This window comes from Brevundimonas sp. GW460-12-10-14-LB2 (assembly GCF_001636925.1).
GTDB lineage: Bacteria > Pseudomonadota > Alphaproteobacteria > Caulobacterales > Caulobacteraceae > Brevundimonas > Brevundimonas vesicularis.
In genome coordinates, this window is sequence record NZ_CP015511.1 from 2800906 (window position 1) to 3025050 (window position 224145).

At 66.4% G+C, this 224145-nt stretch carries 204 protein-coding genes, 6 tRNA genes, 3 rRNA genes and 3 pseudogenes (2 of these 216 cut by a window edge); 111 read left to right on the plus strand and 105 right to left on the minus strand.

Going from position 1 to position 224145, the window contains the following annotated elements; genetic code table 11:
* The 8 genes from A4249_RS13875 to A4249_RS13910 all read left to right on the plus strand — a co-directional run.
* A protein-coding gene (locus A4249_RS13875; RefSeq protein WP_066553669.1) for a DUF167 domain-containing protein crosses the window boundary here: on the plus strand, positions 1-218 show its 3' portion. 73 nt of this gene lie to the left of the window's left edge; only the last 218 of its 291 coding nucleotides appear in the window; the start codon falls outside the window, past its left edge; it ends in the stop codon at positions 216-218.
* Between the two features lie 54 nt (positions 219-272).
* Complete coding sequence (locus tag A4249_RS13880; protein ID WP_055755043.1) at positions 273-473, plus strand: hypothetical protein; 201 nt, start codon at positions 273-275, stop codon at positions 471-473.
* 671 nt (positions 474-1144) lie between these two features.
* Positions 1145-2605 (plus strand): 16S ribosomal RNA (locus A4249_RS13885).
* Positions 2606-2826: 221 nt separating this feature from the next.
* Positions 2827-2903 (plus strand) — tRNA-Ile (locus A4249_RS13890).
* An 83-nt stretch (positions 2904-2986) separates the two neighbouring features.
* Positions 2987-3062, plus strand: a tRNA-Ala gene (locus tag A4249_RS13895).
* A 200-nt stretch (positions 3063-3262) separates the two neighbouring features.
* Positions 3263-6036 (plus strand): 23S ribosomal RNA (locus A4249_RS13900).
* Positions 6037-6123: 87 nt separating this feature from the next.
* A 5S ribosomal RNA gene (gene rrf, locus A4249_RS13905) occupies positions 6124-6238 on the plus strand.
* The 16S, 23S and 5S rRNA genes sit together here with 3 tRNA genes alongside, the layout of an rRNA operon.
* Before the next feature lie 87 nt (positions 6239-6325).
* Positions 6326-6402: transfer RNA gene (locus tag A4249_RS13910), tRNA-Met, on the plus strand.
* Between the two features lie 581 nt (positions 6403-6983).
* On the opposite strand, the gene A4249_RS16680 is transcribed toward A4249_RS13910, so the two are convergent.
* The 5 genes from A4249_RS16680 to A4249_RS13935 form a co-directional block, all read right to left on the minus strand.
* Positions 6984-7145: a hypothetical protein gene (locus A4249_RS16680; protein ID WP_153923917.1), complete on the minus strand. Its 162-nt coding sequence runs from the start codon at positions 7143-7145 to the stop codon at positions 6984-6986.
* Positions 7146-7233: 88 nt separating this feature from the next.
* A complete protein-coding gene (locus A4249_RS13920; protein WP_066553675.1) occupies positions 7234-9267 on the minus strand; it encodes a TonB-dependent receptor in 2034 nt (677 codons plus the stop codon).
* A gap of 155 nt (positions 9268-9422) precedes the next feature.
* Positions 9423-9499: transfer RNA gene (locus A4249_RS13925), tRNA-Arg, on the minus strand.
* Positions 9500-9674: 175 nt separating this feature from the next.
* Positions 9675-10472, minus strand: coding sequence for an SDR family oxidoreductase (locus A4249_RS13930; protein ID WP_066553678.1), 798 nt, complete (start codon positions 10470-10472; stop codon positions 9675-9677).
* Entirely contained in the window at positions 10469-10774 is a 306-nt protein-coding gene (locus A4249_RS13935; protein WP_082854180.1) for a 4a-hydroxytetrahydrobiopterin dehydratase, read from the minus strand. Before A4249_RS13935 ends, A4249_RS13930 begins: the two co-directional genes overlap by 4 nt.
* A 157-nt stretch (positions 10775-10931) precedes the next feature.
* Here A4249_RS13935 and A4249_RS13940 point away from each other — a divergent pair, with 157 nt between their 5' ends.
* Genes A4249_RS13940 through A4249_RS13955 form a run of 4 tightly spaced genes read left to right on the plus strand, consistent with a single transcriptional unit; the run spans position 10932 to position 14529 of the window.
* Entirely contained in the window at positions 10932-11633 is a 702-nt protein-coding gene (locus A4249_RS13940) for a Crp/Fnr family transcriptional regulator (RefSeq protein WP_066553682.1), read from the plus strand.
* Between the two features lie 51 nt (positions 11634-11684).
* The gene (locus A4249_RS13945; RefSeq protein ID WP_066553684.1) at positions 11685-12473 is read left to right on the plus strand and encodes a class I SAM-dependent methyltransferase; all 789 of its coding nucleotides are present in this window, start codon (positions 11685-11687) and stop codon (positions 12471-12473) included.
* Positions 12461-14041 carry a 2-polyprenylphenol 6-hydroxylase gene (ubiB, locus tag A4249_RS13950; protein WP_066553687.1) on the plus strand — a complete coding sequence of 527 codons (1581 nt, stop codon included), beginning with the start codon at positions 12461-12463 and terminating at the stop codon, positions 14039-14041. The genes A4249_RS13945 and ubiB overlap by 13 nt, the downstream gene beginning before the upstream one ends.
* 29 nt (positions 14042-14070) lie before the next feature.
* Positions 14071-14529 (plus strand): hypothetical protein, encoded by a 459-nt coding sequence (locus tag A4249_RS13955; protein ID WP_231868714.1) that lies wholly within the window; start codon positions 14071-14073, stop codon positions 14527-14529.
* 3 nt (positions 14530-14532) lie between these two features.
* On the opposite strand, the gene arfB is transcribed toward A4249_RS13955, so the two are convergent.
* The 4 genes from arfB to A4249_RS13975 all read right to left on the minus strand — a co-directional run bounded on the left by arfB (position 14533) and on the right by A4249_RS13975 (position 18334).
* Positions 14533-14937 (minus strand): alternative ribosome rescue aminoacyl-tRNA hydrolase ArfB, encoded by a 405-nt coding sequence (gene arfB / locus A4249_RS13960; protein ID WP_066553693.1) that lies wholly within the window; start codon positions 14935-14937, stop codon positions 14533-14535.
* Complete coding sequence (locus A4249_RS13965; RefSeq protein ID WP_066553696.1) at positions 14934-15392, minus strand: YaiI/YqxD family protein; 459 nt, start codon at positions 15390-15392, stop codon at positions 14934-14936. Before A4249_RS13965 ends, arfB begins: the two co-directional genes overlap by 4 nt.
* A gap of 123 nt (positions 15393-15515) precedes the next feature.
* Positions 15516-16856, minus strand: coding sequence for an amidohydrolase family protein (locus A4249_RS13970; RefSeq protein WP_066553698.1), 1341 nt, complete (start codon positions 16854-16856; stop codon positions 15516-15518).
* Positions 16856-18334, minus strand: a complete 1479-nt coding sequence (locus A4249_RS13975) for an amidohydrolase (protein ID WP_066553699.1) — start codon at positions 18332-18334, stop codon at positions 16856-16858. Before A4249_RS13975 ends, A4249_RS13970 begins: the two co-directional genes overlap by 1 nt.
* A gap of 149 nt (positions 18335-18483) precedes the next feature.
* On the opposite strand from A4249_RS13975, the gene trmB reads away from it, so the two are divergent.
* From trmB to A4249_RS14035, 12 genes are all read left to right on the plus strand, one after another.
* A complete protein-coding gene (trmB, locus tag A4249_RS13980; protein ID WP_066553702.1) occupies positions 18484-19200 on the plus strand; it encodes a tRNA (guanosine(46)-N7)-methyltransferase TrmB in 717 nt (238 codons plus the stop codon).
* Positions 19201-19235: 35 nt separating this feature from the next.
* Complete coding sequence (locus A4249_RS13985) at positions 19236-19730, plus strand: DUF1993 domain-containing protein (protein WP_066553704.1); 495 nt, start codon at positions 19236-19238, stop codon at positions 19728-19730.
* Between the two features lie 139 nt (positions 19731-19869).
* Entirely contained in the window at positions 19870-20469 is a 600-nt protein-coding gene (gene rimP / locus A4249_RS13990; protein WP_066555243.1) for a ribosome maturation factor RimP, read from the plus strand.
* Positions 20469-22202 (plus strand): transcription termination factor NusA, encoded by a 1734-nt coding sequence (gene nusA, locus A4249_RS13995; RefSeq protein ID WP_066553711.1) that lies wholly within the window; start codon positions 20469-20471, stop codon positions 22200-22202. Before rimP ends, nusA begins: the two co-directional genes overlap by 1 nt.
* An 18-nt stretch (positions 22203-22220) precedes the next feature.
* Positions 22221-22880, plus strand: a complete 660-nt coding sequence (locus tag A4249_RS14000; RefSeq protein ID WP_039247141.1) for an RNA-binding protein — start codon at positions 22221-22223, stop codon at positions 22878-22880.
* Between the two features lie 108 nt (positions 22881-22988).
* Complete coding sequence (gene infB, locus A4249_RS14005; RefSeq protein WP_066553713.1) at positions 22989-26015, plus strand: translation initiation factor IF-2; 3027 nt, start codon at positions 22989-22991, stop codon at positions 26013-26015.
* A 242-nt stretch (positions 26016-26257) separates the two neighbouring features.
* A complete protein-coding gene (locus A4249_RS14010; RefSeq protein WP_066553715.1) occupies positions 26258-26683 on the plus strand; it encodes a DUF2141 domain-containing protein in 426 nt (141 codons plus the stop codon).
* Between the two features lie 23 nt (positions 26684-26706).
* Positions 26707-28185 (plus strand): carotenoid oxygenase family protein, encoded by a 1479-nt coding sequence (locus tag A4249_RS14015; protein ID WP_066553717.1) that lies wholly within the window; start codon positions 26707-26709, stop codon positions 28183-28185.
* A gap of 66 nt (positions 28186-28251) precedes the next feature.
* Positions 28252-29406: an acyltransferase family protein gene (locus A4249_RS14020; protein ID WP_066553719.1), complete on the plus strand. Its 1155-nt coding sequence runs from the start codon at positions 28252-28254 to the stop codon at positions 29404-29406.
* Between the two features lie 36 nt (positions 29407-29442).
* Complete coding sequence (locus A4249_RS14025; RefSeq protein WP_055809437.1) at positions 29443-29973, plus strand: CHAP domain-containing protein; 531 nt, start codon at positions 29443-29445, stop codon at positions 29971-29973.
* 36 nt (positions 29974-30009) lie between these two features.
* Positions 30010-30807, plus strand: a complete 798-nt coding sequence (locus tag A4249_RS14030) for a tryptophan 2,3-dioxygenase (RefSeq protein WP_066553722.1) — start codon at positions 30010-30012, stop codon at positions 30805-30807.
* 73 nt (positions 30808-30880) lie between these two features.
* A complete protein-coding gene (locus A4249_RS14035; protein WP_039247171.1) occupies positions 30881-31366 on the plus strand; it encodes a PA2169 family four-helix-bundle protein in 486 nt (161 codons plus the stop codon).
* 75 nt (positions 31367-31441) lie between these two features.
* Here A4249_RS14035 and rplS read toward each other — a convergent pair whose 3' ends face one another.
* The 3 genes from rplS to A4249_RS14050 form a co-directional block, all read right to left on the minus strand.
* Positions 31442-31864 (minus strand): 50S ribosomal protein L19, encoded by a 423-nt coding sequence (gene rplS, locus A4249_RS14040; protein ID WP_017505017.1) that lies wholly within the window; start codon positions 31862-31864, stop codon positions 31442-31444.
* A 1-nt stretch (position 31865) separates the two neighbouring features.
* Positions 31866-32591: a tRNA (guanosine(37)-N1)-methyltransferase TrmD gene (gene trmD / locus A4249_RS14045; RefSeq protein WP_066553724.1), complete on the minus strand. Its 726-nt coding sequence runs from the start codon at positions 32589-32591 to the stop codon at positions 31866-31868.
* Positions 32592-32809: 218 nt separating this feature from the next.
* Positions 32810-34645 carry a DUF885 domain-containing protein gene (locus A4249_RS14050; RefSeq protein ID WP_066553726.1) on the minus strand — a complete coding sequence of 612 codons (1836 nt, stop codon included), beginning with the start codon at positions 34643-34645 and terminating at the stop codon, positions 32810-32812.
* Between the two features lie 190 nt (positions 34646-34835).
* Between A4249_RS14050 and A4249_RS14055 the strand changes: the two genes are divergently transcribed.
* A complete protein-coding gene (locus tag A4249_RS14055) occupies positions 34836-34973 on the plus strand; it encodes an entericidin A/B family lipoprotein (protein ID WP_017505021.1) in 138 nt (45 codons plus the stop codon).
* A gap of 66 nt (positions 34974-35039) precedes the next feature.
* Positions 35040-35471: a YidB family protein gene (locus tag A4249_RS14060; protein WP_231868716.1), complete on the plus strand. Its 432-nt coding sequence runs from the start codon at positions 35040-35042 to the stop codon at positions 35469-35471.
* Between the two features lie 4 nt (positions 35472-35475).
* Here A4249_RS14060 and A4249_RS14065 read toward each other — a convergent pair whose 3' ends face one another.
* The 3 genes and pseudogenes from A4249_RS14065 to A4249_RS14075 all read right to left on the minus strand — a co-directional run.
* Positions 35476-37242 (minus strand): AmpG family muropeptide MFS transporter, encoded by a 1767-nt coding sequence (locus tag A4249_RS14065; RefSeq protein WP_066553727.1) that lies wholly within the window; start codon positions 37240-37242, stop codon positions 35476-35478.
* Between the two features lie 43 nt (positions 37243-37285).
* Positions 37286-38824 carry a response regulator gene (locus A4249_RS14070; RefSeq protein ID WP_066553730.1) on the minus strand — a complete coding sequence of 513 codons (1539 nt, stop codon included), beginning with the start codon at positions 38822-38824 and terminating at the stop codon, positions 37286-37288.
* Positions 38825-38897: 73 nt separating this feature from the next.
* Positions 38898-39671, minus strand: a pseudogene (locus A4249_RS14075) (ATP-binding protein); the annotation flags it as partial.
* A gap of 115 nt (positions 39672-39786) precedes the next feature.
* Here A4249_RS14075 and A4249_RS14080 point away from each other — a divergent pair.
* The 5 genes and pseudogenes from A4249_RS14080 to A4249_RS16975 all read left to right on the plus strand — a co-directional run bounded on the left by A4249_RS14080 (position 39787) and on the right by A4249_RS16975 (position 44473).
* Entirely contained in the window at positions 39787-40497 is a 711-nt protein-coding gene (locus A4249_RS14080) for a TnsA endonuclease N-terminal domain-containing protein (RefSeq protein ID WP_066553733.1), read from the plus strand.
* Complete coding sequence (locus A4249_RS14085; protein WP_066553736.1) at positions 40484-42391, plus strand: Mu transposase C-terminal domain-containing protein; 1908 nt, start codon at positions 40484-40486, stop codon at positions 42389-42391. Before A4249_RS14080 ends, A4249_RS14085 begins: the two co-directional genes overlap by 14 nt.
* On the plus strand, positions 42391-43281 hold the full coding sequence (locus tag A4249_RS14090) for a TniB family NTP-binding protein (RefSeq protein ID WP_066553739.1): 891 nt from the start codon (positions 42391-42393) through the stop codon (positions 43279-43281). The genes A4249_RS14085 and A4249_RS14090 overlap by 1 nt, the downstream gene beginning before the upstream one ends.
* A gap of 19 nt (positions 43282-43300) precedes the next feature.
* Positions 43301-43699 (plus strand): annotated as a pseudogene (locus tag A4249_RS17195) (TniQ family protein); the annotation flags it as partial.
* A gap of 180 nt (positions 43700-43879) precedes the next feature.
* Complete coding sequence (locus A4249_RS16975; protein ID WP_066553745.1) at positions 43880-44473, plus strand: hypothetical protein; 594 nt, start codon at positions 43880-43882, stop codon at positions 44471-44473.
* Here the strand turns inward: A4249_RS16975 and A4249_RS14100 are convergent.
* Positions 44470-44781, minus strand: a complete 312-nt coding sequence (locus A4249_RS14100; RefSeq protein ID WP_066553747.1) for a hypothetical protein — start codon at positions 44779-44781, stop codon at positions 44470-44472. The genes A4249_RS16975 and A4249_RS14100 overlap by 4 nt on opposite strands.
* Before the next feature lie 349 nt (positions 44782-45130).
* On the opposite strand from A4249_RS14100, the gene A4249_RS14105 reads away from it, so the two are divergent.
* A complete protein-coding gene (locus tag A4249_RS14105; protein WP_066553750.1) occupies positions 45131-45361 on the plus strand; it encodes a hypothetical protein in 231 nt (76 codons plus the stop codon).
* A gap of 744 nt (positions 45362-46105) precedes the next feature.
* A complete protein-coding gene (locus A4249_RS14110; RefSeq protein WP_066553751.1) occupies positions 46106-46408 on the plus strand; it encodes a type II toxin-antitoxin system RelE/ParE family toxin in 303 nt (100 codons plus the stop codon).
* 636 nt (positions 46409-47044) lie between these two features.
* Here the strand turns inward: A4249_RS14110 and A4249_RS17200 are convergent.
* Together A4249_RS17200 and A4249_RS16820 are read right to left on the minus strand one after the other, a co-directional pair.
* Positions 47045-47452, minus strand: coding sequence for a DUF6527 family protein (locus tag A4249_RS17200; protein WP_442854488.1), 408 nt, complete (start codon positions 47450-47452; stop codon positions 47045-47047).
* 25 nt (positions 47453-47477) lie between these two features.
* The gene (locus tag A4249_RS16820) at positions 47478-47723 is read right to left on the minus strand and encodes a hypothetical protein (RefSeq protein WP_197458398.1); all 246 of its coding nucleotides are present in this window, start codon (positions 47721-47723) and stop codon (positions 47478-47480) included.
* Positions 47724-47894: 171 nt separating this feature from the next.
* Here A4249_RS16820 and A4249_RS14125 point away from each other — a divergent pair.
* A protein-coding gene (locus A4249_RS14125; protein WP_165906610.1) for an IS3 family transposase occupies positions 47895-49084 on the plus strand; the annotation gives its coding sequence in 2 pieces (ribosomal slippage) (positions 47895-48147 and positions 48147-49084; 1191 coding nt in all).
* 235 nt (positions 49085-49319) lie between these two features.
* Here A4249_RS14125 and A4249_RS14130 read toward each other — a convergent pair.
* From A4249_RS14130 to A4249_RS14165, 7 genes and pseudogenes are all read right to left on the minus strand, one after another.
* The gene (locus A4249_RS14130) at positions 49320-49790 is read right to left on the minus strand and encodes a hypothetical protein (protein ID WP_066553756.1); all 471 of its coding nucleotides are present in this window, start codon (positions 49788-49790) and stop codon (positions 49320-49322) included.
* Between the two features lie 208 nt (positions 49791-49998).
* Positions 49999-50847 (minus strand): annotated as a pseudogene (locus tag A4249_RS14135) (ATP-binding protein); the annotation flags it as partial.
* 60 nt (positions 50848-50907) lie between these two features.
* Positions 50908-51864: a glutathione synthase gene (gshB, locus tag A4249_RS14140; protein WP_066553759.1), complete on the minus strand. Its 957-nt coding sequence runs from the start codon at positions 51862-51864 to the stop codon at positions 50908-50910.
* Positions 51865-51955: 91 nt separating this feature from the next.
* Positions 51956-52150 carry a Trm112 family protein gene (locus A4249_RS14145; protein WP_017505027.1) on the minus strand — a complete coding sequence of 65 codons (195 nt, stop codon included), beginning with the start codon at positions 52148-52150 and terminating at the stop codon, positions 51956-51958.
* Positions 52151-52225: 75 nt separating this feature from the next.
* A complete protein-coding gene (locus tag A4249_RS14150; RefSeq protein ID WP_026108391.1) occupies positions 52226-52882 on the minus strand; it encodes an LON peptidase substrate-binding domain-containing protein in 657 nt (218 codons plus the stop codon).
* 54 nt (positions 52883-52936) lie between these two features.
* Positions 52937-53854 carry a thioredoxin gene (gene trxA, locus A4249_RS14155; RefSeq protein WP_066553762.1) on the minus strand — a complete coding sequence of 306 codons (918 nt, stop codon included), beginning with the start codon at positions 53852-53854 and terminating at the stop codon, positions 52937-52939.
* Positions 53855-54408: 554 nt separating this feature from the next.
* On the minus strand, positions 54409-54927 hold the full coding sequence (locus A4249_RS14165; protein ID WP_066553768.1) for a prolyl-tRNA synthetase associated domain-containing protein: 519 nt from the start codon (positions 54925-54927) through the stop codon (positions 54409-54411).
* 37 nt (positions 54928-54964) lie between these two features.
* Here A4249_RS14165 and A4249_RS14170 point away from each other — a divergent pair, with 37 nt between their 5' ends.
* Positions 54965-55732, plus strand: a complete 768-nt coding sequence (locus tag A4249_RS14170; protein ID WP_231868717.1) for a DUF6065 family protein — start codon at positions 54965-54967, stop codon at positions 55730-55732.
* 43 nt (positions 55733-55775) lie between these two features.
* On the opposite strand, the gene A4249_RS14175 is transcribed toward A4249_RS14170, so the two are convergent.
* The 6 genes from A4249_RS14175 to A4249_RS14200 all read right to left on the minus strand — a co-directional run bounded on the left by A4249_RS14175 (position 55776) and on the right by A4249_RS14200 (position 60079).
* Positions 55776-56348, minus strand: a complete 573-nt coding sequence (locus A4249_RS14175) for a CC0125/CC1285 family lipoprotein (protein WP_026108394.1) — start codon at positions 56346-56348, stop codon at positions 55776-55778.
* Between the two features lie 99 nt (positions 56349-56447).
* Positions 56448-57080: a LysE family translocator gene (locus tag A4249_RS14180; protein WP_066553770.1), complete on the minus strand. Its 633-nt coding sequence runs from the start codon at positions 57078-57080 to the stop codon at positions 56448-56450.
* A 195-nt stretch (positions 57081-57275) separates the two neighbouring features.
* Positions 57276-57893, minus strand: a complete 618-nt coding sequence (locus A4249_RS14185) for a hypothetical protein (RefSeq protein WP_066553773.1) — start codon at positions 57891-57893, stop codon at positions 57276-57278.
* A gap of 81 nt (positions 57894-57974) precedes the next feature.
* Positions 57975-58424, minus strand: a complete 450-nt coding sequence (locus A4249_RS14190; protein ID WP_066555254.1) for a hypothetical protein — start codon at positions 58422-58424, stop codon at positions 57975-57977.
* 79 nt (positions 58425-58503) lie between these two features.
* Positions 58504-59277, minus strand: coding sequence for a metallophosphoesterase family protein (locus A4249_RS14195; protein WP_185225515.1), 774 nt, complete (start codon positions 59275-59277; stop codon positions 58504-58506).
* A gap of 13 nt (positions 59278-59290) precedes the next feature.
* The gene (locus tag A4249_RS14200) at positions 59291-60079 is read right to left on the minus strand and encodes a nucleotidyltransferase family protein (RefSeq protein ID WP_066553776.1); all 789 of its coding nucleotides are present in this window, start codon (positions 60077-60079) and stop codon (positions 59291-59293) included.
* A gap of 117 nt (positions 60080-60196) precedes the next feature.
* Between A4249_RS14200 and A4249_RS14205 the strand changes: the two genes are divergently transcribed.
* Together A4249_RS14205 and A4249_RS14210 are read left to right on the plus strand one after the other, a co-directional pair.
* Positions 60197-62335, plus strand: a complete 2139-nt coding sequence (locus A4249_RS14205; RefSeq protein WP_066553778.1) for a response regulator — start codon at positions 60197-60199, stop codon at positions 62333-62335.
* A gap of 173 nt (positions 62336-62508) precedes the next feature.
* Positions 62509-63558, plus strand: coding sequence for a ribonucleotide-diphosphate reductase subunit beta (locus tag A4249_RS14210; protein WP_066553781.1), 1050 nt, complete (start codon positions 62509-62511; stop codon positions 63556-63558).
* 22 nt (positions 63559-63580) lie between these two features.
* Here the strand turns inward: A4249_RS14210 and A4249_RS14215 are convergent, their stop codons facing one another.
* Positions 63581-63997, minus strand: coding sequence for an ester cyclase (locus tag A4249_RS14215; RefSeq protein ID WP_055809387.1), 417 nt, complete (start codon positions 63995-63997; stop codon positions 63581-63583).
* A gap of 312 nt (positions 63998-64309) precedes the next feature.
* Between A4249_RS14215 and A4249_RS14220 the strand changes: the two genes are divergently transcribed.
* Positions 64310-64945, plus strand: a complete 636-nt coding sequence (locus A4249_RS14220) for a glutathione S-transferase family protein (RefSeq protein ID WP_066553784.1) — start codon at positions 64310-64312, stop codon at positions 64943-64945.
* A 6-nt stretch (positions 64946-64951) separates the two neighbouring features.
* On the opposite strand, the gene A4249_RS14225 is transcribed toward A4249_RS14220, so the two are convergent.
* A complete protein-coding gene (locus tag A4249_RS14225; RefSeq protein WP_066553786.1) occupies positions 64952-65452 on the minus strand; it encodes a hypothetical protein in 501 nt (166 codons plus the stop codon).
* Between the two features lie 146 nt (positions 65453-65598).
* On the opposite strand from A4249_RS14225, the gene A4249_RS14230 reads away from it, so the two are divergent.
* Together A4249_RS14230 and A4249_RS14235 are read left to right on the plus strand one after the other, a co-directional pair.
* Positions 65599-65862: a hypothetical protein gene (locus A4249_RS14230; protein ID WP_039246564.1), complete on the plus strand. Its 264-nt coding sequence runs from the start codon at positions 65599-65601 to the stop codon at positions 65860-65862.
* A 66-nt stretch (positions 65863-65928) separates the two neighbouring features.
* A complete protein-coding gene (locus tag A4249_RS14235; protein ID WP_066553790.1) occupies positions 65929-67020 on the plus strand; it encodes an NAD(P)-dependent alcohol dehydrogenase in 1092 nt (363 codons plus the stop codon).
* A 4-nt stretch (positions 67021-67024) separates the two neighbouring features.
* Here the strand turns inward: A4249_RS14235 and A4249_RS14240 are convergent, their stop codons facing one another.
* Together A4249_RS14240 and A4249_RS14245 are read right to left on the minus strand one after the other, a co-directional pair.
* Complete coding sequence (locus tag A4249_RS14240; protein WP_055809375.1) at positions 67025-68497, minus strand: sensor histidine kinase; 1473 nt, start codon at positions 68495-68497, stop codon at positions 67025-67027.
* Positions 68494-69243: a TVP38/TMEM64 family protein gene (locus A4249_RS14245; protein ID WP_066553794.1), complete on the minus strand. Its 750-nt coding sequence runs from the start codon at positions 69241-69243 to the stop codon at positions 68494-68496. The genes A4249_RS14240 and A4249_RS14245 overlap by 4 nt, the downstream gene beginning before the upstream one ends.
* A gap of 126 nt (positions 69244-69369) precedes the next feature.
* Between A4249_RS14245 and rpmH the strand changes: the two genes are divergently transcribed.
* From rpmH to yihA, 4 genes are read left to right on the plus strand one after another with little or no spacing between them, the layout of a single operon-like run.
* Positions 69370-69504, plus strand: a complete 135-nt coding sequence (rpmH, locus tag A4249_RS14250; RefSeq protein WP_003164000.1) for a 50S ribosomal protein L34 — start codon at positions 69370-69372, stop codon at positions 69502-69504.
* Between the two features lie 30 nt (positions 69505-69534).
* A complete protein-coding gene (rnpA, locus tag A4249_RS14255; RefSeq protein ID WP_055754640.1) occupies positions 69535-69939 on the plus strand; it encodes a ribonuclease P protein component in 405 nt (134 codons plus the stop codon).
* Entirely contained in the window at positions 69936-71732 is a 1797-nt protein-coding gene (gene yidC / locus A4249_RS14260) for a membrane protein insertase YidC (protein WP_055754639.1), read from the plus strand. The genes rnpA and yidC overlap by 4 nt, the downstream gene beginning before the upstream one ends.
* Positions 71729-72382 (plus strand): ribosome biogenesis GTP-binding protein YihA/YsxC, encoded by a 654-nt coding sequence (gene yihA / locus A4249_RS14265; RefSeq protein ID WP_055809369.1) that lies wholly within the window; start codon positions 71729-71731, stop codon positions 72380-72382. Before yidC ends, yihA begins: the two co-directional genes overlap by 4 nt.
* Before the next feature lie 95 nt (positions 72383-72477).
* Here the strand turns inward: yihA and A4249_RS14270 are convergent, their stop codons facing one another.
* Complete coding sequence (locus A4249_RS14270) at positions 72478-75342, minus strand: M16 family metallopeptidase (protein WP_066553797.1); 2865 nt, start codon at positions 75340-75342, stop codon at positions 72478-72480.
* Positions 75343-75544: 202 nt separating this feature from the next.
* Here A4249_RS14270 and A4249_RS14275 point away from each other — a divergent pair, with 202 nt between their 5' ends.
* Positions 75545-76783, plus strand: a complete 1239-nt coding sequence (locus tag A4249_RS14275) for an argininosuccinate synthase (RefSeq protein ID WP_066553799.1) — start codon at positions 75545-75547, stop codon at positions 76781-76783.
* Here the strand turns inward: A4249_RS14275 and A4249_RS14280 are convergent.
* Genes A4249_RS14280 through A4249_RS14290 form a run of 3 tightly spaced genes read right to left on the minus strand, consistent with a single transcriptional unit; the run spans position 76780 to position 80292 of the window.
* The gene (locus A4249_RS14280; RefSeq protein ID WP_066553803.1) at positions 76780-78081 is read right to left on the minus strand and encodes a PQQ-dependent sugar dehydrogenase; all 1302 of its coding nucleotides are present in this window, start codon (positions 78079-78081) and stop codon (positions 76780-76782) included. The two genes, A4249_RS14275 and A4249_RS14280, sit on opposite strands and share 4 nt — an antisense overlap.
* Positions 78082-78140: 59 nt before the next feature.
* Entirely contained in the window at positions 78141-79460 is a 1320-nt protein-coding gene (locus tag A4249_RS14285) for an acetyl-CoA hydrolase/transferase family protein (RefSeq protein WP_066555265.1), read from the minus strand.
* Between the two features lie 55 nt (positions 79461-79515).
* A complete protein-coding gene (locus A4249_RS14290) occupies positions 79516-80292 on the minus strand; it encodes a phosphatase PAP2 family protein (RefSeq protein WP_055809357.1) in 777 nt (258 codons plus the stop codon).
* A gap of 273 nt (positions 80293-80565) precedes the next feature.
* On the opposite strand from A4249_RS14290, the gene A4249_RS14295 reads away from it, so the two are divergent.
* Together A4249_RS14295 and A4249_RS14300 are read left to right on the plus strand one after the other, a co-directional pair.
* Positions 80566-82455, plus strand: coding sequence for a ribonucleoside-diphosphate reductase subunit alpha (locus tag A4249_RS14295; protein ID WP_066553809.1), 1890 nt, complete (start codon positions 80566-80568; stop codon positions 82453-82455).
* 216 nt (positions 82456-82671) lie between these two features.
* Positions 82672-83478, plus strand: coding sequence for a lipid A-modifier LpxR family protein (locus tag A4249_RS14300; protein WP_197458399.1), 807 nt, complete (start codon positions 82672-82674; stop codon positions 83476-83478).
* A gap of 4 nt (positions 83479-83482) precedes the next feature.
* Here A4249_RS14300 and A4249_RS14305 read toward each other — a convergent pair whose 3' ends face one another.
* Positions 83483-85237 carry a gamma-glutamyltransferase family protein gene (locus A4249_RS14305; protein ID WP_066553811.1) on the minus strand — a complete coding sequence of 585 codons (1755 nt, stop codon included), beginning with the start codon at positions 85235-85237 and terminating at the stop codon, positions 83483-83485.
* Positions 85238-85381: 144 nt separating this feature from the next.
* Between A4249_RS14305 and A4249_RS14310 the strand changes: the two genes are divergently transcribed.
* A tRNA-Arg gene (locus tag A4249_RS14310) sits at positions 85382-85458 on the plus strand.
* 94 nt (positions 85459-85552) lie between these two features.
* On the opposite strand, the gene A4249_RS14315 is transcribed toward A4249_RS14310, so the two are convergent.
* Complete coding sequence (locus A4249_RS14315) at positions 85553-87079, minus strand: ShlB/FhaC/HecB family hemolysin secretion/activation protein (protein ID WP_197458400.1); 1527 nt, start codon at positions 87077-87079, stop codon at positions 85553-85555.
* 403 nt (positions 87080-87482) lie between these two features.
* Here A4249_RS14315 and A4249_RS16400 point away from each other — a divergent pair, with 403 nt between their 5' ends.
* From A4249_RS16400 to A4249_RS16685, 3 genes are all read left to right on the plus strand, one after another.
* Positions 87483-89789 carry a FecR domain-containing protein gene (locus A4249_RS16400; protein WP_082854186.1) on the plus strand — a complete coding sequence of 769 codons (2307 nt, stop codon included), beginning with the start codon at positions 87483-87485 and terminating at the stop codon, positions 89787-89789.
* Positions 89790-89791: 2 nt separating this feature from the next.
* Positions 89792-92194, plus strand: coding sequence for a putative bifunctional diguanylate cyclase/phosphodiesterase (locus A4249_RS14325; RefSeq protein WP_066553819.1), 2403 nt, complete (start codon positions 89792-89794; stop codon positions 92192-92194).
* A gap of 74 nt (positions 92195-92268) precedes the next feature.
* Positions 92269-92340 (plus strand) — tRNA-Arg (locus A4249_RS16685).
* A 230-nt stretch (positions 92341-92570) separates the two neighbouring features.
* Here the strand turns inward: A4249_RS16685 and A4249_RS16825 are convergent.
* From A4249_RS16825 to A4249_RS14350, 5 genes are all read right to left on the minus strand, one after another.
* Positions 92571-93047, minus strand: a complete 477-nt coding sequence (locus A4249_RS16825) for a helix-turn-helix transcriptional regulator (RefSeq protein WP_197458401.1) — start codon at positions 93045-93047, stop codon at positions 92571-92573.
* 370 nt (positions 93048-93417) lie between these two features.
* Positions 93418-94392, minus strand: coding sequence for a hypothetical protein (locus tag A4249_RS14335; protein WP_066553822.1), 975 nt, complete (start codon positions 94390-94392; stop codon positions 93418-93420).
* Positions 94355-96943, minus strand: coding sequence for a fimbria/pilus outer membrane usher protein (locus A4249_RS14340; RefSeq protein WP_066553825.1), 2589 nt, complete (start codon positions 96941-96943; stop codon positions 94355-94357). Before A4249_RS14340 ends, A4249_RS14335 begins: the two co-directional genes overlap by 38 nt.
* Positions 96944-96952: 9 nt before the next feature.
* Positions 96953-97645, minus strand: coding sequence for a fimbria/pilus periplasmic chaperone (locus tag A4249_RS14345; RefSeq protein WP_055807929.1), 693 nt, complete (start codon positions 97643-97645; stop codon positions 96953-96955).
* Positions 97646-97780: 135 nt separating this feature from the next.
* Positions 97781-98371, minus strand: coding sequence for a hypothetical protein (locus A4249_RS14350; protein ID WP_055807932.1), 591 nt, complete (start codon positions 98369-98371; stop codon positions 97781-97783).
* Positions 98372-98710: 339 nt separating this feature from the next.
* On the opposite strand from A4249_RS14350, the gene A4249_RS14355 reads away from it, so the two are divergent.
* The 3 genes from A4249_RS14355 (at position 98711) to A4249_RS14365 (ending at position 101731) form a co-directional block, all read left to right on the plus strand.
* Positions 98711-99418: a response regulator transcription factor gene (locus A4249_RS14355; protein ID WP_066553827.1), complete on the plus strand. Its 708-nt coding sequence runs from the start codon at positions 98711-98713 to the stop codon at positions 99416-99418.
* A gap of 211 nt (positions 99419-99629) precedes the next feature.
* Positions 99630-100055, plus strand: a complete 426-nt coding sequence (locus tag A4249_RS14360; protein WP_066553828.1) for a TadE/TadG family type IV pilus assembly protein — start codon at positions 99630-99632, stop codon at positions 100053-100055.
* Entirely contained in the window at positions 100055-101731 is a 1677-nt protein-coding gene (locus A4249_RS14365) for a TadG family pilus assembly protein (protein ID WP_066553830.1), read from the plus strand. Before A4249_RS14360 ends, A4249_RS14365 begins: the two co-directional genes overlap by 1 nt.
* Positions 101732-101734: 3 nt before the next feature.
* On the opposite strand, the gene A4249_RS14370 is transcribed toward A4249_RS14365, so the two are convergent.
* Positions 101735-103090 carry a M23 family metallopeptidase gene (locus tag A4249_RS14370; protein ID WP_066553832.1) on the minus strand — a complete coding sequence of 452 codons (1356 nt, stop codon included), beginning with the start codon at positions 103088-103090 and terminating at the stop codon, positions 101735-101737.
* Positions 103091-103408: 318 nt separating this feature from the next.
* On the opposite strand from A4249_RS14370, the gene A4249_RS14375 reads away from it, so the two are divergent.
* The 3 genes from A4249_RS14375 (at position 103409) to A4249_RS14385 (ending at position 107265) form a co-directional block, all read left to right on the plus strand.
* The gene (locus A4249_RS14375; protein WP_066553867.1) at positions 103409-106606 is read left to right on the plus strand and encodes an intermembrane phospholipid transport protein YdbH family protein; all 3198 of its coding nucleotides are present in this window, start codon (positions 103409-103411) and stop codon (positions 106604-106606) included.
* A gap of 77 nt (positions 106607-106683) precedes the next feature.
* Positions 106684-106872 (plus strand): YnbE family lipoprotein, encoded by a 189-nt coding sequence (locus A4249_RS14380; protein WP_055754620.1) that lies wholly within the window; start codon positions 106684-106686, stop codon positions 106870-106872.
* Positions 106873-106905: 33 nt separating this feature from the next.
* Positions 106906-107265 (plus strand): DUF1318 domain-containing protein, encoded by a 360-nt coding sequence (locus A4249_RS14385; RefSeq protein WP_066553872.1) that lies wholly within the window; start codon positions 106906-106908, stop codon positions 107263-107265.
* A 70-nt stretch (positions 107266-107335) separates the two neighbouring features.
* Here the strand turns inward: A4249_RS14385 and A4249_RS14390 are convergent, their stop codons facing one another.
* Entirely contained in the window at positions 107336-108466 is a 1131-nt protein-coding gene (locus A4249_RS14390) for a DNA cytosine methyltransferase (RefSeq protein WP_066553874.1), read from the minus strand.
* A 79-nt stretch (positions 108467-108545) separates the two neighbouring features.
* On the opposite strand from A4249_RS14390, the gene A4249_RS14395 reads away from it, so the two are divergent.
* Positions 108546-109001 (plus strand): COG3650 family protein, encoded by a 456-nt coding sequence (locus tag A4249_RS14395; protein ID WP_066553875.1) that lies wholly within the window; start codon positions 108546-108548, stop codon positions 108999-109001.
* Positions 109002-109072: 71 nt separating this feature from the next.
* Here the strand turns inward: A4249_RS14395 and A4249_RS16980 are convergent, their stop codons facing one another.
* The 3 genes from A4249_RS16980 to A4249_RS14405 all read right to left on the minus strand — a co-directional run bounded on the left by A4249_RS16980 (position 109073) and on the right by A4249_RS14405 (position 110683).
* Entirely contained in the window at positions 109073-109186 is a 114-nt protein-coding gene (locus tag A4249_RS16980; RefSeq protein ID WP_231868718.1) for a LytTR family transcriptional regulator DNA-binding domain-containing protein, read from the minus strand.
* Positions 109147-109836 carry a LytTR family transcriptional regulator DNA-binding domain-containing protein gene (locus tag A4249_RS14400; RefSeq protein WP_231868719.1) on the minus strand — a complete coding sequence of 230 codons (690 nt, stop codon included), beginning with the start codon at positions 109834-109836 and terminating at the stop codon, positions 109147-109149. Before A4249_RS14400 ends, A4249_RS16980 begins: the two co-directional genes overlap by 40 nt.
* A gap of 91 nt (positions 109837-109927) precedes the next feature.
* A complete protein-coding gene (locus A4249_RS14405; protein WP_066553876.1) occupies positions 109928-110683 on the minus strand; it encodes a TetR/AcrR family transcriptional regulator in 756 nt (251 codons plus the stop codon).
* Positions 110684-110860: 177 nt separating this feature from the next.
* Between A4249_RS14405 and A4249_RS14410 the strand changes: the two genes are divergently transcribed.
* The 8 genes from A4249_RS14410 to A4249_RS14445 all read left to right on the plus strand — a co-directional run bounded on the left by A4249_RS14410 (position 110861) and on the right by A4249_RS14445 (position 122960).
* Positions 110861-113089, plus strand: a complete 2229-nt coding sequence (locus A4249_RS14410; RefSeq protein WP_066553877.1) for a TonB-dependent receptor — start codon at positions 110861-110863, stop codon at positions 113087-113089.
* A 142-nt stretch (positions 113090-113231) separates the two neighbouring features.
* Positions 113232-114758, plus strand: a complete 1527-nt coding sequence (locus A4249_RS14415; RefSeq protein ID WP_066553879.1) for a spinster family MFS transporter — start codon at positions 113232-113234, stop codon at positions 114756-114758.
* Positions 114759-114843: 85 nt separating this feature from the next.
* The gene (sucC, locus tag A4249_RS14420; protein ID WP_066553881.1) at positions 114844-116034 is read left to right on the plus strand and encodes an ADP-forming succinate--CoA ligase subunit beta; all 1191 of its coding nucleotides are present in this window, start codon (positions 114844-114846) and stop codon (positions 116032-116034) included.
* A 57-nt stretch (positions 116035-116091) separates the two neighbouring features.
* On the plus strand, positions 116092-116994 hold the full coding sequence (gene sucD / locus A4249_RS14425; RefSeq protein WP_017506566.1) for a succinate--CoA ligase subunit alpha: 903 nt from the start codon (positions 116092-116094) through the stop codon (positions 116992-116994).
* 214 nt (positions 116995-117208) lie between these two features.
* Positions 117209-120220: a 2-oxoglutarate dehydrogenase E1 component gene (locus tag A4249_RS14430; protein ID WP_066553884.1), complete on the plus strand. Its 3012-nt coding sequence runs from the start codon at positions 117209-117211 to the stop codon at positions 120218-120220.
* Between the two features lie 41 nt (positions 120221-120261).
* Entirely contained in the window at positions 120262-121788 is a 1527-nt protein-coding gene (odhB, locus tag A4249_RS14435; RefSeq protein WP_066553887.1) for a 2-oxoglutarate dehydrogenase complex dihydrolipoyllysine-residue succinyltransferase, read from the plus strand.
* A gap of 56 nt (positions 121789-121844) precedes the next feature.
* Entirely contained in the window at positions 121845-122456 is a 612-nt protein-coding gene (locus tag A4249_RS14440; RefSeq protein ID WP_066553889.1) for a glutathione S-transferase family protein, read from the plus strand.
* A 141-nt stretch (positions 122457-122597) separates the two neighbouring features.
* Entirely contained in the window at positions 122598-122960 is a 363-nt protein-coding gene (locus A4249_RS14445; protein WP_197458402.1) for a hypothetical protein, read from the plus strand.
* Here the strand turns inward: A4249_RS14445 and prfA are convergent, their stop codons facing one another.
* Positions 122961-124028, minus strand: a complete 1068-nt coding sequence (gene prfA / locus A4249_RS14450; RefSeq protein WP_017505440.1) for a peptide chain release factor 1 — start codon at positions 124026-124028, stop codon at positions 122961-122963. It abuts the gene before it with no gap.
* Positions 124029-124233: 205 nt separating this feature from the next.
* Between prfA and A4249_RS14455 the strand changes: the two genes are divergently transcribed.
* From A4249_RS14455 to A4249_RS14465, 3 genes are read left to right on the plus strand one after another with little or no spacing between them, the layout of a single operon-like run.
* Positions 124234-124839 carry a response regulator gene (locus A4249_RS14455; protein WP_066553895.1) on the plus strand — a complete coding sequence of 202 codons (606 nt, stop codon included), beginning with the start codon at positions 124234-124236 and terminating at the stop codon, positions 124837-124839.
* A gap of 58 nt (positions 124840-124897) precedes the next feature.
* A complete protein-coding gene (locus A4249_RS14460; RefSeq protein WP_066553898.1) occupies positions 124898-125338 on the plus strand; it encodes an RrF2 family transcriptional regulator in 441 nt (146 codons plus the stop codon).
* Between the two features lie 33 nt (positions 125339-125371).
* Complete coding sequence (locus A4249_RS14465) at positions 125372-126148, plus strand: sulfite exporter TauE/SafE family protein (RefSeq protein ID WP_055754604.1); 777 nt, start codon at positions 125372-125374, stop codon at positions 126146-126148.
* Positions 126149-126209: 61 nt separating this feature from the next.
* On the opposite strand, the gene A4249_RS14470 is transcribed toward A4249_RS14465, so the two are convergent.
* From A4249_RS14470 to A4249_RS14490, 5 genes are all read right to left on the minus strand, one after another.
* A complete protein-coding gene (locus tag A4249_RS14470) occupies positions 126210-126677 on the minus strand; it encodes a PEGA domain-containing protein (protein ID WP_066553902.1) in 468 nt (155 codons plus the stop codon).
* Between the two features lie 129 nt (positions 126678-126806).
* A complete protein-coding gene (gene ispG / locus A4249_RS14475; RefSeq protein ID WP_066553905.1) occupies positions 126807-127943 on the minus strand; it encodes a flavodoxin-dependent (E)-4-hydroxy-3-methylbut-2-enyl-diphosphate synthase in 1137 nt (378 codons plus the stop codon).
* 48 nt (positions 127944-127991) lie between these two features.
* Entirely contained in the window at positions 127992-129095 is a 1104-nt protein-coding gene (locus A4249_RS14480; RefSeq protein ID WP_197458403.1) for a helix-turn-helix domain-containing protein, read from the minus strand.
* A gap of 112 nt (positions 129096-129207) precedes the next feature.
* On the minus strand, positions 129208-131466 hold the full coding sequence (gene ptsP, locus A4249_RS14485) for a phosphoenolpyruvate--protein phosphotransferase (protein WP_369814640.1): 2259 nt from the start codon (positions 131464-131466) through the stop codon (positions 129208-129210).
* A gap of 62 nt (positions 131467-131528) precedes the next feature.
* Positions 131529-132803: an aspartate kinase gene (locus tag A4249_RS14490; protein ID WP_066553906.1), complete on the minus strand. Its 1275-nt coding sequence runs from the start codon at positions 132801-132803 to the stop codon at positions 131529-131531.
* Between the two features lie 56 nt (positions 132804-132859).
* Here A4249_RS14490 and ubiG point away from each other — a divergent pair, with 56 nt between their 5' ends.
* Positions 132860-133675: a bifunctional 2-polyprenyl-6-hydroxyphenol methylase/3-demethylubiquinol 3-O-methyltransferase UbiG gene (gene ubiG / locus A4249_RS14495; protein ID WP_156494726.1), complete on the plus strand. Its 816-nt coding sequence runs from the start codon at positions 132860-132862 to the stop codon at positions 133673-133675.
* A gap of 185 nt (positions 133676-133860) precedes the next feature.
* Here the strand turns inward: ubiG and A4249_RS14500 are convergent, their stop codons facing one another.
* Entirely contained in the window at positions 133861-135912 is a 2052-nt protein-coding gene (locus tag A4249_RS14500) for an OPT family oligopeptide transporter (protein ID WP_066553907.1), read from the minus strand.
* A gap of 122 nt (positions 135913-136034) precedes the next feature.
* On the opposite strand from A4249_RS14500, the gene mutM reads away from it, so the two are divergent.
* Genes mutM through A4249_RS14520 form a run of 4 tightly spaced genes read left to right on the plus strand, consistent with a single transcriptional unit; the run spans position 136035 to position 139162 of the window.
* Positions 136035-136913 carry a bifunctional DNA-formamidopyrimidine glycosylase/DNA-(apurinic or apyrimidinic site) lyase gene (mutM, locus tag A4249_RS14505; RefSeq protein ID WP_066553910.1) on the plus strand — a complete coding sequence of 293 codons (879 nt, stop codon included), beginning with the start codon at positions 136035-136037 and terminating at the stop codon, positions 136911-136913.
* Positions 136914-136931: 18 nt separating this feature from the next.
* Positions 136932-137375 (plus strand): hypothetical protein, encoded by a 444-nt coding sequence (locus A4249_RS14510; protein ID WP_066553914.1) that lies wholly within the window; start codon positions 136932-136934, stop codon positions 137373-137375.
* A 59-nt stretch (positions 137376-137434) separates the two neighbouring features.
* Complete coding sequence (locus A4249_RS14515) at positions 137435-138223, plus strand: enoyl-CoA hydratase-related protein (protein WP_066553915.1); 789 nt, start codon at positions 137435-137437, stop codon at positions 138221-138223.
* A gap of 48 nt (positions 138224-138271) precedes the next feature.
* Entirely contained in the window at positions 138272-139162 is an 891-nt protein-coding gene (locus A4249_RS14520; protein ID WP_066553918.1) for an alpha/beta fold hydrolase, read from the plus strand.
* Between the two features lie 3 nt (positions 139163-139165).
* Here A4249_RS14520 and A4249_RS14525 read toward each other — a convergent pair whose 3' ends face one another.
* The 3 genes from A4249_RS14525 to A4249_RS14535 form a co-directional block, all read right to left on the minus strand.
* Entirely contained in the window at positions 139166-141340 is a 2175-nt protein-coding gene (locus A4249_RS14525; protein ID WP_231868720.1) for a protein-disulfide reductase DsbD family protein, read from the minus strand.
* A gap of 85 nt (positions 141341-141425) precedes the next feature.
* Complete coding sequence (locus A4249_RS14530; RefSeq protein ID WP_197458404.1) at positions 141426-141866, minus strand: OmpA family protein; 441 nt, start codon at positions 141864-141866, stop codon at positions 141426-141428.
* 119 nt (positions 141867-141985) lie between these two features.
* Positions 141986-142336: a glycine zipper domain-containing protein gene (locus tag A4249_RS14535; protein WP_055754593.1), complete on the minus strand. Its 351-nt coding sequence runs from the start codon at positions 142334-142336 to the stop codon at positions 141986-141988.
* A 142-nt stretch (positions 142337-142478) separates the two neighbouring features.
* On the opposite strand from A4249_RS14535, the gene A4249_RS14540 reads away from it, so the two are divergent.
* Together A4249_RS14540 and A4249_RS14545 are read left to right on the plus strand one after the other, a co-directional pair.
* Positions 142479-143414: a diacylglycerol/lipid kinase family protein gene (locus tag A4249_RS14540; protein ID WP_082854188.1), complete on the plus strand. Its 936-nt coding sequence runs from the start codon at positions 142479-142481 to the stop codon at positions 143412-143414.
* Complete coding sequence (locus A4249_RS14545) at positions 143414-144265, plus strand: metallophosphoesterase family protein (RefSeq protein WP_066553921.1); 852 nt, start codon at positions 143414-143416, stop codon at positions 144263-144265. The genes A4249_RS14540 and A4249_RS14545 overlap by 1 nt, the downstream gene beginning before the upstream one ends.
* 153 nt (positions 144266-144418) lie before the next feature.
* Here the strand turns inward: A4249_RS14545 and A4249_RS14550 are convergent, their stop codons facing one another.
* Positions 144419-145864, minus strand: a complete 1446-nt coding sequence (locus A4249_RS14550) for an AMP nucleosidase (RefSeq protein ID WP_017505461.1) — start codon at positions 145862-145864, stop codon at positions 144419-144421.
* A 128-nt stretch (positions 145865-145992) separates the two neighbouring features.
* On the opposite strand from A4249_RS14550, the gene A4249_RS14555 reads away from it, so the two are divergent.
* Positions 145993-147243 (plus strand): multidrug effflux MFS transporter, encoded by a 1251-nt coding sequence (locus A4249_RS14555; RefSeq protein WP_066553924.1) that lies wholly within the window; start codon positions 145993-145995, stop codon positions 147241-147243.
* A 62-nt stretch (positions 147244-147305) separates the two neighbouring features.
* The gene (locus A4249_RS14560) at positions 147306-149258 is read left to right on the plus strand and encodes a M1 family metallopeptidase (RefSeq protein ID WP_066553929.1); all 1953 of its coding nucleotides are present in this window, start codon (positions 147306-147308) and stop codon (positions 149256-149258) included.
* A 2-nt stretch (positions 149259-149260) separates the two neighbouring features.
* Here the strand turns inward: A4249_RS14560 and A4249_RS14565 are convergent, their stop codons facing one another.
* The gene (locus tag A4249_RS14565; protein WP_066553931.1) at positions 149261-149692 is read right to left on the minus strand and encodes a DUF488 domain-containing protein; all 432 of its coding nucleotides are present in this window, start codon (positions 149690-149692) and stop codon (positions 149261-149263) included.
* A 115-nt stretch (positions 149693-149807) separates the two neighbouring features.
* Between A4249_RS14565 and A4249_RS14570 the strand changes: the two genes are divergently transcribed.
* Positions 149808-150785, plus strand: coding sequence for a complex I NDUFA9 subunit family protein (locus A4249_RS14570; protein WP_066553932.1), 978 nt, complete (start codon positions 149808-149810; stop codon positions 150783-150785).
* A gap of 84 nt (positions 150786-150869) precedes the next feature.
* Positions 150870-152747, plus strand: coding sequence for a DNA helicase RecQ (gene recQ / locus A4249_RS14575; protein WP_066553934.1), 1878 nt, complete (start codon positions 150870-150872; stop codon positions 152745-152747).
* A gap of 6 nt (positions 152748-152753) precedes the next feature.
* Here the strand turns inward: recQ and A4249_RS14580 are convergent, their stop codons facing one another.
* The gene (locus A4249_RS14580; protein WP_066553936.1) at positions 152754-153230 is read right to left on the minus strand and encodes a hypothetical protein; all 477 of its coding nucleotides are present in this window, start codon (positions 153228-153230) and stop codon (positions 152754-152756) included.
* 99 nt (positions 153231-153329) lie between these two features.
* On the opposite strand from A4249_RS14580, the gene pgi reads away from it, so the two are divergent.
* Positions 153330-154949 (plus strand): glucose-6-phosphate isomerase, encoded by a 1620-nt coding sequence (pgi, locus tag A4249_RS14585; RefSeq protein WP_066555287.1) that lies wholly within the window; start codon positions 153330-153332, stop codon positions 154947-154949.
* A 59-nt stretch (positions 154950-155008) separates the two neighbouring features.
* On the opposite strand, the gene A4249_RS14590 is transcribed toward pgi, so the two are convergent.
* Complete coding sequence (locus tag A4249_RS14590; RefSeq protein WP_066553939.1) at positions 155009-155431, minus strand: hypothetical protein; 423 nt, start codon at positions 155429-155431, stop codon at positions 155009-155011.
* Between the two features lie 298 nt (positions 155432-155729).
* Between A4249_RS14590 and groES the strand changes: the two genes are divergently transcribed.
* Together groES and groL are read left to right on the plus strand one after the other, a co-directional pair.
* On the plus strand, positions 155730-156017 hold the full coding sequence (gene groES, locus A4249_RS14595; RefSeq protein WP_055808823.1) for a co-chaperone GroES: 288 nt from the start codon (positions 155730-155732) through the stop codon (positions 156015-156017).
* Positions 156018-156070: 53 nt separating this feature from the next.
* On the plus strand, positions 156071-157717 hold the full coding sequence (gene groL / locus A4249_RS14600) for a chaperonin GroEL (protein WP_055754584.1): 1647 nt from the start codon (positions 156071-156073) through the stop codon (positions 157715-157717).
* 216 nt (positions 157718-157933) lie between these two features.
* On the opposite strand, the gene A4249_RS14605 is transcribed toward groL, so the two are convergent.
* Positions 157934-158662, minus strand: a complete 729-nt coding sequence (locus A4249_RS14605; protein ID WP_066553941.1) for a glycosyltransferase family 2 protein — start codon at positions 158660-158662, stop codon at positions 157934-157936.
* Positions 158663-158738: 76 nt separating this feature from the next.
* On the opposite strand from A4249_RS14605, the gene A4249_RS14610 reads away from it, so the two are divergent.
* From A4249_RS14610 to A4249_RS14620, 3 genes are all read left to right on the plus strand, one after another.
* Positions 158739-160427 (plus strand): ArnT family glycosyltransferase, encoded by a 1689-nt coding sequence (locus A4249_RS14610; RefSeq protein WP_066553943.1) that lies wholly within the window; start codon positions 158739-158741, stop codon positions 160425-160427.
* On the plus strand, positions 160427-161341 hold the full coding sequence (locus A4249_RS14615; RefSeq protein ID WP_055808830.1) for a hydroxymethylglutaryl-CoA lyase: 915 nt from the start codon (positions 160427-160429) through the stop codon (positions 161339-161341). The genes A4249_RS14610 and A4249_RS14615 overlap by 1 nt, the downstream gene beginning before the upstream one ends.
* Before the next feature lie 83 nt (positions 161342-161424).
* Entirely contained in the window at positions 161425-161850 is a 426-nt protein-coding gene (locus tag A4249_RS14620; RefSeq protein WP_066553946.1) for a hypothetical protein, read from the plus strand.
* 199 nt (positions 161851-162049) lie between these two features.
* Here the strand turns inward: A4249_RS14620 and A4249_RS14625 are convergent, their stop codons facing one another.
* The 3 genes from A4249_RS14625 to trhA all read right to left on the minus strand — a co-directional run bounded on the left by A4249_RS14625 (position 162050) and on the right by trhA (position 163834).
* On the minus strand, positions 162050-162403 hold the full coding sequence (locus A4249_RS14625) for a hypothetical protein (RefSeq protein ID WP_066553949.1): 354 nt from the start codon (positions 162401-162403) through the stop codon (positions 162050-162052).
* Positions 162400-163029 carry a polyhydroxyalkanoate synthesis repressor PhaR gene (phaR, locus tag A4249_RS14630; RefSeq protein ID WP_066553951.1) on the minus strand — a complete coding sequence of 210 codons (630 nt, stop codon included), beginning with the start codon at positions 163027-163029 and terminating at the stop codon, positions 162400-162402. The genes A4249_RS14625 and phaR overlap by 4 nt, the downstream gene beginning before the upstream one ends.
* A gap of 91 nt (positions 163030-163120) precedes the next feature.
* Positions 163121-163834, minus strand: coding sequence for a PAQR family membrane homeostasis protein TrhA (gene trhA, locus A4249_RS14635; protein WP_017505478.1), 714 nt, complete (start codon positions 163832-163834; stop codon positions 163121-163123).
* Between the two features lie 160 nt (positions 163835-163994).
* Here trhA and A4249_RS14640 point away from each other — a divergent pair, with 160 nt between their 5' ends.
* Positions 163995-165170, plus strand: a complete 1176-nt coding sequence (locus A4249_RS14640) for an acetyl-CoA C-acetyltransferase (protein WP_066553956.1) — start codon at positions 163995-163997, stop codon at positions 165168-165170.
* A gap of 45 nt (positions 165171-165215) precedes the next feature.
* Here the strand turns inward: A4249_RS14640 and A4249_RS14645 are convergent, their stop codons facing one another.
* Together A4249_RS14645 and htpX are read right to left on the minus strand one after the other, a co-directional pair.
* On the minus strand, positions 165216-166823 hold the full coding sequence (locus tag A4249_RS14645) for a M20/M25/M40 family metallo-hydrolase (RefSeq protein ID WP_055808839.1): 1608 nt from the start codon (positions 166821-166823) through the stop codon (positions 165216-165218).
* Positions 166824-166943: 120 nt separating this feature from the next.
* The gene (gene htpX, locus A4249_RS14650) at positions 166944-167909 is read right to left on the minus strand and encodes a zinc metalloprotease HtpX (RefSeq protein ID WP_066553959.1); all 966 of its coding nucleotides are present in this window, start codon (positions 167907-167909) and stop codon (positions 166944-166946) included.
* 86 nt (positions 167910-167995) lie between these two features.
* On the opposite strand from htpX, the gene A4249_RS14655 reads away from it, so the two are divergent.
* On the plus strand, positions 167996-168253 hold the full coding sequence (locus A4249_RS14655; RefSeq protein ID WP_082854189.1) for a DUF1674 domain-containing protein: 258 nt from the start codon (positions 167996-167998) through the stop codon (positions 168251-168253).
* Positions 168254-168351: 98 nt separating this feature from the next.
* Entirely contained in the window at positions 168352-169488 is a 1137-nt protein-coding gene (locus tag A4249_RS14660) for a hypothetical protein (protein ID WP_066553961.1), read from the plus strand.
* Positions 169489-169537: 49 nt separating this feature from the next.
* On the opposite strand, the gene pyrF is transcribed toward A4249_RS14660, so the two are convergent.
* Positions 169538-170266 carry an orotidine-5'-phosphate decarboxylase gene (gene pyrF, locus A4249_RS14665; protein WP_066553963.1) on the minus strand — a complete coding sequence of 243 codons (729 nt, stop codon included), beginning with the start codon at positions 170264-170266 and terminating at the stop codon, positions 169538-169540.
* 83 nt (positions 170267-170349) lie between these two features.
* On the opposite strand from pyrF, the gene A4249_RS14670 reads away from it, so the two are divergent.
* Positions 170350-171045 carry a MarC family protein gene (locus tag A4249_RS14670; protein WP_066553965.1) on the plus strand — a complete coding sequence of 232 codons (696 nt, stop codon included), beginning with the start codon at positions 170350-170352 and terminating at the stop codon, positions 171043-171045.
* 7 nt (positions 171046-171052) lie between these two features.
* Here A4249_RS14670 and A4249_RS14675 read toward each other — a convergent pair whose 3' ends face one another.
* Entirely contained in the window at positions 171053-171451 is a 399-nt protein-coding gene (locus A4249_RS14675) for a metallopeptidase family protein (RefSeq protein WP_066555292.1), read from the minus strand.
* 130 nt (positions 171452-171581) lie between these two features.
* On the opposite strand from A4249_RS14675, the gene A4249_RS14680 reads away from it, so the two are divergent.
* Entirely contained in the window at positions 171582-173903 is a 2322-nt protein-coding gene (locus A4249_RS14680) for a sensor histidine kinase (protein WP_066553971.1), read from the plus strand.
* On the opposite strand, the gene A4249_RS14685 is transcribed toward A4249_RS14680, so the two are convergent.
* Positions 173900-175546, minus strand: coding sequence for a M28 family metallopeptidase (locus A4249_RS14685; RefSeq protein WP_066553974.1), 1647 nt, complete (start codon positions 175544-175546; stop codon positions 173900-173902). The two genes, A4249_RS14680 and A4249_RS14685, sit on opposite strands and share 4 nt — an antisense overlap.
* A 37-nt stretch (positions 175547-175583) precedes the next feature.
* Positions 175584-176813 carry an NAD(P)/FAD-dependent oxidoreductase gene (locus tag A4249_RS14690; RefSeq protein WP_066553976.1) on the minus strand — a complete coding sequence of 410 codons (1230 nt, stop codon included), beginning with the start codon at positions 176811-176813 and terminating at the stop codon, positions 175584-175586.
* Positions 176814-176877: 64 nt separating this feature from the next.
* On the opposite strand from A4249_RS14690, the gene greA reads away from it, so the two are divergent.
* Positions 176878-177357, plus strand: coding sequence for a transcription elongation factor GreA (gene greA / locus A4249_RS14695; RefSeq protein ID WP_066555295.1), 480 nt, complete (start codon positions 176878-176880; stop codon positions 177355-177357).
* Between the two features lie 3 nt (positions 177358-177360).
* Here the strand turns inward: greA and A4249_RS14700 are convergent, their stop codons facing one another.
* Genes A4249_RS14700 through A4249_RS14745 form a run of 10 tightly spaced genes read right to left on the minus strand, consistent with a single transcriptional unit; the run spans position 177361 to position 186188 of the window.
* Positions 177361-177768 carry a helix-turn-helix domain-containing protein gene (locus A4249_RS14700; protein ID WP_017505491.1) on the minus strand — a complete coding sequence of 136 codons (408 nt, stop codon included), beginning with the start codon at positions 177766-177768 and terminating at the stop codon, positions 177361-177363.
* Positions 177769-177784: 16 nt separating this feature from the next.
* Positions 177785-179422 (minus strand): apolipoprotein N-acyltransferase, encoded by a 1638-nt coding sequence (gene lnt, locus A4249_RS14705; RefSeq protein WP_082854190.1) that lies wholly within the window; start codon positions 179420-179422, stop codon positions 177785-177787.
* 4 nt (positions 179423-179426) lie between these two features.
* Positions 179427-179873, minus strand: coding sequence for an rRNA maturation RNase YbeY (gene ybeY / locus A4249_RS14710; RefSeq protein WP_066553979.1), 447 nt, complete (start codon positions 179871-179873; stop codon positions 179427-179429).
* Positions 179870-180856: a PhoH family protein gene (locus A4249_RS14715; RefSeq protein WP_055754567.1), complete on the minus strand. Its 987-nt coding sequence runs from the start codon at positions 180854-180856 to the stop codon at positions 179870-179872. Before A4249_RS14715 ends, ybeY begins: the two co-directional genes overlap by 4 nt.
* Positions 180856-182292: a tRNA (N6-isopentenyl adenosine(37)-C2)-methylthiotransferase MiaB gene (gene miaB / locus A4249_RS14720; RefSeq protein WP_066555301.1), complete on the minus strand. Its 1437-nt coding sequence runs from the start codon at positions 182290-182292 to the stop codon at positions 180856-180858. The genes A4249_RS14715 and miaB overlap by 1 nt, the downstream gene beginning before the upstream one ends.
* 43 nt (positions 182293-182335) lie before the next feature.
* Positions 182336-182821 carry a Fur family transcriptional regulator gene (locus tag A4249_RS14725; protein WP_055808861.1) on the minus strand — a complete coding sequence of 162 codons (486 nt, stop codon included), beginning with the start codon at positions 182819-182821 and terminating at the stop codon, positions 182336-182338.
* Positions 182822-182848: 27 nt separating this feature from the next.
* Positions 182849-183292, minus strand: coding sequence for a GNAT family N-acetyltransferase (locus tag A4249_RS14730; protein ID WP_066553981.1), 444 nt, complete (start codon positions 183290-183292; stop codon positions 182849-182851).
* The gene (gene tsaB, locus A4249_RS14735; RefSeq protein ID WP_066553984.1) at positions 183289-183969 is read right to left on the minus strand and encodes a tRNA (adenosine(37)-N6)-threonylcarbamoyltransferase complex dimerization subunit type 1 TsaB; all 681 of its coding nucleotides are present in this window, start codon (positions 183967-183969) and stop codon (positions 183289-183291) included. Before tsaB ends, A4249_RS14730 begins: the two co-directional genes overlap by 4 nt.
* 46 nt (positions 183970-184015) lie before the next feature.
* Positions 184016-184576: a NifU family protein gene (locus A4249_RS14740; protein ID WP_066553987.1), complete on the minus strand. Its 561-nt coding sequence runs from the start codon at positions 184574-184576 to the stop codon at positions 184016-184018.
* 49 nt (positions 184577-184625) lie between these two features.
* Positions 184626-186188, minus strand: coding sequence for a helicase HerA-like domain-containing protein (locus A4249_RS14745; RefSeq protein ID WP_066553998.1), 1563 nt, complete (start codon positions 186186-186188; stop codon positions 184626-184628).
* Between the two features lie 97 nt (positions 186189-186285).
* On the opposite strand from A4249_RS14745, the gene A4249_RS14750 reads away from it, so the two are divergent.
* A complete protein-coding gene (locus A4249_RS14750; RefSeq protein WP_066554005.1) occupies positions 186286-187419 on the plus strand; it encodes an AI-2E family transporter in 1134 nt (377 codons plus the stop codon).
* Here the strand turns inward: A4249_RS14750 and obgE are convergent, their stop codons facing one another.
* From obgE to nepR, 6 genes are all read right to left on the minus strand, one after another.
* A complete protein-coding gene (gene obgE / locus A4249_RS14755) occupies positions 187420-188466 on the minus strand; it encodes a GTPase ObgE (RefSeq protein WP_066554007.1) in 1047 nt (348 codons plus the stop codon). It abuts the gene before it with no gap.
* A 52-nt stretch (positions 188467-188518) separates the two neighbouring features.
* Positions 188519-189973 carry an NAD-dependent succinate-semialdehyde dehydrogenase gene (locus tag A4249_RS14760; protein ID WP_066554009.1) on the minus strand — a complete coding sequence of 485 codons (1455 nt, stop codon included), beginning with the start codon at positions 189971-189973 and terminating at the stop codon, positions 188519-188521.
* A 93-nt stretch (positions 189974-190066) separates the two neighbouring features.
* Complete coding sequence (locus tag A4249_RS14765) at positions 190067-190204, minus strand: entericidin A/B family lipoprotein (protein WP_017505506.1); 138 nt, start codon at positions 190202-190204, stop codon at positions 190067-190069.
* A 50-nt stretch (positions 190205-190254) separates the two neighbouring features.
* Positions 190255-191949 carry a sensor histidine kinase PhyK gene (gene phyK / locus A4249_RS14770; protein ID WP_066555304.1) on the minus strand — a complete coding sequence of 565 codons (1695 nt, stop codon included), beginning with the start codon at positions 191947-191949 and terminating at the stop codon, positions 190255-190257.
* 102 nt (positions 191950-192051) lie between these two features.
* Positions 192052-192663 (minus strand): sigma-70 family RNA polymerase sigma factor, encoded by a 612-nt coding sequence (locus A4249_RS14775; RefSeq protein WP_055754558.1) that lies wholly within the window; start codon positions 192661-192663, stop codon positions 192052-192054.
* Complete coding sequence (gene nepR / locus A4249_RS14780) at positions 192660-192860, minus strand: anti-sigma T factor NepR (protein ID WP_066554012.1); 201 nt, start codon at positions 192858-192860, stop codon at positions 192660-192662. The genes A4249_RS14775 and nepR overlap by 4 nt, the downstream gene beginning before the upstream one ends.
* 203 nt (positions 192861-193063) lie before the next feature.
* Between nepR and phyR the strand changes: the two genes are divergently transcribed.
* The 3 genes from phyR (at position 193064) to A4249_RS14795 (ending at position 195650) form a co-directional block, all read left to right on the plus strand.
* Entirely contained in the window at positions 193064-193858 is a 795-nt protein-coding gene (gene phyR / locus A4249_RS14785) for an anti-anti sigma factor/receiver protein PhyR (protein ID WP_026108480.1), read from the plus strand.
* A 337-nt stretch (positions 193859-194195) separates the two neighbouring features.
* On the plus strand, positions 194196-195227 hold the full coding sequence (locus A4249_RS14790) for an NADP-dependent oxidoreductase (protein WP_066554014.1): 1032 nt from the start codon (positions 194196-194198) through the stop codon (positions 195225-195227).
* 15 nt (positions 195228-195242) lie between these two features.
* Positions 195243-195650, plus strand: coding sequence for an acyl dehydratase (locus A4249_RS14795; protein ID WP_066554017.1), 408 nt, complete (start codon positions 195243-195245; stop codon positions 195648-195650).
* A gap of 61 nt (positions 195651-195711) precedes the next feature.
* On the opposite strand, the gene A4249_RS14800 is transcribed toward A4249_RS14795, so the two are convergent.
* The gene (locus A4249_RS14800) at positions 195712-196494 is read right to left on the minus strand and encodes a SapC family protein (protein WP_066554020.1); all 783 of its coding nucleotides are present in this window, start codon (positions 196492-196494) and stop codon (positions 195712-195714) included.
* Between the two features lie 117 nt (positions 196495-196611).
* On the opposite strand from A4249_RS14800, the gene A4249_RS14805 reads away from it, so the two are divergent.
* The 7 genes from A4249_RS14805 (at position 196612) to A4249_RS14835 (ending at position 202518) form a co-directional block, all read left to right on the plus strand.
* A complete protein-coding gene (locus A4249_RS14805) occupies positions 196612-197100 on the plus strand; it encodes a Fur family transcriptional regulator (RefSeq protein WP_066554022.1) in 489 nt (162 codons plus the stop codon).
* Between the two features lie 2 nt (positions 197101-197102).
* On the plus strand, positions 197103-197993 hold the full coding sequence (locus A4249_RS14810; RefSeq protein ID WP_066555307.1) for an alpha/beta fold hydrolase: 891 nt from the start codon (positions 197103-197105) through the stop codon (positions 197991-197993).
* Between the two features lie 79 nt (positions 197994-198072).
* Positions 198073-198738 (plus strand): nicotinate-nucleotide adenylyltransferase, encoded by a 666-nt coding sequence (locus tag A4249_RS14815; protein WP_066554025.1) that lies wholly within the window; start codon positions 198073-198075, stop codon positions 198736-198738.
* Positions 198739-198882: 144 nt separating this feature from the next.
* On the plus strand, positions 198883-199317 hold the full coding sequence (rsfS, locus tag A4249_RS14820) for a ribosome silencing factor (protein WP_082064315.1): 435 nt from the start codon (positions 198883-198885) through the stop codon (positions 199315-199317).
* Positions 199318-199456: 139 nt separating this feature from the next.
* Positions 199457-199921 carry a 23S rRNA (pseudouridine(1915)-N(3))-methyltransferase RlmH gene (gene rlmH / locus A4249_RS14825; RefSeq protein WP_066554030.1) on the plus strand — a complete coding sequence of 155 codons (465 nt, stop codon included), beginning with the start codon at positions 199457-199459 and terminating at the stop codon, positions 199919-199921.
* Between the two features lies 1 nt (position 199922).
* A complete protein-coding gene (locus tag A4249_RS14830; RefSeq protein WP_066554033.1) occupies positions 199923-201002 on the plus strand; it encodes a murein hydrolase activator EnvC family protein in 1080 nt (359 codons plus the stop codon).
* 139 nt (positions 201003-201141) lie between these two features.
* Entirely contained in the window at positions 201142-202518 is a 1377-nt protein-coding gene (locus A4249_RS14835) for a S41 family peptidase (RefSeq protein WP_066554036.1), read from the plus strand.
* A 40-nt stretch (positions 202519-202558) separates the two neighbouring features.
* Here A4249_RS14835 and A4249_RS14840 read toward each other — a convergent pair whose 3' ends face one another.
* A complete protein-coding gene (locus A4249_RS14840; RefSeq protein ID WP_066554039.1) occupies positions 202559-203731 on the minus strand; it encodes a carboxynorspermidine decarboxylase in 1173 nt (390 codons plus the stop codon).
* Between the two features lie 13 nt (positions 203732-203744).
* Positions 203745-204950 carry a saccharopine dehydrogenase family protein gene (locus A4249_RS14845; protein WP_066554042.1) on the minus strand — a complete coding sequence of 402 codons (1206 nt, stop codon included), beginning with the start codon at positions 204948-204950 and terminating at the stop codon, positions 203745-203747.
* Positions 204951-205265: 315 nt separating this feature from the next.
* On the opposite strand from A4249_RS14845, the gene ffh reads away from it, so the two are divergent.
* The 5 genes from ffh (at position 205266) to A4249_RS14870 (ending at position 209182) form a co-directional block, all read left to right on the plus strand.
* Positions 205266-206801, plus strand: coding sequence for a signal recognition particle protein (gene ffh / locus A4249_RS14850; RefSeq protein WP_045809532.1), 1536 nt, complete (start codon positions 205266-205268; stop codon positions 206799-206801).
* A gap of 24 nt (positions 206802-206825) precedes the next feature.
* Entirely contained in the window at positions 206826-207347 is a 522-nt protein-coding gene (gene rpsP / locus A4249_RS14855; protein WP_017506628.1) for a 30S ribosomal protein S16, read from the plus strand.
* Between the two features lie 69 nt (positions 207348-207416).
* Complete coding sequence (gene rimM / locus A4249_RS14860) at positions 207417-207944, plus strand: ribosome maturation factor RimM (protein ID WP_045809533.1); 528 nt, start codon at positions 207417-207419, stop codon at positions 207942-207944.
* Between the two features lie 83 nt (positions 207945-208027).
* Entirely contained in the window at positions 208028-208744 is a 717-nt protein-coding gene (locus A4249_RS14865; protein WP_066554045.1) for a glutathione S-transferase N-terminal domain-containing protein, read from the plus strand.
* A gap of 51 nt (positions 208745-208795) precedes the next feature.
* Positions 208796-209182 carry a DUF3597 family protein gene (locus A4249_RS14870; protein ID WP_066554053.1) on the plus strand — a complete coding sequence of 129 codons (387 nt, stop codon included), beginning with the start codon at positions 208796-208798 and terminating at the stop codon, positions 209180-209182.
* Between the two features lie 14 nt (positions 209183-209196).
* On the opposite strand, the gene A4249_RS14875 is transcribed toward A4249_RS14870, so the two are convergent.
* From A4249_RS14875 to A4249_RS14910, 8 genes are all read right to left on the minus strand, one after another.
* Positions 209197-210381 (minus strand): benzoate/H(+) symporter BenE family transporter, encoded by a 1185-nt coding sequence (locus tag A4249_RS14875; protein WP_231868722.1) that lies wholly within the window; start codon positions 210379-210381, stop codon positions 209197-209199.
* A gap of 57 nt (positions 210382-210438) precedes the next feature.
* Positions 210439-211236 (minus strand): enoyl-ACP reductase FabI, encoded by a 798-nt coding sequence (locus A4249_RS14880; protein ID WP_169802112.1) that lies wholly within the window; start codon positions 211234-211236, stop codon positions 210439-210441.
* 101 nt (positions 211237-211337) lie between these two features.
* Positions 211338-212216: a UTP--glucose-1-phosphate uridylyltransferase GalU gene (gene galU, locus A4249_RS14885; protein WP_066554058.1), complete on the minus strand. Its 879-nt coding sequence runs from the start codon at positions 212214-212216 to the stop codon at positions 211338-211340.
* 120 nt (positions 212217-212336) lie between these two features.
* Positions 212337-213404 carry a substrate-binding domain-containing protein gene (locus A4249_RS14890; protein WP_017506635.1) on the minus strand — a complete coding sequence of 356 codons (1068 nt, stop codon included), beginning with the start codon at positions 213402-213404 and terminating at the stop codon, positions 212337-212339.
* Positions 213405-213483: 79 nt separating this feature from the next.
* Positions 213484-214296, minus strand: coding sequence for a phosphonate ABC transporter, permease protein PhnE (phnE, locus tag A4249_RS14895; protein WP_045809538.1), 813 nt, complete (start codon positions 214294-214296; stop codon positions 213484-213486).
* Positions 214293-215309 carry a phosphate/phosphite/phosphonate ABC transporter substrate-binding protein gene (gene phnD / locus A4249_RS14900; RefSeq protein ID WP_066554060.1) on the minus strand — a complete coding sequence of 339 codons (1017 nt, stop codon included), beginning with the start codon at positions 215307-215309 and terminating at the stop codon, positions 214293-214295. Before phnD ends, phnE begins: the two co-directional genes overlap by 4 nt.
* The gene (gene phnC / locus A4249_RS14905) at positions 215306-216115 is read right to left on the minus strand and encodes a phosphonate ABC transporter ATP-binding protein (RefSeq protein ID WP_055808912.1); all 810 of its coding nucleotides are present in this window, start codon (positions 216113-216115) and stop codon (positions 215306-215308) included. Before phnC ends, phnD begins: the two co-directional genes overlap by 4 nt.
* A 106-nt stretch (positions 216116-216221) precedes the next feature.
* Complete coding sequence (locus tag A4249_RS14910) at positions 216222-217451, minus strand: DUF2254 domain-containing protein (protein WP_082854192.1); 1230 nt, start codon at positions 217449-217451, stop codon at positions 216222-216224.
* Between the two features lie 229 nt (positions 217452-217680).
* Between A4249_RS14910 and A4249_RS14915 the strand changes: the two genes are divergently transcribed.
* From A4249_RS14915 to A4249_RS14925, 3 genes are all read left to right on the plus strand, one after another.
* Positions 217681-218946, plus strand: a complete 1266-nt coding sequence (locus A4249_RS14915; RefSeq protein ID WP_066554066.1) for a type III PLP-dependent enzyme — start codon at positions 217681-217683, stop codon at positions 218944-218946.
* A gap of 6 nt (positions 218947-218952) precedes the next feature.
* The gene (locus tag A4249_RS14920; RefSeq protein WP_066554067.1) at positions 218953-219399 is read left to right on the plus strand and encodes a GNAT family N-acetyltransferase; all 447 of its coding nucleotides are present in this window, start codon (positions 218953-218955) and stop codon (positions 219397-219399) included.
* 66 nt (positions 219400-219465) lie between these two features.
* Complete coding sequence (locus A4249_RS14925) at positions 219466-220515, plus strand: 1,9-bis(guanidino)-5-aza-nonane synthase (protein ID WP_066554071.1); 1050 nt, start codon at positions 219466-219468, stop codon at positions 220513-220515.
* 61 nt (positions 220516-220576) lie between these two features.
* Here A4249_RS14925 and A4249_RS14930 read toward each other — a convergent pair whose 3' ends face one another.
* The 3 genes from A4249_RS14930 to A4249_RS14940 form a co-directional block, all read right to left on the minus strand.
* The gene (locus A4249_RS14930) at positions 220577-221698 is read right to left on the minus strand and encodes a CobW family GTP-binding protein (protein WP_066554075.1); all 1122 of its coding nucleotides are present in this window, start codon (positions 221696-221698) and stop codon (positions 220577-220579) included.
* A 57-nt stretch (positions 221699-221755) separates the two neighbouring features.
* Positions 221756-221980, minus strand: a complete 225-nt coding sequence (locus tag A4249_RS14935; protein WP_055754537.1) for an alkylphosphonate utilization protein — start codon at positions 221978-221980, stop codon at positions 221756-221758.
* Positions 221981-222190: 210 nt separating this feature from the next.
* Positions 222191-224145, minus strand: partial view of an NAD(+) synthase gene (locus A4249_RS14940; protein ID WP_066555312.1) — the 3' portion only. It continues 85 nt past the right edge of the window; 1955 of the gene's 2040 nt are visible here — the last part of the coding sequence; the start codon falls outside the window, past its right edge; the stop codon is at positions 222191-222193.

The window sequence follows — 224145 nt, forward strand, 5'->3', positions numbered from 1 at the left end:
AGGGACGACCCGTGCTCAAGGTGCGCGTCCGCGCCCGTCCGATCGAGGGAGAGGCCAACGACGCCCTGATCCGGATGCTGGCCAAAAGCCTTGGCGTGCCGAAGTCGTCGATCAGCGTGGGACGCGGCGGACAGTCGCGCTCGAAAATGATCGTCGTGCAGGGACTGGATGACGAAGAGCTGCGCTCGCGCCTCGTCGACGGTCTTTCTGGCGATTGAGGAGAGCCATCCGGCCGATTGATGCGTTCTGCATCGGAACAGGAGACCAGCCCAATGACGATGGACGCCCGCATCCTCCACGCCCGCAGCGGCGTCACGCTCGAGCAGAAGGACGATGTCTATAGGGTCTCAAGCCTGCGGCTGTCCGACCCGGCGACTTTCTCGGAAGAGGCGGACGCCCAACGCGCCTTCGATGATGAGGTCGCGGCCTCCGAGCAGGATCCAGAGCTGATGTCGCGTCTCGGTGGGGCCTGAAAAGGCGAAACGCCCGGATTTGCGGGCCCCGAACAGGCTCAAGGACTGCGATTCCTGATCGACGATCATGAGTCTGCGAGAAACTTCCCCTTGTTGGTCAGAATCCGCTTGCTGACAAATCCGCCTCTCCGTATAGAGCCGCCTCGCTCGGAAACGGGCCGGCCGGCGGGGCCGCGGGGGTTTAGGTCCTCACGGTTTCACGGAAGAAAGAAGCGAAAAACTTCTTGCTTTCATCGGTTGGTTTAACTAGGTTCCGCGCTCCAATCGAATCGCCGACGGGTTTTTAGAGGTAAGCCTCGCTTTCCTCCGGTGGTTTCTTGCGGTCTGAAGGGTTCGCTCTTCTCTCCGAAAGATCTCTGAAAAGAGCGGTTGACACGGGGTTTGCGGTTCTCTAAATCGCCGCCTCCGCCGACGACACGGCGTTAAACGGTCGGGCCTCTTCGGAGGTTCCACGGTCTTTGACATTGTTGATTTGGAAAGAGAAACGCAGGCGGCGGTGTTCTTGCGATGACCCTAGAAGGTCATCATACGACACTGACTATCTGCGGTCTTTTTGAAAAGATACCATGCGTCGGTCTTCGGATCGATGACGTGGGAACTCGTCAATAAAATACGTAGAACTAATGCCAAGACCGCTTCGGTGGTCTTCAAGCTTAGGTCAGAAGTCAACTCAACCTGAGAGTTTGATCCTGGCTCAGAGCGAACGCTGGCGGCAGGCCTAACACATGCAAGTCGAACGAACTCTTCGGAGTTAGTGGCGGACGGGTGAGTAACACGTGGGAACGTGCCTTTAGGTTCGGAATAACTCAGGGAAACTTGTGCTAATACCGAATGTGCCCTTCGGGGGAAAGATTTATCGCCTTTAGAGCGGCCCGCGTCTGATTAGCTAGTTGGTGAGGTAAAGGCTCACCAAGGCGACGATCAGTAGCTGGTCTGAGAGGATGATCAGCCACATTGGGACTGAGACACGGCCCAAACTCCTACGGGAGGCAGCAGTGGGGAATCTTGCGCAATGGGCGAAAGCCTGACGCAGCCATGCCGCGTGAATGATGAAGGTCTTAGGATTGTAAAATTCTTTCACCGGGGACGATAATGACGGTACCCGGAGAAGAAGCCCCGGCTAACTTCGTGCCAGCAGCCGCGGTAATACGAAGGGGGCTAGCGTTGCTCGGAATTACTGGGCGTAAAGGGAGCGTAGGCGGACATTTAAGTCAGGGGTGAAATCCCGGGGCTCAACCTCGGAATTGCCTTTGATACTGGGTGTCTTGAGTATGAGAGAGGTGTGTGGAACTCCGAGTGTAGAGGTGAAATTCGTAGATATTCGGAAGAACACCAGTGGCGAAGGCGACACACTGGCTCATTACTGACGCTGAGGCTCGAAAGCGTGGGGAGCAAACAGGATTAGATACCCTGGTAGTCCACGCCGTAAACGATGATTGCTAGTTGTCGGGATGCATGCATTTCGGTGACGCAGCTAACGCATTAAGCAATCCGCCTGGGGAGTACGGTCGCAAGATTAAAACTCAAAGGAATTGACGGGGGCCCGCACAAGCGGTGGAGCATGTGGTTTAATTCGAAGCAACGCGCAGAACCTTACCACCTTTTGACATGCCTGGACCGCCAGAGAGATCTGGCTTTCCCTTCGGGGACTAGGACACAGGTGCTGCATGGCTGTCGTCAGCTCGTGTCGTGAGATGTTGGGTTAAGTCCCGCAACGAGCGCAACCCTCGCCATTAGTTGCCATCATTTAGTTGGGAACTCTAATGGGACTGCCGGTGCTAAGCCGGAGGAAGGTGGGGATGACGTCAAGTCCTCATGGCCCTTACAGGGTGGGCTACACACGTGCTACAATGGCGACTACAGAGGGTTAATCCTTAAAAGTCGTCTCAGTTCGGATTGTCCTCTGCAACTCGAGGGCATGAAGTTGGAATCGCTAGTAATCGCGGATCAGCATGCCGCGGTGAATACGTTCCCGGGCCTTGTACACACCGCCCGTCACACCATGGGAGTTGGTTCTACCCGAAGGCGCTGCGCTGACCGCAAGGAGGCAGGCGACCACGGTAGGGTCAGCGACTGGGGTGAAGTCGTAACAAGGTAGCCGTAGGGGAACCTGCGGCTGGATCACCTCCTTTCTAAGGATGCTTCTCCAGGCCGTCTCTCACGAGACTGTCTATTGAGGCTCCAATAGCTGATGCGCTCAAGCAGCAATGCGATAGCGCTAGGCATAAACGGCGGAACGCCGCCGTCTCCGTTTCTCTTTCCACTTTCGTCATCGACGCCTCGACCATACGGGTCGTTGAGTTGGTGACGCGATCGCGAGCCTGGGTGTCTATGACCCGGCTGTCGCTGCCATAGGCCCGTAGCTCAGGTGGTTAGAGCGTACGCCTGATAAGCGTAAGGTCGGCAGTTCGAGTCTGCCCGGGCCTACCAGGACTTCTGGTTCGCTGGGGTTCTCAGCCTCAAGACGGCATCGCCGACAGCTCTCCTGGGCTTCGCACTATTCCTGATGGAATGGGGCCATAGCTCAGTTGGTAGAGCGCCTGCTTTGCAAGCAGGATGTCGTCGGTTCGACTCCGTCTGGCTCCACCAGGATCTTGTGATCGCATCAAGAATTGCCCGTCGGCGCTCGCCGGCTGGCATTGATATCGTAAAGGAAGAACGTGACCGGCTCCCCTGAGCTTTGAGGTCTCTGTTCGAGAAGAAGACATTGTCTGACAAAAATCAGGCTTGGTCCCCCGGCATCTTTCCAGTCGGGCGGAATAAACCAAGCATGAGTTTTGCTGAGAAACGATCAAACGTTGAAGGGCTTCTGACGGATGCCTTGGCGTAGAGAGGCGATGAAGGACGTGGCAAGCTGCGATAAGAACCGGGGAGGCGCTAGCACCCTTTGATCCGGTTATTTCCGAATGGGGAAACCCACCTTTACAGTCTTCCAACTCTGCTCTTCGGGGCAGCGATTGGCGGATTGTTGAAAGGTATAATGAGCTGAATACATAGGCTTCATTAAGCGAACCCGGGGAACTGAAACATCTCAGTACCCGGAGGAAAGGACATCAACCGAGACTCCCGTAGTAGTGGCGAGCGAACCGGGACCAGGCCAGTGCTCTTGTGAAATAAAGACGAACGATCTGGAAAGGTCGGCCATAGTGGGTGAAAGCCCGTAGTCATCAAACAGCAAGAGACTCGAGTAGGGCGGGACACGTGAAATCCTGTCTGAACATGGGGGGACCACCCTCCAAGCCTAAGTACTCCTCTACGACCGATAGTGAACAAGTACCGTGAGGGAAAGGTGAAAAGCACCCGACAAGGGGAGTGAAACAGATCCTGAAATCGGAAGCCTACAAGCAGTCGGAGCCGCCAAGCGCGGTGACGGCGTACCTTTTGTATAATGGGTCAGCGACTTCATGTGTCGAGCAAGCTTAAGCCGTTAGGTGTAGGCGCAGCGAAAGCGAGTCTGAATAGGGCGATAAGTTCGACGTATGACGACCCGAAACCAGGTGATCTATCCATGAGCAGGTTGAAGGTTGGGTAACACCAACTGGAGGACCGAACCCGTGAATGTTGAAAAATTCTGGGATGACTTGTGGATAGGGGTGAAAGGCCAATCAAACCTGGACATAGCTGGTTCTCCGCGAAATCTATTTAGGTAGAGCGTCCGACGAATTCCTTGGGGGGTAGAGCACTGGATGGTTGCGGGCTGCGCGAGCGGTACCAATACTAACCAAACTCCGAATACCCAAGAGAACTATCGGGCAGACACACGGCGGGTGCTAACGTCCGTCGTGAAAAGGGAAACAACCCTAACCATCATCTAAGGCCCCAAGTCACGGCTAAGTGGGAAACGATGTGGGATTGCTTTGACAATCAGGAGGTTGGCTTAGAAGCAGCCATCCTTTAAAGAAAGCGTAACAGCTCACTGATCAAGCGATCCTGCGCGGAAAATGTAACGGGGCTCAAGCCGTGCGCCGAAGATATGGGTTTGCAGTTTACTGCAAGCGGTAGCGGAGCGTTCCGTAGGCCGGTGAAGGTCAGGCGTGAGCCTGGCTGGAGGTATCGGAAGTGAGAATGCTGACATGAGTAACGATAAGAGTGTGAGAGACACTCTCGCCGAAAGACCAAGGGTTCCTGCGTAAAGCTAATCTGCGCAGGGTTAGTCGGCCCCTAAGGCGAGGCTGAAAAGCGTAGTCGATGGGAAGCAGGTAAATATTCCTGCACCAGCTGGAAGTGACGGATGGCTTAACTCGTACCCACTTATTGGATTGTGTGTGCGGGGCGTTGTCCCAGGAAATAACTCCAGCAGAGACCGTACCCGAAACCGACACAGGTGGTCAGGTAGAGCATACCAAGGCGTTTGAGAGAACTATGCTGAAGGAACTCGGCAAATTGCACGCGTAACTTCGGAATAAGCGTGACTCACCTTGCGCAAGCAGGACTGAGTGGCACAAGCCAGGGGTAGCGACTGTTTAGCAAAAACACAGGGCTCTGCGAAGCAGCAATGCGACGTATAGGGTCTGACGCCTGCCCGGTGCCTGAAGGTTAAAGGGAGATGTGAAAGCGTCGAACTGAAGCCCAGGTAAACGGCGGCCGTAACTATAACGGTCCTAAGGTAGCGAAATTCCTTGTCGGGTAAGTTCCGACCTGCACGAATGGCGTAACGACTTCCCCACTGTCTCCAGCATAGGCTCAGTGAAATTGAATTCCCCGTGAAGATGCGGGGTTCCCGCGGTCAGACGGAAAGACCCTATGAACCTTTACTATAGCTTCGCCTTGGCGTTAGCGACCGTATGTGTAGGATAGGTGGGAGACTATGAAACCGGGGCGCCAGCTCTGGTGGAGTCGTCCTTGAAATACCACCCTTACTGTCGTTGACGTCTAACCGAGGGCCGTTATCCGGTCCCGGGACATGGCGTGGTGGGTAGTTTGACTGGGGCGGTCGCCTCCTAAAGTGTAACGGAGGCGCGCGATGGTGGGCTCAGACCGGTCGGAAATCGGTCGTCGAGTGCAATGGCATAAGCCCGCCTGACTGCGAGACTGACAAGTCGAGCAGAGACGAAAGTCGGCCATAGTGATCCGGTGGTCCCGAGTGGAAGGGCCATCGCTCAACGGATAAAAGGTACTCTAGGGATAACAGGCTGATTTTGCCCAAGAGTCCATATCGACGGCAAAGTTTGGCACCTCGATGTCGGCTCATCACATCCTGGGGCTGGAGCAGGTCCCAAGGGTATGGCTGTTCGCCATTTAAAGTGGTACGTGAGCTGGGTTCAGAACGTCGTGAGACAGTTTGGTCCCTATCTGCCGTGGGTGTTCGAAGCTTGAGAGGATCTGTCCCTAGTACGAGAGGACCGGGATGGACATACCTCTGGTGTACCTGTCATGGCGCCAGCTGTGCAGCAGGGTAGCTAAGTATGGAATAGATAACCGCTGAAAGCATCTAAGCGGGAAACTAACCTCAAAACAAGGCTTCGCTGAGGATCGTGGAAGACTACCACGTTGATAGGCCAGGTGTGGAAGTGGGGCGACCCATGAAGCTTACTGGTACTAATAATCCGATCGGTTTGATCGTTTCTCAGCAAAACTCATTCGATGATTGCTCCTTGACCAGAGCAATCTCAGACAATGTCTTCTCATCATCCGCTGTCCCCCTGGTTGACCTGGTGGCTATGTCGGAGGTTCCCCACCCGATCCCATTCCGAACTCGGTCGTTAAGCCCTCCAGAGCCAATGGTACTTCGTCTCAAGGCGCGGGAGAGTAGGTCGCCGCCGGGTCTACCAGGCGGACAGCCGATGATGAACAAACACCGCAATCGCGGTCCTTCTCGAACCGTTCTTCCTTCACGATACACTACCGTTTGCCGCGGGATGGAGCAGCCCGGTAGCTCGTCAGGCTCATAACCTGAAGGTCGTAGGTTCAAATCCTACTCCCGCACCCAAAACACCAAAAAGCCCCACCGCCAAAAGCCGTGGGGCTTTCTGACGTCTGGCGGTCAACACCGAGCCGCAAACCTCGAGATCCGGCAAAACCAACTACGGCGCCCACTTTAACTTCAGGCCGATCGTGCGAGGCCGTAAAGACGTGATGGACTGGGTGTCGGAAAGGCGGAAAGGGTCGCTGTAGGCCAAGGTGTTGGCTTCGGTGTCGAAGAGAGTGTCCACGAAGACGATCGCTGTCCATCCCGCCGTTCCGACACCGAAGGCGCGCCTTCCCGTGGCGTAATCGCCCATTCGAATGCTGGCGGCCGCCGAAGGTCAGGCGCGAAGCGCCGACGTAGAAAGGGCCGCCGTCGATTAGAAGATCCAAACGCTCGCCCAGCGAAAGACGCCAACTGAAACCCACGGTCGCCGAGACCCAAGGCGCTCCTGGCAAACTCGCGTCTCGGCGGGAATCAAACCTCGCGCTGGGCGAGGTGATACGTGGGTCGGCGACAAGCCCGTTGGCCAATAGCTCAAGCATCTCAGAGGGACGATGAGCAGACGCGGCTTAGCAGGAACTCGGCACGCTGCTGCCGCGCGACTAAATCCCGCCGCTTCGCATGACGACGACCGCGATCAGCGTCAGAAAGACGACGGCTGCGGCCGCTATGGCGAGGGCTGTGATGCGAAAGGCGCCGCGTGTCGGCTTGTCGGGTCGGTCTTCGTAGCCGATAGGGACTTTGCGGGGTTCTTTGTCAGTCATAGGCGATCAACGCACGGAGGGGGTTCGCGTTCGCCGACGCGTGTGAGCTTTCGGCGGAGCCTTGGCTGCGCCGAAAGCTCAAGGTTCGTCAGAAGCGGTAGGCGACGCCGACCCGAAGGTTGCGGCCGGGCAGAGGGGCGATGTCCTTGAGGAAGGACACGTGTTCGCGGGCTTCCTCGTCCGTCAGGTTCCGCGCCTCGGCGAACAGGGTGACGTTCTGCTGGGCGAAGGGGCGAACCGCCACTGACGCATTGACCAGGGTGTAGTCGTCGGTCGGCAGTTCGAATTCGTTGGCGATGCGGTCCTGTTCGCCGACGTGACGGACCTCGGCGCTGGCGTCGAACCTGGTCGAGGTCCAGGCCAGACGTCCGGTCACGGAGTAGGGCGGGATCCGCGCGGCAGGACCGAAGTCCGTCTGGGCGTGGACATAGTCGGCCGCGCCTTCCAGCGACAGTTTGCGATCGCCGTCCTGCCAAAGCGCATAGGCGCCTTCCAGCTCGAAGCCATAGAACTTCGCGTCGGTCTGGACGAACCGATAGATGGGGAAGAACTCGTCCTCTTCCTCGAAATAGAACTGGTCGCCCGTCGGCCGTTCGTCGATGAAGCCGTTATACCAGGAGTGATAGACGTGCAGATCGCCGGTGAATCGGCCGCGGTCATAGTGGGCGGTCCCCTCCAGCGTCGTCACCTTCTCGGAGTTCAGCGTCAGGTCGCCGGTCTCGTAGGCGGCGGTGGCGATGTGGACGCCGTCGGCGAACAACTCGACCTCGCTGGGCGCGCGTTCATTGTGGGCTAGGCTAAGGCCCAGGAACAGGCCGGTGGTCGGGCGGATGAAGGCGGCGGCGGACGCCGACCAGTTGTCGAACTCGCGCGTGACTTCGCTGGCGCCGCCGATGGGCGTGCCGCTGAGTTCACGCCGGTCATAGCGCAGGCCGCCCTCGAAGCCATGGTTGCCGAGGTCCAGACGCTGCACCGTATACAGGCCCAGTTCATCGATCTTGACGCTGGGCACGAAGGCCTCCTCGCCAATCGCTTCGAAGTCACGCGACAGGGCCTGGACGCCGACGGCGCCGTTCCAGCCGTTGCGTTCGCGCTGGACAAGGTCCGCACGGCCTTCCCAGCCGTCGGAGTTGAAGATGGTGCCCGGCTCGCCCACGGCCTCGAACTCGGTGTGGGTGTAGTCGGCATGGCCGTAGGAGCCGCGCAGGGCCGAGAAGGGGCCGCTGTCGAAACGGTATTCGCCGCGCGCGTCCCACCGCTTCTGGTTCAGCTTGATGAAGACCGATTCCTCGGCGACCGTGCCGTATTCGCTGTCGGTGTTTTTGTAGGAGGCGCCAGCGAAACCCTTGTCGCCGATGTAGGAACCGCCGACGCCCCAGGCTTCCAGGTCGGTATAGCTGTTGGGCTGGATTCCGGTGTCCTCGCGCGCAAGGCCTTCGGCGGCGGCGCGCCTGGCGGAAATGGCCGGGGCGGGGATGTCGTAGTCGTCGGTCTTGCGCTTCACCCCATCGACGTTGAAGGCGAAGTTTCCACTGCCGACGGTCACGCGCCCGAAGGCGCTACGGCCGTCATCGACGCTGGAAGCCTGGGTGGAGACCACGCCGGACACGCCGCCCTCGGGGATTTCGGTGGGGATGCGATCGTCCAGAACATTGACCACGCCGCCAATGGCCGAGCCGCCATAGACCAGCGTCGCGGGCCCGCGAATGATCTCGATACGATTGGCCTCGGCCGGATCGGTGGCCACAGCGTGGTCGGGCGAGACAGAGCTCGCGTCAATCAGACCAATGCCGTTGGTCAGCACCTGGACGCGCGGCCCGCTGAGGCCGCGAATGACAGGCCGGCTGGCGCCCGGCGCGAAGTCGGTCGAACGGATGCCCGGACGCCCGCTCAGCATATCGCCGAGCGAGGCCGCCGGCGCCGTGGCCAAGGTCTGTTCGTCCACGACGTCCGTCGCGATTACCGAGGCTCGCTGGCTGATGCCATAGGGCGCGCCCGTGACGATGATATCGCCCAACTCCGCCGGGGCTTGCGGAGCGGACTGCGCGGCGGCGGCGCCGGCCAGAATCGTGGAGCCTGCGGCCGCCATGAGCAGGGATCGCGAGACGCTTGAGGGACGCATGGAAAAACTCTCAGCCTAGGGAGGAGGTGACTTGTTACGAGATAACGTCACATAGGCTTTGCGCAATCAAGAACCCGACGACGATTTTGTGTCGGGCGTGTCTCTAGGGGCGCCGCCGGCCGGAGACGAGTCGTGGACTATCTTGAAGGGGAAAATGGCGCACCCGACAGGATTCGAACCTGTGACCTCTGCCTTCGGAGGGCAGCACTCTATCCAGCTGAGCTACGGGTGCGTCGGCCGGCGCGACGCCGGAACAGGCCGCTTACAGCATGGCGCAAGCGGCCTCAATCCCGAATGCGCGGATGACGACCGGATGGCCGCCACCAATCACCGACAAGGAAGGCCGCCGGCCTCAAGCAGCGCGATGCGCGATAGGCCCAAAAAGAATGCAGTAGCGCGCTCGCGCCCTACTGCGCCGTCATGCCGCCGTCGATCTTGAACTCGGACCCCGTGACGAACTTGGATTCGTCGGACGCCAGATAGAGAACGCAGTAGGCGACGTCGTCCGGTTCGCCGATCCGCTTCAAGGGAATGCCACGCGAGAGGCGCTCGTGCGCCTTGTCCTCGTCCCCGCCGGCCATGGCGATGAAGGGATCCAGGATCGGCGTCTTGATGAAGACGGGATGGACCGAGTTGCAGCGTACGTTCCATTCGGCCTTGGCGGCCTCAAGCGCCAGGGTCTTGGTGTACATCCAGACCGCCGCCTTGGTGGCGTTATAGGCGCCCATGCCGGGGGCGGCCGCGAGCCCTGCAATCGAGGAGATGTTGATGATCGAGGCCGGAGCCGAGGCGCGCAGATGCGGCATGGCGTGTTTGGCCCCCAGCATGATGGAGCGCAGATTGATCTCGTACTGACGCTGCCAGTTCTCGACCGTGTCCTGTTCGACGAAGGCCAGGGGGCCGCCGACGCCGGCGTTGTTGACCAGCACCGACAGGCCGCCGAGATCGGCGACGGCGGCGGCGATCACGCCTTTCCATTCGGCCTCGCTGGCCACGTCGTGGGCATAGGCGAAGGCGGCGTCCGGAATTTCCGCATTGATCCGGCTCGCCAGGGCTTGAGCGCGTGCGGCGTCGATGTCGGTGACGGCGACGCGGGCGCCTTCGCGGGCCAGCATGAAGGCCATGGCTTCGCCCAGGCCGCCGGCCGCGCCGGTGATCAGGGCCGTCTTGCCGGCGACGCGGCCGGAACGCGCGGAGCCGCTCACGACTTCACCCCCATGCCGGCGGCGGCGTCGTCAATGAAGCGGGCCAGGGTCACGTCCTTGTCCGTCACGCCATCGGCGTCGTGGGTGGTGAGCAGGATCTCGACCCGGTCGTAGACATTCGACCATTCGGGATGGTGGTCCATCTTGTCGGCCATCAGGGCGACGCGGGTCATGAAGCCGAAGGCGGCGTTGAAATCCGCGAACGTCAGCGTCCGCGTGATGGCCGGGCGATCGCCGTCATGCGCGCGCCAGGCGGGCAAATCCTTCAGCGTTTCCGCTACGTCAAGCCGTGTGTCGGTCATCGCGTTTCCTCTTTTTCCATTTTGCGTAGGGCGCCTGATGGATGGCGGCAAGCGGCGAAGCCGCGCGGATCCGTCCAGGGAACCCATGGTCAAGCTTGTGCATTGAGCGAGCAGCGATCGTCGCTCTTCGGCGTCATCGGTCGCCAGCGGGGTTAGGATGGAAAATCTCTGGATCGCCGCCCTGGATGCGGCCGACCGCAAGCGGATCGAACCGCATTTGAAAGAGCGCGAGATCACACGCGGCCAGATGCTCTATGACGCCGGCGAGGCGGTCGATCAGGTGTGGTTTCCGATCAAGGGCGTGGTGTCGCTGATGACCATCCTGCCGGATGACAAGATGGTGGAGACGGCCGCCATAGGGCGCGAAGGCCTGATCGGCGTGACCTGCGGACCGTTCAACGCCCGCGCCGCCAGTCGGGCCATTTCCCAACGCGACGGGATAGCGGCCCATTGCTCGGCCGAGGTGTTCGGCGAGGCGCTGGAAGACAGCGAGACTCTGCGCTCAGCCCTGTCGCGCTTCACCGAAGGCTTGATGGCGCAGGTACAACAGGCGGCCGCCTGCAACGCCCAGCATCGGCTGGACGAACGGTTGGCCCGCTGGCTGCTGATGCTCCACGACCGGGCCGAGGACGATCGGATCGATCTGACCCAAGCCGATATCGCCGGCATGCTGGGCGTGCGTCGCGCCACGGTGTCGGAGGTCGGCACGGTGCTGGAGCGCAAGTCTCTGATCCAGCGTGGGCGCGGCTGTGTGAAGGTGCTGGATCGCGACGGCCTGGAGGCGGCCTCGTGCGGCTGTTACGGCCTGATGCGCGACGTGATGAAGGATTTGAAACTGCCGCAGCCCGAAGCGGCCTGATCGAGTGTCTCATCGGATGACGGGGGCGCTGCGACGCGCTAGACGACGACTATGACCGACGCCTCCTCCCACGGCCCGCATTCGTCGGGTGATCGTTCCTCCTTCGGCTTTCGCGACGTGGATGCGCGCGAGAAGGTCAAAATGGTGCGCGGGGTCTTCGATTCCGTCGCCTCCAACTACGATGTGATGAACGACCTGATGAGCGTCGGCGTCCACCGCATCTGGAAGGACATCGCCGCCGCCAAGCTGAACCCGCGTCCGGGCGAGACCATTCTGGACGTCGCGGGCGGCACCGGCGACATGGCGCGTCGCTATTCCAAGATGGCGCGCGCAGCCCAGGAGCGGCGCGGCGGCGAGGACGCCAATGTCATCGTGCTGGACTACAACGCCGAGATGATCCTGGCGGGCGTCCACAAAGGCGGCGAACCGGAGATGCAGTGGAGCGTCGGCGACGCCATGAACCTGCCGCTGCCAGACGCCTCGGTCGACGCCTATTCGATCAGTTTCGGCATCCGCAACGTGGCCCATATCGACAAGGCCTTGGCCGAGGCGCGCCGGGTGCTGAAGCCGGGCGGTCGGTTCCTGTGCCTGGAGTTCTCGCGCCCCACCACCACGCCGATCCGCAAGGTCTATGACGCCTGGTCCTTCCACGCCATTCCGCGCATCGGCGGCTGGGTCGCCAAGGATCGCGACAGCTATCAGTATCTGGTCGAGAGCATCCGTCGGTTCCCCGATCAGAATACGTTCAAGGGCATGATCGAGGACGCTGGCTTCCGCCGCGTGTCCGTCACCAATCTGTCGGGCGGGATCGCCGCCATCCATCACGGGTGGGCGATCTGACCAGCCGGATCTATCGCACGGCCCCGCCGCCGCCCGCGACGGTCGCGGTCCAGAACCCGGTTGCGTCCTTCCTGCGCCTGCTGGGCTGGCTGTGGGTCCTGGCGCGTCATGACGCCCTGATCCCGCGCGAGGTGACCCATCTGCTGCCGGCCTGGACGCGGCCGTTCGCCCGGTTCGTGCAACTCTTCTCAGGTCGGGCCGGGCGTCAGGGGCGGCCGGGCCAGAGGCTGGGCAAGGCGTTCGAGCATCTGGGCCCCGTGGCGATCAAGCTGGGTCAGGTCCTGGCGACGCGCGCCGATATCTTCGGGCTGGAGTTCGCGCGCGATCTTGGCCGGTTGAAGGACGCCCTGCCGCCGTTCTCTCTGGAAGAGGCGCGTCGCGAGATCGAGAAATCGCTGGGTCGTCCGGCCGAAAGCCTGTTCATCGACCTCAGCCCGCCGGTCGCCGCCGCCTCCCTGGCCCAGGCGCACCGCGCGACCCTGGCCGATGGGCGGGCCGTCGCGGTCAAGGTGCTGCGGCCGGGGGTCGAGCGGCGGGTCGCCAATGGCCTGGATTCGATGCGTCTGGCCGCCCGGCTGGTCTGGCGGCTTGTGCCGATGGCGCGGCGTCTGGAGCCGTCCGCCTTTGTCGAAACCATCGCCAACTCGCTGGATCTTGAGTTGGACATGCGGCTGGAAGCCGCCGCCGCCAGCGAGATGGCCGAGGTGTTGGCCAAGGACGGATATATGTCCGCGCCGGCCGTGATCTGGGACGGGGTGGGCAAGCGCGTGCTGACGCTGGAGTGGGCGCAAGGCGTGCCCATGACGGATCCGGCGCTGCTGGACCTGCCCGGACTGGACAAGGATCAGTTGGCCGACAATGTCGTGCGCGCCTTCCTGGTCCAAGCGTTGGACCATGGGGTGTTCCACGCCGACCTGCACGAGGGCAATCTGTTCGCCAGCGCGCCTGCCCATCTGACGGCGATCGATTTCGGCATCGTCGGGCGATTGGGCCCGGCCGAGCGGCGCTATCTGGCCGAGATCCTGTGGGGCTTCATCAGCCGCGACTACGACCGGATTTCGCGCGTGCATTTCGAGGCCGGCTACGTCCCGCCGCACCATTCGGTAGAGACTTTCGCCCAGGCTCTGCGCGCGGTCGGCGAGCCGGTGATCGGCCGCGCCGCCAGCCAGGTGTCGATGGGCCGGCTCCTGGGCCAGTTGTTCGAGATCACCGCCCTGTTCGACATGCGGCTGCGGCCCGAACTGATCCTGCTGCAAAAGACCATGGTCTCGGTCGAGGGCGTGGCGCGCCGGCTGCAACCCGATCACGATCTGTGGAAGGCCGCCCAGCCGGTGGTCGAACGCTGGATCCGCCGCGAGCTGGGACCGCAGGCACAGGCGCGTGATGCGATCAACGAAATGATCGCCGCCGCGCGCGCCATCTCGCGCCTGGTTCAGGAGCCGCCGCGCCCGGCGGCGGTGGTCATCGAAAAGTCGGGAACTCCGGCTTGGGTGACGGCTTCAGTCACGGTCGCGGTCATCGCGGCTTTGGCGGCCCTGGGCCTTTCGCTCTGGCCCTATCTGACCTGACCGGAGCTTTCGCTATGAAGCCGACCTTGATGAAGACCGCTATCGCCGCCGCCGTGCTGCTGGCGCCCGTGCCCGCCTTGGCTCAGGCCGCCGCCGGCGCCGTGCCGAACGGCTTCGACCGCCCGGCTCAAGCCGCAGCGCCTCAAGCCCGTCCCGCCGCTGCGCCCGCAACGGCGTCCGCCGCCCAGGCTCCCGACATCGTCCGTTCGGAAGAGGCGCTGCGCGCCGTGATCGCCGGCGCCCAGGGGACCGGCTTCGACTATTCGGATTTCACGACGGGTCTCGGAACCCAGATCCGTCAGCAGGAGGCCCAGGTGGTTCCGCTGATCAAGGGCTTCGGCGCCGTCAAGACGGTCGAATACGTCAAACAGGAAGGCGAGGCCCAGATGTTTAAGGTCACCTTCGACAATCAGGTCACCGAATGGCTGATCGGCTTCGACGCCGAGGACAAGATCGCCGCCCTGCTGTTCCGCCCGGCCGAGCGCTGACCGTCAATCCAGCGAAGGCTTGCCGCGCCCCGACTTGATCGAGGCGCGGGTCGTCTTGGCCTTGAGGCGGCGTTCCTTTGACGCCTTGGTCGGCCGGGTCGGCACGCGATAGACAGGACGGATCGAGGCCTCATCGACCATGGCCTGAAGCCGTTCGATGGCGTCGGCGCGATTGCGCTCCTGGGTGCGATGACGCACGGCGGTGATCAGGATCACCCCTTCCAGCGTCAGCCGGCTGCCGGCCAGCTTCATCAGCCGCACCTTGACCGGCTCGGTCAGGGACGGCGTGTTCTTCACGTCGAACCGCATCTGGACGGCGGTCGAGACCTTGTTGACGTTCTGCCCGCCCGGACCGCCCGCGCGGTAGAAGTGAAACTCCAGCTCGTCCTCGGGGATGACGGTGGTCATGTCGCCGCCTTGCGCGCCTTGACCACGGCCTGGTCCAGCGCTTGCAAGAAGCGCGAACGGTCAGCGGCCGAGAACGGCGGCGGACCGGATGTCGCTACGCCCATTGACCGCAGATGCTCGCCCACCATCCGTCCGGCAAGGGCCGAGCCGATGGAGTCCGGGGTGAAGGGCTGGCCGTTCGACTTCAGCGCCAGTGCGCCCGACTTCAGACAGCGGTCCGCCAAAGGTATGTCGGCGGTGATGACCACGTCGCCTACGCCCGCCCGCTCAGCGATCCAGTCGTCGGCGATGTCGGGGCCGGCGTCCACCACCACCTGTTCGATCAGCGCCTCGCGCGGAACCTGCATCCAGGTGTTGGAGACGACGTAGGTCTTCAGCCCATAGCGACGCGCGACGCGATACACCTCTTCCTTCACGGGGCAGGCGTCGGCGTCGATGTAGAGCACGGTGGGCATACTTGGTTGGGCCTATCGCGCTTCGCGCTACTTGAGGCCCAGCATACTGAGTTCGCACAGCGCCCCAACCAAAAAGGGCGGGACCGTGCGGCCCCGCCCTTTCCGTTCAGACCAAAGTGGTCCTCAGTTGCGATACGCCGGCGGCATTGGCGTCTGCTGGCGATAGCGGTCGCGCAACATCAGCGGGCGGCTGGTCAGGGGCTGTTCGACGCCATTGACGAAGACGGCCGACGGCTGGCTCAGCGGCTCCAGCGGATCGCCGGACCAGACCACGACATCGCCTGCCGCGCCCGGTGCGATCTGACCGAACTGACCGGCCATGCCGAAAATCCTGGCCGGATTGACCGTCAGGGCGGCGATGGCGGCGCCGTAGGGCAGGCCGTGCGAGACAGCGTTGCCGGCGTTGTAGCGGGCCTCGCGGGCGCGGTGGGTCGAACCCTCATTGCCCTTGATGGCGATCAAGACGCCCGCCGCATTCAGGGCCGCCGCATTCTCCGCCCGCGCCGCCCGCATCTCGAAATCGCTGGGCAGGTTGGAGATGGGGTTCAGCAGCACCGGCACGCCGGCGGCGGCGATGTCGCCGGCGACCAGCCAGCCTTCCTCGGCGCCGTCCAGGATCAGCTTGATCCCTTCCTCGCGAGCCAGGCGCAGCACTTGCTGAATGTCCGAGGCGCGGTGGACGGTGACGATCAGCGGCATGGTCCCGTTGGCGACGGGGATCAGAGCCTCGAGATCGGCGCGCGACAGGCTGAGGTCACGCAGGCCCGCCCGCTCATAGGCCGACTTGTTGCGGGCGTAGAGGCGGACCTCCGACAGCGTCTCCTTGAACAGGACGAACTGCGCCCCGCGCGCGCCGCCGGCGATGTCGGCGCCCGCTTCGCCGAACGGGGCGACCATGGCCACGCGCGGCTTGACCAGAATGTTGGATCCCTGGCCCAGATTGATGATCGCCGCCTGACCCGCGAACAGGCCCGGCGTCTGATAGCCGCCGTCCCCGGCGCCGGCCGTCTCGTCCTCATGCACATGGCCGCCGGACGAGCCGGGATGCTGGGGCACGACGATGGCTCGAGTGATGCCGCCCAACCGCGCGACCGGCAGGGTGAAGGACCAGGGATCCAGGCCGTAGGAGATGTCGAAGGCGGCGCTGAGGGTATTGGCGCTGTTGCGCAGTTCGTTGGTGCCGCTGACCGAGCCGACCTCGGTCCCAGCCAGGCCGGAATCCACAGCGACGAAACCGGGCGCGACCGTCTTGCCCGCCGCGTCGATGACGCGGGCGCCGGACGGCGCGCCGCCCGAGCCCACCGAGACGATCTTGCCGTCGCGGATCACGACCGTGCCGTTTTCGATCACGGAGTCGCCGGTCAGGATGCGCCCGCCGACAATGGCGACGGTTTCCTGCGCCATCGCAGGGGCGGCGAGAGACAGGGCCGCAGCGGCGCCCGCGAGGATGTGAGACAGGCGCATCAGCGGGCTCCTTCCGTGACGTTGGCGGCGGTCAGGCCGTATCCCGGCTGACCCAGTTCAAAGTCGCTGGTCGGTTGATAGGCGGGATTGCTGCGATCAAAGGTCAGGGCGCCGTCGATGAAGACCTGATCGGCGCGGGCGTAGATCGAAAAGGGATCGGCGCTCCAGATCACCACGTCGGCGCGCTTGCCGGGCTCCAGCGACCCGGTCTGGTCGGCGATGCCGATGGCCTTGGCGGCGTTGGAGGTGATCCAGCCGATGGCGTGTTCTTCGGAAATGTTCAGCCCGGCGCGGCGACCGGCCGACAGGGCGGCGGCGGCCTCCTGGTTCAACCGCTGGGTCAGTTCGGCGTCGTCGGAGTGGATGACGGCGCACGATCCCTGCTGGGCGTCGACCAGTGCGGCGTTCTCCTCGATGGCGTCCAAGGCCTCCATCTTGAAGCCCCACCAGCCGGTCCACATGGCCGCACAGATGCCGTTGGCGGCCAGTTGCGGCGCCAGCTTGTAGGCCTCCGTCGCGTGGTGGAAGGTCGTGATCCGGTAGCCGAACTCCTTGGCCATATCCATCATCAGGGCCATCTCGTCGGCGCGGTAGCAGTGGTTCTGGATCAGGATCGAGCCGTCCAGAACGCCCATCAGGGTTTCGTTCTGCAGGTTGCGGGTCGGGGCGGCGCCTTCGCCGTCCTCGCGCCACTTGTCCCACTTGGCCTTGTAGTCGCGCGCGGCGATGAAGGCGGCGCGATAGCCGGCCATATTGCCCATGCCCGTCGCCGGGCTCTGGTTGCGGCCGCCATAGACGCGCGACGGGTTCTCGCCGCAGGCCATCTTGACCGTATAGGGCGCGGCCGGGAACTTCAGGCCTTGCATGGTGATCGAGGGGACGTTTCGGATCGTGACGCCCCGGCCGCCGAACAGATTGGCCGAGCCGGGCAGGATGTGAAGCGTGGTCACGCCGCCGGCGCGGGCGGTGTTGAAACCAGGGTCCTGGGGCCAGAGCGAATGTTCGGCCCAGACCTGGGCGGTGTTCGGGCTGGTCGCCTCGTTGCCGTCGCTCATGCCCGAGACGCCGGGAGACGGATAGACGCCCAGGTGGCTGTGCACGTCGATGACGCCGGGGGTGACATAGCGGCCGCGCGCCTCGACGACGCGATAGCCGGAAGGGACGGGGGTCGAGGCGTCACCGACGGCGTCGATCTTGCCGTCAGTGACCACGACCACGCCGTTCTCGATCTTGCGATCCGTGCCGGTCAGGACGGTTGCGCCGACCACGGCGAAGTTCTCGCGCGGCAGGGGCTGATAGGTGGAGGGATAGGGATCCAGCGTCGTCGCGGGATCCAGACCGGCGGCCAAGGTCCGCTCCTTCGACGGTTTCGCGGCCGTATCATCAGGGGTCGAGCTGGTGGTGGCGCAGGCCGACAGGCCCAGCACGGCGCATGTAATGGCCGCGAGGCTGACGCCCCGCAGATGATGTCCGATCATCGAAATCCCTCTCCCGCGAAGCGTCAGCCCCGACGCCGCTTGTGATCGGCATAGAAGGGCGTTCGGCCGCGACCGTCAAAAGGTTTCGGCGTTCGTCTTCTGGACGCTAGTTCTGGACGCTTTGGCCGGCGACGGCTAACGGCAGACGCATGAACGCCGATGACCATCCCGAGGACGAAAACCCGCATCTCGACCGCCCGCTGCGATCGTTCGGCCGCATCAAGGCCCGCCCCATTAAGCCCCGCCAGGCGGCATTGATGGAGACCCTGCTGCCCGAGATCGCCGTGCCCGATCCCAAGGCCGGGCCGCTGGACCCCAAGACGATGATGCCCGAGGCGACCGAGGTCTGGCTGGAGATCGGCTTCGGCGGCGGCGAGCATATGGCCGCCCAGGCGGCGACGCGGCCCGACGCCCTGGTGATCGGCTGCGAGCCCTTCCTGAACGGGGTCGCCTCGGCCCTGCGTCACGTGGAAGAGGGCGGACTGAAGAACGTCCGCATCCATGCCGACGACGCGCGCGACCTGGTCGACGCCCTTCCGGACGCTTCGGTCGATCGGGTGCTGATCCTGTTCCCCGACCCGTGGCACAAGGCGCGCCACAACAAACGCCGTCTATTGCAGGACGAGACGGCCCAGGCCTTCGCCCGCATCCTGAAGCCTGGCGGGACCCTGCGCTTCGTCACCGATTGGCTGGACTACGCCGAATGGGCGCTGGAGCGGCTGAACCGCACGCCGGGACTGGAGCGGATCGGCTCCGCGGATCAGGACTGGTTCGTCCCGCCTGCCGATCACGTCGTGACCCGCTACGAAGAAAAGAAGCTTGGCGACACGACCCCGGTCTTCCTTGAATATCGGCGCGTCGATTAGCAGCTAAGGGGTCGTTCCAACCGGACCTGACCTCCATGGCCTTTTCGATCTACGACGCCTCGGCGCCCGTCTTCGTGCGTACGCTGAACAATCTGTCGGCCTTGCTCGACAAGGCGCTTGCCCAGGGGTTCGATGAGGCGGCCCTGATGGAGGCGCGTCTCGCCCCGGACATGAACCCGTTCCCAGCCCAGGTGCGCACGGCGGCGTTTTCGGCGCGGGCCTGCGTCGCCCGGCTGGTCGGACAGGACTGGCCCAAGACGGACGATACCGAAGCGTCGTTCGCCGAGCTGAAGGCCACCATCGCTCTGTCCATCGCCTATATCGAAAGCGTGCCCCGCGATGCCTTCGAGGGCGCCGAGACGCGCGAAGTGGTGCTGAAATTCCCTGGCGGGCAGCACGAGTTCAACGGCGTCGATTATCTGACGGGGTTTGCGCTGCCGAACTTCTTTTTCCACGTCACCATGACCTACGCCCTGTTGCGCGCGGCGGGCGTCGAGATCGGCAAGCGCGACTATCTGGGGCCGCGCTGACGGCGCGTTTGATCGCGGGGGGCTGACAACCTCTTTCGGTTGGCCTATATGGCGCTCACATCGTTAGACCGGCGTCCAACGGCGTCGTTCCAAGCGGCGGCCCGGACGGACCGCCGCTTTTGTTTTGGATATTCGTCGCTTGCGCGCAAGAACCGCCCAGGATCGCCAACTGCTGGACCTGATCGACCCCATCGCGGAGTCGTTGGGCCTGGACGTCGTGCGCGTGCGCCTGATGACCGGCTCCAAGCGCCAGCGCCTTCAGATCATGGCCGAGCGGCCGTCCGACCACGACATCTCGGTCGAACAATGCGCCAAGCTGAGCCGCGCGGTGTCGGAAGTGTTCGACGCCGCCGACCCCATCCCCGGCGAATATATGCTGGAGGTGTCGTCGCCCGGCATCGACCGGCCCTTGACCCGTCCCATCGACTTCGACCTGTTCGAGGGCGAGGAGGCGCGTCTGGAAACGGACCGGATGATCGAGGGCCGCAAGCGGTTCAAGGGCGTGCTGGCCGGCTATGAAGACGGCAACGTCCTGATCGACCTGGACGGCGAGGACGACACCGCGCTGATCCCCTTCGACTGGCTGAGCGACGCGAAGCTGGTCCTGACCGACGCCCTGATGAAACGGGGCGCCGCCATTCGCGCCGCACGCGGCGAACCCGAAGACGACGGCCTACCCGAAGGGGAAGCCTCCGACCTGACAACCGACACCACGACCCCTTCTGAGGACAACGCCTGATGGCCGTCACCGGTATTTCCGCCAACCGCCTCGAACTGCTGCAGATCGCCGAGGCCGTCGCCCGCGAGAAGAACATCGAGCGCGAAATCGTCATCGAGGCGATCGAAGAAGCGATCCAGAAGGGCGCCAAGTCGCGCTACGGCGCGCACCACGATATCCGCGCCAAGATCGACCACAAGACCGGCGAGCTGTCGCTGACCCGTCACGTCACCATCGTCGAGGACGACTGGATGCCGGAAGACGAGCTGGAAGAGTTCAACGACAGCGCCATGGTGCGCCTGAAGGACGCCTCCAAGCGCGATCCGGAGGCGGTGGTCGGCAAGGAATACGTCGAGAACCTGCCGCCGTTCGAATTCGGTCGGGTGCAAACCCAGATGGCCCGCCAGGTCGTGACCGGTAAGGTCCGCGAGGCCGAGCGCGCCAACCAGTACGAAGAGTTCAAGGATCGCGTCGGCGAGATCGTCAACGGTACGGTCAAGCGCGTCGAATACGGCAACACCATCGTCGACCTGGGCCGGGGCGAAGGCGTCATGCGCCGCGACCAGTCCATCCCGCGCGAAGTGTTCAACATCGGCGACCGGATCCGCACCTATATCTACGACGTCCGGCCCGAGGCCAAGGGGCCGCAGGTCATGCTGTCGCGCGCCCACCCCGGCTTCATGGCCAAGCTGTTCGCCCAGGAAGTGCCGGAAGTTTATGACGGCGTGATCGAGATCCGCGCCGCCGCCCGTGACTCGGGTTCGCGCGCCAAGATGGCCGTCCTGTCGAACGACAGCTCTATCGATCCCGTCGGCGCCTGCGTCGGCATGCGCGGCTCGCGCGTTCAGGCGGTCGTCGCCGAACTGCAGGGCGAGAAGATCGACATCATCCAGTGGAATCCGGACGAGCCGACCTTCATCGTCAACGCCCTGGCCCCCGCCGAAGTCTCCAAGGTCGTGCTGGACGAAGAAGCCGGTCGCGTCGAAGTGGTCGTGCCGGACGAGCAGCTGTCGCTGGCCATCGGCCGTCGCGGCCAGAACGTCCGCCTGGCCTCGCAACTGACCGGCTGGCAGATCGACATCATCACCGAGGCTCAGGACTCCGAGCGTCGTCAGCGCGAGTTCGCCGAGCGCACCGGACTGTTCCAGGAAGCCCTGGACGTCGACGAAGTCATCGCCCAGCTCCTGGTCACCGAAGGCTTCGCCACGGTCGAAGACCTGGCCTACGTCGATCCGTACGAAGTCTCCGAGATCGAAGGCTTCGACGAAGAGACCGCTGAAGAGCTTCAGGCCCGCGCCCGCGAATATCTGGATAAGAAGGCCGCCGAGCTGGACGCCAAGCGCGTCGAACTGGGCGTCGAGGACGGCGTGCTTCAGGTGCCGGGCGTCACCCTGCCCATCGCCGTCGCCCTGGGCGAAGGCGGCGTTAAGACGGTCGAGGATCTGGCCGACCTGGCCACCGACGAAATCCGCGGCGGCTATGAGGTCAAGAACGGCGAGCGGGTGAAGGTCCCCGGCGTGCTGGAAAGCTTCAATCTGGCGCAAGAAGACGCCGAGCTGCTGATCCTGCAGGCGCGCGTGGCCGCCGGCTGGATCGACGCTTCGGAACTGCCGCAGCCCGAGCCGGAAGAGTACGAAGAAGAGGGCGACTACGCCGAGGGCGAATACGATCCGGACCAGGTGTTCGGCGACGCGCCTGCCGAAGACGACACGGCTGAGGGCGAAGAGTCCGACGCCGAACCGTCGAACGCGTGATGGGAGACCTGGCCACATATGAGCTTGCGCGACGCAACGATCGATAGGGAACGCCGGGACCTCGTCTCTCACGAGGTCATGGACGAATCTCGCCTGATCCGTTTCGTCGCCGGGCCCGATGGCCAGGTGGTCCCCGACCTGGGCAGGAAGCTGCCCGGACGCGGCCTGTGGGTCGAAGCCAGCCGCGCCTCGGTCGAGGCGGCGGTCAAGAAGAACGGCTTCACCCGCGCGGCCAAGACCAAATTGACCGCCCCGGCCGACCTGGCCGATGTCGTCGAACGGCTGCTGGCAAGGCGCTGTCTCGACCAGCTGGGTCTTGCCCGGCGCGAAGGCGTTCTTATATCCGGCTTCGAGAAAACCGCGGCGAGCCTGCGTGCGGGCAAGGCCGCCTGGGTGCTGGAAGCCGCCGATGGCTCGGCCGACGGGCGCGGAAAGATCCTCGCCCTGGCCCGTCATCAGACCGCCAAGATCTGCGGCGCGTTCACGGCGGACGATTTGAGTTTGGCCCTTGGGCTGGAAAATGCGATACACGCCGTCCTGCTTGCGGGCGGACGCGCCGATCGGTGGACCATCGAGGTCGAACGACTGGCTGGATTTCGGCCGCTTCGCCCCCCTCACTGGGACGTTTCCAGTGTCGAGGACGGATCGGCGGGAGCACCCCCGACAGGGGCGAGCTGAGGATTTTAGCGGCCGAGGGCCTGTCTCCAAGGGCGGAGACGGGCTCACGGTCGTTCATGGGTATTAGATGAGGACGGCGGGCCTTTCCGCCCCGAGTAAAGCGACCGGATGATCGACGAAAACGACAAGACCAACCAAGGCCAAGGCAACACGGGCGGCACGCCGTCCCAGACGGGGCCGCGCGCTCCGCTGAGCCTGAAGCCGCGCGTTGTGGGATCGGTGCCGACCGGCACCGTGAAGCAGAGCTTCAGCCATGGCCGATCCAAGACGGTGGTGGTCGAGACCAAGCGCCGCGCCGGCGCCGGCGGACCGCAACGTCCGCAGGGCTTCGATGTCGCACGTCCTCAACAGGCTGCTCAGGCGCCGCGTCCGCAAGGTCCGCGTCCGTCGCAACCCGCCGGCGGCGCCCTGTCGGCCGAGGAGCAGGAAGCCCGCCGTCGCGCCATCGCCCTGGCCACGCAAGCGAACGCCGCCAAGGCTGACGCCGCCGCCGCCGCCAAGGCCGCCGCAGACGCCGCAGCCCGCGAACAGGCCGCCGCCACCGAACGCGCCGCCCAGGCCGCACGTGACGAAGCCGCCGCCGCCAAGGCCGCCGCAGAAGCTGCACGCGCCGAAGCCGCCAAGCTGACGGCCGCTGCGCCCGCCGCCCCGGCCAAGCCCGCACCCAAGCCGGCCGCGCCCGTCGCAGCCGCGCCTGCGCCTGTCGCGCCGACCCCGGCGCCTCCGGCCCCGGCTGCGCCCGCCCGTCCGGCCGCTCCGGCCCGCCCGGTGGTCAACTTCGGCCAACGTGTGCCCAAGCCCGGCAATCCCCAACGCGCCGCGCCCGAGCGTCCGGCCTTCGGCGGCCGTTCGGCCCGCGAGCAGGCGATGGGCGGCGGCGATCGCGCCTATTCGGACCGCCCCCAGAGCGATCGCCCGCAAGGCGACCGTCCGCAGGGCGCCCGTTCGGGCCCTGGCGGTCAACGTCCGCAAGGCGCCAAGCCGGCCGAGCCCGTCCGCTATTCGGCCCTGAATCCGCGTCCGGCGCCGGGCGCCGCCCGTCCCGGCGGCGCGCGCACCGGCCCTGGCGGTCGTCCGACCCCGAACGCCCCGCCGGCCGAGGCCAATGTTCTGCGTCCGGCTCGTGCGCCCGGCGCCGGCTTCGGTCGTCCGGCCGGTCGTGACGACGATCGCGAGAAGCGTTTCTCCGACGCCGGCAAGGCCGTCAGCCGCACGCGCGGCGAGCCCAAGCGCCGCGAAGGCCGCATGACCATCCAGTCTGTGGTCGGCGACGGCGACGCCGCCGAGCGGATGCGCTCGCTGGCCTCGGTCCGCCGCGCTCGCGAACGTGAGAAGGAAAAGCGCAAGGGCGGCTCGACCGATGCGCCCAACCGTCCGCGTGAAGTCGTTATTCCCGACGTCATCACCGTGCAGGAGCTGTCCAACCGGATGGCCGTGCGCGGCGTCGACATCATCAAGTTCCTGATGAAGCAGGGCCTGATGATGAAGATCAACGACGTGATCGATTCCGACACCGCCGAACTGGTGGCCGAAGAGTTCGGCATGGCCGTCAAGCGCGTCTCGGAATCCGACATCGAAACCGGCTTCCTGGGCGAGGCCGACGATGCCGACGCCTCCGACACCCGCGCGCCGGTCGTGGCCATCATGGGCCACGTCGACCACGGCAAGACCTCGCTGCTTGACGCCCTGCGCACGACCGACGTCGCAGGCGGCGAAGCCGGCGGCATCACCCAGCACATCGGCGCCTATCAGGTTCGCCTGCCGGACGACCAGAAGGTCACCTTCCTGGACACCCCGGGCCACGCCGCCTTCTCGGCCATGCGGGCGCGCGGCGCCAATGTGACCGACATCGTGGTTCTGGTCGTCGCCGCCGACGACGGCGTCATGCCGCAGACCATCGAAGCCATCCAACACGCCAAGGCGGCCAACGCGCCCCTGATCGTGGCGGTCAACAAGATGGATAAGCCCGGCGCGACGTCGCAGAAGGTCGTCAACGAGCTGCTGCAGTACGAAGTCATCGCCGAAAGCCTGGGTGGCGAGACCCAGATCATCGAGGTCTCGGCCAAGGAGCGGATGAACCTCGACGGCCTGTTGGAAGCCATCCTGATCCAGGCCGAGGTCATGGACCTGCGCGCCAACGCCGATCGCTCGGCCGAGGGCGTGGTCATCGAGGCCAAGCTGGACAAGGGTCGCGGTCCGGTCGGCACCGTCCTGGTCAAGCGCGGCACGCTGAAGCGCGGCGACATCGTCGTCGCCGGCGGGTCGTGGGGCAAGGTTCGCGCCTTGCTGAACGAGCGCAACGAGCAGCTGACCGAAGCCGGTCCGTCGGTTCCGGTCGAGATCCTCGGCCTGGACGAGGCGCCCTCGCCGGGCGACGTCTTCGCCGTGGTGGAATCCGAAGCCCGCGCCCGCGAGCTGACCGAATACCGTCAGCGGGTGAAGCGCGAGAAGGCCCAGGTTTCGGGCGGCTCGGTCTCGCTGGTCGACATGATGGCCAAGCTGGGCTCCAAGAAGGCCTCGGAACTGCCGGTCGTCATCAAGGCGGACGTGCAGGGTTCGGCCGAAGCCATCATGGGTTCGCTGGACAAGATGAGCACCGACGAGGTTCGCGCCCGCACGGTCTATTCCGGCGCCGGCGGCATCACCGAGAGCGACGTCAACTTGGCCAAGTCGGCCGGTGCGCCGATCCTCGGCTTCAACGTCCGGGCTTCGAAACAGGCGCGCGATCTGGCCGAACGCGAAGGCGTCGAAATCCGCTACTATTCGATCATCTACGACCTGCTGGACGACATCAAAGGCGTGCTGTCCGGCATGCTGGCGCCGCTGCAGCGCGAAACCTTCCTGGGCAACGCCGCTGTCCTCCAGGTGTTCGACATCTCCAAGATCGGCAAGATCGCCGGTTGCCGGGTGTCGGAAGGCGTGGTTCGCAAGGGCGCGCGCGTCCGCATCATCCGCGACGACGTCGTGGTGCTGGAGCTGGGCACGCTCAACACGCTCAAGCGCTTCAAGGACGAGGTCAACGAGGTCACGGCCGGCCAGGAATGCGGCATGCAGTTCCAAGGCTTCCAGGACATCAAGGAAGGCGACTACATCGAGTGCTTCACGGTCGAAGAGATCAAGCGCACGCTGGACTAGTTCCTCGTCGCGAGCACGAAGAGACCAAGGCCCGGAACTCAGGTTCCGGGCCTTTTTTTTTGAGGCACGGACACGATGCGTTCGAAGTGTTCCTTCGCGCTTCGCCAACGCCCATGGCTGTGCATTCGCGAACGGCGGCCGTTCATCGCCGCAAGCGCGGTGGTGAAGGGCAGGGGACGACGGCACGGTCCGGTCATTGAGGGCCGGTCGTCGGTCCTCTCACCGACACAGGATACGCCGTCATGAAGACTGTCGCCGCCATCGCTCCCGTCCTCGCTCTCGCCGCCGCCCTGACAGCCGCGCCCGCCTTCGCCGCCGACCTGACCGTCGCCTTCCCGAGCGCGGCGCCCCAAGGCCAGATCATGGTCGCCGTCTTCAACAGCGAGGCCAACTATGGGGGCGAGGGCCAGCCGGCCCAGGTCGCCATGCTGGATGCCGCCGCCGGCCAGACTAGCGTCACCTTCGACGGCCTGCCCGACGGCGACTATGCCGTGCGCGCCTTCCACGATTTGAACGGCGACGGCAAGATGAACACCAATCCCTTCGGCATGCCGGTCGAGCCCTTCGCCTTTTCCAACAACGCCGTCGGCAACATGGGACCGGCGTCTTGGGAACGCGCCAAGTTCACCGCCGCCGGCGCGACGACCCAGTCGATCGACCTGAAGTAAGCGACGAAAGCCGGAGCTCGATCATGACCCCCTCACGCCGTTCTTTCCTGATGGGCGCCGCCGCCCTCTCGGCCGCCGTGGCCACGCCCGAAATGGTGCGCGCCGCCGCTGCCCTGGACGCCGTCGCCGCGACGAAGGCCGACTGGGCGCTGGCGACCCAGGACGTCGAAGGCGACATCGCGCGCCGGACGATGCGCTTGGTCCACGGCCGGGCGCCGATCGGGCTGCAGGGCGCGCTCTATCGCAACGGACCGGCCAAGTTCCGGCGGCCGGGCGGGTCGGCGACCCATTGGTTCGACGGCGACGGCATGATGCGCGCCTTCCGCATCAAGGACGGCCAGGCGACGCTGGAGGCGCGGTTCGCCGACACGCCCAAGCGCCGCACCGAAACGGAATTGGGCGCCGTGGTCACGCCGGGCTTCGGCACCAAAGGCGACGACCGCGCCCGCATCGGCTCGAACGACGACGCCAATGCCGCCAACACCGCCGTCATGGTCGCCGGCGATCAGGTCTGGGCGCTGTGGGAGGCGGGATCGCCACTGGCCCTGTCGGCGTCGGACCTGTCGACGCGCGACTTCGTCACCCTGCGCGATGACCTGAAAGGCATGCCGTTTCAGGCCCATCCGCGCTACGCCCCCGACGGCTCGATCTGGAACGTGGGGTCGGCGGGCGGTCAGGCCGTCATCTGGCATCTGCGCCCGGATCGCAGCCTGAGCGACGCCCAGGTCGTGCCCCTGCCGCGCGCCAGCTATATGCACGACTTCACCGCCACCGACCGACACGTGATCCTGGTGCTTCAGCCCTGGATGTTCGCGACCCGCGCCATGCCCGTGACCTCCGGCCTGGCCTGGCGACCCGAGACGGGGACGCAGGTCCTGGTGCTGGACAAGGACGACCTGAGCAAACGCCGCCTGTATGAGTTGCCGGGCTTCTTCCATTTCCACCTGGGTGACGCCTGGGCTGAGCGCGACGGCACGATCCGCTTCGATGTCGCCGCCAGCGGCGATCCTCGCTTCGCGGTCGATGGCGCGCGGGTTCTGGTGGACGGGCATGGGGTCGTTCCGGGCGATCCGGCGAAACTGGCTTTGATCACCCTGCGTCCAGATGGCCGCGCCGACATGGCCTATAGCGATGTCGTGGGCGAATTCCCGAAAGCGGACCCGCGTCGTGCGGGGCTGAAGCGCAGCCTGACCGCCCATACCTCCGGTGAAACTCGAGGCCGTCCGCTGCCGACGGGACTGGCGGTCCACGATTGGGACAGCGGTCGCTCGCACGCCTTCGAGTTCGGCGTGCATCAGGTGGTCGAGGAGGCGGTCTTCGTGCCCAAGCCCGGCGCGACGGCGGAACGCGACGCCTGGCTGGTCGGACCGTCGGTCAATCTGAAGGACGGGCGGACGGAACTGCATGTCTTCGACGTGGCGCGGATCGAGGACGGCCCGGTCGCGACCTGGCAGGCGGACGTGGCCCTGCCGGCCGGCTTCCACGGCGTGTGGGCAGGGTAGGGCCGAACGGGCACAACCTTTGCGGGCCTTCATGGTTCGAAAAGGCTGACGTGCCAAGGTGAGACCATGACCCCCGTCCAGACGCCCGCCGACCTTCGCCCCATCACCGCCCTGCGCTTCGGCGCGGCCATGTGGGTCGCCGTCTACAGCTTCTGGGAAAATCTTGCGGGCGCGGGTCAGTCGGGCCTGGTCGCCAAGGGCTATCTGGGTGTCGAGCTTTTCTTCGTCCTGTCCGGCTTCATCCTCAGCCACGTCTATCTGGCGGCGGCGGGCGAGAAGCGGTTCTCGTATCGCGGCTTCCTGTGGGCGCGGATCGCGCGCGTCTATCCGCTGCATATCGCCACCCTGATCGGCGTGGGGCTGCTGGCAGCCGCCGCCCTTTTCGCCGGTATAAGCGTGGACGCCAATGTGCTGAGTTGGGCGTCGCTGCCCGCCAACCTCTTCATGGTTCACGCCTGGGGGCTGGCGCCGGTCGCGGGCTGGAACCATCCGTCGTGGTCCATCTCTGCGGAGTGGTTCGCCTATCTGTGCTTCCCGCTGTTCGCCTTCGTGTTCTGGCACCTGCGTCATCGACCGATCGCGGCGGTGGTCGGGGCTGCGGCCTTCCTCGTCATCCTCTATTTCGCGTTCGAGCAACTGGCCGGCTTCGCCTTGACCGAGGCGACGATCCGCTGGGGCGCGCTCAGGATCGTGCCGTGCTTCGCCCTGGGCTGCGCCCTCTATCTCGTTTATCGCCGCGCGCCGTTGAAGGCGCCGTGGCTGTGCGCCGCCGTCTCGTTCGGCCTGATGGTGCTCAGCGCCGCACTCGGACTATGGGACGGCGTCACGGTTCTGCTGGCCGGCGCACTGATCCTGTCGCTAGCCTCTTTGCCCAACGCGCGCGCCGGATGGCTGGCGTCGAAGCCTGCCGTCTACCTCGGCGAGATCAGCTATTCGGTCTATATGGTCTGCGTGCCGTGGAAGCTTCTGGCGGTCGGTCTGGCCGCGAAACTGTTCGACGCGCCGGACAAGCAGCTTCAAATTTTCGTGTGGTTGGCGATCCTGGCCCTTTTGCCGGTTGTCGCCGCCGTTTCCTATCATCTGGTCGAACGCCCGGCCCGTAAGGCTCTGAGAGACATGGCCGACAAGCGCGCCAAGCGTCACAACAAGGTTTCAGAAGGAAATATGAAGCACGGCGATATGCCGAAACAACTTGCGACAGGGCGTGATCCCGTGGCCTAAAGGGCGCTTCCAAAGGCGGGTCGGGATACCCCAAGCATGTCAAAACGGCTCAAAGCCGCCGCGGTTGCGGCGACCCTCGGTTTTTTTGCGCTGGGCGCCGTTCCCTCCACCGCAAAGGCTGATGAGCCCTACTGGCAGTGCGTGACATTCGCGCGCATGTTCTCTGGCATCAACATCTTCGGCGACGCTTGGACCTGGTGGCGTCAGGCCGCCGCCAACTTCCGCACCGGCAAGGCCCCGGAAACCGGCTCGGTTCTGGTCTTCCGCCCCGAAGGCCGCATGAGCCGAGGCCACGTCGCCGTCGTCTCCGACATCCTGACCGACCGCGTCGTGCGCGTGACCCACGCCAACTGGGGCGGCAGCCGCGGCAAGGTCGAAGAGAACGTCACCGTCGTCGACGTCTCGCCCTCCAACGACTGGTCGCAGGTCAAGGTCTGGTACAACCCGATCAACGACTTGGGCACGACCGTCTATCCGACCTACGGCTTCATCTATAAAGGCGCCCGCGACGCCTTCGACGCCGGCCGTCAGATCGCCGCCAACGTCTCGGCCCAAGGCCAGCACTAAGCTTGCACCGCCCGCCATCGCGGGCGATAGGCGGGCATGACCCAATCCAGCGACATCACCTACGCCGGCTATCTGGCGTTGGACGACCTGCTTTCGACCCAGCATCCGCTGTCGGACCAGCACGACGAAATGCTGTTCGTCGTCATCCACCAGACCAAGGAACTGTGGCTCAAGCAGATCCTGCATGAGACGGCTCTCGCCCAGTCTATGGTGCGCTCCGGCGATCTGGTTCCGGCCTACAAGAGTCTGGCGCGCGTGAGCCGCATCCAGGCGGTGATGACCCACAGCTGGGACATTCTGTCGACGATGACGCCGTCGGACTATCTGCGGTTCCGAGGGTCGTTGGGGTCATCGTCCGGCTTCCAGAGCGACCAGTTCCGACGTTTCGAAGCCATGCTGGGCCTGAAGGACGCCAGCTTCCTGAAGTTCCACGAAGACCGCCCCGAGGCACTGGCCGCGCTTCAGGCCGCCATCGCTGCGCCCAGCCTTTACGATGACGCGCTGGCCCAACTGGCCAAGGCCGGTCTGCCGGTGCCCGCCGAGGTGCTGAACCGCGACGTGACCAAGCCCTATGCGCCGTCCGAAGCCGTCGAGGCGGCCTGGCTGGAGGTCTATCGCGACACGGAACGGTGGTGGGTCCTGTATCAGCTGGCCGAGAAGTTAGTCGATCTGGACGACGCCCTGCTGACCTGGCGGCACAAGCATGTCGTTACGGTCGAACGCATCATCGGTCGGCGTCGCGGCACGGGCGGAACGGAAGGCGCCGCCTATCTGGCCTCGACCCTGACCAAGCGCTGCTTCCCCGAGCTGTGGTCGCTTCGCACCAAACTTTGATGTCGCAGGCGGCAACCTTCGCCGCGCCGGACCATTTCGCCGTTTGACCGCAACAGCGGAAGGAATGGACTAGATGAGCAACCCCAACGCCCACGACATCAAGGTTCTGAACGGCCTGATTGAAACGACGCTGGACAGCGCGGACGGCTATCGCGAAGCCGCCGAACAGACGCAAGACCCGCACTACCGCACCCTGTTCGAGCGCCGCAGCAGCGAACGCCAGCAGGTCGTCGACGACCTCTCGGCCGCCGTTCGCGGTTTGGGCGGAGATCCCGAGTCCGATGGATCGATTCTGGCCAAGGCGCACCGCGCGTTTCTGGATGTGAAACACGCCCTGCTGCGCAACGACGATTCCGTCGTCGGCTCGATCAACTCGGGAGAAGGGTTCATCGCCAACAAATATGAAAAGGCGCTGGAAGATACCGGCATTTCCGCCACGACGCGCGAGACGATCCGGCGGGCCTATGCGGCGGTGAAGACCGAGCATGAGCAGATGGAAGCTCTGAAACACAGCCTGGAAGGCCAGCGCGACGCGGCCAATCCCTTGTTCCCACAGTAATGTCGGACTGACGGAATTGAAAAAGGCCCCGGCGTCTCCGCCGGGGCCTTCGTCATTTGATCATCTAGCCTGAAACTAGGCTTCTTCGGTCTTGGCGGCCGAACCGGTTTCCGGAACGACGACGCCCTTGGCGGGACGAACCGTCTGGCGCTCGGCGATACGGGCCGACTTGCCGCGACGATCGCGCAGGTAATAGAGCTTGGCACGACGCACGACGCCGCGGCGCTTCACTTCGATCGACTCGATGTTCGGCGACAGGATGGGGAAGCGGCGCTCGACGCCTTCACCGAACGAGATCTTGCGGACCGTGAAGGTTTCGCTGATGCCGCCGCCGTCACGGGCGATGCAGACGCCTTCGAAGGCCTGAACGCGCTCGCGCTCGCCTTCCTTGATCTTCACGTTGACGCGCAGGGTGTCGCCGGGCTGGAATTCCGGGATTTTGCGTTCGCCCAGGACGCGGGCTTTTTCTTCGGCGTCCAGCTGTTGAACGATGTTCATGTCATTTCTCCTCGGGCTTTGCGCCCTTTAGCTGTGAGTTGGCGAGATGCGCCTGCCAGAGGTCCGGCCGCCGCTCCCGCGTAGTCGTCGCCCGCTGCGCCTCGCGCCATCCCGCGATCTTCTTGTGATCGCCCGACAGCAGCACCTCGGGTATCTCAAGGCCCTCGAACGTCCGCGGTCGCGTGTACTGCGGGTGTTCCAAGAGCCCATCCTCGAAGCTTTCGGACGACAGGCTGTCGCCTGAGCCGAGCACGCCGGGGATCAGTCTTACGCACGCCTCGATCGCGACCATCGCCGCCGCCTCGCCGCCGGCGAGAACTGCGTCTCCGACCGAGACCTCCTCGAACCCGCGTGCGTCCAGCACCCGCTGATCCACCCCCTCGAAACGACCGCACAGCACGACGATCCCGTCGGCTTTCGACCATTCCTTGACGCGCGCCTGGGTCAGGGGTCGACCCCTGGCGCTCATGTACAAAAGCGGCCGTTTCGGTCCCGGCAGGCTATCCACCGCCCGAGCCACCACGTCCGCCTTCAGCACAGCTCCCGGGCCGCCACCCGCAGGGGTGTCGTCCAGGAAGCCGCGCGTATCTGTGGAAAAGGCGCGAATGTCAACCGTTTCCAAGCTCCACAAGCCCTTCTCGCGCCAGGCCGTGCCGATCAGCGACACCCCGAGCGGGCCCGGAAAGGCCTCGGGAAACATGGTCAGGACGGTTGCGATAAAGGGCATGGCGGCGGCTCTTACACACAAAGTCGGAAAAATCCGACTCCAGACCTCTCCCTCCCCGCTCCGGGGAGGGTGGCTGAGCGCAGCGAAGCTGGGTGGGGCGGCGAGGCGAATGTTCTCGGCAATACCTTCCGGCATCAGCAAGTGCGTCCCTGCCGGGCCGTCCCCACCCTGTCGCTTCGCGACATCCCTCCCGGGAGCGGGGAGGGAGAAGGGCGTGTTTACGCCGTCGGGGCCCCGCCGCCCGCCGCAATCCAGCCGTCCACCTGATCCTCCAGTACGTCCAGCGGCACCGAACCGGAGCCCAGCACGACCGCATGGAAGTCCTTGATGTCGAATCGGTCGCCCAAGTCCGTCCTGGCCCGGTCGCGCAGTTCCTCGATCTTCAGTTCGCCGATCTTGTAGCTGGTCGCTTGGCCGGGGTTGGTGATGTAGCGCTCGACTTCCTTTTCGATGTCGCGCTCGGACAGCAGGGAGTTCTGGCGGAAATAGTCCATCGCCTGTTCTCGGCTCCAGCGCTTGGCGTGCAGGCCGGTGTCGGTCACCAGACGCACCGCGCGCCACAGCTCGGTCGAGAGCCGGCCGAAATCGGAATAGGGGTCCTGATAGAAGGCCATCTCCTTGCCCAACTGTTCGGCGTACAGCCCCCACCCTTCCGCATAGGCGCCGTAGCCGCCGAACCGGCGGAAGCGCGGCAGGCCCTCGATCTCCTGCGCATAGGCGATCTGGAAGTGGTGGCCCGGCGCGCCCTCGTGATAGCTGATGCCCTCGATCTGGGGCTTCAGCACCTGGGTCATGTCCGACAGATTGACGTAGTAGATGCCCGGCCGCGACCCGTCCGGCGCGGGCGAGTTGTAGAAGGCGATCGAGGCCGTCGCCTCGCGGAACGGCTCCACCGCCCGCACCTCCAGCGCCGCCTTGGGCAGGGTCGAGAACCACTGCGGCGCCGCCGCCATCACCTGGGCGATGAAGCCGCGTGCGTCGGTCAGATACTGCTCCTTGCCCTCGGGCGTGTTCGGATACTGGAACCGTGGATCGGTCTTCAGGAAGGTGAAGAACGCCTGCAGCGAGCCGGTGAAGCCAACCTGGGTCTTGATGGTCTCCATCTCGGCCTGGATGCGGGCGACCTCGGCCAGACCGATCTGATGGATCTGGTCGGCGGTCAGGTCGGTGGTGGTCGAGAGCTGGAGCCGGGCGTTGTAATAGGCCTCGCCCTGCGGCAGTCGCCACACGCCCGCGTCGCTATCAGCCTTGGGCTGCACCTCGGCCAGCGCCGTCAGCACGGTCTCGAACCCGGCCTTGTAGGGACCGGTCAGGGCGGCGCGGGCTTCCGACAGCAGCCGGTCCTTCGTCGCCGGATCCGTCTCCAGCGCCTCGACCTTCTTGGTGAAGTCGGCCCAGACCGGATTGTCCGCGCCATCGTCGAACGGCGCGCCAGTGATGACGTTGCGGGTGTTGGCGATGGACGGGGCGAAGACGAAGCGCGGCGAGACGACGCCCGCCGCCGCGCGCTGACGCAGTTCGTCGGCCACCTGATCCATCTGCGTCTCGGCGGCCTTGATCCGCGCGACATAGGCCTCGGCGTCGGCCACGCTGGAGACCCGGTGGTTGTTGATCAGAAAGACCGGCAGGCTGGTGGTCGGATTGCCGTTGGCGGCGAACTGAAAGCCCCAGTCGCGCCACTGGTTCGACAGTCGCGCCTGCTGGACGCCATATTCGAACATCCGCCACGACAGCGCCGCCTGCGGCCCCAGCTTCTGCGGATCGAACTGGGCCTTCATCTGCGCCAGCTGCGCTTCCTGAAGCGCCAGGGCGCGGTCGGCGGCGGCGTCCGACACATCGTCCAGCTTGTCGTAGTCGGTCTTGATCCCCAGAGACGTCATCTGCTGCGGGCTAAGCGCGATCCGCGCCTGGAAGGCCTGCTCAAAGAAGGCGTTCAGCCGCGCGTCCTCGCTTTCGGCCGCGGCTGTCTGTGCGGGGGCGGAGGTTTGCGCCAGCGCGGGCGCGGCGGACAGCACCGCCATCATGGCGGCGGACGAGATCAGAAGACGACGCATGAACAACCCCTCATGAAACAGGGGCGCACCTTCGGGGTCGCGCGCGCACGGCGCAAGCGATCAATGCCGCAGCCGTTGCGGCGATCCGACACGTCGAAAGCAAAATTTTCGATACGGCGTCGCTTGATGCAACTCAAGTTCGGGGTCGGCGTTTCGACGAAACTTGACCATACCAATAAGGGTTCACACCATGCGCAAGATCATCACCCTGTCCATCGTCGCCGCCGCTCTGGCCGTGTCGGCCTGCAACACCATCGCCGGCGCCGGCCGCGACGTCTCAGCCGCCGGTTCGGCCGTCACGCAGGGCGCGAACGAAGCCAAGAACTAAGGCTTTTCGCAAGCCGATGTTGGAAAGGCCCGCCGGATCCCGGCGGGCCTTTCTCGTATCCGTCGCATGACGGTGTTACGGTGCGCCATCATTCGGGACACGGCGATGGGCTTTCTGGACAATGTGGTGAAGGGTCTCGGCGACGACGCCGCAGGCGGTCTGAGCGACCTGCTCAAGGGTCAGGGCGGCGTCGGCGGACTGGCCGAGAAGTTCGGTCAGGCGGGCCTGGGCGATGTCATCGGCTCTTGGGTCGGCACGGGTCCGAACGCCAATATCTCGCCTGAGCAGATCACGGCCGTCCTGGGCCACGGTCCCATCGCCGACATCGCCGCCAAGATGGGCGTGACCCCCGAACAGGCCGGCGAGACCCTGGCCGGTCTTCTGCCCGAAGCCATCGACCGCCTGACCCCCGGCGGTCAGATCGACGGCGCCGACGACCTGCTTGGCAAACTGCCGGGCGGCCTGGGCGACATGATCGGCGGCTTCCTGAAGCGCTGAAGCCTCAGGACGGCTGGCCATCGGTCGCCGCGATCGCAGCCTCCTCTTCCAACGCGGCCTTCTGGCGCGCCTGCAAGGCGGTTTGCTTGCTGGCCACGATGAAGGCCAAGACGATGGCGAACACGCCGATGATCGTCGAATAGAGGAAGAAGACGACGTAGCCCGCGCCCAGCGCCGCCGGCGTCACGCCGCTCGTCGCCGCTCCCGCCGCCAAGGACCCTTCGGGCAATCGCGCGAACAGCGGCCGCAAACCCGCGAACGGTCCTGTCCCCTCCGCAGCCCGCGCCGACGCCTCGACGATCCGGCCAGACTGCGATGCGATAAGCTTGCCCGGGAGCGCATAGAGCGAACTGAACAGGGCATATTGCGTCGCGGTGAAACCAATCGACGTCAGGCTGGACATATAGGCGATCAGGGCTGTGCCGGCGTAGCCTGTGGCGACATTGTCCACCCCGATGGCGACGGTCAGAGCCGGCACGCTGGGGCCCTGGGTCGCCAGCCAGGCGAAGACCAGGTTGGAAACCGGGCTCATGAAGGCGCCGATGACCATGGTGCGGATCAGGCCCAGCTTGGCCACCGACCAGCCGCCGACGAAGACGCCCAGGGTGGTCATGACCACGCCAAACACCTTTCGCACCTCGGCCAGTTCAGTCTTGGAGAACCCGAGATCCAGATAGAAAGGGTTCATGATGTTCAGCACGAAATCGGCCAGGCGATAGACGCAGATCAGCGCCAGGATCAGCGTGGCGACCCCCGCGAACCGCTTGTAAAAGTCCACTACGGGTTCGCCGAACGACCCTGCCAGATAGGCTCCGGGCCGAGTCTTGACCCCGGGCACGGGCCAACACGCCAGCACCATTACCGCCAGGCCAAGGAAGACCAGACCGACCTGCAGATAGACGCCCTCGGGCTTGGCCGAGAGGGCCGCCGCCACAGCCGCCTTGCCGTCCGCGCCCAGGCCGAACAATCCAAACAGCGCATTCAGCGGGCCCGACTGGCCGGTCAGGCCCGACCCCAGCACCATCGCCGCCACACCGATAATGGCCAGGCGCACGATCCATTCGATCACCTCGAAGCCAGGGCGAGACGGCACGTCACCGACCGGGATGGCGCGGATGGAATGAGCCTTTTCCCGCGGGGCGAACAGAACGCCGGCGATGCCGAAGCCCATCAGAGCGGCCATCACGGCGTAGGACAGGTTCCAGTTATAGAGATCAGCCAGGACCAGCGGCACGGCGCCGGCGACGATCATGGCGACCCGGTAGCCCATCTGATAAGCGGCGGCCATGGCGCCGTGCCGGCTGTCGTCGGCGGCCTCGATCCTCCAGGCGTCGATGACGATGTCCTGCGTCGCCCCGAAGAAGCCGACCAGGGCGGCGAATCCAGCCACCGCGATCAGGGCGTTGGCCGGGTTCAGCGTCGAGATCGACCACAGGCCGAACACGATTACGGCCTGCGTCACCAGCATCCAGGCGCGGCGATGACCCAACAGCCGCGTCAGTCCGGGCACGGACGTCCGGTCGATCAGCGGCGCCCAAACGAACTTCAGCGAATAGGACAGGGTGGCCAGGGCGAAGAAGCCGATCACTTCGAGCGTCTGGCCGCTCTCGCGCAGCCAGGCGGACAAGGTGTCGAAGATCAGCAGGTTCGGCAGGCCTGCCGAAAAGCCCAGCAACAGCATGATGAAGACGCGCCGCTCGCCATAGACGGCGAGGCCGCCGAAACGCCCGGCGGGCTTGCCATTGGCGGGGGGATGGGCTTGGTCGGTCATGCACGGCTCCGGCGCGGCGGCCGGAAACGCGGGCGCCTGTAACTCAGCCGACCTTGGCGCGGATGTCGCGCTTCGTCCAGCGGGCGAGGGCGGCGCGCAGGGCCTCGGCGTCCAGCGGCTTGACGATGTGGTCGTCCATGCCGGCTTCCAGACAGGCGCGGCGGTCCTCGGCGAAGGCGTTGGCGGTCAGGGCCAGGATCGGCGTCGTGTCGCCCGCCGCGCGGATGGCGCGGGCGGCGGCGGGGCCGTCCATGCCGGGCATCCGCATGTCCATGAAGACCACGTCGTATCGCGCGCGTTTCAGCGCCGCGACGGCTTCGTCGCCGGTGGCGGCCGTCTCGACGGTGCACCCCTCGCGGCGCAACAGGGTTCGGGCCAAAAGCGCGCCGACGGGATTGTCCTCGGCCAGCAGGACGCGGATTCCGGCGAACTGAACGGGGGCGACGCGGTCGTCTTCGATCGGGGCGGCGCAGTGGGCGCTGGCCTTGTCCGGCGCCTCGGCGCCTATGGCGGCCAGGACGCGCTCGGCCAGGGAAGCGCGACGCAAGGGCTTGATCAGATAGCCGTGGAAGCCAACGGCCCGATAGCGAGCGATCAGATCGCGCTCGGCCGGTTTCAGCAGGACGATGCCGCGACCGCTCGAAGGCAGGGCCGCCAGCGCGCCCGTCGGGGCGTCGGCGTGATCGACCAGGGTCACCGGGGCCGTATCCGCCACGACGCCGCCCGAAGCCTCGATCTGGGCGCGAGCCGCCGACAGAACAAACGGATCGACGGCGCGCACCGCGACCGTTTGGTCGCGCAACGGCTTGTCGCGCGCCACCGCGACGGCGGCGAAGGCGGCCTCGAACCGGAAGCGGGCGCCACCGCCGGTTGCGGCGCCGTCGGGCCGGCTTTCGACCTTCACCGAGCCGTCCATGGCGGCGGCCAGCTTGCGCACGACCGCCAGACCCAGGCCCGCCCCATCCTGACGGACCGCGTCGGAACTGTCGGCGTGGCCGAATTCCTCGAAGATCCGTGTACGCGCCTCGGGCGCGACGCCGGGGCCGGTGTCGTCGACCAGGAAGGCCAGACGCGGCCGCGCCGCGCTGCCGCCGACGCGCTCGACCGAAATGCGCACGCCGCCGGTTTCGGTGAACTTCACGGCGTTGCCCGCCAGGTTGAAAAGGACCTGCCGCAGCCGGCCTTCGTCCGCCAGCACGTCGGGCGCGTCGGCGGCGACCGACCAGACGATCTCCAATCCCTTGTCGTGGGCGCGCGGGCTCAGCAACTCGGCGACGCCGCGCACAAGGCCTTCCAGGTCGACGGGCGCGAGATCGAACTCCAGCGCCCCGGCCTCTAGCCGCGCGTAGTCCAACAGGTCGTTGACCAGACCCAGCAGATGTTCGGCCGACTGACGCGCGTTCTCGGCATAGGCGCTCTGGGCGCCGTCCAGCCGGGTGCGTTGCAACAGATTGATCATGCCGATGACGCCGTTCAGAGGCGTGCGCATCTCGTGGCTCATCAGTCGCAGGAACTGCTGGGCGGGGTCGACAGGCGCGCTCGTGCGCTCCTCAATCCGCTTCGTCGCCGTCCGTCGCGTCATGGCCGTCTCCCCCACGAGACAGAGCCTAAAGACCGACGGTTAAGGATGTCTCCACCATGCCACGATGGCCGTTTCACGCGCGCAGTAAGGGCGTCTGCTCGTCATCGCCCTCGCGCAGGCCAAACCCTTCATGGCGCTGCGCCACACGGCGATCGAAGTCCGCTTCGGCGCCGATGGTGGTGCGGCGGTAGATCAGGGCCTCGGCGATGTGGCGACGCAGAACGCCGGTGCTGCCGTCCAGGTCGGCGATGGTGCGCGCCAGACGCAGGGTGCGTGTCCAACCGCGCGCGGTCAGTCCGCCGGCCTCGCCTGCCCGCATCAGCAGCATCCGGCCCGCCTCGTCCGGCGTGGCGAACCGATCCAGCGTGCCGCCGGAGGCGCGGGCGTTCAGGCCTTGGGCGGCGTCCAGCCCCGCTTCTCGAACCCGGTCCTCCTGCATGGCGCGGGCGGTCGCGACGCGCGCCCGGGCCTCGGCCGTGCCCTCGGCAGGCGGGGGCAGGGCCATGTCGGCGGCGGTGACGGGCGGCGTCTCCACGGTCAGGTCGATCCGGTCGAACATCGGACCCGAAACGCGGTTCTGATAGTCGCGCTGGCAACGCGGCGCCTTGCCGCACGCGCCGCGTCCGGCGCCGCCCATGCCGCAGCGGCACGGGTTCATCGCCGCAACGAGCTGGAACCGCGCCGGATAGCGGATGTGGGCGTTGGCGCGGGCGACGACGATCTCGCCGGTCTCCAGCGGCGCCCGCAGCGAGTCGAGGGCTTGGGCGCTGTATTCCGGCAGTTCGTCCAGAAACAGCACGCCATTGTGCGCCAGCGAGGCCTCGCCGGGCTTGGCGCGAAGACCCCCTGTATAATCTCACAGGCAATGCGAATGAACTGAGCTGCTGACCGCCTTCAACCGCCCACTTGGCCACAGGTTTGTCTCTCACGAGACGCGAAAGAACTTAGGAATCTCGCAAAAAATGCAACAAGATCAGGATATGGAAGCCCGCCGCCGGATCCCGCCCGGTCATCGCTCGATTACTGGCACTCTCCCCTCCCGCTTTCCCAGCGGGCATTTGCCGTTCGAATCCAAGTTGGAGATGGACTTCCTAACCCTCTTGCAGATCGACAACGGCATCCATGATGTCGTCACCCAGCCGACGACGCTTGCGCTGACAGTCGGTGGCGAGGCTCGAACGTACACGCCTGACGTTCTGGTCTCGTGGCACAGCGCCATGCCCCGTCCATTTCCACAGCTCCAGGTAATGTTCGAGGTGAAGCCGCTAGCGGTGCTCCGCGATAAGCGCGCCTCGCTCTGGCCGAAGTATCGCGCGGCCAAGCGACACCTTGCCCGCCAGGGCATTGGATTTCGTGTCGTGACCGAACGGACAATCCGCACGCCTCGTCTAGGCAATGCGGAACTGCTGGCGCCGGTAATGCTCCAGCCGCAGGACCGGGAGATGATGAATCGTGTTCGCGCGCTGGTGCGTCATCAAGGGCCGAAAAGGCTTGGGGACATCCGTCTCCGCCTGGAGGCGGGGGGTGCCATTCGCGGCACCATCATGGAGGCGGCCTATGATCTGATCGGGCTTGGGCGCCTGCAGTGTGATCTGGACACCCCTATCACTGACGAGACTGTCGTCAGGTGGTGGGCCGACGTGGCGGTGGAGGAGATTCTTGAAGGGACTTAAACTGGAGGTCGGCGAGCGAGTTCTCGTCGCAGGCCGACCGGCAGAGCTGGTCCAGATCCTCGATCTCGACCGCTACATGGTTCGGTTCGAGAGCGGAGAACTGCGATCCCTCGGGAGAGCTGAAATCGACGATGCCACATCGGTCGAGACACCGAAGCGCGCCTACGATGACTACACCCCGCAGGAAAAGGCAGAAGCCTTCCGCTGGTTTGAAGCGGTCAAGCCGCTGTTGGATGGCGACATTCGCCGAGGAGAGAAGACCGCCCTCGCCGACAAAGCCGCCGAAATCCTCGGCGTCAACCGCGCTACGGTCTATCGCCGGATCAAGCACTGCGACCCGACGGACCCTCTGACCCTATTGCCAGTGGGAGGCCAGGGACGGCCTGGATCCCGATTGGACGAAGTTACCGAGGCGTTGGTTCAGGAGGTCATTCGCAAACATTACCTCCACCGCAAGCAAGCCACTCCAACTACGGTTTGGACGGAGTATTTGCTCCCGGCGTTCAAGAGCGCCGGTCTGGCGGAGCCTGGCCGGGCGACCTTTTTCCGGCGCATCGAGGATATTGACCCACTGGTCGTGATCGAGGCGCGTGAAGGTAAGCGCGCTGCGCGAGATGCCAAGAAGAGGATGTCGGGGAGCTACCCGTTCGACGGGGCGCCGCTCAGCTCAGTTCAAATTGACTATTGGCAGTACGATATTGAAATCGTGGATGAGGTCAGCCGTCTGCCGATAGGAAGGCCTTGGCTGGCAATGTGCATCGACACATTTAGCTTCATGCCGACCGGCTACTATCTCTCGCTTGACCCGCCCGGCGCATCCAGCGCCGGCATGGCGATCTTTCACTCCATCACGCGCAACGAAAAGTGGCTGGCAAAGCTGGGCGTGAGCATGGACTGGCCTGTCTGGGGCATCATGAAGATGATCCATGCAGACAACGCCAAAGAGTTCCGTGGCGATATGATGCAAAGGTTCGTTCGGTACGCGAGAACCAAGCTCGTGAACCGCAAGGTGAAAACGCCTCGTTACGGCCCGCACATCGAGCGGTACTTCGGCAAGCTCGCCCACAGCGTGAAGCATCTACCCGGCGCCACCGGATCAAACATAGTGGAGAAGGCGAAGAAGGCCGATCCGCGCAAAACAGCCCGGCTCACATTGGCCGATCTCGAACTCTACCTTCTCAGCGTAATTAAAGAGCACATCAACACACCCCGCAAAGAGCTGGGCATGTCACCGCTGGAAAAGTGGAAGTCGTACTTCTTCGACCGGGAGACCGGGCGGCAGATCCAAAGACTCCCGGCCGAGGCGGACGACCTCGCCAGGCTTCGCAAAGAGCTGTTGCCGGTCACGACCCGCAAGCTCCAGCACTACGGCGTCCAGTGGGATATGCTGCATTACGATTCAGAGGCCCTGGTCGTCATCCGACAGCGGTACGCCAAGACGCCCGAAAAGGACTTCATCATCAGGCGCGACCCTCGCGACTTGTCAGAGGTGTATGTTTGGGACGAGGACGCGAAGGTCTATCTCACGGTGCCTCTGCGGAACCCTCGCGGCGTGGCCATGAACATCTGGGAGCACCGCGCCGCGAAAAGGCACGCTCAGGAAAAGGGCCATCCTCGCCCGGACGAGAACGACATCTTCGATGCTCATAGGGAGCGGTCAGAACGCCACGCTCGCATTCGTGAGGCCGAGAAGGAGACCATTCGTGTGCGTCGAGCGGCAGAGCAGAAGAAGCACCACGCCCAGGCGCGGAAACAGCAGCAAGCTGTCATCGGAGTTGAGCCGACCATCTCAGCGCCCCCGAAAGCGCCAGCTTCGGCGGCACCAACCCGGTCTGCGACAACAGCTCCATCCGTGGTCGTGGAAGACGATGTTTTCGATGACCTCGATAGCTGATGACTGACATTCAATCCGATCACGGCGCCCATCTGACGGAGAAGACGCGAGCCTATCTCGCCACTCCAGGGGAGGATCGAATTCTCAACAATTGGGAGTCGATCTGGATCGGCCATAGCGACGCCAAGATGGTTCACGCCAGGCTGGATTTGATGCTCCGCACCCCTCCCTCCGATAGGCCCAAGAACCTCCTCGTCTTCGGGGAATCCAACGTCGGAAAATCGACCATCCTCAAAAGGTGGGCGAAAGCGGTGAACGACAAGGCGGCTGTCGCCGCTGAAACGACAGATCCCGACACTGTGGGGGATTGGGCGATCTTGCCCGTTGTCAGGGTACAGACGCCACCGAAAGGTGATGAAGGTCGTCTGTATGACAACATCCTTCGAGCGATGGGATACCCGCTCCCGATCAGCTACTCGCCGTCGGCAAAATGCCAGACGGTGCTCAAGCTCCTGGCCAACAACCAGACCAAGATCGTGATGCTCGACGAGTTTCATAACGCCCTATCGGGCAGGTTTGATCAGCGTCTTCACTTCAACGTCGTCATCAAGAATCTGACCAATGAGGCGGGCATTCCGCTTGTCGTCGCCGGCGTCGAGACCGTCGAGCTGGTGTTTCGCAAAGAGGATCAGCTTCACCGTCGCTTCTCGCGGATCGAGCTGAAAGCCTGGCGAGACAACGAGGATTGGAGGAAACTATTGCGGAGTTTCGAGCGCCTGATTCCCCTCAAGCATCCCTCGGTTCTTGCCGACCCGGCTATGGCGACTACGCTTTACGAGGTGTCGAGCGGCCGAATAGGCGACCTCTCAGACGTTCTAAAGGAGGCGGCGATCCGAGCGATCCTATCGGGAGAGGAACGGATCACCCCCGACATGATTCAAGCCGTCTGAGTAGATTGGGCGAGGCGCAATGGACGATAATGCGCCCCCAACTTTTGTCCCTTGGCCCTATCGGGGGCGGCCGAGGCCCGACGAGCTATTCTCGTCGTGGTTCTTGCGCGCCGCCCACGCGATGGACATCAAGCCCTATGCGCTCGGGCACATTTCCTGGCGCTCATCCCCGCCGCCTCTCACTCGCGACATAGACGGCAGCGCAGATGAGCGAGTCCTGACGGTCATGTCGCGCGCGACGCTGACGCCGATGGATCAATGCCGACAAACCCTTCTCTCCAGCTATGAGGGTTTCCTGTTCGAAACGCACCAGCCGCTCGGCCGGACATCATGGATCATGCCATTAGGCGTCAGAGCCCGAACCCGCCATCATCCGGGGCTTCAGTTCTGCCCTGCCTGTATGGTGGACGCTCCTAGATTTCGACGGCTTTGGCGCGTCGGATGGGCCACCGTCTGCGTGTCCCATCGCCTTCGCTTGCTGGATCGATGTTCCCAATGCGCCTCGATCCTAGCGCCGCTCCGTGCGCCGGCGGCATTCGTATGTCATAACTGTCTAGCTGCGCTTGCTGACAGCGAATGGCGGCCGGCTAGTGATGAGGTGGTCGAGTTCCAGCGGCGCCAAGAAACCATCCTCGCGGTCGGCTGGGCTCAGCTTGGAGAAAGCCACTTCCCCTATTCGGTCCAATACTTCCAGACCGTGCGCCGGGTGGCGCGCGTCCTTGCCTTTGGTCCACGCTCGGCCGCGCTGAGAAACATGGTCGCGAGTCGATGGGGCGGTGATGGGCGCGCTTCCTTTCTCACCCCCACTAGCGAGGTCGAAGCCCTGGACGCTAATGACCGCTATCGTCTGTTTGATCTAGTCTCACGCACTATGCGGGCTTGGCCAGACCGGTTTATTGCGGCCGCTTCGGCAGCCAGACTTTGGCAGTCGTGGGCTTTGCGTGACGGCCCCGCTCCACCTTTCGTCTATGCGGACATCGTCTCCCAACATCTCACGAGGCCCGCATACCGCCCCTCGATCGAAGAGGTAGAAGGCGCCGCCGAGTACCTGCGACGACGCAAACCAGATTTCACCTGCCATGATTTGATCCGGCTGGTGGGGGATAGCGAGAATGTAGCCACCGTTTTCGGCCAGGAGCGCCGCCGTCGCCGCAGGCTGTTGATGGCGGCCATGCGGCGCTCTCTGATCTAGTTTGGGCGGTGCGTCTGCCGAAAGCCATTCAGCAGTTCATGAATGGGCTTAACCAACCCGTCGCTATAGGCGGCGACATTAGTGAACCAAACCGGGCTACGCTTGCGCTTATTGGTCGCGCGCCCTTGCGTGCTTTCGCCCCAAACGCCGCGGTTCGCTGCGTTAATCGACAGGATGTCTTCGATGTCCTCGTAGTTCAACTCATCTCGAATGGGCGTGAGTATCAGGCCCAGCGCGTAGCCTTCGCTCGTTCCCTGGCGTTCGGCATCGATTGCGTAGATTATCCCTTTTGGGGTCGTGAGGCGCATCACCAATGCCCTGCGAAGCGCCCCGTTCCGCAGCGTTGACCAAGTCAATTGACGGCCGGATGATTGGGGTGGGTACGCGATGCGGGTGCATTCTGATCTGCCCCTGGAGCGTCTCCGGCGATTGGATCTTTATCGGGCGAGCCTTTTCGCCAGGCTCCAACTCACCGGCTCCGCCCGCGAGTTCGACAACGATGCTGTCGAACGCCAAGGGAACGGTTTTGATGGAGCGGATGCGTGTCACGAGGCACCTACGGCTGCCGTCATTGACGCTGGTCCATACCGTATCGACAGTCCACCGCGTGGGATGATCGAAGGGGAATAGGGTCGTTGGGTATCTTGGCCAGCCGTGATGTTCCGCGCGCTGAGCCGACGCGAAGACCTGCATGAAGGATTTTCTCATCCGCTCATTGGTCAGGATCCGCCCAATGGTCTCGGCTTCACGTCGATGCAGCTTGCGGTTGGCTTTCACCCGAAGCGTGCGCGGGTCTGCTCGGTCACGTCCGCTGGCCTTCATATCAAAGATCATTCGGCGCTTGGATGGTCCAAGTTCCAATCCGCCCTCAATCGCGAGGCGAAGTAGGTCCGTCACGATGTTCGCATACTCGCGTCTGTAATCTGGAATGTGCGCTCGCTGAGGATGACGCCCCAACGATTTTTTGCATCCTCAGATGCAAGTCGGTCGATCACAACCATCTGCCAAACTCGATCGCACCCTGTGGGGGGAAGATCATCGCGCATTTCATTGCAATTGCGGTGTTCCAACAGGCCGTTGATCAGCACTCTATGGCCGCCCCTGTTTTTGGAGATCACATGATCGAACGTTGGATATGTCGGCCGCGTTCGTGGCCGATTTCCTGACGCGCCGATTGTCCGGCCGCAGCTTGCGCATATACCGCCTTGGGCCCAGTGGAGCATTTTCCGCTGGCGAGTTCGACGCTGCGTCCAGCGTCGTGATTCAGAAGCGCGGTTGGGCATTGGAAGCCTGAAGGAGCTGCGTTCGTTCGCATCTTTAGAGCACGAATGAACGGCTGCTGCCCGAGGCTTCCGCATCCGCTACGCACGCTGAGACCCGATCGCGCAACCAGAAAGTGCAATTCCTTGCCAAAATATTGACAAACAAATGAACTGCTGCTAAGCTGTGAAAGTCTGCGTCATTTTCAAACGCAAGCAGACTTATCGTGGCATTCCGCCACGATAACACCGCCGCCAACTCTGGCAATTAACTAGCCCAAAAAAGGGTGCACTGCGAAGTTGGGTACTTAGGTCGTCTATGCAAGCTGACCCTAGTAGCCCGTACGGACCGGTGTCAAGGACAAACTGCGCAATGAGCAGCCTGGACGAATGGGACCTGTTTTGGTCCGAAGATGCGGTCGAAGACCGTGATAACATGACGAAGTACTATGCCCTCACCAACCCGGCGGCGGCAGTCAGTCTCAACGAAGGCCTCCAAGAAGCGGGGGCGATGTTGCAAGCTCACCCCCACTCTGGACGTCGGGGGCGTATCCCGGACACCCGAGAGAAGGTTCTTCATAGCGGGAAGGTCATTATCGTGTACCGCACGCATGATGACGTTCGGGAGGTTGAGATCATGAACGTCGTTAGTTCGGCTCAGAAGTTCCCGACCTAAGCCGTAGATGGTTGGCGGGAGAGCATGTTGCAGTCCCGCCAACCATCATCACTTGCTACGCCTCCATTGAGAGAAGCGAGCTTCTACTTCGGCAGATGTTAGACGCTGGCCGGCATCTAGCGATTTGGCGGACCGTTCAACCTTAGCAGCTAGCCACTCATCATAACCCTCTGCCGGGGTTTGCTCTTGGACAAAGTCCCTCATGTGCATCCTCAGTATCTGAGAGGCATTCAGGTCGCGCGACTTCGCTGTGCGTACAAAATCGTCTTTCAGGGCCTGATCCACCCTAAATGTGAACGACACCTCACCCATCGCCTTAGTACCTCTCCATCAACACAATGCACATACATCGTATGTGCTATGCACATTATATAGGCTTTAAAGCGCGGTATGTCGAGAGGTACGTACCTGAATTGACATGCCAAGAGGTTGTCGCGTGGAGTGCAGGGTCGATCCGAGTTGGGGCTGCGAAGCCCGGTCACCGCAGCCTCCGACCGGCCCAGCGGACGGGCCGATGCGTCCAGTGAACTTCTGCATAAGCCTGTGACGTCAGCCATCTCGTAGGCGACCTCTGGCGAAGGCCCACCGACGTCTTCATTCCGTCGTCGCCGCAGGCCGCCTGGCGACTGCGCAAAGCTATCCGAAGAAGAACTTCAGCAAACGTACCCAGAAGCCACTGCGACGCGTCGGCGGTTCGCGGGTGCTCGGCTGAGGCTCGACCCTCGAAACGGGCGCATACTTACGGTCGAAATATCTGGTGCGTTTGGCGTGTTCGGCCGCCCGACCTGCCAGGACCGCAGCTTCGCTCATTGGGCCAGCCCACTCCACTCTACCGTTCGTAATTAGGTAGTGCGTGCGGCAGGGGATTTGCCAGTTGCCGATAGAGGGGCGAAGCGTCGGCCCATATGGCGTTTCACGCACATTCCATTCGGTGGGCCCAAGTGGAGTTCTAATCTTGGTGCCACAACCACAGGCACATAGGTGTGCAGCAGTGCTGAAACGCTTAGACACATAAAGCATGCCGGACTCCAGATCCTTCGGCATCGTCTCGACGTGCTGAATTTTGAACCTAACTGTCCTGCCTGACAAGCCGCATATCTCCGACGTTCAGAAGCATATTATAAGAAGGCTCGTCATCTACGTAGAAACCAAGTTTCTTCTTATAGGCCATCACCGCCAAACAGGCATTGAGCATGTTGAGTTCGGCGATTTGGATATTGGCTTTGTAGATGTCGTCTTTAGTATCATGCGTTGGCACTAGCTTCTGATCGCGAACTTTTGGTCCGTCATTTTCTGAAAAATAGGTAGCTCGCACACTGCCGGTAATGCTCCCACGCTTTCGGTTTAGGCCCATCCCAACATCAATGAATGGAATTTTCAGCGAGAGAAGGAGGTCAATGATTTGCGCTCGCGCTGATCCCTTTGACGTGACCCCCTGAAACTCCTCCAGGAATAGCTAGAGTCCGCCCAACGAAGGACGGACAGAATGAAGCGATCGAGGTTCACGGAAGAGCAGATCATCGGGATCCTGCGGGAGCAGGAGGCCGGTGTAGCGACGGCGGAGGTGTGCCGACGCCACGGGGTCAGCTCGGCGACCTTTTACAAATGGAAGGCCAAGTTTGGCGGGCTCGACGTGTCGGAGGCTCGGCGGCTCAAGGCGCTCGAGGATGAGAACGCCCGGCTGAAGCGGATGCTGGCGGACGCGATGCTGGACAACGTGGCCCTGAAGGACCTGCTGGGAAAAAAGTGGTGACGCCCGCCGGCTATCGCGAGGCGGCTGGCCATCTGCAGGCCGCCTACGAGATGAGCGAAAGGCGGGCGTGCCGTGTTCTGGGCGTCGATCGGACGAGCGTGCGCTATCAGGCGACGCGCCCGGACGACGGCGCTCTGCGCGACCGGCTGAAGGCCCTGGCCCAGGAACGTCGACGGTTCGGCTATCGTCGCCTGCACGTGCTGCTGCGGCGCGAGGGCCATGCGGTCAACAGGAAACGGGTCCAGCGGATCTATCGCGACGAGCAACTGACGGTGCGCCGGCGCGGCGGCCGGAAGCGAGCGATGGGCACGCGGCGACCGCTGGACCTGCCGCTGGCGCCCAACCAGCGCTGGTCGCTGGACTTCGTCGCAGACCAGCTGACGGACGGGCGGCGCTTCCGCATCCTGACGGTGATCGATAACTGTACGCGCGAGTGCCTGGCGCTGGTGGCCGACACCTCGCTGTCGGGCGCGCGGGTCGTGCGGGAGTTGGACGCCGTCATCCGGCAGCGAGGGCGGCCCGACACCATCGTCAGCGACAACGGCACGGAGTACACCTCGAACGCGGTCCTGGCCTGGGCCGACGACACCGGCGTCGGCTGGCACTACATCGCGCCGGGCAAGCCCCAGCAGAACGGCTTCAACGAAAGCTTCAACGGGCGGCTGCGTGACGAGCTGCTGAACGAGACGCTGTTCCGCTCGCTGCCGCACGCTCGCGCCGTGCTGGAGGCGTGGCGACGCGATTACAACGAGCAGCGTCCGCACTCGAAGCTCGGGTGGCTGACGCCGCAGGCTTATGCAGAAGCGCTCACCGGACACATCGGCCGGCCTGCTGCGCTGGTTGATGGCTGCGCAGACCGGCCTCTTGCCAACCCAGCCGATCACAGCTCAGATCAACCTAGGACTCTCGTTATGGCTGGATGAGAAACGGGGGTCACGTCACCTTATCAACGCAAATGAACGCGAATGTCACGCCCGTTAAATCGTCTGAGCAGGACGCATCAATGAACTTTGTGCTGATGCTGAGGCCGGTACGAAAGTTCTCATAGCGTGCGGCATAGACCTCAGCTTTCGACAAGCCGAGTTCGCCATCAGAGAGGCGACCCGGCGAGCGAAACGCATTGTGCACGTGGAAGCCATCAGCATCGAACGCGCGTATTCACCGCTGCGTCCTATTGCGAACCTTGGTTTGAGCGAGGATTCTCTTGTTAATTTTTACCTTCCAAGCCGTTTGCGCTGGTGACAGCTTTCGCTTCAAGGCGGTGCGAAGGAGGAAAGCATACTCATTCTCGCCAAATAGATACCCGCTCTTCCAAGCGTGCTCGATCAAGTCATGGTTCGCGTTGGCGGTAAGGTCGGCCGCAATTCGCTTCAGGCCATCAAAAAGGTTGCCGGTGTCAATTTGGATGAAGCGATTGATGCACACATTGCCGACGTAGGTGGCGTTTCCGTTGATCCGATTTCGGATGTAGCAGTGTTCCTTAATCTCTTGCCCGCACGGACAATTGTCGAACTCATCGCTGATTTCTACTGCTTCCAAGACCCACTCCGTGCGTGCTGCTTCGAAAACATTCGCCACCGATAGCGGAATGATGTGGGCTTTAAGCCGCTCGAAGTTATGACTTTCCATAGCTGAACCCTGTGAGTCTGGGTGCAGACTTGTTCAGATAACGTTGGAGTTCAATCGTTCTATCGGGCGATTTTCTAGACCCTGTGCGATAGTTCCCTTGGCCCAATGTTCCAGCTATGTTCGCGTCATGCGCGGAAATGGTCGAGAGGCAGGCTGCAGCCATAATTCGCATTTCTTCTGAAATTTCGCATTCTCAGTGAGATGTTACACCCCCGCCGGTCAGGGCCGCCATTGAGGCGGAATGGTGCGGGCTGCGGAACGGGCGATCGCGGGTCAGGGCGCCGCGTTCGATCAGGCCGGCGACCGACCAGACCATCGAGGTCTCCAGCAACTCTTGCGAGGTCAGGGGCGGCAAAAGGCCCGGCAGGCGCTGCGCCATCATCGACTTGCCCGACCCCGGCGGGCCGATGAACAGCAGGTTGTGGCCGCCGGCCGCCGCGATCTCCAGCGCGCGCTTGGCGCTTTCCTGACCCTTGACCTCGCGCAGGTCGGGCACGGCCTTGCCGTCCGCCAGCGGTCCGGGCTCGGGCGCGCGCAGAACCTGGGTTCCCTTGAAATGGTTGACCAGGCTGATCAGAGAGCGCGGCGCGAGGATGCGGGCGCCGCCGGCCCAGGCCGCCTCCGGTCCCGTCGCTTCGGGGCAGATCAGACCCAGGCCCATGGCGTCGGCGGCGACAGCGGCGGGCAGGGCGCCGCCGACCCGCGCGATCTGGCCGTCCAGCCCCAGCTCGCCGATAGCGGCCCAGCCGTCAAGCGCATCGGGCGCGATCACCCCCATGGCCGCCATCAGGGCTAAGGCGATGGGCAGGTCGAAATGGCTGCCTTCCTTGGGCAGGTCGGCCGGAGCCAGGTTGGCGATGATCCGTTTTGCGGGCAGGGCCAGACCGATGCCGGCGAAGGCCCCGCGCACCCGCTCCTTGCTTTCGGCCACCGCCTTGTCCGGCAGGCCCACGATATTGAAGATCGTCGGCCCGTCATTGCCGATCAATTGGACCTCGACGTCCACGCGCCGGGCTTCCACCCCGTCAAAGGCGACCGTGACAACCCGCGCGACCATGTCGTTCTCCCACCTGAGCGAGAGAACGAACCATGAACTGAAATCTAATTCAAGTGGCGATCACGCAACCTGTGCGGCGCGTTTGGCCTCGATGGCGTCCCACATGAGGGCCGTGGCGTCGATGCCGGTGAAGGCCTTCAGTTGCTGGGCGCCGGTGGGGGAGGTGACGTTGATCTCGGTCAGATAGTCGCCGATCACGTCGATGCCGACGAAGATCAGGCCGCGTTCCCTCAGCGTCGGGCCGATGGCGGCGCAGATTTCCAGGTCGCGCGGCGTCAGCTCGACCGGCATGGCCGTGCCGCCGACATGAAGGTTCGAGCGCACCGCGCCCGCCGCCGGGACGCGGTTGATGGCGCCGACGGGCTCGCCGTCGATCAGCAGGATGCGCTTGTCGCCTTTGGAGACGGCGGGAATGAACTTCTGGATCACCAGCGGATCGCGGCTGCCGGCGGCATGGATCTCGATCAGGGCGTCCAGGTTGGGATCGTCGGCGCGCAGCTTGATGACGCCCGAACCGCCGTTGCCGTGCAGGGGTTTCAGGACCACGTCGCCGTGCTTCTTGTGGAAGGCGTCCAGAGCGACAGGGTCGGCCGAGATCAGGGTCGGCGGTTGCAGGCCGGGGAAGGCGGTTACCATCAGCTTTTCGGGGGCCGATCGCACCTGCGCCGGGTCGTTGACCACCAGGGTCCGGGGATGCACCGTCTCCAGCAGATAGGTGGCCGTGACATAGGCCATGTCGAACGGCGGATCCTGGCGCATCAGGATGACGTCCACGTCCTCGGCCAGATCCAGTTTTTCCCAGTCGCCGAAGTCGACGTGGTTGCCGACCTCGCGCCGCACGGTGATCGGGCGGGCGCGGCAGTAGAGGCGGCCCTCTTCCAGCGCCAGGGTGCGGAAGTCATAGACCCACTGTTTGTGACCGCGCGCCTGGGCTGTCTCGGCCATCAGGAAGGTGGTGTCCCCGGCGATGTCGATGGCCTCGATCGGGTCCATCTGGATGGCGACTCTGAGGGTCATTGTTCTTGGGCCTATCGCGCGTCGCGCTACTTGAGGCCCGTTGAGCGCGCCGCGCTCCGGGCCAGTGGATGTTCGGTGTCGGTGCGGCGGCTCAGTCGATCTGACGCGCTTCTTCGGCCAGCATGATCGGAACGCCCTCGCGGATCGGATAGGCCAGTTTGGCGCCCGCCGAGATCAACTCGTTGGCGTCGCGGTCGTAGGTCAGTTTGCCGCGTGTGACGGGGCAGACCAGCACCTCCAGCAGGCGCGGATCGACGGAGACAGGGGTGTTGAAGGCGTCACTCATTTTTCTTGGCCTATCGCGCTGGCGCTAGTTGAGAGCTCTTTAGGGGGCTACCGCGCTTTGCGCTACTTGAGCCCGTCATTGCATGGACGGCGCGGCGTCGTCACCGCCGTCGGCGGCGTCGATGCGCATCAGGGCGGTCAGGGCCTCGGCGCGGGGCATCAGGCCCATGGCCTCCAGCAGAGCCTGTTTCTCGGCGGGTTCGAACGGCAGGGCCATCGACAGGCTGTTGACCAGGGCCTCCATCGGCGCGGTCTCTGCCGTCTCCCAATCGATGTCCAGCAGCCGGTGCGCCATATAGGCGCGCAGGGCGTCGAGGAAGGCGTCCCTGTCGAAGTCCGGCTCCTCGGGCGGGGAGACGAGATCGTCCTCATAGGCCTCGAACGCCGCGCGAACCTGGCGGTAGGGAGTCTTGGACGGCATCTCGGCGGCGATGCGGAAACGCGACACGCCGGTCAGGGTGATCAGATAGCGCCCGTCGGAGGTCTCGGCGAAACTGGTGATCCGACCGGCGCAGCCGACCGGCGACAGGCCGGGCAGGGCCGGCGTGCCGCCCTTGGGCTGGACCAGGCCGATGATCCGGTCGCCGGCCATGGCGTCGTCCACCATGTTCAGATAGCGCGGCTCGAAGATGTTCAGCGGCAGCTGTCCGCGCGGCAGCAGGATGGTGCCGCCCAGCGGGAACACCGGGATCACCTGGGGCAGGTCGAGGGCGCGGACATAGCCTTGAGGCATCACTTCTCCTTGGCCTATCGCCTTTCGGGCGACTTGAGGCCGGTGGTTTCGCGCTTACGAAAACAGAATGGACGACAGGCGGCGACGGCCATCCTTGGACACGTCCGAGGTCAGGCCCGCCGCCTCGAAGATGACCAGCAACTGTTTGCGGGCCGCCTGATCGTTCCACTCGCGGTCGGCCTGGATGATTGCCAGAAGATTGTCGACCGCGCCCTTGAAGTCGCCGGCCGCGCTCTGGGCTTCGGCCAAATCAAAGCGCGCCTGATGATCGTTCGGATCGGCGGCGACCTTGGCCTCAAGTCCGGCCGAGGCGCCGGCCAAATCGCCGGTGGGCGCCTTGGACGCCAGGGCCAGTTGGGCGCGCACGCTCTGGACCGTCGGCTCCTTGGAATCCTGCGGCGCCATGGCGATGGTCTGGGCCGCCTGTTCGGGATCGCCGCCCGCCAGATAGACCCGCGCCATGCCGGCGATGGCCTTCTCGTTCTCAGGCTCGATCGACAGGACGTGCGCGAAGGCCTGGGCCGCGCCGCCGAAGTCGTTCAGGCCCAGCGACTCCTCGCCCAGCTCCAGCAGTTGCGCCGTCTCGGTCGAGCCGCCCTGACCGCCGGTCACCTTGTCGATGAAGGCCTTGATCTGGCTGTCGGGGATCGCGCCCTGGAAGCCGTCGACCGGCTGGCCGTTGACGAAGGCGTAGACCGTCGGGATCGACTGCACCCGCAGCTGCCCCGCATAGGCCGGGTTGGCGTCGACATCGATCTTGACCATCTTCACCGCCCCCTTGGCGGCGCGCACGGCCTTCTCCAGCGCAGGCCCCAGGGTCCGGCACGGCCCGCACCAGGTGGCCCAGAAGTCGACGATGACCGGCTGATGTTTCGACGCCTCGATGACGTCGGTCATGAAGGAGGCGTCCGTGCCCTCCTTGATCAGGTCGCCGGCGGCGTCGGGGGTCAGGGTCGGGTCGAGCAGGGTCATGGGCGAGGTCCGCGCAGAGATCGGTCAGGTTCAACGGTTCAGATGGCGTCGGGATGCGTCGGCATCAAGCCGGGAAAAGGTCGCGCCGGGATTTCAGACGGCAGTCGTGAAAAACACCGTCTAATTCGTCTAATTCGTCTAAAATCGCCTCTCGTCGCCGCGCGCTTGATCCATGATTTGCGAGATGGGGCTTAGGCCGCGAGGTTCAAGCGGTTGGCGTTAAGCGGTGACGACCGCGCAAACGCAAGGCTAGCCGGCCTGCCAGAAATATGACGCTAGGCCGATCAAGATGGCTAGGCTTAGGCAGGCTCTCAGCGCCAATGAGGGCTTGTACCAATCATTGCGTCCCTGAAGCACTGCCGTTTGATGTTCACGCACTCCGCGTTGCAACATGACGAAGGTTGATAGCCCGACGAGCGGCAACCATGCGTACGAAGACGTGACCCAGACCCAAGTCTCTTGGATCAGGTTGTTCACTCCCAAGAAAGATAGCATCGCGACCACAAGTGAGATTATCGCCAGCGCCCACATTGCTACTGTCCAACGATCTGGCATCAAATATCCCTCAAAGCCTCGAAATCCACAGCGACCGGCTCACGCCCCAGCAGCGCCAGCACTCGCCGGAAGGCCGACTGATTCAGGGCGGTGGTCGCCGTATTGGTCAGGGGGTGGAAGTTGACGATGTCGGCGTCCCAAAGGCGCTGGTCCAGCACGAAGGTCACGCGGCGGTCGATGTCGTTGATCAGGCCCAGCGCCGTGACCGAGCCGGGGCGGACGCCCAGCGTTTCCCACATCAGCGTCTCGTTGCCGAACGACAAGCGGCCCGACCCCATGACGGCGGCGGCGCGTTTCAGGTCGATCACCGTGTCCTGACGCGCCGAGATCAGCCACAGGCGGCCTTTGTGATCCTTCAGGAACAGGTTCTTGGTGTGGGCGCCGGGCAGGTCGGCCTTCAGGTCCAGCCCTTCCTCGACGCGAAAGACGGCCGGGTGGTCGTGGGTCGCGTGATCCACGCCGTTCGCCTTCAGCCAGACGGTCAGGGTCTCGCGGTCGAAAGCGGGTGCGTCAGTCATGGTTGAGCCGTCGGGTTTCGGGCGTTAGGAAATGGTCATGGTCGATATCGTCAACACGCGCCCGCTGGAACTGGAATGCTATCCGATGACGGCCCGGCCGCCGGACCTGGTGCCCGGCCGCCAGTCGCGCAACTGGATGGACGCCTTCATCAGCCGCCACCCCTATCGCTGCCTGCCGCTGAACATGGCCAACACGACGGGGTGGGAAATCCTGTGCCCGTTCGGCTTCTCGGCCGAGTGGAACGGCGGTCCGCGCCAGGAAGACATCGTCATCACGCCGGATCGGCCCCAGCACGATCTGGCCCATTTCGTCACCTCGCACTTCTCGCGCGGGGTGCTGACCATGCATCCGCAATATCTGTTCCGCACGCCGCCCGGCTGGGGGATGATGTGTTCGGGGTCGCCCAACCATGTGAAGGACGGCATCCAGCCGCTGGTCGGCCTGATCGAGACGGACTGGCTGCCCTTCCCCTTCACGATGAACTGGATCTTCACCCGGCCCGGGCGGATCACCTTCGAGAAGGGCGAACCCTTCTGCTTCATCAATCTGATCGAGCACAAGAAGGTCGAGCAATTCCAGCCGATCATCCGCACGCTGGAATCCAACCCGGTGATGAAGGGTCAGTTCGAGGCCTGGAACCGCGCCCGAACCGACTTCAACCAGCGTCTGGCCGGCGGCGATCCGGATGCGGCCAAGGAGGCGTGGCAGCGCTACTATTTCAAGGGCGAGGTGCCGGAAGATCTGGGCACGGCGCCGGCGACCCACTCCAACAAGCGCCGGCTGAAGTCGCCGCGCGTGGGATGAAAGAAAAAGCCCCTCTCCACGCCGTGGAGAGGGGCTTTTATCATCAGGCCGCCGGGCGGGTGACCTGCGGACCCAGGTTCTGGATCACCTCGCGGGCGTCGAAGGCGTTGGGGTCGTTGGCGGGTTTGGGGCCACGGCCCAGAACGATTTCGGCGTTGGCCTCGAAGCGGTCGACTTGGCGGACGTCGAAGTCGTTGACGCCCCACGGGCCGTAACGGTCCCATGGGCTCCAGAAGCCGCTGCGGTAATAGCGCCACGACGGACCCCAGTAGGGGCTGTAGAAGCGGTTATAGCCCGAATAGAACGGATCAGGCGTACCCACGAAGCGGGTGTCGCGGTCGGTGGCGCGATTGACGGTGGAGAACCAGTCGTAACCGCTCTCGACCGTCAGTTCGGCCGAACGCAGCAGCAGCGACTGTTCGACCTGTTCGCGCGACGTCAGTGAATTGCCCGAGAAGCTGACCCGGAAACGGTTGTTTTCCAGGCGCTGCTCAGCATAGCCGCCACGCTGGCCGTTGAAGCCTGCGGGTTGATACGGGGTGGCGGTGGCGCAGGCCGCCAGAGCCAGACCGGCGGCGACGGTCACCGCCAGGGTCTTCAGGGGGAGGGTTTTCATGACATCAAACTCCTTGATCGCCCATTCGGGCGCTCTGACGGCTGAACGGAGCATGAACGAAGGCGTTCCCGACCACTGTATGACGAAGCGTCGCGGCGTCTAGAGCCGAAGAACGATCAGCACGGCGGCGACCATCAGCAAAAGGCCGACGAAGACGCCGAAGCCTTTGCGAAAGCGCGGTTGCTGCATGCGGCGCGACAGGGCGGCGCCGGACAGGGCGTAGGTGCTCATCGACACCATATCCATGCCGATGGCCGCCATGGCGAACATCGCCATCTGCGGCGCGACCGGCCGGTTCACGTCGATGAAGGGCGGCAGGACGGCGGTGAAAAACAGGATGGCCTTGGGATTGGCGATCTGGACGGCGAACCCGTCGATCAGGGCGCTGCGGCCTTTCTTGACGATGACCTCGTCGGGATCGGCGGCGGTGGCGAAGGCGCCGCGCAGCGCCTTGATCCCCAGCCAGGCGACATAAAGCGCTCCCAGCACGGCGATGACCTTGAAGGCGGCGGGGAAGGCCTTGACCAGGGCGCCGAGACCCAGCGCCGCCGCGCCGAACCACACCAGGGTCGCGGCGTTCATGCCCAAGACGCCGATCAGGGCCGAGGCGCGGCCCTTTTCAACGCCGGTCGCGACGGCGAACAGATTGGCCGGGCCGGGCGTGATCGCCATCACCGCCATAACGCCGAGGAAGGTCGAATAGAGGTGCGGATCGACGGGCAGGGCGGGCATGCGGCGCGATGTCGCTGCTTAGTCGGGCGCGGTCAAGGCGCTCTGTCTCCTGCCCGCGTCGCGGGGAGGTGGCGCGGCGCATCTTGCGCCGTGACGGAGGGGTTCTTCACCGCCAGTACGCATCCGGGCGATTACAAGAGCCCCTCCACCGCTGCGCGGTCCCCCTCCCCATTGCATGGGGAGGAGATAAAGACGTTAGGCGGCCGGACGGGCCGGCGGCGCCGGCGGTTCGGGCGCTTCCGGGGCCTCGGGCGCTTCGACGCCCTCCTCGACGACGGCGTCGGCGGCCTGGTCCAAGGCGTATTGGGCGACCAGGCTGTAGGTCTCCATCTGCTCGGGCGTCGGATTGGTCCAGGCGCTGTTGCGGGCGATGCCTTCGGCGGTGACGACGCCCTTCTGCATCCCCTCTTCCATCGCCTGTTTGACCTCGGGGTCGTTCAGCGCCTCAGCGACAATGGCGTCGACGTCGATGTCCTTCAGGGCCTGGGCGGCCATTTCGGTGGCGTGTTTCGTGGTCTCGGCGGTGAAGGCGGCGACATCGGGCGCATAGTCCGACCACAGGGCGGCGATGCGACGGCCGCGTTCGGCCTCGCTCAGGCTCTGGTCTTCGGAAATCGCCTCGGCGCGTTCGCCAAAGGTCTCCATGCGCGCTTCGAAGGCCTCGGCGGCGGCTTCCATGCGGGCTTCGGCGGCTTCAGCGGAAGCCGGAGCCGGAGCCGGAGCCGGCGTGGGCGCAGGCGCGGGGGTCTGCGCCAAGGCCGAGGAGAGGGGCGCGAGCGCCAGGGCGGCGGTCAGGCTGAGCAGGCGGATCATGGGACGGCTCCCCGTTGAATGACCCGCGCAAACTCCGCCCTCAGCCGCCCCGTCTCAAGTGAAATCGCGGTAAGGCTTGGCTTACTGCGGTTGGGCGGGGGCTGCTCCGGCGGGCGCAGCGGCGACAGCTTCCTCAATCTTGGCACGGATCATCGCAGGATAGGCTTTGATCTGCTGAGCGGCCGCGCCCATCTGGTCGGCGGGCGCGCCTTGGCTGACCACGAAGGCTAGGAACTCGTCTGCGAACGTGTCGGCGTCCGCCTGATTGCGCGCCTGGATCGCGTCGAGGTCAGTCTTGGCCTTGGCCTTGTCGGCCTGAGTTGCTGCCGCCTGCATTTCTTCGGCCATGGCTTCCATACGTTCGCCGAAGGCTTCTCCTTTCGCTTCGAAGGCGACTTCCTCGGGGCTGTCCGCTTCTTGGGCGGGCGCCGGAGCGGCCTGCGGCGCAGGGGCGGCGGCCTGACCGGCGGCGAAGGCGGGGGTGGTCAGGGCCAGGACGGCGACGGCCGCGGCGGAAGACAGAAGGCGCATCGGAAACTCCACGACGGGCCGCCTTGCGGCCCCGAACGAGGCTGCATCCCAGCCCCGGCCGCACCCTCCTACAGTCCGGTCAGATTTCAAAGACCCGATAAGGCTTGTCGCCCAGGGTCTTCAGCACCGGCAGGGCGACATTATAGACGGGCGTGCCCTTGGTGGTGCGTCCCTCCGGTCCGCCGCGATGGGCGTGTCCGTGCACAACCAGTCGGACGTTGTCGTAGCGGTCGATGGTCTCGGCCAAGCGCGACGAACCCAGGAAGGCGTGGATTTCGGGCGGCTCGCCCATCACCGTCTCGACCACGGGCGCATAGTGCAGCAGCACGACCGAGCGTTCGGTGCGCAGCATGCGGATCGAGTTCTCGATCAGATTGGCGTCCTCGACCGCCTCCTGCACGAAACGCTTGATCGAGGCCTCGCCAAACGAGGAGAGCATGTAGCGGCCGAAGCCGCCGACGAACCCCTTGCCGCCCGCAAAGCCGACGCCGTCGATCTCATAGGCCTCGCCGGTCAGCATCTTGACCCCGGCGTCGGTCAGCATCTTGGTGACGACCTCGGGCTGGCCGCACTCGTGCTCGTGATTGCCCAGCACGCCGACCATCGGGATTTTGCACAGCTTGAGATCCTCAAGCAGCCGCTCGACCTCGGGCGTCTTGCCGTAGTTGGTCAGGTCGCCGCACAGGCACAGCACGTCGGCGTCGTCCGACACCCGCTCGAACAGGTCGCGATAGCGATGCTCGGTGGTCTCACCGACATGCAGGTCGCCGACGGCGGCGACGCGCAGCGTCTTGGCGGGGCCGGGCTCCAGGCCAGGTTGGGTCGTCTGGGGATCGGGGACGGCGTCGGTCATGGCGGCTTACCTTTCAGTGGCCTAGGTTGACGGGGTCGTGGCGTTCCTCCAGCCCCTTGCCCACCACGTCGCCGAAGCCCCATTCGGCGACGTCGGCGACATAGTCGCGCGGGCTGAACAGCCGGCCGCGACAGACCCTCACGCGCGGCGCCGGCAGATCGATCTGGGCCGTCAATCGCTGGACCAGCTCTTCCATCAGCCAGCGCGGAATCCGGTCGCGCTCGGTCGGATAGGCGAAGCGGAAGTTCAGCAGATGCGCCGCCAGCACCTCCCAATAGAGGTCCATCTGGTCCAGCAGGCTCTTCCAGTCGATGGCGTCGGACTGTTTCAGGATGACGTGGTTCACATCGGCCCCGTCATAGCGATAGCGGTCCTGAATGAAGACCTTGGACAGGATCAGGGCCGTGGGCGGGGTGATCTGGACCTGATGGCCATAGACGGTGATCCGGTCCTCGCTGAACCAGCTGTCGGACACGGCGATGGTGCCGTTGGACATGGCGAAGATGACGTCGAAGAAGTGTTTCTCGTCCTTCCAGACCTTGGCGATCCAGCGCTCGTCCTCGACGTCGGTACGGTAGCCGTGCTTCTGGAAGAAGGCCAGGATGCGGGGGTAGTCGCCAGGCTTGCAGAAGACGTCCAGATCCTTGGTCGGACGCCGGATGCCGGTATAGGCCGTGACCGCATAGGTGCCCGACAGCAGGAAAGGGATGCCGCTTTCCTTGAGCAGGCGCAGGCTCTCTTCATAGAAGGCCAGGGCGTCCGCCGGCGGCTCGAAGGTCGGTTCGGCGATCACGTCTGACATTGGCTGGGGCCCTTTGCTGGCAAGGGCGAGTAAACGGCGACGCTGAACGGCGGTTCCGCAATCCTACCTAGGTGGGCCGCTACGGGATCCTTAATCTCTGCGTGTCACCGTTACGTCATGGGACTGAAGTGGGTGAACGCAGAAGGCGGGCGCTGGCGGTTTTTCCGTCACGAGGCCGGCCGCGCGGCTGGGCCGTCGCCCTACGCCTATGTGGCCTTGTTCGCCCTGTGCCTGTCGGTCGCCCAGTGGAGCATGCATGCGTTCGGCGCCACGGTTCTGTGGCCGGCCAATGCGGTGCTTCTGGCCGCCGTCCTGCAGCTTCATCGTCGCCAGGCCATCGGCGTCATGCTCGCCTGCGCCGCGATCAACCTCGCCAGCAACATCGTGCGCGGCGACCCCGGCGTGATGATGTTCACCAATGTCGTCCTGAACCTGACGCAGGTCTGCATCGCCGCCGTGCTGGCGCGCCGTTTTTGCGGGGCCGCGCTGGATATGCGCCGGCCTTGGCGTCTGTTCCGTTTCGCCGTCTTCGCCGCCGTACCGGCCGTCTTGATCAGCACCCTGCTGGCGGGCGCGGTCGCGGTGCTGATGAGCTGGAAGGTGCCGGGCACGCTGGCGTTCCGGATGCACCACCTGTTCGACATGGAGCTGCTGGCGATGATGATCGTCACGCCGTCCCTGTTGCTGCTGGCGCGCAACCATCGTTTCAGGGACGACGCCCAGGCCACGATGACGGAGGCGGCCGCCCTGCTGGTTCTGGTCGGCGGCGTCACGCTGTGGGTGTTTACCCAGTCGTCGGCGCCGGTGATGTTCGCGGTGCTTCCGCCGCTGATTCTTCTGGCCTTCCGGCTCGGTCCGCCGACCACCGCCTGCGCGGTGGTGCTGGTCGCGGCCATCGGCGGCGCCGCCACGCTGGCCGGGCATGGGCCGGTTGTGTTGACCCGCCTGCCGCCAGATCCCGTTCTGGCCGCCCTGCCTGAGGTGATGCGCCAGATGAATGTGTTTCATCTGTTCCTGCTTTGCGTCGTCGGGTCGGTCCTGCCCATCACCACCCTGTCGACCGAGCGTCGGCGTCTGACGGCGCGTCTGCGGGCGCGCACGGCGGCGGCGCTGGACGCCTTGGCCCGGGCCAGGCGCGCCGATGAGGCGAAGTCGCGCTTCCTGGCCTTGATGAGCCACGAGATGCGCACGCCCCTGACGGGGGTCACCGGCTATGCCGACCTGTTGTCGCGCTCGACCAGTCTGGACGCCGAGGGCCATCGCCAGGTCAATGCGGTGCGCCAGTGTGGCGAATCCATGCTGCGTCTGGTCGAGGACTTGCTGGAGATTTCGCGCGGGGGCGAAGAGGTCGTGCTGAAGCCCGCCGATCTGCGCGCCCTGATCCAGGACGCCGTGGCGCCGGCGCGCGAGTGGGCCGAGGTCCGCAGCCTGACGTTCGACCTGCACATCGCGCCGGAGGCCGAGGGCTGGGTGCTGACCGACATGCGGCGCCTTCGCCAAATCCTGCATCATCTGACGCTGAACGCCTCGAAATTCACCTCGCACGGGGGCGTGGGCGTCACGGTCGATCGTACCGACGACCGGCTGCGGATCGCCGTTTCCGATACCGGCTGCGGCATGGATGCCGAGACCCTGGCGGGCGTGTTCCGCCTGTTCGAACAGGCGGACGCCTCCACCAGCCGCGCGCATGAGGGGGCGGGCGTCGGCCTGGCCCTGGCCAAGAGCCACGCCGAGCGGCTGAACGGAACGATCGCCGTCGAAAGCGTGCAGTGGCAGGGCTCGACCTTCACCCTGGAGATCGAGGCGCCGATCGTGGCACCGGTGGAGACGGAGAGCGGCGCGCCGCTGGACAGCCGTCGCATGAAGGTTCTGATCGTCGACGACCACCCGGCCAATCGGGATCTGCTGCGCATCATGCTGCAGGCCGCGGACTGCGACACCGCCGAGGCCTGCGACGGGCGCGAGGCGGTGAACGCCGCCTCGGCCGAGGCTTTCGATCTGATCCTGATGGATGTGCGCATGCCGGTGATGGATGGTCTGGCCGCCACCCGCGCGATCCGCGCCCTGGCCGATCCCGCCAGCCAGACGCCGATCCTGGCCGTCACCGCCGAGGCCATGCCCGAAGACGCCGCACGGTGCCTGTCCGCCGGCATGGACGGTCATCTGGCCAAACCGGTGACCCAGGCCAAGCTTTACGCCGCCATCGACGAGACGCTCAGCGCCGCCGCGTCGCGACTGGACGCCCAAGCCGCCTGAGCCGTCGGGCGCGGCTTCATCCCCAGGCCCGTCCCCAGGAATGTGCGGCACGGACACAACATCTAGCGGTCGCGATAAATTGTGATCGCAACATAGACCTATTTTGACTTGGCGCCGACGTCTTCAAATCGCATGGTGAACGCGTCTTCAGAATCGCCCTCAGGTCCAGTTCGATGAACGCCATCACTCCGATCATCCTCCCCGAGCGCGCCGGTCTTCTGACCCCGTCGGCCGCCTACAAGCCGTTCCGCTATCCGTGGGCGTTCGACATGTGGAAGAAGCAGCAGCAGGTCCACTGGATGCCCGAAGAGGTGCCGCTGGGCGAGGACGTCAAGGACTGGGCCTCGACCCTGAACGACGGCGAACGCAACCTGCTGACCCAGATCTTCCGCTTCTTCACCCAGGCGGACATCGAGGTTCAGGACAACTACATGGAACGCTACGGTCGGGTCTTCAAACCGACCGAGGTGAAGATGATGCTGGCCGCCTTCGGCAACATGGAGACGATCCATATCGCCGCCTACGCCCTGCTGCTCGAGACCATCGGCATGCCCGAGAGCGAGTTCGGCGCCTTCATGGAATACGAGGCCATGCGGGACAAGCACGACTATATGGGCAAGTTCGGCGTGGATTCCGACGCCGACATCTGCCGGACCCTGGCCATGTTCGGCGGCTTCTCGGAAGGCGTTCAGCTGTTCGCGTCCTTCGCCATGCTGATGAACTTCCCGCGCCAGAACAAGATGAAGGGCATGGGCCAGATCGTGTCCTGGTCGGTGCGCGACGAGAGCCTGCACTGCGAAGGCATCATCAAGCTGTACCACGCCTTCAACAAGGAGACGGGCGCCGTCACCAAGTCGGTCGCGGACGACATCGTCGACTGCTGCAAGACGGTGGTGAACATGGAGGACAAATTCATCGACCTGGCCTTCGAGATGGGCTCGGTCCAGGGCATGACGCCGGACGACATCAAACAATACATCCGCTTCATCGCCGACTGGCGCCTGCGTCAGTTGAAGCTGCCGGAAGTCTATGGGGTGACGGAAAACCCGCTGCCCTGGCTGCAGTCGCTGCTCAGCGGCGTCGAACACGCCAACTTCTTCGAGGCCCGCGCCACCGAATATTCCAAGGCGGCGACGCAAGGAAACTGGCACGGCGCGGACGGCGTCTGGACCGAGTTCGACCGCATGATGGCGCGCCGCGACATGAGCTTGGTCGCGGGCTGAACCCGCGACCAGGGGCGCGGCCTCAGACGGGGGCCGCGCCGATCTGTTTGAGGATGCCCAGCTCGTCGGAGCTGCCCCAACGTTCGACCATCTTGCCCTCCTCGAACCGGCCGATCTGCATCCCGCGAACCTCGATGGACTTGCCCGTAGCGGCTACGCCCTGGAAGTCGCCCTTGTGCGTGCCGGTCAGGGTGTAGGCGAAGGCCACCTGATCGCCTTCGCTGAGCATGGTCTGAGGTTCGACCTTCAGGTCGGGGAAGGCGGTCCGCATCTCGGTGAAGAAGGCCTTGAAGCCTTCGGGCCCCGGTCCCTGACCCGGTGCGGGATCGTTGTCGACGCAAGCCTCCGCCACGACCTCGGGAAAGGCGTCCAGAGCGCCCGTGTTGACGATCTCGCCGAAGCGTTTGGTTGCGGCGATATTGGCGGTGGCATCGGCCATGAAGGGTCTCTTTCGCTTGGGGTTCGATAGAGACAACCGCCCGATCCCTCTATGGTTTCAGCCGGCACGGTTTATTGCGCTGGCCGGATCCAGGCCGGTCGCGCGATGAGGCCTTGCGGAGGCCCGACCGGCATAGCCGCGCCTGTTCCTGCCAAGGGGCGTAGTCGCGATCATATTGCTCCGGGCTGGCGCGGTGTCGAGGGCGTCTGGGGCGCGTTCGATCGCATGATGGCGCGGCGCGACATGAGCCTGGCCGCGGGCTGACACATCTCCCATTTCGGGCGTAGGCTCTCTCGAAAGGGAGAGCACCCCATGAGCGAAGAGATCGTCTTCTACACCAACCCCATGTCGCGCGGACGCATCGTCCGCTGGATGCTGGAGGAGGCAGGCCAGCCCTATCGCACCGTCGTGGTCGACTATGCGGCGATGAAGTCGCCGGACTATCTGGCGATCAATCCGATGGGAAAGGTGCCGTCCATCGCCCATCGCGGCGTCGTCGTGACCGAATGCGCAGCCATCTGCGCCTATCTAGCTGACGCTTTTCCTGAAGCCGGCTTGGCGCCGGCGACGGACGATCCGCTGCGCGGCCTTTATTATCGCTGGATGTTCTTCGCCGCCGGACCGGTCGAGGCGGCGGTGACCGCCAAGTCGCTGGGTCAACTGCCGCCGCCCGAGAAGTCGGCCATGGTCGGCTACGGCTCGTTCGATCAGGTGATCGACGGGCTGGAACATGCGCTGGATCGCAGTCCGTGGATCCTTGGCGAGCGGTTCAGCGCCGCCGATGTCTATGTCGGCAGTCAGATCGCCTGGGGGCTGATGTTCAAGAGCCTGCCTGAACGGCCGGCCTTCACGGCCTATGCCGAACGGATCACGACACGCCCGGCCGCTGTGCGCGCCCGCGAAATCGACGACGCCCTGATCGCCGAAGCGAAAGCCAAGGCGGACTGATGACGTTTACTGCGCCGGCGCGACCCACGCCGGTCGGGCGGTGCAGGCGGGGCGGAAACCCGTGCGGCACAGTCGCACCTGTTCCTGCCAGGCGGCATAGTCGCGGTCGTATTTCTCCTGGGCCAAGCGGGCGGTCTCGGCGGCGGCGCGCGCCTGTTCCTCGGCCTGGCTGACCTCGATCTGATGACGGGCCAGGGCGGCGTCGTAGTTCAGCCGGTTGTCGGCGTCGGTCTTGTCGGCCAGCGCGTTCTGGGCGGCGATCTCGTCGTTCAGAGCGCGGGTGGTGCGCAGTTCCTCTTCGGTCTGCTGGGCGTCGCTGGCCCGGTGATAGGCCTCGCCCCGCGCCTTCAGCAGGGCGTCGCGGCTGGCGGGATCGGCCGGGTCGGGCAGGGCGCGCTGATCGCGATAGGGGTCGGCGGTCGCCGGCGCCGTCGTCGTCTGGGCGGCGACGGGTGCGGTCAGGGCGGCGACCAGCAGGGTAGCGGCGGCGGCGGTGCGAACGATCATGACTGTCTCTCCCGAGGCCGTGGCGTTCTGCGCAGCTTGGCCATTGTGATCCTGCTGCACAACGCCGCAGCGATGAAAAGGTGGCGAAAGGCTCGGCTTCGCGTCATGGTCGTCCTCTCCCGACCGCAGCCTATCCGAGAAGACCGATGATCCTGAGCACCGCGTCCGGCGACTTCCCTATTCCTGCGGATGTCGCGCGCCAGTTGCCGAACGTGCCGGCCCTGCCCGATACGACCGCCGCAGACGCCAGGCTTCAGATCGAGGACTTCCGTCACTGGCTGGACGCCTCGCCCGAACACGCCATCGACTACGAGCGGCTGCGGCGCTGGCATCTGGTTCAGGAGGAGCTGGCGGCCCAGGCCAAGGCGGAGAACCGGCCCTTCGTCGTGTCCGACGACGGTCTGGAATAAGGCGACGCTGGAACGTCTTCGAGCGCGGGGGATTGCGGCAACATCCCCTTGCTCCCGGAGACTTTCATGTTCCAATCAATCGGTTATGGCGCAAAGACCGCCCGGTCCAAGCTCGAGCCCATGACGTTCGAGCGCGACGATCCCAAGCCCAACGAGCTGGTGATCGAGGTTCTTTACGCCGGCGTCTGCCACTCCGACATCCACCAGGTCAAAAACGAATGGGCCAACACGGTCTATCCGTGCGTGCCGGGCCACGAGATCGTCGGGCGGGTCAAACAGGCGGGCGCCGAGACCTCGCGCTTCAAGGAAGGCGATCTGGTCGGCGTCGGCTGCATGATCGACAGCTGCCGCCAATGCGAAGCCTGCAGCGCCGGCGATCAGAACTACTGCGAGGGTCCGAACAGCTGGCTGGCGACCTATAACGGCCCCATGACGCCAGCGACCGAGACCGAAGACGGCGCCAACATGTACGGCCGGGACAATACCTACGGCGGCTATTCCGATGTGGTGGTCGTGCCCGAGGATTTCGTGTTGCGAATCCCCGAAGGCCTGGACCCCAAGGCGGCCGCGCCCATCCTGTGCGCCGGCGTGACCACCTGGTCGCCGCTGAAACACTGGGGCGTCAAGGCGGGGGACAAGGTCGCGGTCCTGGGCTTTGGCGGTCTGGGCCATATGGCGGCCAAGCTGGCCAAGGCTCTGGGGGCGGAAGTGACCGTCCTGACTTCGACGCCGGAGAAGATCGAGGACGCCAAGCGGCTGGGCGCCGACGCGGCCCATATCGAGACGGACAAGACGGCCCTGGCGCCCCTGGCGGGGACGTTCGACTTCATCCTGTCCACCGTGCCCGAGAAGCACGAGATCGGCGCCCTGCTGGACCTGATGAAGCGCGATGCGGCCTTCATCGTCGTGGGCAATCTCGATGTCGTGGACGGGGTCGATAACTCCAAACTGGCCTTCAAACGCCAGACGGTCGGCGGCTCCTTGATCGGCAATCTTCAGGAAACCCAGGACGTCTTGGACTTCTGCGCCGCCAACGGCGTGGCCCCCGAGGTCGAAATGATCGACATCGCCGAGATCAACGACGCCTATGTGAAGATCGAGAACGGCGAGGCGCGCTACCGCTACGTCATCGACATGGCGACCCTGAAGGCGGCCTGATCGCCTATCCGGGCAGGCGCAGTTCGAAGGCTGCGCCTGTTCCGTCGGTCTCGACCAGACGCAGGTCACCGCCGTGAAGGGCGGCCAGTTCGCGCGAGATGGTCAGGCCCAGGCCCGAGCCGTCCGAGCTCTTTGAGCTGACGAAGGGTTCGAACAGTCGTTCGGCCAGACGCGGCGGAATGCCGGGGCCGTCGTCGGCGATGCGCACGACGCAGAAGCCGTCCTGACCGAAGGCGCTGACGGTGATGGCGCCCTTGCCGCGGCGCTCGGGCGGACGCGTGGGATCGGCCTCAATCGCCTGGCGTGCGTTGCGCATCAGATTGACCAGGATGCGATACAGCTGATCCGGGTCGGCCTCGACGGCGAACCGGGGCGGCAGCTGTTTGACCAGGCGCACGCCGTCGGGGTCCAGTCCGGCGTCCTCGGCCGCCAGGGTCAGAGCCTTGGTCAGGACGACGCGGGTCTTCTGGGGGGCAGGCTCCTCGCTCTTTCCGTACTCCAACACATTGCGGGACAGGCCGGCGGCGCGACTGAGCGCGCGCTCCAGCCGGGGCAGGGCCTTGGCTACCTGCGGGTCGGCGGAGGTCGCCAGCCTCTCGGACGCCATCTGGGCCGAGGTCAGCATGTTTCGCAGGTCGTGGTTGATCTTGGCCACCGCCTCGCCCAGCGCGACCAGACGGGCACGAGAGCGCAGGGAATGACGCACCTCCTCCTGCATCCGGCTGAGTTCGCGCTCGACGCGGCCGATCTCGTCGTGGCGATCGGACGGCGCCTCGGCCTCGCTCTCGGGATCGGCGGCGAACCGCTCCATCGAGCGGGTGACGCGACGAAGCGGCCGCAGCACCAGCAGGGCCAGACCGCCATACAGCAACGCGCCCGCCGTCACCGACACCAGCAGGGACACCAACAGGCTGTTCAGGAGGAAGGCGCGCAGCTCCAGCTTCAGCGGTTGAGCAGGCGTGACGATCTCGATGAAGTCGCCCGAGCGATAGCGCGGCTTGGCCTGAACCCGCAGCGAGCGGTCCGGATGGCCGAACAGGGTGCGCCACGGGTCGGTCAGGCGCGACCAGCTGTCCTGACGCCTCAGATCGATCAGTTCGGGCGCGCGGGGCAGGTTCGGGGCCTGAAGCAGCAGGCGGCGCACGCCTTGTTCCGTCAGGGCGACCGCCTGAACCCCGCCGATCCGCATCAGCTCGGCGGCCGTGTCGTCCTCGACCGCGCTATAGGGCAGGGCCTCGACCCCGACCGAGGCCAGTTCGGCGGCCTGGAGCCGATCGCGCAGCCAGCGCTCATGGAAGGCCGCCAGGTTCGGGCCCAGGATCAGAGCCTCGACCGCCAGGGTGAAGGCGACAGTCAGCAGCAGCAGCCGCGCCGACAGACCGTCGGGCGCGCGCGGGGTCAGGCGCTCGCGCCAGAGACTGGCCTGGTCCGGCGTCAGATTCAGCCGCGCCGCGATCCGGTCGAACAGGGCGCTCATGCCGCCGTCGCTCCGATCCGCCGTGCACGGATCATCTGGAACAGCTTAATGCCGATGGGCAGCAGCAGCGACAGGAAAACCACGCCCATCAACGGCCAGAAGAACTGTTGCAGCAGCATCGGCAGGTCCGGCCGCACGCCGGCGCGCAGCAGGTCGCCGAGTTGCGATCCGATCCAGGTGTAGATGAAGGTGGACGGCAGCAGTCCGATGAAGGTGGCGATGATGTAGGGCCTGAGCGGCACCGCCATCATCCCCGCCGTCGCGTTGACCAGGACGAAGGGCACGCTTGGGATCACGCGCAGGGTGAACAGGGTGGTGAAGGCGTTGCGGTCGATGCCCTTGGCCAGCCGATCCATGAAGCCGGCGTCGGCCTCGAACTTGGCGCGCAGCCAGGAACCGATCGAGGTGCGATAGACATAATAGATGACGACCGAACCGATGGTGGCCCCCGTCGATTGCGCCAGGGCCCCGACATAGGGGCCGAACATCATCCCGCCCAGCAGGGTCAGGAAAACGGGTCCGGGAATGGTCGAGGCGGTCGCCACGGCATAGACGGCGATGAAGGCGACCAGCGCGATCCACCAGTTCTGTTGCGCATAGGCCTGAAGGTTCAGCCCGTGCTCGCGGATCAGATCCATCGACAGATAGCGGTTCCAGCCCAAGGCGAAGAAGGCGACCACCAGCCCGGCGATGGCCGCCAGCGGCGCCAGCCGCAGGGCCCATTCCTTCGCCGTTCGTTTCGCCATCCGTTTCATCGTCCCGAAATGCCGTCCGAGCGTTGACTCACGCGGACATGCGACTTATACGCCCGCCCTTCCTGCGGCGGACGCCTCTTGCCCCGTCGCCCAACCTTTTAACGTCAGGAGCCGACCGTGAAGCGGACCTATCAGCCGTCGCGACTCGTGCGCAAGCGCCGTCACGGCTTCCGCAGCCGGATGGCCACCAAGAACGGCCAGAAGATTGTTGCGCGCCGTCGCGCCAAGGGCCGCAAGCGCCTGACGGCGTAAGCGGCTTACGCGTCCGGACCTTTTGGACGCATGAGCGACCTTTTACAGATCAAGCGTCTGTTGCGGCGGCCCCAGTTCCTGGCGGCCGCCAAAGGCGTTTCCGAGGCGCGCGGCGCCGTGGTGATCCAGCGGCTGGAGCGCGGCGACGGTTCGCCGCACATCGGACTGGGCTTCACCGCCACCAAGAAGATCGGCGGGGCGGTTCAGCGCAACCGCGCCAAACGCCGTCTGCGCGAGGCCGCACGGGCCATGCTGGCCCAGCACGGCGTGCCCGGAAGCGACTATGTCTTCATCGCCCGCATGGGCACGACCGAGCGTGCGTGGGACCGTCTGCTTGACGACGTGAAATCGACGCTTACAAGGCTGGCGACACCCAAGGCCAACAGGCCTTCGCACGCCCGCGCCCCCTCCGGCCAGGACCGCCAGAATCCATGAAAAACGAAAACACGCGCAACACGATCATCTTCATCGTGTGCTCGGTCCTGATCATGGGGATCTACTATTTCGCCGTGCTGCGTCCGCAGGCCGAGCGTCGCGCCGTGCAACAGCAGGCCCAGGCCGAGCAGTCGCAGACCGCCGATAACGCCGCGCGCACGGCGCTGAGCCCGCAGGGCCCGACCTTCGTCACCGACCGCAGCCAGGCGCTGAGCACCGCCGCGCGCGTGCCGATCCAGTCCGGAACGCTGAAAGGCTCGCTGTCGCTTCAAGGCGGCCGGATCGACGACCTGTTCCTGACCGACTACCGCGAGGTTCAGGACAAGCCCCAGCCGGTGGAGCTCTTCCGCCCGCAGGGGATGCAGAACGCCTACTTCGCCCAGTTCGGCTGGACCGGCCCCAATGTCGCCGGCGGCGTGCCCGGACCCAATACCGTCTGGCGCCTGACCAATGGTTCGACCCTGACGCCGACGACTCCGGTCACCCTGACGTGGGACAACGGCCAGGGCCTGCGCTTCACCCGCGTGATCTCGGTCGACGACAAATACGTCTTCTCGGTGCAGGACACGGTCCAGAACCTGGGTACGCAGGCGATCACCATCGCCCCCTACGGCAGCGTCCAGCGCCAGGGCGTGCCGCCCGCAGCTGGCTCGTCGCACATCGTCCACGAGGGTGCGATCGGCACCTTCGGCAAGCCGGGCGACTACCGGACCGAACAGAAGAAATACAAGGACTGGTTGAAGGAGCCGCGGATCGAGAACGCCTCGACCGGCGGCTGGCTGGGCATCACCGACAAATACTGGCTGGCGGCCCTGTTGCCCCAGCAGAACGAGGCGGTCGAAACCGAATTCCGCGTCCGCGACCTGAACGGCGCCCAGCAGCTGGAAGCCAATGTCCTGGGCACCACCCGCACCATCCAGCCGGGCGCCACCGCGACCGAGACCCAACGCCTGTTCGCCGGGGTCAAGCGCGCCGAGGTGCTGAAATCCTATGAGCAGAGCCTGAATCTGCCGCGCTTCGTCTATGCGATCGACTGGGGGATGTTCTGGTTCCTGACGCGTCCGATCTTCTGGATCCTGGAGAACGTCTATGGCCTGGTCGGCAGCTTCGGCGTCGCCATTCTGGCCCTGACCGTCATCGTCAAGCTGGTGATGTTCCCGCTGGCCAACAACGCCTACGCCTCGATGTCCAAGATGCGGAACCTCCAGCCCAAGATGGAGGAGATCAAGAAGAAGTTCAAAGACGACCCGCAGAAGCAGCAGCAGGAGACGATGGCCCTGTATCAGCGCGAGAAGATCAATCCGGTCGCCGGATGCCTTCCGCTGGTGCTTCAGATTCCGGTCTTCTACGCCCTGTACAAGGTGCTGACCGTGACCATCGAAATGCGTCACCAGCCGTTCCTGGGCTTCATCCATGACCTGTCGGCGCGCGATCCGTCGTCGATCTGGAACCTGTTCGGCCTGATCCCATGGGATCCGGCGATGGCGCCGCTGATCGGCGGCCTGTTGGCTGGCCCGCTGCACCTGGGTCTGCTGGCGATCGCCTACGGCCTGACGATGTGGCTGCAGACGGCGATGAACCCGCCGGCGGCCGATCCGGTCCAACGCCAGATCTTCCAGTTCATGCCGCTGCTGTTCACCTTCATCATGGCGCCGTTCGCGGCGGGCCTGCTGATCTACTGGGCCTGGTCCAACATCCTGACCATCCTGCAGCAGTATGTGATCATGCACCGCTACAAGGCCGAGAACCCGATCGACACCTTCTTCGCCCGCTTCAAGAAGTCACCGGCGTGATCGACGAGACCGAGTTCACGCCCGAGGACATCGAGGCGGCGCGCGTCTTGTTCGCGCGGCCTGCGACCTTCGTCATGGGCGCGGCCAAGATCGAGCAGTTGCCCGACCCCGATCTGCCCGAGATCGCCTTCGCCGGTCGCTCGAACGTGGGCAAGTCCAGCCTGATCAACGGGCTGGTCGGCATGCACAAACTGGCCCGCGCCTCGAACGAGCCGGGCCGCACGCGCGAGGTCAACTTCTTCGATCTGGACGGCCGGATGCGTCTGGTCGACCTGCCGGGCTATGGCTGGGCCAAGGCTTCCAAGACCACGGTCAAGAAGTTCCAGGATCTGGGCCGCGACTATCTGCGCGGCCGGGTGACGCTGAAGCGGGTCTATCTGCTGATCGACAGCCGCCATGGGCTGAAGTCCGTGGATACGGAGGCGCTGGATGCGCTGGACCTGGCCGCCGTCAGCTATCAGATCGTCCTGACCAAGGCCGACAAGCTGAAGAAGGGCGAGGGCGAGGCCGTGCAGGCCGCGACCCTGAAGGCGATCTCCAAACGCCCCGCCGCCTTCCCGGTGGTGGCCCTGACCTCGTCGGAAAAGGGTCTCGGTCTGCCCGAACTGCGCGCCGAGATCATGCGCACGACGGGCGCGACGCTGGATTAAAGGCCTCATCATCGGGTCAGGCCCGAGCATGACGGCAAAGAGAAAAGGCCCGGAGATCGCTCTCCGGGCCTTCGTCGTTCTGGTCTGTCGTCGCCCTATTGGGCGGCGGGGGCCGCCGCGCGGACCTCGACAGGGATGCCCAGGGCGTCCAGTTGCGGCTTGACCACCGAGGCGTCGCCGACCACGACCCAGACGAACTTGGACGGGTCGATGGCGGCCTTGGCGGCGGCGTCCAGCTGGGCTGCGGTCAGGGCGTTGGTGCGTGCCGCGATGGTTTCCGGATAGTCGTCCGGACGGCCCAGCAGGGCGTTGGAGCGCATGGCGCCCAGGACGGCGGCCGAGGTCTCGTAGCTGCCGGCCAGACGGCGGGTGTTGCCGTTGATCGTGCGTTGAAGCTCCTCGGGCGTCACGCCCTTGCCGCCCGACAGGAAGTCGCTGAACTGCTGGTTCAGGGCTTCGATAGCCGGGCCGGTCTTGTCGGCCTGGACCGGGGCGGTGACCAGATAGGGCACGCGTCCGGCGAACGGATTGACCGAGGCGTTGACGCCGTAGGACCAGCTCTTGGTCTCACGCAGATCCGAGTTGATGCGCGACAGGAAGTCGTTGCCGAGCACATTGTTCGCCGCGTTCAGCACCAACAGGTCGTCGGTGCCCGACAGGCCCAGAACCTCGCCGCCCATGATGTAGGACTGGGGCGATTGCGGGCGGTCGATCAGCACGATCTTGGGCGTCGCGGCCGGGATTGGGGCCGAGAAGTCCTTGACGGCCTTGGCCGATGCAGGCGGGACCCACTGACCGAAGGCGCTGTCCAGGATCGGCGTCAGCTCGGCTAGGGGGCGGTCGGAGACGACGAACAGCTTGGCGTTGTCCGGGCGGATCCACTTGGCGTAGTCGGCGCGGATGTCGGCGTCGGTGATCGCCTTGACGCTGGTCTCGTCGCCGTTGCCGCTGAACGGACGGCCGTAGGGGCTGTTGGGCCCATACATCAGTTCCGGCAGGGCGCGGCTGGCCAGGGCGGCCGGCTGGGTCCGCTCGGCGGCGATGCGCGACAGGCGGGTGGCGCGAAGTCGCTCCAGCTCGGCCGGGGCGAAGGCGGGATTGCGCACCACCTCGGCCATCAGATCCACCGAAGGCTTCAGGTTCGGCGTCACCGCCGACAGTTGGACGACCGAGCTGTCCATCGTCGCGCCGGTGGTGATGGTCGCGCCCAGGGCTTCCTGCGCCTCGGCCAGCTGCGTGGCGTTCAGGGTGCGGGTGCCCTCGTCCATCAGGTCCAGCATCAGGGTCTGCAGACCCAGTTTGGACCGGTCGTCGGCGGCCAGGCCGGCGTCGAAGTCGAGCGCGATCTTCGTCGTCGGGGTGGCGTCGCGCTGGGCGTAGATCACCTCCATGCCGTTCGACAGGCGGGTGCGCTCAACGGCCGGGAAGTCGACGTTGGCGACCTGACCGATCTCGGGCTTGGGCATGCGCGGCTTGCGCTCGATTTCCGGGGCCGGCGTGCGATTGGCCCCGGACGGCGAGGCGGCCGCCTCCTGATAGGCTTCGCGCTGGCCGGGCAGGGTGGTCAGCGTATAGGCCGGACGGGTCAGCCACTTCTGCATCGCCGCCTTGACCTGGGCCGGCGTGACCGCGGCGTAGGCCGCCAGCTGCTTCTTGTAGAACTCCGGATCGCCGGCATAGAGCTGGCCTTCGGCGAGCGCCGTGGCCTTGCCGCCGAAGCCGCCGACCTGTTCCAGGCCCTGGATGCGGCGCGAGGCGTACTGGGTGACGACGCGGTTGATCTCGTCTTGGGTCGGGCCATTCGCGATCAGGCCGTTCAGGATTTCACGCATGCGCGCCTCGACGGCGGCGGGGTCTTCGCCCGGCTTGATCGTGGCGCTCATCTCGAAGATGCCGACGCGATGGAAAGCGCTGTTGCCGGCGCTGACCGAGACGGCGGTCTGTTCGCCGCGCACGAGCTCATTGTCCAGGCGCGAGGAGGCCAGGCCGCCTAGAACTGATGCCGCGACGCTGAGCGGCACGGAATCCGGGTCCAGCATGCCGGGCACGGCCCAGCTGACCTCGACCTGGGCGTTCGAGACGCGGTCGTGGGTGGTTTCGCTGAGCGGAGCGGACAGGGTCGGCACCGGGGCCTGGGCGGGATTGTTCACCGGACCCTTGGCGATCGGGCCGAAGTATTTGTCGGTCAGTTCACGCGCCTTGGCGGGTGTGATGTCGCCGGCCAGCACCAGAACGGCGTTGTTGGGGCCATAGTTGGAGGTGAACCAGTCGCGCACCGTCTGCATCGAGGCGGCGTCCAGATCGGCCATCGAACCGATGGTCGAGTGGCGATAGGGGTGGCCTTCGGGGAACAGGGCCTCCAGCTGCTTGTACTGGTTCAGGCCATAGGGCTGGTTGTCGCCCTGACGCTTTTCGTTCTGGACGACGCCGCGTTGCAGATCGAGCGTTTCCTGGCTGATGGCGCCCAGCATGTAGCCCATGCGGTCGCTTTCCATGAACAGGGCCTGTTCCAGCGCCGGGGTCGGAACCGTCTCGAAATAGTTGGTGCGGTCGAAATAGGTGGTCCCGTTCATGTCAGTCGCGCCCATGTTGCGCATCGGCGTGAAATAGCTGCCGGGCGCATTTTCCGAGCCGCCGAACATCAGGTGTTCGAACAGGTGGGCGAAGCCGGTCTTGCCGGCCGGCTCATCCTTGGAGCCGACATTGTACCAGACGGAGACGGCGACGACGGGGGCCTTGTGATCCTCATGGACCAGGACGGTCAGGCCGTTGTCGAGGGTGAACTTGGTATAGGGGATGTCGACTTCGTTGATCAGCTGCGACACCGGCGCGGCCTGGACGGCGGGCGCGGCGGCCTGACCGGCGGCCTGGGCAGCGGGTGCGGCGGCCACGGAGGCCCAGACAGGCGTTGAAACCGCCAGAAGGGCGGCGGCGGCGACGAGAGAGCCAGTGCGGCGCATGCGATATCCTCGGGATTGCAGTTGGATGGGACCATAACGACGGTCTGCGGTCTGGCAACGCGACGGAATGAAACATGACGAAAGGTTCATGTTCACCGCCCCCTCTTCATCGGGAGACCCCGGAAAAGGTTGCATCGCCGGACCCCCGGTCTTATGCGCGCGTCAACTCCCCGACTGACCGCCCCTTGCTGAAAGAGCCGCCATGTCCGCCCCCGCCGACAAGCCCGTCAAGAAAGTCGTCCTCGCCTATTCGGGCGGGCTGGACACCTCGATCATCCTGAAGTGGCTCCAGACCGAATATAACGCCGAGGTGGTGACCTTCACCGCCGACCTGGGCCAGGGCGAAGAGTTGGGCCCGGCGCGCGAGAAGGCGCTGAAGCTGGGCATCAAGCCCGAGAACATCTTCATCGACGACCTGCGCGAAGAGTTCGTGCGCGACTTCGTCTTCCCCATGTTCCGCGCCAACGCCCAATATGAGGGCGACTACCTGCTGGGCACCTCCATCGCCCGGCCCCTGATCTCCAAGCGCCAGATCGAGATCGCGCGTCAGGTCGGCGCCGACGCCGTCTGTCACGGCGCGACCGGCAAGGGCAACGATCAGGTCCGGTTCGAGCTGGGCTACTATGCGCTGGAGCCCGACATCCGCGTCATTGCTCCGTGGCGCGAGTGGGAGTTCCGCAGCCGCGAGGCCCTGCTGGACTTCGCCGAAAAGAACCAGATCCCGATCGCCAAGGATAAGCGCGGCGAGGCGCCCTTCAGCGTCGACGCCAACCTTCTGCACTCCTCGTCCGAGGGCAAGGTTCTGGAAGACCCGGCGGTCGAGGCGCCCGAGTTCGTCCACCAGCGCACGATCGCGCCTGAGGACGCGCCGGACGTGGCGACCGTCATCGAGATCGGTTTCGAAAAGGGCGACGCCGTCTCGATCAACGGCGAGGCCATGTCGCCCGCCACGATCCTGACCGCCCTGAACCAGTATGGCCACGACAACGGCATCGGTCGCCTGGACCTGGTCGAGAACCGTTTCGTCGGCATGAAGTCGCGCGGCGTCTATGAGACCCCCGGCGGGACCATCCTGATCGCGGCGCACCGCGGCATCGAAAGCATCACCCTGGACGGCGGCTCCATGCACCTGAAGGACCAGCTGATGCCGAAATACGCCGAGCTGATCTACAACGGCTTCTGGTTTTCGCCCGAGCGCGAGATGCTGCAGGCGGCCATCGACAAGAGCCAGGAAAACGTCTCCGGCACGGTCAAGGTCAAGCTGTACAAGGGCAATGTCTCGGTCATCGGTCGCGAAAGCCCCAACAGCCTGTACGATCAGGACCTGGTGACGTTCGAAGAAGGCGTCCAGGCCTATGACCACAAGGACGCGGCCGGCTTCATCAAGCTGAACGCGCTGCGCCTGCGCGTTCTGGCCAAGCGCGACGCGCGCAAGAGCTAGGGCGTCTTGTCCAACCGGGCGATCCTGAGGATCGCCCGGTTGCGGTCGTCCGTGACCCAGATCGATCCGTCGGCGGCGACGGCCAGCACGACCGGCGCGCCGCGCGGCTGACGGCCTGCGACCGTGTCCCAGCCCGGCGTCAGAACCTTGCCGCGCAGGCTGGGCGCGCCGGTGGGATAGGACAGGGCGCCGCGCGGATAGATGGCGTAGCGGCCGCCGATATCGGTCAGGGGGCGACCCTCGCCGTCCGTCTCGGCCGCCACGATCCGGCCGCCCGCGCGACGATAGCCGTGCCAGCTCATCAGCAGCCGGCCACGCAGTTCGGGGAACATCGCCCCGTCGTAATAGATCAGGTCCAGCGGCGCGGCGTGGGGCGGCAGCAGGGCGACCGGGCGGTCGCGCTGGCCGCATCGCGCCTGGCCCGCGCTCCAGCCCGGCAGGGGCGTCGCCAGATCGACGCAGTAGGGCCAGCCGTAATGGCCGCCCTGACGCAGGACATTGATCTCGTCATAGGGATGGTCGGGCGTGGTCAGATCGACCGAGTTCTCGCCTTGCAGGATTGTGCCCGACGGGTGCCGCACGAGGGCGATGGAGTTCCGCAGGCCCGAAGCGAAGACGGTGCTGTCCTCGGCCCAGCGGCCATTTCCCATATAAGCGTGGCGCCGCACCTGGGCCGTCGCCGCGCTGTCGATGCAGGCGCCCGCCGCATTGGCGCGCGCCTGGCCCCGCGCATCCACGCAGCGGTCGCTAGGGGCGCCGACATTGACCAGCAGGTCGCCGTTCGCGTCGAAGACGAAGCTGGACAGCGGGTGGCGATTGGCGTGTAGCCGATTGTCGGGCAGGTCGCCGATGACGGTGCGCACCGTCGCCGCCGGATCGGCCGCGTCGGGGTCCAGCGTCAGGATGCGGTTCATCTCGGACACATAGATGCGCCCGTCCGGCCCGCGCGCCGCCGTGTGCGGCATGTTCAGTCTCTGGGCCAGCCGTCTCCAGCGCGGCGCACTGTCGGGGCCGAACGACAGCCGCCAGATCGCGCCATTGCCCGGATACCAGTTGCCGAGATCCGTCACCAACCAGTCGCCGTTCGATAGCGCCAGCAGGCCGCGCGGCATTCGCGGTCCCTCGGCCCTCGCGCCTTGCCAGACCAGCCCCAGGCAATAGCCCGGCGCCATCCGCACGCTGGTCATGGGTCGGCCGCCGCAGTCGCCGTCGGTCGCATAGGCGCCTTGCGCGGCCCTCGCGCTGACAGGCGCGGCGACGAGCAGGGACAACAGGGCCAGAAGGCGGACGGTCTTCATAACGCCAGAAGTCCCGACGGAAGGCCCAAGATCAAGCCGTAGTTCAAGTTGTCGGGGCGTCAGATCAGGCCCTGCTCGCGCGCCGCCGCCGTCAGGCCGTCGCGAAACTCGGGCGCGGCCAGGGCGATCAGGGCGCGGGCGCGCTCGCTGGACGACTTGCCCTTGAGATTGGTCCAGCCGTGTTCGGTGGCGACGATATGGGTGTCGTTGCGCGGCGTGGTGACCGGCCCGTCCAGCCGCGCCACGATGCGAGAGGCCGTCCCCTTGGCCGCCGTGGAATGACAGGCGATGATCGACTTGCCGCCCTCGGATCCATAGGCGCCGCGCACGAAGTCCAGCTGGCCCCCGGCGGCCGTGAACTGGCGCCCGTTCAGAAACTCTGAGCAGCAGGCGCCGGTCAGATCGACTTGAAGCGTGGCGTTGACCGAGATCATCTTCGCATTGCGCGCGATCACGGCCGGGTCGTTCACATACGAGACCGGATGGGCCTCCATGCCGCGATTGCCGTCCAGAAACTCATAGGTGTTGAGGTCGCCCATCGAGAAGGCGAAGACGCCTACGCCGGGATGCAGGGTCTTGCGGGCATGGTTGGCCACGCCGGCCTGCATCAGCTCGACCAGGCCGGGCGTCAGCATCTCGGTATGAACGCCCAGATCGCGGTGGTCCATCAGGGCGTCGCAGACGGCGTTGGGCAGGGCGCCGATCCCCATCTGAAGCGTCGCCCCGTCCTCGACCAGGTTGGCGATGATGCGGCCGATGGCCAGGTCCGCCGGTTGGGGTTCGGCGCGCGGCACGACCAGCAGGGGCGCGGCATGTTCGACGATGCCGGCGACCTTGGACACATGGACGGTGCAGTCGCCGAACACGCGCGGCATGTGCGGATTGACCTCGACGATCACGGTCCTCGCCGTCTGCGACACCGGCTTGGCGTAGTCGGTGTTGGTGCCGAACGAGAAGAAGCCGTCCGCATCCATCGGCGAGACGGTGCAAATAAGGGTGTCCACCTTGACCTCGTCGCACAGAAGGCGGGGCGACTGCTGAAAGCCCGTGGGGATGAACTGCACGGGGTTGGGGCGACCCTCCTCGTGTGCGCGCTGTTCCAGCCGGCGTTCGATGGCGCTGTGGAACAGGCTCCAGGGGCGGATCCGGTCCATCAGTTCATAGCGCAGCACCGTCTCCCCGGCGATGGCGGTCGAGAGCAGATAGTAGAGGTTCACATCCTCCACCTCGCCGCGCTCGGCCCGTTCGGCCAGGGCCCTGAGCAGGGCGGGCGGCTGGGACACGCCAAGGCCCATGGCGACCTTGGCGCCCGAGACGATCAGGGCGGCGGCCTGGTCGGGGGTCTTCAGGCGTTCGGCGTAGAGGGCGGCGTGATCCATGGCGTGCGTCTCCGACATGTCTTCAGACTAGCCTGCCGCGAGGCGGATGGCGGGCCTAGACTTTGGTCGGGTCGGGCGCGGCTTCGATCGGGGAGGCTTCGTCCTGCAGCGCCGCACGGTGGCGCTTCTGCCAGCGCGCCACCCCATAGGCGACCAGCCACAGGGCCATGGCCCAGGCCGCGCCGACCGCCCAGCCGGCGAAGACGTCGGTGGCCCAGTGGGCGCCCAGATAGATGCGCGTCAGCCCGACCAGCAGGGCCAGCAGAATGCCGACGCCCAGCACGAAGACCTTGAACCGCTCGCGCGGGAAGGCGCGGGTCAGCATGACAGCGACGCTGAGATAGAAGACGGTGGATAGCAGGGCGTGGCCGGAGGGGAAGCTGGCGTTGATCGTCTCCACCGCCTGAGCGGCGGCAGGGGGGCGGGCGCGTTCGAACAGCGCCTTCAGGCCCTCCGAGAGCACGACGCCGCCGGCCAGGCCAATGACCAGCAGCAGGGACGACAGCCATTTCCGCTGGCTCAGCAGGAAGACGATCACGATCAGGGCGAACAGGCCTAGCACAGAGATGCCGCCCAGCGAGGTGATATCCGCCGCTGCCTCCTTTAGCCACCACGGCCCCCACGGCCGGCCTGGATCGTCGGCATAAGGCCGCATCAGCGCCAGAACTTGAAGATCGAAGGCCTGGCCCTCGCCCTCTGTCATCTCATCGGCCAGGCCGGCGAAGGTCAGAACGCCGCCGGCGACGACCAGCAGGGCCAGAAGCGCGGCGATTTCCGTGCGGGCGACCGTCAGGGCGCGTATCAAAAAGGCGCGTAAGTCAGAAAGCGTCATGGGCGAGCCAACGGCCAAGCTGAGCAGTCGTTCCGATCACGCGTTCGTGATCACGCTGTCGCAGGCGCGCAAAACGAACGTGCTGGCTTGCACGCGGGCTTTTCCCCAGACGGCTGGGACTTGTCCGACCGATTCGCCCACAATGGTCGGCGTCAACCCGTTGACGGGTCATTAGGCATATGCGCCCTATATGTGGGCTCGGGGAGCGCAGAGGCCACAAGATGATGTGGTCGCGGCGCGGGCGGCTCAAACGATTTTTTGTTCAGGACGCAGATGACCATGGCTGGCGGCGAGGCATTGAAGACGACGGAATTCCAAGGCGTTGCGGCGACGCCGACGCCGGAGCGCCCCCACCTGACCGTGGTCAAATCGGTCCAGGTTGACCGCTCGCGCGACGATCTGCTGACCGACTTCGGCAAGAAGACGCTGGAAGATCGCTATCTGCTGCCGGGCGAAAGCTATCAGGACATGTTCGCGCGGGTCTCGACCGCCTTCTCGGACGACGCCGAACACGCCCAGCGCCTGTATGACTATATGAGCCGCCTGTGGTTCATGCCGGCGACCCCGGTCCTGTCGAATGGCGGCGCGGATCGCGGCCTGCCCATCTCCTGCTTCCTGAACGCGGTGGGCGACAGCCTGGACGGCATCCAGAACGTCTGGAACGAGAACGTGGCCCTGGCCTCGAACGGCGGCGGCATCGGCACCTATTGGGGCGGCGTACGCTCCATCGGCGAAAAGGTGAAGGGCGCGGGCAAGACCTCGGGCATCATCCCCTTCATCCGCGTGATGGACAGCCTGACGCTGGCGATCAGCCAGGGTTCGCTGCGCCGCGGTTCGGCCGCCGTCTATCTGGACATCCACCACCCGGAAATTGAAGAGTTCCTGGAGATCCGCAAACCGTCGGGCGACTTCAATCGCAAGTCCCTGAACCTGCACCACGGCATCAACGTCACCGACGAATTCATGGAGGCCGTCAAGGTCGGCGGAACCTTCGATCTGAAGTCGCCCAAGGACGGCGCGGTCATGAAGACCGTCGACGCCCGTTCGCTGTGGACCAAGCTGCTCGACATCCGCATGCAGACCGGCGAGCCCTATCTGATCTTCTCGGACACGGTGAACCGCCAGATGGCGCCGCACCAGCGCGACCTGGGCCTGAAGGTCAAACAGTCGAACCTGTGCGCCGAGATCATGCTGCACACCGGCCGCGACCACCTCGGCGTGGACCGGACCGCCGTCTGCTGCCTGTCGTCGGTCAACGCCGAGACCTTCTTGGAATGGCGCGAGGAGCCGCGCTTCGTAGAGGATTTGATGCGGTTCCTGGACAATGTGCTGGAGGACTTCATCCGCCGCGCCCCGTCCGCCATGGCCGCCGCCGTCTATTCGGCCAAGCGCGAGCGTTCGGTGGGTCTGGGCCTGATGGGCTTCCACTCCTTCCTGCAGGGGCAGGGCGTGGCCTTCGAAAGCGCCATGGCCAAGTCGTGGAACATGCGTCTGTTCAAGCATCTGCGTCGCGAGGCCGACAAGGCTAGCCGCCTGCTGGCCGAAGAGAAGGGCCCGTGCCTGGACGCTGAGGAACGCGGCGTGATGGAGCGGTTCAGCCACAAGCTGGCCATCGCCCCGACCGCCTCGATCTCGATCATCTGCGGCGGCACGTCCGCCGGCATCGAGCCGATCCCGGCCAACATCTACACCCACAAGACCCTGTCGGGCTCGTTCGCGGTCAAGAACCCCTATCTGGAGCGCCTGCTCGACGAAAAGGGCATCAACACCGAGGCGGTGTGGAGCTCCATCCTGGAGAACGAAGGTTCGGTTCAGCACCTCGACGCCCTGAACGAGGACGAGAAGGGCGTGTTCAAGACCGCCTTCGAACTGGACCAGCGCTGGGTGATCGAACTGGCCGCCGACCGCGCGCCGGAAATCTGCCAGGCCCAGTCGCTGAACCTGTTCATCCCCGGCGACGTGAACAAATGGGACCTGCACATGCTGCACTGGTCCGCCTGGGAACGCGGCGTGAAATCGCTCTACTATCTACGCTCTAAGTCGGTGCAGCGCGCCGCCTTCGCAGGCGCCGAGGACAAGGCGGAAGAGGTGATCGATCCCAATCAGCCGGATCTCTTCTCCCTACCCAAGACCGACTACGACGAGTGCCTGGCCTGCCAATAAGGCCATCTGCACCAAACGACCCGAAGGGCTCCGCGACAGCGGGGCCCTTTTTCGTTTGGGAACCGCTGCTGGTCGTCCTCGTTCAAAAGCGACGAAACCATGACCAAAAGCCGTTGGACTCTTGCGCCTGAGGGTTGCAGTGTGTGTCCAGCGGATCGGTGGGGAGACCGGATGCGATTAAAGGCCTGCATTGTCGGCTTTGGGGGCGTGTTGGCTATGGCCGGCGCGAGCGCCGCCTGCGCACAGACCTGGGCCCCCAACGCCTTCGACGCCTCGCCTGATGTCGAGGCGCGCCTGACTGAACAGACGAGTTTCCGCGTAGCACCTGACGCCCGGTTCGGCGCCCAGATCGAAATCCCGACCGCCTTCCGTTCCGACGACCGATCCGGCCTGTCCGCCAGCACGCGCAACGACGTCTGGATTGATCGCACCGACTTCACCGACCGGGTGACGCTCGAGACCGCCGGTCGTCTGCGCCGTGCCGACGGCTCTCCCCTGCCGGTCACGCCCGTCGATCGGGCCGAACTGGACCCCGACGCCTATGACCTGCGCTATGTGCGCGGTTTCCGAGGCGCACGCGGTCATACCGCCTCGGGCCTGGAGGTCAGCCTGACGCCCCACGCGGGCCTGGGCGTCGGCAGCGAAGGCCGTTCGGCCGAGGCTGGCGTCACGCTCAAGATCGGCGAGGGTCTGGATCGTCTGGCCCCCAACGGCCGCGAGCGGTTCGGCGAGCGGCCGCGCTGGTATCTGTATGCCGCCGGATCCGGCAGAGCCGTCGGCTACAACTTCGCCCGCACCCGCGACGGCGACTACGCGCGCTCCGGCTATACCCAGGACAAGGGCAGCTTCCTGGGCGACGCCTCGATCGGCGTGGCCTATCGCAAGGGCGACATGCAGACGTCGTTTGGCGTCGTCTATCGCGAGATCGACGCCGGCAAGGGTCTGCGCGGCATGAACGGTCTGGACACCGACGTCAGCGAAGGCCTGCTGGCCTTCCAGCTGTCGATTCGTCCCGGCCGCTGAGCCTTTAACGAATCTCCGAGAGCGCCACGCCCTCGCGACGCGGGTCGGCGCCTCCGTCCCAGCGCCCGTCGCGCCAGATCGCGCCATGCAGGCCCGAGGTCTCGGTGGCGTTGGGCCTCAGGGCCATGCCCGCCGCCGCCAGGGCGTCGCGGATATCCGGCGCGATCATGTCGGTGTCGGCCCCGACCATCTCGCCCCGCACCACCAGATTGGGCAGGGCGATCGCCTGCTGCATCGACAGGCCCCAGTCCATCGTGCCGACCAGGGCCTTTGCGACATAGGCCAGGATGCTGGATCCGCCTGGCGAGCCGATGGCGCCGACCAGCCGCCCTTGACGATCCAGAATCAGCACCGGCGTCATCGACGAGCGCGGCCGCTTGCCCGCCGCCACGGCATTGGCGGCCGGATGTCCGTCCTCCTGCGGCGTAAAGGAGAAGTCGGTCAGCTGGTTGTTCAGGAAGAAGCCGTCGACCATCCGGCCATTGCCGAAGATGCTCTCGACCGTCGTGGTCATGCTGACCGCATTGCCCCAGGCGTCCACCACGACCATGTGCGATGTGCCGCCCGGCTCGGCGGTCTGGTCGACCCCGCGCGGCGGCGATCCCGTCGGGGCGCCGGCCTCGACCGGCCCGTTCACCTGCGGGGCCAGGGCCGCGCGCGACGCGACATAATCGGGATCCAGCAGACCGGCGATCGGCACCCCGACGAAGTCGTTGTCGCCGATATAGCGGTCCCGGTCGGCATACATCAGCCGCTGCAACCGCCCGAACGCGACCCAGGCCTCAGGGCTCCTGGCCCCCTTGTCCAGATCGGGCGTTTCCTCGGCCATGGCCAGGAACTGCAGCAACGCCACCCCGCTGGACGGCGGCGGCGGCACGCAGATCACGTAGGCCTGATACGGCCGGCAAAGGGCCTCGCGACGCAGGGGGCGATAGCCGGCGATGTCCGCCTCGGTCAGGCCGCCGGGACGCGGTCCTTCGCGAACCACCGCCGCGATGTCGCGCCCGATCGTCCCGCCATAGACGACGCTCGCCCCCTGCTGCGCCAACCGAGCGACCGTGTCGGCATAGGCCGGGTTCTTCAGCGTCTCGCCCGCCTGATACCGCGTGCCGTCCGGCTTGGTGAAATAGGCGCTGGCCCAACGCGTCCGGGCCTGGGGATAGCGTCCATTGATCATGCCGGCCAGACGCGGGCTGACCGTGAATCCGTCGCGCGCCAGCCGTTCGGCGTCCCCGAACAGATCACGCCAGGCCAACTTGCCATGATCCTTCTGCGCCATGGCCAGCATGGCCACCGCCCCCGGCGCTCCGGTCGAGCGGCCCGACAGCACCGCGTCGATGAAGGTCAGGGGCTTGCCGTCTTCGTAGAACAGTTCGGGCGTCGCCGAGGCCGGCGCGGTCTCGCGGCCGTCATAGGCAGTGACGGTCCCGGTCTCCGCGTCATAGCTCATCAGGAAGGCCCCGCCGCCCAGGCCCGAAGACTGCGGCTCCACCAGACCCAGCACCGCCTGGATCGCCACCGCCGCATCCACGGCCGATCCCCCACGCCGCAACACGTCCATCCCCGCCTCGACCGCCAGCGGATTCGCCGCCGCCACAAACGGCCCCCGAGCGGGCGATGCGGCAGTCGACGGGGCTGACACGGCTGGCGGCGACGCCGTCGTCGGCGAGGGCGCGCCGCGGACGTCTGTCGCGGTCTGGCATCCCGCCAACAGGACGGGAACCAGCACAGCGGCGATCTGGCGACGGAAGAAACGCATGGAAAATCCGAAATCAGGGGAGCGTCAGACAGGCCTAAGCCGTCGCAGCCGCCACGCCAACCGCTTCAGACGCAGAAACTGCATTCCCCCGCTTGCGTCCGCCCGATCCACCGGCTAAAGACCCGCCCTCGCCGCAAGGCAGCCGCACCCGTAGCTCAGCTGGATAGAGCATCAGACTACGAATCTGAGGGTCGGGCGTTCGAATCGCTCCGGGTGCGCCACTTCTTCCAAACAATCGACTTCAAACGTGACGCCGATTTTAGGCGGGCCGCCTCGCGATCCGCTGCAGCGCATCGCGAGGGCTTCTGCGCGCGTTTAGAACTGTTTCGATAGCGACACAAAGGTGCGCCAGCCTTTGTCGGGTTGGTTATAGGGCGCGCGGGACAGGGGTTTGGCGAACTCGATACGCAGGGTGGCCTTGCGGTCGAAGGTGATGCGTGAACCGACGCCGGCAGACGTCAGCTGTTCGGACCAGTCGCGACCAGGCGTCTTGTTCCACACCTTGGCGGTGTCGAAGAAGGCGAAAGCCTGAGCGAAGGTGATAAAGTCGCCCTTGGGATCATATCCGACCCGCGCCTCAATCATCCCGGCGACGGCCTTGTCGCCGCTGGCTTCGCCATAGTCATACGCCCGGCCGTAGGTCGGGCCGCCGACGAAGAACTCTTCGGAGCTGAGCAAGGCGTCGTCCGACCATTGGCCTGAGGCCTCGACATAGACGCCGACATACTTGCTGAGATCGCGATAGGCGCTGACCTGGGCGTTGACCTTGAAGAACTCGCCCGTCGCGTCGTAGCGCGTATTCAGCGGCGAGCGCTCGGTCGTGGCGCCGAAGGCGTCAATCCCTTTCGACAGCTGAATTGAGCCGGCCATCCAGCCGGAGCTGGAACGCCGCTGTCCCGCCACCGACATCCGCGCCACGGTCAGGGTCTCGTCGGTGCGACCCGTGGCGACGTAGTTCTGCTCGACGCGACGGACATCCAGTCCCGCGTTGAGCCAGAGGTTCTTGTCGCGCGAACGGACCAGAGGATGCGAGAGCGTGACCGAGGCCATGCGGCTGCTCCCCCCGACCCAGCCCGATGCGTTCTGAAGCGGCGCATCCGTCTCATAGCCCGATACGCCAAAGCGGACGCGGCCGCCTCCGGACGCGACGACAGAGTAGGACGCATCGATATAGGTAAGTTCGTCAGGGCGATCCGGCACCGTCAGCACGCCCAATGTGATCTGGTCGCCGGCCATAAAGGTCGAGTTGCGGGCGCCGGACAGGTAGACTTGCCACGGACCCTGCGTTTCGGAACCGCGATTGTCGACATAGACGCCGGCGCTGCCCGAGGTCATTGCCGTCTCGACCACCAAGCGGTGTTGGGCCGGGTCGCCGATGATCGGCTCGATGCGGCTGGTCAGTTTGACGCCGGGCACGTCGGACGCCAGGGACAGGCGGCGATCCAGTTCGCCGATGGTGAGGGGGCGCTGGTTCACCAAGGGCTTCAGGATCGGTTCGACGGCGCGTGCGCCATCGCCGGTCAGTTTCAGTTCCGAGATATAGCCTTCAAACACCACGATGCGGGCGGCGCCGATGGCGGGGTCGGTTTCGGCGACGACGGCGCGGGTCAGAAAATATCCGTCGTTGCGATAACGAGCGGTGATCGCATTGGCCGACTGCACGAGATCGTCCACCGAGACGCGCCGCGCCAACTGCTGGTCATAGGTGTCGGCGAGATCGGCGAGTGGATAGGCGCTCACCCCCTGGATCAGCATGCTGGTCAGGATCAGACATCCGGCGCATCCGGCGTCCGGCGTCGAGGCCGGCTCAGCGTCCGCGCGAACCGGTCCCGCGACAGCCATGGTCAGCACCGCCACCATCCCCCACAGGACGCTGATTGTTCTTAACCATGAAGTCGAAAAAATATGACGCACGCCGTTCTCCAAACACAGGAGATCATTTACGGCGTTCGGGCTAAAAATCGTGTTAATATCACCAGTTAAGAGCTTGGCAGGCACGTCCTGATATCCAGAACATCAAACAGAATGTCTGGAGTGTGTGTTGGCCAATCGATACGCAATATTCTTCGCGATCCTCTTCTTCTTTGTGCGCTACCCGACCCAGGCTCTGGCGGATGAATGGCGCATCAGGGAAGTGGCGGGCGTTGTTCGCGTGGCCATACCGGCGCGGCCCGCTGCAAACGGCTCGGTTGGGCAGGTATTACCGACCGGAACCAGCGTCACGACAGGCGGAAACGGCCGCGCGATGATCACGAACGGTCAGCAAAGGGTCGTGGTAGGGCCGAACAGTCGCACCACACTGGCGCCCGAAGTCGGCGGCATGACACGGGTTTTGCAGGACCTTGGTTCGGCCCTTTTCCAGGTCGATCGGCAGCGGCAACCGCACTTCCGCGTGGAGACGCCGCTGCTTGCCGCCGTGGTGAAGGGGACGACATTTACGGTCACTGTCGACCCCATGGGCGACCGCGTGCATGTCGCCGAGGGTCTGGTCGAAGTTCGCGCCAACAACGGCAACGCCGTCAGCGACGTAGCGGCGGGCGCCACCGCCCTGGTTCCGCGCCAACAACCGACCAGCGTCGAGGTTTCCACACCCGTTGCATCGGTTCCTATCGAAACGGCGCCCGTTGCGGCGCCGAGTCTGGATTACGAGGCCTTGACCGATGGTCTGGTCCAGAACCCCCCAGCGGCGGCGCCAGCAGCCACTACTGTGACGGCGTCCACATCAGGCGCCTCGACGGCCGCGACGACAACAACAGCGGCTACGACCACAAGCACGACTTCGGTTTCAGCGACGTCTTCAGCAGCGACGTCCACCGCTGCGGTAGGAAACTCCGCTTCAAGCGGAAACGCTTCACCGCCGCCAGCTGCAACCAACGCAAGCAATAATGCCGCAGCGGGCCCAGCTAACAGCGCCAATACCGGAGCGACTAATCCTGGCAACCCTGGCAACGGCAACCCCGGCTCGGGCAACCCCGGCAACGGCAACCCTGGCATCGTTAATCCGGGCTCGGGTAACCCCGGTTCCGGCAACCCCGGCAACGGCAACCCGGGCAACGGTAATCCGGGCAACGGCAACCCCGGCAACGGCAACCCCGGCTCGGGCAACCCCGGCAACGGTAACCCCGGTTCCGGCAACCCCGGTTCCGGCAACCCCGGTTCCGGCAACCCCGGCAACGGCGATCCAGGCAATGGTAACCCCGGCACCGGCAACCCTGGCAACGGCAAACCCGGCTCGGGCAACCCCGGCAACGGTAATCCAGGCAATGGTAACCCCGGCAACGGCAATCCGGGCAACGGCAATCCGGGCTCGGGCAACCCCGGCAACGGCAATCCGGGCAGTGGTAACCCCGGTTCCGGCAATCCGGGTAACGGCAATCCAGGCAATGGTAACCCCGGCACCGGCAACCCCGGCACCGGCAACCCTGGCAACGGCAACCCCGGCTCGGGCAACCCCGGCAACGGTAATCCAGGCAACGGTAATCCAGGCAACGGCAATCCGGGCAACGGCAATCCGGGCAGTGGTAACCCCGGTTCCGGCAATCCGGGTAACGGCAATCCAGGCAATGGTAACCCCGGCACCGGCAACCCTGGCAACGGCAACCCCGGCTCGGGCAACCCCGGCTCGGGCAACCCCGGCTCGGGCAACCCCGGCAACGGTAATCCAGGCAACGGTAATCCAGGCAACGGCAATCCGGGCAACGGCAATCCAGGCAACGGCAATCCGGGCAACGGCAATCCGGGCAGTGGTAACCCCGGTTCCGGCAATCCGGGTAACGGCAATCCAGGCAATGGTAACCCCGGCACCGGCAACCCTGGCAACGGCAACCCCGGCTCGGGCAACCCCGGCAACGGTAATCCAGGCAACGGTAATCCAGGCAACGGCAATCCGGGCGATGGTAACCCCGGCGCCGGTAACCCTGGCAACGGCAATCCGGGTAACGGCAACCCCGGCTCGGGCAACCCCGGCAACGGTAATCCAGGCAACGGCAATCCGGGCGATGGTAACCCCGGCGCCGGTAACCCTGGCAACGGCAATCCGGGCAACGGCAACCCCGGCAACGGCAACCCCGGCAACGGCAATCCGGGCAATGGTAACCCCGGCGCCGGTAACCCTGGCAACGGTAATCCGGGCAACGGCAACCCCGGCTCGGGCAATCCGGGCAATGGTAACCCTGGCTCGGGCAACCCCGGCAACGGTAACCCCGGTTCCGGCAACCCCGGTTCCAGCAATCCGGGCAACGGCAATCCGGGCAACGGCAATCCGGGCTCGGGCAGCCCCGGCAACGGTAATCCAGGCAACGGCAACCCGGGCTCGGGTAACCCCGGCAACAGCGATCCCGGCAACGGTAATCCCGGCAACGGCAATCCGGGCTCGGGCAACCCCGGCAACGGCAATCCGGGTAACGGCAATCCGGGCAATGGCAACCCCGGCGCCGGTAACCCTGGCAACGGCAACCCCGGCTCGGGCAACCCAGGCAATGGAAACCCCGGCAATGGCAACCCGGGTGGGGATGATCCCGGCAACGGTGGTCCTCGGCCTCCGAAGCGGTGACCATGCGCGCTGCTGCTGATGAACTCGGTCGACGTCGACTTTCTGTCGTCGTCTGGTCCGTGCTGATCCTGGCGTTCGCGGGCATTGGAATGCTCGCGAACGCCTTCCGGCCCCTTGACGACGTCTTCGCGTCTGCGCGGTTCTCGGTGCTGGAAAGGCCCGCCACCCAGAGCCTGACGATCGTCGAGATCGATTCCCGAAGCCTGGTCGCCGCAGAGGCCTGGCCATGGGATCGGCGACGGTATGCCCAGGCGATCGACAATCTGATTTTGGCGGGCGCGACCCTGGTCGCGGTCGATGTCGATTTCAGCGCGCCGTCGAACCCCGCGTCCGATCAGGCGCTGGCGGCGGCGGTATCGCGCCACCCCGGCCAGGTGGCGTTGGCGACTTTCGAACAGATGGAGTCATATGGCGCCGGCGAAAGACGCAGATCGGGCAATCGTCCGATCGCGCCGCTTCTGAATGATTCCTTGCTCGCTTCGGTCAATGTGCCTGTGGATGGCGACGGAAGGGTGCGCCATTACGATTATGGCGCCTCAGATGAAGCGCCGCCATCGGTCGCGGCCATCTTGGCCGATGCCTCGGTGCGACAGGGCGCTTTCACCGTCGATTTCGGGATCGAGCAGAAATCGATCCCCCATCTCAGTTTCGAGGACGTCTACAGCGGCCGCTTCGACCCCTCGCTCGTGCGCGGCAAGAAGATTCTGATGGGGGCGACGGCCCTGGAACTCGGCGACGAGTTCGCCACGCCCGTCGGACTGTTGCCCGGCGTCATCATCCACGCCCTCGCCTACGAAAGTATCGCTGACGGACGGGCCCTGGTCAGCCTTAGCCCGCTGGCGCTTCTGATCCTGTGCGCCGGGCTCGTCGCGGCTTTACAGCCTGTGAGAAGCGGGGGCGGCGCCCTGTGGCGGCTGGTCGTGCGCCATGTCGCCATCACGGCCTTGATCGTCATCGCGCCGATCGTGCTTCAGGCCTTGCTGCCGGTCAGCATCGACATCGCCGCGCTTCTTTTCACGCAGACACTGATGGCGATCTGGGCGACCCGCGTGGAGTTGACGAGGCAAGCCAAGGCGATCGTGCAGGCGCGAGAGGCCGGCCTGCTTCATCTGGCGATGCACCAGCCGGAAACAGGGCTTCCCAATCGCCGAGCTCTGCTGGCGGGCATCGACGACCTGATCGCCACAGCCGAGACCAACGTCGCCGTGTTTGCGATCGGCGTGGATCGCCATGCGGAGATGCGCGGGGTCGTCGGTTATGACGTCGCCAACACCTTGATGGTCCAGCTTGCCGACCGCTTGGCCAATTTGGCCGACGTGGACCTGGTGGCGCAAATCGCGTCCTCGGTGCTAGCCTTCTCGCGGGCCGATCTGTCCGTCGATCAGCAACACGCCCTGGCCAGATCGCTTCGCGCCGTGGAAACGACCTTCACCGTCGACGGCCAGCCTCTGGATTTGTTCGTCCGCATCGGCAGCGCCTCACAGGATAGGCAGTCGGCGAGCGGCGACGCCCTGATCGAACGGGCGACGACGGCGCTTAACCAGGCCGATCTCTCGGACGACCGTACGGTGCTTTATGACGAGGCGTCCTTTGTCGATCCCGACAACAACCTCGCCCTGATGTCGGAACTTCGCGACGCCCTGCGCAGGAGCGACGTCAGTCTGCACTATCAGCCCAAGCGCAAGACCTCGGATGGCTCAACGGCTTCGGTCGAGGCGCTCTGCCGCTGGCATCATCCCGTTCGCGGTCGGATCGGGCCGGACCTGTTCATTCCGATCGCCGAACAGACGGGACAGATCAGGGCGCTGACCGAATGGAGCATCGTTAAGGCGATCGAAGATCAGGCCGCGTTGAGGGCCCAAGGCGTTCATCTGGCAATCGCTCTGAATGTTTCGGGACGTCTTCTTGTGGATGAGGCCTTCCGGGCACGTGCGCTTCAGTTGATCGAGGGCTGCGACGCCGATCTCATCTTCGAAATCACTGAGACTGCCGTCATCGAAAACCCGAAGATCGCGGCGCAGGCGATCGCGGCCTATCGGGCGGCGGGTGTGCGGATTTCGATCGACGACTACGGCGCCGGCCTGTCTTCGCTCAGCTATCTGAAAATGCTGAACGCCGACGAGTTGAAGATCGACCGTTCCCTGATCCTTGATGTCCTCGACAGCGGGCGCGATCGCCTGATTATCAAATCCACCGTCGATCTGGCCCACGGCTTGGGCATGACCGTCGTCGCTGAAGGCGTTGAAACCGAGGAAGTCTTTGACGCCTTGTCGGCTCTGGGATGTGACACCATCCAGGGCTACTGGGTCTCGCGACCACTGCCTTTTGAAGGTCTGGTGAGTTTTTTGACACCATCCGAAAGCACAAAAGCTCTGTCCAACCCCCATCTAGGCACCGCTGCATAGAGCTTGAGGATCGTAACATAAGGCTTGGGGCAGCACGCGATTGGCGCTTGTTACAGGATTGATGGTTCTAACGTGCAGAAAATCGGGCATATTTTCCCACACTACGAATCTGAGGGTCGGGCGTTCGAATCGCTCCGGGTGCGCCACTTCTTTCAATGACTTGGTGATATGCGCGTGTTCATAGACGCATGGTGACAGTCGTTTTGCACATTCTTTACAGTCAACGCTCGGCTCGGATGGTCTAATCACCATCCAGCACGTCAACCGGGTTCGCAAACTGCGCCGCCGATGTTGTGTGGCCCGGTCCATCATTTGTCTTGATGGAAGACATGGGAACGTGCGGCGGGACGGTTCTGATAGCCACGGGCATCCAGCGTCAGTTTATGAGTTGAAAACTCAATCTCAGGGCGCCGGTAATGCCTTTGACGCCCATGCGCATGCAGATGGCGCGCAGGTGGGCGCGCACGGTGTGGATCGACATATCCATCTTTCGGCCGATGTCCTTCGGGGCCTCGCCTTGGGTCAGATGGGAAAGGACCAGGAGTTCAGCCCGGGTCAGACCGAATATGGCGCGTAGCGGCTCCATAACCTCCACGCCCATGCAGTGGGCCGGGCGCGCCGTGGCGAAGATGCGGTCGATCGCATCGGGCGCCGTCGCCAGATCCAGCAGGCACCAGGCGTCATCGCCGGCGCGAAACAGAAGGCGGCCGTGAGATTGTCGTCCTTCCAGCAGGCGGTTGGCCAAGACGTCGAACTCGCCACGATTGCGATGGGAGGGGCAGATAAAGGCCCCGCCAGCGCCCAGCACGCCCGCTGCAATCATGGCTCTGGCATTGGCGTTGGCGTGGATCACGCAGCCTTGAGGATCCAGAACGAACCGGGCGAGAATGTCGTGTTCGAACCAGGCGGTGCAGTCCGCACGGGGCAGGGGTGTCGGATTTCCGGTCGATCTGATTGGCGTCCGGCGCTGCCCAAACTCTCCTTGCAGGATTGCTGAACCAGCATGGCCGTCTGTTCGCGACGACGCCGCTATCTTTTGCTCATACATTTGCGCCACCCATTTCCGCAGGCTGTCCAAACCCGGATAGGGCTGTCAGCCTCAAGCTTACGATCTGTGTGTGCCGGCTCCTCCAAACAGCCGGCTCATCGCGTTAACTTTGTTACCAGTTTGACGGCCGGGTCGTAATCGCCGCTATGGGCTAACCATGATGGGGTATCTTTCGTCAGCGGGGCGATATGTCGATAGCGAGCACATCCTGATAGCGACCGGCCATCTGATCCTTGATCTTGCCCAAGGTGAACAGCATCGGCAGCGACATGCCGGCGAGGGTGCGGGGCGGATCGACCTCCTTGGTCCAGGGCGCCTGTAGATCGACCGGCGTCCCGTCCAGCTCGACCGCGTAGGCGACGCTGGACGTGGTCTCCGCGTCGCCCCGACGCTGCATCAGGCCGCGATGTTCGGACGTGATCGCGATGACCGACGGTGCGTTGGCGCGGACCTGGATGAAGATGCGCCGCGTCAGGCCGGTAGAGGCGTCACCGAAATCGACCACATCCACACTGGAACCGGAACCAAAGGCGCCAGCGGCGCCGGCCAGGTTCAGTTGTGCTCGGGGCGTGGAGACCAACTGAATAGGGACCGGGATTGGGGCAAGCAGAGCCGTTCCATCGGCGTCCTTGATCAGCAGCTTCAGGTCGGTGGCGTAGGTTCCGGCGTCGGGCACGGCGTCCACGACGATGGCGGCGTCCATCTGCGCCTGACCTGTCGCCTTGCCTGCAAGAGTGTAGCGGAAGACGCCAGGCTCGACGTCGGACGTCTGAAGCCCCGACGCCTCTCGCGGGCGGAACTGCACCCCCACGCCCCCAAGCGCCAGGCCGGACACAATCGCCCCGCCGTCGTCCACGACGGACAACCGCAGCTCGCAGACCTCGTCTGCCTGGTTCTTCAGGCCCAGATCGATGGCGCCGCTCGAGGGTCCCGCAGCGAAGGGATTGTAGTTGATGACGACAGTGCTGGGGCTCTGGGTCAGGGCAAGGTTGCAGGCTCTCGCCTTGGAGGCGGTTACGGCCAGGATCGCCGCCAGGACCAGCGAGACGATGACGGTCAGCGTTTCAGACCAGGTTGGAACCCGGAGCTTTCGGTCACCTTGCGCCTTGCGCCTACGGCGACGGCGGAGACGTGCGGATTTCGCCGACATCGACTGTTCCTTCCACTTTCTCGGGAATCACAAATTCTCCCACCACGGCGCCCTGGATCACCAGGCGATAGCGACCCGGAGCCAGGCCATCGGCGACAAACCGCCCGGAGCGGTTGGTGAAGAAGGGCTTGCCCTCGGCATCGGCCGGAGCGCCTGCCGCCTGGATGACGCCGCCGGCCAGAGCGACCGGCCCATTGGCGGACATCAGGACGCCTCGCGCGGTGCGAGACGCGTCGCTACCCACCACGAAGCGGTACCCGTTGCCGTAGCCGGGGAAGATGTTGACCACACCGCTACCCAGGTCATAGCCCTGCGGCAGCGGATCGGCCTCGATCTCGTAGCGATTGACGCCATAGCCGCGATCCAAGCCGACCAGAGCCGGACCCAGCCATCCGCTGTGCGCGACCGTATAGCCGCTGGAATCCGTCAGCTTGATGCGCGAACGGGAGAGGGTAGGGTGGGGCGTTGCGATGACGAAGCCCTCGCGCGCCGAACGTCCGACGCCAAAGGCGCCGCCGGCGTAACCGATCATCGTCGACATTCGCCACAACGACTCCTGGCGCGTGACCCCGCCGGGCTCGGACGAAACCAGCCGGTTCGATACGAGTTCGGCGTCGAACCGATTATTGATGTAGCGCAGGTCCGCCGTGATCGCTTGGTTGGTTCGATCTTGCGACAGCCGCAAGTCGCCGCTCAAGTCGTTGAGGCGGCCCGAAGATGCGCGTGACACCCCAACCTCACGCAGGTCGTTGTCGGTGTCGTAGCGCGCGGTGGTGCTCCAGCGCCCGCCGAAGCGCGACGTCAGCGTCAATCCGAAGCGGTCCTCGTCGCGGCCATCTTCGGTGGACCCGCGCTGCCAGGCCAGATTGACCGCGAAACGACGGAAAGTGCGGCCCAGGCCCAGGCTGAAATCGGTGCGATCCTTTTGTTCGCGACCCTTTACGAAAGCGACGCCGCCGCTGATCGAATAGTCACGAAAACGCACAAGCAGCCGCGCGGCGGCGCGCCATTTCTCGTTGTTGAAAGCGGACGGATCAAAGGCGCTCTGAAAATAGCGGCTGGTCGCCTGGGCCGACGCCACAAGGCGCGCATCAGCGGTCTTGCCCAAAGTCCTTTCGAGGAGATAGTCGACAGAGGCGACGTAGCCGTTTTTTCCGGTGTCGCCGTTGTGGCTGGCGGCGCTGCTCAGCTGGATCAGACCCAGTTTGGAACCCCACGTCGCTATGGCCCCGGCTTGCCCCTTTCGGTCGGCGATCTGAGCGTTGACGCCGACGGTCAGAACATCGGACAGGCCCTTGCGAACAAAGCCGCTCGCGGCCAGCGTCGAGCCGTACTGAAGATCTCCGCCTTCTTCCAGCAGTCCGGCCGACACCCCAAAATCCAACACGCCGCGATCCAGCAGCCCGGCGCCGCCGAACAGGTCGAACACAGCGATCTCGCGCCGACCGCTGTCGTCTTCGACGAGCAGGCGCACCGTGTTGGCGCCTTGCGCGAAGGGAAAGTCGCCAATGGAGTAGGGGCCGGCGTCCAGACGGATCCGTTCCGCCACCACGCCGTTCACCTCGACGACGACCAAGGCCGGACGGTCTAGGATGAACTGCCGGCGCCCTGCGGGACGCACGTTCTGGAATGGTCGAATGGTTGAATACGCGCGTGCGGCCGATAGCCCCAAAAACCTTTGCGAGCCCTGAAAACTGTCGATGGGGGGCGCGAACTCGCCGGCGGTCAGACGCACGGCGGATTTGAACACGTCCTTGGTCAGACGGATTTCGCGGCGCTGCCAGCGGCCTTGCGTGTTGTTCCCGTCGTAATCGACGCCGGTGGTCAGCGTGACGCCGTCAAACCCGCCGAGGTTGGCGAAAAAGTCGACGCCGCCCTGCAGCGGCGAAAAACGAGTGTCGGTGTGGGAGTAGAGTTGGGCCAGGGTGATATTCGCGCCGGCCGAAAAGTCCGCCGGTTGATCGAAGGCGGCAGGGTCGATCACCGGGGTCTGGGAGAAGCCGACATCGCGCCGTGCTCGGCTTTCCGGCGTGGATGTCGCAACGAAGGTCAGAGACAGGGGATCGAAGGTCAGAGAGAAGGTGTCGCTGACAAGGTCCGCCATATTGACCTTAGTCTGTGTCGCGATCCGGCCTGACAGAGTGGTGAAGAGTTCGGACCCGATCTGAGGCCGCAATAGGTCCAGCAGGGCTGTCGCATCCACCAATCCCTGGCCCTGGGCGTCGACCGAGCCGCTGATGTCGCCAAGATATTTGCCGTCGAGCGTTAGCGGCCCCTGGATCGGCGTAAAGACCGAGGACGGCCTGACCGAAGGAGACTGGTCCTGAATGGGCGGCGAAGCTTCGGTGACTGGGCGTTCGCTTTCGTCTCGATCGATGGCTACGACGGCGGAATAGTCCGGCGGCGCCGTGCGCATGACCTCATCGGTCAGCACGACGGGAGCGGCATGCGCCACGGTAGCCAACCCGCCCCCCATGCAGGCGACGGCCCCGATGCGGCGAAAGGCGGTTCGCGCTCCGGACCGCCCGCCCTTAAAGGACTTGCGGGCCATCGCCGGCCCTCACAGCAGCACGATAGAAGCGGTGAGGTCGCCGGATGCCGATGCGGCGAGGGCCGCCGGTATCTTCACCTGCCGCGTGGCGCCGCCGGCGATCACGCTGACCTGTCCGACATCCACTTCGGCGGCCGGCACCTCATGCGACTGTCCGTCCGCCGTCTTCAGGATGATCCTGGACTCACGGATATAGGCGAAGCCGGTCCCTGAATTATGGGCGGTCAGGATGACGTCGCCGTTCGGCTCGCGCGATACCGCAGTGACCTGCACTTCGGCGCGCGCTCTGGGCGGGGCTACGAACACATAGGTATTGATCGTGAAGGCGACCTGAATGTCAGCGCCGACGCCGCCGTCGCTGGGCGTTGTCTGCATATTGATCGGCAACTGAGCTGCGCGGACCAGATACATACGGCCCTCTTCGGTAGCGTCGCCCGTGTAGCGGACTTGGATCACCTGCTCGCGATTGGCCGGGATGACGGACTGGACAGGAAACACCGTGATGTCTTTGTCGTCTTCGACCAGAGACCGGGCGCCGTTATCATCGACCTGCATGCGATAGGTCTCGATTTCGACCGTCGCTGGTGTGGCGCTGTCGTTCCTGACGGTCATCCGATAGCTGGACCCATTGCCGGATGGCGTGATCTTCGAGATCATGGGCGACACGTCCATGGCCTCGGCCGGTGCAGTCGCGCCTGCCATCAGGACTGTCGTTAAAGCCGTTGCGGCCATCAGTGTCGCGAATACATGACGTGTCATTGTTGCCCCCGTTGTGTTGTCAGACTTCTCACGAAGAAGCAGGGGCCGTCCGAGGGCGGCCCCTGCATTTCGCGACGATCAAGCGGGATCGAGCGAGAAGGTGAAGGTTTCCGTATAGGTTCCGGCCGGAGCCGAGGCGGCGCCTGGACCCGAGGGGGAGGCAGCGCAACCCGAAGAGCCGGGGTTGCTCGGATCGCCCTGCGTTCCGCCCACACCGCTGCCGCCGGGGACGTTGTAGCAGAGGTTCAGGAACAGATCGCCGAAGACGCCGTCAGCCAGTTTTTGGCTGTAGCCGCCAGAGTTGGTGACTTGGGCAGGTTCGCCGGGATAGGTGTCGTTGGCCGCAAAGCCCAGGCTGGGGATTTCCGGCACGGACAGATCCCAATCGTAGTTGATCAGCTTGCCTGCCGCCGACTTGAAGTCGCCGTTGGCGGCGCTTGATGTCAGTTTGGCGCCGCTGGCGGCGTTGCACGACATCCGCAATGTAGTGACCTTCTGACGTACGCCGTTGGCGACCGCGACGTTTCCGCCTGCAACATTGGCCAAGCCGATGCCGCAGAAGTTGGTCACGGTGGTCGAGACGGTCACATTGGTCTGTGCGCTCGACACAGCCGGCATCGCCAGCAAGGCCGCAGCGGCAGTCGCCGCTGCAATAATATAGGTCCGCATAATATCCTCCAGCTTTTCAATATTTTCCCGCCCAATGAGACTGGGTGGGCTCCACAATGTCGTGGTGTCATCATCTATTCACCGCTGGAGGCGGCGTCGCATCGTCAAAGACACTATCGATGATTGCTTAGTCGATCTGCGCATCATTATTGGTGGTGCAAGGACACACCTTGAAGCTGAGCCAGCGTGTTGGTGTGAAAGTTCGACGCCACTTGGCGAGCGGTATTGAGCTGGATCGGCTTCGACGGCGGTCACTCCCCTAACTCGGGTATGTCAATTGGCCCGGTCTGTGGATAGGACGGTGTGGTGAACTGCGCCTGAGAACGCTCGACGCTTGGAATGGCTGTTTACGTGTCGAGCATCGAGGCCCAGCCACGAGGGAGGGTTGAGATGATTGTGGGCGTGACGGGCTTTCTTGCTGTCGGGAGTGAAATCGGCGACTGCGATCCACGACAGGCGAACCTGAACTTCGACGATGACGCCGAGCTCATACCGCCCTGGTCTCGCGCCATCGCGGCTTGGGTCAACATCGATCCTCGCGCCAGGATGTTGTTATCGCGATCGGGACGAATCGGTTGGGCCAACGAAGCCGCCTATCGAATGTTGAAGGACGCCGGCGTGTTCCGGCTCATTGACGACCATCTTGTCTCCGACAGTGCTCAGACGGCTGCGGCGCTGGCGCGCCTTCTGAGAGACGCTGTGCCCGGCCAAGCGATCTATGCGGTCACATCGACGGATGCGGATCGACAATGGCTTTTGCGCTGTCAACAACTGATACCCGGCGATGACGACAGCATCGGTTTTGCCGCACACCGAATGGCGGACCGTGTTTCGTACGAAGCAATGCTCCAGATTCACCACCTGACACCCTGCGAAAAACACATCGTGACGATGATGTTGGCGGGGATGGAGACGGGGCGTATTGCTCAAAAGCAGGATATCTCCATCGAGACACTGCGCACTCACATCAAACATGCCTATCGCAAGTTGGACGTCAGCAGTCGTGGCGAACTATTCGCCAAGGCTGTGGACTTCGCGGGTCTTTAGGCCGGCGCACGATTCGGGCGGAGACGTAGGCTCCGTTTGGCGGGCCATTGCGTGAACATGCCGTTCGGTCCGGGACGCAGCGGCGGATCGAGCTATACGTTCAGGGGCGCTCCGATTTTCGTGGCAATCTCCCGGCCCGCTATTGGCGCCGGCCACACAAACGCTTAACCGTGCCTGATATACAACCCATGATGGTAATCGTGAGGTTGGCATGCGGACGTTCGGACCTATTCCTTCTGCAAGGCGACGCGGGCGCGAGGGCGTGGCGGCGGTGGAGTTTGCGCTGGTGGGGCCGATCCTGGTCCTGCTGCTGATCGGCATCGTCGTCTATGGCGGCTGGTTTCTGATGGCCCAGTCGGTTCAGGCCTTGGCGTCGGAGGGCGCCAGGGCGGCGATCGGGGGGCTGGACGCTGCCGAGCGCGACGGCCTGGCGCGGCGCGAGGTCAGCGAGGCGGTGCGGGGCGTGGCGCTGAACCCCGATCACACGACCATCGAGGTGATGGAGGACGCCGGCCGCCTGCGGGTCGTCGTCGTCTATGACGCCAGCGACAGTCTGATCATGGTGCTGGGCGGAATGCTGCCGCGTCCGCCGTCTGTGATCCGGCGTTCGGCGGTCATCCATGTGGGCGACTACTGATGAGCGTCCGGGCGCCTTGTCTGCTGCTCCGGTTCGGCGCCGATCGGCGTGGGGCGGTGGCGGTGATCGCGGCGGTCGCGGGCGGTCTGTTGTGTCTGTTCACGGCGGCGGTGATCGACCTGGGTGTTCTGGTTCTGCACACCCGCCGGGTTCAGGGGGCGGCGGATCTCGCGGCGCTGTCGGCGGTGCGAAACTTGGCGCAGGGCGAGGGCGCAGTTTCGCGCGCGGCCCAGGCGACGGTCGAGGCCAATGTCGCGCCCGACGTCTCGGTTACGGTGGCGACGACGCTGGGCGTCTATACGCCCGATCCAGCCAAGGCGCGCAAAGACCGGTTCATGACAGGCGGGGTGAAGCCGAACGCCGCACGGGTCGAGGTCACCAGTCGCGCGCCAATGTTCTTCACGCCGCTGTTGCTGGGCCGCGATCAGGTGCGGGTCACCCGCCGGGCCACGGCGACGACGGGCGGCGGGACGCCCAAGGCCATGATCTCGATCGGATCGCGTCTGGCGCGGCTGGACGGCGGTGTGGCCAATCAGGTGCTCGGCGGCCTGACCGGGTCCAAGATGTCGCTCAGCGTCATGGACTATCGTCGTCTGATCGATCTGGACGTCAATTTGCTGGGGTTCACCGACGCCCTGGCGACCGATCTGGGCGTCCAGGTCGGCGACTACGACCGGCTTCTGGCCACCCAGGTCGACGCCGGCCGCGCGTTGAGGGTGCTGGAGCGCGTGGCGGGCGGCCAGGACGGCGGGGCGCTGGGCAAGCTGGCCTCGGCCTCGGTCGGGACAAAGGTCAGGCTGGGCGATCTGATCGGGCTGGAGGCGCGTTCGCCCGACGGGATCCGCGAGGGACTGGACGCCTCGGTGTCGGCCATGGATCTGGTCATGGCCATGCTGGAGGTCGGGGGCGGAGATCGGCAGATTGCGCTGAATCTGGGCGTGCCGACAGGGCTGGCCGATCTGAAGACTAGCCTGGCGATCGGCGAACGCCCCAATCGCTCGCCCTGGCTGACGGTGACGGACGACGGCCAGCCGATCATCCGCACGGCTCAGGCCCGGCTCTATGTGCGGGCCAGGACGGCGCAATCCCTGTCGGGTCTGGCGCGGGTCGAACTACCGATCCTGATCGAACTGGCGGCGTCCGAGGCGCGGCTGAAGTCGCTGTCCTGCGGTCCGGCGCGCGCGGTCGAGGTCGATGTGCGGCCGGGCCTGGCGCGCGCATCGATCGGTGTGGTGGACGAGGCCAGGCTGGGCGACTTCAAGACCCCGCTGACGCCCCAGCGCGCGACCCTGCTGTCGGTCCTGGGCCTGGTCAGCATCACCGGCAAGGCCGATGTCGAGGCGGCGGACATCGGTTTCAGGCCGCTAAGGTTCGACGCGGGCGACATCGACAATCAGCGCACCAAGACCATGGCCTCGCGCGGCTTCGCCAGCGGGGCGGTCACCAGCCTGCTGGCGCGGCTGGACGTGGATGTGAACGTGATCGGCTTAGGCCTGGGGCTCGGCGACCTGACCAAGGCGCTGGGGCGGCTGCTGGAGCCGCTGGGGCCGGTGCTGGACGGCGCGCTGAATCCGGTACTGGACCTGTTGGGCCTGAAGCTGGGCGAGGCCGATGTGACGGTCCACGGCCTGTCCTGCCCGACGTCGGGGCGCGCGACCCCGCGTCTGGTCGGCTGAACCTTAGCCGCGGGCGGGCCGCAGGCCTTCGGCCGAGGCCTGCTGCATGGCCGGACGCTTTTGACCGCCCGAGGCGATGATGCGGTCGATGCGGGCCTTTTCGGCGCGGAAGGCGGTCAGGTCGGCGCCGGCCAGTTCGGTGCCTTCCTGGGTGCGCACGCCGGCGGGATTGATCCGCTGGCCGCCGCGCCACAGCTCATAATGAAGGTGCGGACCGGTCGAGGCGCCGGTCGAGCCGACGTAGGCGACGATCTGACCCTGGCTGACCCGCTGGCCGGCGCGGATGCCCGAGCCGTAGCGCGACAGGTGGCCGTAGCCGCTTTCCAGGCCGTTGTTGTGGCGGATGCGCAGCCAGTTGCCATACCCGCCCCAGCGGCGCGCCTCGACCACCACGCCATCGGCGGGGGCCACGACCGGCGTGCCGGTTCCGGCGGCGAAGTCGATGCCCTGGTGCATCTTCTTGTAGCCCGAGATCGGGTGGGTGCGGAAACCGAAGTTGGACGACACGCGGCGGAAGCTCTGCAGCGGCGTGCGCATCATGGCGGAGCGCAGGTTCTTGCCGTTCGAGTCGAAGAACTGAGCTTCCTTCGCGCCGGCGGGCTTGAAGCGATAGAAGGTGACGCCGCGCAGTTCGGCGTACATCAGGTCGCCCACGTCCACCGTGCGTCCGGCCTCGGTCACTTCACGGTCGAAGACCATGGTGAACTCGTCGGAGGCGCGGATGTCGCGCTGCATGTCGAACTTGGTGGCGAACAGGCGGCTCGCGGAACGGACGATGGAGGCGGTGGCGCCCAGTTCACGCGCGCTGGCGGACAGGCTGCGCTCGACATCGCCCTTCAGGACGACGGTCTCATGGGTGACTTTTTCTTCCAGCGAACGCAGGCGCAAGGCGCCGTCGAAGCTGCGCGATACGGTCAGCTGGGACGCCGGGCCGGTGCGCATCGTCAGGCCGATCAGGCGGGCGTCGCCCCGGCCGTTGCGCGGCTTGGCGATGGCGGTTTCGAACTTCAGTCCGGCGCGCAGATCGGCGAGGTCAAAGGCGTTGGCGACGGTGGCGGCGACGGCGCTGGCTTCTTCGGGCGCGACGCCGGTGCGGCGCACGGCCTGCTCGAAGGTTTCGCCGCGGCGGATCTGGACGTTGACGGCCTCGGGCGCGGTCAGGCCGGCGGGCGCGTTGGCGGCGGCGAAGGCCTTGGCTTCCATGGCCGCCATCTGGACCGAGGTCAGGGCGGGAACTTCTTCGGCCTGAGCGGGTTGATAGGCTCGACCAGCGAGCATCGCCACCGAGATTGCAGCCGCCGCCGTGAGCATGTGCGGCGCGAGCCGCATCGGCTGGCGGCGTGGGTCGAACTGAGCCATCGGTCCCCGTCGTATTGCGACGCCTTTGGCGCCAAAGCTTTACTCGTTCTCGAAGATCGCGCCGTATCGCCCGTGGCGCGAAGGCGGTCCTATACCGCGCTTGTCTCATTTTGGAAAGCAGACCGTTACAAACGGTTAACGTGCGTCAGACAAAGCTCGACGGCGCAGGGATCCCGACCGGCCGATTCGCCGTTATCTGGCCCAGCTTGACCGGCAGGAGACGGGCGCCGAAAACCGACCGTCATGCTTTGATCTTGTTCTGGGGATAAGGATGACCAAGGTGGACGGCCCGCTGTTTCAATCACGCGATCGAGCCGTTTGACCGACACACCGTCCAAGCCAAAGCCGCAGGCCAAGACCCGTCGCATCCTGCGCGCCGTGGCCGTCGGGGTTCTGATCCTGGCGCTGCTGATTGGCGTGGTGGCCGCCCTGATCTATCTCAATCGCCGTGCTGTGGCCCGCAATGTCCTCGTCGGCTGGCTGGACCAGCGCGGGATCCCGGCCGATGTCGAGGTGGAGCGGATCGAGATCGACGGCTTCGTCGGCCGCATCCGCATCGGCGATCCCGAAAATCCCGATGTCGTGGTCGAGCGGGCCGAGGTCGATTACGCCGTCGCCCTGCCGTGGTCCAGGTCGGGCCTGGGCGTCACCCCCAGCCGCATCCGCCTGCTGCGACCGGTCGTCCGCGCCAGCTGGAAGGGCGGAAAGCTGTCGTTCGGCTCGCTGGACCCGCTGATCAAGGAATTCACCGGCGGGCCGCCGCGCCCGGATTCGCGCGGACCCCTGGTCATCGTCGAGGGCGGTCGCGGGCGGTTGAATACGGAATACGGGCCGGTCGATCTGCTGGCTGACGCCCGGATTGACGACGGCAAGCTGATGCGGCTGGCGGCGCGCCTGCCGAAAGCCGCGCTGAAGAGCGGCGAAACGCAGGCCCAGGGCCTGTCCGGCCTGCTGGACCTGACCACAACCGGCGACCGGATGGCGATCAAGCTGTCGGCCGCCGCCGACAGCTTCACCACACCGGCGGCCCGAGGACAGGGGGCTGCGCTGACCCTGACCGGCGATCTGCCCTATCCGGATCTGAAGACGCGGCGCGGCGACGGCCGGGCGGTTCTGGACGCCCGCCTGACGGGCGAGCGCCTGGGAACCTCGACGCTCAGCGCCCGCAGCGCCGATGTCGCCGCGCGGTTCGACGGCGCCGTCTCCGGCTGGATCGAAACCTTCCGGCTGGACGGCGAGGTCACGACCGCGCTGAAGGCGGCGGCCGTCGAGGGCGCAGACCTGCGCATCGCCGATGTCGCCGCGACGGCGACGCGCGGCAAGCTGACGGTGTCGCGCGACGACGCCGTGCGCTGGCGCATGCAGGGGCCGCTGGCCCTGACCGCCGGTTCGGGACGGACGGGTCAGACGACGATCGGCGGACTGTCGTTGACGTCGCGCGACCTGGCCTTGGGCGGCAAGGACGCGGCCTTCGAGGCGACTGGGCCTTTGAGCGCGACCTTCGACCGTTTCTATTTCGGCGACCTGGCGCTGAAGCGCGGTCGCGCCGATGTGGACTTGGACGTGGTCAGCGACGGCGGGATTCAGATCGCGGCGAACGGATCGCTTCGCGCCGCGGACGGCGCCTGGCCCCTTTTCGGCGCGGTGGGCGCCGACGACATCGCCGAGCTGGCCGAGATGAAGCGCGCGCTGGGACGCTTCGCCCTGAATGCGCCCGCCGTCCGCTTCGCCACGGGCGCGGCCGGCACGACCGTCGCCCTGTCGCGTCCCGTGACCCTGACGCCCGCCAACGGTGGCGTCCTGACGGTGGCTCAGGGTCAGGGCGGCGCCTATCAGGCCGAGCCGGGGCGACTGGGCGGCGGGGCGCTGACCCTGACCGCCACGCGCGGCAAGGGCCTGCCGGAAATGTCCGTCGCGGTCCCGAACTGGCGCCTGACCGAGGGCGGGTTCGAAGCGACGCTGGACGGTCGCGCCCGACTGGATTTCGACCTGGCGCGCGGCATCGACGCCCGGACGCGCGGCGTCCTGGCCCTGAACGCCGGCCCGCTGACCTATGCGACATCGGACTGCGTCGACCTGACCGTCGAGCGGCTGGAGCTTGACGAGAACGACGTCCATCAGGTCGCCGGCAAACTGTGTCCCCAGGGCGTTCCGCTGTTGACGTCCAGGGACGGCGTCTGGCGCGTCGCGGGCGGGTTCAGTCAGGTGTCGGCCCAGGCGCCCTTCCTCGGCATGCGGTTCGCCGACGCCGCGGGCCGTGTCACGATCGACGGGACCAAGGCGGGCATCGGCCTGACCGCCAATGTGGCCGCCGCTCGCGTCATCGACGCTCTTACGCCCGAACGGTTCGAACCGCTTTCCGCCTCAGGATCTGCGACGCTGGCCAACGAACGCTGGAGCGGCGCCTTCGATCTGAAGGGCACGGGCGCGGCCGCCGCCTATGATCTCGGCCGCCTGACCCTGGCGCACGATGGCCGCACTGGATCGGGCGGCATCGTCATCACCGCCCCGAAGGTGACCTTCGCAGAGCATGGGCTTCAGCCGGCGATGCTCAGTCCGCTCGCCGCCGACTTCCTGCAGTCGCCGGTCGAGGGCGCCGTCAGCTTCGACGGGCGTTTCGACTGGACCAAGGACGCCGAACCGACCTCCAGCGGCCATCTGGTCACGCCGGGGCTGGATTTCGTCAGTCCGGTCGGGGCGGTGAAGGGGCTGCGCGGCGACATCGTCTTCAGCAGCCTGACACCCCTGGTCACCGCCCCAAACCAGAAGCTGACGGCCGACAGTTTGGCCGTCGGCACGGCGGTCACGGCGCTGGATGTGACCTTCTCGATCAATGAGGCCGGGGTGCTGATCGACGGCGCCCAGGTCGTCGCCGGCGGCGGCACCGTCTCGGTCGAGCCCTTCACCGTGCCGCTGGACGCGAGCCAGCCCTACAGCGGCGTGATCGTGCTGGACCGGGTGCAGCTTGGCGATATCGTCGCCGACACCGGCTTTGACGACAAGGTGCAGCTGGACGCCGTCGTCTCGGGCCGCCTGCCCTTCATCATGGACCCCAAGCGCGGGCTCAAGATCACCGCCGGCAAGCTGGAGGCGGTCCAGCCGGGCCGCCTGTCGATCAAGCGTGATGTCCTGACCGACGTCGCCGCCAGCGGCGGCGGCGAGGTGTCGGAGAACGTCGTCGAGGACCTGGCCTATCAGGCGATGGAGAACCTGTCCTTCGATCAGCTCAGCGCCGATGTGAACAGCCTGGACGGCGGACGTCTGGCGGTCCTGTTCCACATTCGCGGCCGCCACGATCCTCCCAAACGCCAGGAGCTTCGCCTGACGATCGGCGAACTGATCAGCCGCCAGTTCCTGAACCGCAAACTGCCGTTGCCGTCGAACACACAGATCGATCTGACGCTGGACACGACCCTGAACGCCAACCAGCTGATCTCGGATCTGCTGGCCGTCAATCGCGCCCGCCAGGGGCAGCAGGAGGCGACGCCCGCGCCCGTCCCGGCGCCCGCCGATTGAACTTCACCATTCAGCGCGCGTTCATTGGACGGCGTGCTATTAGAGACATCACCCTCGGCCGAACCGGAGCCCATGTCATGATCCACAAGCGCCAACTGGCCGGCCTCGGGTTCGGAGCCGTCGTCGTCGCCCTCGCGGCCTGCGCCCCGACCATCCGTCTCGAGGTCGCGCCGATCCAGATCTACGCCAAGCTGGACGCCGACGTTCGCGTTCGTCTGGACCAGGAGCTGCAACAGCTGTTGCAACAGAACCCCAACCTCTTCTGATTTCCCGCTTCTCTCTGAAAGGGACAGGCTGACATGACCTTCCGCAAACTCTTCGTCATCGGCGCCGCCGTTGCGGCCCTGGGCGTAGCGGGCGCCGCCCTCGCCCAGACCAGCGCCCAGAAGGCGCAGATCGACCAGGCCAAGGCCGCCGGCGTCGTGGGCGAGCAGGCCGACGGTTATCTGGGCTTCCGCACCCCGACCTCGGACGCCAGCCTGCGCGCCGCGGTGGACGCCACCAACTCCGGCCGCCGCGCCGCCTATGCCCGCAGCGCCGCCGACGCGGGCACCTCGGCGGATGTCGCCGGGGCCCGGATGTTCGAGGCCCAGCTGCTGCCCCGCATCTCCTCGGGCCAATGGTACCGCAACGCCCAGGGCCAGTGGGTCCAGCGCTAAGGACCGCAAGTTTCCCACCCCTCGGGCGATATCCCGGGGGGTGTTTTTATCTGGGCGATCAGTGACGGCGTCAGGCGGCGGCGCGTCGATCCATCAGCGCGGGCGCCAGCAGCCCTTCGGCCAGCGCCCTGACCACCGGCACGGCGACGGCGTCGCCCATCAGCTTCAGCGCCGCGCTTTCGCTGGACGGCAGGCGATAGTCGTCCGACACGCCCATCAGCCGCGCGGCCTCGCGCCCCGTCAGCCGCCGAACCCGCGCCCGGCCCTGATCGCACACCACCACATATTGACGCGACGAGCCGCCAGCCGGCGTCCTCAGGCATCCGGCCAGACCATCGAACCGGATTTCCAGCCGCTGGACCTTGCGGCCGTTCTCGGTCCGCACCCGGCGATAGGCGGCGCCGACACAGCGCCGGCCAGACGCCAGGGCCGACGCGATCCGGGCGCGGTGCAGCGGCGCGGCCAGGGCCAGGATGGCGTCCGCATCATCCAGCCAGCAGACGGCGTCGTCCGGCTCCAGAATGGCCGCCAGGTCCAGATTGCGCTGCGACGGCGCGGGCAGCGACCACCAGGCCCAGGCCGCCTTGACCGCCTCGGGCAGGCGCGCGTGGGCGGCGACCAGACGCGGTGAATGGAAGGGGTGGGTCGGACCGGCCGCGCGCGGCGCCTCCCCCTGAATGGCCACGACGAAAAGACGCGGGCGCGACTGGGGCAGCCAATGGGCGGCGTCCATCTCCAGCGCGCCGACCGTATAGCCCGCCTCGACCATCGCCGTGCAGACGGCCGCGAAATCCCGCCCCACTTCGGTCCCGGGCCCGGAGCTCAGCAGGCCGATGACGTTCTCCAACACGATCACGCGCGGGCCGCGTCCCTCTGCCGCCAGCCCCTGCATCAGCCGCCAGAAGCCCCAGAAGGCGCCCGACCGCCCGGCCTCCAGCCCGCCGCGCGCACCCGCCAGGCTGACGTCCTGACAGGGCGACGAAGCCCAGGCCATGTCCGGCCGTCCCGGCAGATCTTCGGTGGTCAGGCTCCAGACATCGCCCTGACGAAACGGCGTGTGCGGATGATTGGCTTTGAAGGCGCGTGCCTTGGCCGCGTCCATGTCGTTGGCGAAGACGGTGTCGATGCCGGCGGAGGACAGTCCCAGCCCCGCCAGGCCGCCCCCGGCGAAGAACTCGAATGCGGTGGGGCGAATCGACATGGGATCAGCATAACCCAGCCGCGCCCCTTGACCGAGGGCGGCGGGGACCTCACCTGCGCCCGAACCAAAAGGAGCCGTCATGCGCCTCATCGCCGTCGCCCCGCTCGCCATCGCCTTGGCCGGTCTTTCGCTCAGCGCCTGTTACGACCGCGAGGCGTCCAAGCCCAAGCCGGCGCCGCAGCCCCAGGCCGCCGTCACCCTGGGCGGGGTCGATCTGGGCCAGCCGGTGCGGGCGCTGGGGACTGAACCCTTCTGGGGCGTCGAGATCACGCCGGACGCCCTGATCTACACCCGCGTCGATCAGCCGACCCAGCGCGCGCCGAACCATGGCGCGACGGTGCAGGGCACCGTCGCGACCTTCGCCAGCTCGACCAATCTGAACAAGGCGCTGAACGTCGTGCTGATCGCCACCGAATGTTCGGACGGCATGAGCGACCGCACCTATCCGCTGACGGCCAAGGTCGAGATCGGCGACGACGAACTGACAGGCTGCGCCGCGCCGGCGTCGATGCTGACCACCCAGCCCGCGCCCTAGCGCGTGATCGTTTCGGATCGGGGCGCAACGCGGCCCCGTCCGAAGCGTGAATCATGCGCTCAAAGAGAGCCTCACCACCATTCGGCGTCGCGCAGCATCCGGGCGTAGCGGCGGCTGACGGGCGCCGACAGGCCGCCGTCCAGCGTCAGGGTCGCGCGGCCGTCGCCGCGTTCGACGGCGCGCACCGCCTCGCGCGCCACCCACCAGCTGCGTGCGTCTGGGCGCCCTCCAGCCCCTCCAGCTCTTCCACGGCGTCCGACAGCCGCATCAGGATCAGGTCCGACCCCCGGTCGGTGTGGATGCGCAGATAGTGGTCCTCGGCCTGCACCGCCCGGATCGTCGCGCCTTTCAGCTTGATCGGCAGACGGTCCAGAAACCGAACCGGGCGAGCCGCTGTCTCGGTCGGCGCCGCATGGGTCTGGACTGGCGTGGCCCGCCCCAGAAAGACGTTCAACGTCGTCACCGCCGCCGTGATGACCACGACGGGCACGACCAGTTCCGGCAGCACCGCCAGCGGATAGAGTCTCTGGGCGAAGAACAGGCCCGTCGCCGCCCAGACCAGCACGCACAGCGGCCCGGTGATGATCACGACCATGACCGCGATGCTCAGCCAGGGCCGCTCGTCCGAATCCAGGAACCGGCTGACCAGCACCCCGCACAGATGCCCCCACAGTCCGCCCAGCACCATGACCAGCACCCAATAGGCCAGCCGTACGGGCAGCGATGCGCCCGCGCTGCCGAAGGCGCCGGTCACCGCCAGAAAGACGCCCGCCAGAACGGCGACGATGAGGCCGCGCAAGAAGGTGCGGCGGCGGTCGGCGGCAGGGGCGGTCATCAGGGCTTTCGCAGTCGGAAGATCGCGCCTTGAAACCACGATTTTCGGCCGGGCGAAAGCCGGGCGCGCGACGGCGCCCCGGCGTGACCGATCAGCCCTGGCGCGGGGTCATTCCCGCCACGGCGCGGAAGCCGGCCGCCGCGAACCGGACCATATAGTCGCCCGCCGTCTCCAGATCGCCGGATCGCGCCCGCCCGTTCGACAGCCGGTCCAGGCGCCCCGTCTCGCCCAGCGTCAGGGTCAGGGCGCCCGACAGATTGTGATAGCCCCAATACAGATCGACCTCGCTGGCGCCCGGCAGCACCTTGGCGATCAGTTCGATCAGCCGGTGGATGGCCGGGTCGAAATAGCGCGCCATCGTCTCGCCGCCGAAACTGGGGTTGGCGTTGGTCTGGGCCACCAGGGCGGAATAGTGTTTCCAGCCCGGCCCGCCCTTCAGCGACCATTCGAACGGCGGCCGCAGAAAGGCCTCCAGCAAGCCTTCCAGCGTCATGTCGTCGCCCGCCGTCTCGGCATAGCGGTCGATGGCGGCGACGCGATCGTCGTTCCAGACCTCGGCCCGGCGCAGGAAGACCGCGTCGAACAGCTCGCGCTTGGCCCCGAAATAGTAGTGAACCAGAGCCGTATCGACGCCCGCCTCGCGCGCCACCTCGCGGATGGTGACGCCGTAGAAGCCGTGTTTGGAAAACAGGTCCTCGGCCGCATCAAGGATCAGATCGCGCGTCTCGCCCGCCGCCTTGGCCTCGGTCTTGGGCGGCCGGCCGCGCCGCGCCGGGGCAGCGCCCGCCGCCTTGCGGCGCGCGGCGGCGACGGGGCGGGAAAGGGTGGCGGCGTCCGGCTTGCTCATCCGGCAAGGCTAGGCGCACGACCGCGACGGTGCAACGGCGCCACGGTCGGGGACCCAAGTGACGTTGCGTCAGTCCAGTGTTTGACAGACGGCCGAAACCGGGTAGGTTCCGTGAAAATCATTGAACGCTGAATAAAAGCGTCCATCGGGCTGGAAACGACAAAGGGGTCTAGGATCATGAACCGTCATGTGAAGTGCGCGCTGCTGGCCGGCGCGGCGTGGGGCGTGCTTGCGGGGGCCACGGTCGCCCAGGACGCGGAGGCCGCAGCTCAGGCGGCGAACGCCGACCAGAGCGCGGCGACCGTCGACGACATCGTCGTCACCGCGCGCCGCCGCGACGAGCAGCTGAAGGATGTGCCGATTGCCGTGTCCGCCCTCAGCGCCGAGCGTCTGGAACAGACGGGCGCCGTCAACATCACCGCGCTCCAGCAGCAGACGCCGAACGCCACGGTCCAGATCGCACGCGGCTCCAACTCCACCCTGATCAGCTTCATCCGCGGCGTTGGCCAGCAAGATCCGCTGTGGGGCTTCGAGCCGGGGGTCGGCCTCTATGTCGACGACGTCTACGTCGCCCGTCCGCAGGGGGCCGTGCTGGATATCTTCGACATCTCGCGCATCGAAGTGCTGCGCGGACCGCAAGGCACCCTCTACGGTCGCAACACCATTGGCGGCGCGATTAAATACGTCACGAAACGTCTGGGCCAGGATCCCAGCCTGACCGCACGCGCTGAGGTCGGCGCCTATAACGAGCACAACTTCCTGCTGTCGGGTTCGGTCCCGGTCGGCCAGACCTTCGCCATCGGCGGTGCGGTCGCCACCTATAACCACGACGGCTATGGCAAGAACCTGAACACCGGTAAGGACCAGTACGACAAGGACGTCACCGCCTATCGCGCCAGCGCGGAATGGACGCCGAACGACAACCTGTTCTTCCGCTTGGCGTGGGACCGGGTCGAGGACAACTCCAGCCCTCGCCACGGTCACCGCGAGGTCACCTCGACCGACGGCCTCTGGCGCGCGCCGGCCGGCAAATACGACACCTACGCCGGCATCACCGGCGAGCAGAAGGTCGTGACTGAGGGCGTGGCCCTGACCGGCGAATACCGGGTCAACGACATGCTGACGCTGAAGTCGATCTCGGCTTATCGTTCGGGCGACACCGCCACCATCATCGACTTCGACCAGACGCCGAACCCGACCCTGGACGTGCCGGCTATCTACGCCGACCACCAGTTCAGCCAGGAGTTCCAGGCCCTGTTCACCGGCGAGCGCTGGTCCGGCGTGGCCGGCGTCTATTATCTGGATGGCACGTCGTCAGGCGTCTTCGACACCATCGCCGGCAATCTGGGTCTGTCGATCGCGGCAGCCGGGTCGGTGGACACCAAGTCCTTCTCGATCTTTGGCGACTTCAGCTACGACCTGACCGATCGCCTGCACCTGTCGCTGGGCGGCCGTTACACCCGCGACGACAAGGACGCCGCCGTCCTGCGCCAGTTCTATCTCGGCGCCACGCGCAGCCCGCTGACCGGCGGCACGCCGCGCGCCGTCTTTGCGACCCGCACCAACTATACAGCATCGGACACCTTCGAGAAGTTCACGCCGCGCGCCAGCATCTCGTATGACTTCAGCGACGAAATCACTGGTTACGCCTCGGTCAGCCAAGGCTTCAAGTCGGGCGGTTGGGACATGCGCGGCGACGCAGCCTTGGTGCCCCAGACGGTCAACGGCTACCAGCCCGAGACGGTCACCACCTATGAAGTCGGACTGAAGGGATCGGCCTTCGATCGCCGCATGAACTTCGCTTCGGCGATCTTCTACTCCGACTACAAGGACCAGCAGATCACGACCCAGCAGGTGGCCACGCCGCCCGCCGTCGGCATCGCGTCGGTCGTCGACAACGCCGGCGCCTCGACCATCTACGGCTTCGAGCTGGAAGGGTCGGCCTATCTGACCAGCGACATCACCGCCAACTTCTCGGTCGGCTATCTGAAGAATGAGTTCGACGAGTTCATCACCCGCATCACGGGCACGCCCGTCGATATCTCGAACCTGCGCGAGCCCCAGAACTCGCCGGAATGGTCGGCCTATTACGGCATGACCTGGCGCGGCGACATCCTGGGCGGCGAAACCCGCGTCACGCCGTCGCTGTCCTACCGTTCGGATTACCATCTGTTCGACACGCCGGACCCGATCCTGGATCAGAAGGGCTATGTCCTGGCCGACGCCAGCGTGGTCTGGACGGCGCCGAGCAAGCGTTGGGAGGTCGGCCTGTTCGGTCGCAACCTGACCGACGTCCGCTACAAGGTCGGCGGCTACAGCTTCCCGGGCGCCACCTACAACAACTCGATCAGCGCCTTCTACGGCCCGCCGACCACCTATTCGGCGCGCCTGACCTACCGGTTCTGATCTCCATTCCTAACGCCTGACGACGAGGGGCGGCGGTCTCCGGGCCGCCGCCCCTTTTCGCTCCGCCAGGCCTATTTTGCACAGGGCGGACTTGCGGCTAGGCTCGCCTCAACAAACAACAAGACGCCGAGGGGAAACGCCGATGACGACGGAGACGCTGACGGTCCAGGAGGCGCGGCCCGAGCGGCCTGAGCGGCCCGGCTACCGCTACTATGTGCTGGCGGTTCTGATCCTGATCTACATGCTGAACTTCCTGGATCGCCAGATCATCGGCATCCTGGCCGCGCCGCTGAAGGAAGAGTTCGGCATGTCCGACAGCCAGTTCGGCCTGTTGGGCGGCATCGCCTTCGCCTCGGTCTATTCGACGCTGGCCATTCCCCTGGCCTGGCTGGCGGACCGGTTCAGCCGGGTCTGGATCATGACCGGCGCCCTGGCCGTCTGGTCGGGCTTCACCGCCCTGTGCGGCATGGCCGGGTCGTTCGGCCAGCTGTTCCTGTGCCGGATGGGCGTGGGCATCGGCGAGGCGGGCGGCGTGGCTCCGGCCTATTCGCTGATCGCCGACTATTTCCCGCCGCATCAGCGCGCGCGGGCCATGGCGGCCTTCGCCTTCGGCATTCCGCTGGGCATGGCGGCGGGGACCCTGGTCGGCGGTCTGCTGGCGGCGACCTACGGCTGGCGCACCGCCTTCATCGTGGTCGGCCTGTTGGGCGTGCTGGTCGCACCCCTGCTGCGTCTCACGGTGCGTGATCCCAGGCGGGGCGGCACAGACGCCATCAAGACCGAAGCGCAGGTCGCGGCCCTGGCGGCCGCGCCGGTCGGCACCGATCGGGCCGGCAAGATCGCCGCGCAGATCATGCTGGGGCTTGGCGCCGGTTTGCTGATCCTCGGCGCCTTGAGCTGGCTGATGGGCACGTCGCTGGGCAATCCGCTGGTGCTGGCGTTCGGCGGCCTGCTGGCGGTGGTGATCGGCGTTTCGCTGATGATCGCGCGGCGCACCGCTTCGGTGGTGATCAAGAAGCCCAGCTTCTGGCTGCTGGGCCTTGGCGCCGCCTCGTCGTCGGTGTGCGGCTATGGCGTGGCCGGCTGGCTGCCGCTGTTCTTCATGCGCAGCTTCGACCTGACCCTGAAACAGACCAGCATTTATTATTCCGGCATCGCCCTGATCGGCGGCATCCTGGGCATCTGGCTGGGCGGCATGATCGCCGACAAGCTGTCCAAGAAGGGCAAGGGCGCCTATCCGCTGACGCCCGCCATCGCCTTCCTGATCTCGGCGCCGTGCTTCATCCTGGCGATGAACTCGCCCTGGCTGATCGGCCTGGTTCTGCCCGGCGGCGGCAGCCACGTTCAGCAGTTGACCCTGGCCTTCTTGATCTTCCTGTTGCCGACCGGACTGAACCTCGCTTGGCTGGGCCCCATCACGGCGGCGGTCCAGCATCTGGTGCCGGCGGCCATGCGCTCGACAGCCTCGGCCCTGTTCCTGCTGCTGAACAATCTGCTCGGGATCGCGGTCGGCTTCTACTATTTCGGCTGGATGAGCGACCTGCTGGCCCCGCGCTTCGGCGAGGAAAGCCTGCGCTGGGCCATCTACACCGGCATGGGCTTCTATGTGCTCGCCGCGATCCTGCTGATCGGGGCGTCGCGCACCCTCAAGAAGGACTGGGTCGACTAAAGGGGGGCTGTGGACGGTTGCACCTGCGAAGGGGTGGGGCCTATAAGCCCCGCAACTCTCCCAGCAGCGGTTGCGACGGTCCCCCATGAACATTCACGAATATCAGGCCAAGCAGGTCCTCAAAGGCTTCGGCGCACCCGTCGCCGAAGGCGTCGCGGTGACGTCGGTCGATCAGGTCGAGGCGGCCGCCAAGTCGCTGCCCGGTCCGCTCTATGTCGTGAAGTCGCAGATCCACGCCGGCGGCCGCGGCAAGGGCAAGTTCAAGGAACTGCCGGCCGACGCCAAGGGCGGCGTTCGCCTGGCCTTCTCGGTCGAGGAAGCCGTCGCCCACGCCAAGGAAATGCTGGGCAACACCCTGGTCACCGCCCAAACGGGCGACGCCGGCAAGCAGGTCAACCGCCTCTACATCGAGGACGGCGCCGACATCGAGCGTGAACTGTACTGCTCGCTGCTGGTCGATCGCGCCTATGGCCGCATCGCCTTCGTCGTCTCGACCGAAGGCGGCATGGATATCGAAACCGTCGCCCACGACACGCCCGAGAAGATCCAGAACATCGTCATCGACCCGAGCGCGGGCGTGACCGACGCCGACGTCGCCGCCATCACTGCCGCCTACGGCCTGACGGGCGTCGCGGCCGAAGACGCCAAGTCGCTGTTCCCCGCGCTGTACAAGGCCTTCGTCGAGAAGGACATGGACATGCTGGAGGTGAACCCCCTGATCGTGATGAAGGACGGCCATCTGCGCGTTCTGGACGCCAAGGTCAGCTTCGACGGCAACGCCCTGTTCCGCCACGACGACATCAAGGAACTGCGCGACGAAACCGAAGAAGACGCCAAGGAAATCGAAGCGTCCAAGTGGGACCTCGCCTACGTCTCGCTGGACGGAAACATCGGCTGCATGGTCAATGGCGCCGGTCTGGCCATGGCGACGATGGACATCATCAAGCTGTACGGCAAGGAGCCGGCCAACTTCTGCGACGTCGGCGGCGGCGCCGGCAAGGAGAAGGTCGCGGCGGCCTTCAAGATCATCACCGCCGACCCGAACGTCCAGGGCATCCTGGTCAACATCTTCGGCGGCATCATGAAGTGCGACGTCATCGCCGAGGGCGTGGTCGCGGCCGTGAAGGAAGTGGGCCTGAAGGTGCCGCTGGTGGTGCGTCTGGAAGGCACCAACGCCGAACTGGGCAAGAAAATCCTGAACGAGTCGGGTCTGACCATCCAGGCCGCCGACGACCTCGACGACGCCGCCCAGAAGATCGTCGCGGCGGTCGGCTAAGGCTTCGGCCTTACTCGCCACCGCCCCGCTGACACATCGAATTCAGAGCACAGACCCATGTCCATTCTCGTCGACAAGAACACCAAGATCATCGTCCAGGGCCTGACCGGCAAGACCGGCGGCTTCCACACCGAACAGGCCCTGGCCTATCACGGCACACAGATGGTCGCCGGCGTGCATCCCTCCAAGGGCGGCACGAACTGGACCGGATCGCACGGTGAGAGCCTGCCGATCTACGCCTCGGTCGCCGAAGCCCGTGACGCCACGGGCGCCGACGCCTCGGTGATCTACGTCCCGCCGTCGGGCGCGGCCGCCGCGATCATCGAAGCCATCGACGCCGAAATCCCCTTCATCACCTGCATCACCGAGGGCATCCCGGTGATGGACATGGTCAAGGTCAAGCGTCGTCTGGAAGGCTCCAAGTCGCGCCTGCTGGGCCCGAACTGCCCCGGCATCCTGACGCCGGACGAGTGCAAGATCGGCATCATGCCGGGCAACATCTTCAAGAAGGGCTCGGTCGGCATCGTGTCGCGTTCGGGCACCCTGACCTATGAAGCCGTGTTCCAGACCACCAATGAAGGCCTGGGCCAGACCACGGCCGTCGGCATCGGCGGCGACCCGGTCAAGGGCACCGAGTTCATCGACGTGCTGGAGCTGTTCCTGGCCGACGAGGAAACCACCTCGATCATCATGATCGGCGAAATCGGCGGCGGCGCGGAAGAAGACGCCGCCCAGTTCCTGATCGACGAAGCCAAGAAGGGCCGCAAGAAGCCGATGGCCGGTTTCATCGCGGGCCGTACCGCTCCGAAGGGCCGCACCATGGGCCACGCCGGCGCGGTCGTCTCGGGCGGCAAGGGCGATGCGGAATCCAAGATCGCGGCGATGGAAGCCGCCGGCATCCGCATGTCGGAATCGCCCGCTCGCCTCGGCAAGACCCTGGTCGAAGTGCTGAAGGGCTGATGCTCTCAGCCTGATCACTTTTCGGCATCAAAAATGCCGTATGACGCATCGATGGACGCCCTCGGCTCAGGCCGGGGGCGTTTTTTCTTGGGCCTGCGACCAATTTCCTACTAAATTGCCCCGTTTCGGTCATGACCCGTCAGGAAACGACGCCTATATGACGGGCGCGCCCCTCACGGAGATGTGTCCGTCGGGGCCCAGGGATTGCGAAACGATGGCGGACGATGCCGGTCGGCTGAACCAGGTCTTTGCCGAGACCTCATTCCTCTACGGGTCCAATGCGGCCTACGTCGAGGAGCTTCAGGAGAAGTGGGCGAAAGACCCCGGCTCCGTTTCCGCCGAATGGAAGACCTTCTTCGACCAGCTGCGCGACAACGCCGCGCTGGTGACCGCCTCGGCCGGCGCAGGCAGCTGGGGCCGTGGCGTCGCGACCGAGCCGACGGAGGAGACCGGCGTCTTCGACGGCCGTTGGCCGGCCCCGAAGCCTGATCCCAAAAAGCCCGGCGCTGCGCCGGCTGCTGCGCCCACGGCCGCATCGGCCGACGTCTCGGCCGATGCGATCCGCGCCGCCGCTCACGATTCCATCCGCGCCCTGATGCTGATCCGCAGCTATCGCGTGCGCGGTCACCTGCAGGCCAAGCTGGACCCGCTGGGCATCGAGCAGCCGGTCGAGAACCCCGAGCTGACGCCCGAATTCTACGGCTTCACCGGCGCCGATCTGGATCGTCCGATCTTCCTGGACGGCGTGCTTGGTCTTCAGACCGGCACCATCCGCGAAGTGCTGGAGATCCTGAAGCGCACCTACTGCGGCAATATCGGCATCCAGTTCATGCACATTGCTGAGCCGGAAGAGAAATCCTGGCTGCAGCAGCGGTTCGAGGGCGCCGACAAGTTCGAGCAGAACGCCTTCTCCAAGGAAGGCAAGCTGGCCATCCTGTCCAAGCTGGTCGAGGCCGAAGGCTTCGAACGCTTCCTGCACAAGCGTTTCCCCGGCACCAAGCGCTTCGGTCTGGACGGCGGCGAGGCCATGGTTCCGGCGCTGGAGCAGGTCATCAAGCGCGGCGGTTCGCTGGGCGTCGACGAGGTCGTGCTGGGCATGGCCCACCGCGGCCGCCTGAACGTGCTCGCCGCCGTGATGGGCAAGCCCTACAAGGTCATCTTCCACGAGTTCCAGGGCGGCTCGGCCGTGCCGAGCGACATCGAGGGCTCGGGCGACGTCAAATATCACATGGGCGCCTCGTCGAACCGCGAGTTCGACGGCAACCACGTCCACCTGTCGCTGACCGCCAACCCGTCTCACCTCGAGATCGTCAACCCGGTCGTGCTGGGCAAGGCGCGCGCCAAACAGGCGTTCGACATTCGCGAGGCCAACGAGGGCGTGCCCGAGGGACAGTGGGCGCTGGACCGTTCCAAGGTCGTGCCGCTGCTGATCCACGGCGACGCCGCCTTCGCCGGCCAGGGCGTAGTCGCGGAATGCTTCGCCCTGATGGGACTGAAGGGCTACCGCACCGGCGGCACGCTGCACTTCGTCATCAACAACCAGATCGGCTTCACCACCAGCCCGCGCAACTCGCGCTCTTCGCCCTATCCGTCGGATGTGGCCCTGATGGTCCAGGCGCCGATCTTCCACGTGAACGGCGACGACCCCGAGGCCGTCGTCTTCGCGTCCAAGGTCGCCACCGAATACCGCCAGAAGTTCCACAAGGACGTGGTGGTGGACATGTTCTGCTACCGCCGCTTCGGCCACAACGAAGGCGACGACCCCACCTTCACCCAGCCGCTGATGTATTCGAAGATCCGCGCCCAGCCCTCGACCCGCGAACTGTATTCGCAGCGTCTGGTGGCCGAAGGCGTGATCAGCCAGGCCGAGGTGGACGCCGAGGTCGAGCGGTTCGAGAAATTCCTCGACGAGCAGTTCGAGGCCGGCAAGACCTGGTCCGCCGAGAAGGCCGACTGGCTGGACGGCCAGTGGCAGGGCTTCCAGTCGCCCAAGGACGAGCTGCGCGGCGACACCGCCGTGCCGCTGGCCAAGCTGACCGACCTGGGCCACCGCCTGACCACGATCCCCAACAGCGTCGACATGCACAAGACGCTGAAGCGCGTCATCGACGGTCGCCGCGAAGCCATCACCTCGGGCCAAGGCCTGGACTGGGCCACGGCCGAGAGCCTGGCCTTCGCCAGCCTGGTCGATGAAGGTTTCCCGATCCGTCTGTCGGGTCAGGATTCGGTGCGCGGTACCTTCTCGCAGCGTCACTCGGGCATCATCGATCAGACGACCGAAGAGCGCTACATCCCGCTGAACAACCTACGCGAAGGCCAGGCCAATTTCGAAGTCATCGACTCGGCCCTGTCTGAAGAGGCGGTGCTGGGCTTCGAGTACGGCTATTCGCTGGCCGACCCCAATACGCTGGTCATGTGGGAAGCCCAGTTCGGCGACTTCGTGAACGGCGCCCAGGTGGTGATCGACCAGTTCATCTCTTCGGGCGAACGCAAGTGGCTGCGCATGAGCGGCCTGACCATGCTGCTGCCTCACGGCTATGAAGGCCAGGGACCGGAACACTCCTCGGCCCGTCTGGAGCGCTTCCTGCAACAGTGCGCCGAAGACAATATGCAGGTCGCCAACTGCACCACCCCGGCCAACTACTTCCACATCCTGCGTCGCCAGATGCACCGCCCGTTCCGCAAGCCGCTGATCCTGATGACGCCAAAGTCGCTGCTGCGTCACAAGAAGGCGGTCTCGTCCATGGCGGACCTGGCGGAGGGCTCGGCCTTCCACCGCGTCCTGCACGACGACGCCCAGACGCGGCCCGAGATCGCCGGCATCACGATCAAGGCGGACAAGGACATCCGCCGCGTCATCCTGTGTTCGGGCAAGGTCTATTACGACCTGTTGGACGCGCGCGAGAAGAAGGCCAAGGACGGCCAGGCCGTGGACGACGTCTATATCCTGCGTCTGGAGCAGTTCTATCCGTGGCCGATCCAGTCGCTGCGCAAGGAACTGGCCCGCTTCCCCAACGCCGAACTGGTCTGGTGCCAGGAAGAGCCGAAGAACATGGGCGGCTGGACCTTCGTGGATCCGTGGCTGGAGCTGACGCTGGACAAGCTGGACGTGAAGGCCAAGCGCGCCCGCTATGTCGGCCGTCCCGGCTCGGCCTCGACCGCCGCCGGTCTGATGAGCCGGCACCTGAAGGAACTCGAAGCCTTCACGACCGAAGCCTTCGCCTGATACACGTATAAAAGACCGACTAGAGACGAGCTGGACCTGACATGGCCGACATCCTGACCCCCGCCCTCGGTGAATCCGTCACCGAAGCCACCATCGCAAAGTGGACCAAGAAGGTCGGTGATCCGGTCAAGAAGGACGAACTGCTGGTCGAGCTGGAGACCGACAAGGTCTCGCTGGAGGTCGTCTCGCCCGCCGACGGCGTGCTGGGCGACATCAAGGCGGCCGAGGGCGACAATGTCGTTCCCGGCACGGTCCTGGGTTCGGTGACCGAGGGCGCGTCCGCCGCCGCCGCTCCGCCCGCTGCGCCCGCCGCTGCCCCTGCCAAGGCCGCCAAGGCCGCGCCGGCCGCCGCTGCTCCGGCCGCCGCCTCGATCGACATCACCGTGCCGGTCATGGGCGAGAGCGTCGCCGAGGGCTCGATGGGCAAGTGGGTCAAGAAGAACGGCGACACGGTCAAGAAGGACGAGCTGCTGGTCGAGATCGAGACCGACAAGGTCGCGGTCGAAGTCTCCGCCCCGGCTGACGGCGTTCTGACCATCGCCGCCGACGAAGGCGCGACCGTCACGCCGGGCCAGAAGATCGGCTCCATCTCGGGTTCGGGCGCTGCGAGCGCGCCGGCCGCCGCCGCACCGGCGCCCGCCGCCGCCCCGGCCAACACCGGCTCGGCCCAGGTTTCGGCCTCGAAGAACGAAACCCTGTCGCCCGCCGTCCAGCGCGTGGTCGGCGAGAACAATCTGGATCCCAAGGCCATCAACGCCACGGGACCGAAGGGCAACATCACCAAGGCCGACGCCATCGCCGCCATCGGCCAGGCCTCGGCTCCGGCCCCTGCCGCCGCCGCAGCGCCCGCCGCGCCGCGCGCCGACCAGCCGCGCGAAGAGCGGGTGAAGATGACGCGCCTGCGTCAGACCATCGCCCGTCGCCTGAAGGAATCGCAGAACACGGCCGCCCAGCTGACCACCTTCAACGAGGTGGACATGACCAACGTCATGGCCCTGCGCGCCCAGTACAAGGACGTGTTCGAAAAGCGCCACGGCGTGAAGCTGGGCTTCATGTCCTTCTTCACCAAGGCCGTCGTCGCGGCACTGCATGAGATCCCGGCCGTCAACGCCGAGATCGACGGCACCGACATCATCTACAAGAACCACTACGACATCGGCGTCGCCGTCGGCACGGACAAGGGTCTGGTGGTTCCGGTCCTGCGCGACGCCGACACCCTCAGCCTCGCCGGCATCGAAAAGGGCATCGGCGCCCTGGGCAAGGCCGCGCGTGACGGCTCGCTGACCATGGATCAGATGCAGGGCGGCACCTTCACCATCACCAACGGCGGCACCTATGGCTCGCTGATGTCGACGCCGATCCTGAATGCGCCGCAGTCGGGCATCCTGGGCATGCACAACATCGTGCAGCGCCCGATGGCCATCAACGGCGAGGTCAAGATCCGCCCCATGATGTATCTGGCCCTCAGCTACGATCACCGCATCGTGGACGGCAAGGAAGCCGTGACCTTCCTGGTCCGGGTCAAGGAACTGCTGGAAGATCCGGCGCGGGCCCTGCTGGACCTCTGATTTCCTGAAAGGCGGCGATGATCTCGCCGCCTTTTTCTTTGCTGTGAGGCGCGACCATGCTGACCCTCTACGCCGCGACCGGATCCTGCAGCCGGGCCAGCCATATCGCGCTGGAAGAGTCTGCGCTTGCCTATGAGGTTCGTCTGGTCGACTTCGGCAAGGCCGAGCAACGCGAGCCGGCCTATCTGACGATCAATCCCAAGGGGCGCGTTCCTGCGCTCGCGACCGGTAAGGGCGTCCTGACCGAAAGCCCGGCCATTCTGGCGCACATCGCCGCCCTGTCGCCGCCCGGCCTGTTGGCTCCGACCGATCCCTTCGCCTTCGCGCGGATGCAGGCGTTCAACCTCTATCTGGCCACGACCGTCCACGTCGCCCATGCCCACGGTCGCCGCGCCTCGCGCTGGAGCGACGACCCCGCCGCCCAGGCGTCGATGGCGGCCAAGGTGACGCAGAACATGCGCGACGGCTTCGCCTTGATCGAGGCGGACCTGACTGGCGAATGGGCGATGGGCGACGCCTATACAGTCGCGGACCCCTATCTGTTCACCTTCGCCGGCTGGCTGGAAAGCGACGGCGTGAACATCGCCGAGTTTCCGCGCGTCCAGGCGCATTTCGAGCGCATGAAGGCGCGTCCGGCGGTACAGCGCGCCCTGGCCGCGAAAGCTTAGCGGGCGCGCTCGCAGACCAACGGTTGTGTCTAATTTGCGCCGGTCGTTAACGATCCGAATCGGCGTCGCATTTTCCCTGATTACAACCGCAGAAAATGGCGCCTTATTTCGGACATGGAGTGGGCGGCGCGCGCGATAGGGATGTTTTACGTCTTGGGCGGACTGATGCTTTTGTATCAGGCCTGGCTCAACTGGCGTCTGCAACGGGCCTTGTCCGGCTTCATCGCCGTTCCCGCAGACGATCAGATCGCAGACGGCGTGATCGCCCTGGGCGGCGTGGTGGTCCTGATGTCGGGCGTCGCGCTGGCGGCGCTCAGCGCCTGGGCCGTGGTCGCCTTCCTCGCCGGTTGGGCGATTCAGGCCGCCTATCTGCTGTGGGTCAACCGCGCCGATCTCGACAGCCCGCTGGCTAGCGGCCGGTTGAAGTCGGTGCATGCTTTCGCCGGCTATACCGCCGTCACCGGCGTGGTGCTGTGGCTGCCGCTGACAGGCGTCCTGGGCTGATCAACCGAACTCGGCTTCCAGGTCGGCCAGACGTGCGGCCTGGTCCTCGGCGATCAGGGCGTTCAGCAGCGGATCGATGTCGCCTTCCATGATCTGGGGCAGGCTGTGCAGGGTCAGGTTGATGCGGTGATCGCTGACCCGCCCTTGCGGATAGTTGTAGGTGCGGATCCGCTCCGACCGGTCGCCCGACCCGACCTGTGACTTGCGGCTGTCCGAGCGGGCCAGATCCTTGGCCTGACGCTGCATGTCGTACAGGCGCACGCGCAGGTTCTTCATCGCCTTGTCGCGATTGACGTGCTGGGACTTCTCCGACGACGTCACCATGATGCCGGTAGGCAGGTGGGTGATGCGCACGGCGGAATCGGTCGTATTGACGTGCTGGCCGCCCGAACCCGACGCGCGGAAGGTGTCGATGCGGATGTCCTTGTCGTGGATTTCGATCTCCACGTCCTCGACCTCGGGCAGGACCGCCACCGTCGCCGCAGAAGTGTGGATGCGCCCCTGCGACTCGGTCGTCGGCACGCGCTGCACCCGGTGAACGCCGCTCTCGAACTTCAGCCGGCCGAACACGCCTTCGCCCGTCACCGTGGCGATGATCTCCTTATAGCCGCCGGCGTCGCCCTCGGTCGCCGAGTCCAGCTCGATCCGCCAGCCGCGCGTGGAGGCGTAGCGCGAATACATGCGGAACAGGTCGCCCGCGAACAGGGCCGCCTCGTCCCCGCCGGTGCCGGCGCGCACTTCCAGCACGGCCGAGGCGTTCTCGTCGGCGTCGCGCGGGGCCAGCAGCAGGGCGACCTCGCGCTCCAGCTCGGGCAGCCGGTCGGTCAGCGCCCGCAGCTCTTCCTCGGCCATCGCCGCCATTTCCGGATCGGCCGTCATGGCTTCCAGGTCCGCCATTTCGGCGCGCGCGCGCGCCAAGCCCTGGACCGCATCGACGACGGGCTTCAGCTCGGCGTGCTCCTTGGACAGCCGCACGATCTCGGCGCCGTCGGTCGCCGAACCCATGCGCGCCTCCACTTCATGGAAACGGTCGAGCACCTGATCGAGACGGGCCTGGGGCAGTCGCAAGAGGGAAATGTCCTGAGAAAAAGCGGAGCGCCGTCCTTACCCGCCGGGGGGCGTCGTGTCGATTGCAAGCCGTGTCCGGGCGTGGACCAGCGCCGGCGCCGCGCTTGTGATCGGCGATGACGGCCGGGTCACGATGGCGTCAGTCGCGGTGACGCAATCGGCTCAAAGCCATTAGTTGAGATCGAACAACCGTAAGGAGGACGCCATGTTCGATCGCCCGCCCCCGTCGCAGCTCGACGCCGCCGAGGTCGCCGAAAGCGTCGATCGTTTGTGCCGCCTGTACGACAGCCGTCTGGCCGAGACCGGCGGCGACCTGTCGCCCGAGGACGCCCGCGAACTGAAGGCCATGGCCGCCATCTATGATCTGGACACCGACCGCCCCTCGACCGAGGTTTGGCGCGACCTTCGCGCCGTCGTCACCCGCCAGACGCCGATTGACGCCACGGCGCCGGCCGAGATCGAGGCCTTGACCCTGCTGGTGGTCGAGGACGATCCCGACGCCGCCGCCTCCCTGACCGAACTGCTGACCGAGGCGGGCCACAATGTCGTCGGCCCGTTCCACAGCGCCGCCGCCGCCGAAGCCGCCGCTGCGCTGCACAGCATCGATGCGGCGCTGCTGGACATCAATCTGTCAGGCGAGATGACCGGGGTGGAACTGGCCCGCGTCCTGACCGACCGCTGGGCCGTGCGGGTCATCTTCATCTCCGGCGATGTGGCCGCCGCCGCGAAGAATGCGGACATGGCCGAGGCCCTGGTGCTGAAACCCTATAACGGCGCGCAGATTCTGGAGGCGGTGGCGCGGCTCGCCTGAAGGGTGGGGTCCGGCCCTCGCAGCTTGCGTCTGGGGCTCAGGCGGGCGATCACGGATCATGCTGTCGAACCGGTCCCGCTACGCCCTGCGCGCCATGGTGCATCTGGCCGGTCTGCCGGGCGGCGGCCCCGCGACCATCGCCGAGATCGCCGAGGCGGCGGCGGCCCCGCGAAAGTTCCTGGAGGCCATCCTGCTGGATCTGCGCCGTCAGGGTCTGCTGGCCTCGAAGCGGGGCAGGGCGGGCGGCTATGCGCTGGGCGCGCCCGCCGACGCCATCAGCTTCGCCGACGTGATCCGCGCACTTGAAGGCCCGCTGGCCCTCGCGCCCTGCGCCTCGCGCACCGCACATGGCCCCTGCGAAACCTGCCCGGATGTCGAGACCTGTCCGTTGCAGCCTGTCCTTCAGGACGGGCGTGACGCCATTGCCGCCGTCTTCGAGGCGCGAACCCTTCTGCAAGCCGCCGTCACTTCTTCTCCTATTGACCGACTAGGGAAATAGCCCGCACCGTTCGCCCCTGTTTCAGAGGACGCCATGCAAGATTTCCTGCTCTTCCTCGCCGTCGGTTTTCTGGCCCAGATCGTGGATGGGGCGCTGGGCATGGCCTATGGCGTGATTTCCTCGACCGTCCTGCTGTCGTTCGGCGTGCCGCCCGCGACGGCGTCGGCCAGCGTCCACGCCGCCGAGGTCTTCACCACGGCGGCGTCGGCCGGGTCCCATACGGTCAACAAGAACGTGAACTGGAAGCTGTTCGTGCCGCTGGCGCTCGGCGGCGTCGTCGGCGGCGGCTTCGGCGCCTTCGTTCTGACCAGCATCGACGGCGATCTGCTGAAGCCCTTCATCACCACATATCTGGCCATCATGGGCGTCGTGATCATCTGGCGCGCCACCCGTCAGACGCGCGAGCGGATCTTCCCGCGCAAGTTCGCCGGCCCTCTGGGTCTGGTCGGCGGCTTCTTCGACGCCATCGGCGGCGGCGGTTGGGGACCCACGGTCACCACAACCCTGGTCGGCACGGGTCAGGATCCGCGCGTCTCGATCGGCACCACCAATACGGCGGAGTTCTTCGTCACCTCCGCCATTTCCGCCACCTTCCTGGTCGCCCTGCTGACCGGACATTGGCAGGAGGCCGAGGGCTTCTCCACCCACGCCATGGCGGTGCTGGGCCTGATCATCGGCGGCCTGATCGCCGCTCCCTTCGCCGGCGTCATCGCCCGCATCGCCCCGCGTCGCGCCCTGACCTACGGCGTCGGCGCCGTGGTGCTCCTGTCCGCCGGCTATCAGGCCCTGCGTCTGTTCAAGGTGATCTGAAACGAAAAACGGCGGCGGGCTCGCACCCGCCGCCGTCTCATGTTCAATCGCGGGTCTTCGGCTATTGACCGCCCGGCGCGCCGGTGGTCGAGGCCGGAGTGCGGGCCGCTGCCGCCTCTTCGGCCGGCGTGCGCAGGGTGACGACCAAAGGATTGGGCTTCAGGTCGTTCATGGCGCCGGACGTGGCGTCGATGGCCCCGCCGATGATGCCGCCAACCAGAATATTGCCGGCCATGGCCGTTCCGCCGGCGCCGGACACGCTGCTGGTGATCTCGCGCGTCTGCGAGACATAGCCTTCCTTGGCGACCGTGATGCGGAAGCCGTCCTTGCGCGGCATGCGGAAGGTGCAAGGCGTCGCCTGGCATTCAAAGCCGTTCGACGTGCTGACCTGGGCGCCGGGCGGCGTGCTTTCGACCGTGAACTGCTGGCTGGAGCCGCGCGTGACGGTCGCGCAGGCGGGCAACGAAAGCGCCACGCCGGCAAGCGCGAGCAGACGCACGCGCAGGCGTGCGGCGTTTTTGGAAATCATGGGCCCCTCAGTGGATTAACGGGTCGGTCCCCCGGCCGAACCTGACGCACAGGTCGCACGCAGACTCGTTGTCGTCAATCACAGGTTTGTGACGCGCGCCCAGTTTCTGCAACCAGAGCGGAGCGACCGCTACTCGGCCGCCTGAAGCTCCGCCGCGCGTGCGGCGTCCAGTTCGGCGGCCTTCTGTTCGACCAGATCGACGATGTGGTCGATCATGCCGTCGTTGGCCTGTTTGTGGGCGATCTTGCCGTTCAGATAGATCATGCCCGCGCCCTTGCCGCCGCCGGTGAAGCCGATGTCGGTATAGAGGGCCTCGCCCGGTCCGTTCACGACGCAGCCGATCACCGACAGGCTCATCGGCGTCGATATATGGGCCAGCTTCTCTTCCAGCACCGCCACCGTCTCGATGACGTTGAAGCCCTGACGCGCGCAGGACGGGCAGGCGATGATGTTGACCCCCCTGTGGCGCAGACCCAGCGACTTCAGGATGTCGAAACCGACCTTGATCTCCTCGACCGGATCGGCGGCTAGCGACACGCGGATGGTGTCGCCGATCCCGGCCCACAGCATCGACCCCAGGCCGATGGCGGACTTGATGGTGCCGGTGCGCAACGGCCCCGCCTCGGTCACGCCCAGATGAAGCGGGCAGTCGATCGCCTCGGCCAGCTGCTGATAGGCGGCGACGGTCAGGAAGGGGTCGGACGCCTTCACCGATATCTTGAACTCGTGGAAGTCGTGGTCCTGCAGGATGCGAGCGTGGTTCAGGGCGCTCTCGACCATGGCGTCGGGGCAGGGTTCGCCGTACTTTTCCAGAAGTTCCTTTTCCAGCGAGCCGGCGTTGACGCCGATCCGCATCGAGCAGCCATTGTCCTTGGCCGCCTGGATCACGTCGCGGACGCGGTCGGCCGAACCGATGTTGCCCGGGTTGATGCGCAGGCAGGCGGCGCCCGCCTCGGCCGCCTCGATGCCGCGCTTGTAGTGGAAGTGGATGTCGGCGACCAAGGGGACCTTGGCCTCGCGCACGATGGTCCTGAAGGCGGCGGTCGATTCCACGTCGGGGCAGGAGACGCGTACGATATCGGCGCCGGCCTCTTCCAGCTGACGGATCTGGTCGATGGTCGCCGCCGCGTCCGTCGTCGGCGTATTGGTCATCGACTGGACGCTGATCGGGGCGTCGCCGCCCACCAGGACGGAGCCGACGCGGATCTGGCGGCTCTTGCGACGCTCGATGTGGCGCCAGGGTCGGACGTGCGTGTGATCGCTCATGGGAGCATCATATAGGCCGATGATGACGGCGGGACCACGGCCGTCGTGTCAGTTCGGCGCAGGGGCGGGTGAAGAGGGCGCGGGCGCGGGAGAAGGCGTCGCCCCTGGCGTCGCGGCCGCCTGGGTCCGGGCCTGGGCGGCCTGAGCCTGGACCTGAGCGCGCGCCTGGCTGGCGGCCAGCGCCTTGGCCGCCTGGTCCGCGCGACTGTTCAACTGGGCCAGCGGCGTCAGCACGCCGGCCAGCGGTCCGCCGTATTCGCCGTTCAGGAAGACGTCGAAGGCGGCCGGGTCGGACACGTCCACCGTCGCCGCCACGCCGATGGGCGCGCGCCAAGCCTCGCCCGGCGCCATCTGGCGCGCGAACAGGGCCTGACCGTCGCCCAGCCGAACGACCAGGGCGCCGGCCGTCTTGGCCTGGATCACCACCATCGAGGCGTTGGCCGAGGCGCCATAGACGGCCCCGCGCGGGTTGAACGCCTTCTGCACCGGCTCCGGATTGGCGGCGGCGGCGATCACGGCGGGATCGGTCGGATCGACGCCGGTCAGTTCGGCCTCCAGCCCCGGGGTGATGTAGAGGGCCGGCGTCGTCTGGTCGGGCGGCGCGGACATGGGCGCGCTGAGCGCGACCTGCGGATCCGGATCGGCCGCTCCGGTCCAGGTCTTTGGCACGGCGGCGATATCGGACGGATGGGCGGTCTGATGCAGGCTGGCGCGCTGGAACACGTTCCAGCCGATGACGGCGACCACCACGGCGGCGATGCCGGCGACGATGCGCGGCGAATGGCGTTTCACGTCCTCGAAGGCGATGCCGATGGGCGCCTTCAGCGGCACGGAGGTGTCCGGGCTCTCGCGCTTGAACCGCTCGACGGCGGTCTGTTCGTCCAGCGCCAGGGCCGAGGCGTAGGCCCGCACATAGCCCAGGGCGAAGACGCGCGAGGGCAGGGACGACCAGTCGTTCTGCTCCAGGGCGGTCAGGAACCGGCGATGCACCTTGGTCTCGGCGGCCAGCTCGGCCGGCGACTTGCCCGACCGCTCTCGGGCGGCGCGAAAACCGTCGCCCAAGGTCGCGGCGTCGACGAAGGCGGCCGTCGGATCCGGCCGGTCCGCAATGCTTTCGATCGCCTCGGGGGCGACCCCCGCATTCAGCGTCATGACGCCTGACCCCATGTCCGGGAAACACAGCGCCGACGCGCCGTTCACAGGGCCCGAGATAGACGATTGCGCGCCGACCAGCAACGCCGCCCGTGCGTCCAGACGGCTGCGATCAGACGGCGACGTTCAGCTTGCGCGCCAGGGATTCGATCTCGTTTCGGACCGAGCCGGTGGACAGGTTCAGCAGATTGGCCATGCCGCGCCGGGCCGCATTCAGGTCCGCCGACAGGATCATCCGCTTGACCGGCCCGACACCGCCCGCCGGCGCCGACAGTCGGGTGAAGCCCAGCACGATCAGGGCGAAGGCCTCCAGCGGCCGCCCCGCCAGTTCGCCGCAGATCGAGACCGGCGTGCCGGTGTCGGCGCAGGCCTTCTGGATGGTCTGGAGCGCCCGCAGGGTCGGCGGCGACAGCGGGTCGTAGCGATCCGACACCAGCGGATTGGTCCGGTCGGCCGCGTACATGTACTGGAACAGGTCGTTGGTGCCGATGGAGACGAAATCCGTCAGCGGCAACAGGGCGTCCAGATGCCACAGCAGGGACGGGCATTCGACCATCGCCCCGACGCGCAGCAGGGCGGGCAAGGCGCGCCCGCGACGCCGCGCCCAGGCGCATTCGATATCCACCAGCTCTCGCGCGGCCCGGAACTCGTCCACCGTGGCGATCATCGGGAACATGACGCGCAGTTCGCGCCCGGCCCCCGCCGCCAGCAGCGCCCGCAGCTGCATCCGCAGCAGCGACGGCCGATCCAGGCCCAAACGGATGGCGCGGCGGCCCAGCGCGGGGTTCTCTTCGCGCTCGGCCTCCAGATAGGGCAGGACCTTGTCGCCGCCGATATCCAGGGTGCGGAAGGTGACGGGTTTATCGCCCGCCGCATCCAGCACCAGCTTGTAGAGCGCCGTCTGGGCGTCCAGCCGGGGCAGTTCGTCCGAGACCATGAACTGAAACTCGGTGCGGAACAGGCCGATGCCCTCGGCGCCGGTCTCGATCATGTTTTCCAGATCGACCGCCAGGCCGGCATTGGTCAGGACCGTGATCCGCTGCCCGTCCAGGGTCACGGCCGGCACGTCGCGCAGCTGGGCGAATTCGGCCTGGCGCTGTTCGCGCACGGCCATGCGCGACTGCACCGCCTCCAGCATATCGGGGCGGGGGCGCAGATAGGTCTCGCCGGTCTCGCCGTCGGCGATGACCATGTCGCCTTCCGACAGCCGGTCGCGCAGGCCCATCAGACGGCCGACGCACGGAATCTGCAGCGCGCGCGCGACGATGGCGGCGTGGCTGGCGGCCGAGCCCTCTTCCAGCAACAGCCCCTTCAGCTTGTCGCGCGGATATTCCAGCAGGTCGGCGGGGCCCAGGTTTCGCGCCACCAGTATGGCGTCGTCGGGCAGTTCGCGCTCGCCCGGCTTGTCGCCCGCCAGCACCCGCAGCAGCCGGTTGGCCAGGTCCTCGAAGTCGTGCAGTCGTTCGCGGATATAGGGGTCGCGCGCCTGGGCGAAGCGGGCGCGGTGTTCGTTCCTGACCCGGTCCACCGCCGCCTCGGCCGTCAGACCGTTCCTCACCGCCTCTTCCAGCGACCGGTTCCAGCCCCGGTCGTCGGCGAACATCCGATAGGTTTCCAGAACCTCGAACGACGGACCGGCCAGGCCCTGGCCCTTGTCCAGCATGACGTCCAGGCCGCTCTTCAGCGTGGCCAGCGCCAGCTTCAGCCGCGCCTCCTCCATCGCCGGGTCGTCGGATAGCAGGCGTTCGGGCGCCAGCGGCGCCTCGTGCAGAACCACATGGCCGAAAGCCAGGCCGTCGGCGAACTTCTGGCCTTTCAGCCGCTCGGGCCGGTGGGGCGCCAGCTCCACGTCGCGCAGCTCGTCCAGCGCCAGCAGTTCGCCCGACGACACAGTTTCGGACAGGACCATGGCGATAGTCTGGATGTCCTCGACCTCTTCCTCGTCATAGCGCCGCTCGGTGCGGTTCTGGACGACCAGGACGCCAATGGCCCGGCCGCCGCGCAGCAGCGGGGCGCCCAGGAAGGCGTGATAGGGGTCTTCGCCCGTCTCGGGGCGATAGGAGAAGGACGGGTGCGACGGGGCGTCCGACAGGCTGATGGGCTGGGCCATCCGCGCCACTTCGCCAACCAGGCCCTCGCCGGGCCGCAGCCGGGTGTTGTGCACGGCGTCGGGGTTCAGACCCTCGGTGGCGAACAGCTCGAGCTCGCCTGACGCGCGACGCAGATAGATGGAGCAGACCTCGGCGACCATCGACCGGGCGATGATCTTGACGACCATGTTCAGCCGGTCCTGCGCCGGCGTCGCGCCCGCGCCGGCCCCGCCCAGAGCCTCGCGGATCTGGCGCAGGAGGATCCGGGGTCCTCTGGTCATCGCGCCGCCTGCCGGCATCATGTCTCCCGCGCCCCGGCGCCTAGGCGCCTTCTGAAATCACCCTATACCGCGTCCAGCCCATATGCCGAATGCAGGGCGCGAACGGCCAGCTCGGCGTAGGCGGCGTCGATCAGTACGCTGATCTTGATCTCGGAGGTCGAGATCGCCTGGAACTTCACGCCCTTGTCGGCTAGGGCCTTGAACATGGTCTGGGCGACGCCCGCATGGCTGCGCATGCCGACGCCGACGACCGAGACCTTGGCCACGTCCTCGTCGACGCGGATTTCCTCGAAGCCGAGCTGCTCCTTGGCGGCGGTCATCAGGTCGGCTGCGCGCACGGCGTCGCGACGGCCGGTCGTGAAGGTCAGGTTGACCGTTCCGGCGGTGCGCGACTGGCTCTGCACGATCATGTCGACGTTGACGTTGGCCTCGGCCAGGCGTGTGAAGACGTCGGCGGGGGCGTCCACCCGGTCGGACAGGCCCAGCAGGGTGATGCGGGCCTCGTCACGGCTCATGGTCACACCGGACACGATACGTTTTTCCACGATCTCCTCCTCGTCGCAGATCAGGGTTCCACCCTTGTCGGGCATGACGCCATTCGCGTCGGGTTCGATAAAGCTTGAAAGGACGCGGACCGGCACCTGTTTAGCCATGGCCAGCTCGACCGAGCGGGTCTGCAGCACCTTGGCGCCCAAGGACGCCATTTCCAGCATCTCTTCGTAGGACACCTTGGCCAGGCGGCGCGCGCGGTTCTCGATGCGCGGGTCGGTCGTATAGACGCCGTCCACGTCGGTATAGATGTCGCAGGGGCAGCCCAGGGCCGCCGCCACGGCGACCGCCGAGGTGTCTGAACCGCCGCGCCCCAAGGTCGTGATCTTGCCGTCCGCCGTCACGCCCTGGAAGCCGGGTACGATGGCGATCTCGCCGCCGTCGACGGCGGCGCCCAGTTTTTCGCCAGGAATGTCGATGATGCGGGCGCGGGCGTGGGCGTCGTCGGTCAGGATCGGCACCTGCCAGCCCATCCACGAGCGGGCGTTGAAGCCCATGTTGCGCAGGGTCGCGGCCAACAGGCCCGAGGTCACCTGTTCGCCCGAGGCGACCACCACGTCATATTCGTCGTCGCTGAGCGGCAGGCCTGCAGCGGCCGGTCCGGCGCCGTCGGTCCAGGCGACGAGTTCATTGGTCTTGCCCGCCATGGCGGAGACGACGACGGCGACCTGTTTGCCCGCCGAGACTTCGGCCGCAACGATCCGCGCCGCACGGCGAATGCGTTCGAGGTCGCCCATCGAGGTGCCGCCGAACTTCATCACCAGTCGTGTCGTATCGGGCCGCGTCATCGTGGCGTTCCGCCCCCTGCTTGCGTGAAAGGGCGCGAAGGTTCATCCCTCGCGTCATGACCGCTTCTAACGGCGCCGCTCCGTCTCGCCTACCCCAACAGGGGCATGGTTTTTCGCAAAATTCGTCCGAAACGGCGTTCGGCGCATCGATCGACCCCGCCGACGTGGCGCGCTTCTCGGCCCAGGCGGCCGAATGGTGGGACGCGCATGGGCCGTTCGCGCCGCTGCACCGCTTCAACCCGGCGCGGCTGGCGCTGATCCGCGAACAGCTTTGCACGCGGTTGGGCCGCGATCCCAAGGCGCGGGCGCCCTTCGAAGGTCTGACCCTGCTGGACGTGGGGTGCGGCGGCGGACTGATCGCCGAGCCGATGCGGCGGATGGGCTTTGAGGTCACCGCCATCGACGCCTCTTCCGAGAACATCGGCACGGCCCGCGCCCACGCCGACATGGTCGGCCTGGATATCGCCTATCGCGCCGCCACGGTCGAACAGATTGAGGCGGAAGGGGCGGGGCCGTTCGACGTCGTCCTGACGATGGAGGTGATCGAACACGTCGCCGACCCTGAAGCCTTCGTGCGCGCCTGTTCGCGTCTGGTCCGGCCGGGCGGGGTGATGATGGTCGCCACCCTGAACCGCACGCTGAAGTCGCTGGCCCTGGGCAAGGTGGCGGCGGAATACATCCTGCGCTGGGTGCCGGCCGGCACCCACGACTGGCGCCAGTTCCTGAAGCCCGACGAAATCCGCACGATGCTGGCCGCAGAGCCAGTGACGGTCGAGGGCCCCTATGGCCTGAACTACGACCCGCTTCACGACCGATGGAGCCAGACCGACGATGCGGGCATCAACTATATGATGGTCGCGACGCGCGCCTGAGCCAGCTTTTCCCTCCCCGTTCCGGGGAGGGTGGTCGCGCTAGCGACCGGGTGGGGGCGGCCGGCAAGGCCGCACCTGTTCAACCTAAGACAGACTTGCGACGTGTCGCCCTGCCGCCCCCACCCGGCTTCGCCTTCGGCTCAGCCACCCTCCCCCGCAGGGGAGGGAGAGGCGCCAGTCCGCCCCTAGACCTTCGAAGCCCGGCTGCGCGTCCAGGCGTACAAGCCGAACACCGCGACGGCGAAGCCGACGATGCCCGCCAGCATGGCCGGCCAGGCCGAGCCTTCGGGCAGCATGGCGAAGGGCGCGTCGTCCTTGGTCGCCACGATGACGCCGGCGGTGAAGACGCCGAACAGGCTCTCGCCCACGATCAGGCCCGAGGCCAGCAGCACGCCCATCCGACGCGCCACGTCGGCGTAGCGGGTGGACGAGACCGCCTTGTCGTAGATCCAGCCGGCGACGGCGCCGATGACCAGCATGGTGGTGACCGCAGCCGGCAGATAGAAGCCGATGCCGACGGCCAGCGGCGGCAGCTTAACCTTGCCCTTGGTCGCCTTCGACACGACCGCGTCCAGCACGATGATGACCACGCCGATCGCCGCGCCCAGACCGATCAGGTCCCAGCGCAGGTCGCCGCCGATGACGCCGCGCGCCAGGGCCGAGATCAGGGTCGCCTGGGGCGCCGCCAGGGTCTTGGCGCCTTCCACGATGGCGGGCGGGCCGCCTTCGAAGCCGAAGGCCTGGTTCAGCAGGTTCAGGATGAACGGGATCACCAGGGCGCCGGCGCCGACGCCGACGATCAGCGCCACCTGCTGACGCCACGGCGTGGCCTCGACCAGCTGGCCGGTCTTCAGGTCCTGAAGGTTGTCATTGGCGATGACGGCGACGGCGAAGACCACCGCCGTCACGATCAGGGCGAAGGCGATGATCGACGGATCGGCCGGCACGCCCGCGATGGCCATGACGCCCAGCATCAACAGGGAGGCGATGACGATGGCCAGGATGCCGACGCCCGACACGGGGCTGTTCGACGAACCGATCAGACCGGCCATATAGCCGCAGATGGCCGCCACGGCGAAGCCGATCAACACCACATAGACCAGGCCGCCGATCACCAGCAGCGGCGTCGATCCCGCCAGGGCCGGGGCGCTCTGGGCGAACCAGGCCAGGAGGCCGGCGATGCCGACCAGGCAGGCGACCGAAACGCCGCCCACCAATTTAATGGGCAGGTCCTGCTCGGTGCGCTCAAGCACTTCGCCGTGGGCGCGTTTGGCGTTAGCGGCCAGCGCCGAGGTCAGGCCGCCGATCAGCGGACCGGCCAGTTTGATCAGGGTCCAGATGGCGGCGACGCCGATGACGCCGGCGCCCATGAACCGCACCTCGCGCGCCCAGACGGTGGTCGCCAGCTCCTCGGCCGGCGCGCCGGCGGGCAGGGTCGAGGCGATCGACGGAATGCCGTGCGCCGTCAACCAGGCGATGGTGTCCGGGCTGGTCAGGATCGGCACGGCGATGGCCCAGGCCAGGACCAGGCCGAACAGCTGCGCCAGACCGACCGTCAGGCCGATCAGGTGACCGGCGCCCAGCAAGGCGAACTGCATGCCGAAGCCCATGCCCGTGGCCCCGCCGCCCAGCGCGGCCGGCAGCTTGAAGAACTTGGCCGCTTCGCCCGCAAAGACCCGACCCGCGACCAGCAGGGCGTAGCCTGACGACACCACGGCGCCGGCGACGACGACCCACAGGCCCGACTTGTTCTCGCGCACCGCGCTTTCGGTCTGTTCGGCGCCGCGCGACCCGACCTTCAGCACCTCGGCGGCGGCGACGCCTTCGGGGTAGGGCAGGCCGCCGTTGACGACCAGCGCCCGGCGCAGCGGGATCGAGAAGGTCACGCCCAGCACGCCGCCCAGGATGCAGATCGCCACCGACTGCCAGAACGGAAACTCCAGCCACCAGCCGATCATCACCAGGCCCGGCAGGACGAAGATGATCGAACTCATGGCCCCACCGACCGAGGCCACGGTCTGGACGGTCATATTCTCCCAGATGGTCGAGGTGCGGAACGCCCGCAGCACCGCCATCGAGATCACCGCCGCCGGAATGGCCGAGGCGAAGGTCAGGCCGACCAGCAGGCCCAGATAGGTGTTGGCGGCGGTGAAGATCACCGCCAGCAGGCAGCCCAGCACCAGGGCGCGGAGCGTCAGTTCTAGCCGACCTTTGGGGGCGGCGGCGGCGTCTGTCATATGCGAAGGTCCCACGTTTGCGCGGACGTAAGCGCATTCTGTCGCAGGCGGCAACTGGTCGCGGTCAGATGCGGGCGCCCCCGCCGCTTGGCCCCGCGACCCGGACGGGCTAGGACCGGGCCATGCCCGAACTTCCCGAGGTCGAAACCGTCCGACGCGGCCTGACGCCTGTGCTGGAGGGCGCGCGGCTGTCGCGGGTCCGGATCAACCGGCTCGACCTGCGATTTCCCTTCCCCGAGCGTTTCGTCGAACGGCTGGAGGGGGCGACGGTGATGCGGATAGACCGGCGGGCCAAATATCTGCTGATGCCGTTGTCCACCGGCGAGACCTGGATCACCCATCTGGGCATGACCGGCCGCTTCACTCTGGACGGAACCCTGCTGGGCGAGTTCGAGGAGGCCGCGCCCATCGCCGGCAAGCACGAACATTTCAGCGCCTGCGCCATCCGCGATGGGGCGGCGACCCGCATCGGATACGCCGACGCGCGCCGGTTCGGCTTCATGGGCCTGATCTCCAGCGATCAGGTCGAAACCCATCCCTGGTTCGCCGGCCTGGGGCCCGAACCGCTGGGCAACGGCTTCTCCGGCGCCCATCTGGTCGAGGCCTTCGCGGGCAAGAAACAGAACATCAAGGTCAGTCTGCTGGACCAGTGGATCGTCGCCGGCCTGGGCAATATCTATGTCTGCGAGGCCCTGTACCGCGCCCGCATCTCGCCCCTGGTCGCGGCCGGATCGGTGTCGAAGGCGCGGCTGGAGCGTCTGGCGACCGAGGTTCGTAACGTCCTGAACGACGCCATCGCGGCGGGCGGCTCGACCCTGCGCGACTTCGCCAACGCCGAGGGCGGCCAGGGCTATTTTCAGCACCGGTTCGACGTCTATGGCCGCGAGGGCGAGCCGTGCCGAGGAAACGGGGGGCGGGGCGACAAATGCACCGGCGTCGTCGCCCGCATCGTCCAGGGCGGCCGTTCCACCTTCTACTGCCCCTCCTGCCAGAAGCGATAAGCCTTCGAGGTCCGACCCATGCGCAAAATCCACCTGTGGATCAGTCTGATCGTCGGCGTCCTGGTCTGGGGCGCCTATTTCGTCCACTTCGTCCAGGGTTTGCGGGCTGGCGACCTCGGCGACCTGATCTGGTGGTTCGTCGCCGCCCTGGTCGTCGCCGCCGTCGCCGAGGCCGCCGCCACCGGCCTGATCGCCCGTCTGTTCCGCCGCCGCGCCCGCGTGCTGGACGAGGGGCCGACGCTTCAGGCGGCCTTGAAGGCGGGTCACGTCGCCCTGATGCTGCTGGTCGGCCTGGTGCTGATCTCGGCGCTGATCCTGGCCCTGTCGTCCGTCTTCGGCTGGACGCTGGACCTGTCGGGCGCGCAGGGTCAGGTGATCGCCGCCAATCTTCTGCTGGGCATGGTCGTCGTGGTCGAACTGGCGCGCGCCGCCCTGACCCTGGCGCTGATGCCCCGACGATAGCGCCTGCGCTAGCGGGCCCCGCCTCGCGCCTGTATGACCGTCGTCAAAGGAGACCGACCATGGCCGACGCCTATGCCAACCTGCTGATCGAACGCCACGCCGACGGCTATGCGGTGGTGACCCTGAACCGGCCCGAGGCGCTGAACGCCCTGAACGCGGCCCTGTTCAAGGACCTCGCCGACTTCCTTGACAGCGTCGAACAGGACGACAGCGTGCGCTGCCTGATCCTGACCGGCTCGGGCGAAAAGGCCTTCGCCGCCGGCGCCGACATCAAGGAGATGGCGGACCAGACCTATGCCCAGATGTACACGGGCAACTATTTCGCCCTCGGCCACGACCGCATCACCCGGTTCAGAAAGCCGATCATCGCCGCGGTCAACGGCTTCGCTCTCGGCGGCGGCTGCGAACTGGCCATGCTGTGCGACTTCATCGCCGCTTCGGACAAGGCGAAGTTCGGCCAGCCGGAGATCAACCTGGGCGTCGCGCCGGGCATCGGCGGCTCCCAGCGCCTGACCCGTCTGGTGGGCAAGTCCAAGGCCATGGACATGGTCCTGACCGCCCGGATGATGGATGCGGCCGAGGCCGAGCGCGCCGGCCTTGCCTCGCGTGTCTTCCCGCACGACACCCTGCTGGATGAAACCCGCAAGATCGCCGCCAAGATCGCCTCGCAAAGCCCGCTGGCGATCATGGCCAACAAGGAGATGGTCAACGCCGCGCTGGAGACGACCCTGACCCAGGGCGTCCAGTTCGAACGCCGCCTGTTCCACTCTCTGTTCGCCTTCGAGGACCAGAAGGAGGGCATGTCCGCCTTCGTCGAAAAGCGCAAACCCGAGTTCAAGGGGCGATAGGTCGCAGGCGCGCGTCAACCGATCGCCGTGATCGGGCGTTAGGGGCGAATGATGATCCGCCTCCTCGCCTCGCTCCTTGCGACCCTGTTCGTTCTCGCCCCGGTCGCCGTTCAGGCGCAATCTCAGGCCTCGGCATTCAGCTCCAGCCGCATCATCGTCGAGACGCGCGGGCGGGGGCCGGACATCATCTTCATCCCCGGCCTGGGCTCGACCGGCTCGGCCTGGCGCTCGACGGCGGATCGGCTGGATGACCGCTACCGGGTGCATCTCGTCACCCTGCGCGGCTTTGGCGAGACGCAGATCGGCGACAATGTCAGCGGCGGTCTGGCCGGGCCGGCAGCCAGCGAGATCGAACGCTACATCCGCGAGCAGCGCATCGACCGGCCCGCCGTGATCGGCCATTCACTGGGCGGCCAGATCGCCCTGCGCGTTGCCGCCGACATGGGCGACCGGATCGGGCGCGTCATGGTGGTCGATTCCTCCCCCTTCTTCCCGTCCCTGATCGACGCGCGCACCACATCGGATCAGGTCGAGCCCCTGGCCCGGCTGGGCTATCAGGCCCTGCTCCTGTTCGGCGATCAGGCGCTGAAGTCCCAGGTCGCGGCCTTCGGCGTGGACATGGGTCTGGCCGGCGACATGGTGTTCCAGGGGCTGGGGCTTCAGGGCGGCGACCGGCGCGTCCTGGCCCAGGGTCTGTATGAGGCCCTGACCGTCGATCTGCGGCCCCGCCTGTCGCAGATCACCGCCCCGGTCACTGTCGTCTATGGCTGGACCCGCGATCCCGACGCGCCCCGCAACAGACTGGAGGGTCTGTATCGCTACGGATTCCAAGGCCTGGCGCGCACCGCCAGGTTCGAGCGGATCGAAGGCGCCGAGCACCAGGTGATGATCGAACAGCCGCAGCGGTTCCTGGCGGCGGTGCAGCGGTTCCTGAGCTGACGCTCAATCCTTCAGCGCATCCACGACCACGCCCTCGGTCAGCAGTTGCGGCAGGATTTCCGGCTCGGCCCGACCCGGTCGATACAGCAGATACAGGGGCACGCCCGATCGCCCATGCGCCTGAAGCTCACGCGTGATGGCGTCGTCGCGCCGGGTCCAGTCGCCGACCAGATAGGCGGCGTTCGCTTTGCGCATGGCTTCGGCGACGCGGGGCGAAGACAGGGCGGCGCGCTCGTTGATCTTGCAGGTCACGCACCAGTCGGCGGTCAGATTGACCAGCACGGGTCGCCCCGACGCGGTCGCTGCCTTCACCGCCGCCGTCGACCAGGGCTGGGCCGCCAGCGGGCCGCTGTCGCCTTGGGGCGCGGCGTCCGCATCCCGCGCTGCGCCGGCCGCAACGCCTGCCAGGCCTAGCGCCAGAACGCCGACGACGATCGCGCAGATCGTGGTCAGGATCGGCCGTTCATCACCCTGGCGCGCCGCTTGCGCCAGACCCGTCAGCCAGGCCGCCAGGGCCAGCAGCAGCGCCGCCGTCAGCAGCAGGCCCAAGGCGTCGACGCCGCCCTGTCGCGTGAACACCCACAGCAGCCACAGCGCCGCCCCATACATGGGAAAGGCCAGCAGACCCTTCAGCCGCTCCATCCAGACGCCCGGGCGTGGCAGGCGCGACAGCAGACCGGGCGACAGGGTGATCGCCAAATAGGGCAGGGCCAGACCCAGCCCCAGCATCAGGAACACGGCCAGCGCCATCGGCCAGGCCAGGACCAGGGCCGCGCCGAGCGCCACGGCCATGAAGGGCGCGGTGCAGGGCGCGGCGACGACCACGGCCAGAACGCCGGTGAAGAAGGCGCCCGCCGAACCGGGCAGGCGCGACAGGGGGCCGGACCCCGCGTTCTGCAATCCGGCGCCGACATGGAAGACGCCTGACAGGTTCAACCCGACCAGCAGCATGACCAGGGCCAGGGCCGCGACCACGCCCGGCGACTGGAGCTGGAAGCCCCAGCCGATCGCCTGACCCGCCGCCCTCAGCGCCAGCAGAACGCCGGCCAGAACCAGAAAACTGACCAGCACCCCGGCGGTGAAGGCCAGGCCGTCGCGCCGCGCCCGCGCCGGATCATGCGCCGCCGCCGACAGCGACGCCGCCTTCATCGCCAGAACCGGGAAGACGCACGGCATCAGGTTCAGCACCAGCCCGCCCAGCAGCGCCAGGCCCAGGGCCTGAAGGAAGACCAGAGCGCCGGTCTTCGCCAGAGTCTTTGTGGCGTCGTCCAGCGGCTTGAGCGCCGCGCCGCCTTGGGCGCCCGCCAGAGGCGCGCCCGGCTCCGCCGTGATCTCCCACGCGCCCTTGTCAGTCGCCAGGACGCCGGTCAGCGCCGTCTGCGCTGCATCCTTGCCGGCCGTCAGCGTCAGCGTCAGGCCATTGGGCCCCCGCTGGCCCGACTGGGCCGCCGCATGGTCGATCCGCCCGCCGTCGAAAGGATAGAAATAGACTTGGCTGATGTCGGCGCCCGCCTGGTCGCCAGATAGCGGCCCGCCGGTGGCGGTCAGGATCAGCTGGCCGCCCTGACGCGTGACGCGCGCCTCGATCCCGGCCGGTCGCGGCGCGGTTTCGACCAGCCGCTCGATCTCTTCACCCCAAGGTTTGGCCAGGGGCGCTGCGCCCTCGCGCACCGGCAGGGCCAGCGACAGGGTCATCGGCTCGGGCACGCACATCTGATCGCTGCACACCAGAAACAGCACATCCGTCGTCAGAGTCAGCACTTCGCCCGGCCGCGCCGTCGGCGGCACATGGATCGGCACGGGCAAGAGCACCGCGCCCGAATAGCCATAGTTCATCAGGCTCATCAGCCGCTGGCGGCTGGGCAGGGGCCACAGGATCGGATCGGCGGTTACCCCGGCGGGCAGGGTCCAGATCAGGCTGGTCGCGCCGCCGCTGTCGCCGGGATTGCGCCAATAGGTGTGCCAGTCGGGCGCGATCTTCTGGCGCACCGCCACCACGGTCGTCGAACCGGGCGCGACCCATTGCGACATCGGGACCAGTTCGGCCTCGATCCGCTCGGTCCGCTGCGGTCCGAAGGCGACGACGCCCGTGGGCTGGCTCTGCACCGGCTGGGCGACGGTCGCCGAAACGCCCGTCAAACTGAACAGCAGGCCGAGGAGAAGAGCGAAGAGGCGCAAACGCGTGTTCCGGCAGGCGAGGGGAGCGCCGCAACCTAATGCGTCACGCGTCCCCGCGCCATCGCTGCGCCCGCCCCCGCGTCGATCAGCGCGGATAGGCCTCGTAGATCACTTCCGCGCGGCGACGCAGCGGTTCGTCATTGCCGGCTGCGGTCGTGGCACCCGCGTCGCCTGCGGCGTTCAGCTCGAAGATCGGCGCCGGCATGCCCGCTTGGGTCAGCGCCTCGACCACCGTCCGCGCGCGCCGCTGCGACAGGTTCAGATTGGCTTCGGGCGTTCCCGTGGCGTCGGCCAGGCCAACCACGCGCACCTTGCGCACGTCGCAATCCTTGGCCTTCGTGGCCGCCGCCTTCAGCACCATCGCCGCCGGCTCGGTCAGTCGCGCCTGATTCTCCAGGAAGTAGATATCGAAACGCCCCGGCGCGCACAGCGATTCGCCCACCACCAGCGCCTCGCGCTTGGGCATCGGCGCGCACGCCGCCAGCACACCCACGGCCGCCACAGCCAGACCCATCAATCGCTTCATCTCAGCCCTCCTCCGGCTCGGCCGGCCCATTACGCAAAAGAGGCGGCCCGTCGTCCGACAGGCCGCCTCTTTAACCTAGCGCCGGTCGCGGACCTTCGCGACCGGCATTTGATCACTGATCAATAACGGCGCTGGCCGTTGTCCCAGTAGCACTCGTCCTGGCGATTATCGTAGCAGTAGTAGTAGCGGCCTTGATTGTCGCGGTAGCGCTGTTGGTTGTTGCGGTCCTGGTTGGAGCCGCGGATGGCGCCGGCCGTGCCGCCCAGGGCGCCGCCGATCAGGGCGCCGGTCGCAGCGTTGCCGCCGCCGACGTTGTTGCCAATGATGGCGCCAGCGACGGCGCCCAGGCCGGCGCCGATGGCGCCTTGGCGGACGGTTTCGTTCGAGCCGTTGTTATAGCCGTACGGGTCGCTGGCGCAGGCCGAAGCCAGCAGGCCGGCGCCGGCAATCGCGATAATCGCCTTTTTCATGATGAATTCCTTTGTCCCTGGGTGTTGGCCCCTGTGGGCAGCAAACGTGTCCTCGCGGCATAGGTTCCGCGTCGGCAGACTGCATCCGCAACTATGGTGACGCTTGGGCGGAACGACGGCGCCTGCGGGGCGTTCGGCCGCCATGACCGATGTCGCCCAACCCCCCTCCGATGCAGACGACAAAACTGCGTTGACGCCCCATGCCCAGATCCGGCACGCCGTGATGCTGGTCAATCCGCTGTCCGGAAGCGTGGGGCCACGCGCCGCCGGCGAGGCCGAAGCCCTGTTGGGGCAGTATGACCTGAAGGCCGAGGTCGTGTCGTTTGAAGGGGGCAACTTCGACCAGATCATCGCCGACGCCTTCGCCGCCAAGCCGGACGTGATCTTCGTTCTGGCCGGCGACGGCACGGCGCGCTCGGTGGCGTCGAAGGCCAAGCCTGACGGTCCGATGATCGCGCCCCTGCCCGGCGGTACGATGAACATGTTGCCCAAGGCGCTGTATGGCACCGCCGACTGGAAGCTGGCCCTGAAGCGGGCGCTGGAGGAGGGCGAGCCCCAAGCCGTTTCGGGCGGCGAGGTTCAGGGCGAATATTTCTACTGCGCCGCCATTCTCGGTTCGCCCGCCCTGTGGGCCCCGGCGCGCGAGGCGATGCGGACCGGCAAGATCAAACTGGCCTGGCAGTACGGCCGTCGCGCCCTGAAACGCGCCTTCTCGGGGCGTCTGCGCTTCACTCTCGACGGCGGCGAGAGACGCCGGACCGAGGCGCTGGTGCTGATCAGCCCTATGATCTCCAAGGCGATGGAGGACCCAATCGGCCTGGAAGCTGCGGCCATGGACCCCAGCGACACGACCCAGGCCTTCCGCCTGGCCGCGACGGCGCTGTTCAGCGATTGGCGCCAGGATCCGGCCGTCTCGACCCGCCCGGCGAAACGGATCGAGGTGCGCGCGCGATCCAAGATCCCGGCCGTGATCGACGGCGAGCCGCTGCTGCTCAAGCCCGAGGCCGTGATCCGTTTCGTGCCCAAGGCCTTCAAGGCGCTGGCGCCCAAGCCGCCCTCGGCCGAGGACAGCGTCTAGTGGGCCGCGTTCTTCAGTTCTCCGACGTCCATTTCGGCTGCGAGCACAAACGCGCCTGCGCCGCCGCTCTGGAATACGCCCACGCCACGCCGAACGATCTGGTGCTGATTACCGGCGACATCACCCAGAAGGGGTTTCCCGACGAGTTCACGGCCGCGGGCGAATGGATGCGGGCCATGCCCGAGCCGCGCTTCGTCATCGTCGGCAATCATGACGTGCCCTATTGGGACGCCATCGCGCGGGTTTTCCATCCCTGGCGGGCGTTCGAGACGGCGACCGGCTTTCCGGCTCACGACGGCCAGTTCCGCAGCGATGCGGTCATGGTGCGCGGCGTCGTCACCGCGCGCGGCTGGCAGGCGCGGCCCAACTGGTCGAAGGGCGTCATCGATCTGGATCAGACGCGGCGTGCAGCCGAGGCCCTGCGTCAGGCGCCGATCGGCGCGCTGCGAATCCTGGCCTGCCATCATCCGCTGATCGAGATGGTGGGCACGCCGATGACCGGCGACGTCAAGCGCGGCGACGAGGCGGCGCTGATCTTCGCCGAAGCGGGGGTCGATCTGATCATGACCGGCCACGTCCATGTGCCGTTCGCCATGCCGATCCCGCTGGCGGATCGCTGCTCCTACGCCGTCGGCTGCGGGACGCTGTCGCACCGCGAGCGCGGCGCGCCGCCCGGCTTCAACCAGATCGACTGGGACGCCAAGACCATCACCGTGACGGCCCTGGCTTGGGACGGGACCAGCTATCGCTCGCACCAGGTGTGGCGACTGCCGCGCCGTCAGGACACCCGCAAGGCCGCCACCGCCCCCCGGCCGGACAAGCCGGGCGAACTGGAGAAGGCGGTGGTCTGATCCTGTCTCCTCCCCATCTCATGGGGAGGTGGCTCGAAGCGTAGCGGAGAGACGGAGGGGTTCTTTTCTGGCTCCTGGAGCCGGTGGGCTTTCAAAACCCCTCCACCGCTCCGCGGTCCCCCTCCCCACGCTGTGGGGAGGAGACGGTTGGGATCAACGGAACGGCGGCTCGTCGAAGGCGCGCAGTTTGCGCGAGTGCAGCTTGGAGCCTTCGCTGCGCATCAGATCGACCGCCTGGATGCCGATCTGCAAGTGTTCGGAGATCGAGCCTTCGTAGAAGCGGTTGGCCTGACCCGGCAGTTTGATCTCGCCGTGCAGCGGCTTGTCCGAAACGCAAAGCAGCGTCCCGTAGGGCACGCGGAAGCGATAGCCCTGGGCCGCGATGGTGGCGCTTTCCATGTCGATGGCGACGGCGCGGCTCTGGTTGAAGCGCAGGGCCGACTTGGAATAGCGCAGCTCCCAGTTCCGGTCGTCGGTGGTGACGACCGTGCCGGTGCGCAGGCGCAGCTTGACCTCGTCGCCCGGCATGCCGCTGACAGACTTGGTGGCGTCATAGAGCGCGCGCTGGACCTCGGCGATGGATGGGATCGGAATGTCGGGCGGCAGCACCGCGTCCAGCACGTGATCGTCGCGCAGATAGGCGTGGGCCAGGACGTAGTCGCCGATGGTCTGGCTGGCGCGCAGGCCGCCGCAGTGACCGATCATCAGCCAGACGTGCGGACGGGTGACCGCCAGGTGATCCGTGATCGTCTTGGCGTTGGACGGGCCGACGCCGATATTGACCAGGGTCACGCCCTTATGGCCCGGCGCGGTCAGGTGGTAGGCCGGCATCTGGTGCTTCTTCCAGGCCGTATCGCTGATCGCCGCCTCGGGGTTGGGCGTGTCGCGCGTGATCACCACACCGCCGGCGCAGGACAGGGTCTGATACGGCGAGCCGGGCGTCCGAAGCTGCTCGATGGCCCAGCGCACGAACTCGTCGACGTAGCGATTGTAGTTGGTGAACAGGACATAGGACTGAACGTCGTCCACCGGCGTGCCGGTGTAGTGTTTCAGCCGCGCCAGCGAGAAGTCGGTCCGCAGGCCGTCGAAGTGCGACAGGGGGAAGTCGCCGCCCATTTCGAACAGGCCGTCGGCGATCTCGTCGCCGATATGGGCCAGGTCCGTGGTGGGGAACCAGCGCGCCAGGGCCGCCGTCATCGACCGGTCCAGCGCGACCTCCAGCCCGTCGGTCACATAGGGGAAGGGGATTTCTTGGCGCGAGACGCCGACCTCGAAGGTCGCATTATATTCCTGCTCCAGCAGGCCCAGCTGTTCGGTCAGATAGGGGCGGAAAAGGTCCGGCCGCGTGACCGTGGTCGAATAGCTGCCCTGTCTCGACAGCCGGGCGTAGGCGCGCGGCTCCAGGTCCTGGGGGCGATCCCCGTCCCAGCGAATGCGCAGTTCGGGATAGGCGAACACCCCTTCGGCGCGTTTGACGGGATCGGGCCGCGCGCCGGTATTGACGAAATCCCGCACGGCGTCGCGCAGGTTGGTCACGGATTGGGTGTAGAGGGTTTCGAGGCGGTCCAGCGCCGCCTGTGCTGTCATCTGTTCTGTCATGACTTCCTCTAGCGAAGCTTCGCGGCTTTGGCGAGGCGCCGGCCGTTCAAACCCGATTTCGCTGCATTGCAGCAATTTATGACGGGCGTGCGGTTGCGGATTGGGGCGTGACGGGGCATCTGGCCCGGATGTCTTCTTCCCTTGCGTCAGCGTCCGCCAAGAAGGAGCTCGGCTTCGTCGAGTTCGTCTGTCTCATCGCCCTGATGATGGCGCTGAATGCGCTGGCGATCGATTCCATGCTGCCGGCCTTGCCGCACATCGGCGCCGACCTGAACGTGGCGACCGACAACGATCGGCAATGGGTAGTGACGGCCTATCTGCTGGGCTTCGGCGGGGCGCAGCTGTTCTACGGTCCGTTGGCGGATCGGTTCGGCCGGAAACCCGTCCTGCTGTTCGGCGTCGGCGTCTATGTGATGTTCAGCCTGCTGGCGACCCTGGCGCCGACCTTCGAGACGCTGATCATGGCCCGCGTCGGTCAGGGTCTGGGCAGCGCCTGCACCCGCGTGCTGGCCGTCTCCATCGTGCGCGATCGGTACGAAGGGCGCACCATGGCGCGGGTCATGTCCTTCAGCTTCCTGGTCTTCCTGGGCGTGCCGATCCTGGCGCCGTCGCTGGGTCAGATGATCATGCTGGTCGGGCCGTGGCGCTGGATCTTCGCCGGGCTGGGCCTGATCGGGGTCGGCCTGATCGTCTGGGCGTCGTTGCGTCTGCCCGAGACGCTGAAGCCCGAGGATCGCCTGCCGATCCAGGTCAAGCGGCTGGTCTCGGCCTACAAGATCGCCCTGACCGATCGCACGGCCGTCGGCTACACCCTGGCCATGACGGCGATCACCGGGGCCCTGTTCGGTTTCATCAACTCGTCGCAGCAGATCTTCGCCGACGTCTTTCACGCCGAGGCGGCGTTCCCGGCCATCTTCGCCCTGATCGCGGGCGGCATCGCCGTGGCCTCCATCGTCAATGCGCGGCTGGTGGTGAAGTTGGGGTCGCGCAAGATTTCGCACACGGCCCTGATCGGCTTCACCAGCATCGCGGCCATCCATGCGGTGGTGGCGATCAGCGGTCTTGAGTCGATCTGGACCTTTGCGGTGCTGCAGACCCTGACCATGTTCTGTTTCGGCCTAATCGCGGGCAATTTCGGATCGATGGCCATGGAGACGATGGGCAAGATCGCGGGCACGGCGGCCTCAATCCAGGGGTTCATCTCCACCATCGTCGGCTCTCTCTTGGGCTTTGCGGTGGGCCAGCAGTTCAACGGCACGACCATTCCGATGTCGGTCGGCTTCACTGTCTTTGGCTTGGTCGCCTTGGGCTGGGTGCTGTTCGCCGAACGGGGACGGCTGTTCCGGGCCCATCACGCGCCGGTCGCCGCCAAGGCTTGATCTTTTTCGCGTTTCCGCGCGTTCTCCGGGCCAATCGTCAAGATCAGCCCAGGAAAACCTCGATGACGCGCAAAGCGCTCGGTCTCGTCTCCGCCCTCGCCCTGGCCGCCGCCATGGGTCTGAGCGCCTGCTCCACCACGACGGGAGGGTCGGCCATGACCCCGCCCGCCATCGCCCCGGCGCCCGGTCCCGAAGCGGTGGACGTCCACACCCACGCCCGGCCCGAGATCGCCCGCGTCGTGGATGTGGCCCTGGACCTGACCGCCGACTTCAACGCCAAGACCCTGGCGGGCACGGCGACCCTGGACATCCTGGCGATCCCGGGCGCCAACGAGATCGTGCTGGATATCCGCGATCTGGACATTCAGGACGTGCGCGACGCGGCGGGCCAGCCGCTGCGCTATGTGGTGGGCGACAACGACGCCGTCCTGGGCCAGCCGCTGACAGTCTATGTCCCGGCCTTCGCCGCCGATGAGCGGCGCAAGATCACCATCCGCTATTCCACCCGCCCGAACGCAGCGGCGCTGCAATGGCTGAACCCCAGCCAGACGGCCGGCGGACAGAAGCCCTATCTGTTCAGCCAGGGACAGGCGATCCTGACCCGCACCTGGGTGCCGACCCAGGACAGCCCCGGCATCCGTCAGACCTATTCGGCCCGCATCACCGCACCCGAAGACCTGACCGTGGTCATGAGCGCCGATCACCTGACGCCGATCGGCGAGCGGGCCGCAAACGGGATGAAGACCTGGCGATTCCGGATGGACAATCCGATCCCGCCCTATCTGATCGCGCTGGGCGTTGGCGACATCGCCTTTGCACCGTTCGACGGCCGCACCGGGGTCTGGACCGAGCCCAGCCGCCTGCGCGCCGCCCAATGGGAGCTGGAGCCGACCGCCCAGATGGTGACGGCGGCCGAGAAGCTGTATGGCCCCTATCGCTGGGGCCGCTACGACCTCTTGGTCCTGCCGCCGTCCTTTCCGTTCGGCGGGATGGAAAACCCGAAGCTGACCTTCGCCACCCCGACCATCATCGCCGGCGATCGCTCGCTGGTGTCGCTGGTCGCGCACGAACTGGCGCACTCCTGGTCGGGCAATCTGGTCACCAATGCGACCTGGAACGACTTCTGGCTGAACGAGGGCTTCACCGTCTATTTCGAGAACCGGATCATGGAGTCGGTCTATGGCCATGACCGCGCCATGCAGGAGCAGGTGCTGGGCTGGGACAGCCTTCAGGACACGCTGAAGTCCCTGCCGGCGGCGGACACCCGCCTGCATCTGGACCTGAAGGGCCGCGATCCCGACGACGGCATGAACGACATCGCCTACGAGAAGGGCGCCCTGTTCCTGCGGACCATCGAACGCACCGTCGGACGGGATCGGTTCGACGCGTGGCTGCGCGGCTATTTCGATCGCAACGCCTATCGCCCGATGACCACGGCCATGTTCCTGCAAGACATCCGCGACAACCTGATCAAGGGCGACGCGGCGCTGGAAAGTCAGCTGCAGATGGACGCCTGGGTCTATCAGCCCGGCCTGCCGTCCAACACCGTGGCGCCGGTGTCCCATGCCTTCGAGCCGGTGGATGCGGCCGCCGTCGCCTTCTTCAAGGACAAGGGACCGGCCTCGGCCATTCCGTGGGCGGACTGGAACACCCAGCAGCGCCAGCGCTTCCTGGGCTGGCGTCCCGAGGGTCTGCGGACAGGCGCCGACTGGCTGACGGACGCGCAGCTGGCCGATCTGGAGCGCACGCTGAACCTGGCGAACGAAGGCAACGCCGAACTGACCTTCGCCTGGCTGCAGATCGCCCTGGCCCATCGCTATCAGCCGTCGGTCGCCACGGCCGAGAAGTTCCTGACCAGCCAGGGCCGTCGCAAGTTCGTCCTGCCGCTGTTCCAGACCCTGTGGAACGAGGGCGACTGGGGTCGTGGCAACGCGCGGCGCATCTACGCCGAGGCTCGGCCGCTCTATCACCCGGTCACCAGCGGTTCGGTCGATCAGTTGGTCGGACGGCCGTAAGGCTAGAGGTCCACGACCGCCACGCCGGTTTCCTCCGCAAGTCGTTCCGCCAGGACGGCGCGGTGGCAGCCGGCGTGGTCGGCCTCGAAGCACAGCAGGGCGACGGGTTTGTCGGCCGCCAGCGCCTTCAGCCGCTCGTACTCGATCTGCGCCTGGGGCTCGGCCAGGTGATCGGCGAAGATGGCGCGCATCTCGTCCACGCGGCCCTTGCGCGCCGCGTCACGTCCGGCCTTGGGCGTGCCCAGCCCGCGCAGGTGGACATAGTCGATCCCTTCGGCCTTCAGGCTCTCGCCCAGGATCGTCTTGGAAAAGCCGGCGCGGCGGGATGCGGCGACCGCACGGACATCGACCAGGGTCTGCACGCCGGCCGTCTTCAGCCGCGCGATGACGTCGGCCTGGGTCGCGCCCTCGTAGCCAATGGTGAAAAGCTTCATCCGCCTCAGATGGGCGGCCGCGCGTCGAACGCCAGCGTGACCGTGAAGGCCCGCGTTGCGGTGCGGCGCCCTATCGTCTATCCCGCCGAAACGGATTTCGACTGGAGCTTTCCCCATGGCTGACCTCGCCCCCGGCGTCGTGACCCTCTTCGGAGGTTCGGGCTTTATCGGGTCGCAGGCGGTGCGCGCCCTGGCGCGTCGCGGCTGGCGCATTCGGGTCGCCGTGCGCAACCCGGTCCTGGCGATCGAAATCCAGCCGCTGGGCGATCCCGGGCAGATCCAGTTCATGCGCTGCGACATCACCAACCCCGCGGACGTGGCGCAGGCCGTGCGCGGCGCGGACGCCGTCGTCAATCTGGTCGGCGTCCTGCATGACGCAGGCGGCAAGCGCGGCTTCGACGCCGTTCACACCGAGGCGGCCAAGACCATCGCCGAGGCCGCCAAGGCGGCGGGCGTTGAGCGCCTGGTCCAGATCTCGGCCATCGGCGCCGACGCCGCCAGCCCTTCGGCCTATGGTCGCACCAAGGCCCAGGCCGAGGCGGCCGTTCGCGACGTCTATCCGGACGCGGTGATCCTGCGTCCGTCGCTGGTGTTCGGCGCGGGCGACGGCTTCCTCAATCGCTTCGCCGCCATGGCGACGATGGCGCCGGCCCTGCCGCTGATCGGCGGCGGCGAAACCCGGTTCCAGCCGGTCTATGTCGGCGATGTCGCCGAGGCCATCGCGCGCGGCGTGACCCGCGCGGACGCCGCCGGCCGCACCTATGAACTGGGCGGGCCGAGCCTCTACACCTTCCGCGAGGTGCTGGAGCTGGTGCGTCGTGAGACGGGCCGCGACCGGATGCTGGTTTCGGTGCCCTTCATCGTCGCCAAGCCCCTGGGTTCGCTGCTGCAACTGAGCCGGTTCGTCGGCCTGACCCCGCCGCTGACGCACGATCAGGTGCTGATGCTGGAGAAGGACAATGTGGTCGCCGCCGATGCGCTCGGCCTCAGCGATCTGGGCATCGACCATCCGGCCGGCATGGCGGCGATCGCCCCGTCCTATCTGTGGCGCTACCGCGTCGGCGGCCAGTTCGCCGAAGCGCCCGCCCACTAAAACCATCCCCTATGACGTCGTCGCCGGTCGCCATCGCGGCCGGCGGCGTCTTCTGTTCGGGAACAAAGAGTGCACAGCTTAAGGATGCCGGCCACGCGCCCCCAGTTTTCCTCGACCGATACGCCTGACCTGAACGACGCGCGGGCGTTGTTGGCGCGCGTCTGGGGGCACGCCGACTTCCGGGGGCTGCAAGGGCAGGTGGTCGAGCAGATCCTGTCGGGCGGTGATGTGCTGGCGGTCCTGCCGACCGGCGGCGGCAAGAGCGTCTGCTATCAGATCCCCGCCATCTTGCGCCCCGGACTGGGGCTGGTGGTGTCGCCGCTGATCGCCCTGATGACCGATCAGGTCGAGGCGCTGAAGCAGCAGGGCGTCGCGGCGGCGCGGCTGGATTCCGGCGTGTCGCTGGACGAGCGTTCGGCCATCTGGGCGGCGGCGCGGTCGGGGGGGCTGGACCTGCTCTATGTGTCGCCGGAAGGCCTGGCGGCGGGCGCCATGATGGACCGGCTGGCGGAACTGCCGCTGAGCCTGATCGCCATCGACGAGGCGCACTGCGTTTCGCAATGGGGTCACGACTTCCGCCCCGATTATCGAAACTTGGGCCTGCTGGCCGAGCGGTTTCCCGACGTGCCCCGCATCGCCGTCACCGCCACCGCCGACGCCCGCACCCGCGACGACATCCTGCGCTCGCTGCGGCTGGAAGAGGCGACGGTCTTCGTCGACAGTTTCGCGCGTCCGAACCTGCAACTTTCGGCCGAGCGCAAGGAGAGCGCCTCTCGGGCCAAGACCGACGCCCGCGTCATCGAACTGGTGCGCGAACGGCGGGGCAAGTCGGGCGTCGTCTATTGCGGCAGCCGCGACGGCTGCGACCGCGTGGCCCAGGCCCTGCGCGACGCCGGGACCAACGCCATCGCCTATCACGCCGGCATGGACACGAAGGAGCGCGACCGCCGGCTGGAACGCTTCCTGGCCGAGGAGGGCGCCGTCATGGTCGCGACCATCGCCTTCGGCATGGGCGTCGACAAGGCCGACGTGCGCTTCGTCATCCACGCCGATCCGCCGGGCAGTCTGGAGGCCTATTGGCAGGAGATCGGCCGGGGCGGGCGCGACGGCGAGCCGGCCGAGGGCATCACCCTGTATGGGCCGTCCGACATCGCCTGGTCCTTGCGTCGGCTGGACAGCCGCCCGATGGCCGAGGAGGTCAAACAGGTCCAGGTCAGGAAGACCCGCCAGCTGTTCGCCATGCTGGACGGCGCGGTCTGTCGGGCCCAGGCCGTGCGGCGATATTTCGGCGAGCATGACGCTCAGCCTTGCGGCGTCTGCGACATCTGCGGCGACCCGCCTCAGCTCTATGACGCGACCGTCCCGGCCCAGAAGGCGTTGGCGGCGGTGCAGCGGCTGGGCGGCCGGTTCGGGCGCAATCGCGTCGTCGATCACCTGACCGCCCGCACCAAGGACGTGCAGCCGTGGGAGCAGCAACTGTCCACCTGGGGCATCGGGCGCGAGATTTCGCTGAACAGCTGGCGCGAGATCGTCGATCACCTGCTGTTCGAAGGTCTGCTGGCTGAGGATCCCAACGACGGCAAGCCGCTGGTCGGGCTGGGCGATCCCGAAGCGGTGCGCGCCGTCTATCGCGGCGAGCGCCAGATCGAGGTGCGTCGCGCGCCTCTGAGGGCCGATACCGCCCCGCGTCGTCGTGACCGATCGGGCGAAGGGCGCAATGCGGCGCTGGAGACGATGGACGCGGACGTCCGCGCCCGGTTCGAGGCCTTGCGCGCCTGGCGCCGCGACCGCGCCTCGGAACAGCACGTCCCGCCCTATGTCATCTTCCAGGACCGGACGCTGCTGGAGATCGCCCACGCCGAACCGGGCGACCTGAACAGTCTGGGCGCCATTTCCGGCGTCGGTCAGTCGAAGCTGGATCGCTACGGCAAGGGCGTGCTGGAGGCGCTGGCCGCCCTTTAGAAGGCGTCAGACTTCCGGCTTAGGCGGGGCGGTGATGACTTCGACGTTGTCGTTCAGCAGATAGGACAGTTCCGACAGGGCTGTGGCGCGTTCGGCCGGGTTAGCGGCGGCCTGAACGGCCTGAACCTTCTTGGGCATGTCCTCGGAAATGCCGCGCAGGATGCATTTCAGATCGCCGTCGGTGCCGCGTTCCTTCAGGATCAGGTGGCCCTGCATGTCCAGGGCGGCCAACTGTTCGGCCTGGGCCTTGAAGCCGGTGAAGGCCTGGCTGGTGAAGAAGGCGGCGTCGTCGGCGGCCTTGGCGGCGGCCCAGCCGTCGACCACGGCCTTCAGGCTGGTCGAGCGCGAGATGATGTCGGCGAACAGCGGCTCGCCCGCCACCGAGACCGGCGCGCCGGGCGCGGCGGCCGGCTGTTCGGCGGCCAAGGCCACCGAGGGATTGGACATCGCCAGGGCGATCGTGAGAGCAAGGCCGCAGGACATGGAGGTGACTTCCTGTTTCAGCGTCCGCTGGGACGTTGAACCTGAATACGCCCCAGCCGTAAACGAGTGTTTACCCTGTCATTCCCGATGGAGACGACGATGACCCGCGACGCCGCCTGGACCGCCTTCGACCAAGCCGCCGCCGAGGCCGCCTCCGCGCGGATCGTGGACCAGTTCGCCGCCGATCCCGACCGGCTGGCGCGGATGTCGGTCGAGGCGGCGGGGCTCTATCTGGACCTGTCGAAACAGAGCTGGACCAAGGCCGCCTTCGACGCCTGTCTGGACCTGGCGCGCGCCAGCGACGTCGAAGGGCGCCGCGCGGCCCTGTTCGCCGGCGAGGCCGTCAATCTGACGGAAGGGCGGGCGGTGCTACACCCGGCCCTGCGCGCCGCGCCGGGCGCCGACTTCAAGGCCTTGGGCGAGCCGGTCTCGGCCGAGGTGGACGCCGTGCGGGCGGACATGAAGGCCTATGCCGATGCGGTGCGGTCGGGCGCCGAGGCGGGCGCGACGGGCAAGACGTTCGAGGCGATCGTTCATGTCGGCATCGGCGGGTCAGACTTGGGGCCGCGCGTGGTCTGGGATGCGCTGCGCCCGCTGGACCCGGCCATCGACCTGCGCTTCGTCGCCAGTATCGATCCGCGCGATATGGCCGAGGCGCTAACGGGCCTGAACCCCGAAACCACCCTGGTGGTGGTCGTGTCCAAGACCTTTACGACGCAGGAAACCCTGGCCAACGCCGAGGCGGCGAAGGCCTGGCTGGCGGCGTCGCTGCCGGCCGAGGGGATGACGAAACACTTCATCGGGGTGACGGCGGCGCCGGAGAAGGCGGCGGCCTTCGGCTGCGGTCGCACCTTCGCCTTCCGGGACTGGGTCGGCGGGCGGTATTCGCTGTGGTCGGCGGTCAGCCTGTCGTGCGGCATCGCCCTGGGCTGGGACGTGTTCGAACAGATGCTGGCCGGGGCGGCGGCCATGGACGAGCATTTCGTTTCGGCCCCGCTGGAGCGGAACGCCCCGGTTCTGCTGGCCCTGGCCCAGGTGTTCAACGTCGATGGCCTGAACCGGCCGGCGCGTACGGTGGCGCCCTACGCCCACGCCCTGCGTCGCCTGCCGTCCTTCCTGCAGCAGCTGGAGATGGAGTCGAACGGCAAGCGGGTGCATCGCGACGGTACGCCGGTGACGCGCCAGACCTGCCCCGTCGTCTTCGGCGAGCCGGGCACCAACGGACAGCACGCCTTCTTCCAGCAGATCCACCAGGGACCGCAGACCGTCCCGGCCGAGTTTGTGATCGTGGCCAAGACTCACGCGGACGCGCCGGAGTCGCCGCCAGAAGCGCCTTTGTGGTCCAACGCCTTGGCCCAAGGCCAGGCCCTGATGCTGGGGAAGACGACAGAGGCCGCCAAGGCCGAGGGGTTGGCGCAAGGATTGTCGGAGGAGGAGGCGACGCGCCTGGCGTCCCACCGCACCTTCACCGGCAATCGTCCATCGACGGCCATCCTGATGGACCGCCTGACGCCCGAAACCCTAGGCGCGCTGCTGGCCCTGTATGAGCACAAGACCTTCGTCGAGGGGGTGATCTGGGACATCAACAGCTTCGACCAGTGGGGCGTCGAACTGGGCAAGGTCCTGGCCAAGGCGATCCTGAAGGACGTGGACGCGGGCGGCCCCTCGGCGGACCTGGATCCGTCCACGGCAGCCTTGATGACGCGGTTGATGGGCTGACGCGAAAAGGGCCCGTCCTTGCCGGACGGGCCCTTCCGATCATCTAGACCGTCGAACGCTTACCAGCGGCGGTCGTAGCGGTAGTCGCGATCATTGCGATACTCGCGGCGGTCGTAGCGCGAGTCGTAACGGCGGCCGTCGTAGCGGTAGTCGTAGCCCGAGCGGCTGCGGTCGATGCCGTGCTCGCGCTCCCAATGGCCTTGGTTACGGTAGCATTGGCCGCCGCGGTAGTATTCGCAGCCCGAGCCGCGGTTGGAGGCCACCGCGCCCAGCGCCGCGCCGGCAAGCGCACCGCCCGCGATATAGCTGCCGTCGCCATTGCCATAGATGGCGCCGGCCAGACCGCCCACGGCGGCGCCGATCAGGGCGTTACGGCCGGTGTTGTCGCGATCGCGCGACTGGGCGGAAGCCGGAGCGGCCATCAGGCTCAGGGCCACGACGGGGGCGGCGGCGACCGCAGTGATCTTCAGCAGCTTGGACATTTTGGTCTCCTTGTTTGCTTGCCGATCTGCGTTTCCGGGGCGGGAAGGCATCCAGCGTTGAGGTCTTTCTATCGCTCCCAGTTTGAACGACCCCGGAGGTCGGCATTCATTTTCGGTTCATTTGTCACAGAGAATTCGCGCGGCGATCCACCGCCGCCGCTTGACGATGACCCTGCCTCTGCCTAACTCCCGCTCGCGTTAGCACTCTCGCTGGTCGGCTGCCAAAACGGCGATCGCGAGAGAGCCGCACACCGTTTCAAAAACGCCCCGATCCGGGGGTTTTACAGGGAGAAGTCCGATGGCGTTCCGTCCGCTCGGCGACCGCGTGCTGGTCAAGCGCGTTGAAGAAGAATCCAAGACCAAGGGTGGCATCATCATCCCCGACACCGCCAAGGAAAAGCCACAGGAAGGCGAAGTCGTCTCCGTCGGCCCTGGCGCCCGCGACGACACCGGCAAGGTCAATGCTCTGGAGCTGAAGGCCGGCGACCGCATCCTGTTCGGCAAATGGTCGGGCACGGAAGTGAAGATCGACGGCGAAGACCTGATCATCATGAAGGAATCCGACGTCCTGGGCGTGCTGTCCTAAGCACCCGACGTCCGACGTTCTTCAATCAATCCATATAGATAGGAGCTGCCCTCATGGCCGCTAAAATCGTACACTTCAACACCGACGCGCGCGACAAGATGCTGCGCGGCGTCAACGTGCTCGCCAACGCCGTCAAGGTGACGCTGGGTCCCAAGGGCCGCAACGTCGTGATCCAGAAGTCCTTCGGCGCTCCGCGCTCGACCAAGGACGGCGTGTCGGTCGCCAAAGAGATCGAGCTGGAAGACGCCTTCGAGAACATGGGCGCCCAGATGATCCGCGAAGTCGCTTCGAAAACGAACGACAAGGCGGGCGACGGCACCACCACCGCAACCGTTCTGGCTCAAGCCATCGTGCAAGAGGGCCTGAAGGCCGTCGCCGCCGGCATGAACCCGATGGATCTGAAGCGCGGCATCGACAAGGCTGTCGGCCTGGTGCTGGAAGAGATCAAGTCGAACTCCAAGCCGGTCTCCAACAACTCGGAAATCGCCCAGGTCGGCACCATCTCGGCCAACGGCGACTCGGAAATCGGTGAGCTGATCGCCCAGGCGATGGCCAAGGTCGGCAACGAAGGCGTCATCACCGTCGAGGAAGCCAAGACCGCCGACACCACCGTCGACGTCGTCGAAGGCATGCAGTTCGACCGCGGTTACCTGTCGCCTTACTTCATCACCAACGCCGACAAGATGGAGGCCCAACTCGAAGAGCCGCTCATCCTGCTGTTCGAGAAGAAGCTGACCTCGCTGCAAGCCATGCTGCCGATCCTGGAAGCCGTGGTGCAGTCGGGCCGTCCGCTGCTGATCATCGCCGAGGACATCGAAGGCGAAGCCCTGGCGACCCTGGTCGTCAACAAGCTGCGTGGCGGCCTGCGCGTCGCCGCCGTCAAGGCTCCGGGCTTCGGCGATCGCCGCAAGGCCATGCTGGAAGACATCGCCATCCTGACGGGCGGCCAGGTCATCTCGGAAGACCTCGGCATCAAGCTTGAGAGCGTCACCATCGACATGCTCGGCAAGGCCAAGAAGGTCACGATCACCAAGGACGACACCACCATCGTCGAAGGCGTCGGCGGCAAGGACGAGATCGAAGCCCGCGTGGCCCAGATCAAGCGCCAGATCGAAGACACCACCTCCGACTACGACAAGGAAAAGCTGCAGGAACGTCTGGCCAAGCTGGCCGGCGGCGTCGCGGTTCTCCGCGTCGGCGGTTCGACCGAAGTCGAAGTGAAGGAAAAGAAGGACCGCGTCGACGACGCCCTGAACGCCACGCGCGCCGCGGCTGACGAAGGCATCGTTCCGGGCGGCGGCATCGCCCTGCTGAAGGCCTCCAAGATCCTGGCCGACGTCAAGGGCGACAACGCCGACCAGAACGCCGGCATCGCGATCATCCGTCGCGCCCTGCAGGCTCCGATCCGTCAGATCGCCGAAAACTCCGGCGTCGAAGGCTCGATCGTGGTCGGCAAGGTGCTGGAAAACGGCGACGCTTCGTTCGGCTTCAACGCCCAGACCGAAGAGTACGGCGACCTGGTGCAGATGGGCGTCATCGACCCGGCCAAGGTCGTCCGCACGGCCCTGCAAGACGCCGCTTCGGTGGCCGGCATCCTGATCACGACGGAAGCCGCCGTCGCCGACGCCCCCAAGAAGTCGGGCGGCGCCTCGGCCCCCGACATGGGCGGCATGGGCGGCATGGGCGGCATGGACTTCTAAGTCCAAGCTGACCGACGCTGAAATGCAGAAGGGCGGGACCGCAAGGTCCCGCCCTTTTTGTTTGCCTATCCTATCTGCGAAGCGGGGAGGGGGACCGCTGAGCGGTGGAGGGGCTGTTGAAGGCCCACCGATGTCGGAGGTGCGGCGCCAGCCCCTCCGTCACGACGGCAAGAGGCATCGCGCCACCTCCCCACGAGGTGGGGAGGAGACAGCGTTCTAGAACTCCGAAATCGCGCCCGGCTTGCGGGACCGCGTCTTCAGCCACATGACGCCCAAGAGGTCCGAGACCGACGCCCGCAGGCGGCCCCAGTTGGTGTATTTCGAGCGGCCGACCTCGCGGTGGCGGTGGTCCACGTCGAGATATTGGTTCTTGAACCCCTCGCGGATCATCAGCGCCGGCAGGTAGCGGTGGATGTGATCGAAGTAGGGCAGGCGCAGGAAGACGTCGCGGCGGAAGGCCTTCAGTCCACAGCCGGTGTCGTCGGCGTCGTCGCCCAACAGTTTGCGGCGGATGCGGTTGGCCCAGATGGAGGCCTGGCGTTTGGCCTCGGTGTCCTGACGTTTGGCGCGACGGCCGCCGACCAGGCCCACGTCGCCGGGGGCGGACAGAAGCGCATCGACCAGGCGGGGCGCATCGGCCGGCGGGTTCTGGCCGTCGCCGTCCATCGTCACCACGACCGGCGCGCGCGCGGCCAGGACGCCGGTGCGGACCGCGCGGCTCTGGCCAGCATTGGTCCCGTGAGCCAGGACGCGCAGGGCCGGCAGTTCGGCCATGGCGGCCTTCAACTCGGCCAAGGTCGCATCCTTGGACGCATCGTCCACGAAGATCATCTCGTACGAACGGCCGGCGAAGGCGGCGGCGATCTCGCGCGCCAGGGGCACGGCGGCGCCCGCCTCGTCATGGACGGGAACGACGACGGAGATTTCGGGCGTTTCGGCGGTCATCGGCGCTCCATAGAGGATAACGAGAGCTTAGGGGAGACGGCTGACGCAGGCGTAGTCGCCGTGTAAGGAGTCTGGAATGAAGACTTTCGATCTGGATGGCCGCATCGCCGGCTGGCGCGGGCCGGTTCTCGCGGCCCTGCTGACGTTGATCGCCGGCCTGCCGGGCCTGCTGCTGCTGCCGCCGCTGGATCGCGACGAGAGCCGGTTCGCCCAGGCCACGTCCCAGATGCTGGAAAGCGGCGACTATGTCGACATCCGCTATCAGGACGAGCCGCGCTGGAAGAAGCCGGTCGGCATCTACTGGATGCAGGCGATCGCCGTGGGCCTGACCTCGGATGTCGAGGACCGCGAAATCGCGCCCTATCGCATCCCCTCCCTGCTGGGCGCCATGCTGGCGGCTTGGGCCGTGGCCTGGGCCGGCTCGGCCATGCTGGGCAGCCGGGTCGGCTTCTTCGGCGGCGCCATCATGGGGGCGACCTTCCTGCTGTCGACCGAGGCGGGGATCGCCAAGACCGACGCCATGCTGTGCGGCGCGACGACCCTGGCCATGGCGGCGCTGGCGCGCATCTATATGGCGACGAAGGCGGGCGAACGCCCGATCCGGCCGCATAAACTGCTGTTCTGGATCGGGATCGGTCTGTCGATCCTGATCAAGGGACCGATCGGGTTTCTGGTCGTGGCCCTGGCGATCATCGCCCTGTCGATCTGGGATCGGAACATCAAATGGCTGTATTGCCTCGGCTGGGGGTGGGGTCTGCCGCTGGTCGCCCTGATGGTCGGACCGTGGGCCATCGCCATCACCATCGCCACCGACGGCGGTTTCTGGCGCGAGGCCATCGGCGGGGACCTGGCGCCCAAGATCGCCGGGGCGCACGAAAGCCATTCGGGCTTCCCCGGCATGTATCTGCTGCTGGCGCCCCTGCTGTTCTTCCCCTCGACCCTTTTGTTGCCCGCCGCCGTCTCGACGGGGTGGGCCCGACGGGCCGAGCCGGCGATCCGGTTCCTGGTCTGCTGGCTGGTCCCGGGCTGGCTGATGTTCGAACTGGCGCCGACCAAGCTGTGGCACTACACCCTGCCGACCTTCGGAGCGCTGGCCCTGCTGGCGGCCGCCGCCTTGGCCCAACCCATCGGCAAGGTCTCGCGCATCACCGGGGCGGTCCTGGGCGCGTTCGCGGCTCTGCTGATCATCGGCATCACCGTCTATGGACTGACCGTCTATGGCACCTCGACGGCCCAGACCTGGGCGGCGCTGACGGTGGTCATGGCGCTGGCGGCGGGGGCGATGGGGGGCTTCCTTCTGCTGAACCGCGCGCCGGTCGCAGCGCTGGTCGCCTCGCTGGCCTTCGGGATCGTGGCGCACGCGGCTCTGTCGGGCACGATCCGCCAACTGCGGCCCCTGGCCATCGCGCCCCAGCTTGAAAAGGCGCTGGAGGCGGCCGATCTGCACCCGCGTCAGGGCCGCACGCCGGGGCCGGTGGCGATCAGCGGCTTCCATGAACCCAGCTTCGTCTTCCTGACCGGGCGAGACACCGACCTGACCGACGCCCAGGGCGCGGCCGAGGCCCTGGCGGAGGGGCGGCCCGCCATCGTCGAGGGACGCGACGCCGACGCCTTCCGTGCGGCGGCGGCGCGTCTGGGCGTGTCCGGTCGCGCGGTCGGGACGGTCAACGGCTACAACTATTCGGCAGGCGATCCGGTCAGCCTGACCGTCTATGCGCCGCCGCCCCGAAACGGGAACGGTAACGCCGCAGCGGGAGCCGAGTAATGGGCCGCTTCATCCAGATCGTCGAAGTCGGGCCGCGTGACGGGCTGCAGAACGAAAAGGCGGTGCTTGAGCCCGCCGTCCGCGCCGATCTGGTGCGGCGGCTCGAGCAGGCGGGGGCGAAGCGGATCGAGGCCGTCTCCTTCGTCCACCCCAAATATGTGCCGCAGATGGCCGGCGCCGAGGAGGTCATGGCCGCCCTGCCTCACGAGGCGGGCCGCAGCCGTATCGGCCTCGTGTTAAACGGCAAGGGCTATGATCGGGCGCTGGCGACCGGGGTGGACGAGGTCAATGTCTCAGTCGCGGCCACCGACGGCTTCGGCCTGAAGAACCAGGGCCTGGCGGTGAAGGATCAACTGGCCATGCTGGGCGAGATCGTCGCCCGCCGCCACAACGCCGAGGCCAGCGAGGGCGCGCCGTCGCTTTCGGCCATGATCTCTTGCGTCTGGGGCTGTCCGTTCGACGGCGAGGTCTCCGTCGACCAGGTCGCGGACATGGTTGGCGCCATCGCCGAGATGGGCGTGGGCGAGATCGGTCTGGCCGACACCATCGGCGCGGGCGATCCCTGGGCGGTGACGAAAAAGGTCGAGGCGGCCAGGGCGGCCGCACCGGACGCGAGCCTGCGCCTGCACTTCCACGACACCCGCAACACAGGCCTGGCCAACGCCTATGCGGGCGTCGAGGCCGGGATTGACGTGCTGGACGCCTCGGTCGGGGGGATCGGCGGCTGCCCGTTCGCGCCGGGCGCCACGGGAAACATCGCCACCGAAGACCTGGCCTATATGCTGGCGCGCGGCGGGTTCGAAACCGGCTATGACCTGGACGCCCTGATCGCGACGGCGCGCTGGATCGGCGAGGCCATCGGCCGGCCGGCGCCGTCGGCGCTCAGCCGGGCGGGCGGATTTCCCAAGGCTTGAACCCTTGTGGCGGCGTTTTGAAAACGGCGCTAAATCAGGGTGAACAGGCGTAGCCGTTGGACCGGCTGCGAAGAGGACCGTCCATGCTGCTCGCCATTCCGCTGCTGCTGATCCCGGTGGTGCTCTACAATATCGTGGTGCTGTTCGGCGCGCCGAGCGGGGCGGGGATGGTGCAGGCGGACGTGCTGCTGCGCGATCCGCTGTTTTCCGTCACGATGACCTCGGGCGCGCAATGGACGATCGGATCCGGCGATCTGATCCTGTTTCTCGGCCTGATCCTGCTGTTCTTCGAGCTGGTGAAGTCCACCTCCAGCCAGCGGATCGCCATCATCAATCACGCCCTGTCAATGATCCTTTTCATAGGCGTGCTGGTGGAGTTTCTGCTGCTGCCGGGGTTCGCGACCTCGACCTTCTTTCTGATCGTGATCATGATCCTGCTGGACGTGCTGGCCGGGTTCATCGTGACCATCATCGCGTCGCGCAAGGACTTCGATTTCGGCGGAGCGTGAGCCCAACGGCTCTCCCCAACAACGGGCTCAAGTAGCGCGAAGCGCGATAGCCCTTAAGAAAAAGCCGTGAAGATCAGGGCGACGACGGCGACGTCGAAGGCTTTGGCGAGAAGGGCGAAGACGGCGGGCATGGGCGGGTCCGGCTGAGAGCGTTCTGCCTCGCCCCCAGCAAACCCCGTGCCGCCCGAGCGGCGTCAGCTCAGATGTCGGTCTTGGCGGTCTTGCCCGTTTTCGGACGACGCTCGGCCGCGCCCGAATATTCGGCTCCGAGGTAGGCGGAGCGGGCCGCATCCAGCACCGGCGGGCCGCCGCGCAGGCCGCGTTTCTGCCCGCTCTGGCCCATCTGCTGGGCCACGAAGGCGGCGGCGCCGGGCTCGGGCGTCGGCAGGACGGCAGCTCTTGCCGGGGCCGGTTGGGGTTCGGCGATCTCAGGCGCATCGACGGGGACCAGGGCGCGCGAGGCGGATCGGGCGCGCCGCTCACGCTCGCGGCGTTCGCCTTCGCGGCGATCCACCCGGTCCGGTCCGCCGACGGCCTGGATCCGGTCGGTCATTTGCTCTTGCCGCCCGCCAGTTTTTCGATCTGACGACGCATCTCGTCCATCTGGCGACGCATCTCGTCCAAGGCGTCCGGCGCCTCGGGCGGCGGGGCCGGCTCAGCCTTGTCATCGGAAGCGGCCGGGGTCGGCTCGGCGCGCGGATAGGTGTAGGCCGGGAACATCTGCATGGCGCGCTCGAACATCGCCATATTGGCCCGCGCGGCGTCCTCCATCAGGGTCGCGCCCGCGCCGGTGCCGAAGGCGCGGCCCATCTGACTGGCGAACTGTTCCTGCTGACGGCCGAAGTTGGCCAACGACATCTCCAGATAGGAGGGTAGGACGCCTTGCATCTGACCGCCGTAGAAGCCGATCAGCTGGCGCAGGAACTGAACCGGCAGCAAGGCCTCGCCCCGGCTCTCTTCCTCGAAGATGATCTGGGTCAGGATCTGGCGGGTCAGGTCGTCGTTGGTCTTGGCGTCATAGACGACAAACTCCGTGCCCTCGCGCACCATGGTGGCCAGGTCTTCCAGCGTCACATAGGCGCTGGTCCGCGTGTTGTAGAGCCTGCGGTTCGCATACTTCTTGATGACGACCTGAGCGCTGTCGCCAGTCTTTCCACCCTTGGTCTTTTCGTCAGCCACGCTTGTTCTCGCGATGTTGCAACGCGTCACTATCCTCCGTTGCGACGCGATGCGCCAGAGGGGGAGAAAAGCGCCGGGACCGGACGGTCGTTCAGTGGCTCATGGCCGGGGCCAGCACGACGCCGACCAGAACCGCCGTCCAGTGGACCGTGGCGCCGGTGACGACGAAGCCGTGCCAGATGGCGCGGCGGAACTTCACGCGCGGGCTGATGAAGACGAAGACCCCGGCGGTATAGATCAGGCCGCCGATGACCAGCAGGGCCAAGGCGATCGGATGCACCGTCTCGACCATCGGCTTCAGCGCCGCGACCGCCAGCCAGCCGAAGACGACATAGACGCCGCTCCAGAACTTGTCCGAGATGCGCGGCGCGAACAGCTTCACCCCGGCGCCGAGGAAGGCCAGGGTCCAGATCAGGGTGGTGAATCCGATGGCCCACAGACCCTCGAACCGCTGAGTGGTGAAGGGGGTGTAGCTGCCGGCGATCATCAAAAAGATCGCCGCCTCGTCCAGTCGCCGCAACACCGGTCGCGCGGCGCAGGGGTTGGTCCAGTTGTAGATGGTCGAGGCCGTCAGCATGCCGACGAGGCACAGGGCATAGATGGCGGTCGCCATCACGCCGCCGATCCCCGCATAGACCCCGGCCAGACCCGCCAGGATAATGCCGCCGACCGCCGCCAGCATCAGGCCGACGACGTGGACCCACAGATCCGCCAGCTTTTCCGCGCGCGTCGGATAGTGCTCGATCATGTCCAGCTCGTCCGGCGTGCAGACGTGGGTGACAAGACGTTTCAGCGTGCGCAGCATGGACCTTCCAATCCGTCGATCGCCTCTATCGTTCCCCGACAATGCGCCGACAGGGTGACGATTGGCTGAATCGCGCCCTGTCCATGTCGTCGCAGGTGACGAACGCGCTGCAATGCGGCAAAACGGTCACGCCGAGTTATTCTCCAAAGAGTGAAATCCCATGACCGACGTCGTCATCGTTTCCGCCGCGCGCACCCCGGTCGGCTCCTTCCTGGGCGCCCTGTCGTCGCTTCCGGCGTCCAAGCTGGGCGAGATCGCCATCAAGGCGGCGCTGGAGCGGGCCGGTGTCTCCGGCGACGAGGTCGACGAGGTGATCCTGGGTCATGTGTTGCAGGCCGCCGCGGGTCAGGGCCCTGCGCGCCAGGCCGCCGTCGGCGCCGGGGTGCGCAAGGAAGCCGCCGCCTGGAGCCTGAACCAAATCTGCGGCTCGGGCCTGCGCGCCGTCGCCATCGCCGCCCAGCAGATCGCTTTGGGCGACGCCAGGATCGTGGTCGCCGGCGGTCAGGAGAGCATGAGCCAGGCGCCGCACGCCCAACAGCTGCGCAACGGTCACAAGATGGGCGACGTCGCCCTGGTCGACACCATGGTCAAGGACGGCCTGTGGGACGCCTTCAACGGCTATCACATGGGGCAGACGGCCGAGAACATCGCCGAAAAATGGTCCATCAGCCGCGAGGCGCAGGACGAATTCGGGCTGGCCAGCCAGCACAAGGCCGAGGCGGCCCAGAACGCCGGCAAGTTCGATGACGAGATCGCGCCGGTCGTTATCCCCGGCCGCAAGGGCGATGTGACGGTCGACAAGGACGAATACATCCGCCACGGCGCGACGCTGGAGCTGATGCAGAAGCTCAAACCGGCCTTCACCAAGGACGGCAGCGTCACCGCCGCCAATGCATCCGGGCTGAACGACGGCGCCGCCGCCCTGGTGCTGATGAGCGCCGACGAGGCCAAGGCGCGCGGGCGGGAGCCGCTGGCCCGAATCGCCTCCTACGCCACCGCCGGCGTCGATCCGTCGATCATGGGGACCGGCCCGATCCCGGCGTCGAAGAAGGCGCTGGAGAAGGCGGGCTGGGACGTTTCCGATCTGGATCTGGTAGAGTCCAACGAGGCCTTCGCCGCCCAGAGCCTGTGCGTGGTCAAGGAACTGGGTCTCGACCCAGCCAAGGTCAACGTCAACGGCGGCGCCATCGCCATCGGCCATCCCATCGGCGCCTCGGGCGCGCGCATCCTGACGACGCTTCTGTTCGAGATGAAGCGCTCGGGCGCGAAGAAGGGTCTGGCGACCCTGTGCATCGGCGGCGGCATGGGCGTGGCGATGTGCGTCGAGCGCGCGTGATCCGATAAGAAGAAAAGGGGCGAGGTTTTCCTCGCCCCTCAACTCTTAATCCGCCGTCGGATATTCGAACGGATCGCTCGGCGTGGGCTGGGTCGGCAGCGGCATGCGAGGCAGGGGCTCGTCGCGGTTGGCGGCGTTCAGCAGGAAGCTGGCCAGGATGACGGCCGCCTGACGCAGGTCGTCGGCCTTCAGGTGGTCATAGCTGTCGATGCTGGTGTGGTGCAGGCGGCTGGAATAGTCGAGCGGGTCCTGGATGAACTGATATCCCGGCACGCCGACGGTCTGCATATAGACGTGGTCGGTGCCGCCCGAATTGCGCAGCGAGACCGTCGTCGCGCCCATGCTGGCGAACGGCGCCAGCCATTCCTGGAAGATCGGGGCGGCGGCGACATTGCCCTCGGCGTTGATGCCGCGAATCTTGCCCGAGCCGTTGTCCAGATTGAAATAGGCGACCAGATCGCGATAGCCGGCGCGCGGCTCGATCGGCCAGCGGCTGCGCCAGGTGCGGTTGTCCGGCAGGCCCGCCAGCGCCGGATCGTTCGACGCAGCCCGCGTCGCCAGATGCCGGTCGACATAGGCCAGCGAGCCGAGGATGCCCTGCTCCTCGCCGTTCCACAGGGCGAAACGAATGGTGCGCTTGGGCTTGACGTTGAGCGCCTTCAGGATGCGGGCGGCCTCCATGACCACCGCGCTGCCGGCGGCGTTGTCGACCGCGCCGTCCGAGGCGACCCAGCTGTCCAGATGGGCGCCGGCCATGACGTATTCGGTTCCGCGCGCCGTGCCGGGGATGTCGGCCAGGATGTTGTAGGCGTTGACGTCCTCGTCGTGGAACCGGACCTCGCTCATCAGCTCCAGCGTCGGCGGCGCGTCGGTCAGTGCGAGGCGCGCCAGACGGCGATAGTCCTCGGCCGCCAGCTCCATCCCCGCCAGCTTGGGCGTGGCGCCCACCTGATAGGTGTAGCCCGTGCCGTGCAGCAGGCCGCCGTCACGCTGGGAAATCCGCACCCAGGCCAGGGCGCCTTGTTCAGCCAGGAAGGCGTCCAGCTGAGTGGCGAAGTTGACGGTCTTCAGCGAGCGTTCGATGGCGGCCGGCGAATGTTGAGGCTGATTATAGGTGTTGCGCTCGGCCAGTTCGGCGCTGGTCCAGCGGCGGAAGGCCGGCTCGGTCGGCTCCGATCCCGTGCCCGGCTGGGACAGCATGACGATCTTGCCCGACAGCTTACCGCGCCATTTGTCGAAATCCTCGACCTTGGAGATCGGGGCCACGATCACGCCGCCGCTGATCACGCCATTGGTCGAGGGCGTCCAGGCCACCGGGATGGCGCGCAGATCCAGCGGGCGCGGCGCGGTCATGCGGGCGCTGGAGCGGACGATGGACCAGCCCCGGCCGAACTCGAACCCTTCGGCGCGCACGTCGGACAGACCGTAGTCGCGGAACTGCTGCTGCGCCCAGCGTTCGGCTTCGCGCATCTGGGGCGAGTTGGTCATCCGCCCGCCGATCCGGTCGGTCAGATAGGCGGCGGTCTGCATCACCTGGCTGTGGTTCAGCCCCTGATCGATGATGCCATTGACGGCGACGCGGTCCACCGACTGGGCGGCGACCGGCGTGGCGAGAAGAGCGGCGGCGGAGACGAAGGCGAGCAGACGCGACATGGATTTCCCCAAGAAAGCCCGATGGCTGAACAGGGGCGCATCTGAGGTGATCCGGTCGCGGAGTGCAAACCGCAAACGGCGTTCAGGCCGCGACGATCAGCCCCATGTTCACCCGCATCGTCACCCCCAGGGGCCGCGCGGCTCCGTCGGGGTAGTCGGGACGCCGGTGGTCGTGAAACCAGCGGCCGGTCGCGGCTGGGTCAGGTCCGGCGTCCGGGCGCGGGACTGGATGCCCATCTTCGCGCCCAGCTCCATCAAGGCCCGGACGCGGTTCCCCGTCGCCGGATGGGTCGAGAACAGATTGTCCGCGCCGCGGCCCGCCAGCGGATTGATGATGAACATCTGACCCGAGGCTGGATTGCGCTCGGCCGTCTGATTGGTGATCCGCCGGGCGTAGGCGTCGATCTTCTGCAGGGCCGAAGCCAGCGCCTGGGGATCGCCGGCGATTTCGGCGCCGACGCGGTCGGCCTCATATTCGCGGCCCCGGCTGATGGCCATCTGCACCAGACCGGCGGCCATGGGCGCCAGCAGCATCAGGGCGATCGTGCCGATAACGCCGCCCGGCCGCTCGCGGTCGTTGCCGCCGAAGAACAGGGCGAAGTTGGCGAGCGCGGCAATGGCGCCGGCGATGGTCGCCGTCACCGTCATGATTAGGGTGTCGCGGTTCTTCACATGGGCCAGCTCGTGCGCCATCACCCCGCGCACCTCCTCGCGCGTCAGCATGTCCAGCAGGCCGGTGGTGGCGCAGACGGCGGCGTTCTCGGGGTTTCGGCCCGTGGCGAAGGCGTTGGGCTGATCGTTGGGAATGATGGCGACCTGCGGCTGAGGCAGGCCGGCGTCGCGGGCCATCTGGCGCACGTCGGCGACATAGTTGCGGACCACGGCGTTGGGGTGCTGCTCGTCGACCGGCTGGGCCCGGTACATCTTCAGCACGATCTTGTCGGCGTTCCAGTAGCTGAACAGATTCATCCCGCCCGCGAACAGCAGGGCGATCGCCATGCCGGTCGCGCCACCGATCAAATAGCCGACCCCTGCGAACAGGGCCGTCATCGCCGCCAACAGAATGAAGGTCTTCAGATGGTTCATCGTGGTTCCATTCCCGATCCGTCTGGCGTCACGGGCTTGAACCTCTATTTGAGAGAAGGCGCATCAAGCCTCAAGGGAGCCGCCCTGTGACCGAACATCCCACCCTCGCGCCGAATGACGCTGAAGAAGCGCCGGTTGCGGCGCCCGTCTTCAATGCCGACGTGCCCCACGCCACGCCTGAACGGCCGCTCAACGAGGCCGCGCGGCGCGCGCTTCAGGAAGCGGCGGATCGTCGCGCGGCGGAAACGACCGTTCAGGCGGACATGGAATACGGCGGTCCGACCGGTCCCGAACCGACCCGTTTCGGCGACTGGGAGAAGAAGGGTCTGGCGGTCGATTTCTGAAACGTCGGGCCTGCTGCGACGGGCGCAAAGGTTAACCACGCCTTAAGAAACAGGCGCCGGACTTGCCAGTCACGGGACAACTCAGAGGAGTCTGTCCCGTGACGATACAGTCGATACTTACCGCCGCGTCGGCGGCTCTGCTGCTCTCCGCAGCGCCCGCTCTGGCCGGTGGTCCCGGTCACGGGGGTTATGGCGGCGGCCATCCCGGCGGCGGCTGCGGCGGGGGATGCGGCGGCGGCGGTCACTACGGCGGCGGCAACTACAACGCCAACCACAACGTCAATGTGAACGTGAACGGCGGCGCTTACGCCAATGCCAACGCCAACGCCTATGCGAGCGCCTCCAGCTATTCGGCGAGCAGCGCCCGGTCCTATTCCAGCGCTTCCAGCTTCCAGCGCGGCTATGTCGGCGGCGGCACGACCTATGTCGGAAGCGGCGGCTATTCGGACGGCTATTACGGCGGCGGCTATGTCGGCGGCGTCAGCGCGACCTCGGTCCTGGTCGGCCGTCCTCCGGTCAGCGCCCCGGTCGGCTATCCAGTCTATGGGTTCGGCCGTGACTATATAGGCTGGCGTCCGTATCCGGGACGTCCGGTCGACTGCAACTGCCGTCCGCCGGTCCGCTACGAACACCGCTATGAGCAGCATTACGTGGATCAGCCGCCGGTCTATGTCCAGGCGCCGCCCGTCCAGATCGCGCCGCAGCGCATCTATGTCGCGCCTTCGCAGGTCAGCATGGCCCCGCCCCAGATCGAGATGGGACCGCCCACCTATATCGAACAGCCGCCCATCTATGTGCAGGCGCCGCCGGTGAACATCGGGCCGCAGCGCGTCCAAGTGGCTCCGTCGCAGGTCAACCTGGCCCCGGCCCAGGTCGATGTCGGCCCGCCCGTCTATGTCGATCAGGCCCCGGTCTATGTGCAGTCGGCGCCCGTCAACATCGGTCCGCAACACATCCAGGTCGCCCCGGCTCAGGTCAATGTCGCGCCCGCCCAGGTCGAGGTCGGCGGCCCGGTCTATGTCGATCAGTCGCCGGTCTATGTGCAATCCGCGCCGGTCAATGTGGCCCCGGCTCATGTCTATGTGGCGCCGCCGGAAGTGAACACGGCCCCGCCGCCGCCTCCGCCCCCGCCGCCGCCGTCGGGCTACTACGGGGACCTGCCGCCGCCCGAAGCGCCCGCGCCCCACGCTCCGCCGCGTCACGGCTACGCCCAGGAGCCAGGCGAGCGCGGCTGATCGCCTGGCGCGAGAACAACCGAAGACGAAACGGTCGCCCTGGTCTGTTTCAGATCAGGGCGATTTGCTGTGCGATCTGTTTCGCGGCCGCGCGCGGATCGCTCGACGCCGTGATCGGCCGACCGATGACCAGATGGGTCGCGCCGGCCTGAAGCGCCGCCTCGGGCGTCGCCGCCCGCGCCTGGTCGTCCAGCGCGGCGCCGACGGGTCGCACGCCGGGCGTGACGATCAGGAAGTCGGGCCGGCCCGCCTCGACCGCCAGAGCCCGAGCACGCGCCGCCTCATGCGGGCTGGAGACGACGCCGTCGATCCCGGCCTCCAACGCCTGACGCACGCGCCGCTCGACCAGATCGGCCGGCGACAGGCTGTGGTCGTCGGCGGACAGGTCCTCGGCCGTCAGGCTGGTCAGGACCGTAACCCCCAGCACCTTCATATTCGAGCCCGCCGCGCCGCGCGCCGCCGCCGCCATGACCTGGGGCCGCGCATGGACCGTCAACAGGTCACAGTCGGCGCCCGCCAGATTGGCCGTCGCCTTCTCCACGGTCGCGCCGATGTCGTGCAGTTTCCAATCCAGGAAGATCTTTCGCCCCTGCGCCTTCAGTTCCCGCGCCAGCGCCATGCCGTCGACCGCGAACAGTTGCAGTCCGACCTTGTAGAAACCGATCGCATCGCCGATCCGCTCGGCCAGGGCGGCCGCCTCAGCCGTCGTCGGGACGTCCAGGGCGCAGATGATCCGCTCGTCGGGCGCACGATCGGAGAGGGTTTGGGGATCGGTCATCGACGGACTCGCGCTGAGCGGCTATGCCGGACACGAGGGCGCGTCGGCAGGGCGGCGTGATGGATTGAGGGCGAGGGCAGGCGATGAACGCAGTCGATTTGGGTGTCAACCTGTTCGTGACCCTGTTCGCCCTGCTGGACCCGATCGGCAATCTGCCGATCTTCGCCGCCGCGACGGCCGGGGCGACCCTGCGTCAGCGGATTTCGGTTTCGGCCCTGATCTGCGCCTTCGCCGCCGTTTTCCTGGCCTTCTTCCTGTTCACGGGCCTGGGCCTGTTGCAGTTCTTCGGCATTTCGCTGGCGGCGTTCCGCATCGCGGGCGGCATATTGCTGCTGTTCCTGGGGCTGGACATGGCACGCGGCGACTTCCTGGCCATGTTCGCCGACAAGGATGCGCTGGCCGATTCCAAGGACGTGCGCGGCTATGCCCGCAGGCGGTTCCAGCGTCTGGTCGTGCCCTTCGCCATTCCGTTGATGATCGGCCCCGGCGCCATTTCGGCGGTCATCATCCAGGCGGGCGAGGCGGCCAAGCTGGGCTATGCCGGGACCATGGGCTCGCTGGTCGCGATCGCGGCGGCCTGCGCCGTCTCCTTCGTCTGTTTCGCCCTGACCGGGTCGCTCAGCCGCCTGCTGGGCGAGGTCGGCATGGCGATCATCGTTAAGGTGCTGGGCCTGATCCTGTGCGCCCTGGCGATCCAGTTCATACTGCTGGGCCTGGGCGAGGCCATCCCCGGCATGATCTCCGGCGCGGTGACTACGCCTTATCCGGCGGCGAAATAGGCCGGGTTCAGTCGGCGTCGTCCTCGATGGCGTGGATGTCGTCATCGGTCAGGCCCAAGTGGTGGCCGATCTCGTGGATCAGGACGTGGGCGATCAGTTCGCCGATCCCCACGTCGCCGCGCTCGCACCATTCGTCCAGGATGGGGCGGCGATAGAGGAAGACCCGCGCCGGCTCGGCCGCCGGGCCCAGGCTGTCGCGCCGGCCGATGTCCACGCCATGGTACAGGCCCGTTAGCTCGAACGGATCCTCGATCTCCATCTCCGCCAGCGTCGCCTCGTCGGCGAAGTCGTCGATGCGGATGACCACCTCGCCCGCCGCCTGTTTGAACGGTCCGGGCAGGGCGTCGAAGGCCTCTTGCGCTAGGCGGGCGAAGTCATCGAGAGAGGGGGCGATAGGGTCGGTCATGCCCGCGATATCGCCGCCCCGACGCCCTGCCGCAACGGGGCGCGATGACGCGATCACGAGACTGCCGCTTTTTCGCGCGCTTGGAGTATGGTTAGCGAATCGGGGCTGAGACTCTTCTCCAGGGACACGAATGGCCGAGGCCGACATCGCCTATGTCGCCACAGCGGGCGCAGCCGGACTGGCCATGGCCGTCAGCGCCTGGGCCTTGCTGCTGCGTGGGCGGTTGCATGAGACCGCCGTCGCCGCCGAGCGCGAGCGGGTCGAGGCCCTGGCCGACCTCAGCCGCCATGACGCCATGCTGCGCGCCTTCGACGACGTCAGCCTGGCCCTGACGCCGGACGGGCAGGCGGCCGGTCTGCCGATCGGTTCGGCCGAACTGATCGCGCGGCTGGCGGGCGACGATGACGACGCCGGAGCGGCCGTCCTGAACAAACTCCGCATCACCCACGGCGCCTTGATCGACGCCCTGGTTCATGAAGGTCAGGCGTTCGAAGGCTTGGTTGCGCTGGACGATGTGGAGCCCTGGCGCATCGAGGGCCGGGTGGCGGGCGGTTCGGCCTGGCTGCGGCTGTCGCCCGCCTCGCGCTTCACCCTGACCGGGGCGGATGCGACCGAAAGCGGCCTGGCCCTGCTGGGCGACGCCTCGCCGACCCCGACCTGGGTCGTGGACGGGACCGGCAAACTGGCCTGGGCCAACCGCGCCTGGCTGAACGAAACCAATGCCGAAAGCATCGACGACGCCGTCGAAAAGGGCGTGTCCTTCGACCGCGGCGCCGATGCCCTGGTCGCCGAGGCCGCGCGGCTGGGCGTGCGCCAGGAAGGCTTCCGCTGGACGACCGGCGGTGGCTCGCGGCGCGCCTGGCGCATCATCGCCGAGCCGGCGGGCGGCGGCGCCGTCACCGCCTTCGCCATCGAAGTCACCGAGGCGGAAGAGACGCGCGACACCCTGCGCCGCCACGTCGACGCCCATGACGAGACGCTGAACCACCTGGCCGACGCCGTCGCGATCTTCGGCCCGCAGAAGCGGCTGGCCTTCCACAACACCGCCTTCCAGACCCTGTTCGACATCGACGCGGCCTGGCTGGACGAACGTCCGACCCATGCCGAGCTGCTGGATCGCCTGCGCCAGCGTCGCAGCCTGCCCGAGGTGGTCGACTACGCCGGCTGGAAGGCGCGGGAGCTTGAGTTCTATGGCGCGTCGGAGGCCTCGCCGGACGACAGTTGGTCCCTGCCGGACGGGCGCACCCTGCGCGTCGTGCGCCAGCCGCACCCGCTGGGCGGCATTCTGCTGATCTTCTCGGACATCACCGACGAGCTGAAGCTGCGCAGCCGCTTCAACGCCCAGATCCAGGTTCAGCGCGCGACGCTGGACAAGCTGAACGACGCGGTCGCCGTGTTCGGCTCGGATGGGCGACTGCGGCTGCACAATGAGGCGTTCGAGACCTTCTGGAACCTGTCAGCGGACAAGATCGCGACGGCCTCGGACTTCGACGCTCTGGCCGAACTGTGCAAGGCCGTGCTGCCCGATCCCGCCCTGTGGCTGGGGCTGAAGGCGCGCGTCGCCGATCCCGATCCCGAAAGTCGCGTCGCGATCTCGGGCGAGGGCCGGACCGTGGACGGTCGCGTTGCCGCCTGGCAGACCCGCCCCCTGCCGGACGGCGCGACCCTGGTCGCCTTCTCGGACGTGACGGCGCGTCGCGGGCTGGAGCAAGCGCTGGTGCAGCGCGAACAGGCCCTGGCCGAAAGCCAGGCGCTGAAGCGCGAGTTCGTGGGCAGCGTCTCGTATGAGCTGCGCACGCCGCTGACGACAATCGTCGGCTATTCCGAGCTGCTGGAGACGATGGGCGACCTGCCCGAGCGCAGCCGCCAGCACGCGGGCGCCATCCGCATCGCCGCCAGCCAACTGGCCCGCTCCATCGACGACGTGTTGGACATGGCCCAGATCGACGCCGGCGAGATGGAGCTGTCGCTGGGCGATCTGCGTGTCTGCGACCTGCTGAGCCAGGCCGCCGAAAAGGTCCGGGCGCGGGTCGAGGGACGCGGCGCCACCCTGACCGTGTCCTGTCCCGCCGATCTCAAACCCATCCGCGCCGACGAACACCGCATCGCCCAGGCGCTGGATCATCTGCTGGAGAATGCGGCGCGCGCCGTGTCCGAAGGCGGGGCGGTGGAGCTGAAGGCGGAGACGGGCCCGTCCGAAATCCGCCTGACGGTGTCCGACACCGGGCGCGGAATCCCCTATCACCTACAGGCCCACGTCTTCGACCGCTTCGTGCGGCGCGAGCGCGGCGGCCCCGGCGTCGGCCTGGCCTTGGTCAAAGCCCTGGTCGAACTGCACGGCGGCTGGGCCGAGGTCGAAAGCGAGCCGGGCAAGGGCGCCGCCTTCATCCTGCATCTGCCGCTGGGCGCCGCGACGACCGCCGCCGCACCCGAGCTTCAGCTGGAACTCTAGCGCCGCGACGCCTTCGAGGTGTCCCGCGCCGGGCCAAACTCGGCCCCCGCGTTCCATTCCGGCCACTGATCCCCGTCCGCCAACTCGCGACCGACGGCGTAGATGAGGGCCACATCGGCGGCGGCGGCGTCCATCGTCCAGGTCGAATCCCATTCGTCCGTGGGCTGATGATAGCGGTTCTGGACGTAGTCGCGGCTGGCGGCGCTGGCGCCGGTGAAACCCGCCGCCGGGAACAGGGCTGGCACACCCTTCAGCGCCAGGGGGAAGTGGTCCGAACGATAGAAGGCCCCGGCCTGGGGCGCCGGATCGGCGATCAGGGTGCGGCCCGTCTCGGTGGCATGGCGCGCCAGAATGTCGTCCAGCTGATTCTTGCCCTTGCCGATGACGACGACGTTCGGGTCAATCTCGGCCCCGGGCAGCAGGCTGTCGACGTTGATGTTGGCGACTGTGGTCTCCAGCGGCCAGACCGGGTTGGCGGCATAATAGGTCGAGCCCAACAAGCCCGCCTCCTCGCCCGACCAGGCGGCGAAGACGACCGAGCGTTTGGCGTGCGGACCGTCGGCGAAGGCGTGGGCCAGCTCCAGCAGGGCGGCGACGCCGGTCGCATTGTCCACCGCCGCATTATAGATCTTGTCGCCCTGGGCGTTCGGCGTGCCGACGCCGTAGCCGTCCCAGTGGGCGCCATACATGACGGTCTCGTCCGGGCGTTCCGAACCGGGAATGCGGGCGATGACGTTCTTGGTCTCCACCTTGTCGGCGATCTGGCCGAAATCGACGCTCATCGTCAGGCCGGGCAGGACGACGGGCTTGAAATCGGCGCTGCGCGCACTGTCCTTCAGGGCGGCGAAGTCGAGGCCGACGGCGGTGAACAGCTCTTCCACCTTGGCGCGCTGGATCCAGCCCTGGAACGCCGCACGCTCGGCGTCGGGGTTGGCGCGCACGATGTCGAACTTGGGCGCGGCCGATGAGTTCTGTAGCGTCGACCAGGGATAGCCTGCGCCGGCCGTCTCATGCACCACCAGCACCCCCGCCGCGCCGCGACGACCCGCCTCCTGGAACTTGTAGGTCCAGCGGCCATAGAAGGTCATGGCGTTTCCGTCGAACTTGCCCGCGACCGGATCCCCGTCGGGCGCCTGGAAGTCCGGATCGTTGACCAGGACGACGATGACCTTGCCGCGCACGTCCATGTTCTTGAAATCGTCCCACTGGCGCTCGGGCGCCGTCGCGCCGTAGCCGACGAAGACCACAGGCGCGTCGGTCACTGTGATGTGGTTGGTCGGCCGGTCGCTGGACACCAGAACGTCGGGACCGCGCTCCAGGCTGATGGTCTTGCCGCCAACGGTCGCGACGACGGTCGCCGGACCGTCCTGGCGCGTGCGCGACAGATGGGCGACCTGGACGAAGGCGCCGTCCGGCCCGCCGCCCTCTGCCCCCGCCGCCTTGAACTGTTCGACCAACCAGGCTACGGTCTTTTCCTCGCCGGCCGAGGCGGGGGCGCGGCCTTCGAAATCGTCCGACGCCAGAACCCGAACCGACTCATTCATCCGCGCGGCGTCGATGTTCGGCGTCGTCTCCTGCGCCAGGGCCGGCGAGCAGGCCATCATCAGGGCCAGGATGGAAACAGCGGGGAGGGCGTGGCGCATCGGATACTCCTGATCGAACCGCGCGACCCTGCCTTTCTCAGTCCCGGCTGTCGAGCCAGTCGATGACGCCCTCGGCCGCGACGACGGCGGAGGCGAAGCTGGCTTGAAGCAGATAGCCGCCGGTCGGCGCCTCCCAATCCAGCATCTCGCCGGCGACGAAAACGCCCGGACGCGCCGCCAGCATCAGCCGTTCGTCCACGGCGTCCAGTTCGACGCCGCCCGCCGAGGAGATCGCCCGCTCCAGTCCCTGTACGCCGGTCAGGGTCAGCGGCATGGCCTTGATCCGCTCGGCCAAGGCCCGAGGCGAGGCGGGCAGGGGGCCGGCCTCATACAGCAGGGCGACGGCGGCCGCCTCCAGTCCGACCACCTTGCGCAGATGGTTCGACAGGCTGGCTTTGCCGCGCGGCTTCGACAGACGGTCGGTCAGTTTTCCGACCGCCACATCCGGCTTCAGGTCGATCTGGATCTCGGCGCGCCCCTCCGTCTCGACCGTCGTCCTCAGCGCGGCGGACAGCGCATAGATGGCGCCGCCCTCAATACCGTAACGGGCGATCATCGCCTCGCCCCGCGCCGTCCGGTCGCCATGGGTGACAGCGACGCCTTTCAGCGGCTGGCCCGCGAACCGATCACGGAACAGCGCCGACCAGGCCACATCGAAGCCGACATTGGCCGGTCGGAAAGGCGACACGGACGCGCCCTGCGCTTCCAGCCAAGGCGCCCAGGCCCCGTCCGAGCCCAGGCGCGGCCAGCTGGCGCCGCCCAGAGCCAGGACCACGGCGTCGGGTCGTTCCAGCCGCTCGCCCTCCGGCGTCTCGAACGTCAGCGCGCCGTCGCGCCAACCGGTCCAGCGCGAGCGCGTGCGGACGTCGACGCCCTGCGCCTCCAGCCGCGCCAGCCAGGCCCGCACCAGGGGGGAGGCCTTCATGGCCTTTGGAAACACCCGCCCGCTTGAGCCGACGAAGGTTTCCTGCCCCAGGGCCTCGACCCAGGCGGTCAGGTCGGCAGGCGTGAACCGGTCGATCCAGGCGGCGGCCGTCGGCTGGGCCGGCCCATAGCGGGTCATGAACCGGTCCAGCGGTTCCGAATGGGTCAGGTTCAGCCCGCCGCGCCCGGCCATCAGCAGCTTGCGGGCCACGGACGGCATCCGGTCGTGCACCACGACCGCCGCCCCTGCCTGCGCCAGCCGTTCGGCCGCCATCAATCCGGCAGGACCGGCGCCGATCACGTGAACGGTGCGAGAGGTCGTAAGACTGGGGGACTGTTGCATGGCGTGGCTTTGCGCGCTTGCGGCCGCGCTGGCTATAGGCGTCGTCATCGCTATGTTCCGTGTCATGAGCGTTGCCTTCACCCGCGAAGAAGATCTGGAAGCCACCGCCGCCGACCTGGCGGACCGCCCGATCTCGCCCCATCCCAATCTGGTCACGCCCGAGGGGCTGGCCGCGATCGAGGCCGAACTGGCCTCGGCCCGCGCCGCCTATACGGCCGCCCAGGTGCAAGGCTCGATCGAGAGCGACCGCACCGCCATGGCGCGCGCGACGCGGGACCTCCGCTACTGGTCCCCACGGCGCGCTTCGGCCCAACTGATCGCGCCGACCGAGGATGATGGGGCCGTGCGGTTCGGGGGTTCGGTCTCCATCGAGCGCGAGGATGGGCGCGCCCAGACCTGGCGCATCGTCGGCGAAGACGAGGCCGATCCGGCCGCAGGCTCGGTCAGCCATGTCTCGCCCCTCGCCCGCGCCGTCATGGGCAAAAGGGTCGGCGACGAGGTGACGGTGGCCGGTCAGTCGGCCGAGATCGTCGCGGTCGGCTAGACCTCAGTTCTGGGTGTCGTCGTCGCCCAACATATCCCGCATCATGTCCAGGATCAGCTTCTGCTTGCGCGCGGGCAGGCGCGGCGCCAGGCGGGTGATCTCAACGCTGGTCTTGGTGGGGCGATGCTCGTGGTCGAAGGCGGGCGCCTCTTCGGCGACGCCGACCGTCGCGCTGCTGTAGCCGTCGAAGAAGAAGGGGATGCCGACCTTCATGAACTCGGCCATTTCGAACAGTTTCGAGGCCGAGACGCGGTTCGTGCCCTTCTCGTACTTTTGCACCTGCTGGAAGCTGACGCCGACGGCTTTGGCGAGGGCGGTCTGGGTCAGGCCAAGGTCGAGACGCTTTTCCTGAACGCGACGGCCGACATGGCGATCGACGGGATGCGGATCCTCGTCCTTTTCACGCGCCATCGCCGTCACCCTTCACCTAGATCGCTGCTTGATTCCCTTGGACCCTAGATCGCCGGATCGACGGCCACAAGGACAGGATGAACGCTGTTAGCACTGAGAAAAAGAACAGGAAATCGCCAAATCGACCGTAGGGCGTGACGCCCGTCGGACGGGGCAGGGGGGCGTCGATGACGCCCATGACGCCCGGCTCCAGCCGTTGGCCCTCGACTATCCGGCCCCACGGGTCGATCATGGCCGAAATCCCGGTCGGGGTGGCCCGCGCGATGGGCAGGCCGGCCTCTATGGCGCGATAGCTGGCCAGGTTCAGATGCTGGCGCGGGCCCGAGGTCGCGCCGAACCAGGCGTCATTGGACGCATTGACGATCCACTCGGGCCGCCCGGCTGCGCCCGGGGTGAAGCCGGGATACAGGCTCTCGTAGCAGATCAGCACCTGCGCCGGCGGGGCCCCTGGAACCGAAATTGGGGCCGGCGTCGGTCCGGCGGAAAAGTCGCTGGGCATATGCACCAGGCTGCGCAGGCCGATGGAGGTCATGATCGACCCTAGAGGCAGGTACTCGCCGAACGGCACCAGCCGGTGCTTGTCATAGACGGCGGCGACCCTCAGTCCCGCCCCGCCTTCGTCGGCCAGGGCGAACAGGCTGTTGTAATAGCGTGCGCCCTCGGGCGCGGTCAGGTCCGGCTCGCCGCGCGCCAGGCCCATCAGCAAGGTCTGTCCGGGACGCAGGGCGCCCGCGATGGCCTGGGCGTCGGCTGAGGCGAAGACGTCGTTGGCCGAGGCGGGCAGGGCGCCTTCAGGCCAGACCACGACATTGGGCGTGCGCGCCGACGCCTGACCCGTCAGGGTGACATAGCGATCGACGATGGAGCGATAGGCCTCGGGCGACCATTTGGTTTCCTGCTTCACATCGGCCTGAACCAGACGGACGACCGTGTCGGTGAACTGAAGATCCGACTGCGCCAGCCTGACGGCGCCGAAGCCGCCGACGGCGATCAGGGCCAGGGCGCCCAAGCCCGCCGAGATCAGGCGGCTGCGCTTGTCGCCCGGCCCGATCAAAGGCGCGAAAGCCGCCGTCGCCGCGACTGTCACCAGGCTCAGCCCATAGACGCCGACGACCGAGGCGAATTGAGACATGCCGCCGCCCGCGCGCCAGGTCGCGCCGGCCGGGTTCCACGGAAAGCCCGTCAGCACATGCCCCCGCAGCCATTCGGCGGCGCAAAACAGGGCGGTGAACAACAGCACTCGCACGGCGCCCAGCGGCGCGAACCGGCGATAGAGGGCGCAGGCGGTCCCCCAGAACAGCCCCAGGCCCGCCGGCAGCAGGCTGGCCGCAAACGGCGCCATCCACGCCTGTTCGGGATTGACGAAAAACGCCTCGGCCACCCACCAGCAGCCGACGAAGAAATAGGCGAACCCCGCCAGCCAGCCCATCCAGAAGGCGCCGCGCGCCGTGTCGGACCGCTCTGACAGGATCATCAGCAGCGGATAACCCAGAAGCCCGATCAGCACTCCGAACGGCGGATGAGCAAAGGCCGTCCCGGCGCCGGCCAGCAGCGCCAGAACAATGCGGATCAGCCGCCACGTCAGGGCGCGTTTCCTGTCGGGCAGGGCGCGGATCGGGGCCGCGAAACGGTCCAGCAGGGCGTCGGGGAACATTGGGTCAGTCCTGCTCGGCGATATAGGGGTCGGCGACGCCGATCTTGGCCAGGATTTCGCGCTCCTCGGCCTCCATCTCTTCGGCCTCGGCGTCGTCTTCGTGGTCGCGGCCCAAGAGGTGCAGCACGCCGTGGACGACCAGATGGCTCAGATGATCGGCCAGGGTCTTGCCTTGCGTCTCGGCCTCGGTCGCGCACACGCCGTAGGCCAAGACGATATCGCCCAGATGCGGCAAGGCGTTTTCCGGCGCAGGGAAGGACAGGACATTGGTCGGCTTGTCCTTGTCGCGAAATCGGCCGTTCAGCTCGCGCACGGCGGCGTCGTCAGTCAGCAGGACGACGATGTCGCCCTCCACCGTGCCCAGCGCGGCCTGCGCCGCGCGTTCGACGATGGCCTCGACGTCCGGCAGGGCGCCGGTCCAGGCCTCGGCCTCGACTTCAATCTCGATCATGCGGGGTCTTCGAGGTCCGGGGCGGGGCGTCCGCGCGCGGCGTCGGCGTCATAGGCGCGCACGATCCGCTCCACCATGGCGTGACGCACCACGTCGGAAGCCTCGAACTTCAGGATGCCGACACCCTGAACCCCGTCCAGAATCCGCAGGGCGTGGGCCAGGCCGGAATCGCGCGGGTTCAGCAGGTCGATCTGCGACGGATCGCCCGTGACCACCATCCGCGCACCCTCGCCCAGGCGCGTCAGCACCATCTTCATCTGCAGACGACTGGTGTTCTGGGCCTCATCGACGATAACGAAGGCATGGCTGAGCGTGCGGCCGCGCATGAAGGCGATCGGGGCGGCTTCGATCTCGCCCTTGTCGCGACGCCGCTGCACGTCCTCGGCTCCCAGAATGTCATTCAGCGCCTCCCAGATCGGCGCCAGATAGGGGTCGACCTTTTCGTTCAGATCGCCCGGCAGAAAGCCCAGCTTCTCGCCCGCCTCGACCGCCGGGCGGGTGATGACCAGTCGGTCCACCTGCCCCCGCCGCAGCAGCGATGCGCCATAGGCCGCCGCCAGAAAGGTCTTGCCGGTGCCCGCCGGGCCGACGCCGAAGCTCAGTTCGCACCGGCCCAGCATGTCCAGATAGGCGGCCTGCGCCTTGGTCTTGGGCACGATGGCGCCGCGCTTGCCGCCCGGCAGCGACACGCCCGCCGCCGCCATGCCCGGCGTGCCGCGACCGCCGCGCGCCTGTCCTAGGGCTGCGCGCACGTCGGCCTCGGTGACTTCCGCGCCCAGGGCCGCGCGCTTGGCCAGATCCTCAATCACCTGGCGGGCGTCCGTGCGGTCGCGTGCGCCGCCATTGACGGAGACCCCGCCGCCCGGCGCCTCGACCAGCACCTTGAAGGCGTCCTCGATCAGGGCGACGTGGCGACTGTTCGGCCCGATGACCGCCCGCAATTCGGCATCGTTCAAGGGGACGAATTCAGACTCACGCGCCATCAAGCGGCCTTTTCTTTTTGGGCTGTCGCCGAGCCTGCGCGACCCGGCTGTTTGAGCCCGTCTGCTATGAGCCGGCCTGACAGACTGTTCTGCTGGCCGGCGATGATCTCAACCGGAACGATCTGCCCGATCAGATGATCCGCGTCATCGACGTGGACCGATTGAAGATATGGGGATCGACCGATCGCTTGGCGACGGTGGCCGTGCCGTCCCGTCTTGTCGAACAGCACGTTCAGCGTCCGGCCGGCTTGGGCGGCGTTGAAGGCGGTCTGCTGTTCCGTCAGCAGGGCGATCAGGCGATGCAGTCGGTCTTTGACGACGTTCGGCTCCACCTGTTTGCCCATGCCCGCCGCCGGCGTGCCCGGTCGCGGCGAATAGGCAAAGGCGAAGGCCCCGGCGTAGTTCACACGCCGCACCAGATCCAGCGTGTCCTCGAACTCCCGATCCGTCTCACCGGGGAAGCCGACGATGAAGTCGCCCGCGATGGCGATATCCGGCCGCGCGACGCGGATCCGGTCGATCAGGTCGAAATATTTCTGACGCCCGTGCTTGCGGTTCATCGCCCGCAAAATGCGATCCGACCCCGCCTGAACCGGCAGATGCAGATAGGGCATCAAGGCGTCCAGATCGCCATGCGCGGCGATCAATTCATCGGCCATGTCGTTGGGATGGCTGGTCGTATAGCGGATGCGGTCCAGGCCGGGGATCTCGGCCAGAGCATAGGCCAGTTCGGCCAGGGTCGCCTTTCGCCCGTCCGGCCGCTCGCCGTCATAGGCGTTGACGTTCTGGCCCAGCAGGGTGACCTCGCGCACGCCCCGATCCGCCAGTTGTCTCGCCTCTTCCAGCACCGCCGCCATCGGCCGCGACCATTCGGCGCCGCGCGTATAGGGCACGACGCAGAAGGTGCAGAACTTGTCGCAACCCTCCTGCACCGTCAGGAAGGCGGTCGGCCCCTCGGTGAACCGGGCTGCGGGCAGGGCGTCGAACTTGTCGTCGGGAGCGAAGTCGGCGCCGATCCGCTCGCCCCGCGCCCGCGCCGTGCGGGTCAGAAGCTCGGGCAGTTGGTGATAGGCCTGGGGACCGACGACGATGTCGACGGCCGGCTGGCGACGCATGATCTCCTCGCCCTCGGCCTGGGCGACGCAGCCGGCGACCGCGATGGTCAGATCCCCGCCGGTTTCGCGCCGGATGTCGCGCATCTCCCGCAGCTTGCCGAGCTCGGAGTAGATCTTCTCGGCCGCCTTCTCGCGAATGTGGCAGGTGTTCAGAATGACGAAGTCGGCGGCCTTCACGTCGTCGGTGACGCCATAACCCAGCGGGCGCAGCACATCAGCCATGCGCTCACTATCATAGACGTTCATCTGACAGCCGTAGGTCTTGATGAACAGACGTTTTTGGGGCGCCGTCTCGACTTGAGGAACCAGGGTCTCGGTCATCGTGGGCTTATGATCGCCCGCAAGCGTCGCGACAAGCCGAGCGTCAGCCCGCATCCACATCGGCGGGATCGATCCGCGCCGCATGGCGGGTGAAGATCAGGCCTTCGCGCTTGGACGGCTCGGCGCCCTCGATCGCAACGCCGTAGAGCTCCAGCTTGTGGCCGATCAGCTGGAAGCCCAGCCGTTCCGCGATCTCATTCTTCAGCCGCTCGATCTCGGCGTCGAAGAATTCGATCACCTCGCCCGACTTGGTGTCGATCAGGTGATCGTGGTGATCGTCGCCGGCCTCTTCATAGCGGCTGCGGCCGTCGCCGAAGTCATGCTTCTCGACCACGCCCGCCTCTTCGAACAGGCGCACGGTGCGATAGACGGTGGCGATGGAGATGTGCGGATCGATGGCCGACGCGCGGCGATACAGCTCCTCGACGTCCGGGTGGTCCGCGGCGTTGGACAGCACCCGGGCGATCACCCGGCGCTGTTCGGTCATACGCATGCCGCGCTCGGCGCAGAGTTTTTCGATCCGGTCCATGCGCCTAGAATAGGGGCTTGGATCGCATCAGGGAAGCGTCAGGTTGGCGGCAGGCGCACAGAGCTCGCGACTCATCACCACCGCATCGGTCCGCGATCCGTCGGCCCCCGCATAATAGGCTTTGCGGCGGCCGATCGGGTCGAACCCGGCGCCCTCATACAGGCTGCGCGCGGCGACATTGTCGTCCGCGACCTCCAGGAACAGCCGCCTCGCGCCGGCCTGGACCGCAGCGAGGGCCGCCGCCTCGACCAGACGTCGCCCCAGTCCGTGGCGGCGCGCGGACGGGACCACGGCCAGGGTCAGGATTTCCGCCTCGTCGACCACGGTCCGGATCAGGATGAAGCCGTCGGGCTCGCTGACCGCCAGTACGCCCGGCTGCGACAACAGATCGGCGAAGGTGTCGGCGCCCCACGGCGCAGCAAAGGCCTGGGCGTGCCGGGCGGCGAGTGAGGCGGGGTCCGCCGCCGTCATGGCGCGGGCTGGCGCGGCTGGCCCGGCAGGCGGCTGGGCGGCGTGGCGTCGGGTGCGCGCAGATAGAGCGGACGGGGCGGATGGGTCGTTGGATCGGCGGCGGCGGCCAGGCGGGCCAGCGCCTCCGGAGACGGTGCGACCCGATCGTCCAGATGGGCGAAGGTCAGGTCGGGAAAGGCCTGGGTCACGACCGCCGCGCCATTGCCGACCAGGGCGACGCCCGATCCGATGTCGGCGATCCGCCGCCCGGCCTGTTCCAGCGACAACGCTTCATCGGGACCAAGCGGCCCACCATCGGCGAAGAGGCGCGCATAGACCTGACCGCGCCGCGCATCGATCAGGGCCGCGATGGGGCCGTCTTGATTGGCGAGCGAGGCGGCGAGGGCGTCCAGCGCCGACAGACCGACGACCGGCCGATCCAGCGCCGCGCCCAGACCCTGGGCAAAGGCCAGACCGACGCGCAGACCGGTGAACGAGCCCGGTCCGACCGTGACGCCGATCCGGTCCAGGCTGTCGAAACCGCCGCCCGCCTCGGCCATGACGTCGCGCACCAGGCCGCCGATCCGTTCCTGGTGCCCCTTGGTCATAGGCTCGAAGCGCATGGCGAGCGCGCGATCGTCCTCGAACACCGCCGCCGTGCAGGCGCCGAGCGCCGTATCGATCACCAGAAGTCTCATGGGCGTCTTCTAGGCGGCGCGTCGCAGAACCGCCACCGCGTCCGGATCAGAGGGTCTGCTCGACCCGCGTCACCTCGGGCACATAGTGGCGCATCATCTGCTCGACCCCGGCCTTCAAGGTCGCCGACGACGACGGACAGCCGGCGCAGGCGCCGCGCATCCGCAGGTTCAGAACGCCGGTCGCCTCGTCAAAGGAATCGAACAGGATGTCGCCGCCGTCCTGGGCCACGGCGGGGCGAATGCGGCTGTCCAGCAGCGCCTTGATCTCGGCGACGATCTCGCTGTCGTCCTCGGCATGGCCGTCGGTTTCGCCGCCAACGCCGCGCGTCAGCGCCTGACCCGAGACGAAGTGATCCATGACGACGCCCAGGATCGGCGCCTTCATCTCGGACCACTCCGGACCCTGCGGTTGGCGGGTCACCGAAACATAGTCCGCGCCGAAGAAGACGCCATCGACGCCTTCCAGCTCGAACAAGGCCTCAGCCAGCGGAGAGGCGGTCGCCTCGTCGATGGTGCGATATTCCAGCGCGGCGGTCGGCGACACTTCGCGGCCGGGCAGGAACTTCAGCACGTTCGGATTGGGCGTGGGTTCGGTCTGGATGAACATGGGCGGGAGATGCGCTCGCCCCCGCCGCGTTGCAAGACCCGAGCAGAACCTAGCGCCGCTTCAACCCGCCCAGCAGACCGCGCATCAGCTCGCGGGTCAGGGTCGACCCGGCCGTGCGCAGGACCGACTTGGTCAGGGCCTCGACCGGGGTTTCGCGGGATGACCGACGCGCAGGCTTTGCGGCCTCGCGCGCCGCCCGCGCTTCGGCTTGAGCTTGAGCCTTCGCCTGCGCCTCGGCGGCCTTCTGATCGGCCTTGGCCTGGATGGCGGCGGCCTTGTCGGCCTCGGCCTGCGCCTTGGCCTGAACTTCAGCCTGATCGGCGGCGCTGTGGCGATTGGCCAGGATTTCGGCGGCGGATTCGCGGTTCAGCACCTGCTCGTAAAGGCCCCGCACCGGGCTGGCGGCCATGACGGCGGCGCGCTCAGTATCGGTCGCGGGACCCAGGCGCGAGGCCGGCGGGCGGATCTTGGTGCGGGCCACGATGGTCGGCGCGCCCTTTTCGTCCAGCACCGACACCAGGGCCTCGCCCACGCCCAGACCCTGAATGGCCTCGGCCGTGTCGAAGGCGGCGTTGGCGCGGAAACTCTGCGAGGCGGCCTTCAGCCCCTTCTGCTCGGACGGCGTATAGGCGCGAAGCGCGTGCTGAATGCGGTTGCCCAGCTGGGCCAGGACGCTGTCGGGGATATCGGCCGGATTTTGCGTCACGAAATAGACCCCGACGCCTTTTGACCGGATCAGGCGCACGACCTGTTCGACCTTTTCCAAAAGGGCGCGCGGGGCGTCGTTGAACAGCAGATGGGCTTCGTCGAAGAAGAAGACCAGGCGCGGCTTTTCCGGATCGCCCACCTCGGGAAGCTGCTCGAACAGCTCCGAAAGCAGCCACAGCAGGAAGGCCGCATACAGGCGCGGACTGTTCATCAGCCGGGTCGAATCCAGCACATTGACCTGGCCCCGGCCGTCCAGACCGACGCGGATCATGTCTTCCAGTTTCAGCGCCGGTTCGCCGAAGAAGGCGTCGCCGCCCTGCTGCTCGACCTGCAACAGTGCACGCTGGATGGCGGCGATGGAGGCGGGGGCGACGTTGCCGACCTCGCGCCCGATCCGCTCGGCGTTCTCACCGACATAGACCAGCAGGCTTCTCAGATCGTCGAGGTCCAGCAGCAGCAGACCTTCCTTGTCCGCGACGTGGAAGACGACGGTCAGCACGCCCTCCTGCACGTCGTTCAGGTTCAGCATCCGCGCCATCAGCACCGGACCGATTTCCGACACGGTGGTGCGGATCGGATGTCCCTTCTGCCCGTACAGGTCCCAGAAGACGGTGGGGGCGGCACGCGGCGTCAGGGTCAGGCCCATCTCCGTCGCGCGGGCGACCAGCTTCTCGTTGGGCGCACCGACCTGGGAGATGCCCGACAGGTCGCCCTTCACATCGGCGCAGAAGACCGGCACCCCGGCGTCGGAAAAGCCCTGGGCCATGATCTGCAGCGTGACCGTCTTGCCTGTCCCGGTCGCGCCGGCGACGACGCCGTGGCGGTTGGCGCGGTTGAACAGCAGGTTTTCCGGCTGGGCGGCGTCGGACTGGCCGAGGAACAGGCCGGGCAGGGCGTCGGGCATTGGGGTCTCCCATGGGGCTCGGGCAAAGGTCTAGCGCGTTCCCCGCGCGCTCGGAACAGCGATTGACGGCGACGGCGGGCGGTTCGACAACACGGTCATGAAAAACCCCATCGCCACGCCGTCCTGGGTCGCCGCTCGCAATGCCCTCGGCGTCATCGCCACGGTGGCGGCCGGGGCGGCGATCTACTGGCTGCGGGACATCCTGACGCCGCTGGCGATGGCCATCTTTCTCCTGATCATGATCGACGGAGTGAAGCGGTCGGTCGAGGCGCGCACGCCCTTGAACAGCCGCATGGCCGGGATCGCGGCCCTGACGCTGGTGGTGCTGGCCTTCTTCGCCTCCATCGCCATCATCGTGAACGGGGCGGCGGGCTTCTTCGGCGAAGCGTCCGGCGTATCCCAGAACATCGGCCCGCGCATCGATCAGATCATTCGCGACGCCTACGGGCTGGTGCGCCTGGCCAATCCGCCCACGGCGCAGGATCTGATCAACGGCGTCGATGTGCGCGGCTGGCTGACCTCCATGGCTTTCCAGGTGCAGGGCATCGCCTCGGGCGCCTTCTTCGTCCTGATCTATCTGGGCTTTCTCCTGGCCTCCCAAGTCGGCTTCCGGCGCAAGATCGTCGCCATGTTCCCGTCGGAGGCCCAGCGCGACGAGGCGGTCGCGGTGTTCCAGCGCGTGCGCGGCGGGGTCGAGGGCTATATCTGGGTGCAGTCGGTGACCGGCGCGATGATCTGCGTCGTCGCCTGGATCCTGATGCGGGCCGTCGGGCTTCAGAACGCCGAGTTCTGGACCTTCGTCATCTTCATCGTCGGCTTTATTCCCGTGCTGGGCGGGGCCGTCGCGGGCCTTGCGCCGCCGCTGTTTGCCCTGGTCCAGTTCGAAAGCTATTGGCCCGCCGCCATCCTGTTGGTCGGTTTGCAGGTGATCCTGTTCGTTGTCGGCAACTTCATCCAGCCGCGCATGCAGGGCGACAACCAGAACATCGACCCGGTCGTGGTGCTGCTGGCCCTGGCCTTCTGGGGCAAGCTGTGGGGCGTGGTCGGCATGTTTCTGTCCACGCCGCTGGCGGTCATGGCCATGGCGATCCTGGCCGAGTTCAAGGGCTCGCGCTGGATGGCGATCCTGCTGTCGGGCGACGGCGAGCCCTATGCGAACGAGGGCAAGACGACCGACAAACCGAAATCGACCCGCCGCAAGCCCAAACCGGTGCCCGAAGCGGAGGCCTGATCAGGGCTGCCAGCCGCTGATCTGGTCCGCGTCGCTGTCGCCGGCCAGGGCGCCGCGCGTCTTCTTCACCTCGGCCCAGGCCGCGCGAAGCAGGGCGGGTACGCCCTCGCCCGACACGCCGGACACCAGCATGGGACGGCGACCGGCGACGGCCTCCAGCTCGGCGGCCTTCTCCTCGCGCGCCTCGGGCGTCAGGGCGTCGATCTTGTTCAGGGCCAGGATCTCGGCCTTGTCCGCCAGACCCTCGCCATAGGCTTCCAGCTCGCCCCGGATGATACGGTAGGCCTCGACCACGTCGTCCTGGGTCCCGTCGATCAGGTGGATCAGGCTGGCCGAGCGTTCGACATGGCCCAGGAACCGCGTGCCCAATCCCGCGCCCTCGCTGGCGCCCTCGATCAGGCCGGGAATGTCGGCGATGACGAAACGCTCGGACGGCGACAGGTCCACCATCCCCAGGTTCGGGGCCAGGGTGGTGAACGGATAGTCGGCGATCTTGGGCTTGGCGGCGCTGGCGGCCGACAGGAAGGTCGACTTGCCGGCATTGGGCAGGCCCGCCAGACCGATGTCGGCGATCAGCTTCAGCCGCAGCCAGATCCAGCGTTCCTGACCGTCCTGGCCGGGGTTGGCGTAGGTCGGCGCCTGATTGGTCGGCCCCTTGAAGCGCACATTGCCCCAGCCGCCGTTGCCGCCCTTCAGCAACAGCTCCATCTTGCCGGGCGTGTCCATGTCCAGCAGGACGGTTTCCTTGCCCTCATCCAGCACTTGGGTGCCGACGGGCACCTTCAGATGCACGTCTTCGCCCTTGCCGCCGTGCATCTGGCGCCCCTGGCCATGGTGGCCGGTCTGGGCCTTGAAATGCTGCTGATAGCGATAGTCGATCAGGGTGTTCAGACCGTCGACCGCCTCGATCCAGACATCCCCGCCCTTGCCGCCGTCGCCGCCGTCCGGCCCGCCGTTCGGAATGAATTTCTCGCGTCGAAACGACACGGAGCCCGCGCCGCCGTTGCCGGAGCGGATATAGATCTTGGCCTGGTCGAGGAACTTCATCGCGGGCTTATGCCGCAGAAGCGCGGCGAATTACAGGCCCGGCGACCCGGCGCTATTTCAGCGCCAGCGTCACCGTCTTGACGTCCACATATTCGTCGATGCCGTGGATCGAGCCTTCGCGGCCATAGCCCGACTGCTTGACCCCGCCGAACGGGGCGACAGCGGTGGAGATCAGGCCGGTGTTGACCCCGCACATACCCGCCTCGATCCGGCGGCTGAATCGCATCGCCCGGTCCAGATCGCGCGTGAACAGATAGGAGGCCAAGCCATAGTCGCTGGCGTTGGCCTTCTCCAGCGCCTCGTCCTCGGTGTCGAAGGCGAAGACGGGGATCATGGGGCCGAACGTCTCTTCCTCGCGGAACAGGGCGTCGTCGCCGCCCAGGGTCACGGTCGGCTGGAAGAAGCGGCCGCCCAGATCGTGACGCGACCCGCCGGTCAAGACCCGGCCGCCGTCGGCCTTGATCGCCGCCACATGTTTTTCGACCTTGTCGATGGCCTTGTCCTCGATCAGCGGCCCGACCTTCACGCCGTCGTCGAAGGCGGGACCGACCACGATCTTGGCCACCTCGGCGGCCAGTTTCTCGGCATAGGTTTCGGCGACCGACCGCTCCACATAGACGCGGTTCGGACAGACGCAGGTCTGGCCCGAGTTCCTGAACTTGCCCTTGATGGTTTCGTCGACCGCCAGATCCAAATCGGCGTCGGCGAAGACGATCAGGGGCGCCGCGCCGCCCAGCTCCATCGACACCCGCTTCAGCGTTTCGGCGCATTGCTCGGCCAGCTTGCGGCCCACGCCGGTCGAACCGGTGAAGGACAGTTTGCGAATGTCCGGGCTATCGGTCAGCGCCTTGCCGATGGTGGCGGCGTCCCCGGTGACGATCGACAGGGCGCCTTTCGGCAGGCCAGCTTCATAGGCCAGTTCGGCCAGGGCGATGGCGGTGAAGGGCGTCTGGCTGGCCGGCTTGACCACGGCGGTGCAGCCTGCCGCGAAGGCCGGCCCCAGCTTTCGCGTCAGCATGGCGGCGGGGAAGTTCCAGGGCGTGATCAGGGCGCATGGCCCGACCGCCTCGCGATAGGTCAGGATCAGATGTCCCAGCGGACTGTCCTGAGTCTCGCCGATCAACCGTTCGGCCTGGCCGGCGAACCATTTCAGGAAACCGTTGGCGTAGGTGACCTCGCCCTTGGCCTCCTCGAACGGCTTGCCGTTTTCCAGCGCCATCAGGGCGCCCAGACCCTCCAGATTGTCGTCGATCAGCGCCGCCCATTTGCGCAGGAAGGCCGCACGCGCGTGCGGATCGGATCGCGACCAGGTCTTGAACGTCTCGCTCGCCGCCGCGATGGCCTGTTCGGTCTCGGCGGCGCCCAGATCGGGGACATGGCCGATCACATCGCCTGTCGCCGGATCATCGACGGCGATGCCGCCGCCGTTGGCCGGAATGGCCTTGCCGGCGATCAGGGCGTGCTGGCGTAAGATTTTGAGGCCGGCGTCGCGGGCGGTGTGGTTCACGGGATGGCTCCTATCGCGGTCCTGAAACGAACAAGGCCCCGACGATGCGGGGCCTTGCCGGTCGAATGCTGCAGCCTGGGCTGCGGCCGTCGATTAGTTCTTGGCGTCTTGGGCGGCGCCGGTCACGGCCTGGCCGGCGGCCTGGGTGTCGCGGCCCACGCCTTCAACGGTGTTGCAGGCGGCGGTGGTCAGGGCGGCGGCGGCGGCGACCAGAACGAAAATCTTGCGCATAGGGGAAGCTCCAGGGTTGGCCGGGGTGAAACTCCGCCGGTCTCGCCTCATCAACGCGACGCCAGCGCTGCGGTTCCGGGCGTCTTGTCCGCCGGATCGACCGGCGCGAGCGCTTCTGGCGTGGCGAAGATCATGCGGGCGATGGTGCCGCCGCCGGGCGGGGTGGCGAACTCGGTCTCCCCGCGCAACTGTTTGGCGAAGGCGCTCATCAGGGTGCGGCCCACCCCGACCTCGGCGCCGGCCTGGGCGCCGGGCCCGTTGTCCTCGACTTCCAGAACCGATTTCTCGCCCTGGACGCGGAAGCGCACCTTCAGCTCCCCGCCGCTGCCGGCGAAGGCGTGCTTCTGGGCGTTTGTCACCGCCTCGACCAGCCACAGCGCCAGGGGCGCCAGTTTGTCGGGATCGACGTGCAGAGAATCGGCGTCCACCGAACTGATGACCACCGGTCCGCGCCCGGCCTCGCTGGCGACCAGTTGCCCCACGAGTTCGTTCAGGAACTCGCGCGCATCGGCGTGGCGAATGTCGTTGCTCTGATACAGGGTGCGGTAGATCAGGGCCAAGGCCGAGATGCGCTGGCGCGTATCACCCAGCGCCGCCTTGGCCGGCGCATCGGTCAGGGCGCGCTGCTGCATCGACAGCAGGGACGAGATGATCTGAAGGTTGTTCTTCACCCGGTGATGGATTTCGCGCATCAGCGCGTCCTTCTCCGCCAGAGCGTCGGTCAGTTCGCGGTCACGCACGGTGATGGCCTCGGCCATCTCGTCCAGGGTGCGCGCCATGGTGCGGATTTCGGACGGGGCGTTCATCGCCTGCAGCGGACGCACCGAGAACCGGCCCTTGGCGTAGATGGCCGCGACCCGCTCCAGATAATCCAGCCAGCGAATGAAGATCCGCTCCGACAGCAGCATCACCGCCGCGAACGCCGTCAACCACGCGCCCAGCGGCAGCAACAAGGTGCCGATCGGATTAAGCCGCGCCCACGACAGCCACCCCGGCGCCGGGGCCGACAGCAGAGCATAAAGATCGCCGCCGGCCAGGGCCGCGCCCGCATAGTCGCGGCGCTGGTTCTGCGCATCCTTGGCCTCGAACACGGCCGATCCCTGGTCGCGCGCCCGGTCGACCCAGCCCGCGATGTCGTCGCCGGCCGACAGTTTGAACACGTCGGGATCGCTGGCCGTCAGAATACGACCCGCGCCGTCGGTCAGGGCGGCTTGAGCGCCCGACGGCAGCGCGGCGTCCGTGACATCGGGTTGCAGGGCGGAGAAGGGGATCACGGCGACCATAGCGCCGTCGAACCGGCCCATCGGCCGCTCGGCGCGTGTGGCCACGATCAGCGCGCCTTCATAGCCGGCGCCATCGGGGGCGCGCATGACGACCAGTTCTTCACCATTGCGCAACCGCTGGAACCAGGTCGCCTGGGCGGCGGGCGCCACGCCGGATCTCACGCCGTCCGCCCGGCCCGAGGCACAGACCGCCTCGCCCGTCGGGCTGACGCGATAGAGACCTTCATAGCCTTCCAGACGTCCGACCAGCGCCGTCAGGCGCGGTGCGCAATACGGGCCGACCGCATCGGGGCTGAGCGCGCGCAACAGCACCTGCGCGCTGTCCAGCTTGGCCTTGGCGCTGGAGGCGCTGCGTTCGGCCGCCAGTTGAAGGTCCACCTGCCGGTCGTCGGCCTGTCTTTGGAAGTCCGCCTGGGTCTGGATCAGGCTCAGCACGAAGATCGGCAGGAGGGCCATGGCCATGGCCGCGCCCAGACGAAAGCGGATGCCCTGAAAGCGATCCGTGCGCCACGTGCGACCGAGCCGCGACCGTGAGGTCTCCCTGGTCGTCTCATTCACCGCAGATCAGCTCCGGGCGCCGGCCAGCCTGTCGGCCTCACCGAGAATCGATCGCATGGCGTCGCCTGCCGCCTTGCCGTCGCGGCCGTAACCGCCCCGTTCCAGGGTGGCTTGCAGCGCACGCCGTGCGCGGCTGACGCGGCTCTTCACCGTGCCGACCGCGCAGCCGCAGATTTCGGCCGCTTCTTCGTAGGCGAAGCCGCCGGCGCCCACCAGGATCAAGGCCTCGCGCTGCTCTTCGGGCAGGGTCTTCAAGGCTTGACGCAACTCGTCCAGAGCGACGGGCGCCTCGGGATCATCCACGGCGACCAGGGTCCTCTCGGCGGCTTCCTGATCCAGTTGCGACTGACGCCACGAGCGGCGCTTCTCGGAATAGAACTGGTTGCGCAGGATCATGAAGGTCCAGGCCTTCATGTTCGTGCCCATCTGATAGCTGGCGCGTGCGTCCCAAGCCTTCATCATGGCGTCCTGCGCCAGGTCGTCGGCTGCGGTCGGGTCGCCGGTCAAGGTCCGGGCGAAGGCGCGCAAATGCGGGATCAGCAGCACCAGTTCGCGCTTGAAGCCCTCGTCGTCGGCCGAGGCGGGTTTGGGAGCGGCCCCCAGGCGTGAAGTGCTCATGCGGCGCCGTCCGAAGCCTTGGCGTCGGCGCGTTTTAGAATGTCGAGAAACTCATCGGGCACGGGTTCGTTGACCACCTCGTCGAACATATGCCGCAGCTTAACGCCGATGGCCTGCTGGCGAAGACGAGCTTCTTCAAGCCCTGCCTCCCCCTTTGGGTCGCCTTTGGCACGAGAGGAGTCTGGAGAATCGATCATAGACAGAGCCAAGCCCACCCAACTGTCATCATGAGAAGATGTCGGTCTCAAACGTCATCCGACCTGCAGGGTTCCTGCATGAACGGCTTTTAATGCTAAAGCTTGTTCGCAGCGGCGGAACCGTGGTGCGAATGCGACGTTTAATCCGTCTACAGCGCCCTTCCCCCGCGGGATTGGGCTATGATTTGTCGGGGACTATCTGAATGAGCCTTCTGGCCAGACTCGCGCCGCATCTTCCTTACGTGCGCCGTTACGCACGCGCCCTGACCGGCGATCAATCCACGGGCGACAACTATGTCCGTGTCGCTCTGGAGGCCCTGGCGGCCGGCGAGCAGCAACTGTCGGCCGATATGACGCCGCGGGTCGCCCTCTATCATGTCTTCCACGCCATCTGGTCCTCGACTGGCGCGCAACTGGAAACCGGCACGCTGGAAACCACGGGCAGCGACGCCTCGCAGCGTCTGTTGCGCATCGCGCCGCGCTCGCGTCAGGCCTTCCTGCTGACGGCCCTTGAAGGCTTCACCCCTTCGGAAGCCGCGCAGATCCTGTCCGCCGATCCGCGCGACGTGGAGCGTCTGATCGCCGACGCCCAAGCCGACATCGACGCCGAACTGGCCACCGATGTTCTGGTCATCGAAGACGAGGCCATCATCTCTGCCGATATCCAGAGCCTGGTGACCGAACTGGGTCACCGCGTCACCGGCACCGCCACGACGCACGACGAGGCGATCGACGCCGTCGCCCGCCACAAGCCGGGTCTGGTTTTGGCCGACATCCAACTGGCCGACGGCTCGTCGGGCATCGATGCGGTCAAGGATATCCTGAAGACCATGGATGTGCCGGTGATCTTCATCACCGCCTTCCCGGAACGCCTGCTGACCGGCGAGCGTCCTGAGCCGACCTTCCTGATCACCAAGCCCTTCCAGCCGGAAACGGTGAAGGCGGCGATCAGCCAGGCGCTGTTCTTCCACCCGTCACGCCAGAAAGAAGCCGCTTAAAACGCGGTCTCCTTCAGGCGCCAAGATCGGCCTCGGTCCCTCGGGATCGAGGCCTTTTCTTTGTTTTGCGCCAGCATCGATGGGCGAAAGTACGAAGTCGCAAAAAAAGCGATCGAGGTCGGGAACCGGCTTCAGGCGCCGTCGTTATCGGTCCGTGGAGGCGGCGACGCCCCCCGACTTGATCTGCGAAAGCCGATCATGCCGCCTCCGCGCCTCATTCTCGATGATGCCACTTCAAAGCGATCCGAAAGGGTCGCTTTTTTCTTGGCGCACACCTCGACCGAGGCCGCCGTCGCGGCCAAGATGGTGGCCAAAGAAAACGCACGGAGAGACGCCAATGGCTTCGACAAGCGGCAAGACGAACCGTCAATGGGTGCTGCGCCAGCGCCCCAAGGGCCTTATCCAGCCAGGCGATCTGGAACTGGTCGAGACGGCCATCCCTGATCTGAAGGAGAACGAGGTGCTGGTCCGCACCGTCTATCTGTCGCTGGACCCGACCAATCGCACCTGGATGAACGATACCGAGGGTTATCTGCCACCGGTCGGCCTGGGCGAGGTCATGCGCGGCCTGACGCTGGGCGTCGTCGAAGCCTCGCGATCCAGCCGCTTCAAGGCCGGCGATGTCGTCATGCCGACCTCGGGCGGCTGGGCCGACTATGCGGTCGTGCCGGAAGGCGGTCTTCGCCCGGTCCACCGTGCGCCAGGCCTGCCGTTGACGGCCAATATGTCGGTGCTCGGCATGACAGGTCTGACCGCCTATTTTGGCGTCACCGATGTGTTGAAGGCCAAGGAAGGCGAGACCATCGTCATCTCGGCGGCCGCCGGTGCGGTCGGCTCCATCGCGGGGCAGATCGCCAAACAGCGCGGCTGCCGCGTCATCGGCATCGCGGGCGGCCCGCAGAAGTGCGCCTGGCTGACCGACGAACTCGGCTTCGACGCGGCCATCGATTACAAGAACGAGGATGTCGGCGAGGCGCTGGACCGTCTGGCCCCCGACGGGGTCGATCTGAACTTCGAGAATGTCGGCGGCGACATCATGATCGCGGTGTTCAACCGGCTGAAGGTCCACGGCCGGATGGCGGTCTGCGGCCTGGTGTCCTCCTACAATGCGACCAAGGCGCCGCCGTCGCCGAACTTCGCGCGCATCATCACCCATCGTTTGCACGTCCAGGGCTTCCTGGTTCTGGACTACGCCCCGCGCGCCCGCGAGATGGTCGCGGAAATGGGCCCGTGGCTGGCGGACGGCCGTGTGAAATGGAAGGTTCACGTCGACGACGGGCTGGAAGGCGCGGTGGGGTCGTTGAATCGCTTGTTCACCGGCGATCACGACGGCAAGCTGCTGGTTCGCGTTTCCGAAGAACCCGCCTGAACCCAAGGTCTGCGCATGAGCGATCCGCTGCACGTCCATTTCGAAGACCTGGAGGTGGGGCAGGTCGTGCCGCTGGGCGCCTGTGCGGTCGATCAGGGGGCGCTGGACGTCTTCGTCGAGCGGTTTTCGCCGGGCTGGGACGTGGCCTACGGCGCGCCGGACGCCATGGTCTATGTGCTGTGGAGCCGTCTCGCGGCCGACAAGTCCGGCGGCTGGGCCCAGACTAAGGTCCTGGCCGTCGATGGGCTGCGTTACATGCGCAATCCCCCGGCGGGCGAACTGCTGCGGGGTCGCATGACGGTGATGGGCAAGGATCCGGTCGGCGACGACAAGGGCATCGTCATCGCATCGCATGACCTGCTGGACGAGGCCGGGCGTCTGGTCTTTTCCTGCCTGACGCGGGCGCTGTTCTCGCGCCGCTGAAACGAAAAACGCCCCGCCGGCGAACCGGCGGGGCGTTGATCGATCTTCGACAGACCGGGTCTTAGTTGACCGAGGTCGGGGCCTGGGCCTGACGCATCACGGCCATGGCGATCAGGCGATCCCAACCGACCAGCGACACCAGGTGGGCGTAGATTTGGCCCAGGGCGCCGTTGTCGCGCAGCTCGACCAGCTTCTCGGCGGGCAGGGCGCGCAGCTTGTCTTCCGACACCGCATAGTATTCGGCCAGCTTCTGCGGCTGACCCGGCGTGCCGTCGGGATTGCGCGGCGTGAAGTGGGCTTCGCGGATGTCCAGCAGGTCCAGATCCTTGACCAGAGCGACGAAGCCCTCGGTGCGCTGGCGCTCCTGTTCGAAGTTGTTGCAGAACTCCATCGCCATGTTCGTGTAGTCGCTGGGCTGGCCGTCGACGAACAGCGGGTTCTGGCCGCCTTCGGCGACGATCGAGGCGCCGCGGTCGATGCACAGGATCAGGCGCTGGTTCTGCTTGTCGTCGGCGAAGACGAACGGATAGCGGCGCACATAGGCCGGCACATAGGCGTCGGCGCGGAACTCGCCGTCCGGCGCGACGAACAGGTTTTCGTTGGAGCTCAGGCCCATCACGACGACCGGCTGGCGGTTCTCGCCGGTGAAGATGATCGGATAGGACAGGGCGGCGGCCGAGAATTCGGTGACCGTCAGCGGCACGATATTGGTCTGGGCCACGAAGGCGTAGGGCTTGTCGCTCGGGTTCACGCCCAGGCCGCCGTGGACGCTCTGATCCAGCGGTTCGGGGTTCGTGTAGAAGAGGACGTTGCCTTCAAGCGGCGAATTGTTCGTGTCGGTCATGAAGCGAGGACGCTCTGGTTAAAGATCGGAGGCGCGCCTTCTAGCCCAACGCCGCGCAACCGGCAAACCCGCGATGCGTCGGTTGCAGTGGGGGTCGCCAGCCATTAGCTGTGGCGTATGGGTTCCGCCTGCGATCACGACCATGACCACTCCGGCCTGAACGGCGGGGCGCTGGACCGCGCCCTGGCGGCGGCCGAGGCGCGCGCGGTCCAGCAGGGCGAGAGGATGACCGCCCAGCGTCGTCGCGTCCTGGCGCTGCTGCTGGAAAGCGGCGAGCCGGTGAAGGCCTACGACCTGATCGCGCGCTTCGGCGAAGACGGCCAGGCCGCCAAGCCGCCGACTGTCTATCGCGCGCTGGAGTTTCTGGAACGGCTGGGCATGGTCCACCGCATCGCTTCCATCAGCGCCTATGTCGCCTGCACCGACGATGGCGAGGCCGCCCACGCGGCCGCCTTCTTGATCTGCGACTGCTGCGGCGCGACGCGCGAGGTCAGCGGTCCGGACCAGAGCGCCATGAACGCCGCCGCCTCAGCCGCCGGCTACGCCATCGCCCGCACGACGATCGAGGCGCACGGTCGCTGCGCCGCCTGTCGCGAAGTCGCATGACCATGGATGCGGCGTTGATGTCCCCACCGCGTCGCCTGTCCGTGCCGATCGACAATCGCTGGGGCGCCGGCGAGATGGCCGTACTGGATTTCGGCGATCCGAACCGGGCGGTCGATCTGATCTTCTCTCACGCCAACGGCTTCAACGCCGCCACCTATCGCAGCCTCTTGTCACCGCTTTCGGCGTCCTTGCGGATCTGGGCGCCGGATCTGCGCGGCCATGGCCGATCGGCCCTGCCGACCTTCGCGCGACCCAAGACCAGCTGGCTGGACCACCGCGACGACCTGCTGGCGCTGCTGGAGGCCATCGACGGCCCGCCCGTGGTCATGGCCGGCCATTCTATGGGCGGCACGGCCTCGCTTCTGGCGGCCTCCGTCCGGCCGGATCGGGTGTCCAGCCTTGTGCTGTTCGATCCGGTGATCTGGAAACGCTCGGCGGTCTTCGCCTTCAACCTGCCCTTCGCCCACAAACTGATGAAGGCCATCCCCATCGCCAAGGCCACCCTGCGCCGTCGCAGCCAGTTCGACAGCCGCGAACAGGCCATGGCCGCCTATCGCGGGCGCGGCGCCTTCAAGGGTTGGCCCGACATGGTTCTGGCCGACTATCTGTCCGAAGGCCTGAACGAAGGCGACGGCGGGTTCAGCCTGACCGCCGCGCCGGCCTGGGAGGCGGCCAACTACGCGGCCCAGGCGCACGATCCGTGGCGGGCCATGAAACGCTATCCTGGGCCGGTTCGCATCCTGAAGGCCGAACACGGCGCCCTGACCCATGTGCCGGTTCAGCCCCGCGGCCTGCCCAATGTCTCGGTCGAGGTCGTGTCCGGCGGCGGGCACCTGTTCCCCATGACCCATGCCGACGTAGCCCGCGACGCCCTGTTCGACGCGGCGGTCTGAGAACGAATTCTGTAGGCGGAACATTGGCGCGCGCTATAAGGGCGCCGCTGAGCATAACGCCCGCCGCCCGAGACGCCGCTTGTCCTTCTTCCACGCCGGTCCCGCGCCCAAAGGCGCCGGCCCCCGCTCCGGGGCGCTGCGCGACGGTTTGATCCTCGCTCCAGGCATGAAAGTCGGCCTGTTCGGCGGCTCTTTCAATCCCGCCCACGACGGTCACGCTCATGTCGCCGAGACCGCCATGCGGCGTCTGGATCTCGACCGCGTCGTCTGGCTGGTCTCGCCGCAGAACCCCCTGAAGGACGCCCGTCACAGCGCGCCGCTGGCGGACCGCATGGCCTCGGCGCGTCAGCATGCGCATGGTCCGTCTATGATCGTCTCGGACTTCGAAAGCCGGGCCGGCGTCGCTTGGACCGTCGACACCCTGCGCCTTCTGGTTGCGCGGCATCCCGGCGTGCATTTCGTCTGGCTGATGGGGTCGGACAATCTGGCCAGCTTCCACCGCTGGAGAGGCTGGACCGACATCATGCGGCTGATGCCGGTGGCGGTCATCGCCCGGCCGGGTTCGCTGCTGGACAGCCGCACGGCGCCGGCCGCCGCTCGCTTCGCCGGTTTCCGCATTCCGGCTCAGCAGGCGGGGCTTCTGCCGACGCTTCAGGCCCCCGCCTGGACCTATCTGACGGCGCCGCTAAACCCCCTGTCGTCCACGGCGATTAGGACCGGCGGAGGCGTGCGCGCGACCTCGTGATCGCCGGATGATTCGGGCGGCGGTTCACGTTGCGGCCCATCCGTGCTAGAGGGCTTCTTTAGTCAACGCTCCCGGAGCCCTCCGCTGACCCCCTCGCCCGCGTATGATACGCAAGACGCCGCCGTCTCGAATACGGCGCACGAGATGGACCCTATCGAACCTCTCCATTCCGAAGACGGCTTTGAATCCGACGCCTCCCCGCGCGGCTTCGATGATTCCGCTCCCCGCCCCGTCGGCTCCACGCCGCTGGAAGAAGCCCTGCTGAGCCGCCTCGACGAGGACAAGGCCCAGGACATGGTCCTGATCGACCTGAAGGGCAAAAGCGCCATGGCCGACACCATGATCGTGGCGTCGGGTCGTTCGCACCGTCACGTCGGCGCCATCGCCGACCACCTGCTGCGCACGCTCAAGGAACAGGGGCTGGGCAAGGCCAAGGTCGAGGGCCTGCCGCACTGCGACTGGGTTCTGATCGACGCCGGCGATGTGATCGTGCATCTGTTCCGCCCGGAAGTGCGCACCTTCTACAACATCGAAAAGATCTGGGCGGTCGATTCCGCTCACCGCATGGTCCGCGACTAGAGCATGATCGTTTTGGAAGGAACCGCTACGCGGTTCCGACATAAGCGTGAATCATGCTCTCGCTTAGATTTGGAGCCTGATTCACGGCTTCAGAGGAATCGCGAAGCGATTCCTCCTCACCCGATCAGGCTCTAGCACCATGAAGCTGAGCATCGTCGCCATCGGCCGACCGGGCCGGGGGCCTGAAGCGACGCTCGCCGACGACTACGCCAAGCGCGCCACCCTGTCGGGACGCGCGCTTGGCCTCGGTCCCCTCGAACTGATCGATCTGGAAGCTCGCAGACCCGGCAAGGCGCCGGAGGCTGAGCTGATCTTGGCTGCCGCAGAGGGCGCGCACCTGATCGCCTGCGACGAGCGCGGCAAGACCTATTCCTCGCGCGCCTTCGCCGACCACATCGCCAAACTGCGGGATCAGGGCGAGCGTCGCCTGGTCTTCGCTATCGGCGGGGCGGACGGGCTGGACGCCAGCGTGCGCGAGGCCGCGTCCTCGACCCTGGCCTTCGGTCCCCAGACCTGGCCCCACGCCCTGGCGCGCGCCATGCTGGCCGAACAGTTGTATCGGGCCGTGACCATCCTGGCCGGATCGCCCTATCATCGCGACTGACATGCGTCGCGCCATACCCTTATCGCTGGCCCTGCTGACGGGTTTCGTCTGCGCCGCCCCGGCGATGAGCAACCAGGCGCCCGAGAGCGAACTGTCGCGCATCCAGGCCGAATACCGCGACGAAACGGTGCGCGCCCGTCGTCTGCGCGCTGACGCCGACGCCGCCAAGACCGAACTGGCTCAGTTGGAGCGCCGCCTGGCCTCGCTGCGGGCCGACGAACAGACCGGCGACCGTCAGATCGACGATCAGCGCGCGCGCCTCCAGCAACTGACCGAACGCGAGGCCGAACTGGTCACGGACCTGGCGCGTGAGCGCGGCGCCCAGGGCCGTCTGCTCAGCGCGCTGCAGATGATGAGCCGCCGGCCGCCGCCGCCCTTGCTGGTGCCCGCCGACAAGGCCATCGACACGGTGCGCGCCTCCATCCTGCTCAAGGCCATGACGCCGGATCTTGAAAGCCGCGCCAAGGTGCTCGCCGCTCGTCAGGCCGAGATCATGCGCATCCGCCGCCTCGCCGTCCTGTCCTCGGAGCGACTGCTGACGACCGAGAGCGAGCAGGGCGACCGGCGCGGCGAGATCGAGGGGCTGACGGCGCGCAAGACCGCCCTGACCGCCGTTCTGAACGCTGAGGCCCGCGCCGCCGAACGCGCCGCCGCCGTGCTGGAGCGCCGCATCCGCGAACTGGGCGGCGCGGTCCCGACCACCCAGGCCGAAGAGACGCCGACCGCTCGCCTTCCGGCCGGACGCGGTCGCCTCAGTTCGCCCGTCGCCGGCGCGCCCAGCCAGACCTGGGGCGCTGGAACCTCTGGCTGGCGCTGGCGGGCGGACCGCGCGGCCGTCACCGCGCCCGCCGACGCCAAGGTGGCCTACGCCGGGCCGCTGACTGGGTGGGGCAATGTCGTGGTGCTGGACCTCGGGCCCGGCTGGCGCGCCGTCATCGCCGGGTTGGAAAGCGTCGATGTCGGCCCGGACGCCCGGGTCTCGGACGGCCAGACCCTGGGGCGCAGCGGCCCGGACGGCGATGTCTATTTCGAACTGCGCCGCGACGAACGGCCGATCGATCCGGGACCGTGGTTGCGTTGAACCCGCAATAGTCCTTTGCATTCTCGTCTGACGCTGATTTTATCGGCGGGACGCCGCGTCGCCACGATTTGGTCGTGAGGACGGGGCCTTAACCTTCCCACGGGCGCCCACAGTGATCGGCCCGACCGAAAGAGACCGAATGCGTAAACTGCTCCTCGTCGGCTGCGCCGCTCTGGTGCTCGGCGGATCCGCCGCTGCTGTCAGCAGCCAGACCCCGCGAAACGAAACTTTCCGCATGCTGGAGCTGTTCGGCGACGTGGTCGGCATCGTCGAGCAGGCCTATGTCGTCCCTGTCGACAACAAGAAGCTGATCGAGGCCGCGCTGGCCGGTATGATGACGGCGCTGGACCCGCACTCCAACTATCTGCCGCCCTCCAACTACGACGACCTGCGCGAACGCACCGAGGGCCAGTATTCGGGCGTCGGCCTGACCATCAGCGCCGACGGCGGCATGGTGAAGGTCATCTCGCCGATGGACGACAGCCCCGCCGCCAAGGCCGGGGTCCAGGCGGGCGACGTGATCTCTTCGATCGAGGGCCAGAACGCGGCGGGACTGACGGTCAGCCAGGTGTCCGAGAAACTGCGCGGCGCCGTGGGCACCAGCGTCAAGGTGACCTTCCTGCGCGACGGCTCCGATCCGCTGGAAGTGACCCTGACCCGCGAGGTCATCAAGGTCCAGTCGGTCACCGGCCGGGTCGAGGGCGACTTCGGTTATCTGCGCGTCTCGACCTTCAACGAGAACACCGGCCGCGAGCTGAACGAGGCCATCGCCAAGATCAAGGCCGAGAAGCCGGGGGTGAAGGGCTATGTCCTGGACCTGCGCAACAACGGCGGCGGCCTGCTGAACGCCGCCATCGACGTGTCCGACGCCTTCCTGGAACGCGGCGAGATCGTCAGCCAGCGGGGCAGGAAGCCCGAGCAGATCCAGCGCTATTCCGCCAAGCCCGGCGACATCACCGGCGGCCTGCCGCTGGTCGTCCTGGTCAACTACGGCTCGGCCTCGGCGTCGGAAATCGTCGCCGGCGCCCTGAAGGATCATCAGCGCGCGACCATCGTGGGCCTGACCAGCTTCGGCAAGGGTTCGGTCCAGACCGTGATCCCGCTGCGTCAGGGTCAGGACGGCGCCTTGTCGATCACGACCGCGCGCTACTACACCCCCTCGGGCGCCTCGATCCAGAAGATCGGCATCGAGCCGGATCTGGAAGTCGCCCGCAACGAGGCCGAGGCCCGCATCGTCTCGCGCTCCAGCTTCATCTATTCCGAGGCCGCCTACGCTACGGCCCTGGACGCCTCCATCGGCGCCGAGCGCAAGGGTCCGCACACCCCGCGCGAAGCCCCGGGCGAAAAGTTCGACAAGGACAAGGACTATCAGCTTCAGCGCGCGCTGGACGTCCTGCGCGCCGGCGGCGACCTGTCGAAACTGTCGGCCCCGCCCGAAGGCATCGTCGTCACCGAGCCGGGCTCGACGCCCAAGCCCGACGCCGAACCGACGGCGGACGAACCGAAAGACGAATAGGTCAGGGAAGGGCGGCGCGGGCCGCCCTTTTTCTTTGCGATCAGGACAGGCGGTCGCGGAAGGCCGAATAGTCGAACGCGCGCACCGTTCTCAGCGCATCCGTCTGGGAGTTCCACAGCACGATGGACGGCAGCGGGACGCCGTTGAAGGTGTTGGTCTTCACCATCGAATAGTGGGCCTGGTCCAGAAACGCGATCCGCGTCCCCGGCGTCGGCCGCTCGGCGAAGACGTAGTCGCCGATGATGTCCCCGGCCAGGCACGACGGCCCGCCCAGCCGCACCGTCACCCCATGTTCGGACTCTTTCAGCAGCGCGGGGCGATAGGGCGCCTCGATCACATCGGGCATATGGCAAGTCGCCGAGATGTCGGTGATGCCGATGGGCATGCCGTTGTCGAACACGTCCAGCACCTCGCCGATCAGGATGCCGGCGTCCAGCGCCACGGCCTCGCCCGGCTCCAGATAGACCTGAACTCCGTGCCTGGCCTGCAGATCGCGCACGAAGGCGATCAGATCGTCGGTCTGATAGTCGGCGCGGGTGATGTGGTGCCCCCCGCCCAGGTTCAACCATTTGATCCCGCCCAGCAGCGGCGCCAGCTTGGGCTCCACCGCCGCCCAGATGCGCGACAGCGGCTGGAAGTCCTGCTCGCACAGCGCATGGATATGCAGACCATCGACGCCGACCAGATGGTCGGCCGTCAGCTGCGACACCGGAAAGCCCAGACGCGAACAAGGCTGGGCCGGGTCGTATTTGGCGACCTCGCCTTCGGAATGTTCAGGGTTCAGCCGCAGGCCGATCTCAAACACCTGCCCGTCAGCCCGGGCCTTGGCGATCAGATCGGCGAAACGGGCGATCTGGGCCGGGTTGTTGAAGATGACGTGATCCGACAGACGCAGGATCTCGGGCAGGTCCTGCGCCGTATAGGCCGGCGAATAGGTGGTCAGCTCGCCCTTGTAGAACTCGCGCGCCAGCCGCGCCTCCCATAGGCCCGAGGCGCAGACCCCGTCGAGGTATTCGCCCACCACATCGGCCAGCGACCACATCGAAAACGCCTTCAGCGCCAGAAGCACGCGCGCCTCCGCTCCGTCGCGCACGCCCTTCAGCACGGACAGATTGCGACGGATGGCCGCCTCGTCCACCACGAAGGCGGGCGAGGCGACGCGGTTCAGGTCGAAATGCGCAAAGGCGCCCGGATCGCCGGCCTGGGTCTGCATTCAGTCGGTCCGATCAGAAGTCCAGAGGGGCGTCCAGATCCTGAACCTTCCACGGCAGGCCGTGCTTGTTCAGCATGTCCATGAAAGGATCGGGGTCCAGTTGCTCCATGTTGAACACCCCGTCGCCCTTCCACTGGCCCGTCACCATCAGGGCCGCGCCGATCATGGCCGGCACGCCGGTGGTGTAGCTGACGGCCTGGTTGCCGGTCTCGGCATAGGCCTCTTCGTGGTCGCAGATGTTGTTGACGTAGACCGTCTTCTTGACCCCGTCCTTCAGGCCGGTGGCGATGACGCCGATGTTGGTCTTGCCCTTGGTGATCGGACCCAGCGAGGCCGGCTCGGGCAGCAGGGCCTTCAGGAACTCGATCGGAATGATCTCGCGGCCCTGGAACGACATCGGCTCGATCGAGGTCATGCCGATGTTTTCCAGCACCTCGAGGTGCTTCAGATAGCTGTCGCCGAACGTCATCCAGAAGCGGATGCGCTTAATCTCGGGATAGAACTTCGCCAGCGATTCCAGCTCCTCATGGTACATGAGGTACATGTTCTTGGGACCCACGCCTTCGAAGTCGAAGGTCTGCTTGTGGCTCAGCGCCGGGCCTTCGACCCACTGGCCGTTCTCCCAGTGACGCGAGTTCGCCGTCACTTCGCGCAGATTGATCTCGGGGTTAAAGTTGGTCGCGAAGGGCAGGCCGGTGTCGCCGCCGTTGCAGTCCAGGATGTCCAGCGTCTCGATGGAATCCAGCAGGTGCTTCTTGATGTAGGTGGTGAAGACCGAGGTCACGCCGGGGTCGAAGCCCGAACCCAGCAGCGCCATCAGGCCGGCGTCCTTGAAGCGGTCCTGATAGGCCCACTGCCACTTGTATTCGAACTTGGCCTCGTCGCGCGGCTCGTAGTTGGCGGTGTCCAGATAGTCGACGCCGGCGGCCAGGCAGGCGTCCATGATCGATAGGTCCTGATAGGGCAGGGCCAGGTTCACGACCAGTTCGGGCTGCACCTTCTGGATCAGCGCCGTGGTCGCCGCCACGTCATCGGCGTCGATGGCGGCCGTGTCGATGTCGACGCCGAAGCGCGACTTCACGGACTGGGCGATCGCGTCGCACTTGGACTTGGTCCGGCTCGCCAGGGTGATATGCGAGAAGATGTCCGCGTTCATCGCCATCTTGTGGACGGCCACCGAACTGACGCCGCCTGCGCCGATAACCAGCACCTTGCTCATCTGTGCTTCTCCCGAAGTCTGAAACCCTGGCGACAACGCCGCCCCTATAAAGGGCGCGGCTCTTAGCACGATGATGACAATCCGCTAAATCCCTGCGCCGATATTGGCTCTTATAGCGTGACCGGATCGCTCCGGTTGCCTTTGTAAGGTTTTTCCGCCATAAGCCGCCGCTTCCGACGCAAGTGAACCTGCGTCTCCACCGGGACGACCCTCATTTCGATGAGACGAGCCCGGCGAGAACCCTCCGCCGACGTGATCGTCGCCGGGGGCCGTTGTCGTATGGAGCCGTTTCACCTGCGCCACACGAGGTAGTGAATGTTTGAGGCTCTGAACGAGCGGCTGACAGGCGTCTTCGACCGGATCACCGGGCGCGGCGCCCTGTCCGAAAAGGATGTCGCCGAGGCGATGCGCGAAGTGCGCGTGGCCCTGCTCGAGGCCGACGTCGCCCTGCCGGTCGTCAAGGAATTCATCGCCTTCGCCACCGAGCGCGCGACCGGCGAAGAGGTCATCCGTTCGGTCAAGCCGGCCGATCAGGTGGTCAAGATCGTCTATGACGGCCTGATCGAAATGCTGGGCGGCGAAGAGCCGGTCCCGCTGAACACCAACGCCAATCCGCCCGCCGTTGTGCTGATGGCCGGCCTTCAGGGCTCGGGCAAGACCACGACCTCGGCCAAGCTGGCGCTGCGCCTGACCAAGTTCGATCGCAAGAAGGTCATGATGGCCTCGCTGGACACGCGTCGTCCGGCCGCGATGGAACAGCTGGCGACGCTCGGCAAGCAGATCGAGGTCGCCACCCTGCCGATCGTGGCGGGCGAGAGCGCCGTCCAGATCACGCGCCGGGCGCTGCAATCGGCGAAACTCCAGGGCTTCGACGTCCTGATCCTTGACACCGCCGGCCGCATCACCCTGGACGAAGGGCTGATGAACGAGGTGGCCGAGGTCGCCGACATCGCCAAGCCCGTCGAGACCCTGCTGGTCGCCGACAGCCTGACCGGCCAGGACGCGGTGCGCACCGCCAAGGCCTTCCACGAGCGCCTGCCCCTGACCGGCCTCGTCTTGACCCGCGCCGACGGCGACGGTCGCGGCGGCGCCATGCTGTCGATGCGCGCCGTCACCGGCCTGCCGATCAAATATCTGGGCGCCGGCGAAAAGGTGGATGCGCTGGACGTGTTCGACGCCCGTCGCGTCGCCGGCCGCATCCTGGGTCAGGGCGATATCGTCGCCCTGGTCGAAAAGGCCAGCCAGGATCTGGACCAGGCCAAGGCCGAGAAGATGGCCCGCAAACTGGCCAAGGGCCAGTTCGATCTGGACGACCTGGCCGGTCAGCTTCAGCAGATGAAGCGGATGGGCGGGCTTCAGGGCATCATGGGCATGCTGCCCGGCGTGGCCAAGATGAAGGGCCAGATGGCCGAGAGCGGCATCGACGACCGCATGATCCTGCGTCAGGAAGCCATCATCTCCTCGATGACCAAGGCCGAGCGCAAGAAGCCCGACCTGCTGAACGCCTCGCGCAAGAAGCGCATCGCCGCCGGCGCCGGGGTCGATGTGCAGGACGTGAACCGGGTTCTGAAACAGCACCGCCAGATGGCCGATGTGGTCAAGTCGATGGCGCGCGGCGGACCCAAGAAGATGCAGCAGATGGCCGCCATGCTGGGCGGCCTTGGCGGCGGCGGCATGCCCGGCATGGGCGGCGGCCCCGACATGGCTCGCCTCAAGGCGTTGGGCGGCGGCAAGATGGCCGAACCCTCCGCCGACGATCTGAAAGCCATCCAGGACCGGCTCGCCGGACTGGGCGGCGGACAACTTCCGGGAGGTCTTCCTGGCCTGCCGGGCTTCCCTCCCAAGAAATAACGACTTCCTAGAAAGAGACCTGAAATGCTGAAGATTCGTCTGGCCCGCGGCGGCGCCAAGAAGCGCCCCTACTACCACATCGTCATCGCCGACTCGCACTCGCCCCGCGACGGCAAGTTCATCGAGAAGGTCGGCAGCTACAACCCGATGTTGCCCAAGGACGGCGCCACCCCGCGCGTCGCCCTGAAGGTCGAGCGCATCGCCGAATGGCTCGGCAAGGGCGCCCAGCCGACCGACCGCGTCGCCCGCTTCCTGTCGCAGGACGAGACCCTGGGCCAGAAGGTCAAGTGGACGCAGTCGAACAACCCGAACAAGGGCGCTCCGGGCAAGAAGGCCCAGGAACGCGCCGCCGAGCGCGCCCAGCGCGAAGCCGACCGCCTGGAAGCCGAAGCCGCCGCCAAGGTCGAGGCTGCTGAAGCCGCCGCCCGCGCCAAGGAAGAGGCCGCCGCCGCCGCCGAAGCCGCCAAGAACGCTCCCGCTGCTGAAGAAGCGCCCGCCGAAGAGGCTCCGGCTGCTGAAGCGACCGAGGAAAAGGCCGAAGGCTAAGCCTTTCGGTTTGACGATGATCAGGGCGGCGTCTTTCGACGCCGCCTTTTTCATGGGTTAGGAACACGCATGACCACGGACAGCAGATTGATCCTCGTCGGCCAGGTCGGTGGCGGCTTCGGCGTGCGGGGCGAGGTGCGGGTGACCGCCTTCACCGCCGACCCCCTGGCCCTGACCGCCTACGGCCCCCTGCTGCGCGCCGATGGGACCGTGGCCCTGACCCTGACCTCGACGCGGCCCGACAAGAACGGCGTCGTCGGCCGGGCCAAGGAGATCACCACAAAGGAACAGGCCGACGCCCTGCGCGGCCTGAAGCTGCACGTCCCCCGCGACCGGTTCCCCGAGCCGGACGAGGACGAATTCTACCTCGCCGATCTTCTGGGCGTTCAAGTCCGTGACACGGCGGGCGGCGTCATGGGCACGGTGAAATCGGTCCAGAACTTCGGCGCGGACGACATGCTGGAGATCGCGCCCGCCGCCGGCGGCCCGACCTGGTATCTGCCCTTCACCAAGGAAGCGACGCCGGAACTGCACCTGGCCGACGGCTGGCTACTGGCCGTGCCGCCGACCGAGGTGGGCGAGCGCGAGCCGGACTGAAGTTTCGTCACCGCTCCCGTCGGTGTTGCGGATGGGCTGGGCGGCGCCGACATAGGCCTATCGCAATAGCCGAGGCCGCACCCATGACCGACCTGTCCGCCTTCCCGATCACGCAACGCTGGCCGGCCCAGCATCCCGATCGCATCCAGCTGTATTCCCTGCCGACGCCCAATGGGGTGAAGGTTTCGATCATGCTGGAAGAGGTCGGCCTGGCCTATGAGCCGCACCTGATCGACATCACCAAGAACGAGACCTGGGGGCCGGAGTTTCTGTCGCTGAACCCCAACGGCAAGATCCCCGCCATCCTCGATCCGAACGGCCCGAACGGAAAGCCGCTGGCCCTGTTCGAATCCGGCGCCATCCTGATCTATCTGGCGGAAAAGACCGGCAAACTGCTCTCGGCCGATCCGGCGACCCGCTATGAGACGATCCAGTGGGTCATGTTCCAGATGGGCGCGATCGGCCCGATGTTCGGCCAGCTGGGCTTCTTCCACCGCTTCGCCGGCAAGGACTACGAGGACAAGCGCCCACGCGACCGCTACGTCGCTGAAAGCCGCCGCCTGCTGGGCGTGCTGGAGACGCGGCTTGCCAATGACGGGGGAGAACCCCGCGACTGGCTTGTCGGCGACTATTCCATCGCCGATGTCGCCACCCTGGGTTGGGTCCGAAACCTGATCGGCTTCTACGAAGCGGGCGAGATCGTCGGCTTCGCCGACTTCCCGCGCGTCGCCGCCTGGCTGGAGCGCGGCCTGGCGCGGCCCGCCGTGCAGCGCGGTCTAGAGATTCCGGCGCGTCACTGAACCGTCGCCGCCCACTGGCATTATCTGACGGCATCAACTGGAGCGCGACCTATGGGTATCTTCTCTTCGATCTGGAACAAGATCACGGGCCACAAGCCCAAGGCGGCGCCTCAGCCGACCCCGGCGCCCAGCGCCCAACCCGCGCCGGGCGCCGCCCCCGCTCCGACGCCGGCCCTGCCGCCCGTCGATGTCGAGGCGGTGCTCAGCGATCTGGCGGCGTCCAAGGGCGGCGGCGGCAACTGGCGCACCTCGATCGTCGACCTGCTTAAGCTGCTGGACCTGGATTCCAGCCTGGCGGCCCGCAAGGAACTGGCCGAGGAACTGAACGTCCACGCCGGCGAGCACGGCTCGGCCGAACAGAACATCGCCCTGTCCAAGGCCGTCTGGAAGAAGTTGGCCGAAAACGGCGGTCAAGTCCCGGCCTCGCTGCGCGACTAGCCCCCTGAGCTGGATCAGGCCGTCGGTCTGATCCAGCGCATCGCGGCCAGCGCCGCAAACCCAACGGCCAGACCCCAGAAGGCCGATCCGACGCCGAACAGGGTCAGGCCCGAAGCCGTCGCCGCAAACGTCAGCACGGCCGACTCACGCGATCCGACATCCATCATCATGTTTTGCAGCGCGCCGGTCAGCGGCGCGATCAGCGCCAGACCCGTTACCGCCGCGAGCACCGCTGGCGGCATGGCGATGAACAGCCCGGCCAGCGGCGCGGCGAACAGAGCCACGACCAGATAAAGACCGCCGTAGATCACGCCCACGATCCAGCGCTTGGCGACGTCGGGGTGCGCGTCCGGCCCGGTGCAGATCGCCGCCGTGATCGCCGCCAGATTGACCCCATGCCCGCCGAACGGCGCGATCAGCAGGCTGGCGACGCCGGTCGACAGGATCAGTCGGTTCGCGGGCGGCGGATAGCCGGCGCTCTGCAGGACCACCAGCCCGGGCAGGTTCTGCGCCGCCAGCGTTACCAAAAACAACGGAAAGCCCAGGCTGACCGCCGCCTTCCAGTCGAACACGGGTGCGACCGGCTCCAGATGCCCGAACAGGTCGGTCCCGGCGGGCAGGGCCAGCTGCCCCCGCATCGCCAGCACCACAAAGGCCGCCGCCAGCACGGCGGGCAAGGCCCAGGTCGGCCACAGCCGTCTGAAGATCAGGAACACCGCGATCAACCCGACGACCAAGGCCGTCTCGTCCGGCACGACCTTGAACAGTCTCAGCACGAACGGCAGCAGCACCCCCGCCAGCATGGCCGAGGCGACGGCCGCCGGTATCCGCGCCGCCAGCCGCCCAAGCGCCGGGATCAGGCCGGTCAGGATCATCAGCAGGGCGGCGAAGATGAAGGCGCCAATCGCCGTCGGCCAGGACAGGCCCAGGGTCGAGGCCGCCAGCAGGGCCGCCGCCGGCGTGGACCAGGCCAGAACGACGGGGATTTTCAGCCGCCAGCTCAGCAAGGCGCCCGGCGCCCCGATGCCGAGGCACAGGGCCGTCACCATTGACCCGATCTGGCCCGCGTCTGCGCCCAAGGCCTGGCCCGCCTGAACCACCAGGGCGACCGTCCCGCCAAATCCGATCACCGTCGCCATGGCGGCGGACGAAAAGGCCGAGGCGGGCAGGGCGCGCATGGAAAAGGCCGGAGCAGTCATGCCCCGGCCTTAAACCGTCGTCTTGGATGGCGGAAGGCTGGGATCAGCCCTCCTTGATCAACCTTCTATGTCTTCCGGCAGGCCCACGGCGTGGAAGCCCGCATCGACGTGGACGACTTCGCCCGTGGTCGAACGGCCCAGGTCCGAACACAGCCACAGGGCCGCGCCCGCAACGCCTTCCATCGAGGTCTCTTCCTTGATCAGCGAGAACTGCGCCGACTTGGAGTGCAGGCCGCGCCCCCCCGAAATGCCGGCCAGCGACAGGGTGCGCATGGCCCCGGCCGAGATGGCGTTGACGCGGATGTTCTTGGGGCCAAGGTCGCGCGCGATATAGCGGGTCGCGGCTTCCAGCGCGGCCTTGGCCACGCCCATGGTGTTGTAGTTCGGAATGACCCGCTCGGACCCCAGATAGGTCAGGGTGATCAGGCTGCCGCCGTTCGGCATCAGCTTGGCCGCGCGCTTGGACACGTCCACGAAGCTGAAGGCCGAGATGTTCATGGCCAGAAGGAAGCTGTCGCGCGTGGTGTTGTCCACGAAGCTGCCCTTCAACTCGTCCTTGTTGGCGAAGGCCACCGAATGGACGACGAAGTCGATCGTGCCGAAGGTCTTTTCCAGTTCGGCGAAGGCCGCATCCATCGAGGCGTCGTCAGTGACGTCGGCCGGGATCAGCAGCTTGGCGCCGACGCTTTCGGCCAGGGGACGTACCCGGCGCTCCAGGCTCTCGCCCAGATAGGTGAAGGCCAACTCGGCACCCTGGGCGGCCAGCTGCGAGGCGATGCCCCAGGCGATGGAGCTGGAGTTGGCCACGCCCATGATCAGGCCCTTCTTGCCCTTCATGAGGTCGCCGGTCGGCATGTCCCAGCCTTCGGAAGTCGCCATGGTTCGTCTCCTGATGATTTGCGCGGAGGGTTAGCAGGGGCGGGCGTAAACCGGAACCCCCGCCGCCTTCCCTTGCGTTACAGCAGGCCCGCGATCGCCTGGCGCGCCGCGTCGCCCAGGTCGGGGCGTTTCAGGGCCAGGGCGACGTTGGCGCGCAACAGACCGATCTTGTCGCCGCAGTCGTGGGTGACGCCTTCGTATTCGACGGCGGTGAAGCTCTGATCCGCCATCAGTCGCGCCATGGCGTCGGTCAGTTGGATCTCGCCGCCCGCGCCCTTTTCCTGCGTCGCCAACAGGTCGAAGATCTCCGGCTGCAGGATGTAGCGGCCCGAGATCGACAGGTTGGACGGCGCAGTTCCAGCCGCGGGTTTTTCGACCATGCCCTTCATGACGATGCGCGATCCGTCGCGGCTGACTGGATCGACGATGCCGTATTTGTGGGTCTGATCTTCCGGGACGGATTCCACGCCGATGATGTTGCCACCGGTCTCGGCATAAACCTCGGCCAACTGCTTCAGAGCACCGGGCTGCGAGTCCACGATGACGTCGGGCAGGATGACGGCGAACGGCTCGTGGCCGATGATGTCGCGCGCGCACCAGACGGCGTGACCCAGGCCCTTGGGCTGCATCTGGCGGGTGAAGCTCATCTCCCCGGCCGAGGCCAGTTCGGCGTTCATCATTTCCAGGATGTCAGTCTTGCCCTTGGCCAGAAGCTGGGCTTCCAGCTCGATCTGGTGATCGAAATAGTCCTCGATGGCGCCCTTGGAGCGACCGGTGACGAAGACGATGTGCTCGATCCCCGCTTCGCGCGCCTCTTCGACGATGTAGGACAGGATCGGCCGGTCGACGACGTTCAGCAGTTCCTTGGGGGTCGTCTTGGTGCCGGGCAGGACCCGGGTGCCGAGGCCCGCGACGGGCAGTACGGCCTTGCGCAGGCGCGCGGGCGTGGTGGTCATCAAATCATCCTGACAGCTATCCCGCCCCTTCTACGGCCTCGTGCGCTTCAGTTGAAGCGCTTCGCGCTTCAACGGGGCGAACCGGTGAAAGAAGGGGCGGAACGGCGGTCGGGTTCCGCCTTATTTGGCGGGGCGGGCCATCGGGGTCATGGCGGCGATGGTCGCGCGCTGAGCAAGCAGTTGGTCTTCCGGCAGCGGGATCAAGCCGCGGTCGGCCAGATAGCCGCCCTTGCCGGCGGCGCCTTCCGACAGGAACTCCTGCACGAACTGCTGCAGGCCCGGAATGACGCCGATATGGGCCTTCTTCACATAGATGTAGAGGCTGCGCGACAGCGGGTATTCACCGCTGGCGATGGTGTCAGCGGTCGGGGCGACGCCGTCGATGGTCTCGGCCTTCACCGTATCCAGGTTCTGCTCCAGGAACGAATAGCCGAACACCCCCAGCGAGCCTGGCGTGCGGGTCAGGGTCTGGACGATGGCGTTGTCGTTCTCGCCGGAATCGATCCAGGCGCCGTCCTCGCGCAGGGTGTGGGCGATGGCTTCGAACCGGTCCTTGTCGCCTTCGATCGCCTTGACCGCCGGCACCAGCTTGGCGCCCGGCGTCATGCCCAGCTCCAGGAAGGCATCGCGCGTGCCCGAGGTGGGCGGCGGGCCATAGACTTGGATGCGCTGGTTCGGCAGGCCGGCGTTGACCTGGTTCCAGGTCTTGGCCGGATTGGCGACGAACTGACCGTTGGCGCCCGGCACTTCCTTGGCCAAGCCTTCGTAGAGGTCATTCAGTTCGAAGTTGAAGCCGTTGCCGTTACGGGCCGTGGCGATGACGATGCCGTCGAAGCCGATCTTGATCTCGACGATGTCGGTGACGCCGTTCTTGGCGCACAGGTCGAACTCGGACTGCTTCATCTGACGCGAGGCGTTGGCGATGTCCGGGGTGGTCGGGCCGACGCCCTGGCAGAAGGCCTGGATGCCGCCGCCGGTGCCCAGCGATTCGACGCGCGGCGCCGCGCCGCCCGAACCACGCGCGAAGGTCTCGGCGACCCGCGTGGCGAAGGGGAAGACGGTCGACGAACCGGCCGCCCAGATGCCGGAGCGCGCGCCGGAGGCGGAGCCGCCCCCGCCGTTGTCGCCACAGGCCGCCAGGGCCAGAAGGGCGGCGGCCGAAGCCGCCAGTTTCAGTGTGCGGATCATCCAAGGCTCTCCCTGAGCATCGATTTCGCGATGCTTAGAGCAGAGGATTATGACAGTCCCGCGAAGGGGACCGCCGCCGCTACAGCAGGCGGCGGCGCATCACCTGCGACAGGGTGTCGATCAGGGTCACGGCGACCACGACGACGATCACGATGGCTGAGACGGCGCGGAAATCGAAGGCGTTCATGCTGTCGAACAGCACCTGGCCGATGCCGCCCGCGCCGATCAGACCCAGCACGGTCGCGGACCGGCTGTTGGATTCAAAGCGGTACAGGGCGAACGAGGTCCACAGCGGCGCGACCTGAGGCAGGACGCCCCAGACGATCTCGTGCAGCTTGCCGGCGCCGGTGGCGCGCACGCCCTCGACCGGACCCTTGTCGATCGACTCGACCGCTTCCGAGAACAGCTTGGCCAGAACCCCGGCCGTATTCAGGGTGATGGCCAGGACGCCCGCCAGAGGCCCCAGGCCCACGGCGGTGACGAATAGCAGGCCGATCACCAAATCCGGCACAGAACGCAGCAGGTTCATGATCCAGCGCACCGGCGTCACGACCCAGACGGGCGCGATGTTGCGCGCCGCCGCCAGACCCAGCGGGATACCCAGAATCACGGCCAGGAAGGTGCCCCACAGGGCGATCTGCACCGTCTCCCACATCTTGGCGACGAACATCTTCCAGTCGCTGAAGTCGGGACGCAGCAGGTCGTGGACGAACAGCTGGGTGCTGTCGTTGCCGGCGAACAGACGCGAGATGTTGCCCAGATCGACGGCGTCAATGCTGTACAGCAGGACGGCGGCGACGCCGCCCCAGACCAGGACGTCGGCGACCCAGGCGAGGGCGGACTTCTTGGGGGCCGCCGGAATCGCGACGGCGGGAGACGCGACTGCGGTCAAGGCCGGACCTCACGCAGGCTGCGCAGGCGTTGAAGCTCGCGCTCGGCGGCGGCGGCGGCGGCCGTATCGCCCTTGGCGCGGGCCTCGCCCAGTTTCTGGTCGGCGATCATTTCGCGGATCGGGTCCAGATAGCTGTCGTCGGCGGCGGTGAAGCGGGAATATTCCAGGTCCGCCAGAACCTTGCGCTGCCGCTCGGCCTCGGCGCCTTCGCCCTGGCCATAGGTCAGGAAGAAGCCGCGGATTTTTTCCTTCACCGCCGGATCCAGGTCCTCGCGCACGACGATGCCGCTCTCGGGGATCGGCGGCGAGGTCCAGATTTCCTCGATCTGGCCGGCCAGCTGCGGGTTCTCCTTGCGCATGAAGATGGTGTTCACGCTGTTGGAGGTCGCCACGTCGATCACGCCGGTCGCCACGCCGAAGGCGTTGGCCTGGTGATTGGCCGAGCGCACGGTCTTGAAGCACTGGCTGGGGACCACGCCGCGCGGATTGAACAGGAAGGTCAGCGGGGCCAGGGTGCCCGACGTCGACTGGGCGTCGCCGATGCCGAAGTTGTACTTCTTGCCGCACGCCATGACCTGATCGAGCGTGATGCCCGATCCCTTCTTGACGATCAGGGTGGACTGATAGCTGTCCAGACCCTCGCGGTTGACGGTGCGGGCGATGACCTCGGCCTTGGCGCGATCGATGGCCTCGACCTCAGGCTTGGCCGAGAACCAACCCACCTGGGTGTGGTTGCCGCGCATGGCCTCGACCAGGACTGTGTAGTTCGAACCGAAATAGGGCTTCACCGGCACGCCGATGGCCTTGGACATGTCGTCCAGCAGCGGCTGCCACAGCGGGCCGGCCGAGGCCTGGCCTTCGGCGGACAGGATCGAGAAGGTGATCTCGCTGGGCGCGCCCCCCGCAGCCTTCTTGTCCTCGCCGCCGCCGCAAGCCGCCAGGCCCAGGATCATGACGGCGGCGCCGGCCGCAGCGATTAGACGGCGGGTGGGGGAAATGCGCGACAGGCTCATGCCTTGGTCTCCCAGAACGCGTCCTCGAACTCGGGACCGTAGATTTCGATCAGGCGCTTTTGGTCCAGCGCCGTGGACGGGCCGTCATAGACGATCTTGCCGCCTTGCAGGGCGATGACGCGGTCGCAGTAGCGGATGGCGTAGTCGACCTGGTGCAGGGTGACGATCACCCCCATGCCGTCGCGCTTGTTCAGCTCGACCAGCAGTTCCATCACCTTGCGGGCGGACACCGGGTCCAGCGAGGCGACGGGTTCATCGGCCAGAATGGCCTTGGCGCCCTGTACGATGGCGCGGGCGATGGCGCCGCGCTGCTGTTGGCCGCCGGACAGGGTGTTGGCGCGCTGGGCGGCGTAGTCGCTGACGCCGACGCGGTGCAGGGCCGCCATGGCCTTGTCCTTGTCCGCCTGGGGCCACAGGCCTAGCAGGCCCTTCCATCCGGGCAGACGGCCCAGCGCGCCCAGCATGACGTTGGAGAACAGGCTCAGTCGCCCGACCAGATTGAACTGCTGGAAGATCATGCCCAGCTTGCCGCGCGCCTTGCGCACGGCGCCGGTGACCCGGCCGTCCTTCTGCACGGTCTCGCCGAACACCTGGATCGTGCCGGCGCCGGCGTCGATCGACTGCAGACCGGTGATGGAGCGGAGCAGGGTGGACTTGCCCGAACCGGACGGACCGATCAGGGCGACCATTTCGCCGGAGGCCACGGAAATCGAGACGCCGTCCAGCGCCTTTCGCGATCCGAAGGTCTTCGACACGTCACGCGCCAGGACTAGCCCAGGGGCGGCGGCGGCTGCGGATGAACTCATGAACTCGCTAGGAGGCTATGGCGAAGGGGCGCCGCAATAAGCTGAAATCGCGCTCGGGCAAGTCCTAATCGCACGTCGGGCGCAATCTCGTCCAGACCCGAGCCGTTCAGGAGCCTTCCGCCGCACCCTTCACCCGGGCGTAGTCCGCCGGAATCGGCAAAGCGGCCCGCGATCGCTCCAGCGCCTGATCGGCGATCATCCGGACCGGCGCGGCCAGACAGGGAATCGAGGCCAGCGCCCTCAACCCTTTTTGCAGTCTGATGGCGACCGCAACGTCGCCGGCCCCATAACGGGCGATCGGGCCGAACAGATCGTCGAGCAGATCGTCTTCGGAGACGCCCGGCATCATCAGGCGATCGCGCAGGGTCCGCTTATCGTCTTCCGCGCCGTCTCGGGCCCAGATGTCCATCAACCTCACGCCGGTCGACACCACCTGAATGGCCGTTCCGGGATCGTTGATACCAGGCGACAGGGCCTTGGCGGCGATCTCGCCCAGAACGATCAGGCCAAAGCGGGGGTCTTGATCATAGGAGCGCGAGTCTCCGATCGCGAAGGCGGAGCAGAAGGCGTCCTGGGCCTCTTTGTCGCAGGCCGGCAGGCTGACCCGGGCGAGGACCTCGCCGCGTCGCACGAAGGCGCCCGGCGCAGCGACCACCTCCACATGGCAATCCCGCTTTTCGGCCATGGCCTGCAGGCGATCGGGATCGACGTTCTGGACGTAGCCGGTTTCCGGCGCCGTCACGTCCGCGCCGTTTTGCAGATGGCCCCCGCGCCCGCCCAGAAAAGGATTGTCGCGCCGCTGTTCCAGCGCCTCGCGCGCCCGGGCCTCGACCAGATCGATCATGTGACCGACCCGCGCCAGGCTGGACAGACGGTTGATCCAGGCCAGGAGGCGAAACGCCACCAGACCCACCATGGCCAAGCTGATCAGGAACAGGATCGCCCGACCGTTCTGACCGTAGTAGTGGGCATTGATCGCGGTGACGGCGACGATGGCGTAGAGGAAGGCCCCGACGAAGGTCGCCAGCGACTTCTGGGTCTCGTCATCGCTGGTCACCAGGGCCGCGACGCGCGGACTGGCCGCCGAGGATACCGACGTATAGGCCGTGACCATGGCGCCGACCGAAAAGGTGGCCACGCCCAGCAGGCTGGACGCCAGGATCGTCAGGATGGATTCCACGGACTGACCGCCCAGACGCGCGGCCACCTCCTTCGGCACCCAGGGGGCCAGGGCTGCGGCCAGCAGGGCTGCGGCGACCCCGGCGGCGGCGTAGGCCGTGGCGCGCACCCACAGCTGACGCCGCATCTTGCGCCAAAAGAACAGCCAACGATTCATCAAACCCTCCGACCATCGCAACGGCGCAGAACGGTCAAGGTTGCCGTCGGATCGTGTCGTGGAGGGCGCAGAGCGGATTTGTGACAGTCAAACCTAGGCCCCGCCACGAAAAAACCTCTTTACATGACAGTCGCGCGTCCCCATATCGCGCTCTCCGGCGGACCCCGTAGGTCCTGTCTGCGCCGCTAACGCCGGTCTGGGTTTAACAATTAGCAGGGGGTTACGTGAATTGCGCACGTATCAGCTTCCCCTGGACCTGGTCCGTGAGCGGTCCCCTGAACGCCCCGTCGCCCTCGTGCGGCCGCGTTCGGTTTCCGTAGCGGCGCGCTGGTTCCAGGATAATCTAAAGGCCGACGTCTTCTACGCTGTGAAGGCCAACCCTTCGCGCTGGGTCGTCGAAACCCTGATCGAGGCCGGCGTTCGCGGCTTCGACGTGGCGTCCATCGCCGAGATCGAGCTGGTGCGCTCGGTCAGCCATGACGTGCGCCTGGCCTTCATGCATCCGGTCAAGAGCCGGTCTGCGATCACCAAGGCCTACTTCGATCACGGCGTGCGCACCTTCTCGCTCGACTGCATCGACGAGCTGAACAAGATCCTCGACGCCACCGGCGGCGCGGACGACCTGAACCTGATCGTGCGCATGGCCGTCTCGGCCGACGGCGCCGCCTATACGCTGTCGGGCAAGTTCGGCGTGTCGTCGGATCAGGCGCCGGCCCTGCTGATGGCGACGCGCCAGGCGGTCAAGGACGGCCTGATGGGCGTCTCCTTCCACGTCGGCAGCCAGTGCATGCGCCCGACCGCCTATCAGGCCGCCATGGCCCAGGTCGGCCGGTCGATCAGCCGTGCGGGCGTGATCGTCGATATCGTCGATGTCGGCGGCGGCTTCCCGTCCGTCTATCCGGGCATGGTCCCGCCGGACATGAGCGAATACGCCGACGCCATCCATCGCGGCTTCAACGAGATGCCGGTGTCGGAAACGACCGAGCTGTGGTGCGAGCCCGGCCGGGCGCTGGTCGCCGAAAGCTCGTCGATCCTGGCCCGCGTCGATCTGCGCAAGGGCGACGCCCTTTATCTGAACGACGGCTCCTACGGCTCGTTGTTCGACGCGACCCACTCGCGCTGGCCCTTCCCGACCAAGCTGGTGCGGGACGGCGAAAGCGCGGGCGAGCTGAAGGCCTTCCAGTTCTACGGCCCGACCTGCGATTCCATCGACCACATGCCGGGGCCCTTCTGGCTGCCGGTCGATGTGCGCGAAGGCGACTTCATCGAGATCGGCATGCTGGGCGCTTACGGCGTGGCCATGTCGACGGGCTTCAACGGCTATGGCGAACACGACATCGCCGCAGTCGAGGACGCTCCGATGGCCTCGCTCTACGGCCTGGCCCCGCGTTCCATCCCCACCGTGCGCACCACGGCGGAAGAGAACGCCCGCAAGGTCGTGCGCCTTTCACGCCCCAAGGGTAAGGCCGGTCAGCGCAAGTCGCGCCGGAAGTAGGACGCCTTGGCCATTATCGTTCAAAAGGCGGGCGTCGAGCATATCGACGCCCTCGTCCCCTTGTTCGACGCTTATCGCCAGTTTTATCGCCGGCCGTCCGCCCCGGACGACGCCCGCGCCTTCCTGCTTGAGCGGATCGAGCGAGAACAGTCGGTCGTTTTCCTGGCCTTCGAAGGGACTGCGGCGGTCGGCTTCGTGCAGATGTTTCCCAGTTTCTCGTCTGCCGCCATGCGGTCGATCCTGATCCTGAACGATCTTTTCGTCGCGCCTTCCGCACGAGGGACGGGGGCCGGCAGAGCCTTGCTGGACATGGCCGCAAGCCACGGCAGGCAGGTCGGCGCGGCGCGTTTGACCTTGAGCACGGAAAACACCAACACCTCGGCCCGGGCGATCTACGAACATATGGGTTGGGTGCCGAGCACGGACTTCCAACACTACAATCTCGCCCTGTAGAACGTCTCAGCCGTCCACGCCGTCCGGCCTAACGACGGATCGTTTTCGATCAAGGATTCCTCCGCCATGACCGCGACCACGAACCAGAAGGCTCAGCTGCTGCAGAATGTCGTCGAGCACGTGGATATCACGTCGTTCGACGCCCGCCCGATCATCGACTCGATGCGCAAGATGTCCTTCTCGTCGCGCGACACCGCCCGCGCCGCCGACATCTTCTCGATGGCCATCGAGGACAAGGACTGCTCGCCCTGGCTGATCCTGGCCGGTTCGACCTCGGCCGGCGGCTGCATGCATGTGTACCGCGATATGGTGAAGGTCGGCATGGTGGACGCCGTGGTCGCCACCGGCGCCTCGATCGTCGACATGGATTTCTTCGAGGCCCTGGGCTTCAAACACTATCAGGCGGCCGGCGAGGTGGACGACAACGTCCTGCGCGACAACTACATCGACCGGATCTACGACACCTATATCGATGAGGAAGAACTCCAGGCCTGCGATCACACCATCCTGGAGATCGCCAACCGGTTGGAGCCGCGCGGCTATTCCAGCCGCGAGTTCATCTGGGAGATGGGTAAGTGGCTGAGCGAGGGCAATGCCAAAAAGCCCGGCTCGCTGATCCAGACCGCCTATGAAGAGGGCGTGCCGATCTTCTGCCCGGCCTTCGTCGACTCGTCCGCCGGCTTCGGTCTGGTCAAGCACCAGAAGGAACGCGCGGCCGCCGGTCAGCCCTATCTGATGCTGGACGCCATTGCCGACTTCCGCGAACTGACCGACATCAAGATCGCGGCGGGCGTCACCGGCCTGTTCATGGTCGGCGGCGGCGTGCCCAAGAACTTCGCCCAGGACACCGTCGTCTGCGCCGAAATCCTCGGCGTCGAGGCCGAGATGCACCGCTATGCGGTCCAGATCACCGTCGCCGACGTCCGCGACGGCGCCTGTTCGTCATCGACGCTGAAAGAGGCCGCCTCCTGGGGCAAGGTCCAGACCACCCACGAACAGATGGTTTTCGCCGAGGCCACCACGGTCGTCCCCCTGATCGGCTCCGACGCCTACCACCGCGGCGCCTGGAAGGCCCGCGACAAGCGCCGCTGGAACAGGTTGTTCGAGAAGGGCTGAACAAAGAAAAAGGCCGGTGGACCGCTCCGCCGGCCTTTTGTCTGTCAGTCCACGTTTGAGATCAGGCGGCGCAGGCCTCGAAGCCGGCCTTCAGCGCGGCTTCGTCCAGATCGCGGCCGATGAAGACGGCGCGGCTCCAGCGGCGTTCGGCGGCGCCCCATTCGCGTTGTAGGTCGCCTTCCAGGATCATGTGCACGGCCTGGAAGACCAGGCGTCGGTTCTCGCCCTTCACGTCGATGATGCCCTTGGCGCGCAGGATGTTCTGACCCTGCTCGCCCAGCAGCCGGTCCAGCCAGGCGGTGAATTTCGCCCCGTCCAGCGGCCGATCCAGCGACAGGGAGATGCCCTTGATGTCGTCCTGGTGGGCGTGGCCTCGCGCGCCGTGTGAATGGTCGTGATCGTGATGATCGTGCCCGTGATCATGGTCATGATCGTGATGGTCGTGACCGCAGGCCTCGTCATGCACATGGCCGTCCGCGCCGTGCGGCGGATTCACGAAGTCCGGCTTGACCTCCAGGATTCGCTCCAGGTCGAAGGCGTGCAGGCCCAGCACCTGATCCAGCGGCACGTTCGAGCGCTCGGCCCGCACGATGGGCGCCAGCGGGTTCAGCGCCCGCAGACGCGCCTCGACCGCGTCCAGTTCGTCAGCCGTCGCCAGATCGACCTTGTTCAGGATGATGCGGTCGGCGAAGGCCACCTGCTCGCGCGCCTCTTTGGAGTCGTCCAGGCGCGCCATCACATGTTTGGCGTCGACCAGGGTCGTGACGCTGTCCAACTGCGTCTTGGCCTTGACGTCCTCGTCCACGAAGAAGGTCTGGGCCACCGGACCGGGGTCGGCCAGACCCGTCGTCTCTACGATGATGGCGTCGAAGGCGGGCTTGCCGGGACGTTGGCGCTTCATCAGGCCGGCGACCACACGGATCAGGTCGCCGCGCACGGTGCAGCAGACGCAGCCGTTGTTCATTTCGAACACGTCCTCGTCGGCGCCGACCACCAGGTCGTTGTCGATGCCGATCTCGCCGAACTCGTTGACGATGACGGCGTAGCGCTTGCCGTGATCCTCGGTCAGGATCCGGTTCAGCAGCGTCGTCTTGCCCGCGCCGAGATAGCCGGTCAGGACGGTGACGGGGATCTTGCTGTTGGCGGAAGCGGTCGAGGCGGGGGCGGCGAGGGTGTCGGTCATAGGCCGCTAGATGGCGGCTGCACCGGCGCTTGAAAAGGGGGCCGATGAAAAGGGGGCTTAGGCCTTCTTCACGAACTCGGTGCGCAGGACCAGGCCGCGCACCTTCTCGACGTTGGCCTCGATCTCGTCCGTGTCGCCGGTCAGGCGGATGTTCTTGACCAAGGTCCCGCGCTTCAGCGTCACCCCGCCCGATCCCTTGACCTTCAGATCCTTGATCAGGGTCACGCTGTCGCCGTCGGCCAGGATGTTGCCGTTGGAATCTTTGGTCACGTCGTCGGTCATGGCCAAGCTTCTAGCGACTGGTTCGGCGAATATCCACACTCAACCTATGGGAATTCACGCATCGTCCCCTCCCCGCTTTGCGGGGAGGGGGACCGCGAAGCGGTGGAGGGGCTCTTTGAGGTCCCACTAAGGCTTGCGATGCGGACACAGCCCCTCCGTCACGGCGCAAGAGCGCCGCGCCACCTCCCCATGAAATGGGGAGGAGACGGTTTAGTCCGGCACGTTCGCGTCCAGTTCGTCCAGCCACACCCTCGCATTGCCGTCCGACGGCGCACGCCAGTCGCCGCGCGGCGACAGCGATCCGCCGGTGACCACCTTGGGCCCGTTCGGCAGGGCCGAGCGCTTGAACTGGGCGGTCTGGAAGAAGCGGATCAGGAACTTCCGCAGCCAGCCTTTGATGCTGGCCAAGTCGTATTCGACCTTTTCGTCGTCCGGTGTGTTCGCCGGCCAATGCCCTGAGCCCGCATCGCCCCAGGCCTGATGCGCCAGGAAGGCGACCTTGGACGGCGTCATCCCGAACCGGCTGATGTAGAACAGGAAGAAGTCGTTCAATGCATAGGGGCCGACGGTCCCTTCCGTCGACTGGATCACCCCATCCTTGGCCGGCACCAGCTCGGGCGAAATCTCGGTGTCCAGGATGGCGTGCAGCGTGTCGCGCGCGCCCGCGCCAATCAGGTCGCCCGCCGCCACCCAGCGGATCAGGTGACGGATCAACGTCTTCGCCACCCCGCCGTTGACGTTGTAGTGGCTCATATGGTCGCCGACGCCGTATGTGGCCCAACCCAGCGCCAGTTCCGACAGATCCCCGGTCCCCAGCACGAAGGCCCTGTGCTGGTTCGCCAGCCGGAATAGATAGTCGGTCCGCAGGCCCGCCTGCACGTTCTCGAAGGTGATGTCATGCACCGGCTGACCCTCGGCATAGGGGTGGCCGATGTCCTTGAACATCTGTTCGGCGGCAGGGCGGATGTCGATCTCTGCGCCCGTCACGCCCAGCGCGGTCATCAGCGCCCAGGCATTGGACTTCGTCGCATCCGAGGTCGCGAACGCCGGCATGGTGAACGCCAGTATGTCCGTTCTCGGCAGATCCAGCCGGTCGAAGGCGCGACAGGCCACCAGCAGGGCCTGGGTCGAATCCAGCCCGCCCGACACGCCGATCACCAGCGACTTCGCGCCTGTCGCCGTCATGCGGCGCATCAGCCCTTGGACCTGGATGTTGAACGCCTCGTAGCAGTCCTGATCCAGCCGCCCGGCGTCGTCGGGCACGAAGGGGAACCGGTCCAGAGGCCGGATCAGCTCGCTGGCCTCATGGTCCTGGCGCGCCATGAAGGGCACGACCGCCGCCGGCTCGCCTTCGTTTCTCGCGCATTCGGCGAAGGTGCCGTTGCGCAGACGATCCAGCCCGATCCGGTCCACGTCCACGTCGGCGATGGTCAGATGGCTGTCCAAGGCGAACCGCTCGCCCTCGGCTAGTTTCGACCCCAGTTCGTGGATGGTCGCCTGACCGTCCCACGCCAGGTCGGTGGTGCTCTCGCCCCAGCCCGAGGCGGCGAAGACATAGGCCGACAGGGTGCGGGCCGAATGGCTGGCGCTCAGCATCGCCCGCTCGTCCGCCTTGCCGATGACGATGTTGGACGCCGACAGGTTCAGCAGGATCCGCGCGCCCGCCAATGCGGCCCGCGTCGAGGGCGGCAGCGGCGCCCAATAGTCCTCACAGATCTCGACCGAGAAGACGAAGCCCGGCCGATTGACGGCCTCGAACAACAGGCCCGACGCAAAATCCACCGTCTCGCCGTTCAGCCGGAGCACGTCTTCCGCGCGCGCCGTCGCCGGCGCAAACCAGCGTTTCTCGTAATATTCCCGGTAGTTGGGCAGATAGGTCTTGGGCACGACGCCCAGAACCTCGCCGGACCCGATCACCACCGCGCAATTATACAGGGCGTCGCCGTTGCGGATCGGCGCCCCGACCACCGCCACGACATCCGCCTCGGCCGTCGCTGCGGCCACTACGGCGATCTGTCGCTCAACCTCGTCCAGCAGCGCCGCCTGCATATGCAGATCGTCGATGGCGTAGGCCGACAGCGACAGCTCGGGAAACACCATCAGGTCCACGCCCTGTTCGCCCGCCTGACGGATCAGCGCGACGTGCTCTTGCCCGTTCGCCCTGG

What these genes read in the sequence shown, in the direction of transcription:
- A4249_RS14180 (WP_066553770.1), bottom strand. Translation starts at nt 57,080, where the DNA reads ATGCCCGCCCTGCCCGTCGATCCGCACCTCTATTCGACCTTCCTCGGC.
- A4249_RS14890 (WP_017506635.1), bottom strand. Translation starts at nt 213,404, where the DNA reads ATGATCCGCACACTGAAACTGGCGGCTTCGGCCGCCGCCCTTCTGGCC.
- miaB (WP_066555301.1), bottom strand. Translation starts at nt 182,292, where the DNA reads ATGACCGAGACCCTGGTTCCTCAAGTCGAGACGGCGCCCCAAAAACGT.
- A4249_RS14580 (WP_066553936.1), bottom strand. Translation starts at nt 153,230, where the DNA reads ATGTCCTGCGGCCTTGCTCTCACGATCGCCCTGGCGATGTCCAATCCC.
- A4249_RS14810 (WP_066555307.1), top strand. Translation starts at nt 197,103, where the DNA reads ATGGATGCGGCGTTGATGTCCCCACCGCGTCGCCTGTCCGTGCCGATC.
- tsaB (WP_066553984.1), bottom strand. Translation starts at nt 183,969, where the DNA reads ATGAGACTTCTGGTGATCGATACGGCGCTCGGCGCCTGCACGGCGGCG.
- trmD (WP_066553724.1), bottom strand. Translation starts at nt 32,591, where the DNA reads ATGCCCTTTATCGCAACCGTCCTGACCATGTTTCCCGAGGCCTTTCCG.
- A4249_RS16400 (WP_082854186.1), top strand. Translation starts at nt 87,483, where the DNA reads ATGATCACGAACGGTCAGCAAAGGGTCGTGGTAGGGCCGAACAGTCGC.
- A4249_RS13880 (WP_055755043.1), top strand. Translation starts at nt 273, where the DNA reads ATGACGATGGACGCCCGCATCCTCCACGCCCGCAGCGGCGTCACGCTC.
- A4249_RS14445 (WP_197458402.1), top strand. Translation starts at nt 122,598, where the DNA reads ATGTTTTACGTCTTGGGCGGACTGATGCTTTTGTATCAGGCCTGGCTC.
- A4249_RS14165 (WP_066553768.1), bottom strand. Translation starts at nt 54,927, where the DNA reads ATGACTGACGCACCCGCTTTCGACCGCGAGACCCTGACCGTCTGGCTG.
- A4249_RS14190 (WP_066555254.1), bottom strand. Translation starts at nt 58,424, where the DNA reads ATGCGCCTTCTGTCTTCCGCCGCGGCCGTCGCCGTCCTGGCCCTGACC.
- A4249_RS14925 (WP_066554071.1), top strand. Translation starts at nt 219,466, where the DNA reads ATGACCGCGACCACGAACCAGAAGGCTCAGCTGCTGCAGAATGTCGTC.
- A4249_RS14170 (WP_231868717.1), top strand. Translation starts at nt 54,965, where the DNA reads ATGGTCGATATCGTCAACACGCGCCCGCTGGAACTGGAATGCTATCCG.
- A4249_RS14685 (WP_066553974.1), bottom strand. Translation starts at nt 175,546, where the DNA reads ATGCGCCACGCCCTCCCCGCTGTTTCCATCCTGGCCCTGATGATGGCC.
- A4249_RS13985 (WP_066553704.1), top strand. Translation starts at nt 19,236, where the DNA reads ATGGCCTTTTCGATCTACGACGCCTCGGCGCCCGTCTTCGTGCGTACG.
- A4249_RS14840 (WP_066554039.1), bottom strand. Translation starts at nt 203,731, where the DNA reads ATGCAGACCCAGGCCGGCGATCCGGGCGCCTTTGCGCATTTCGACCTG.
- A4249_RS14100 (WP_066553747.1), bottom strand. Translation starts at nt 44,781, where the DNA reads ATGCGCCTCACGACCCCAAAAGGGATAATCTACGCAATCGATGCCGAA.
- yidC (WP_055754639.1), top strand. Translation starts at nt 69,936, where the DNA reads ATGAAAAACGAAAACACGCGCAACACGATCATCTTCATCGTGTGCTCG.
- A4249_RS13945 (WP_066553684.1), top strand. Translation starts at nt 11,685, where the DNA reads ATGACCGACGCCTCCTCCCACGGCCCGCATTCGTCGGGTGATCGTTCC.
- A4249_RS14740 (WP_066553987.1), bottom strand. Translation starts at nt 184,576, where the DNA reads ATGTTCATCCAGACCGAACCCACGCCCAATCCGAACGTGCTGAAGTTC.
- A4249_RS14775 (WP_055754558.1), bottom strand. Translation starts at nt 192,663, where the DNA reads ATGAGCACTTCACGCCTGGGGGCCGCTCCCAAACCCGCCTCGGCCGAC.
- A4249_RS14440 (WP_066553889.1), top strand. Translation starts at nt 121,845, where the DNA reads ATGCTGACCCTCTACGCCGCGACCGGATCCTGCAGCCGGGCCAGCCAT.
- A4249_RS14725 (WP_055808861.1), bottom strand. Translation starts at nt 182,821, where the DNA reads ATGGACCGGATCGAAAAACTCTGCGCCGAGCGCGGCATGCGTATGACC.
- phyR (WP_026108480.1), top strand. Translation starts at nt 193,064, where the DNA reads ATGAGCCTTCTGGCCAGACTCGCGCCGCATCTTCCTTACGTGCGCCGT.
- nusA (WP_066553711.1), top strand. Translation starts at nt 20,469, where the DNA reads ATGGCCGTCACCGGTATTTCCGCCAACCGCCTCGAACTGCTGCAGATC.
- A4249_RS14410 (WP_066553877.1), top strand. Translation starts at nt 110,861, where the DNA reads ATGAACCGTCATGTGAAGTGCGCGCTGCTGGCCGGCGCGGCGTGGGGC.
- mutM (WP_066553910.1), top strand. Translation starts at nt 136,035, where the DNA reads ATGCCCGAACTTCCCGAGGTCGAAACCGTCCGACGCGGCCTGACGCCT.
- A4249_RS14455 (WP_066553895.1), top strand. Translation starts at nt 124,234, where the DNA reads ATGTTCGATCGCCCGCCCCCGTCGCAGCTCGACGCCGCCGAGGTCGCC.
- trmB (WP_066553702.1), top strand. Translation starts at nt 18,484, where the DNA reads ATGAACGCCGATGACCATCCCGAGGACGAAAACCCGCATCTCGACCGC.
- A4249_RS14870 (WP_066554053.1), top strand. Translation starts at nt 208,796, where the DNA reads ATGGGTATCTTCTCTTCGATCTGGAACAAGATCACGGGCCACAAGCCC.
- A4249_RS14080 (WP_066553733.1), top strand. Translation starts at nt 39,787, where the DNA reads ATGCAACAAGATCAGGATATGGAAGCCCGCCGCCGGATCCCGCCCGGT.
- infB (WP_066553713.1), top strand. Translation starts at nt 22,989, where the DNA reads ATGATCGACGAAAACGACAAGACCAACCAAGGCCAAGGCAACACGGGC.
- A4249_RS14865 (WP_066554045.1), top strand. Translation starts at nt 208,028, where the DNA reads ATGACCGACCTGTCCGCCTTCCCGATCACGCAACGCTGGCCGGCCCAG.
- A4249_RS13965 (WP_066553696.1), bottom strand. Translation starts at nt 15,392, where the DNA reads ATGCCCACCGTGCTCTACATCGACGCCGACGCCTGCCCCGTGAAGGAA.
- A4249_RS14680 (WP_066553971.1), top strand. Translation starts at nt 171,582, where the DNA reads ATGGCCGAGGCCGACATCGCCTATGTCGCCACAGCGGGCGCAGCCGGA.
- A4249_RS14380 (WP_055754620.1), top strand. Translation starts at nt 106,684, where the DNA reads ATGATCCACAAGCGCCAACTGGCCGGCCTCGGGTTCGGAGCCGTCGTC.
- A4249_RS14470 (WP_066553902.1), bottom strand. Translation starts at nt 126,677, where the DNA reads ATGATTTCCAAAAACGCCGCACGCCTGCGCGTGCGTCTGCTCGCGCTT.
- A4249_RS14610 (WP_066553943.1), top strand. Translation starts at nt 158,739, where the DNA reads ATGAAGACTTTCGATCTGGATGGCCGCATCGCCGGCTGGCGCGGGCCG.
- A4249_RS14345 (WP_055807929.1), bottom strand. Translation starts at nt 97,645, where the DNA reads ATGGCAGGCGCGACTGCACCGGCCGAGGCCATGGACGTGTCGCCCATG.
- trxA (WP_066553762.1), bottom strand. Translation starts at nt 53,854, where the DNA reads ATGACCCTGCTCGACCCGACCCTGACCCCCGACGCCGCCGGCGACCTG.
- A4249_RS14745 (WP_066553998.1), bottom strand. Translation starts at nt 186,188, where the DNA reads ATGCCCGACGCCCTGCCCGGCCTGTTCCTCGGCCAGTCCGACGCCGCC.
- A4249_RS14465 (WP_055754604.1), top strand. Translation starts at nt 125,372, where the DNA reads ATGCAAGATTTCCTGCTCTTCCTCGCCGTCGGTTTTCTGGCCCAGATC.
- A4249_RS14560 (WP_066553929.1), top strand. Translation starts at nt 147,306, where the DNA reads ATGACGCGCAAAGCGCTCGGTCTCGTCTCCGCCCTCGCCCTGGCCGCC.
- obgE (WP_066554007.1), bottom strand. Translation starts at nt 188,466, where the DNA reads ATGAAGTTCCTCGACCAGGCCAAGATCTATATCCGCTCCGGCAACGGC.
- A4249_RS14800 (WP_066554020.1), bottom strand. Translation starts at nt 196,494, where the DNA reads ATGACCGACACGAACAATTCGCCGCTTGAAGGCAACGTCCTCTTCTAC.
- ffh (WP_045809532.1), top strand. Translation starts at nt 205,266, where the DNA reads ATGTTTGAGGCTCTGAACGAGCGGCTGACAGGCGTCTTCGACCGGATC.
- A4249_RS13940 (WP_066553682.1), top strand. Translation starts at nt 10,932, where the DNA reads ATGGAAAATCTCTGGATCGCCGCCCTGGATGCGGCCGACCGCAAGCGG.
- sucC (WP_066553881.1), top strand. Translation starts at nt 114,844, where the DNA reads ATGAACATTCACGAATATCAGGCCAAGCAGGTCCTCAAAGGCTTCGGC.
- A4249_RS14105 (WP_066553750.1), top strand. Translation starts at nt 45,131, where the DNA reads ATGTTCCGCGCGCTGAGCCGACGCGAAGACCTGCATGAAGGATTTTCT.
- A4249_RS13920 (WP_066553675.1), bottom strand. Translation starts at nt 9,267, where the DNA reads ATGCGTCCCTCAAGCGTCTCGCGATCCCTGCTCATGGCGGCCGCAGGC.
- A4249_RS14430 (WP_066553884.1), top strand. Translation starts at nt 117,209, where the DNA reads ATGGCGGACGATGCCGGTCGGCTGAACCAGGTCTTTGCCGAGACCTCA.
- A4249_RS14550 (WP_017505461.1), bottom strand. Translation starts at nt 145,864, where the DNA reads ATGACAGAACAGATGACAGCACAGGCGGCGCTGGACCGCCTCGAAACC.
- A4249_RS14185 (WP_066553773.1), bottom strand. Translation starts at nt 57,893, where the DNA reads ATGATCCGCCTGCTCAGCCTGACCGCCGCCCTGGCGCTCGCGCCCCTC.
- A4249_RS14405 (WP_066553876.1), bottom strand. Translation starts at nt 110,683, where the DNA reads ATGAGCAAGCCGGACGCCGCCACCCTTTCCCGCCCCGTCGCCGCCGCG.
- A4249_RS14145 (WP_017505027.1), bottom strand. Translation starts at nt 52,150, where the DNA reads ATGAGTGACGCCTTCAACACCCCTGTCTCCGTCGATCCGCGCCTGCTG.
- pyrF (WP_066553963.1), bottom strand. Translation starts at nt 170,266, where the DNA reads ATGACCGATCCCCAAACCCTCTCCGATCGTGCGCCCGACGAGCGGATC.
- A4249_RS14275 (WP_066553799.1), top strand. Translation starts at nt 75,545, where the DNA reads ATGTCCGCCCCCGCCGACAAGCCCGTCAAGAAAGTCGTCCTCGCCTAT.
- A4249_RS14690 (WP_066553976.1), bottom strand. Translation starts at nt 176,813, where the DNA reads ATGCAACAGTCCCCCAGTCTTACGACCTCTCGCACCGTTCACGTGATC.
- A4249_RS14875 (WP_231868722.1), bottom strand. Translation starts at nt 210,381, where the DNA reads ATGACTGCTCCGGCCTTTTCCATGCGCGCCCTGCCCGCCTCGGCCTTT.
- ybeY (WP_066553979.1), bottom strand. Translation starts at nt 179,873, where the DNA reads ATGATCGAGATTGAAGTCGAGGCCGAGGCCTGGACCGGCGCCCTGCCG.
- A4249_RS14020 (WP_066553719.1), top strand. Translation starts at nt 28,252, where the DNA reads ATGACCCCCGTCCAGACGCCCGCCGACCTTCGCCCCATCACCGCCCTG.
- A4249_RS14240 (WP_055809375.1), bottom strand. Translation starts at nt 68,497, where the DNA reads ATGAGCGCCCTGTTCGACCGGATCGCGGCGCGGCTGAATCTGACGCCG.
- A4249_RS14355 (WP_066553827.1), top strand. Translation starts at nt 98,711, where the DNA reads ATGGCTGTTTACGTGTCGAGCATCGAGGCCCAGCCACGAGGGAGGGTT.
- A4249_RS14270 (WP_066553797.1), bottom strand. Translation starts at nt 75,342, where the DNA reads ATGCGCCGCACTGGCTCTCTCGTCGCCGCCGCCGCCCTTCTGGCGGTT.
- A4249_RS14360 (WP_066553828.1), top strand. Translation starts at nt 99,630, where the DNA reads ATGCGGACGTTCGGACCTATTCCTTCTGCAAGGCGACGCGGGCGCGAG.
- htpX (WP_066553959.1), bottom strand. Translation starts at nt 167,909, where the DNA reads ATGAACCATCTGAAGACCTTCATTCTGTTGGCGGCGATGACGGCCCTG.
- A4249_RS14225 (WP_066553786.1), bottom strand. Translation starts at nt 65,452, where the DNA reads ATGATCGTTCGCACCGCCGCCGCCGCTACCCTGCTGGTCGCCGCCCTG.
- A4249_RS14055 (WP_017505021.1), top strand. Translation starts at nt 34,836, where the DNA reads ATGCGCAAGATCATCACCCTGTCCATCGTCGCCGCCGCTCTGGCCGTG.
- A4249_RS14490 (WP_066553906.1), bottom strand. Translation starts at nt 132,803, where the DNA reads ATGACGCGGCCCGATACGACACGACTGGTGATGAAGTTCGGCGGCACC.
- A4249_RS14000 (WP_039247141.1), top strand. Translation starts at nt 22,221, where the DNA reads ATGAGCTTGCGCGACGCAACGATCGATAGGGAACGCCGGGACCTCGTC.
- A4249_RS14930 (WP_066554075.1), bottom strand. Translation starts at nt 221,698, where the DNA reads ATGACCGACACCCTCGCCGCCCCCGCCTCGACCGCTTCCGCCAACAGC.
- A4249_RS14025 (WP_055809437.1), top strand. Translation starts at nt 29,443, where the DNA reads ATGTCAAAACGGCTCAAAGCCGCCGCGGTTGCGGCGACCCTCGGTTTT.
- A4249_RS14300 (WP_197458399.1), top strand. Translation starts at nt 82,672, where the DNA reads ATGGCCGGCGCGAGCGCCGCCTGCGCACAGACCTGGGCCCCCAACGCC.
- odhB (WP_066553887.1), top strand. Translation starts at nt 120,262, where the DNA reads ATGGCCGACATCCTGACCCCCGCCCTCGGTGAATCCGTCACCGAAGCC.
- A4249_RS14315 (WP_197458400.1), bottom strand. Translation starts at nt 87,079, where the DNA reads ATGGCTGTCGCGGGACCGGTTCGCGCGGACGCTGAGCCGGCCTCGACG.
- groES (WP_055808823.1), top strand. Translation starts at nt 155,730, where the DNA reads ATGGCGTTCCGTCCGCTCGGCGACCGCGTGCTGGTCAAGCGCGTTGAA.
- A4249_RS14220 (WP_066553784.1), top strand. Translation starts at nt 64,310, where the DNA reads ATGAGCGAAGAGATCGTCTTCTACACCAACCCCATGTCGCGCGGACGC.
- A4249_RS14370 (WP_066553832.1), bottom strand. Translation starts at nt 103,090, where the DNA reads ATGGCTCAGTTCGACCCACGCCGCCAGCCGATGCGGCTCGCGCCGCAC.
- A4249_RS14395 (WP_066553875.1), top strand. Translation starts at nt 108,546, where the DNA reads ATGCGCCTCATCGCCGTCGCCCCGCTCGCCATCGCCTTGGCCGGTCTT.
- A4249_RS14295 (WP_066553809.1), top strand. Translation starts at nt 80,566, where the DNA reads ATGACCATGGCTGGCGGCGAGGCATTGAAGACGACGGAATTCCAAGGC.
- A4249_RS14620 (WP_066553946.1), top strand. Translation starts at nt 161,425, where the DNA reads ATGCTGCTCGCCATTCCGCTGCTGCTGATCCCGGTGGTGCTCTACAAT.
- sucD (WP_017506566.1), top strand. Translation starts at nt 116,092, where the DNA reads ATGTCCATTCTCGTCGACAAGAACACCAAGATCATCGTCCAGGGCCTG.
- A4249_RS14910 (WP_082854192.1), bottom strand. Translation starts at nt 217,451, where the DNA reads ATGAATCGTTGGCTGTTCTTTTGGCGCAAGATGCGGCGTCAGCTGTGG.
- A4249_RS14605 (WP_066553941.1), bottom strand. Translation starts at nt 158,662, where the DNA reads ATGACCGCCGAAACGCCCGAAATCTCCGTCGTCGTTCCCGTCCATGAC.
- A4249_RS14390 (WP_066553874.1), bottom strand. Translation starts at nt 108,466, where the DNA reads ATGTCGATTCGCCCCACCGCATTCGAGTTCTTCGCCGGGGGCGGCCTG.
- A4249_RS14205 (WP_066553778.1), top strand. Translation starts at nt 60,197, where the DNA reads ATGGGACTGAAGTGGGTGAACGCAGAAGGCGGGCGCTGGCGGTTTTTC.
- rimM (WP_045809533.1), top strand. Translation starts at nt 207,417, where the DNA reads ATGACCACGGACAGCAGATTGATCCTCGTCGGCCAGGTCGGTGGCGGC.
- A4249_RS14795 (WP_066554017.1), top strand. Translation starts at nt 195,243, where the DNA reads ATGAGCGATCCGCTGCACGTCCATTTCGAAGACCTGGAGGTGGGGCAG.
- trhA (WP_017505478.1), bottom strand. Translation starts at nt 163,834, where the DNA reads ATGCTGCGCACGCTGAAACGTCTTGTCACCCACGTCTGCACGCCGGAC.
- A4249_RS14400 (WP_231868719.1), bottom strand. Translation starts at nt 109,836, where the DNA reads ATGACCGCCCCTGCCGCCGACCGCCGCCGCACCTTCTTGCGCGGCCTC.
- A4249_RS13970 (WP_066553698.1), bottom strand. Translation starts at nt 16,856, where the DNA reads ATGCGCCTGTCTCACATCCTCGCGGGCGCCGCTGCGGCCCTGTCTCTC.
- A4249_RS14035 (WP_039247171.1), top strand. Translation starts at nt 30,881, where the DNA reads ATGAGCAACCCCAACGCCCACGACATCAAGGTTCTGAACGGCCTGATT.
- A4249_RS14325 (WP_066553819.1), top strand. Translation starts at nt 89,792, where the DNA reads ATGCGCGCTGCTGCTGATGAACTCGGTCGACGTCGACTTTCTGTCGTC.
- ubiG (WP_156494726.1), top strand. Translation starts at nt 132,860, where the DNA reads ATGACCGCTTCTAACGGCGCCGCTCCGTCTCGCCTACCCCAACAGGGG.
- A4249_RS14215 (WP_055809387.1), bottom strand. Translation starts at nt 63,997, where the DNA reads ATGGCCGATGCCACCGCCAATATCGCCGCAACCAAACGCTTCGGCGAG.
- rpsP (WP_017506628.1), top strand. Translation starts at nt 206,826, where the DNA reads ATGCTGAAGATTCGTCTGGCCCGCGGCGGCGCCAAGAAGCGCCCCTAC.
- gshB (WP_066553759.1), bottom strand. Translation starts at nt 51,864, where the DNA reads ATGACCCTCAGAGTCGCCATCCAGATGGACCCGATCGAGGCCATCGAC.
- A4249_RS14540 (WP_082854188.1), top strand. Translation starts at nt 142,479, where the DNA reads ATGACCGATGTCGCCCAACCCCCCTCCGATGCAGACGACAAAACTGCG.
- A4249_RS14200 (WP_066553776.1), bottom strand. Translation starts at nt 60,079, where the DNA reads ATGTCAGACGTGATCGCCGAACCGACCTTCGAGCCGCCGGCGGACGCC.
- A4249_RS14385 (WP_066553872.1), top strand. Translation starts at nt 106,906, where the DNA reads ATGACCTTCCGCAAACTCTTCGTCATCGGCGCCGCCGTTGCGGCCCTG.
- A4249_RS14175 (WP_026108394.1), bottom strand. Translation starts at nt 56,348, where the DNA reads ATGAAAACCCTCCCCCTGAAGACCCTGGCGGTGACCGTCGCCGCCGGT.
- rlmH (WP_066554030.1), top strand. Translation starts at nt 199,457, where the DNA reads ATGAAGCTGAGCATCGTCGCCATCGGCCGACCGGGCCGGGGGCCTGAA.
- A4249_RS14510 (WP_066553914.1), top strand. Translation starts at nt 136,932, where the DNA reads ATGCGCAAAATCCACCTGTGGATCAGTCTGATCGTCGGCGTCCTGGTC.
- A4249_RS14750 (WP_066554005.1), top strand. Translation starts at nt 186,286, where the DNA reads ATGAAAAACCCCATCGCCACGCCGTCCTGGGTCGCCGCTCGCAATGCC.
- A4249_RS14730 (WP_066553981.1), bottom strand. Translation starts at nt 183,292, where the DNA reads ATGACGGCGGCGGACCCCGCCTCACTCGCCGCCCGGCACGCCCAGGCC.
- recQ (WP_066553934.1), top strand. Translation starts at nt 150,870, where the DNA reads ATGCCGGCCACGCGCCCCCAGTTTTCCTCGACCGATACGCCTGACCTG.
- A4249_RS14480 (WP_197458403.1), bottom strand. Translation starts at nt 129,095, where the DNA reads ATGACGCTGAATGCGGGGGTCGCCCCCGAGGCGATCGAAAGCATTGCG.
- A4249_RS14060 (WP_231868716.1), top strand. Translation starts at nt 35,040, where the DNA reads ATGACGGTGTTACGGTGCGCCATCATTCGGGACACGGCGATGGGCTTT.
- A4249_RS14530 (WP_197458404.1), bottom strand. Translation starts at nt 141,866, where the DNA reads ATGAAGCGATTGATGGGTCTGGCTGTGGCGGCCGTGGGTGTGCTGGCG.
- A4249_RS14845 (WP_066554042.1), bottom strand. Translation starts at nt 204,950, where the DNA reads ATGAGCAAGGTGCTGGTTATCGGCGCAGGCGGCGTCAGTTCGGTGGCC.
- A4249_RS14110 (WP_066553751.1), top strand. Translation starts at nt 46,106, where the DNA reads ATGAGCAGCCTGGACGAATGGGACCTGTTTTGGTCCGAAGATGCGGTC.
- A4249_RS17200 (WP_442854488.1), bottom strand. Translation starts at nt 47,452, where the DNA reads ATGCCGAAGGATCTGGAGTCCGGCATGCTTTATGTGTCTAAGCGTTTC.
- A4249_RS14520 (WP_066553918.1), top strand. Translation starts at nt 138,272, where the DNA reads ATGATGATCCGCCTCCTCGCCTCGCTCCTTGCGACCCTGTTCGTTCTC.
- A4249_RS14700 (WP_017505491.1), bottom strand. Translation starts at nt 177,768, where the DNA reads ATGGCGCGTGAAAAGGACGAGGATCCGCATCCCGTCGATCGCCATGTC.
- A4249_RS14335 (WP_066553822.1), bottom strand. Translation starts at nt 94,392, where the DNA reads ATGTCGGCGAAATCCGCACGTCTCCGCCGTCGCCGTAGGCGCAAGGCG.
- greA (WP_066555295.1), top strand. Translation starts at nt 176,878, where the DNA reads ATGAGCGTTGCCTTCACCCGCGAAGAAGATCTGGAAGCCACCGCCGCC.
- A4249_RS14365 (WP_066553830.1), top strand. Translation starts at nt 100,055, where the DNA reads ATGAGCGTCCGGGCGCCTTGTCTGCTGCTCCGGTTCGGCGCCGATCGG.
- A4249_RS14050 (WP_066553726.1), bottom strand. Translation starts at nt 34,645, where the DNA reads ATGCGTCGTCTTCTGATCTCGTCCGCCGCCATGATGGCGGTGCTGTCC.
- galU (WP_066554058.1), bottom strand. Translation starts at nt 212,216, where the DNA reads ATGACCACCACGCCCGCGCGCCTGCGCAAGGCCGTACTGCCCGTCGCG.
- lnt (WP_082854190.1), bottom strand. Translation starts at nt 179,422, where the DNA reads ATGTTCCCCGACGCCCTGCTGGACCGTTTCGCGGCCCCGATCCGCGCC.
- A4249_RS14030 (WP_066553722.1), top strand. Translation starts at nt 30,010, where the DNA reads ATGACCCAATCCAGCGACATCACCTACGCCGGCTATCTGGCGTTGGAC.
- A4249_RS14805 (WP_066554022.1), top strand. Translation starts at nt 196,612, where the DNA reads ATGGGTTCCGCCTGCGATCACGACCATGACCACTCCGGCCTGAACGGC.
- A4249_RS14565 (WP_066553931.1), bottom strand. Translation starts at nt 149,692, where the DNA reads ATGAAGCTTTTCACCATTGGCTACGAGGGCGCGACCCAGGCCGACGTC.
- A4249_RS14015 (WP_066553717.1), top strand. Translation starts at nt 26,707, where the DNA reads ATGACCCCCTCACGCCGTTCTTTCCTGATGGGCGCCGCCGCCCTCTCG.
- A4249_RS14515 (WP_066553915.1), top strand. Translation starts at nt 137,435, where the DNA reads ATGGCCGACGCCTATGCCAACCTGCTGATCGAACGCCACGCCGACGGC.
- A4249_RS14715 (WP_055754567.1), bottom strand. Translation starts at nt 180,856, where the DNA reads ATGGCGCGTGAGTCTGAATTCGTCCCCTTGAACGATGCCGAATTGCGG.
- A4249_RS14590 (WP_066553939.1), bottom strand. Translation starts at nt 155,431, where the DNA reads ATGTCCAAGCTGCTGAAGATCACTGCGGTCGCCGCCGCCCCCGTCGTG.
- phnD (WP_066554060.1), bottom strand. Translation starts at nt 215,309, where the DNA reads ATGAGCCTGTCGCGCATTTCCCCCACCCGCCGTCTAATCGCTGCGGCC.
- A4249_RS14285 (WP_066555265.1), bottom strand. Translation starts at nt 79,460, where the DNA reads ATGGATCACGCCGCCCTCTACGCCGAACGCCTGAAGACCCCCGACCAG.
- A4249_RS14290 (WP_055809357.1), bottom strand. Translation starts at nt 80,292, where the DNA reads ATGACGCTTTCTGACTTACGCGCCTTTTTGATACGCGCCCTGACGGTC.
- A4249_RS14195 (WP_185225515.1), bottom strand. Translation starts at nt 59,277, where the DNA reads ATGACCGACGCCGTCCCCGATCCCCAGACGACCCAACCTGGCCTGGAG.
- A4249_RS14210 (WP_066553781.1), top strand. Translation starts at nt 62,509, where the DNA reads ATGAACGCCATCACTCCGATCATCCTCCCCGAGCGCGCCGGTCTTCTG.
- A4249_RS14065 (WP_066553727.1), bottom strand. Translation starts at nt 37,242, where the DNA reads ATGACCGACCAAGCCCATCCCCCCGCCAATGGCAAGCCCGCCGGGCGT.
- A4249_RS14415 (WP_066553879.1), top strand. Translation starts at nt 113,232, where the DNA reads ATGACGACGGAGACGCTGACGGTCCAGGAGGCGCGGCCCGAGCGGCCT.
- A4249_RS14235 (WP_066553790.1), top strand. Translation starts at nt 65,929, where the DNA reads ATGTTCCAATCAATCGGTTATGGCGCAAAGACCGCCCGGTCCAAGCTC.
- rnpA (WP_055754640.1), top strand. Translation starts at nt 69,535, where the DNA reads ATGAGCGACCTTTTACAGATCAAGCGTCTGTTGCGGCGGCCCCAGTTC.
- A4249_RS14835 (WP_066554036.1), top strand. Translation starts at nt 201,142, where the DNA reads ATGCGTAAACTGCTCCTCGTCGGCTGCGCCGCTCTGGTGCTCGGCGGA.
- A4249_RS14150 (WP_026108391.1), bottom strand. Translation starts at nt 52,882, where the DNA reads ATGCCTCAAGGCTATGTCCGCGCCCTCGACCTGCCCCAGGTGATCCCG.
- A4249_RS13935 (WP_082854180.1), bottom strand. Translation starts at nt 10,774, where the DNA reads ATGACCGACACACGGCTTGACGTAGCGGAAACGCTGAAGGATTTGCCC.
- A4249_RS14675 (WP_066555292.1), bottom strand. Translation starts at nt 171,451, where the DNA reads ATGACCGACCCTATCGCCCCCTCTCTCGATGACTTCGCCCGCCTAGCG.
- rsfS (WP_082064315.1), top strand. Translation starts at nt 198,883, where the DNA reads ATGGACCCTATCGAACCTCTCCATTCCGAAGACGGCTTTGAATCCGAC.
- A4249_RS14230 (WP_039246564.1), top strand. Translation starts at nt 65,599, where the DNA reads ATGATCCTGAGCACCGCGTCCGGCGACTTCCCTATTCCTGCGGATGTC.
- A4249_RS14880 (WP_169802112.1), bottom strand. Translation starts at nt 211,236, where the DNA reads ATGCCGACCGGCGACCTCATGAAGGGCAAGAAGGGCCTGATCATGGGC.
- nepR (WP_066554012.1), bottom strand. Translation starts at nt 192,860, where the DNA reads ATGATCGATTCTCCAGACTCCTCTCGTGCCAAAGGCGACCCAAAGGGG.
- A4249_RS14500 (WP_066553907.1), bottom strand. Translation starts at nt 135,912, where the DNA reads ATGACAGACGCCGCCGCCGCCCCCAAAGGTCGGCTAGAACTGACGCTC.
- rplS (WP_017505017.1), bottom strand. Translation starts at nt 31,864, where the DNA reads ATGAACATCGTTCAACAGCTGGACGCCGAAGAAAAAGCCCGCGTCCTG.
- A4249_RS14615 (WP_055808830.1), top strand. Translation starts at nt 160,427, where the DNA reads ATGGGCCGCTTCATCCAGATCGTCGAAGTCGGGCCGCGTGACGGGCTG.
- A4249_RS14765 (WP_017505506.1), bottom strand. Translation starts at nt 190,204, where the DNA reads ATGCGCAAGATTTTCGTTCTGGTCGCCGCCGCCGCCGCCCTGACCACC.
- ispG (WP_066553905.1), bottom strand. Translation starts at nt 127,943, where the DNA reads ATGAGCGATCACACGCACGTCCGACCCTGGCGCCACATCGAGCGTCGC.
- phnC (WP_055808912.1), bottom strand. Translation starts at nt 216,115, where the DNA reads ATGAGTTCATCCGCAGCCGCCGCCGCCCCTGGGCTAGTCCTGGCGCGT.
- ptsP (WP_369814640.1), bottom strand. Translation starts at nt 131,466, where the DNA reads ATGACCAGAGGACCCCGGATCCTCCTGCGCCAGATCCGCGAGGCTCTG.
- A4249_RS14130 (WP_066553756.1), bottom strand. Translation starts at nt 49,790, where the DNA reads ATGGAAAGTCATAACTTCGAGCGGCTTAAAGCCCACATCATTCCGCTA.
- A4249_RS16680 (WP_153923917.1), bottom strand. Translation starts at nt 7,145, where the DNA reads ATGACTGACAAAGAACCCCGCAAAGTCCCTATCGGCTACGAAGACCGA.
- A4249_RS14570 (WP_066553932.1), top strand. Translation starts at nt 149,808, where the DNA reads ATGGCTGACCTCGCCCCCGGCGTCGTGACCCTCTTCGGAGGTTCGGGC.
- A4249_RS14280 (WP_066553803.1), bottom strand. Translation starts at nt 78,081, where the DNA reads ATGAAGACCGTCCGCCTTCTGGCCCTGTTGTCCCTGCTCGTCGCCGCG.
- A4249_RS14245 (WP_066553794.1), bottom strand. Translation starts at nt 69,243, where the DNA reads ATGGCGAAACGAACGGCGAAGGAATGGGCCCTGCGGCTGGCGCCGCTG.
- A4249_RS14625 (WP_066553949.1), bottom strand. Translation starts at nt 162,403, where the DNA reads ATGACCGACCGGATCCAGGCCGTCGGCGGACCGGACCGGGTGGATCGC.
- A4249_RS14535 (WP_055754593.1), bottom strand. Translation starts at nt 142,336, where the DNA reads ATGAAAAAGGCGATTATCGCGATTGCCGGCGCCGGCCTGCTGGCTTCG.
- A4249_RS14645 (WP_055808839.1), bottom strand. Translation starts at nt 166,823, where the DNA reads ATGTCGCGTCTGCTCGCCTTCGTCTCCGCCGCCGCTCTTCTCGCCACG.
- A4249_RS14640 (WP_066553956.1), top strand. Translation starts at nt 163,995, where the DNA reads ATGACCGACGTCGTCATCGTTTCCGCCGCGCGCACCCCGGTCGGCTCC.
- A4249_RS14010 (WP_066553715.1), top strand. Translation starts at nt 26,258, where the DNA reads ATGAAGACTGTCGCCGCCATCGCTCCCGTCCTCGCTCTCGCCGCCGCC.
- A4249_RS13975 (WP_066553699.1), bottom strand. Translation starts at nt 18,334, where the DNA reads ATGATCGGACATCATCTGCGGGGCGTCAGCCTCGCGGCCATTACATGC.
- A4249_RS14555 (WP_066553924.1), top strand. Translation starts at nt 145,993, where the DNA reads ATGTCTTCTTCCCTTGCGTCAGCGTCCGCCAAGAAGGAGCTCGGCTTC.
- A4249_RS14090 (WP_066553739.1), top strand. Translation starts at nt 42,391, where the DNA reads ATGACTGACATTCAATCCGATCACGGCGCCCATCTGACGGAGAAGACG.
- groL (WP_055754584.1), top strand. Translation starts at nt 156,071, where the DNA reads ATGGCCGCTAAAATCGTACACTTCAACACCGACGCGCGCGACAAGATG.
- A4249_RS14830 (WP_066554033.1), top strand. Translation starts at nt 199,923, where the DNA reads ATGCGTCGCGCCATACCCTTATCGCTGGCCCTGCTGACGGGTTTCGTC.
- pgi (WP_066555287.1), top strand. Translation starts at nt 153,330, where the DNA reads ATGACCCGCGACGCCGCCTGGACCGCCTTCGACCAAGCCGCCGCCGAG.
- arfB (WP_066553693.1), bottom strand. Translation starts at nt 14,937, where the DNA reads ATGACCACCGTCATCCCCGAGGACGAGCTGGAGTTTCACTTCTACCGC.
- A4249_RS14935 (WP_055754537.1), bottom strand. Translation starts at nt 221,980, where the DNA reads ATGACCGACGACGTGACCAAAGATTCCAACGGCAACATCCTGGCCGAC.
- A4249_RS14460 (WP_066553898.1), top strand. Translation starts at nt 124,898, where the DNA reads ATGCTGTCGAACCGGTCCCGCTACGCCCTGCGCGCCATGGTGCATCTG.
- A4249_RS13955 (WP_231868714.1), top strand. Translation starts at nt 14,071, where the DNA reads ATGAAGACCGCTATCGCCGCCGCCGTGCTGCTGGCGCCCGTGCCCGCC.
- A4249_RS14790 (WP_066554014.1), top strand. Translation starts at nt 194,196, where the DNA reads ATGGCTTCGACAAGCGGCAAGACGAACCGTCAATGGGTGCTGCGCCAG.
- A4249_RS14340 (WP_066553825.1), bottom strand. Translation starts at nt 96,943, where the DNA reads ATGGCCCGCAAGTCCTTTAAGGGCGGGCGGTCCGGAGCGCGAACCGCC.
- A4249_RS14670 (WP_066553965.1), top strand. Translation starts at nt 170,350, where the DNA reads ATGAACGCAGTCGATTTGGGTGTCAACCTGTTCGTGACCCTGTTCGCC.
- A4249_RS14350 (WP_055807932.1), bottom strand. Translation starts at nt 98,371, where the DNA reads ATGCGGACCTATATTATTGCAGCGGCGACTGCCGCTGCGGCCTTGCTG.
- phyK (WP_066555304.1), bottom strand. Translation starts at nt 191,949, where the DNA reads ATGGCCATGGCCCTCCTGCCGATCTTCGTGCTGAGCCTGATCCAGACC.
- A4249_RS14305 (WP_066553811.1), bottom strand. Translation starts at nt 85,237, where the DNA reads ATGCGTTTCTTCCGTCGCCAGATCGCCGCTGTGCTGGTTCCCGTCCTG.
- A4249_RS14070 (WP_066553730.1), bottom strand. Translation starts at nt 38,824, where the DNA reads ATGACGCGACGGACGGCGACGAAGCGGATTGAGGAGCGCACGAGCGCG.